Below are 230,686 nucleotides of genomic sequence, written 5' to 3'. Positions count from 1 at the left end.
TGGGAGCGGTGAATTTTCTTTCATTGTGGTCGAGAGAAAGGTGCTGTTGACAAAATTCCAACCATTAGCTAGAATACTCAGTGCTCTCAAAAAACCTAAGTTTGTAATCGGAACGGAGACGTTCGGATCGACGCGCGAAAGAAACGCTAGCATGAGGAATGACTTTCTCGGTAGACCGGTCCCTTGCTTGTGTGTTCGTCGGCGGCAGAAAATACCTGCCGTTTCTTTGCGCCTATTTGCGTTTCTAAACAGTTTCCTGTATAGTTCCCGAACAGACATTTGAAGAGAGAGAAGCATTTCTAATTTCCAGCATTGCCCATGGGGCGTATATGGGTTCGAACAAAGACAAAGAAATCATTCGTGTTGAAGGGGAGGTGATAGAGTCGCTTCCGAGTACCTCGTTTCGGGTACGACTCGAGAATGGACATGAGGTACTGGCGCATATTTCTGGGAGGATGCGAGTCAATTATATTCGCTTGCTTCCGGGAGACCGTGTGACTCTCGAAATGAGCCCGTATGATTTGAACCGTGGACGTATTGTCCATCGTCTCAAATAGAAAGACGATATCGAAAAATGTTCAATTGGTTATTTTCCGCATTGGTTCCCTCTTTACTCTATCGATATGAAAGTGAGAGCATCAGTCAAAAAAATATGTGCACACTGTAAGGTGGTAAAGCGAAGAGGGCATCTTTATGTTATTTGTGCCGTGAAGAAACATAAGCAACGACAGGGATAGTTTTTCACTTCCCGTTTTACTGATAAGAGAGAATTCTATGGTTCGCATAGCTGGTATCAACATTCCCGATCAAAAGCGCATTGAAATTGCGCTTACCTCTGTTTATGGTATCGGACTCATTACGAGTCGAAAGATCCTTCAGGAGTTGTCCCTCAATCCAGATACTCGATCAAAAGACCTTCCGATTGAAGATGCAAACCGTTTGCGAGACTTCATTGAGAAGAAATATCGCGTTGAAGGAGAACTTCGACATGCGGTCAAAATGAATGTAAAGCGACTCAAGGAGATTTCTTGTTACCGTGGTATCCGCCATCAGAAAGGTCTTCCCGTTCGTGGGCAGCGCACCAAGACAAATACGCGAACCATTCGCGGAAATGTCCGAAAAACTATGGGAAGTGGACGTCGTAAGGCGGCAGAAAAGACATAGAGTTAGGAGTGTGTTTGTGGTCTGAGAGTATCTGCCAATTCCACGGAATTTGATGAGTAAAAATAGATGAGGAATGTAGGAAACAAGTTTACCTCTACGAGACATATTTTATGACTGGAGAAAAGGACAAAGTAAAGCAGTCAACCGAAGATATTGAGGAGGTGGTCGCATCGAAAGAGGCACCTTCTGATTCTGACGGAGCGGCAGCAAAGAAGAAAAAGAAATGGAAGAATCAGATTGCCCGTGGTCGCGCGAATGTGCGGTGTAGTTACAACAATACGATTGTGACGCTCGCTGATATGAACGGAGCAACCCTTGCATGGTCAAGTTCTGGACATATGGGTTTCAAAGGCGCCAAGAAGTCAACGCCGTATGCTGCGACGCAGGTAGTGAGCGAAGTGGTTGAGAAGACTCGGAAATTCGGACTCCAGGAAGTTGAGGTGTTTGTTCGTGGTGTTGGAAGTGGTCGAGAGGCTGCGGTTCGTGCATTGGCAAACAATGGATTGACATTGCTGTCTATTCGTGACATTACTCCACTTCCTCATGGAGGGTGTCGTCCGCGGAAGCCGCGTCGAGTGTAGTTTTTTAGAAAGGGATTCTCTATTGAATTTTGTAGCACGGGTTTTATGGCGAGAAATTTGGACAAATGCAAGCTGTGTCGACGAGCAGGGGAGAAGCTCTTCCTGAAAGGAGAGCGGTGTTTTTCTCCGAAGTGCGCTATGGTGCGGAAGGCTTATGCGCCGGGTGTTCATGGAAAGACTGTGTCGAGAGGGCAGAGCGAATATGGCAAGCAGCTTGCCATGAAGCAGCGCATCAAGCGAATTTATGGCGTCTTGGAGAAACAATTCCGCAAACACTATGAAGATGTGAGTCGCAGAAAGGGTGTTGCTGGCGATCTCTTGCTTGCTCGTTTGGAAATGCGGCTCGACAGCGCTGTGTATCGTCTCGGATTTGCCTCATCGAGAGCACTTGCTCGTCAGCTTGTTTCTCACCGAGCCTTTCGGGTTAATGGGAAACTCCTGTCGATTCCATCGGCGGAAGTGCGTGTTGGTGACACTATTTCCATTGCTTCCACAAAGGCTGAAAAAGAATATTTCAAGAAAAAGAAAGGTGAGATGATTAACAAGAAAGATGTGCCGCAGTGGCTTGAGCTCGATGCGGCTACAATGTCTGGCAAAGTGATAGGCGTGCCGACGCGGACTGATATCGGTATCCATGTTGATCCGCAGGCAGTTGTTGAATATTATTCAAAATAGGTTAGTGTTTTGTTGATTTACTCTTAACCGCTTTCTAGCGTATCTCTCTTGATACTGACAGCTGAATGCTGACATTTTTCTGGAGAGGTGTGTCTCAGGAGGAACGGAAAACGGTATGCAGACTATATCTCTTCCGCAGGAGCCAAAGTATACGGCGATCGGCGAACATTTCGGGAAATTTGAAATTGACGGATGTTATCCAGGGTATGGCGCTACTTTGGGGAATGCGCTTCGCCGAGTGTTGTTGTCGTCCCTCGAAGGAGCAGCGATTACTTCTGTAAAGATTCTGAATGTTTCGCATGAGTTCTCGACGCTCCCGGGTGTTCTCGAGGATATGGTAAAAATTATCTTGAATCTCAAGAAGGTGCGCTTTCGCATGCATGGTGATGATGAATTGGTCAAGATAACTTTGAAGGCAAAGGGCGAGGGTGCGGTATGCGCCGAGAAAATTCATACGCCTTCCTCTTTGGAAATCGTGAATGGCGACCAGTTGATTGCTACGCTGACTGACAAGAAAGCCGAACTTGAACTCGAATTGACAGTGGAGCGCGGTCTTGGATATATTGCTGTTGAACACCAGGTTCGACGTGAGAAGGAAATTGGTGTTATTGCCATTGATGCTATTTATACGCCGATTGAGCGTGTAAACTATACGGTGGAAAACATGCGTGTTGGAAAACGGACTGACTTTGATCGCATTACTCTCGAAGTACTGACTGATGGGAGTATTACTCCAGAAGAAGCTTTTCAGCGAGCTGTTGCTATTTTGATGGGTCAATTCTCGGCATTGCGTAGTGAAGAAGTTATTCAGAAGGAGCAGGAGAAATTGGGAGATGCGGAGTTCGGCGCGTTCTCAGCGAGAACGAGAAAGGTGCTTGCGGCGTATGAGATACACACACTTTCAGATATTGCTGCACTTTCCGAAGCGGAAGTTCGCGATTTTTCTGGTATGGGTGAGAAGGGTTTTGAAGAAGTGGAGCATGCTTTGAAGGAAGCGGGACTTTCTTTTGCGGTATCGGCATAATTTTCCGAAAGGAACGAGACGACTATGAATCATCAGAACTCAGGACGAAAACTCGAACGAAATCGAAGCCAGAGGCGAGCACTTGTGAAAAGTCTTGCTGAGGGTTTGGTGCTCCATGGACGCATCCGGACGACGGAGGCGCGTGCCAAGGAGATGAAATCTCGTATTGATCGTCTGGTGAATATTGCCAAGGAGGGCGTTGATGTTCCTGATCGACGCGTGGCGACTATCCGACTTCTGAAGAAGCGCGTGTCTGAAGTGACGCTCGATCGTCTCTGTGATGTGGATTTTCTGAAAAAGTTTGGGACGCGAACGAGCGGATTTACTCGTGTGGTAAAACTTGCTCCTCGGAAAACTGACGGAGCAAAAGTGGCTATTCTTGAATTTGTTGACTAATTGTATGAAAGAACAGTCTCAACGGAAACATTTTCTTATCGATGCACAGGGACAGATTCTCGGTCGCCTGGCAACACGAGTTGCGAAAGCAGTCTCTGGAAAAGGGAAAGTAAATTTTGCTCCACACATTGATGGTGGAGACTTCGTGGTTGTGGTGAATACCGATGGCATGGTGGTGACCGGCAAAAAGCTTGAAGATAAGATTTATCATCGCTTTAGTGGCTATCCTGGCGGCATCACTTCTATCCGTCTCAAAGATCAGATGAAGAAGGATTCGCGTAAGGTGCTTGAGATGGCGGTGTATGGCATGCTTCCGAAGAACAAACTTCGTGATCGTATGATGACTCGACTGCTTTTCTATCCGAATGCAGAGCAGAAGCATGCTATTGATGAAACGCTTACCCTCTAACTTTTCTGCTTTTTTATGGCAACCAAGAAAGAAATTACGAAGAAAGCCGTTCATGAACCAAAGGAGACTGTTTCCGATGAAAAGAAAGTGGAGATGGAACCGGCGATTGAAGTGGCAGCAATGCAGAAATATTTTGCTGGTGTTGGTCGCCGGAAGACGGCAGTTGCTACGGTGCGAATTTTTGAAGACGCCGCTGAAGGTGAAAGCGAGGTCTCTGTGAATGGTAAGACGGCAAAGGAATACTTTCCGACGGTTCGCCTGCAGAATCTTCTTCTTGATTCAATTCGCGCTGTGGGAATGGAGAACAAATTCCGTATTTCCGTCCATGTCCGTGGAGGTGGTCCTTCGGGGCAGGCAAGCGCTTCCGGATTGGGACTTGCTCGTGCACTCGTTGTTGCTAGTGGAGAGTACCGCCCGCTTCTCAAGGCTGGGAGTTTCTTGACTCGAGATGCTCGAAAAGTGGAGCGCAAGAAACCTGGTCTCAACAAAGCTCGTCGCGCTCCGCAGTGGAGCAAGCGATAGTAGAGAAAAAATCTGACGTTTGTATTTCTTGGAAACCCGCTTGCAATGGGTTTCCTTTTGTTTTTCCGGCTTATTTGGTATACTCTCCGGATAGAGGATTGGCTTATCTGTGATGTAACGTAACGATATGTTTCGATATACAGAACTCAAGAAAACAGATGGAAAGGTGATGCTCGCAATAGCTGGGGAGATGAAGCGGCAGGAGGAGGGTTTGGAAATGATTGCATCGGAGAATTATGCTTCGCCTGCGGTTATCGAGACACTCGGAACCGTATTTACCAATAAATATTCCGAGGGGTATCCGGGGCGTCGTTATTATGGTGGGCAGGAGTTTACTGATGTGGTTGAGACGCTCGCGATTGATCGAGCAAAGAAGCTCTTTGGAGCAGAACATGTGAATGTTCAGCCGCTTTCGGGCGCTTCGGCGAATATGTCTGCCTACGCCGCCCTGCTTCAGCCGGGCGATACGGTGCTCGGTATGGATCTTTCTCATGGGGGGCACTTGACGCATGGACATCCGGTGACGTTTACTTCGAAGATTTTTCGCTTCGTTCGGTACAAGACGGAAGCGGACGGAAGCATTGACTATCGAAAACTTGAGGCACTTGCAAAAGTGGAAAAACCAAAGCTTCTCCTTGCAGGATTCTCTTCGTATACGCGACAGATTGACTACGCGAAATTTGTAGCCGTTGGGAAGAAGGTGGGCGCTATCACCATGATGGATATGGCGCATATCGCGGGGTTGGTTGCGGGAGGTGTCGTGCCGAATCCAGTTGAGTATTTTGATATTGTGACGACAACGACACACAAGACACTTCGAGGTCCTCGTGGAGGCATGATTCTCTCGCGAGAGCAGTTTGCAAAAGATATCGACAAGGCGGTATTTCCCGGTATTCAGGGTGGTCCCCATATGAATATCATCGCTGCGAAAGCGGTTGCGTTCCAGGAGGCATCAAAGGCAAGTTTCAAGAAATATGCGTCGCAGATGCTCAAAAATGCCACGAAGCTTTCGGTCGAGTTTCAACGTCGCGGATACCATGTGCTCTTTGGGGGGACGGAAAATCACATGATCTTGATAGATGTGTGGAGGACACTCGGTGTGAGTGGGCGAGAGGCTGAGACATTGCTCGATGCAATCGGTATTACGATTAACAAGAACGTGATACCAGATGAAACACGAAGTCCAATGGATCCGTCTGGCATACGAATTGGTGTGCCAGCGGTGACAACGCGCGGTATGAAAGAGCGAGATATTCAGAAAATCGTCGAATGGATGGATCAAGCGCTTCGGTCGAAGGGTGACGAGCGTTGTTTGAAGGTATTGCGAAAAGAAGTCCGCGTGTTATGTAAGCGGTTCCCGTTGTATCAATAGGCGTTATTTTGAATTTCTCAATTTATTTTTTGCAGGATGTCTTCTTGAATGAACTTTAGGTATACGAATATGGAGCACACAAAAATTAAGAAAGCGATTCTTCCGGTTGCGGGATTTGGGACGCGTTTTTTGCCAGCGACGAAGGCTCAGCCGAAAGAGATGTTGCCCGTTGTCGATAAACCGGTTGTTCAATATTTGGTCGAAGAGGCGGTTGCTTCTGGCATCGAAGAGATTATTTTTGTGACGGGTCGTGGAAAGCGCGCCATTGAAGATCACTTCGATGTCTCATATGAGCTTGAGGACACGCTTGTTGAGAAGAATAAACTTGATTTGCTTGAAGCGGTGCAGAAAATTTCGGGTTTGGCGAAATTTTCGTATGTGCGGCAGCCGATTCCTTTGGGAGATGGACATGCGCTTTTTCAGGCGGCGCATTTGGTTGATGATGATGAGAGTGTTTTGGTGATTTTTGGTGACTGCATTTATGATAGCGCTATACCGGCGTCTCGCCAGCTTATTGAGGCGTATGCCGAGTATAAGACGCCAATTATTGGACTTGCAGATATTCCTCGTGAAGAAGTATCGAAGTTTGGTGTGGTGGCAGGGGAGAGCCTCAATGTTCGAGATGTCCGTGTACGAGAAATTGTAGAGAAACCATCTGTCGAGGCGGCTCCGAGTACGATTGTTGCGCCGGGGAAATATATTTTGACGAATGATGTTTTTCGGACACTCTCTACGATGACTGAGGGTGATTCGGGTGAAATACGACTTGTCGACGCTTTCAATATCATGCTTCGCGAGGGGAAACCGATTCATGGGCGCATTCTCGAAGGAGAATGGTTTGATACGGGCGATAAGTTCAATTTTCTCAAGACGACATTGCATTTTGGTCTTCAGCATCCTGAAACAGGACCGAAACTTCGTGAGCATTTGAAGCAATTGACTCGCGAATTCTGATATTTGTAATGAAGAGAGAGTGTTTCAAAATTTTCTGAAAACTCTTGATGGAGCATGCCTATGTATTGGATATATCTCACACTCTTCGTGTTTATCGTGCTTGTTCCAAAGGTGATAAACGGCGATCGCCTGTTTCTCGCAGAGGATGACCAGGAGTCGCTTCTCATCTTCTTCGTTGGAGCAATAGGTCTTCTCATCTATTTGTGGAAGGAGAATCAGCTTCGCTTCCAATTGAGCGAGAAAGTGAAGCTCCAAAAGGAAACTTCTCGCGTTTCTCGTGATCTTGCCGATTCGTATTCCTATATCGCGGAGATTAATCGAAAGATGGAAATTGTAAAAAATATTGCACTTGGGCTTCCTGAAACTGCCGCCATTACTCCGGAACGCCTCAAAGAAGTCTATGAATCTATCATGGAAGCGCTCGGGCTTCTTGGAAAAACCGACGTGTTCTTTCTGTGCGTGGTCGATCTTCGCTCAGGAGTGATCAAAAAGAAATTCGATGTACGCGGAAAGCGATGTCCCGTACTAAATTATCAAGAGCTTGCCAAACGCACTGAAACAGTGATACGCGAGGGAGACTATTGTATTATTCGTTCGCCTCGGCGAGTGAAAGGAAGTCTTGCATTTGTCGTGCTTCGCAAGAAAACAGGCACCGTAGAAGACCCTGAGATTTTCAAGGCACTTGCTGCGCAGGCACTTTTCTTATTTTCTGCCGAGCAAGAACAAATCGCTACAAAGAAACAAGAGGAAGAGAAATCGTCAGAGACTGTAGGTGCGAAATCATGAAAATTGGCATTGATGCTCGGTTCTACGGATCGGCTGGTCGAGGTGGTCTCGGGCGGTATACGGCGGAACTTATTCGAGAGCTCGAGGTTCTCGATACAGAAAATGACTATGTGATTTTTTTGCGTCGTGAGAATTTTGATCACTACGTGCCGACGAATCGTCACTTCCGAAAAGTGCTGGCGGACTTTCGGTGGTATTCTTGTGCAGAACAATTCCTCTTTCCGCTCGCGCTTTTTCGGGAGCGACTTGATTTAGTACATTTCCCGCACTTCAATGTGCCACTTCTTTATAGGCGTCCGTTTGTTGTCACTGTGCATGATCTTATTCTTTTGCGATTTCCTACATTGCGTGCGACGACGCTCAGTCCTCTCCTCTACCGTTTGAAATTCCTCGCCTATCGTCTTGTAATTCGGAATGCCATTTTTCGTTCAGACTCCCTCATCACTATTTCAGAATATACAAAACGGGATATTCTCAGTTGCTATAATATTACCCCTGATAAGTTGACGGTCACCTATGAGGCAGCGAGTCCTGTTTGTCGAATATTACCGTATGAAAGAGCGGTACAATTTTTTGCATCAATTGGCATTCTTCCTCCGGAAGTATCTGTCAAAAGGAAATACAGTTCGTTTCATGATATACTGAAGCCGTATGCTCTCTACGTAGGGAATGCCTATCCGCACAAGAATCTCGAATTTTTGCTCTCGGCATTTGATCAGTTTCCTGATACGACCGCACGCTTAGTCTTGGTCGGCGGAGATGATTATTTTTACCGTCGTCTCAAGATGTATGCAAAACGGCGAAATATGGACCGGATAATCTTTGCAGGCGTTGTCTCAGATGAGCAGCTTGACCTCTTGTATCGGTATGCGCGCGTTTCAGTGTTTTCTTCTCTGTATGAGGGATTTGGGTTGCCGCCCCTTGAAGCGATGGCAAAAGGCTCTCCGGTTATTGCGGCGCGTGCAACAACGTTTCCTGAAGTATTGGGTGATGCGGCGATATTGTTTGATCCGCATGATTCGTCGGCATTCCAAACAGCACTGGTATCGATTTGGAATGATGAGGCGCTTCGAACGTCGCTTCGTGCTCGGGGATTTGCACAGGTGGCCCGTTTTTCATGGGAGAATATGGCAAAAGAAACGCTTTCTGTATATAAAACACATTTTAAAGGTCATTCGTGATATGAATGTGGAGTGCTTTGATCGATGTCCTTTTGCTGTTTTTTTCAATTTACACTCATGAGAAGGGATTCTTTTCGACGCATGTCGGATATTAGAGTAGTGAAGAAAACTGTTTCTGTGGGGCAGTCTTCTTGTGCGGTATCGCCCCGTCCTCTCGTTTCGCCAGTGCCGACAATTCATCGTGAGCGTACTCAACAGAGTCAGCATCCTGATGAGTCTGTTCAGGTGACATTGAATCGACAGACGGAGCCATTACAAGATGAATTTGTTTCTGATGAATTTGGCGAAAGTGATTCCTATCACGAAACTTCTTTGACGCAGGCATCAATATCGGATTCTTTTCCTGATGTTGATGCGCGCTTGTCTACTAAGTCGCCACGCCAGTTGTTTCGGGAGCGACTCTCTTTGTGGTGGTTTTCTTTTGCTTCGTCGCTTTCTTTTCTTTCGAAGATATTTAATGGTGTTTTCGGCAATCGTCGCATCATCCCCACTTCTTTTTTCGGCATTCTTCTTTTGGGGGGCGTGTGGCTTGGAATTGGGCTCTTTGAAAAGGGAATGAAAATGAAGGGGGAAGTGCTTGGCGTGAGCACTGAGGGCTACGGGGAGCTCTCGCAGGCGGTCGAGACAGCAAAGACAAAAAACTTTGCGGAATCGAATCAACTTTTTCAAGAAGCGTTCATTTCATTTTCGGCGGCGTCTGATTTGTTTGATAGCTGGAATGGAACAGTAATTGAGACAGCGCGATTTCTTCCGCTTGTTTCGAAATTGTCATCGGGAAAATATCTTGTGGACGCTGCGCGAGATATTTCAGCGGCAGGTGAGTCGATATCAAAAGTTGGAGGTTCGATTTTTTCGCTCGGGAATCCGTTGGCGGGTAATCAGAATATCTCATTCCTTTCCGTATTCCGAGAGACGCGCGGAACAATCGAACACGCAGAAACGCTTCTTTCAAGTGCTCTTGAGAATCTCGACAAGGTATCGATTTCCGACCTTCCGGAAGATAAGCGTGATCAGTTCTTGGGACTCAAGACAAAGCTGCCGGAAGTGCTCTCTGGCATGCGACTCTTTCTTGCTCATGGGGATGTCTTTGCGGATATCTTGGGAGGAAATGGACCGCGGAAATTCCTCTTTCTTTTTGAAAATAATCAGGAAATGCGCGCGACCGGCGGTTTTATCGGGAGCTATGCTTTTCTTGATATGAATGATGGACGAGTGCGAAAGTTTTTTGTTGATGGCATCTTTAATCCTGACGGTCAGCTTCATACAAATATCGTGCCGCCCGAACCGATACAGAAGATTAGCGCCGGGTGGAGTCTTCATGATAGTAACTGGTTTCCTGATTTTCCCGTTTCGGCAGAGAAAGCAATTTCATTTTACGAGAAAACTGGTGGTCCGACAGTCGATGGGGTTATCGCTTTTACGCCGGAAATTCTCAGGAAGTTTCTCGCGATAACGGGACCGATTCGAATGGAGGACTACGGCGTGACGGTCGATGAAGATAACTTCCTTGAGACTATTCAGTATCAGGTTGAGGTTGCTTATGATAGGGAAGTAAATAAGCCGAAACAGATTCTCTCTGATTTGGCACCAATACTCCTCGAGCGTATTTTTGGGGAAGGGGCTCCTCCTGGAGCGTTTGGGAAGGCGCTTTCGGCGGTTGAGTCCGGGCTTTCGGAGAAACAGATGCTCTTTTATTCTCGCAATAGTGATATGGAGCGACTCATTCGAAATGTCGGATGGTCAGGAGAAGTGCTTTCGGCGGATCGCGATTATCTCAGTGTCATACACTCGAATATAAACGGCTACAAGACGGACGGTGTTATCAATGAAACGATTACGCACCGTGCAGAAATAAAGGATGACGGGAGTGTTGTTGATACGGTTTCCGTGAAGCGAATGCATATGGGCGGGCATACCGGGCGAGAGTGGTGGGATCGGGTGAATGCTGACTATATGCGTGTCTATGTGCCACTTGGGTCGACCCTCCTCTCTGCCGAAGGGTATACTCGAGAAACGGTTGATCCGCCGCTTGACTATGATGCGTTACACTTCTCTCGCGATCAGGATGTCGAGCACGAACGACTGGGGATGCACATCGATCCCGCTTCGGGGACGCGCATTTCAGACGATGCAGAGAAAACGGTATTTGGGAATTGGGTATACGTGAGTCCTGGTGAGAGTGTTGAGGTTTCCTATACGTACCTGCTTCCATTTCACGTTGATCCAAGTCAAACCGAGAATTCACTTGATTCGTATTCGATTGTTTTTCAGAAGCAATCCGGTTCGAGGGGAAGTTTGCTCGATTCCGAAATAGCTTTTCCAGAACGCTTCCAAAATGTTTGGCAATCTGAGGGAAATCTGGTACCGTTTCAGCGGGGTGTTCATCTGCAGACAGATCTGAGTTATGATCGATTTGTTGGTCTTCTCTTCTCGAATCAAAAACGATAATCTTTGTATGTATGAGGGGGACTTTGTATCGGATGCGAATGCTTGTCGTTTCGCTGTTTCATGGGAGAGCAAATAGGACGGTAGGCGGTGCTGCTTTGGTTATCGCGGTTTTTGGTGTGGTGAGCCGATTGCTTGGCTTCGTTCGGGATCGGATTTTGGCCGGTACATTTGGTGCGGGCGATGTGCTCGATGCCTACTATGCCGCATTTCGTATCCCAGATTTTTTGTACGGTCTTCTCGTTGCAGGGGCACTCTCGGCGGCTTTTGTTCCAGTTTTTACCGAGCTTCGTGAGAAAAAAGATGAGAAGTCTGCCTGGGAGCTTGCCAGCGGCGTACTTCTTCTACTCCTTTTGCTTCTGGGTGTAGTATCGCTTTTCTCGGCAATTTTTGCGGCGCCGATTATACGTGCTATCGTTCCCGGTTTTTCGCCGGAGAAACAGTTGCTCTCGACAAGTCTTACGCGGGTCATGTTACTTGGACCACTCTTTCTCGGCATGAGTGCTGTTTTTGGGAGTGTGTTGGTGTCCTTTCGGAACTTCATTGTTTTTTCACTGGCGCCAGTTTTCTATAATGTCGGTATTATTCTCGGTGCAGTAGTGTTCTCTCGATTCTTCGGGCCGATTGGTTTGGCGATGGGTGTCGTGTTGGGGACACTACTCCATGCGCTTGTGCAGTATCCGAGTGTACGGAAGGCGGGTTTCGCTTTTTCTTTCCGGGCGGCAATTGCTACAAACCGTGAAGTTTGGCGTGTTGTGCGGCTCATGGTGCCACGCTCACTCGGTATTGCTGTGGGGCAGGTGAGCTTTCTTGTCGTCACGTTTTTCGCCTCTGTACTTGCTTCTGGGACACTGTCTGCTTTTACCCTTGCCAATAATATACAGAGCGTGCCGATTGGGCTTTTTGGTGTTGCATTTTCTCTTGCTGCTTTTCCAGCGCTGTCGGGATTTGCCGTTAAAGACGAACGTCGTCGATTTTCCGACATGCTCATGAAGACCTCTCGGAAGGTGCTGTTCTTTGTTATCCCCGTGAGTTTTATGATGATCGCGCTTCGCGCACAAATTGTGCGCGTTATCTTGGGGACGGGGCATTTTGACTGGGAAGATACGCGTATCACTTTTGAAATTCTTGGCGCGCTCTCCTTGAGTCTTTTTGCGCAGAGTCTCATACCGCTTTTTGCTCGAGCATTCTTTTCGTTGCAGGATACGAAGACGCCACTCTTGCTTGCTGCTTTCTCGGAGGCAATCCACATTGCCGTTCTCGCTTTCTTTGTCGGGAAATGGGGACCGATTTCGCTCGCAGTGTCATTCTCAGTGGCGAGCACCGTGAATGCTGCGCTCCTCTATTTATTCTTGCGAAAACGTGTCGAGGGGTGGAATGATCGTGAGTTTTTCATTTCTACGAGCAAGGTGACGCTCGCTTCTCTTGCCGCACTTCTCGCAGTGCAGTTTGGAAAGTTCTCTTTCGGACTCGGGAATGTCGAACTGGATACTTTCTTTGTCGTATTTTCGGAGTTGCTCCTTTCTGGCACACTGGGCGTTGCCACGTTTATCGCTGTTGCGTGGATGCTCAAGATAGAGGAGCTCGAAAGCGTGCGTCGATTTATCGTTTCTCGTTTTCTCAAGCAACCCCAGCTTCTCAAAGAAGCCGAAGAAGAATCCTCTCGCCCGATGGTCTGATATTGTGTTAATGTGAGCGCTTCTGCAGAAAATTGCCTTTTCTTCGGGTTTATACTACCGTGAAGGAGCTGTTGGGAGCTTCTTTTTTTGTTTTGAATGAGGGGAAAATATATGGATCAACGGTTTATCAGGAATTTTTGCATTATTGCGCATATCGACCATGGAAAGTCGACCTTGGCAGACCGGCTTTTGGAGGAGACGGGGACGGTTGAGAAGCGGAAGATGAAGGCACAACTTCTTGATCAGATGGATTTGGAACGCGAGCGTGGCATTACCATCAAACTCCAGCCAGTTCGGATGCGGTATGAGTACGAGCATCGAAACGTGGGGGGAGAAGATTTGATAGGGGAAGGCGCGCACGATTTTCCAGAAGTGGGGAGGTATACACTCAATCTGATTGATACACCTGGGCACGTGGACTTTCACTATGAAGTGTCGCGGTCTTTGGCAGCGGTCGAGGGGGCTATTCTCTTGGTCGATGCGACCAAGGGCGTGCAGGCGCAGACACTTGCCAATTTGTATCTCGCAATCGAGGAAGGATTGGCAATTATTCCGGTTGTCAATAAAGTCGATTTGCCTGCAGCAAATGTCGAGAAGACGAAGAAGGAAATTCTCCATGTTCTCGGTTGTCAGGAAGAAGACATTCTCCTTGCATCCGGGAAGACAGGCATTGGTGTCTCGGAGATTCTTCGGGCGGTTGTTGAACGAGTGCCGGCGCCTGAGGGTCGCGAGGAAGCACCACTTCGCGCGCTTATCTTTGATTCTGCTTACAATACGTACAAGGGTGTTGTCGCGTCTGTGCGCATTGTGGATGGCGCGGTTCGGCGGGACGATATGCTTCGCATGATGGCAACCTCGACGGAGAGCTTGGCAATCGAGGTGGGTGTTATGAAACCGGAGCTTACGCCAACGGAAGAATTGTCCGCTGGTGATATCGGCTATATTGCGACGGGGCAGAAGGATGTCGCCTCGTGCCGTGTCGGCGATACTATCACAACGGTTTCTCGAGGCGATCGGCAGTCGGGGAGTTCATCGTCTATTGAAGCACTTCCAGGGTATCAAGAAGTGAAGCCGATGGTGTATGCGAGTCTCTATCCGGTTGATGGTGACGACTATGCGGAGATGCGTGACGCGCTTGATAAATTGAAACTCAATGATGCGGCGTTTGTCTTCGAGCCGGAAAGCAACGCTGCTCTTGGGCGAGGATTTCGATGCGGATTTTTGGGGTTGCTCCATCTCGAAATCATCCAAGCGCGTCTCGAGCGTGAGTTTTCGCTCACGCCAACGATTACAACGCCCTCTGTTATCTATGAACTTGAACTTCGTGAAAGTGAAGGACGAGTGCCACTCTACTCGCCTATGGACATGCCGGATCCGGCTTCGATAGAAACTATCTATGAACCGTATGTCGATCTCAAGGTGGTTGCGCCAGCATCGTTTCTCGGCGCGCTTATGGATCTCTCGGCATCTATTCGTGCAGAGTATCGGAATACCGAATATCTTGATGAAGAACGCGTGCTTCTTTCTTTCGATGCGCCGCTTATGGATGTGATCGTAAGCTTTCATGATCGCTTGAAAAGCGTTTCGTCGGGATTTGCTTCTATGAACTATGAGCCGATAGGATATCGGAAGTCGGATGTAGTTCGTCTGGATATTATGGTTGCCAATGAGCCAGTCGAAGCGTTTTCTCGTATGGTACCAAAGTCGCGAGCCTTCTCGGAGGGAAAAGAAACAGTTGAGAAACTCAAGACCGTTATTCCGCGGCACAATTTCGCGGTGGCAATTCAGGCGATGGTGGGTGGTAAGGTGATTGCGCGCGAGACGATATCGGCATTTCGCAAGGATGTGATTGCGAAGCTCTATGGTGGCGATGTGACGCGCAAGCGGAAGCTCCTCGAAAAGCAAAAGAAGGGGAAGAAAAAAATGCGCGCTATCGGTGGCGTGACGATTCCGCCCAAAGCATTTCTTGATGTCTTGCGGAAAAATGATGGGTAGGAACCTATTGATTCGATTGTTTCTCGCTTGTTTTGCTTTGTGCTATACTGTCAGCATTAGGAGGGGGTAATTCGAGTAATGACACGTCTATGTTGCATGAAGAACGAGGGATGTTGAGTCCCGATTCACTTGATATGAAACGGGCAATCGACTCTCTTCGAGAAGAATTAGAGGCAATTGATTGGTACAATCAGCGAGCGGAGGGAGCGGTCGATGAAGAACTTCGTGGCATTCTCAGACACAATCGAGATGAGGAGAAGGAGCACGCAGCTATGCTTCTTGCGTGGATTGGTAAGCATGACTCAATCTTTGCTCATGAGCTGTCAGATTTCCTCGGTAGTGAAGGGAAGGGTGGTGATATTCTCCAGAAATCTCACTAGATTATAGTATTTGGTAGCGCATCTTCTAATTTCAAAAGCATAATTTTATGGCACACACATTTACCGATGCAAATTTCGAAGAAGAGGTATTGAAGAGTGAACAGCCGGTTTTGGTTGATTTTTGGGCACAGTGGTGCGGACCGTGTCAGGCGATGGGTCCTGTTATCGAAGAGCTTGCCGAAGAAGTGAAGGCAACAGCAAAAGTGGGCAAGCTTGATGTCGATGAGAATCCCAAGCAAGCATCTGAATATGGCATCCTGTCTATTCCGAGTCTCAAAATTTTCAAAGGAGGAAAAGTAGTGAAGGAGTTCATGGGTCTTCAACAGAAAGAAGTGCTCAAGGACGCGTTGTCGAAAGCGTAAACACGAGCGCCAATGTTTGGTGCGTTCCATAAATACACAAGGAGGGTATGAGAATACACAAACAAGTCGTCCCCTTTGAAAGTCGGACGCAGGTTGATTTTGTCGATATTACGGATCGTGTTCGCGATATTGTGCGCGAGTCTGGTATTCGACAAGGGCAGGTGACTATTTTTGCAGCGCATACGACGATGAGTATCGTCATCAATCATAATGAACCGCTTCTTTTGCAGGATTTCATGCGAATTCTCTACAAAGTGGCGCCGATTGATGATCATTACTCCCATGATCTTTTCGAACTCCGTAAAGAGCGTCCTTCGGATGGACGGAGCAATGGGCACTCTCATTGCAAAGCATTGCTCGTCGGATCGAGTGAGACTGTCCTGGTGGAGCGTGGCGATCTCATTCTCTCGCCACTTCAGAGTATCTTTGCACTCGAATTCGATGGTGCACGGAAACGCGATGTAATTGTGCAGGTGTTGGGAATTTGAGTGCAAGAGAAACTCTAATCGACTTTTATCGGAAACGCGACATGTTGCGGAAGTCTCTTTTTGGATTGTTTGGCGTGTGTCTGCTTGCTGGCGTAGGTGCCGGTATTTTTGTCTTTCGCGCGAAATCGGTGAAGAGTGAGTTTGTCGGGGAAAAGCTTTTTCATATAAATGAGCACGAGAATGTGTTTTCGGTCGCGAAGCGGCTTGAGGATGAACGGCTTGTGGTATGGCAAGGGTATTTCTTGTGGAGTGCGTGGACGGGCGGACTTCAGGGGAAGATTCATGCTGGGGACTTTGTGATTCCGGGGAAGCTCACTTCGCCGGATGTGGTCTCGATATTCCTCGCCAATGATGGAAAGCCAAAGGAAATGACGCTCACCTTTCCCGAAGGGTGGGATGCCAAGAAGATGGCAGCACGACTCTCGGGAAATGGGTTTGATGGCGACGGATTCTTGGCACTCGTCGCAAATCCGCTCCCTAAATGGAAAGAGAAATATCCTACTTTGGCGAGTTTGCCGGAAGGAGCTTCGCTTGAGGGTTTCTTGTTTCCTGATACCTATACCTTTCTTCTTTCGGCGACGCCGGAAAATATTCTTGCCAAGATGTTGCAAAATTTCGAGACGCGGTTTACGCAGGATATGAGAGATGAGACATTGCGACAAGGAAAGAGCATTTTGGATATTGTGACGATGGCGAGTATCATCGAGCGGGAAATTGGGACAGCAAATCAGTCTACATCGGATATCGCGCGTGAACGGGGAATGGTAAGCGATCTTTTTTGGCGGCGGCTTGCTGATGGGCATGCGCTCGAGAGTGATGCAACGGTGCAATACGCAAGAGGTGGCGAGGCAAAGGTGCAGCACTCACTCGATGATATTGCGGTCGTTTCGCCCTACAATACCTATGTGAATAAAGGGCTTCCGCCCGGACCGATATCGAATCCGGGACTTGTTTCGCTTCGAGCAGCTCTCTTCCCGATAGCAAATGACTTCTATTTTTTCCTCAATAACCCAAAGACCGGACAAACCTTCTTCTCCAAAACCTTCGAAGAACACGTGAAGAATAAAGCAGCAAATGGGCTGTAGAATTTTTTCTTTGGTTTTTTGTAACTCCCCTCTCATTTTTGCAGGGGGAGTTTTTTTGTGGGGACGGAAGTTGCTGTCAGTTTGGCATCTTGCGCAAGATATTGCGGTCGTGTAGAATGCGGGTGTCGCTCAGTTTTGCAGTATCATGCCGAAATCCTCCTGGTTGAATTTGTATTCAAGCCGAAAAGGGATAGCGGTTCTGGCAACACATTGCCGTTTGGCATGATGCTCTGCTGGGCGACGGCCGCTGTCCCTTTTCGGCTTTTTTGCGGGAAATTCGTATTTTTTATTGTATAAATCGTTTCACATTTTTCCTATGAATGGAGAAAACAGGAAGGGCATTTTTGATGATTTTACTGGGAAGTATTCATTGTCAAAAACATTGCGGTTTGAATTGAAGCCAATAGGGAAGACTCTTGAGAATATGCGGACGCAATTCGGGTATGATGAAAATCTACGCACGTTTCTTTCGGATCAAAATATCGAGGATGCCTATCAGGCACTCAAGCCAATATTCGATAAAATTCATGAGGACTTTATAACTGAAAGTCTTGAGTCTGAATCTGTCAAAAGTATAAAATTTTCTTCTTATCTGGATTTATACGAAAGGAAGAGCGATATAAAAGAGAAAGCTTTCGAGGTTGAGGAGAAAAAAATGCGAAGTGCCTTTGGTGATGCATATATAAAAGTCGCTGAATCCTGGAAAAATGTGGCAGGGAAAACAGAAAAAGGAAAGGAAATATTTAGTGGGAGTGGTTTCAAAATTCTTACTGAAGTTGGAATTTTGGAATATATCCGAAAGAATGCTGATCGTTTTTCCGATATTCTTTCACTGGATGAAATTCATAAGTATCTGAATATCTTCGAAGGATTTTTTACTTATTTTTCTGGGTTCAACCAAAATCGGGAAAATTATTATGTAACAAGGGACGAGAAGGCTACGGCAGTCGCCACGCGTATTGTACATGAGAATCTTCCAATATTTTGCGACAATGTTCTCATATTTCGAGGGAGACAGAGAGTGTATGAAGATATTTTTGAATCCTTAAGAAAGCTTGGAGACCCGCTTGTCATGAAGGGAAAGGACAAGAAAGAAACACCGTGTATTTCGATTGATCCGAATCTTTTTCGTATCGAGTACTTCACTGAGTGTCTGTCCCAAACAGAGATAGAATCGTATAACGAGGCAGTCGGAAATGCAAATTTCCTTATAAACCGTTACAATCAAGCTCATGGTGAAAAAAGCGAGAAGCTCAAATTTTTCAAAACGCTTTACAGGCAGATTGGATGTGGAAGGCGAGATGCTCTGTTCTTCGAATTGACAGACGAGAAGAAATCCGAGGCCGAAAAGAAACGAGCGAATCAATCGAAGAAGAAATTTTATTCTTTGGAAGAGTTGCTTCATGATGTATCGGAAGCTGGAGGGAGGTATTTTCGAGCATCTGACCGTGGGGATGTATCTGATATAGATGTCGCTTCTCTTGGCTCACTGCCAGACTTAATTGCGTATATTCGATCACGAGAGAACTTCACTGGTTTCTATTGGTCGAAAGCAGCAATGAATACGATATCAAATCGGTACTTTTCGGATTGGCACAGCTTGAAAGATAGACTTAAAACGGCAAAGGTATTTCAAGATTCAGTAAAAGGAAGTCAAGAAGATGTGAGGATTCCCGAAGCTATTGATCTTGAAGATTTCTTCACAGTTCTCGATTCTAAGCCGGAATCTCTTGAAGAAGAATGGCATTGGCGCGATTCGGGCGTATTCTTTAAGGAAAGTCTTACGGAAACAATTGAATGCGAACGGAAGGAAGATATCGACTACGAACAATGTGAACGACGAAAGAAAAGAAATGAGCGATACTCGTCGATTGTGCAAAATGCACAGAAGCCGTCGCGGGCGCTTTTGGAAATGATTCTGTCGGACATTGGAGAGCATGTAGAGTCGTTTGTGCGTGAATCGGGAAATATCGCGCATCTTTCGGAGTACACAAGTGAGACGAGTAAGGAAGCAATTAAGTCGTGGCTTGATGAGATGCTTTCGGCGACGCAAATGATTAAATACTTTGTCGTTCGTCCTAGCAAGATAAAAGGCGAAGCTCTCGATTCCGTTCTTGCCGAATATCTGAAAGTATTTTTGGATTCGGAAAAAGATGAGACGAATTGGTTTCGATATTATGACGCGACACGAAATTTCCTTACCAAGAAGCCTCAAGACGATGCAAAGAAAAACAAGTTGAAATTGAATTTTGGACAAAGCACGCTCGCTAGCGGGTGGGATATGAATAAAGAGTCCGATAATCTCTGTGTCATCTTTCGAGATAGGGATGAAAAATATTTTCTTGGTATTATCTCAAAGAGAAAAGAAAAAGGATATAATTCTCTCTTCAAAAAGCAAAAAGAGAATAAGTTGTATGTTGTTGAAAAGGGTGAAATTTTTTCAAAGATGGAGTACAAGCTTCTTCCTGGACCGAACAAGATGCTTCCGAAGTGTCTTTTGCCGAAATCTAATCGAAAAAAATACGGTGCTACAGATGAAATACTAAAAATATATGATCATGGCGATTTCAAGAAAGGCTCTGACGGATTCTCGAGAGAAAGCCTTGGAAAGATCATTGATTTCTATAAATCAGGACTTCAAAAATATGAGGAGTGGAATTGTTTTGACTTTTCATTTCGTCCGACTGAAGAATATGTTGATATTAGCCAATTTTATCTGGATGTTGAGAAGCAAGGGTATAAGAATTCTTTTGTTTCCGTAAATAAGACTGTTGTTGACTCTTGGGTTAGCGAGGGAAGGCTCTATCTCTTTGAGATTCACAATCAGGATTCAAATAGCGGAAAAAAAGAAGGGCACAAAAATAATCTGCACACGATGTATTGGGACGCGATGTTTCGTGATATCGAAAATCGTCCGAAATTGAATGGAGAGGCTGAGGTATTTTACAGATCAGCGCTTCCTGAGGAGAAACAGCAAAGAGCGGATGATAATAGTGGGAAGAGCATTATCAAGAACTTCCGATTTTCGAAAGAAAAATTTCTTTTTCATGTTCCGATTACGCTTAATTTTTGTATGAAGAATCGAGCTGTCAATAGGGAAATCTCTGAAAAACTTAGGGATGGAGCGCAATGTATTTTCCTCGGTATCGACCGCGGGGAAAAGCACTTGGCATATTGGTCGCTTGTAAGTGAAAAAGGAGAACTGTTGGATCAAGGAAGTTTTAATGTTGTTGGCGGAAAAGATTACAATGCATTGCTTGAAGCGCGAGCTGGTGAGCGGGATTTTGCACGAAAAAATTGGAAGACCATCGGGACAATCAAGGACTTGAAGGAGGGGTATATTTCTCAGGTTGTTCGGAAAATTGTTGATATTGCTGTCGAAAAGGGCGCACTTATTGTGTTGGAGGATTTGAATATTGGTTTCAAGCGCGGGCGCCAGAAAATAGAAAAGCAGGTTTATCAGAAGCTTGAACTTGCACTTGCGAAAAAATTAAACTTTCTTGTTGATAAGTCTGCAAAAATTGGTGAAATTGGCTCTGTCACAAAAGCCTTTCAATTGACGCCACCAGTCAATAATTTCGGCGATATCAACTCCAAGCAATTCGGCATCATGCTGTATACTCGTGCCAATTATACGTCGCAAACCGATCCGCTTACCGGATGGCGCAAGACAGTTTATTTGAAGCGCGGTTCGGAAGAAAGTATCAAGAGAGAAATTCTCGAAACTTTCTCGGATATCGTCTTCGATGGGAAAGATTATGCATTTACATATGTTGAGAAAATAAAAGTACGAATAGAAAAGGGGAAAAAGAAAGAGAATAATAGGGAGATACGAAATGGAAAAACGTGGACACTCTACTCGGGAAAGAATGGCGAAAGTCTCGATCGTTTTCGCGGGAAGCGTGGAACGGACAAGAATGAGTGGAAGGTAGAAAAGGAGGATGTCGTCGAAATGCTTGACTCACTTTTTGCAAACCTCGACAAAAAAGACAGGAATCGATCGCTTTTTACACAAATGAAGGGGGGCGGAGAACTTGTGAAAATTTCAGAATACCCGGCATATGAGTCGCTTCGCCATTGCATCGATCTCATCCAACAGATCAGGAATACTGGGGAAAAGGAAAATGAGCGCGATTCTGATTTTCTTCTTTCTCCAGTTCGCAATGAGCACACCGGAGAGCATTTCGATTCGCGGAAGTATTGGGATGCTGAGCAGAGGGATGAGAAGCTAGCTTTGCCGAGTTCTGGCGATAGCAATGGTGCGTACAACATTGCGCGTAAAGGAATCGTTATGGCGGAGCATATTCGTCTTGGATATAAAACGTATATTTCCGATGAGGAATGGTCTGCGTGGCTTTCTGGCGAGAGCAGTTGGCGGAAATGGATAGAGGAAAACGAAAAGGATTTGAAATGGAAAGAAAAGAAATAAATGTTTTCCGAAATTCCAATAACAGCGCTCAACGATTTTGCATTTTGTCCGCGGTCGCTGTATTTTCATGGCGTATATGAAGCGATTGGCGAAGGACACTACAAAGCGTCTCCGCAAAAGATGGGGACACTTCGGCATTCGGCTTCGGATGCGGGCGCGTATTCTTCGCGGAGTCGGTATCGGCAGGGGATGAGCGTCTCGTCCGAGAAATACGGGTTGGTCGGGAAGATTGATATATACGATGTGGAGACAAAGACGCTCATTGAGCGGAAGACGAAGATTCGATTTGTATATCCCGGGTACAAGTGGCAAGTCTTGGGGCAAATCCTCTGTCTCGAAGAAATAGGATACGAAGTTCGGGAGGCGGTGTTGCACTCGCTTTCGGATAACAAGAAATATCCCGTCGATATTTCTGCTGAGGACTGGGAGTCGTTTCTCGGTTTGATCGATCGAATTCGGACTTTCGATATATCAAAGACGCATCCGATAGCCGACGAGAAGAAATGTGCCGGGTGTATTTATCGGACGTTGTGTCGTGGTGATGCTCCTCGTGTTGTTTTGGAAGAAAATTCATAGTCGACTTCATACCCTATGCTGACTGCTCCGGATTTCGAGAAAAAACAGATCGCCTTTATCAGTACCGCAACACTCGGTGAGTGCGATCTTTCGTTTCGAAATGAAAATATTGTTATTGCGAATGAAGAGGGAACGAAAGAAAAAGTGCCACTTCAGTTGCTTGTGGCTATATTTCTTCACGGAGAGGCGACTTTGACGACAAAGCTCGTTGCGAATTGTTCGAAGAACGGCGTATCACTGTTCCTGCTTGACCGGTCGTTTCGAACATACGCCTCTGTCTGTCCGTATGCCGAAGGAAATTATTTGTTGCGACAAAAACAATACAATCTTTCTTTGAATGCATGCCTGGAAATTTCTCGCAAGATTGTTTCGAACAAAATTAGAAATCAGATTGCATTGATTCGCTCGATTGGCAAGGAGTCACTCTCGGGGAAGTCGCTACTTGATCGGAAGCGCGAATGGGAAGAAAAAATAGCGAGTGCAGAGGATTTGGCAACGCTTCGCGGTATAGAGGGGACGGTGGGGCGGATGTATTTTCGTGAGTATTTCGGGTCGCTTGGTTGGTATCGGCGAGTGCCACGTGGCAAAGTGGATGAGAATAATATATTGCTCGATATGGGATATACCTACCTCTTTCATTTCACTGATTCGCTCTTGCGTCTCTTTGGATTTGATACCTATAAGGGCGTGTATCATCAGTTGTTTTTCCAACGTAAGTCGCTTGCATGCGATATGATGGAGCCGTTTCGGTGCATCGTTGATCGTTCACTTCTCAAGATTCACACTTTGAACCGTTTTGATTCAAAGGACTTTTCCGTAAAAAATGGAAATTATCAGTTGAACTATCAAAGTGGCGCGCGATATACGAAGATATTTCTCGAAGAAATTTTGAAACACAAGAACGAAATATACGATTTCGTCCGAGGATATTATTACCGAGTATTGAATGACGATGAAGAAAGTTTTCAGTCGTTTATCATCCGTTGATATTTATGCTAATAGTTTCCTACGACTTTGAAGATAATCGAACGCGCACTCGTTTTTCCAAGTTTCTGGAGAAATACGGTAGGCGAATCCAATACAGCGTATTCCAGTTGCGCGAGAGCGATCGGGTCTTGCAAAATGTGCTGATTGAGATAGAATTGAAGTACAAGAAGACGTTTACCGGAGCGGATAGCATCGTGGTGTTCCAGGTGTGCGAAGGATGCGCCAAGAAGGTGAAGCGCTACGGGTATGCAAAACGTGAAGAAGAGACGGTTATCATGATCTCATGACTTTTCCCCGCAAGAAGAACCTTGACAATTCAATCACCTTTTAGGTGGAAATTGAAATGGGCCTTATATTTTTTATTGCGTCTGTATTCAGAAAAACGCAAAACCCCGACCTGAATATCTGGGTTTTGCATGGATAAGCCAAGAGTTCGTCCCTATTTTTTCGGGATTTGTATATTCTTGGCTTATCCAAGCCTTTATGGCTCGCAATAAGACCTACACAATTTCTACTTTTGTAGATTCGACTTATCAACCCAATATCTATACTCGCAATAAGACCTACACAATTTCTACTTTTGTAGATATGGGTGGTCAGGTTTACATGGACATCGCAATAAGACCTACACAATTTCTACTTTTGTAGATAGTGCGTCTTCGGTAGGCGTTATCATCGCAATAAGACCTACACAATTTCTACTTTTGTAGATATGACGACGGGCTGGATGAATCCATCGCAATAAGACCTACACAATTTCTACTTTTGTAGATACAACGATATGGCTTTAGCCACATCGGCGCAATAAGACCTACACAATTTCTACTTTTGTAGATTTGACTGCTCTTTATTTCTTCGACGCGCAATAAGACCTACACAATTTCTACTTTTGTAGATCCTCGCCGAAGCAGTAAGAAAGCAGACCGCAATAAGACCTACACAATTTCTACTTTTGTAGATAGCCTGCTTCTCTCGTTCGACACGCCGCAATAAGACCTACACAATTTCTACTTTTGTAGATTTTGATCCAGTACCCAATGACCGCACCGCAATAAGACCTACACAATTTCTACTTTTGTAGATATACGAGTTCGTTTTTCTCAAAGATCCGCAATAAGACCTACACAATTTCTACTTTTGTAGATTCCATCACTGTATCCATATTCCTCACCGCAATAAGACCTACACAATTTCTACTTTTGTAGATGGGACGATGCTGGTTAATTCCAGTTGCGCAATAAGACCTACACAATTTCTACTTTTGTAGATTTCATTATTGCTATCAAGGATTTTTACGCAATAAGACCTACACAATTTCTACTTTTGTAGATTCTAGCATACCACCATCCATCTCCTCGCAATAAGACCTACACAATTTCTACTTTTGTAGATAACAGTGAGAACTTCCCAGAAATCGAACGCAATAAGACCTACACAATTTCTACTTTTGTAGATTTCGGAAACAAGCCCGGGTGTTCCCTCGCAATAAGACCTACACAATTTCTACTTTTGTAGATCAAAATCGGCACTGAAAATGGTGACCGCAATAAGACCTACACAATTTCTACTTTTGTAGATTGAAGGCTTTGTTATGCTCGCGTATCGCAATAAGACCTACACAATTTCTACTTTTGTAGATTTAATAGAGAGAGTTATTCACGCGCCGCAATAAGACCTACACAATTTCTACTTTTGTAGATTCTTCTCAAGTTTCTTTGCTTGGTTCGCAATAAGACCTACACAATTTCTACTTTTGTAGATTAGTTTGGTTATTTTCTTTGGTGTATCGCAATAAGACCTACACAATTTCTACTTTTGTAGATAGTAAAGCAAAGAATATCATCTCTTCGCAATAAGACCTACACAATTTCTACTTTTGTAGATTCCGTTGCCACATTATCCACAGAACCCGCAATAAGACCTACACAATTTCTACTTTTGTAGATGTAAAAGTAGTAGTTCCCCGTTCGGAGCGCAATAAGACCTACACAATTTCTACTTTTGTAGATTTCAAAGTTTCTTTCGGAGTATTCGGCGCAATAAGACCTACACAATTTCTACTTTTGTAGATATCCGAATACTACCGTGTAGCCGTACACGCAATAAGACCTACACAATCTGACAACACGATTTCAGGATGTAGAGCAGAGCACAAAAGATATCGTAGAGATTATGTTTTCTTGGTTTGGTTTTCTTTTTGTCTGATTTGAGAACGAAATAAATGGTCTCAAACTGTTCTCGAGTGATATCACTCGGATAGATTTTTCTTGGCATAGTTTTGTTTTAGATAAAGCTCTGGCAAGAATCATATATCTTTGAGGGGGGGGATTGAGATAGATTCTTAGGATATTCAGGTTTTCAATCAGAAGCTTGTGGAGTATCTCCTCTGGTTCAATACCGAACGGGTACACTTCGCTTTTGGAAACAAATGTTCTCCGCTACAATTCATCGCAGGCCAAACGAGTGGCGATAATCCTTTTCTGACCGGGGAGTGCAAAGATGGGTGGACGCATACATAATATTGACGTTTCCCAGTGTTTGTAGTACTCTTTCTCAAAGAGGGAACTGGACACGCCTTCTATTTCTATGTCAGTTTTTATGTCAAAGAGGACAACTATCGTTAGCATCGCAGGAGCGGTAATCATTCCCATTCTTGGGTTAGCTTTTCTTTATACTAAAAAGTCTTCTTTTCGTTCGGAACTGGTATCTCAAGATCAATCTCAATCAGTATCTGCCCCAGAAGGAGTTCTAATGGTAGCGGATTCCGCGGATTGGGAAACATATAGGAGTAATCGATACGGCTTCGAAGTACAGTATCCTTCAAATGTCTACACTGTAAAAGACAAGGATTATATCCCAATGGTCTCTTTTGTTGCAAAGACAGATGATTTGAAGAGGGCGTACGGTGACATTCAGGTATATGTAGCTCCTACGGGTAGTTCTTCTGAAGGGGGTGCGCCACTCGACAGATCTTTTTTGAAGGACTGGTCACGCATCCACATCGGGAGTAATGATATATTCCTTAGCAAGGAGAAGCAATCATGTGGAGCTGGGGAAGGGTATTGCCCTATTCCTGGTGAGGCAATAATTTTCCTTGATAAAAAAGATTGGTATTATGACATTCGGAGGATTACTTTCGATGGATATCAGTTTTCAACTTCGAAAGAATCCGAAGCAGTTTTTCAGAGATTTCTAGATTCTTTGAAGATTTTTTGAGTAGTGTTTTCTTATTAGTTGTGTTTCTTGGTAAACGCTGTTCTTAGATTCCTCATCCTCTTTCAAATATCTTTGAGAGAGGTAGGGATTCGGAGAAATATTCCGGATAGTTGTTTAACATATCTGCACAACAGAAAAGGAATAGGTCGTGAATAGACACTCGTTTATTGCGATGTTCATTCTGGTCTTATGGATGTTTCCCGCCAGCTTCTCTTGGAGTGCTGGCAACGGCAATGTCATTGATTATCGTTCTAATGGATGGAATGCTCCGGTTGGATATCGTCATGCCGAAGATTGTTACCAATTTGGTCAATATCCCGGTCATGTTGGGGATGATTTCTGTCGTTCTTTTGATACTGCAGTCGTTGCTATAGCTGATGGCTGTGTCGAAAACTACGGGTCGGGATTGAGAGGATTCGGAGGTAGATCCGGTAAAGCGAAGCCGGATCCTAGCGCCTATGACATTCCTGGTGGGGCGATTCTTCTTCGCCACTACACCGTGGAAGGGAGAGTTTTCTTCGCGTTGTACGGGCATATTTCCTTTGATGATTCATATCTTAATGAGAGGAGATGCAAGAAAGACTCCTTGACGAAAGTTAAGGCGGGCGATCGAATCGCTTCCGTAGCCGTATTTACGGATAATGGGGAGCGAATGGATCATCTCCACTCCGGCATTCATCTGGATGCTAAGGATCCCGACAAAGAGTTTCGTGGCAATGGCTGTGTGGGTAAGGATGGAGGAACTCTTTCTGACAATTGTGGCTGGGTTGAACCGACTCAGTTCCTTGCATCTAATTATCCTGCCACACTCATCTCGAAAGGCGAGAAATCGATTGCTTCATTGGGACAATATCTCTTTCAAGGATCTGATTATTGTCCGAATGCCAACGCCTGGTATCGGACTGTGGATTCTTCTCGAGATGACTACTGGGTGACGGAAGTTGTTTCTCAGAACGAAGCCTGTCAGGGAGTCACCGATACGGTGGAGCGGATGCTCCGGTCTAGTGAAGAGAATAATGGAGTCGTTAAAACTGACCAGGTTGTGGACAGTAGGTGGAAACGGGCTAGTTCGGCTGTTATCTCGTGGCTTTCGTCGGTGGTGTCTGAAATTAAAGCAATGTTCACTTGGACATATCCAGCTCAGGCAGCAGATCAATATATTCAGCAGTCATTATCTGTTGAACGTTCTGGTGTCGCGTATGCCATCGCCGGAACGAATCGGGAAATATTGGTACTTACGGATGGTCCGGGCATGAATGGCGACAAGGCTATTGACCCGTACTCAGGGTATCAGCCAGATCCTTCGGAGACTCTTGAGACTGGACTTACTCCTTCGAGTGGTAGGAAACTTCCGGATATTGGCATATCCGGTGAGTGGTTCGAGCGAAGTAGTGGACGCAAACATGACGATGTCGACTGGGGGAGCACACTCTGTCCCACGGCATACGTCAAGAGCAAAGGTGATGGCGATGCGCCAAAGGATGTCAAGCTGAGTTTCTACCTGTCCAAAGGCTACAATGAAGACAGAAGTCCGAGACATTTCGGTTACGAAATGATCAGTAAAAAGGATATGCGGACTGGGAAGTCCAAGAACGTGAGTCATTGTGTTGGATTCAAGGATGGTGACTACCCGGCGTATCCGGGTCGGTATAGCTTCACGGCGGTTGCCAATTCGGACAAGTCGTTTGGGGAATCGAAGATGACGAATAACAAGAGCAATGCCTACTCGTTCGTTATCAAGGAAAATGCTCATTTGGGCATTCAGTTTTACTTCTTGAATGAAGTGGTTTCGGGACAGACTGTAGACGTGGCGGTGACGATTTCCAATACTGGGACGCCATTTGGGCAGGATTACGTCTATACGCAGTATCGGATCCAAGGACCGGAATACGGAGAAAATCCAGTTATCATCGGATTCGACCAGACGCGGCGCGATCATCTTCGGACGGGAGATATTGCCAACGAGCAGTTTTCCTTCGTTGTGCCGACAACACCTGGCGCCTATACCGTTACTGCGGAAGTTGACTATACGGAAATTGTCACACAGAGCGATCGCTCCACGACAGTTTTCTCATTTACTTTCACGATTCTGGAAGGGGAGGTATCCGGCGAGTCTGAATGACGATTGTTTGGATAAGGTTTTGAGCGGATTGATTGGTATACTTTGCCCGCCATGTCTTTGGACTGTTGGCGGGTTTTCTTTTCTTTTTTGGGGTTTCTGGATGTTTGAATGCTTGGAATTAGCACTCACTTTCGGTGATTGCTAATTTTTTTATTTTGGTTTATACTGGGGACATTGTATGTATATTTTCTGATTATGGCGAAAGACTACTATCAGATGCTTGGCGTCGCTCGGGGTGCGTCGGCGGATGAGATCAAGAAGGCGTATCGAAAGCTCGCGCACGCGCATCACCCAGACAAAAAGGGGGGCGACGAGGCGAAGTTCAAAGAGATAAATGAGGCGTACCAGGTGCTCTCGAACAAGGAGAAACGGGCGCAATATGACCAGTTCGGAGAAACATTTTCGCAAGGGGGCGGAGGTGGTGGAGGAGCTGGCTTTGGCGGTTTCGAGGGTTTCTCAAATGGCAATTTCCACTTTGAAGGGGGCTTTGAGGATATATTTTCGGATATTTTTGGCGGTGGTCGATCGGGGCGGGGGCGGTCTCGGCGACGCGGTTCGGATATTCAGGTTGATGTTGAAATTTCGTTTGAGGAAATGGCGAGCGGCGTACGGAAGACGATTTCGCTTCGACGAGAAGTATCGTGTTCATCATGCTCGGGGACAGGCGGGAAGCGAGGATCGAAAGAAAAAGACTGCTCGACATGTCATGGAACAGGACAGATACGACGAACAGTGCGGAGTATCCTGGGGACGTTTCAGCAGGCGGATGTCTGCGGTGACTGTCAGGGTCGAGGAAAAGTGTATGCGGAGAAATGTTCAGAATGTCGCGGGTCAGGACATGTGAAAAAGTCGGAGGAGATTCCCTTGGATATTCCCGCGGGCATTGAGGATGGGCAGATGCTCTCCCTCTCGGGAGAGGGTGAGGCGGGTGAAGCAGGGAGTCAGTCGGGCGATCTTCTGATTGCAATTCATGTGCGACCGCATCCGACTTTTTCGCGACGGGGAAATGATGTGCTTTCGAATATCTCGATTTCTTCCGTTCGTGCCGCACTTGGTGACACAGTGAGTGTCGCGACTATTGAGGGGGATATTTCTATGAAGATTCCTGCAGGCACACAGTCTGGTGAAGTATTCCGCGTGCGAAGCAAAGGGCTCCTCCCTGTAGGGAGCTCGTGGGGAAGAGGGGATCATTTGGTGACGGTGACCGTGCGTATTCCGAAGCATCTCTCTCGCGAAGAGCGGAAGTTATTTGAAGCACTTCGGGAAATCGAGAAATAGGATAAGAGAGTTGAGTGAGTTTCTAGAGCCTATCTCAAAAAGAATCTTTGCCTTACTTTTTGTAAATTATGAATCTGCATTTCCTGATATGAAAGCGCGAAAAATATTTTTGGGGATTCGTATTCCGGCGGATGTGGCGCGGCGACTTGCGGCTCGTATGGAATCGTGGAAAACGCTCCCCCTTCGTTTGACCAAGGAGCGGAATTTGCATGTGACTGTGCTCTTTATCGGTTTTCGTGGCGATGAGGATATTGCGACGGTTGTTTCGCGTGTCGCGGGGATATGCCCGACTTTCGAAGTGTTTGATATTATACTCGATCAAATAGGATTCTCACCAAAGGAGAGTGAGCCTGTGGGGACGGGAAATATGATATGGTTTATGGGTGAAGAAAGCGCTGAGTTGCTCGCACTTTCCAATCGCCTCGAAGAAGCACTCGATATTGCGACTGCACCTCGGAAGAGTTTTCGTCCGCATATTACCCTTGCTCGTGTCCGTCGAGAGAAATGGGAAGCGCTTCCTGAGAAGCCGGATATGGAGTCGTCATGGCGAGCACTCATTCCGGTTTCGAGTCTGGTGCTTTTCGAAAGCGTGTTCTCAAAAGCAGAAGGCCTGCACTACGAAGTGCTTGAAGAATTTCCACTCGGAGAATAGGGGATGCGATTTAGCGATAACGCGAATGAGTAGTATGTACGCCAGCATCTTTGGTATCCCTCTTGATGTTCTTTCGAAAAGAGAAGTTACCTTTCGCGCTCGCTTGTTTCTTAAGGGGAATTCTTTCCATCGTATTGCGACGGTTGGTCCGGAGTTCTTACTTCTTGCTCGGGAATCGGAATTGTTCAGGCGGAATTTGTTGGCGGCGGATATGTGTATTCCGGACGGTTTCGGAGTGACTCTTGTGGGATGGTTTGGAAGGAAATGGATTCATCGATATCCAGGATCCGATTTGATGGAGGATATTCTGCAAGAGGCAGAGCGGCGACACTTGAGCGTGTTTCTTGCCATTTGGAAAGACGGACTTTCTTCTTTCGAGGAAATTCGGAAAGCGCTTCGTAGGAAGTATCCGCAGTTGAATGTCGTTGGAAATGAGTTTGAAGTTTTGAAAAATGGAAAATGGAGAGCGAAAGGTGGTGATATTTTTCTCGATGCTTCATCTTCCCATATTGTGCTTTGCAACTTTGGGGCGCCAGAACAAGAATATTTCTTGGAGTCCTTGCGGGGACGCACGAAATCTGTGAGACTGGTAATGGGAGTGGGTGGCGCTTTTGATTTTTTGACCGGCAATGTCATTCGGGCGCCACGACTTTTTCGTATGATTGGTATTGAATGGCTCTGGCGACTTCTCCTCCAACCAAAGCGATGGCGGAGAATATGGCGAGCAGTTGTTGTGTTCCCCTTGGTGGTTTTGAAGGAGAGTTGTTTTGGAAAAAATGGAGGATGATATCGTATCTTGATATATAACAAGTTTTTTGTATGTCTCATCATATAGAATCAGGTGAAGTGCGTGTTCGGTTTGCGCCGTCGCCGACGGGGTATTTGCATGTCGGGAGTTTGCGGACAGCACTCTACAATTATCTTTTTGCCAGGAAGAATTCCGGGAGCTTTATTCTTCGCATAGAGGATACCGATCAGAAACGCTTCGTGGAAGATGCGACAGCGAGGCTTCTCGAGACACTTGGCATGTTCTTTGGTTGGGATGAGGGAATTCAGAAGATTCCCGCCAAGGGCGGAGAAGCGTGTGGGGAATGTGGACCGTATGTGCAGTCGGAGCGACTGGATATTTACAAACAGTATGTCGATGAATTGGTGAGGTCTGACAAGGCGTATGTGTGTTTTTGCACGTCAGAGCGACTGGTATCAGTTCGCAAAGAGCAAGAGGCACGCAAGGAACCGACGCGCTATGACGGGCATTGCCGTGATCTGTCGGGTGATGCTGTGACAGAGAATCTGGCATCTGGCATAGCGCATGTCGTCCGACTGCGTGTTGATGCAGGAGGGAATGAGGTGGTGTTTGACGATATGATACGCGGGCGGGTATCCTTTGACCACAAGACAATCGATGATCAGGTGCTTATGAAATCCGACGGATTCCCTACGTATCATTTGGCGAATGTAGTGGATGATCATCTGATGGGCATCACGCATGTGATTCGCGGCGAAGAATGGCTCCCGTCAACGCCGAAACATATTTTGCTCTATGAGGCATTTGGGTGGAGTGTTCCGCAGTTTGCGCATCTGCCCCTTCTCCTCAATCCGGATCGGTCAAAGCTCTCAAAACGGCAGGGAGATGTGGCAGTTGAGGACTATCTTGCTAAGGGATATCTTCCGGAAGCCTTGCTCAACTTCGTGGCGCTTTTGGGGTGGAATCCGGGTGATGGGAAAACTCAGGAAATTTTCTCACTTGGTGAACTTGTTGATGCATTTGATCTCTCACATGTTCACAAAGGGGGTGCCGTGTTTGATACCAAGAAGCTTGATTGGCTCAATGCGCAGTATATCAAGGATCTCCCTCTTGAAGATTTGTTTACACGAGCACTCCCATTTCTCGCAAAGAAACCATGGTTCGAAGCGGTTGATGCTTTACGGAAAGAGTCGGAATATGTAGAGCGGGTGTTGATTATCGAGCAGGATCGATTGCAAAAGTTTTCTGATGTTGGAGAGGCGGTACAATTCCTCTTTGTTGAGCCGACTGTTGATGTGTCACTTCTTCCTTGGAAGAAAAATACTCGCGAAGAAACGATTGCTGCGCTTGGGAAAATGCATATGGCGCTTGAGATGGTGCCGGAGAGCGAATGGACAAGAGAGCGATTGGAATCATCGCTCCTTGAAACGGCAGGGGAGAAGCGTGGGGATTTCCTCTGGCCACTTCGTGTGGCGCTTTCGGGTGAGAAACAGTCTCCGCCACCCTTCGAGATTGCGTGGGTCATAGGAAAAGAGGCGACCCTTCGGCGAATTGATAGTGCGCGGACACTTCTCGAGAAAGTGCTATAATGGTGAGGATGAAAGCAAAATCAGACAAAAAAATACAGAAACTTCTTTTTGGGCTTTCTTTTGCGATGGCGACAGTGTTTGTTGCTGTTGGGTATTTCGTTTTCATTCCGAATGTTTCTCGCGCTAGCACAACGATTAACCCGCCTAACCAAGCGCAAGAAGACGCACTCAAGAAAGCACAGAATGAGAAACAAGATATATTAGATGCGCTGAAAGATAAGATAAAGACATACCAAAAAATAGTTAGCCTAAAGGATAAAGAGCGTGACCAGCTGTCTACTCAGGCAGAGAATTTGGCGGTTCAGGCGGATGCTCTTCAAGAAGATATTACGGGCAATGAACGCCGATTGGCTGATTTGGGACAGCAAATCGAATCGCTCGAATCTCGAGTGGATGAAAAGGAAAAGATAATTACTGTTCAGAAGAGTCTCCTTGCGGATATTCTCCGCTCATACTACGACTCTCAGACGCAGGCAACGGGCGTACCGTCACTCTTTCTCTCATCTTCGGAGGATTTCGGTCGTCTCATACTTGGTCGCGACCACCTCTTCGAGGCAGGTGCAGGTGTCAGAGAAACGCTTTCCGGTATAACGAACCTTCGAAATGCGCTCATCAATGAGCATGAACTGGCAAGTGAAAAGAAGGTGGAAATCGCCAGTGTGAAATTCCAACTCGAACAGCAAAATGCCTATCTGGAAAATTCTCGACGCAACAAGGAAACGCTTGCTGCACAGGCAGCAGCCGATCAGGCGAAGTATAGCAATATCGTTTCCGACTTGGAGAAGCAACGCAAGGCGATAGAAGATGAAATTGAACAGTTGGATGCGGCACGTGCCGGGAAGATAGACTTAAGTTCCATACCAAATTTTAGCTCGGGAGTTTTAGGATATCCTGTTAAAAATCCGCGCATGAGTCAGAAATATGGGAAAACGACATTTACCAAATGGTATACTTTTCATAACGGCATGGATTTTGCCGATGCGGTCGGGACGCCGATTCTCGCTGCTGAAGATGGGAAAGTGGTTGGCATGGGTGACGAAGGGAAATATGCCTATGGGAAATGGATTGCTATTGAACACAAGAATGGTCTGACGACGCTCTATGGTCATATGAGCAAACAACTGGTGAAAAACGGAGAGAAGGTCAATCGCGGAGAAAAGATTGGGCTCATGGGTTCGACGGGATATTCAACAGGATCTCATGTGCATTTCGGCGTCTACACGAGCGAGTCGTTTGAGATAGTTAAATCAAGTAGTGTAAAGGGGCTCTTAATCCCAACCGGTGCCCATATCAATCCTGCGAAATACCTCTAGCGATTCTCTTGATGAATGCTTTTCTTATAAAACTCGGCAAGGTATGGTCATTGCTTCGGCGTGACGGAATAGTTCAGGGGAGTCGAAGGATTCTTGCTTCGATACCGATGTTTTTTCATCGGGTCGGTTCGGGAGAGGTCTTGTTTATCGCAAGTGGCGTCGGCGATAGCGCTCGCTATCGCTGCCATCATATCGCAGAGTCTTTGCGCTTGCGGGGTTTCCGCGTGGCGGTGACTCCACAGGATACTCCGTATCTCTCGCGATTTGCGGGCAAGTTTTCGGTTTTTGTATTTCACCGAACTTCGTGGACGCCGACGATTGCCGCATTTGTCGATAGATTGAAGACACTAAAAAAGACAGTGATATTCGATACGGATGATTTGGTATTTGATGAGGTGCTTTTCAAACAAACTGCTGCTTATGGGGCGATGAATGCACTTGAGAGAAGACAATATGCACACGGCGTCGGTGCCGAATTTCTTAACGACTCCTCTGTTGGCGCCCTGACAACGAGTACGGAGTTTCTTGCCAAGAGGCTTTGTGTTTTTGGGAAACCCGTATTTGTGCTACCAAACCGATTGAATAGAGAGGATGTGGAGAGAGCGGATGAAATTTTGGCATCGAATCCTAAGAAGCATCGGGAGCGAAGCGAGTCTTTGAATGAGGTCTCGATAGGATATTTCAGCGGATCAACGGGGCATGACCGGGATTTCATGGTTGTTGTGCCGGTGCTGAAGCGGCTTCTTGACGAGTTCTCACACCTGCGACTTTTTATCGGTGGACCATTAGTGCTTCCCAATACGCTTGATGCATATTTCGCCCGTATTGATCGCGTTTCTTTTGTACCGCGTGCCGAGAATTTCAAGAATATTGCGCGTGTCGATATCAATATTGCCCCCCTTGAAATCGGCGACCCGTTTTGCGAGGCGAAGAGCGAACTGAAATTTTTTGAAGCGGGTATTGTGAGTGTTCCGACGGTTGCTTCGGCAACGCAGACGTTTCGAAAAGCGATTTCCGATGGCGTAGATGGATTCGTTGCCAAAGATGAACAGGGATGGTATGAAAGGCTTGTCGAACTTATTTGCGATGAACGTTTGCGGAAACGTCTAGGGGAGAAAGCTCGAGAGACAGCTGTGCAAAAATATATCACTGATACGGTAATTGACACTGAGTATGATAATTTTCTAAGAGCGCGACTATGAATATTTTGGTGACTGGAGGGGCGGGGTTTATCGGTTCGGCGGTGACGAAGCGATTGGTTGAGCGTGGTGATCGCGTGGTGATTCTCGATAATTTCAATGACTACTATGACCCGCAGCTCAAGCGGGATCGTATCGCTGTATTTTTGAAGGGCGTTGACTTCAAATTGTACGAAGGTGACATCCGTGATACAGCGTTGGTTGAAAATATATTCTTGGAAGAAAAAATAGAGAAGGTGGTGCACTTGGCGGCAATGGCGGGAGTGCGGAATTCAATCAAGGATCCGTTTTTGTATGCGGATGTGAATATAAATGGAACTCTCGTTTTGCTCGAGGCGGCTCGGAAACATGATGTACAGAATTTTGTCTACGCCTCTTCATCATCGGTTTATGGTGGTAATGAGAAAATCCCGTTTTCCGAGAATGATTCTGTGGATAGTCCGATTTCACCATATGCTGCAAGTAAAAAGGCAGATGAGCTTTTTGCTCACACATGGAGTCATCTCTATGGACTTCCAACAACGGGACTGCGATTCTTTACGGTCTATGGTCCATGGGGACGCCCTGATATGGCACTCTTCAACTTTACGAAGAATATCTTTGAGGAGAAGCCTATAGAGGTATACAATTTTGGGAAGATGACAAGGAATTTCACCTATATTGATGACATTGTTTCGGGGACGATTACGGTTTTGGATGCTAATCTTCCTGTTGGGGTTATGAATATTGGTGGTGATGCGGAGGAAAAATTGACACGGTTTATCGAAGTTATTGAAAAGAATATTGGGAAGACCGCGGAGAAGAAAATGATGCCCATGCAACCAGGCGATGTGCCTTCGACCGTTGCCGATATTTCGAAACTGCGCATGCTTGGTTGGGCGCCAACCACTCGCATTGATGTTGGTATAAAGAACTTTGTTGATTGGTACCGGGAATATTATCAGGTGTAGGAGACTTCTCTTTTTGAGAGGAATTCGGGATGAAAAAAGAGGTGGTTGATGCCACCTCTTTTGTGTATTCGTATAAATTTCGAATGGATGTACTGGGAAAGAACTATTTTTCTTTGCTACTTTCTTTGGCTGAATCTTTGGTGATTGCCAGTATAAGGAAGACGAGGGTAAGTCCTATTGAGAATATGGTGATGATTGCAAGAGGGACGCCTTTCAGAAACCAGGGTTTGTACTGTGATATTCTCTGATTGAGCTCGACGAAATCAGCAAGGAGCGTTTTGTTTCGATAGACGGGGCGAAATGAGAGTGATTCATTGGGGCGTATCTCCCCGTTTATGGAAAGCGAGAGTGCTTCTTGAGGGAGAGTGTTGGTGGTGACAAAGATAGCAGCTTTCTTGGAGCCTTTTGCTGGTGCGAAGTGTGTTGTGAGGCAGAATGTTTTTCCTTTGGAATCAGAGATGGAAGGAAAAGAGAATCGAAAGGAATTTTCTGTATCAAATGATGTTGTGAAACCTTTCTGCTCAACAATTTTTTCTTGGCAAGATGCATCGAGAAGGGCAATTGACAGCATCCCACCGTTCTTGGTCTGTGATCCGCCGAAGAGAATGTTTATGCCTGAGAGCTCGTTACGAGTGGCGATAAATGTTTGTGTTGCTCCGGTTTCATCGAGCTTTACTTTCTCGCTCTTTTCGAGTGGGAACTGCGTATCAGGAAATCCCCATTGGTGTGCAAGGTTTACAATCACGATAGCCGTGAATCCAATGATGGAGATGAGGAATATTTTTTGTGAGAGGTTCTGAAACATAGTTGACTGGTTCTTCATTTTTAGCGTCTCTTAAGGAAAGCGGGTTGTCTTTCAAAAGAATAACCTTTTGATGTTTCTCTAGTGATTTCTTAGAGATAGAATCTCGGGAGAATGATATCGAGAGTGAGAAACATTGAGAAGAAACACATGAAGATAACTCCGCCGAGCAGAATATTTTTGAATCGTTCGCGTGTTCCGAGAAGCGTGCCGATTCCGAGGAAAACAAGAATGAGATGAGTTGCGAGATTGGGGAGGAAATAGCGCCCGGGCGTGCCGAGGTCGAGCGATCCGGTATGTGCGAATACATTCCAATCTGCTACGCGAATGCCAAACTGAAGCGCGATAATCATGGCAATAAGAAATATGACAGGCTTTTTCTCTGGGAGGAAGTTGGGTTTTTTCTTGCTGAAAAGGAAGAGAATGATACCGACGATGGCGATTTCCTCGAGTGGCCAAAGTATATCTGTGAAGTGGCGTGCTAGGAAATCGTCATTCCATCCGAGGGATCCCCAATAGGTGCGAGACGAGAGTCCGAATCGTCCAAAGGTGAGGCTTTTGTCGAGATATTGTCCGAGTGATGTTGCGGTGACGGAGAATGACGTGCCGATTGGGATGAGCGTTGTGTAGTGATATCGTCCGCTTGATAATGCAACGATGCCAATGATAAAAAGTGCTGCAAATACGCTTCTAAGGAAGGTAATCTTGAACTGATGCCGGGCGCGTATAAAGCGGTAGGAATGATAGAAAATGATTCCGAGGAAAGCCATGAGAAGCACGATTGCCGTGCCTTTGGTGAGGAGTCCGATAACAACAGCGAGGAACATGATGCTGAAATTTTTCCAGTTGAGTCCCTTCTGTATACTTATGACACCTCCCCAGGTGAAGAGAAAGAATGTTGGGATAAGGAGGGCATCATAATTGATATTGGTCAGGTACATCGAAAACTTTGGCTGGAAGGCGACGAGCGCTGCCAAGAGAGTGCTGATAAAATGGTCAAATTGAAGTGATCTTGCAATAAGGAAAGTGAGAAATACGGCGATTGTCCCAAGGAGGACGGAGAAAATTCGAATGGCATAGAATCGGGTGAGAATGTCTTGTTGTGAGAGCGTTGACTCGATAGCGCCGGCAATCGTGTGATAGAGACTTTTCGATCCGACGACGTCTGCTGGCGTGGTGAAATTATAGGGCTTCCAGGTTTGTCGGGTAATCTCTGATTCATTTGCTCCATCGAAGCTCTCCGGGACGAACCGTTGGGTATCGAAGAGTCCGTGGCGTAAATCATCTATTCCGGCAGTTTTCCCAGTATTGACGATTTCCTCAGAGAAATTGTAATCGGAGAAATCTTCTTTGTTTTGAATGTGAAGGCGGTGAGTTGTCTGCTCGGTGGGTATCTCGGGTTGATTGAGGTACTGAAGCGTATTGTAGTGTCGCGCTTCGTCTTGCCCGGTGAATATCGGGAAAAGCGTCGCCAAGAACACGCCCTTAAGGAAAAAGACGGTGAGGAGGAGGGTGATGAGAAATGCTGGATGACGAACGATTTTCATGATGAAGGAAGAGTACTTTTGGAAGTGTCTTTGAGGAAAGGTTTAATAAGAGTATACTACAGATGCTTTAAAATGGCACTTTTCTGATTTGACAGTATACTTTGGGGGATTATTCCTGTATGAAAGGTATTATTCTTGCTGGAGGAAATGGCACGCGACTCCTTCCGCTCACGGCGGTCATTTCGAAACAACTCCTCCCGATCTATGACCGACCGATGATTTTCTACCCGCTCAATACGCTCGTATCAGCGGGTATTCGAGATATCCTTATTATTGTCGCACCAGAATATTCGGGGAGCTTTCTCAATCTCCTGGGATCGATATTTCGCGGGCAAGGGGTGAATATCTCCTTTGTGGTACAGAAAGAGCCGAGAGGTATTGCGGAGGCGTATCTTTTGGCGGAAGACTTCCTTGATGAGGGTGCGTCAACACTCATTTTGGGTGATAATATTTTCGAAGATGATTTCAGTGAAGCGGTTCGAAGTTTTCAATCAGGTGGACGGATATTTGCAAAGGAAGTCGTTGATCCGGAGCGATTTGGGGTCGTTGAGTTTGACCAGGAGAGTGGGCGGGCTATTTCGATTGAAGAAAAACCAAAACATCCAAAAAGTCATTTTGCGATTCCCGGCATGTATATTTTCGACGGGCGCGCGTCAGATATTGCAAAAACACTTTCGCTCTCTAAGCGAGGCGAGCTTGAAATCGTCGATATGCATCGAGCGTATCTCGGGAGGGGCGAGCTTGATGTTAGATTGATTGACGGGGCGTATTTCGATGCCGGAACGCACGAGTCTCTTCTTGCAGCAGCGAACTATGTTCGGGAGAAGAATTTTAGCGATCGTTTCGACCCAATTGTCACGTCCGCACTCGATGATTTCAATCGAGAATTCAAGAGGAATGTTGCTCGAGAGCGATAGATACTTAATGGCGTTTATTTCTCCGATGACAAGTGTAAAATTACAGGAAAATCTTTTTCGTCTCGCGGAGATTGTCCATCTCCGGCTTTTTGGACACGCGATGAGCGATACAATGAAGGGATTTTTAGGAAATCTTTCCTGGTCGTTTTCCGGCGGGATTTTTGCCTCCATAGCGATGCTTTTTGTAAACGTACTTGGGGGACGGTATATGGGACCGGAACAATACGGGCTTTATGGTCTTGTACTTGCAGTTAGTCAGATAGTGATGTTGCCAGCGGTATTCGGGATGGATATCGCTGGCCTCCATTTCCTTTCAAGAAGTCAGAAAAGAGAAGATCAATCCGATAATCTCACTACGACACTAATTTTTGTTAGCTTTTCGAGTATTGTGACAGTCTTATCGACTTTTTTAGTATTTTTCTTTTTCAGACAGAATTTTCACTTTGACGCCATATTTCTGGTGGTCACGATTGTATATTCCATTGCTTTGATATTCAGATCAATAACTGATATTTTTTTTCGCGGACTCCATCTTTTTAAGGAGCAGTTTTTTTCAAGAATAGCGGAGGTTTTCCTTACGGTTTTTTCTTTTGTCGCTATTTTTTTCTTCTTGCAGGAAGCATCCTATCGTTCTTATGTTTTCGTTTTGTTTATCGGGTATATCGGTTTTATCATCTACGGGGTAGGGACATTCAGAACGTATTTCTCGAAGTTTCGTTTTAGTGTTTTGAAACATCAATTATCATATGCATGGGTCGTTGTACTGAGTTCCTCTCTAGGGGTAGCATTCAATGTTATGGATAAGATTATTATCGTGCAATATCTGAGTATCCAAGAGTTGGGGATTTACATGGCGTATTTTACTGCTTCAACCAATCTTATTGCACAGGCGACTCAAATGTTTGTGAATGTCTATTTCCCAGCTATATCAAGAATATCCGATAATTTGTTTATAAAGAAGCTTGACCGGGTATTCCTTCTCGGAGCAGCTCCGATTTTTCTGTTGCTGTGCCTTATCATCTATTTCATTATGTTTCTTTTTGGGAGTCAGTATGGGCAGAGTTTAGTCTATATCGTGAGTTTTGGACTTCTGGCTACACTTCAGATTGTGTTGACTGTGTATTCGTCGACAATTATGGCATTATCGAAGGACCTCTATAAAAAGTATGTCATTATATTTAATGGTATAAATCTTGTTCATCTGGTTGGGTATTTTGTATTGATTTTCTTTGAAAGAGTGAGCATTCTTGCTCTTGTGTATATGTTCATCGCGAATATTGGGATAGCAGTCTTCTTTCAAAGAAGGCTTATTGGCAAGGAAAAACTAGGAGTGTATAATGACGGGGTAGGTATTCTCTAACTGTTCTGGATATGTTGAAAGAAAATGTGAAAAAAATTCTTAGGGAAATTGAGTCTGTCTTGGAAAAACTCGACGAAAAAGAAGCTGGAAGACTTGTGAATGATATTCTTAATGCAAGAAAAATCGTCGTTTGTGGGGCTGGGCGTGTTGGTATGGCTACAAGAGGGTTTGGTATGCGCTTAGGACATCTTGGTTTGGAGGCATTTACCTTAGGAGATTCGATTGTCCCCTCCATAGGGAAGGGTGATTTATTTCTTGTGAGTTCCGGGTCAGGAGAGACACAGACGATTTATGATCTTGTTGAGATTGCTAAGAAAAATGGTGCGAAAATAGCTCTTGTTACGGGAAACACGGCGTCGAGGATGGGGAAAATTGCTGATACGATTGTTGAGGTTAAGGCGCCGTCGAAAACAAAACCAATTGAAGGATTCACCTCTATTCAACCGATGACGACGCTTAATGAACAATGTCTCGGCATATTCTATGACGCAATCATTCTTGAACTTATGGAAAGGATGAGCGAGACTCATGACACTATGTGGAATCGTCACTCCAATCTTGAATAATCAAATCTATGTTTAATCACCAGTGTCAACTGGCGGCGTCGATTATTTGTGGAAATCCACTTAATCTCGAGGTTGATTTGGCTGCACTTGAGAAAGGAGGAGTCGACTCCATCCACTTTGACGTAATGGACGGGGTGTTTGTCCCTCGATACGGTCTGTTTCCGGAATATCTGAAGGCGATTCGCTCAAAAACTAATTTGCCGATAGAAGTTCATATGATGGTGCAAGATCCGGAACCATATATAAAGGACTTTGCTGATGCTGGAGCGACAGCGTTGACGCCACATATCGAGCCACTCCAGCATGTACATCGGACTGTCAGGCATATTAAGGATGCTGGGGTTCAAGTAGGACTGGCACTTAACTATGGGACGTCGCTTTCGGTGCTGGATTATATCCTTGAGGATCTTGATATTGTGATGCTTATGGCAATCAATCCTGGGATAGTTGGACACAAATTGATTCCTGGGACGATGCGGAAAATTGCTGATTTGCGGAAGAGAATAGATGAAATAGAAAGAAACATCTTGATAGAGATAGATGGCGGCGTAACACCGGAGAGCGGTGTGCAAATGAAGCAATCCGGCGCGAATATACTTGTATGTGGAACCGGAACGATTTTTCAGCCACCAGCCAATCTTGAGGATAGAATTGTTAAATTCAGATCGACTCTGTTATAACTACCATCATGAAAGAGAAATCGGCATACAAAGTTCTCATTACAACTTCCGGTACCGGATCGCGGCTTGGGGATATCACGAAGTATACCAATAAATCATTGGTGAAAATTGGAAAAAAGCCTGTTATTTCATATATAATCGAGGCATACCCCAAGAATATTGAATTTGTCATCACGATTGGATACTTTGCGGATCATGTCCGGGATTTTCTTAGTCTGGTTTATCCAGACAGAAAATTCGAATTTGTGGAGGTTGGGAAATATGAAGGTCCTGGGACGAGTCTCGGTTACTCGATGCTCCAAGCGGAATCATTGCTCCAATGCCCATTTATCTATCATGCTTGCGATACGATTGTTATTGGAAAGATCCCTACACCAAGGAGGAATTGGATTGGCGGATTTCGTGGCGAGGGATCTTCGCACTATGCTTCCTTCGATGTATATGATGGGCAGGTGGTTCAGCAGATGTATGATAAGGGGACGATTGACCCGGACTTTCTCCATATCGGACTGATTGGTATTTCCGGTTATGCTGATTTCTGGAAGAGTCTTCGGAAAATGTACAAACGAAATCCGAATGATAGCGCACTTGGCGATGTCTATGCGATTCGGGACATGATTGAAAGTGGCGTATCGTTTCAGGCAGTCGAATTCAAAAAATGGTACGATATTGGAAATGTCGAAAGCCTTCATTGGGCTCGTACAGATATTAGTGACTCCTTTCATATACTCGACAAGGTAGATGAGTCTATCTTTATTTTTGAGAAGTTTGTTGTGAAATTCTTTGCGGAAAAACGGAATGTGACGGAGCGAGTTGAACGAGCGAAGGTACTTGGGAAACTTGTTCCAAGAATCGAAGGGCAGAAAGAAAATTTCTATCAGTATCGGTATGTGAATGGAGACCTGTATTCGGATGTTGCTGCTCCAGAAAATTTTAAAGAATTTCTCAATTGGTCAAAGAAGAATCTTTGGAAGAAGGAGGATGAAGTGTCTCGGAAGAGATTCAAGGAAATATGTCATGACTTTTATGTGACCAAGACGGAAGAGCGGATTAAGACGTTTATGACCTCTCGCAGCGTGAAGGATGGAAAAAGTGTTATTAATGGCGAGGATGTTCCTTCGGTGAGGGATATTTTGAAGAAGGTGAATTTTGACTGGCTTTGCAATGCAGAGCAGAGCCATTTTCATGGTGATTTCATCCTTGACAATATTATTAGGACAAAGACTGGATTTTCGCTTCTGGACTGGAGGCAGAACTTTGGAGGATTACTCCGCTCTGGGGATATGTATTACGATTTTGCTAAGCTTAATCACAATCTTACTGTGAATCACAGCATTGTGAATAAAAATCTCTTTACAATTGATATTGATAGGGAGGAGATTGCGTGTGATATTCTCCGTAAGGAGAATCTTGTGCAATGTCAGAAAATCTTGTTAGATTTTCTTGACCGAAACGAATATGATAGGAAGAAGGTAATGGTTCTCACTGCGATTATTTGGCTCAATATGTCGCCATTGCACCATCATCCGTTCGATCTCTTCCTCTTTTATTTTGGGAAATTGAATTTATGGCGTGCGCTTAACGAAGAATAGGGATTATGGAAAAGAAAATGATCAAAAACTTTATCCTTGATGTCGATGGTGTTTTCACCGATGGGAAATTTTACTATACCGTTGATGGGAAAGTGATGAAGAAGTTCGGACCGGAAGATAATGACGCCCTTACTCTTCTCAAAGGAAAGCTTTATATTCATGCGGTTTCCGGGGACAAAAACGGCTTCGCGATAACCAAGAGGCGGATTTCCAACGACATGAAGCTCCCGCTCGATCAGGTAAGTACGTTTGAGCGGATAGAATGGATTCGTGAACGATTCGATCCGGAGGAGACGATTTATATGGGGGATGGGATATTTGATCCGCTCGTCTTCAAGTATGTCGCTTATAGCATCGCGCCTGCAAATTCGTTCTTCAGGACGAAAGAGATGGCTGATTTCGTGACAAATTCCCAGGGAGGGGAGGGTGCGGTCGCAGAAGCTTGTCTTCATATCCTGGAGAAATTCTTCGATGAACCGTTCGATGTGCATTCGCTTGATCTGAAGGATGGTTCGGGTGCGTGGAAGAAAACCGAGTAATTATCTGAATTTTATGGAATACGTTATCAGAAACGAGAGCGTTGTTACCGGGAAGGAGAATCTTGAGCAGTTATATACCTTCAGAGATTTTCCGGTATTTTTCGGTTGCGTGGAACATGGTCATGAAAGAGATTTGAAGGCGGATATGAGTTGGGCTATCTGCCCGGAATCTGGGGTAATCCAGCTTGATAAACTCATACCGCTCGATATCCTCTATCAGGAACAGCATGTCGATGGAACTGGGCCGACATGGGAACAGTATTATCATGATTTCGCGGATTATATAAAGAAACAACCTTCAAAGGATATCCTTGAAATCGGAGGTGGCGCGGGAAAACTGGCTGATATCTTCACGGGCATCACCGAGGGGACATCGTGGACTCTTGTTGAGCCGAATCCGTTGCATCCAGGGAATGATCGGGTAAAAATAAAGCGCTCTTTTTTTGACGAAAGTTTCAAGTACGAGGGGGGAGTGGATACAGTGGTATTTTCACAAGTCATGGAGCATGCATACGATCCGAATCAATTCGTGGAATCTATAGCGAAATTTCTGAAACCCGGACAGAAACTTATCTGTGCCTATCCGAATCTCAAGCTGTGGCTTGAAAACAAATATACGAATGCCATCAACTTCGAACACACGATGTTCTTAACCGACTACTTCGTCGATTACCTTTTCCGTAAACATGGTTTTCGTATTGCGGACAAATATTTCTACAAGGATCACAGCGTATTCTATACAGTTGAGAAGCTCTCGACTCCGGAAACGGGCGTATCATTCGAGAACAAATACCAGGAATATAGAAAAATTTTCAACAACTACATAGAGTACTACACGGGGCTTGTAGCGGAGCTCAACAAAAAAATAGATGCTTTTGGAGGAGGGGAGGTATATGTGTTCGGGGCGCATATCTTCGCGCAATACTTGTTTGAATTCGGATTGAAGAAGGAAAAGATTGTCGCCCTGCTGGATAATTCTTCCTTGAAGCAGGGGAGGCGTCTCTACGGAACGCCGTTCATGGTTCAGAATCCGAAGGCTTTGAGAGGCAAGGGGAAGGTTGGTGTGGTCCTGAAAGTGGGTATATACAGGGATGAAATCCTCAAGCAACTGCAGGAAATCAATTCAGAGGTCGTTATTTTCGAGTAGAGGTATGCTTACTGCGGTCTGCAATGTCTTCATAAATTCGGATCTTAAGTTCGAATTATTCAAACAGACGTTTCCTCGTGTGTATGGTATTTCCGACAATTGGCTGGTCAATATACGAGGAAAGCACCGCGAGGCCGTACTGGAATACATCAGGGAGAATTTCGATGACTCCACAAAGAATTGTATTTTTTTCTCCAGTCTTTACGATGATAATTGGGCGAAGAGCACGGAGAAGATGCTCGAATATTCGAAGTATGGTTGCGTTTACATTTTTCTCGAGGATCACTTCCTTCTGAAGCCACTCGATCATTTCAAAGATGTCATTCAAGACATGATCGATTCCAAAATAGAGTATTTTTCGTATTCCTTCTTTAATATCGGTTTAAGCATGGGAAGTGCCGAAGGGCTTTATCCTGATTACTCAAAACATTTCTTTTCTTTCCGATTTGGTAAGAAGGATATTGAGAATCTTAAGAAGAGTAATCGCCATTTCTACCCCTATTCATTGGCGGGTATCTGTACGAGAAAGTATTTTCAAAAGCTGTTGACAATTGAAAAGAAGCTTCTCATACAAGTGCCCTTTCTTTTACGCGCACTTATGGAGAACACTCTTTTCTTTTATCCGCGCGACCGGGCATTTTGGTTCAGTGTAAATAGACTGATTTCGCCTTTTGGCGTCCGATTCGGTATCTATCCTTCCGCTACTCCGTTTAATTTAGAAAGATCATTGTTTGATTGTGACCCGGAATTGTTGCCCTTGAAAGTCGGAGGCCTAAAGGAAGAGCTTTTCGCGAATTGGGATGATGACAACAAGCTGAGCAACTCGTCATTGATAAAGCGCGGTCTGTACCCGGAGCGTCTTCGCGTTGAGGGTCGGGTCATGCCGAGACCGACAGATGGAAAGGAATATGAGCTAGCGAAAGGCCAAAGTGGCAACTATCAGTATTGCCCCGATGTAAGCAGGGTTCAGAACTTGCCAATGAAGTATATTCACATTAAAAGGGGATCTATGGAGATATCATCAATCAAGGAATCATTTGTCCTGGATGCGGGGCAGTCGGCATGGATTACTGCAAATATCCCGCATGCTCTGTCTGCTCGTGAAGACTGCGTTTTCTGGGTGTATATAGAGGATGGTTTGTGATAGGATATGAGAGCTTAATTGTCTGTGCAAGTAACCATTGATATTTCAGAGAGTATGAAAAAGACGGCACTTATCACCGGAATCTTAGGGCAAGATGGCCCTTACCTTGCCAAACTCCTGTTGGAGAAGGATTACAAGGTTTACGGGCTTATCCGGCGTTATGCTAATCCGAATTTCAGCAATACCGATTATCTCGATGTGACGGATGGAATAGAATTTGTATCCGGAGATATGACAGACGAATCATCGATGATCAATCTCATCAAGACCATCCATCCAGACGAAGTATACAATCTAGCCGCCCAGTCCTTTGTCGGGGCGTCGTGGGACCAATCAAAGGTTACGACTGAAATCAACGCGCTCGGTGTTCTGTATCTGCTCAACGCGATCAAGTATTTCTCCCCAACGACAAAATTCTATCAGGCATCGACGAGCGAAATGTTCGGCAACAGCCACAAGAACGGATTGCAGACCGAGGAGACACCATTTCACCCGAGGAGTCCGTACGCCATCGCCAAGCTCTACGCGTACTGGATGACTATCAATTTCAAGGAGAGTTATGGGATGTACTGTGCAAATGGGATACTTTTCAATCATGAATCACCGATTCGGGGGATGGAATTCGTTACGAGGAAAATAACTGACGGAGTAGTTCGTATAAAATTAGGGCTGGCGAAAGATATACGACTTGGGAATCTTGAGAGCAAACGTGATTGGGGATTCGCTGGTGACTATGTGGAGGCAATGTGGCTTATGCTGCAACAGGAACAGCCTGATAATTACATCGTTTCAACTGGAGAAACGCACTCAATCAGGGATTTCCTCAATCTTGCTTTTAAGCGGGTTGGTATTGATAATTGGAGTCGATATGTAAAGTTGGATCCGCGATTCAAGCGACCTGCCGAGCTTTTTGCTTTGCATGGAACGAACAATAAAGCGAAGAAGGTGCTTGGGTGGAAGCCAAAGGTAAAATTCGAGGAGCTAGTTAAGATGATGGTTGATGCAGATATGGAAAGGCTATCAAAAAAATGATTTTATATGAACTCTGTTGACGTGATAGTTGCAAGAATGGAACCCCTTCTCTCTGTAGTCATGGCTGTCTACAACAGCGAGAAATTTCTTCGAAAATCAATTGAAAGTGTTTTAGCTCAGACATATAGAAACTTCGAGTTTATCATTGTGGATGATGGGTCTGTTGATATGAGTGAGAACATTATTCAGGAATACGCTGGAAAGGATAATCGGATTGTCTACCTGAGGAATGAGAAAAATTTAGGACAATCCGAAACGAGAAATAAGGCGATTAGATTTTCGAAAGGAGAGTATATAGTAATAGTTGATTCGGATGATATATGTCTTCATGATAGATTTGAGAAGCAAGTCTATTTTTTTAGGGTTAATCCTAGCATTGATGTTCTTGGGACGTCCTACTGTTTATTTTTCGAAGATGTGGAAGATAAATGTGAAACAGTGGTGTCTGCCGATTCTAACGATTTGCGCAATGGAACTCCGCCGGTGCACAATCCTACTTGCATGATTAAACGGAAGACCTTCGTTGAGTACGGATATTACGATAGGACGTACGACGATGCTGAAGATTATGAATTATGGCTTCGTTGGTTCTCACTCGGGGTCTATTTCGAGAATATGCATGAAGTGTTGTATAAAAAGAGAGCTCATGTTGGATCTGTGAGTATATCAAATATCAAGCGTCAGGTTTATATAATGCTTAAGATTAATCTTAAGGCAATATTTTTGTATCATATACGGTTTACTGCGCGTGGATATAGACACATTCTTGAGCAATTTTTGTATCTGGTATATTTGTATCTTGGACTGAACAGGATCTATGTAAGGGGAAGAATTGTTAAATAAGCTAATAGATTACAATGAATAACAAAGACGTATTTGATAACTATCTCACGAATCAATATTCTCATTGTGAGGGAACGGATTTTACTGATGAAAAACAAGTTCTAGCATTATTACGGAAGAATAAAATTCCTATAGAGGATAACTTGGGAGAGGTGTTCGAGAAAGGGGTTCACAGTGGAGGTAAGATTCTTGATCTTGGATGTGGTTATGGAAATTTCTTGTTTTTTTTGCAATCGCGTGGCTATCAGGACGTGACCGGTGTTGATATATCGACGGAAGAACTTGCTGTATGTAGGAGGCTATTCAAGTCATATAAATTTCACCAAACTGACATAAATGAATATATCCATGCTACGAGCGAAAGATTCGATGTGATTTACTTATCGCACGTACTAGAACATATAAGAAAAGAAGACCTCTTTGATTTCCTTGAGGGGGTACGGAGAATCTTGACAAATGATGGTATGTTTATAGTTGTTGTGCCAAATTGCGCTGCTTATTTTAATGGTTCGGCAAATAGATATGGCGACATCACTCATGAACTTGGCTTTACTAGTATCAGCATGAGGCAAGTGCTCACCGTGGCAGGGTTTAGACATAGCGAAATACGAAATTTCTTCGGAGTTGGTAATGTATGGTTGAATCCGTTACGAAAAATAGCGTTGTTCGTATTCGAAATTTTTATTCAGATTTTGGGGCATGGGAAACAAGAGGTGCACACCCCAAGCCTTCTTGCGATAGCGAGAAAGTAGCCGGAAACGGAGTGAGTGAGATCAATTTTTGTAGTGAGTCTTATCTTTTTTTGTCACGTAATCGTATATGCCACTTGCAGTTTCCTCCCAGTTGAATTCCTTTACTCTTAAGAGGCCGTTCTTAATGATGGTGCTCCGGTACCTCTGGTTTGTAAGAATGTTCTTGCATTCTTGTGCAATCTCTCTTGGATTATTTGGATTCACGGCGCGTTGTTTTGTGCCGATGAGCTCCTGAAGAGGGTTCAGGTTGGAAGTTACCACAGGACATCCGCATGCCATGGCTTCCACAACCGGGAGTCCGAATCCTTCAAGAAATGACGGGAATAAAAGGAGCTTCGCACCGGAATATATAGAAGAAAGCTTATCCTCTTGCACGTAGTCAGTGAATACGACACTCTCTGTAAGTTGGAGATTCTCTATCCAATGCATCGTGTCTCTTCTGTTCTTCTCACTTGCCTTTCCAACCTTCAGTAACTTAATTTGAGGAAAGTCCTTTATCAGTATTTTGAAGGACTTCAAGATATTTTCCATATTCTTTCTTGGCTCTTCGGAACCTACACTGAGGATATATTCGAACGGATAGAATTTTTTTGAAACTGGCTTGAAAAGTTGATGATCGATTCCGCCATAGATTACGCGGCATCTTTTATTGTTTATACCAAGCGCATGTAATTGTGATAGTGAATAGTTGGAACTGCATATAATACCATCAAATAAATCCAATGTATTTTTAAAAGATAGAAACGGAAGGAATTTATAATAGAGAGGACTCTCTTCATAGTGAAAAAAAAGCGAAAACTTCTTGTTCTTGATGAAAAGAGACGAGAGAAAGTTGAGTGGAAGTGGATCGGTAAACAGAACTATATCCTTACGGCGGATGAGGAATATAATCTTGATCGTATTTAGGACCTCGAGAAGTATATTAAGAAAAGGGCTCTTAAACTTCCTATTATCGACAGTGATAACTTCAATGCCGAGATACTTTTCTTTTAATTTCTGGATAATGGCTTTGCTATATACATATATGGCATCCGACCTTTTTTCGATGATAACTTTTAGTGTAACCCCGTTCTTCATAGATGCCTGATAATTTCTTATTTTAGAGGGAATGCAAAAGTCGCTCGAATTTTGATATGACAATATTCATATTAAGTTGTTTAAATATTCGATTCTTAGCATTTTTACCTAAGACTTCTCTCTGCCGGGCATTGTTTATCAGTTTTTCCATCGTTTGAACGAGATTGCTAGTGTTCATTAGTGACACAAGGATACCACTTTCCCCATCCTTTATGAGTTGGCGGTTCTCCGGAATATCGGTGGTGATAATGGGAAGTCCTGCTGCCATTGCTTCCATGAGGGCGTTCGACATTCCTTCGAAGAGTGTCGGAAGAATGAAGCAGTTGGAAATTTTGAGAAGTTGCGGAACATCGGTGCGACGACCAAGGAAGAGTATGTTGTTTTTTGATCGATAGGTTTCAATCTGTTGCTCGAGATTTTTGCGTTCTTCACCATTGCCGACGAGGAGAAGTTTCAGGGAATGGTGTTGGATTGTCGCGGTCGATTCACTCCTTCGCAATGACACCGTTTCGAAAGCTTCTAGGAGGTATCGGTGACCCTTGTTTACGTGGAAGTTGGCGACGCAGATGATGGTGAAATCGTCGGGAGAGATGCCGAGAGATTTTTTAAGTTCCGGATCAGGGAGAATGGAGTCAAAATATTCGATATCGAGACCATTGGGAATGACGGTGATTTTTTTTGGTTGAACGCCGATGTGTTTGATATAAAAATCTTTGACGGCTTCGGAGTTGGCGAGATATTTTTTGACGAGCGGTTTGGTGATCCATTCGAGGATACGCGCAACGAGGTATTTCGGATGGTTGTAGGTAGTGCGAAGAAAGGGGATGATTGATGCAGGCACTTTTCTTTGTAAAAAGATGCGACCGATCATGTCGGCGTGAAACAAGTAGGTGATTATGATGTCAGGACTAAATTGTTTTGTTTTCTTAAGTAGTCTGCGATAACCGGATATGTGAAAAAATCCATACCAGTCTACTGTTTCAATCGAAATGTTTTTTCCTTTGAATTTCTCGCCGAGCTCGCCGAGCTCTCGAAGTGTAATGATGTGGTGTTCAAAATCTCTTGTGAGAAGCGGGAGTGTTCGTAAGAGCATGTTTTCACAGCCCCCATTTCCGAGTGATTGTATGATATGGAGAATCTTTTTCTTTTGCATATAAAGAAAACATCATTTTGTGCCAGTGCAAGTAATGCCAGCTTCTTGGTGTTCGTATACTTTCGTATCCTTCAGGCCTGCATTTCGAAACCATTCTTCAACTTCTTCACGATAGTAGTAATTACTCTTTGGTGTCGCGAGAACATCGAAGGCATCGTTCAGCTTCATATTGAAGGGAAAGTTTGTGTAGTATGAGAATGGGAGCTTTTTCGAAAGTCTTTCAAACCCGATTTTTTCGATGAGTTTTCCAAAGATGTTAATACTCTGCACGGCAAATCCGGGGATATAGCAGAGCTTGAAGAGAAATGGTTTTGGGAGTTTTTTAAGCAGGGAACGCAGTGGCTCATAGAAATAGAGTGCACGAGCATTTCCGCGGCGATTATACACCCAAATAAGCATACGTCCTCCTGACTTCAAAACTTGTGGCAGTCGAGAGAATCCTTCTTGTGGCTTGGGAAGATGGTGAAGTACGCCAATTGAATAGGCGATGTCAAAAATGTCTTGAAATGGCATATGGTAAATATCTGCTTGAATGATGCAAGCATTCGGAATATTCCTGGTCATTTTGTAGGCGACCTCAACTGTTTCACCTAGGTCACTTCCGAAAGCAACCTTTGCTCCTGAAAGAGCTGCCCATTTTGTAAAGCGCCCCGATCCACATCCGATGTCGAGTGTCTGCTTTCCTTTCAGATTTTTTTCTTCCACAAATGGGGAGAGAAAATGGAAGAAATTCTGTTTTTCGTAATCATTCTCTTTGTAAATATATTTCCATTCGTAGGAGAAACTTTCAGCGGTTTTCTTTTGGTGTTTCAAAAACCGATTGAGATCGGGGATAGCATCTATGGCACTCTGCCATTCTTTTTTCACATTCTTGGGAAGTTGTTCTTGATATTTCCTGAGAAATTCTTGGTGAATCTGCAAGAGATTTATTTTTAGTTTTCCAATAAGTAGCCTTGGAATGCCACCAATTATAGGATACCAATTCTTTCCATTTGAGAGAATGCCAGATACAATGTGTTCGCCAGATGTTTCAAATGTTTCCGTGAGTAAAGGCGAATCAAGTGCTTTCGGATCTCGGAGAAAAGTGGCGTGGAATGCTCTCATAAGGGGAATGATAAGTGCAACTTTAGTATAAGATCAATAAAAATATTCTTCAAACCAGAGTTCTAGTGTGAGGAGTGCCCAGATATGAGGGGAGAAATTAATAGTTGTCGTGGTGTGTGTATGGAGAATCTTTTCGATGGCTGATTTTTTGAAGAGGTTTCGTTTCACGAGATTCCCACTGAGGAGTTTAGCGGAAGCATAGTCGCGGAGTTCGCCGCGAAACCATGTGTCGATTGGAACACCAAAGCCCATTTTTGGACGAAACAGGATTTCGTCCGGAATGATACCACGAAGCGCCTCTTTCAGAATATACTTTTTATTATTCAAGCTTTTTAGCTTGAAGTGAAAGGGGATTTTTGCTGTGAGCTCGAGAAGCTGGTGGTCAAGGAATGGGGATCGTCCCTCAAGGGCGACTGTCATGGTGGCGACGTCTACTTTTGCAAGAAGATCTTCGGGGAGATATGTTGCGATATCGGCGTATATAGCTTGTTCCGTTTTATTTTTTGAGCCGGATCCGAGGAAGTGGGAAGCTATGATATTGTAGGTATCTTCGCTCCAGACTTGTTGTTTGAATTCGTCTGTGTAGAGAGCCGCCTTTTGTTCATTGGTGAAATAGGCGGTGTAAGAGAGATATCGGCGGCGGTAGTCTTCAGACAAGCTTTTGGAAAATCGATGGAGTCGGTCGAAAAATGTGTTTTGAATATTTCGAGCGAGGAATTTTGTGATTGACTTTCCGGCGATTCGGTTTAGAAAGTCAAAATGATTGAGGAAATTTGAAATTTGAAAGGCGGCATAGCGGGTATACCCGGCGAAATTTTCATCACCGCCATCGCCGTTCAATGCTACAGTTACGTGCTCGCGGGTAAGTTTTGACACATAATAGGTTGGGAGTGCACTTGAATCGGCGTAGGGCTCTTCGTACTGTCTGACGAGCATTGGGAGAACTTCGATTGCATTTGGCTCGACAATGAATTCTGTATGGTCAGTCTTGAACCTTTTTGCAATCATCCTAGCGTAGGGGAGTTCATTGTATTTTTCTTCCTTGAAGCCGATGGAGAAAGTCTTGATTGGTTGCAGTGAATGCCTTGCCATCATAGCGACAATGGCGCTCGAGTCGATGCCGCCAGAGAGGAATGCGCCGATTGGCACATCGGCAATCATGCGAAGATGCGTTGCTTCATCGAGTGTTTTAATGATGCGCCGTTTCCACTCGTTTTCCGAAAGGTCAAGCTTTTCCGAGTAGTTGAGTTTCCAGTAGCGTTCTATTGTGAGTTCTTTGGTCTTGAGATTCAAAAGAAGAAAGTGTGCCGGCTCGAGTTTTTTGATGCCCTTGAATCCGGTCATTGGTGCGGGAACGTACTGAAGGGTAAGATAGTGATGGATTGCTTCGTAATCAGGTTCCCGAGTATATTCTGACTGACTTAAGATAGCTTTGAGTTCAGAGGCGAAGAGAAAAGTATTTCCATCAAAGAAATATTTAAACGGCTTCTTCCCGATGCGATCACGCGTTGCAAAAAGTGTCTGTTCCTTTTCATCGTATATGACAAAAGCAAACATTCCACGAAGATGATCTACACATCTTTCCCGATATTTATCGTAGAGCGCAAGAATAACTTCAGTATCAGATTGTGATATAAATGTGTACCCATCTCGTTCAAGAGCTTTTCGTTTTTCTTGGAAGTTGTATATTTCTCCATTGAAGACAATTTCATAACGATTGAGATATCGCATGGGCTGGTGGCCAAGTAGGGAGAGATCGATAATTGAGAGACGGCGATGTCCAAGTCCGACATACTTATCCGGTGAGATATAAGCACCTCCGTCATCTGGACCGCGGTGTTTTATGGCATTGGTCATGCAGTCGATTTCTTTGTGAGAAATACGGTGACCTATTAGGGAGATTTTTCCAGCGATTCCGCACATAGGTAAGGTTGATTCGGGAATGAGAATAAAAATACTACTTTTTGAGAACCATTTGAAATATCTTTTGGTATTTTTTTACTGAAGTTTCCCAATCAAACACGCTCTGCGTGGAGAGAAATGCGTGATTACCAAAGCGTGTCCGGACATTTGGATGATCAATGAGGTACTCCAACTTTTCTTGAATGGCTTCAACGCTTCCTGGCGGTACAAGAAATCCATCGTCATTCCCGGTAATAATTTCTGATGTTCCGCCAACATTAGTGGCAACTATAGCCTTCTTACAGAGAGCTGCTTCAATTATGGAGGTTGGGAGCCCTTCAGTGAAACTTGGATTGACAATGATGTCGCACGATTTAATAATGGCAATCGCCTCGCTGTGGTCCTTATGACCAAGAAAGCGAATACATTGAGAAAGGAGATTCTTTTGCGCGAATGATTCAAGACGATGTCGTTCTGGACCATCTCCAATGATAAGACAACAGAAATTTCTCCCTTTAATGTTTGAGATAGCTTCTAGGAGAAGGTTGACGCCTTTTCCATCGATGAGTCTGCCAACAAATCCAATAGTACATGCATTGCTTTTTGGAAGAGGGCTATGATTGGCAGTCTCGCAAGATAGGATAGCACTAATTTCGACTCCGCGGTATATTATTGCAGCAGTTCGTCCAGAGAGTTTCCTTACAAATGCCGCAGAGGCTTTCGAATTTGCAATAACGGTGTTTGCATGGCGAAGTATAAATCGTCCAAATATGCGATCATAACAAGCTCCGAGAAGTGTTTTAAGTTGGCTATTGAAGTGTACATAGTCAGAACCGTGTTCTATATGAATGAGTGGAATTTTCTGTATCTTTGCGAAGAAGTATGCAAAAATCGATGTACTAAAAAATCTTGTACGGGAAATGACGATATTCGGCTGAGAAGTTATTGATTTCTTAAGAAGCTTCCACAGCGTTGGAGACCAGAGTTTTGGGACGGGGTAGTTGTGTATTATTTCGAAAGCAGGAAATCGATAAATAGAGATATTTTCGGACTGATGTTCTTCCTCCATGGTGTTGAGAGGTAATTTTGGAGTGAAGACGGAAATATGTATGTTGTGTTTTGCAATGTGCTGATTAAATTCATAGGCATGCGATTCGAGCCCACCAATATGTGGCGGATAAAATGGCGAAAATACAAGAATGTTCAAAGGATTTTCCATAGAAAGATGTGATGTTCTGTATCTGCGTAGACAGTTTCGAAGTGCGAGGAATCATGATTGAAAAATATCCAATCCTCCTTATTGATGAACTTCTTCATGTATGGACGACTAAGATATGGATTTCTCAAATCAGGCGTAGCATAGTAGACATATTGATTCTCTGAATACGGGGGTGATTTGGATTCTCGAAGAATTGATTGTGCATCTGATAGGGAATCAATTCCTTCCTGCAAAAGGGAGTCTACTTCTGAATGATTCTTTAGCGGGTCTCTCTGCTCGATCCCAGCAATTGCTTTTCTGAGCTGATTGAGTCTTGCTGTGTAAACGGGCGGCATATATTTCGTTAGACGATCGTGTGCTTCCAGTTCTTTCTTGAAGATAATCTTGTCGTAGAAGAAATTTGGATCGGCAATTGGTATAACTTCGGACCCACCGTAAAGGCGAAGGAGGGGTTTGTAATCAGAGATGGCGAATATCAAGCGGTGTTTCGGGAGGTGTTCATTGATCCAGAAAGCGGATGTGAGCTGCGGTTCTGTGACGGTGTATTTTTTTAATGTATTGATAAAGACTGCTGCACCGATATTGATGGAAAATCCTGCAACTAGCACACAGAGGAATACCTTCTTGTTTCCAAGAGCTGTCTTGAAAAGAGGAGGGATTAGTACGAGTGAAAATATTCCGGCAAATACCCAAGCGCGATCAGGAAGAAGGGCGACGTTAGAGAGTCGAGGAAGTACTTCTGCAATACAGAAGAATAAAAAAAAGGACAGCGTTAGGGGTGCAGAATATTTTGAAAAGAAGAGATTACGTTGGAATAGTTTCTTTCGTGAAAAGAGGAGTGCAATGAGGAGAGTGAATAATACGGGACCAACGTAGAAAGCGTAGTATTTGGCGACTCCAGTAAGGTCTCCCCAGCCCATTTCATTTCCATCAATATTTATGTATTGCTGCGGAAAAAGGAAGTTTGTGTGGAAGTTGGCAAGCGTGCTGAACTGAGTGTGTATCTCTGAGATAAGGAACTGAATAGGGGAGAAGGAATACTGTAGAAGCAATACGATGATGAGGATAGTGGCTACTCGATTATTCTTTGCGTATGCGAAAATTTCTCGGCGAAAATGGTACGTGATTGTAATTGCCCACGCTGCCATCGGTAGTACTACTACCTCGTGGTACCAATACCCAAGACTGATGACGCTTCCACCAATAAAGAGAAAGAAGGAGTCTTTTTGCATCCAGGAGTAGAGTGCAAAGATAACTAAAAAAAAGGTGGCTATACCTGCTATCTCTTGCGGAATCGGAAGAGTGAGGTAGACAATATTTATACTGCTTACGAATGGAAAGAGAAGAATGATAGTTCGGTGAAGTGGTTGAGAAAAAAGAGATGATAGTAGAATGAGTGGAAAGAGGAGGGAAAGAAGGAGAAATGGGAGCACGTACTTAAAGGATGCATAGAAGTCGATATGTGACCCGAGTGTAAAAATATAGACGAGTGCGGAGAACAATGGGCGATATCCAGAGAGATTCCCTTTGGAGAATAGGTTTTGAAATTCTGAATACCAATAGTAGGGATCAAGATCAGGAAGAGGGTAAAAGGCAGTGACAATGCTAATGACAACTAGCAAGTAGAATCCGAAGGGGAATAAGAAATCCCTAGAAAAAAGTAATGCTTTTATCGAGGCGGTGTTCAATGAGTTTAGTAAGAATCGCCTTCTTGAGTGTCTTACTATTGATGTGAAGTATGTCCCAAGAAATATGATAAAAATAATGATTGCATTGAGAAGGGGTAGCGTAGGGAAAACGTTGCCGAAAATATTGAATTCAATGAATAGGAGTAAGGGCACAAAAAAGAGATTGAAAGTTGCTGCAAGGGCAAATGTTTCTCGAAGGGAAAAATTTCTTCTGATAAGAATTGAAAGACAAGCGACAAGATTGAGCCCAGGAAGAACAATGATAGCACTTAGTTCGACAGCGGATCGAATAATTCGTTCTATGAGCATTCCTTCCATTATTACTGGAAGCATGGCTACTCCGGCAACAAGAATGAAGATAATGATATTTACTCTTAGTAACCATCGCATAAAATATTGTTGCTAGTCCTTCTCAAGGTTAATTTCGGTAAGGGCATCTTTTCGTGTCAGAATGGTTATTTGTCGTTCGAGGGTTTCTATTGCGGAGAGGAGTTTGAAGATCATAAGGAAGACAAGGACAAAGCCGACCATGATAACGGCATTTATATTGCCCTCGATGCCAATGAACTGTGCGAGGTCATTGCTGAGTTTTGGGAAGACAGCAATGGCAGACATACCGCCCCAAACGATGACGCGCACAGAGAATTTGAAGAGTGTTTGTCCTCCTTCACGACGAAAATATTGTTTGCCACCTTGCCAAACCATGAAGGCTGAAAGCGCAAAGATAGCAGCTTGATAGAAGTGGAGGGAGAATACTGTCATAGAGACTATTTTATCATATGAAAGAGCATACGGAAGACGGTCTTTATGCCGTTTGCAAGGCTTTGTTTGTGGAATTTCCCCATGGAGTATTCGGTGTAGCGAACTTCGATAGAGACCTCTTTGTAGGAAAGTTTGTGGCGTTTTATTTCTCGGATGACTTCGCTGTCGTATTCGTAGCGATCCGTCCGTGTGTCGATTCGGTCTATGGCGCGGCGTGAATAGGCTCGGAAGCCGGATTGGCTGTCGGATACCCAGAGACCGTAGAGATACCAGACAATTGCATTGCCGATAGTGTTGTGCACTTGCTTATACCAGGGCATGCCTTCGGGGTGTTTGAGTCGAGTACCGAGTACGACATCGGCTTTTCTCTTGCGGATGGGTTCGATGAGGGTGTGGATGTCTCCTGGATTGTGTTGGCCGTCGCCATCCATAGTGACGACGATATGTGCACCGAGCAACTTTGCTGCTTCAATACCGGTTTTCGTTGCGGCACCTTTTCCGCGATTGAGTCGGTGCTGGAGAGTGACGATGCCGGTACTTCGGGCGACATCGAAGGTATGGTCGGTACTTCCATCATCTACGACGAGGATATTTTCATATCCGGCTTGGCGGATTTCTTTGATAACAGACGCAATGACAGTCGCTTCATTGTACGCAGGAATGACAATCCAGACAGCGTCAGTATCGATTGGATTTCTGTTTTTCTCTTGTTGAAGCTGGGGGCTTATTTCAGACATAGCGTCTTATTCGAGGAAGAGGTCGAATCGGTGGTCTTGTCCGTCAGTTGGAAGTGCGTGGTGCGATTGGGAATGATCGAGGGGCACGCCGTCTTGCGTGATACTTCGCACAACATTGGCGTGATTCTCTCGGGCAGTGAATGTGAAAGTGTAGCAACCGGATGCTCGTGGAATCGTGATTGAACACTGCGTCCATGTTTTGGGTAGGCAGGGACGCATGGAAACAGTATTTCCATTGAAATGAATGCCGAGGAGCGCCTCGATAATTGTCCGATACATTAGTCCTGCAGAGGCAGTATACCATGTCCAACCGCCCTTACCGCGATGCTCAGCGGAATAGATATCCGCGGCGACGACATAGGGCTCCACTTCATAGAGGCGCGCAGCATTTTCTGAGTCTGATCGGTGAATCGGATTGGCGCATTCAAGGAGATTGTATACACGATCGGCGTTGCCGAGTTTGGCGAATGCTTCTGCTGCCCAAAATACCGCATGATTGTACTGCGAGCCGTTTTCGCGAATACCAGGCGGGTAGTCTTTGATATAGCCGGGATTTTTCTTGGAGAGATCGTTGAACGGGGGATCAAGGAGTCTGAGGATTTTTGATTCCGGATCGTAGAGGAAGTGCAAGAGATTTTCCATGGCTTCTTTTGATTTCTCGTGTTCTCCGGCATCAGAGATGACAGACCAACTCTGTGCGATAGCATCAATGCGACACTCGTGATTGCTCTCCGCACCCAGTGGAGTCCCATCATCGTAAAAGGCGCGAAGGAACCAGTGTCCACCCCAGCCGTGAGTGTTGAGATTTTTCTTGAGCGTGATTGCTCGTTTGTGGTAGATGGCGACTCGATCGCTGTCACCTCGTGCGGAGAGTATTGCAATGAACATCTCGAGTACAGAGAAGAGGAAGAAACCGAGCCAGACGCTTTCGCCTTCCCCTTCGTTTCCGATGCGGTTGAAGCCATCATTCCAGTCGCCACCTCGTATAAGAGGAAGTCCGTGCACGCCAAACACAGAGACATATTCGATAGATTTCAGACAGTGTTCGAGGAGTGATGCGGAGACGAGAGATGGTTTGTGTCGTTTGACGTCAAATTGTGTTTCTGCATCGTGGTCATCTGAGAGAAAGCAAGTTTCCTCATTGAGGAAATCTGTTTCTCCAGAGAGGCGGATGTATTCTGCGGTCACCCAGGCGAGCCAGAGTGGATGATCCGATGTAGCGTTCTTGACACCATAGCCCGAGTTTGGAGACCACCACGCGCGGACATTGCCGTCTTCGAATTGTTGAGCGGCTGATTTGAGGATGTGTTGCTTGGTTAATGCTGGATCGATATACCAGAGAGCGAGCGCATCTTGCAGTTGGTCGCGAAACCCAAAGGCGCCTCCGGGTTGGTAAAAACCCATTTTTGCCCAGAGGCGCGACACGAGTGCCTGATAGGGGAGCCAGGTATTAAAAAGTATATTGAGTGAGTCATCCGGTGTCGAAAGTGTTGGGAGTGTATCGTCGCGTTTCCAGTAATGGCGAACGCTCTCGAGTGAAAATGGTTGCTGGTGTTCTATTTCCTTCCTTGCTACTAGGAGGAGTTCTCGCACGTCTTGTTCAGTTGTTCCGGCACAGACGGCAATGGTAGTGCACTGCTTTTCATGGGGACCGAGTGAGAAGTGCACTTGCACGACGATGCAGGTATCAGCTGCGGATTTCGGGTTAATTTTCTCATCTATTTCGGAAATGTTTTTTGGTGCGGAGAGTGATCCGGAAATGCCAAAGAATTGCTCTTTGCTGCATGTAATGAGTTGAAGAGGCCTGTCGGCAGTGATAGCAGCAAAGAAGGGGATGGATTCTTTGTCTGGAAATGGGACAAATGTGGATGGATCAAGAAGGAAGGCATTTTCTTCCGAAAGAAAACGTGGCGAGTATTGGCGGGGTACGGTTTCGGAAAATGCTTCTGTCGGAGTATCCATGAAGAATATGAGGTCAAAATCAGTCGGCTTCGCTTCGCGATTTTCAAACTCAACAGCAAGATACTTGAGGGCGAGTGTGGGGTGTACCGAAGCGGTGAGTGTGTGTCGAAGCTTGCCACGCCCGCCTTCATATTTGGTGAACCCTCTCCCGTGTGTCACATGATATTCGGATGAAGCAGGAAGTGGAGCGGGTGTGAGTGACCATGTTTCGCGAGAGTCTGTCTGGCGAACGAAGAGAATTTCCGCCGGCGGATCACTTACTGGATTATTGTTCCAAGGAGTGAGTCGTCCGTGTTTACTGTCCTTGAACCACGTTGTGCCGAGGGCGTTTTCGGTGGTCATCATGCCGAAGTCGGGATTGGCAAGGAAATTTGCCCAGGGCTGTGGCGGGAGCTTTTCTGGGCAGATACGCATTCGGTAGTCGTGTGTTTCTGGATCAAATCCGCCAAATCCATTCCAAAAGAGGAGCGCATTCGTATCAAAGGGGGAAAGAGGTGCTGGAGGTGTAATGATTTTCGTGACTGGGGCTACGATATCGCTATTGCAGGGGATTTCTTTTCGAGAAACATTGTCTTGTTCGAACTCAGAGAGGAAAAATGCTTGAACTGAGTCGATATCTGGAAATCTATTTGCCAAGCTCGCTGGTTGTTCGGGAGAGAAATGAGCGGAGTTTGAAAAGAAAATCGAGGAGCTTTTTCCTGGTTCGAGGGTAATTGCGGCGCGGAGATTGGCAAGTGGGTCGAGGATATAGCCAGCAGTGTTTTTGAGTGGGCGATCGAGTGCAAGTGGGCGTCCGAAAGGTTGTCCGCGCCCGATGAAGGCTTCTCGATCTGTTTCGAAGCCGAGAAATTCGCCTGGTCTGTCGAGAAATATCCGGTGCATGAAGAAGGGAAAGTGCTGGGGGTCATCGAAGAATCGGCGGTGATAAAGGAGGGCAGTCCACTCTCGAGAAAATTCTGCACCGATAAACATATTGCTAAATGTTTGATGCAGAGAGTCGCGTAAACGGTCGAAGAGGAGAATGATATCGACTGAGCTGGTCACTTCGAGTCGACGAACAGTATCGCTACGATTGGTCAGGGTGAGTCGCCGAAGCTCGAAGTCGCCGGTTTCGGGCACGAGGATGTCAAGTGCTGTGTCTATTGAGTTGTCGCTTCGCTCGATATGTGCCGATCGTTTGCTGATATCCATCCGAAATGCCTCAGGGCGAGTGAAGACGGGCGCTGGCGTTGCTGACCAGCGCTGTTCCGAATCTGTGTCGCGAATAAAGAAGAAGAGCCCGTCATCCGAAGAAGGGCGGTAACTTGTCAGGAAACATCCCCGTGCCTTGAGGTACCCATTGCCGATTGCATTGAGGTGCGATTCAAAAGAATCATTTGAGAGCGTGTAGTCGCTTTCTGGGAAGCATGGTTTCATAGCGTGAGACGAGTGATGCATGAAAGAAGAGGAAGAAATGCATCTCCAGTATAGCGTACTCTTGCGGATACTTTAATGATTTTTTTCAAAATATCGTATTCTTCTAGAAAAAGTTTATAAATATTGACAAATTATACACGACAGTGTACTATGCGAGTGTCATTTGCGCGCATTCAACTACTAATGAATTAGTATTGAAATGAAACGCAAGGAAATCTTCTTTAACAATAATCAATGTGGTCTATATAGTGCCCATTTGCTTTTTTGCTACATTGAAACTTCACATCACAGAGGTGACATAATGACTCCTATTCGTGCAGAACAAAGTGCGGGAAATGCAAGGTATCATCGGGAACAAGTGCTGGTGACAGTGTACTTGCTTAAAGAAGGAAATAAGAGAGTTGGGGAATCTGTGAGTGATAATGAAATAAGGCGTTTGTCTCAGTACATTCACACATCAAGGCTTGCCATATCTGGAGTGGAGACAGATACCGTAGATTTTCGTATAGACTACTATAAGGACTACGTGGCAGGCAGTATATTCTACCAGATTGTCAAAGGACAATCGCCAAACGGAATTCTTCTCCTCATCCTTCCGAAAGATACGTCGAGGGAGACATCGTCGGCCATAGCATCTAGCTTGCGCGATATGGAAATTTCCTCAGCGTGGGCAGTGTGCGTTCCTCAATATATCGCGCAGATTGGTCTTTGCTCGGGATGCTCTCTGCAACGGAGATGCACTCAGGATGTCAATCATCCTGAATCGGTGACATGCCCTGCTCCTCATTACCACTCTTTGATGCCAGCGCGAGAGTTGAAATTTCATATTTCCAGAAGAGGCGAGATGCTGCGTGATAAGAATCATCTTCCTGTCGCCTTCTAATTAACTGGGCATGGAAGAGTGTGGAGAGTTCCCATTGTGCTCTTTTAGTAAAGCTTGGATAATCAGCGTGTATCCAAGCTTTTTGTTTGTCACTATTGACAAAATGTATGAAATGATGTAGTTTTATAGTGGCACCTTCCTTGATTTGACAGTACTCTCTGACGAGAAGTTGTGAGGAGGGGAGTTTTCTTAAAAATGCAAAACTTTGGGAGATTTAAACATGTCTTATGTCAATCGAGTTGTCGTTTTTGTGTCCGGGAGCAATGGATCCCTATGTGGCAATCCAGAAGTTCTTGATGACGGTACACTCTGTAAGGATTTGCTGAAGCGGCTTGAGGAGGTGGTTGCAGTCTATTGGGAATGTACTCGTCCTCAGTGCATACGGGATTTGAAGGGGTTTTCTGTTTTTCTGTCTGGAGGTGGGCGTCGTAATGGTCAAGGGGAATCCGTATTGGTCTGCGATCTTATGAAGCAATGGCTTCTGCATGAACAGGTGCCCGAGAGCTGTATCCACATTGATAATTCCTTCTTAACTTGTGACGCGGCAAGTGTTCGCGCGCTTTGGAGATATATGCAACGATACGAATGTGTCGAAAAGACGATGGTCTACATTGTCGCTCAGGCGCATCATGCGCTTTTGCTGGAGAATCTCCTGAATTTCATTTCACAAGGAAAGTGCCTGAATACGATTCGAGGATGTCGATATGGAAATCTCTGGTCAATGTCTCTTGGGGTGTTAAAATTGTTTTCGTGGTACGCGGAGGACATTCGTACGAAGTTGTTTCAGTCCCTTCGCTCCAGAAATTTCTTGAGGGGATGATTATGTTGTCGTCGTTAGGCAGTCCTAATCATAGGATTATGCGAGTGCTGGTTGCCCTTTGGAAGTGGGAGAGTCGCCCGGTTTCTTGGCGTATTGCCATTGCATTGACACGGTTTGCCAGAGCGAATATCGGGGAAGTGTGTGGCGATGCCACTCTGTCTACAGGAGTGGATTTATCTTCATCACTGAGTTTCTATCCTCTAGAGGCCAATGACTTGACAGGCATTTTTGAGCGGGAGGCTTTCCTAAGAAGGTTTGGTGCGGAGCCATGCTGCATTATTGTCCTTGTTCCTCGGCCAGTCTATAGTCACGAGAAGTTTGGAATGCTGGGAAATTCGAATCTCCCCTGGGCTGTCATGACGAATGAGCGACTTCTAAATGGGCGATGGAGGTTTTCCGTGGTTTCCGCCTCGTGGACTCGACGAGAAGGCGGGAATTATTGGTGCTGGGAACCGATTCGGATTCGATTGAACATGCATCGACATGCTTGATCGGATGGGCAGATTTCGATAACACAAATAAGTAGGAGCAACTTTCATCATTGTTGAAGTTGCTCCTGTTTTCTTTTTCGGTATTGACTCTCAGCGGCTTCAGGCATAGAGTTGGGCGGTATCGTCCGTACCGGTATCGGTACGATGAGTTCTTCTGTGCAAAGTGGAGGTGTTGCATGAACAATTTGTCATATAGGGATCTCTCGTATCTGTCTATTGATGCGAAGCCGATATTGCTATGCGATTTCGGAGGCGTAGTGTACTCCCCGGTACCGTGGGAGAATCTTTGGCTTCGCCCGTTCCTTGTGCGAGAAGGGTTGGTGGTACTGAAAGATGGTATTCCATATACTCGCGATGTTGTTTATTTTGACTTTGCCTCTGGGAGAGGTATTGAATCTCTGAAAAGGCATTTGCGAGAATGTGCCGGAGATTATTCCCTTGTTTTCTGTCTGTTCTTTCCCAACCCTCCACCAAATCCGTTCCCCGTGCTCCACCCGACTATTCCGATTAAGGCGTTTCATTTGTATTCGAAGCGGAATTATCAGCAGGTGTTTCCGGTTGCCGCGTATCGGCAGCCTAGTCATCCTGTTGCGTCACAAGGTATTTGTGTTCAAGATGTAATGAGAAGAGCGTTCTTTATGTAGCTGAGAGAACGAAGCTACACTCAACAAAATGTGAATTCAAATTTAGCCACCAGCACACTTTTCGCAGGTGGTTTTTTGTCGAGCGTTTTTTGTTTGGTGAGGTGTTTCTGCCAAATATTCTTGACAACATGCTTTGTGGGGAATAGCCTGTGAATGGGAATTTCCCCAAATATCAACCGAAAGGAGGTTGACTATGAATGCGGTAGTGGAAAGCAAGCCGACCAAAAGGACGGTATACATGTACTTTGAAGGTTGGCGTGGCGCGCATCTGGATTCCGCCGTTCGTCGTGCTCAGGTATTTCTCAGGAAAGAGCTTTGTCTTACCGATGATGACACACTTGCCGATATGTCGTATTTTGGCATGAGCGCTCTGCTCGCCTTCGCTGAAGGGCAAGCATCTCAGGATGCGGAGAGGCAGTATTCGGTTGTTTTCTTCTCGAAGGAGAAAATGCTTTTCCTTCCCGCTGAAAGAGACGCGCTTCGAAGAGCTTCATTTCGATGGGATGTTTTCGGATTTCTCTCTTCTTTCAGAGCATTCGTTCATTGCGAGTCCTCTACGGGGTTAGTGGCAGAGAGTGACCCCAAGCCGACTTCTTTGCCTTCGAATCATGCCAAGAGGACGGATAAACACTCGCATCTCGTCGATTGGGAAAGCCTAGCAAAGCCAGATGGGTGGGGTGCCGCGATATAACCCAAAAGGACAACCGCGTACCGTAGCACTTCTTTTTTCCGCCAGCGTGCGGATTCGTTTTCTGCCTTGCCATTTCATTTTGGTGGGGCAGATTTTTATTGTCAGAGAAAGAACAGTAGATGGTCTTGACAATATGATAGTAAAACAGTATTCTACGGTGGGAATTTCCCCAATGAGAAGCTGGAGGGAAGAAACCATGACACTCGAAGCTGAAACGAAGCGACCAGCGTCAGTGCGAAGCTGTAGGAGACGCCGTCGAGCTGCTCTCTACATCGAAGAAGGTATCTTGTTGCAGCCGAATATTTTGCCTCGAATCGCCAGATTCTTGGGAGTAGACTCGCCGGACGATGGCGGACTCCATCTCTGTACGAATAATACGGCGAGCATGGGCATGTTCCTGAGGTTTCTTCAGTCTCGAGAGTGCCTCTCGTCTTGTCAGGTGGCGGCGGTTTTTCTCCCTCGAGACAAGCTAGATATTGACATGGAAGTGCTCGGGAATCCAGCCATCATCACGATCCCCTGGAAAATGTTTGTGCTTGCCGGAGAAATCACCGGCAACTCAGACGAAGACTTCATGCTCATCGACTCCTCCGAGATGAGGCAGGGGAAAACGGGATTGACGCCAGATCACCCCGTGAGGCAAGAGGGGAGAAGGGTCATCTCATACACTTTCGCGACTTCTTCGTGAGTTGACGAATGACTACAAGTCTGTTCTTTGCAAATCACAACCGCCACGGAAAATTCCGTGGCAAAGGATACTATCAAATGTGTGCGCATGTTAATTCTTCCCTTCAGTACGTTTCGGCGGCATTGTCGCCTTCTCGTCGTGTCAGTCGGGATGAAAAATCGGTATTTGTTTTTATCGATGATCAGAGTCTGTCTTGCCATGACAGGGTGCTTGCGCGGTTCTTTCGTGATATGGGACTGGTAGCAAATCTGAACGGTGTTGCTGCGAGCACTCTTGACCGGTTTATCTCGTCTCCGTGTCGCCTGACGAATATCCTTGCAAACAGCGATATTATGTGGAGATATTCGCGAGCATTCCTCCTCTTTACCAGACCAGGGCTTCCGGAATTCCCATTGGATCTCGATGTTGTCATCCCTACCAAGGTGTTTCAGATACTTTCGGATGGTCAGTATGTGAAAATTTTCCCTCGAGAATCTTTGGAAGATACGTTTGCCGAGTAAAAAATGTTCTCTGTGTTCCACTAGCGCGTGGAATTTCGTTGCCCTTCTGCTTTTCATTGAGCAGAAGGGCTGTTTTTTTGAGTGTTTTGGATTTTACTCGTGGGGTGAATTTACAGTAAATTTTTTTGCTGTGGTGATTTGTATCTCCAACCGAGATAATTGTAGCTGGTTTGTTTTTGATGCAGAAGAGCGTGTGGATTTTGTCGCTTCTTGACATGACGATGGCTCGCGGTACAATAGAGTAAAATCGACTTCAGATGAGAGCGTTTTGCAGAATTGCTGCGGACTGAATATCGGAAGACTTCAAAGAAAAAGAAAAGAAACGGTATGATGTTGCTTGATGTGCGAGGGTTGTTGTTAACGGGTTATGGGACATGTCGATCTTGGATCGACGGTGTCGCTTCTGTTTGGTTGATGTATTCTCAACATAGAGACAAGAGCACTGTGTTTGCGCAGTGCTTTTCTTTTTGTGCGAGAAGGTGAGAGTGAGGAAGATATCTTCATTCTTCCTTCCCATGCAAATGTGGGAAAGAAGTCATTTCAAAGGGGGAGTGGTCGAGGGATGACTGAATACTAAATCGGAATAATGGAATGTGGTGATCTATGAAAAATATCATGAAGAGTCTGGTGATTATTCTGGCAGCAGTTTCGGTGTCGGGTGGCGCGACCTACTCTTTCTTTTCAGCAACTGATTCCATTGATGGAAACACGATTAGCACCGCTACTGTGGAAATCGATGCGAAAGGTGAGGCTGGTCAGGGCGTTATGGCAAAGCCGATTGCGACGAGCAATCTCGTGCCAGGGCAATACACCGAATGGGCTCGTGGTGCTGTGTGGAATAAGAGCACCGTGCCAGTTCGCTTGTATATGTACGCTGATAATTTGCAAGGATCGGCATGTCCGCTTACCAATCTCACCATGACGACCGGATATGCTGGCGGCAATGAGCGAGAGCGGACGGTGTATGAGGGGAAATTGACAGACATTGCTGGATCGGTGGAGCGCGTGGAATTGACGGGGAATCCTCCCTTCGCCACTGTGCCAGCCAACTGGACACAAGTCGTCCAACAGCGAGCACAGCTTGATGATGAGGCTGACAATGGTGCACAAAATCAGGAATGCACCTGGGATGAAATCTTCGTTGCGGAGTCGGTTGCTCCTACGGATAACTAGGTGTGTTTTTGGAAAATCAGAGAGAGGGGAAATGAAGTTTTAAAAAATAACAAAAATATTTATGATTGGTATACTTCGCAGTGCTTTCATATTAATAGCAGCAATCGCTATCATTGGAGGTGGAACGTATTCGTATTTTAGTACGACGGATTCGGCGCCTGGCACTTTAGCAACAGGAACACTGAGTATTGATTTGAGAAATCAGAATACGACTGACCCGTTTACATTTTCGGTGACGAATATCTTGCCAAATGGAACGGCTTTGGTAAATTTTGATGTGCAAAATAATTCCGCAACTGGTGTTCAGTTGAGAGGAGCTGCTTTTGGCGAATGGGATGGGAGTGTCTCTGCTCCAGATAATACTCTTATGAAGGTAGTAAAGATCGAACGCTACAATGGAGGGTGGCAGACGATTTATGACGGCGTAGGCTTTACGGGCTATTTTTATGATAGTGGTAATGCTTCTGATGCCAGTAATTATACTGTTCCCGCTGGTGGAAAGGCACAATTTCAGCTGACGGTGAAACTCGATTCTTCTACGGGGGATAAGTATCAGGGCAAGACCTACAATGCGAGCGTGAAGGTGCAGGCTCGGCAAGATGGTGCGACGGCTTGGCCAGCTGACTTGAATACAGGTTTCTAACTCGAGTATTTCTCGAATCACCACTCTCTTTTGCGAGGGGTGATCGAGAGAAATACTTGAACGCGCCTTATGAAATTTCTCGAGTCTCTCGCTTCTATTGTGCTCAATACGACGCTCTTTGCCTTGGTCGGTGTGGGGATATTGGTGGTTGGTTCGCTTCTGCCGATATTTGGGGCGCATCGGGTATTTGTTGTGCAGTCCGGCTCGATGGAACCGGCGATTCTTACAGGGAGTGTTATCTTGATTCATCCGAAGCCGGCCTACCGCATCGGTGATATTGTGACGTGGCAGCCAATTGGTGGAGGGACGCCGATTACGCATCGTATTGTCAAGGAGACTGTTGATTTGGGGGAGGCTCATTATCAGACCAAGGGTGATGCCAATGAATCTGAGGATTCAGTGATTGCAGAGTCTCAGGTGCTTGGAAAAGTTGTTTTTCATGTGCCGTATCTCGGCTACCCGGTTTCATTTGCGAAGCGTCCAGTTGGATTTGTGCTTCTCATTCTCCTGCCCTCGCTTCTTATTGTCTTCGATGAGATTCTCAATTTGCGACGAGAGTTCGCGGCGTATATCTATCGGAAGCGTGAAAAGAAATTGACTCCCGTATTGCAGTCTCCCTCGACATCTCCTCATGCAAAATCAACTTCAGAGCCAATTGTTCAAGTTGCTCCAGTATCTTCCAGCAAAGCTCGTCGCATTATCTAAATAAAAGAAAGCGTCGACTATGAAACGAACTATTGACAGCGTCATCGCACAGAAGCAACGCCCTCGGGTGTGGCGGTTTCGCAAGCGGGTACCCGATTTCAAATTGGTCTATGTCGCGCCGTCAGCGACGATTTTCTCTCCCTGGACGAAACGGCTTGGGTTTCTGGTTGCGGTATTTTTGAGTCCGGCTTTGGCATTTTCATTTTCTACCAATGCGGCTTTTAGCGATAATGATCAGCTCCGGTCTAATAACATCGGGACGGGCGAGTGGATGCCGGATATTCACATAGAGGAGAAGCGCAATTGCATTCGTCTCTCTTCGTCACTTACCTCGGCGAATATTTACTATAAATTTTCGGATGACGGTGATCCGCGCACAAATGGTTCTCTTTTTGATGGAAAGTGCATAAAAATTCCAGAGGGGAAGCAAGTCGATTTCGAGGCAAGAGCATTTCATCCGAATAATGATACGTGGCGAAGTGATGTCCTTCGAAAGACGTTTTCTCATATATCAGAAAAGAAAAAGTCTCGAGAGGAATCAGAAAAAGAGGGAGGAGATAAAGAGAAAGACAAGGAACATAATGAATCTCATGATAGTGGAGATTCTCTCGAGAAGGCGGGTGATCAAGGAGAATCTTCTCCGGGCGAAGTCTGTGATGACGAGTCTGCTTCAGAAGAAATATCTCTATCAGACGAGAAGACTCCTCTTTCGAGTCATGATACGGCGTCACATCTGGACGACGATACTCAAGAAGGGAAATCTCAAGAGCATTTTTCCAAAGAAGATTCCTCTGTGAAAGATAACGACGCTAATAGTGCGAAATCGCCCTCTGCGCAATCTCCCCCTTCTCATTCTGATGAACACACTGTTCTGGAGAGTCATTAAATCTTGGTTAAATATTCTCGCAAAAAAACGACCCGAATCCATGTTTGGAGGGTCGTTTGTTGTTGAGGATGGATAGTATCTTTTCCTATCGGTGAATATAGGGGAGCACGGTGACCAGTGTCCCGATAGGAAGGGTGTCTGAGAGAAAACGAGCGACCGAGGATGGGACGTGAATGCACCCGTGAGAATTGTTTCGTGAGACAGTTCCCGCATGAATACCGAAACGTTTTCCGGCGAATTTCATGAAATGAGGCATTGCTGCTCCGCAAGCCGGCTTCGGTTTGCATGCGCCATTTTTGCAGGGTTGATAGCAGGCGAGGGGATAGGTCTTCGAGCGGTACTTGGGGCCGTATTTTATGCCGATGCGATAGGTGCCGGCAGGTGTCTTGCAGGGGCGCTTGATATCTGGGCACCAGTCTGCGCCACCGGTTGCCCGATAGACTTTGCGAGCTCCCGTTGCGGAGAAATATGTGAGCGTGTGCCTATTTGGATCGAAGACGAGGCGAGCCTCTCTTGCGGAGGCAATAGCGGGAAATGTTTCAGAAAAAAGGACAAGAATGGCAACTGCTACCAGAATGACTCCTCGTATCCTCTTCACGGCTTCACCTTGTGTGTTTTGAGTAGTTGTTAATGTGCATTTCCTATTGAAACACATCTATTATATTTATGTCAATACAAACGTTCCTTGGTATATCTTGACAAATATTCAAAATTGTGCATATACTATAAGGGTCAGTTGAGTACCTTACGCTGCAGTTTCTCAAATCCGAGGAGATATAGCATGTCTGTCCGTCCAATATTCATTGTTGCTCTTTTTTCGGTACTGGTTATCGCATTGTTTCTGAGTGGTTGCGTTACTCCTTTGGACAAGGATGCTCGGGAGTACGAGGTCCTTGAGCGAGTTCTCGAGTCCTGCCAATCGTTTCAGTATGACCCCTATATACACGATGCGTGTGTCATTCAGCGCTGCAATCGAAATGGTTGCTGGAACTGACTCGCGAACATCTGGCTTAGTATCTCTATCCCCACGAACTTCGGTTCTTGGGGGATTTTTTTATGATGAGCTCTCTCTTGAATAAAACCAAAGAATCGGGGTAGGATGGGAGCATGAATCAACTCATTATTCTTGCTGGTGGGAAGGGGACGCGGATGCAGTCGGAGATGCCGAAGGTGCTACACCCAGTAAACGGTGTGTCGATTATTCAACGGCTCCTCGATGCGCTTCTGCCGATTTTCCCGAGACCCGTGGTGGTTGTTGGCTACCGAGGTGATGATGTCCGGCGCGCGCTTGGCGAGGGATATCGCTATGCGAGGCAGGTTGAGCCACTTGGAACAGGGGATGCCGTGCATGCTGCGATGGAGGCGATTTCGGATGAGGACTGTGAGAGCATCGTCGTTGTTCCTGGGGATCACCCGCTTATTAGCCGCGAGACTATTGAGCGTCTTATGGCGTTTCAGATGAGGGAAAAGGCATGCGTCGCTCTCGCAACAGTCATGGTGCCTGACTTCGATGGGGAGAATGCGACCTTTTTGCACTATGGTCGGATACGACGAGATGAGGCGGGTGATGTGGCAAGCATCGTTGAATGGAAAGATGCCTCTGAAGAAGAGCGTAGTTTGCGCGAGCTCAATACCAGCTACTATTCCTTCGACGCACACTGGCTCCGCTCGCATATCGGGGAGCTTTCCCGTAACAATGTCGCTCGGGAATACTATCTGACCGACCTTGTTCGCATTGCTTGTGAAGGTGGTGAGCGCGTCGTCGCCCTCGCCGTACAAGACCCTCGCGAAGCCCTCGGTATCAACGACCCTCTCCAACTCAAACGAGTCGAACGGCACTGCTCGTAGGAAGTGCGCCTATGCATGGAGATATTTGTTTTGGGTATATCCGAAAAATTGGAACGTGCAAACCTGAGTAGTGTCGACGAGGGGAGAGAAATAGCCGGCAATACATGAAAGTCAGGCTCTAGACAAAATTTTATTTCTATGATACAAAGTATGGGCAGGTTGCAGTACCTTTTCCACCAATCCCCTCACAAGAGGGAAGGAGTTTTTCATGAAGCTCTCAAAGTTCTCATTGTCTGTTCTCGCGATAGCCTCCATTCTCATCATTGCCGGCTGCGATGACCGAGACCGCGTACTCGGCGGTGCAGCTGTTGGGGCAATTGCCGGTGCAGTCATAATGGATAGCGCGAATGATAATCATCGGGATTACCACTATCGCCGTCCGCCTCCTCCTCACTACCAGCGGTATCACCACAATCGATACCGTGATGGATATGGGAGGTATCGCCGTAATGACCACTGCGGATACGATCGGTACGGCAATCCGTATCCGTGTCGCCGCCGCTACTAGTACTTCAATAAAACTAAATAAAACTCACTGAGAGCACATTCCATGTGTGCTCTCTTTTTTTGTACTCACAGACGAGCTCTTTTTTCTGTTTGGGTGGCGTGATATGATGAATACTATGCGTTTCGATATTCTGACTATTTTTCCGAAGATATTTGACTCCTATTTGGGCGAGTCTATTTTGAAGCGCGCGCAAACGGCGGGGCATATCTCGATTGTGGCGCACAATATTCGCGACTTTGCGACCGATAAGCATCACAAAACCGACGATACGCCCTATGGTGGCGGAGCGGGTATGGTGATGAAGGTGGAGCCAATTTGGAAAGCGGTTGAGTCTTTGAAAGTAGAGAATCCTACGGCTTCGCGTCGCATCATACTTCTCTCAGCGAAAGGGAAGACCTTTCGACAAGAAGATGCGCGGCGACTGTCGACCTACGACCAACTCGTTTTTATCTGCGGGCGCTATGAGGGTGTCGATGAGCGCGTTGCAGAGCATGTGGCGGATGAGGAGCTTTCAATCGGCGACTTTGTGCTTACAGGTGGCGAACTACCGGCGCTCGTCGTCATTGATGCGATAGCGCGACTCGTGCCGGGTGTTCTCGGCAATGAGACGAGTGCTGATACGGAGTCGCATCGCGAACCAGGCTATATCGAGCATCCGCAGTATACCAAGCCAGAGCGTTTCAATGAGTGGAGCGTGCCGGAAGCATTGCTTTCTGGCAATCATGCCGACATCGAGCGGTGGCGTGAGGAACATGCTATCCGTCCACTGAAAACATAAGAGCCTGTTAAGAAAGTCTGTTTTTCTGAAAGATAGTTCGAGAAGTACGATTTTTTGATACTTCTTTGACAGACTCTAAGACCGACTATTCTTTGCTTTCAAATATACAAATACTGTGCGATCGACCTCATCTTCTTCATCATTATCGTTTCACAATCGAAGCCTGCTCTTTTCGGTGCTCGCACTCGTTGTGATTGGGCTGGTGACTATCGCGAGTGCAGGCGTCTTCTATGGCGAGACACGCTTTGGTGATGACTATTTCTTTTTGAAGCGACAACTCATTGGCGTTAGCGTCGGGCTTTTGGCGCTTTTTGTCTTTCAGTATGTCGACTATCATCTGTGGCGCAAGCTCGCCTTTCCGCTTTTTGTTGTGACGATTCTTGCGCTCGTCGCCGTTCTTATTCCCGGTATCGGAGATCGTGTCTATGGCGCGAGTCGGTGGCTTTCTATCGGGCCATTTTCTTTTCAGCCGTCGGAGATGGCGAAATTTTCATTTGTGCTTTATCTCGCAGCGTGGTTTTCACGCAAAAATCGCAAGATGGTGGGAGACTTTATCGAGGATTTGGTACCGTTTCTCGTCGTTTTGGGGATACTCGGCTTTCTGATTATGAAACAACCGGACACGGGGACATTTGGACTCATTTTCCTCATTGCGGTTTCGGTTTACTTTGTTGCGGGGGCAAAAATATCTCATCTCCTCGGGCTTTTTCTTGCTGGCATGGCGATGCTTGCCATACTCATCAAGGTGGCACCCTATCGGCTTCAGCGTTTCTTGGTCTTTATGAATCCCGACTTCGATCCCAAGGGAGCGGGGTACCAGGTGAGTCAGGCACTTATCGCTATTGGAAGTGGCGGACTCTTCGGGCTTGGACTTGGCTATAGCCAACAAAAATTCAATTATCTTCCTGAGCCGGTGACGGACTCTATCTTTGCTATTTTCTCTGAAGAATGGGGGTTTTTTGTTTCAGTTCTTTTGATCGCGCTCTTTGTGTTTATCGCGTGGCAGGGGCTGCGCATTGCGCGTCACTCGCCAGATGATTTCGGGCGCTATGCAGCAGCGGGGATTGTGTCGTGGGTGACCTTCCAGGCATTTATCAATATTGCGGCGGCAACCGCACTTATTCCGCTTACGGGCATTCCGCTTCCTTTTGTGAGCTATGGTGGTACCTCGGTAGTATTCCTCATGGCAGCGATGGGTATCTTGATACGAATTGGGAAAGATTCTACACTAAAAGGACACTAGTCCCAATCTATGAACAAAAAATATCGCATCGTACTCGCGGGCGGAGGAACAGGGGGTCATATTTTCCCTCTTATTCCAGTCGCCAAAGAACTTCGTGCACAGCTCGGCGAGAATACAGAACTCCTCTATTTTGGTCCGGCAGGCGAGCTTGAGAAAAAGATTATCAGTGAGGCGGGCATTGCCTCGATTCGTATATTGAGCGGTAAGTGGCGACGCTATTTCGATCTTCGCAATGCGAGCGATGTATTCAGAAATATTGCCGGCTTTTTTCAGTCGCTCTACTATCTGTATGTGCATATGCCGGATGCCGTCTTCTCCAAGGGTGCCTATGCGGCTGTACCGGTTGTCTTTGCGGCATGGGTGTATCGGATTCCGATTCTCACACAGGATTCCGATGCGATGCCCGGCGTTGCCAATCGCATCATGGGGAAATTTGCCGATCGCATCGCGGTTGCGTATCCGTCGGCGACGAAGTTCTTCGAACCGGCACGAGTTGCAATTACGGGGAATCCGATACGAGAAGGGTTGCTCTTGGGAAATGTTGACCGGGCTCGCGAGCGCTTCGGTTGTCCGCAAGGGAAACAAACGATCCTCATCCTCGGAGGGAGCCTGGGATCACAGGCGATGAATCGAGCAATAGTGCGCATACTTCCGCGTCTCCTTGAGCGATTCTTTGTGATTCATCAAACAGGACAATCAAATCACGACGAAACGCGCGAGCGTCTTGAAGAGCATGCACTTGGAGATATGGCAGGGAAGTTGCACATGGCGCCTTTCTTTGATACTGGCGAACTCTCCGATGCATTCGCTCTTGCCGATCTGGTTGTCTCGCGAGCAGGCGCCAACACGATTTCGGAAATTGCGGCGGTCGGGAAGCCGGCAATACTCATTCCACTTCCGTCGGCTGCCAATGACGAACAGCGCATGAATGCTTATGAGATTGCACGAGTGGGTGGAGCACTCGTTCTTGAGGAAAATAATCTCGGAGAGAATCTCCTTGCTGGGAAAATAGAGGAGCTTATGGATGATGCCACACTTCGAGAAAAAATGGCGTCCTCGTTTCGAGTGTTTTATCACGCAGACGCTTCAGTGAGAATTGTCGAGTCTCTGGTGACACTTATCCGCGATAAGGAAACACAGCAAACTATTTTTGATCGGATACGAGCGATATTTCAACGGTGGATGACTCGCGCCTAGCTGATTCTTGCCTTCTCTACTATGACACCGAAATCTTTTGCTGATGCGAAACGAGTGCACATGATTGGCATAAAGGGTGCTGGTATGGCGGCGCTTGCAGAAATTCTCGTTGGGCGCGGTTTACTCGTCGGTGGCTCTGATACAAGCGAGCATTTCTTTACCGATGAAGTGCTTCGTCGGCGTGGTATTCGTTTTTCCGAGGGGTTTTCTCCGGACAATATCCCTCATGATGCCGATTTCATTATCTATTCGACGGCGTATACGCCAGAGGGCAATGCGGAACTTGCAGCTGCTGTGGCCCGCAGTAAGGCATCGGGTATGCACGTGATGAGTTATCCGGAAGCAGTTGGTGAACTTACACGAGAGCGTCTCTCGATACTCGTTTCTGGCACGCATGGGAAGACGACCACGAGCGCGCTGCTTGCCGAGACACTCAAGGCGGTGCACGCCGATCCGCTCTCGCTTGTCGGGAGCGCTATCGCGAGCTGGGGTGGCAATGCGCTTCTCGGGGGAGGAGAGTACTTCGTGCTCGAGGCAGATGAATATCAGAATAAGTTCCGACACTACGAGCCTTGGAGCGTGATTTTGACGAGTCTCGACTGGGATCATCCTGATTTTTTCCCAGATGTGGCGTCTTATGTTGAGACGTTCCGCGCCCTGCTTCGTCGTATTCCGTCGCATGGTTTTCTTGTGTTTTGGGGGGACAGCGCAGCTGTCCTCGATGTCGCGAAATCTTCGCGTGCGCAGAAACGTTCGTATGGCTTCCTTCCGGAAAATGATATTCGTATTGTTGACTACGAACCGCTTCGCGAAGGACCCTTTCACCAGCAATTCCGTCTCTTCGAAGGAGAGCGCGACCTTGGATGTTTTCGACTTCGTCTCGCAGGGAAACACAACGCACAAAATGCCGCTGCAGTTGTGACACTGCTTCTTGCGCTCAAATTCGATATCGAAGAAATTCGTCGAGGCATGGAGCATTTCTTTGGAACGGCGCGACGATTTGAGCACGTGGGGGAATATCAGGGTGCTTTGGTATATGATGACTACGCGCATCATCCCGAAGAAATTCGCGCGACACTTTCCGCATTTCGTGAGCTTTTTCCCGAGCGAAATATTGTCGCAGTTTTTCATCCGCATACCTTCTCGAGAACCAAAGCGTTGCTTGAAGATTTTGCACAGAGCTTTGACGCAGCAGATCGCGTGATCGTGCTCGATATTTATGGGAGCGCCCGTGAAGTGGCAGGTGGCGTGTCGTCGGCGGAACTCGTCGCCCTAATGAATCGATATCGCCACAATCAGGCAGTGAATATCCCAACCATCGAGGAAGCAATAGAGGCGCTTCGAGATTCTCTCGGAAAAGATGATCTCGTGGTCACCCTTGGTGCGGGGGATGTGTGGCGAGTCGGCAAGGGTATTCTTTCGTAAATATTCCCTTTGGGGGATGGCGCATGATTTAAAATGGCAACCTTCCCCCTTAATATATTCTGAGTTTTACAATTTTACTCCTATGATTACCGTACAAGAATACATCGATTTGCACCCACTTACGACCTTTCGTGTTGGGGGAAAGGCGCGATATTTCGTTGAAGCAAAGACCGAGGAAGAGGTGACTGAGTCGCTTCGCTGGGCGAAGGAGAAACAAACGCCCGTTTTTGTTTTGGGAGGTGGGAGCAATGTGCTCTTTTCGGATAGTGGATGGGAGGGGCTCGTGATAAAGATTGAGATCGGTGAATTGGCTGATGATGGCGCGGGACGACTTCGTATTGGTGCAGGTGTGACGCTGCATACGGTGGTGGAATCTGCCAAAGATCATGGCTATGGTGGTATCGAGCGACTCGCAGGCATACCCGGGACAATCGGCGGTGCCATTCGTGGCAATGCCGGTGCCTTTGGCGCAGAGACCGCCTCGGCTGTGGTATCCGTTCGAGCACTCGACCGCAACACATTGGACATACGGGAATATTCGAAAGATGCCTGCGAATTTTCTTATCGGATGAGTACCTTCAAGAAGCATCCGGAGCTCATTGTCTTGTCGGCAACATTTTCGTTTACTCCCGGACAGCGTCCGGATGATTTGGAGAAAATTATCCGCGAAACTATTGCAACGCGTGAGACAAAACATCCACAGCGTCTCTTGTGTGCCGGGTCATTCTTTATGAATCCTGTTGTTTCGAATGCAGCGCTTCGCAAAGAATTCGAACTCGATACAGGTATGCCTGTCAAGGATGACAAACTTCCTGCCGGATGGGTAATTGATCATGTGGGACTGCGTGGTAAGGAAGTGGGTGGCGCCAAAGTGAGTGATATCCATCCAAACTATATCATCAATACGGGCACGGCGACGGCTGAGAGTATCCTCATCCTTACGAGTCTCATCAAGCAGCGCGTTCGTACCGAGGCGAATGTCCGCCTCCAAGAAGAAGTGCAGATGGTCGGATTTTGAGAGTCTCGCCCTCGATTGTATGCTATACTGTATCCTCAAGGAGGAAAATAATCCCGTAATATCTGACCTATGAAGACGCGATTTCTGTTTCAGGGGGTGGAATTGGATGGGAAGACGATGCAATATGTAGCAAAGCGACTGCTTCGTATTGAGAAGCTTGTGCTTGCTTCGTCGAAACTGGAAGTAGAGGTAGACCGAAATAAGCAGGGGAAGTTTCGTGTCGAAGTCATGGTGGATGTGCCGAAACAGAAACTCTTTCGTGCAGAAGAAACGAGTGAGAGTGTTGAAGCGTCGACTGATACGGTGATTGATGATATTGCGCGGCAGATTATCGAGACGAAAGATCGAGCAGATTCACTTACCCGACGCGGCGCACGTAGTATCAAGAAAAAGCTCACATTGGATGAAAAAGCTCGATTTTGATATTTACCGCCTCCTCTTGAAAAAAAATGGGGAGATTGAGGGCGTTTTCGGTTTGAGGCTCTGATCTGGAAGACCCCTTCGCCTCGAATACGAGGTACCTTCCCTTGCAAAGTGGAGGGTGGGTAATGGAAGAGTGAAAAATATCATTTTCTATGAATCATACGTGGAATATACGATGTTCGCTCCCGAGCGGAGCGGGCGGGGTTTCGTCGACCAATGATCCGATTGAGATATTGCTCGCGCTTCGTGGCGTGACGACCGAAGAAGATCGGAAGAAATTCCTGACGCCGAATTATGATACGGATCTCGGCAACCCCTTCCTTTTTGACGATATGCAAAAAATCGTCGATCGGATTGGTATTGCTCGCGAGCGACATGAAAAGGTTGGCGTCTTTGGCGATTATGATGCTGACGGCATTACATCATCGGTTATTTTGCGACGCGTCTTGGAACGTCTCGGCATTTCGGTGATTCCTTATATTCCCGACAAACTGACGGAGGGGCATGGACTACACCGCAATGCGCTCGACGCCTTTGAGCGAGCCGGAGCGAAACTCGTGTTTACGGTCGACTGCGGCATGATGAATCATGCTGAGATAGGCGATGCGATTTCGCGCGGGATGGAGACAATCGTAATCGATCACCATCATGTGCCGGAAGAGCTCCCGGCAGCATATGCTATCGTCAATCCGAAACTGCCCGGGTCGAAGTATCCCTTCGACGAACTCTGTGGTGCCGGGACGACGTTTATGGTTGCTCGAGCGCTCTATCAAATCTTTCTTCCAGAGAAAATAGATGAACTGAAATGGCTGCTCGATATTGCCGCTATTGGAACTGTCGCGGACTGTATGCCGCTTATCGGAGAGAATCGCGTCATTGTGAAATATGGACTCATTGTGCTTTCGAAGACGCGACATGTGGGTTTGCAGGAGATGTTTGCTGTGGGGAAAATTCCTATTGATGAGGATCATCTGCCGACAGGGCAAACGATTGCGTTTCAGATTGCTCCGCGTATCAATGCGGCGAGTCGTATGGCACATGCCAAGACCGCGCACGAACTCCTCATGACCGAGAGGCGCGACGAGGGGAGGCTCCTGGCGCTTGACCTCGAAGAACAGAATCGATCTCGACAAAAAGTGAGTGAGGCATCGGCGAAGGAGGTTCGGACACTCGCCGAGACAATGTATCATGATCGCAAACTCATTTTTGCTGTAGGCGAGCAATTTCCGCTTGGTGTTGCCGGGCTGGTTGCTGGGAAAATCGCTCATGAGCTTGGGAAGCCGACGGCTGTTTTTCATCGAGGAGAGGCAGAAAGTACCGGGTCATTTCGAAGCATTCCGGCGCTCAGTATGATTGAAGCGATTGGGGAATGTTCCGAGCTTTTGGTTCGGTTTGGCGGGCACAGTCAGGCGGCGGGGGCGACGATTCTCAACGAAAACATCGATGCTTTTGCCGAGAAGCTTGAGTCGATTGTAAATCGGAAGCTTGCCGAAACAGATATGACTGTTCGGCTCGATATTGATCTCGAGCTTTCTTCTGCTTGCATTACACCAGATTTCGCGACTCGTCTCAAAAAACTCGGACCTTTTGGCATGGGAAATCCGGAGCCGACATTCCTCATCCGCGATGTCATCGTCGATGAGGTGCGCCTGGTAGGGAAAGAAGGGAAGCATCTCAAGTTTTCCTTTCGGACAGAGAAGGGCGTTTTTGGCGGGATCGGATTTGGCATGGGAGCGGCATGGGGAAACCTGCAGAAAGGCGAACGAGTAGATGTGGTTTTTCACCTCGAGGAGAATCGATGGAATGGCTCAACACGGCTTGAATGGCGCCTTCTTGACATTCATCAAGAAGGAGACTAGAACAAAGGTAGTAGTGAAGGGGTTTCGTTCCTTCACAATTTACGGAAACTACCAAAACGACCGACATGCTCAAATTACATGCCTCCGTATAGGTGGTTTTTTGTTATAAAAATCCCGTTGTGAAGAGCTCATAAAAAGCTCAAGGAGACGAAAGATGGATAGGCATTTTCAAGTGTTTGAAAAAAAAGTTCACGGGTTTCTAGAAAGAGCGGAAACTCAGTGGTTTCTTCAGGATATACAGCCCTATCTTGGAGCGGTCATTATGCTCCTCACCTTCTTTTTTCGGGAGAATATTTCTATTGGGCGTTTTATTCGCTCGATGAACCTCGGTGACAAATCTCTTGCGGAAAATGAGGCGTTATGGCTGATTTCAGAGGAAGGCGCCTTCGCCTTCATGAAGAAGCATGAGCATCTTATCTCCGCAATTCGCCGGCGATTCTCAGAAGAAGAATTATTGCAGGCAAGAATATTTGCCCAATGTATTCTTTTTCATGATGACACCAACTGTTTTCTTGTTGGTATTGCCCGTGGGCATCCACCGACAGATTTGGAACTCTCCGGTGATGAATCGCTTAAAGTTCGGTGGTCGTTCCGTTTGTTGCTCGCTATCTACGACGAACGTACCTATCGTAAAAATATCGCTAGGGAAATAGCAAAAATGCTGCCCACCTAAAGTAGACTGGAGGGTTGCACACATGTACTTTTGGAATCTCGACCGTCATTTTCTTGGCGGTCTTTTTATTTTCGTAAAGCCTGAGAGATGGTATACTTGAATATATGGAAACAATTATTATGTATACGGATGGGGGGTCGCGGGGGAATCCGGGACCGGCGGCACTGGGTGTGTTTCTTGAGACGCTTGATATTCGATATGGAGAGTTCTTGGGTACTGGCACAAACAATGAGGCAGAGTATGCAGCGATTCTCTCGGGGATGAAGCGAGCGATTGAGACGATTGGAACAGCACGTGCAAAAGAGACTCATCTGGAGTGTCGAATGGACAGTGAACTCGCAATGCGACAACTCACCGGGCGCTATCGCGTGAAGCATCCACATATGAAACACTGGTTTGCACTTATACAAGAAGAAATCCCGAAATTTGCGAAGGTGAGTTTTCATCATGTTCCGCGCGAAGAAAACAAAGAAGCGGATCGCATGGTCAATGAAGCGTTGGACAAAGCGGTAATGAAACGATGACAACGATTTCTCCTATGAAATTCAAAAGATGGTTCATTTTTCTCGGTGTGCTCGTTCTTGGCGGAGGTTTTTGGTATTGGAAGAAATCGTCGGTAACACCGAACTACGAAACCATACCAGTTATACGAGGAGACGTCACGGAAACCGTATCGGCGAGCGTGTCACTTGTTGCTTCCGAAGAAATCGATTTAAATTTTGAAATACCCGGGCGCATAAAATCAATCGCGGTCGAGGAGGGACAAAAAGTAGCGGCGGGCGAGACGCTGGCAACGCTCGAATCGGCAACGCTTGAGGGGGAAGTGGCTCGTGCGAGAGCGGCACTCGAACAAGCAAAAGCGGGTGCGAGTATGAATGACAATACGCTCCGTGAAGCGCGAGAAAGTGAGAAGAATCTGAAATCTTATTATGAGACCGTGAAAGAAGCGGAGGATCAGAAAGTAAGCGCGTCCGATGCTGCCTATGAGAATGCGAAGGACTACGAAGATGATGCGGAATCATACTACAATCAGGTCGTGTCTGATAGTGGCGCTTCGAGCTCGACTGCCAAGAGTGCAAAACTCACGCTGACGGCGGCAACAAATGCTCGGAAAGCAGCGGATGAGGCGCGCGATACGGCGCAAAAAAATCGAGAGAGTTCGATTCGCTATGCCAAGAATTCTTGGGATGCTGCGCAAGAAAAAACGCAGACACTCGAGTCTGCCGCGCAAACAACTATTGAAACGAGCGCCATTCAATCAGCGGAGGCAACATATGCCATTGCCATTGCCAGTGCAAAGAAGGCGGATATTACCGCGCCAGTCAATGGGCTGGTGACCAAGGTGAACTTTTCAAAGGGCGAAGTGGTAGGCTCGGCGGTTTCGGGTGCATTTGGAAAGCTCCTCTCCCACGACCTTTTGCTTGAGGCAAAGGTTCCGGAATCCGATATCACCAAAGTGAAATTGGGACAATCGGCGAATATTTCTTTTGATGCATTTGATTCGAAAAATGTGCTCCCGGCGGAAGTAATCGAAATTAAACCCGATGCAACGATTATTCAGGATGTCGTATATTATGTCGTAAAACTCCGCCTTACCTCGGTTGATGCGCGCCTCAAGCCGGGCATGAGTGGCGATTCGGATATTCACATAGATGAACGACGCGATGTGATCGAGATTCCCTCACGACTCTTGCGCGAAGAAAACGGGAAGCAATTTGCAAAAGTATTGACTTCAAATGGTACTGCTGAGGATCGCGAGGTGACAACTGGTCTTCGGGGCGATGATGGTCAGATCGAAATTCGTTCAGGGCTTTCCGAAGGAGAGAAAGTGGTATCAAGTACACCATGAATTCCGTGAGTTATGCCATCACTTATTGCCTGTCGGGATCTTGCCAAAACCTATGTATCAGAAGAAAAAGTACAAACTATCGCACTTCGAGGTGCGACGTTTTCGATAGAGCGAGGCGAATTTGTCGCACTCATGGGACCGTCCGGGTCGGGGAAGTCCACCCTCATGCATCTCTTGGGACTTCTTGATCGTCCGACAACAGGAGTATATTTTCTCTCTGGGGAAGACGCGAGTACGCTTCCATCTGACCGACTTGCCGAAATACGCAACAAAAGTCTCGGCTTTGTCTTTCAATCATTCAATCTTCTTCCGCGAACAAGTGTCTTTGAAAATGTCGAGCTCCCGCTTCTCTACGACATGTACGGAATTCATCAAAGAACTTTCCGTGGAGCATTCAAGGCAGGTGGGTTTAGAAGTATTCTCGATTCGCTTGGTGCTGCCTGGGCTGGTATGGGGAAAGTGGCACATCGCAACCGTGTCATGGAAGCACTTCGCTCAGTCGGCATGGAGCACCGCGCTGACTATTTTACCAATCAGCTCTCAGGTGGAGAAATGCAGCGAGTCGCTATTGCGCGCGCCCTTGTCAATAATCCGGATATTATCTTTGCCGATGAACCGACGGGCAATCTCGATTCCAAATCAGGACTTGCCGTCATGGCGATTTTGCAGAGACTGAACGATGAAGGGAAAACCATTGTCCTCGTCACACACGAGTCGACGACCGCTCGCCACGGCAAGCGCATGCTCTCTCTTGTCGATGGCACGCTCGTCGGCGACACGCCTATCACCAATCGCGTCTTCGCAACCCGCGAACACGAACTGGTGAAGTAGCTTAATTCTTCAATCGGTATCCTGTCTGGAACATGCGACGGAGGATGAGGACGGAGAGCATGAAAATGGCGCTGGTTATGATGACACTTATCCAGGGGTTGGTATCCGAAACGCCGAAGAATCCCCAGCGGAGGCCGTCTATCATGTAGAATACGGGGTTTGCTCGGGTGACACTTTGCCAAAGTGGTGGGAGCATGCTTGCTGAGTAGAATATGCCGCCCAAGAAGGTGAGTGGGGTGAGGAGGAGTGTTGGCACCATGCTGAGCTGTTCGAAGTCCTTTGCCCAAATACCAAGGACGAGCCCGAGCATGGCAAAGGTAAGGGCAGTAAGGAGTCCGAAAAGAAGCGCAAAGATGATATGTGCAACGGTGATGCCCGTAATAATCCACGAGATGATAAATATCGTGATGCCAATCGCGAGAGCGCGAGCGGCGGCAGAAAGAGCAAAACCCATGACGATTTCGAGGTAGGAGAGTGGGGACGTGAGGAGGTCGCTCATCGTACCGATGAAGCGTGGGAAATAGATACCGCTTGATGCTGCCATGAGGGAATTCATGAGGAGCGCCATCATGATGAGTCCGGGCACGATGAAGTGGTCGTAGGGTACACCGTGAATTGGCGGTATATTTCCGCCGATTGCGCTTCCAAAAACGAGGAAATAGAGGAGTGTTGTAATGACAGGCGAGAGGAACGCTTGTATGATAACGTCTTTCGAACGCCCGACTTCTTTCATGAAGATAGTTTTGAATCCGATCCAGTTCATAGTGTAGGGAGAGTTGATGAAATAAGCGCTATTTTTTTCCAATGAGGGTGACGAATATTTCTTCGAGGGATGTTTCGGTGGTAGTGATATCGGAGGCGAGAATGCTCTGCTCTTTGAGTGCTTGCAAAAATGGGAAAACGACATGGTCTTCGACGGAATATTGCAGGGAAAGCGATTGTTTGTCCTCGGAGAGCGTGAGTCGGTACTGAGAAAATGCCGTCGGAATCGAAGCCATCGGTTCTTTCAATTGGATAACAAGGGTTTTTTCGCCCATTTTTTTCATGAGAGTTTCTTTGTTTTCAACCAGGATGAGTTTGCCTTCGTTGATGATGCCGATTCGATCCGCGAGGAGTTCAGCTTCTTCGATATAGTGCGTGGTGAGAATAATCGTCGTGCCGGATTGTCGGAGTTTTTGCACTTGCCCCCACATGTCTTTGCGGAGATCGACATCGACACCAGCAGTCGGCTCGTCGAGGAAGAGAATCCTCGGTTCATTGGTTAGAGCTTTGGCTATAAGGACACGACGCTTCATGCCACCCGAGAGCGAACGCACTTCGGCGTGACGCTTGTCCCAGAGGGAAAGGTCGCGCATTATGCGCTCGAGAAGTGCTGGATTTGCCGGCTTACCATAAAATCCGCGCTGATTTTTGAGAATTTGCTCGACAGAGAGAAAGATATCAAGCGAGATTTCTTGTGGGACAAACCCGATAAGACTCCGCGTGTAGCGATAGTCCTTCTCGATATCTTTGCCATCAACGCGGACATCGCCGGATGTTTTCGTCACGAGTCCAGTGATGATGCCAATGAGCGTCGTCTTCCCGGCGCCATTGGGTCCCAAGAGTGCGAATATTTCGCCGGCGTGGATATCAAGCGATACATCACGAAGCGCATGGAGTCCAGACCCGTATGTTTTTGAGAGATTTTTGATGGAGATAAGTGCCATAATGGGCGTATAGATGAAACAAAATTACTCGGATGAATGGATTGTCAGTGTAGCACAAACGGTGTATTCTTGGAAAGAAAGCATATTAGCCGTCTTTTCTGTTATGGAATGCATCCTATGAAACAATCAGAACTTTTCACGAAGACTCGGAAAGAAAATCCTGCGGACGAAGTGAGTCGAAACGCGCAGCTTCTCATTCGCGCTGGATTTGTACACAAAGAAATGGCAGGGGTGTATACTTTTTTGCCACTCGGATTGCGAGTACTTCGAAAAGTTGAAGCTATCATTCGAGAAGAAATGATCAGTATAGGCGGACAGGAGATTTTTATGACAGCACTCCAAAATCCGGAATTGTGGCAAAAAACAAATCGCTGGTCTGATGAGACGGTGGATAATTGGTTCAAGACCTCACTCAAAAACGGCACGGAACTTGGACTTGGATTCACTCATGAAGAGGCGGTAACAGCACTCATGAAACAACATATTACCTCCTACCGTGACCTACCCGTGTACGTGTATCAGATACAGACAAAATTCCGAAACGAAGAGCGTGCAAAAAGCGGCATTATGCGCGGTCGGGAATTTCTCATGAAGGATCTCTACTCGTTCAACGCAACGGAGGAAGGTTTGGATAACTTTTATGAGCAGTGTGCCAAAGCGTATGCGAGAATATTTTCCCGAGTCGGCATTGGCAAACAAACATTCAAAACATTTGCGAGTGGTGGAGTATTTTCAAAATATAGCCATGAGTTTCAGGCGGTAAGCAATGCTGGTGAAGACACCATTTATCTTTCGCGGGAAAAAGATATCGCTGTAAACGAAGAGGTCTACACAGATGAAGTGCTCAATGATCTCAATCTCAAGAAAAACGAGCTTGAAAAATTGAAGTCTATCGAGGTCGGAAACATCTTCAAACTCGGAACGCGTTTTTCGGAGGCACTTGGGTTGACATACACAAATGAAGACGGATCGGCACAACCAATAATCATGGGAAGCTACGGCATTGGTCCGACGCGACTCATGGGAACGATAGTTGAAATACTTTCCGATGAGAAAGGAATAGTATGGCCGGAAAGCGTTGCGCCATTTCGAGTGCATCTTCTCTCACTCGACGCCGACAAGGAAGCGGGTGAGTGGTACGAAAAACTCCAGGGTGCAGGAATCGAGACGCTCTTTGATGACCGAGATGTACGGGCAGGGGAGAAGTTTGGCGACAGCGATCTTCTCGGCATACCGTATCGCCTCGTCATTTCCAAGCGATCACTCGAGAAAGGTGGCGCGGAGATGAAGCGACGAACCGAGAATGAATCGAACATTCTCTCTTTCGAAGAGGTGGCCTCTCTTATAGATTAGATCATATACAAAAACAATGAAACACGATCAATCAAAGCGATTCCTTATTTCTGTCGGTGGGTCGCTTGTGGTACCAAATGGTGGCATCGATACAGACTTCGTGAAGCGATTTCATGATTGCATTGTGTCGCGCATTCAGGATGGATATTCGTTTATCCTCGTCGTAGGCGGCGGAAAAACAGCTCGCAACTACATCGATGCCGCCTCGAAAGTCCACTCGATTGAGAATGATGACCAAGACTGGCTAGGCATTCATGCAACGCGTATGAATGCCCACTTTCTTCGTACGATTTTCCGCGAATGGGCGCATCCGCGAATCAATACCAATCCGCATGATCTCGAGGACTTCTACCAAGCGAAAGAGCCGATTATTGTTGCCGGCGGGTGGCGACCCGGCTTCTCAACCGACTATATTGCAACCGTGCTTGCAAAATATCTTGATTTCAAAACCATTATCAATCTTTCAAATACGGATGGCGTCTACGAAGCAGATCCTCGGAAGCGGGCTGATGCGAAGCGTTTTGATCGACTCGGGTGGTCGGAATTTCGCAAACTGGTCGGAAATACGTGGAGCCCTGGCATGAGTGCGCCATTTGATCCGGTTGCCTCGAAACTTGCCGAAGAAGAAGGTTTCTCTGTCGTCGTGATGAATGGATCGGATATCGATAACCTCGAGCGCTACTTTCTCGGAGAGGATTTCGTTGGCACAATGATAGCGTAGTCTCTATGTCCATTGCTATTCAAGCAGCTGATCTTGATGCCGAGCGTATTGATGGGACGCGCGTGTATCTCCTTCGTCTTCTCGAGCGTTTTGGGGCAATGTTCCCCGATGAATCGTGGCACCTCTTTCACTGGAGAGATTTTAATCCCTATCTCACGCCGCCTGCTTTCCCGAACTATCACATTCATACCGTGCCATTTCCTCTTTCGTGGACACAGACGCGTTTCGCCTGGGAACTTTTTCGACAGCATCCAGGGCGATTGTTTATGCCAGTGCAGGCGCTTCCCGTCTTTCTTCCGAAGGGTACTCAGTCTATCGTGACGATTCATGACCTCGCATTCAAATTGTTTCCGGAGCATTTCCCATCACAAGATGTATGGAAATTGAACTGGCTCACGGATTTCGCTGTCCGGCATGCGACGCGACTTATTGCTGTTTCGGACTCAACCAAGCGAGATATCCTGAAATGGTACCCTCATATTTCCGAAAGCAAAATCCGTGTGATTTATCATGGCTTTGATATTCCTCAGGAAGGATCCGTGAGTCAAGATGAAAAGATGGCTATTCTGGAAAAATTTCATCTCACCGATGGAGAATATATTTTGTATGTCGGTGCACTTCAACCGAGGAAAAACCTTATTCGCCTGATGGAGGCATTTGCGGTATTTGGAAGGTCTCATCCGTCGGCAAAGCTCGTGCTTGCTGGTGAAGCAGCGTGGATGAGTACCAAGATTTTCGAAGCGCGAGAGAAAAACATTTTCCGCGATCGTATTGTGATGACGGAGCGTGTGTCCTTTGAAGAGCGCTCTGTACTCTACAAATATGCGCGGATATTTGTCTATCCGTCACTCTACGAAGGGTTTGGACTCCCGATACTCGAAGCATTTGCTTCTGGTGTGCCGGTAGTCTGTGCCAATAATTCCAGTCTCCCTGAGGTGGCTGGCGATGCCGCGCAATTCTTCGATGCCAATCGAAGCGGTATTCTCGCAGATATTCTCTCCGAACTTTGGAATGACATTTCGCAACGTACCACCCTCATTACAGCGGGAAGGGAACAACTTAAGAAATTTTCTTGGAACAAATGCGCCCAAGAAACAGCTGAGTGGATTCTGGAATAGCACCTCAATTGTCGTACTCATTCCCTCCCAAATGCCATGTTGAAAAAGAGAGCAAGAAGGGGAGTGGTAATGAGGAGAAGAATGAAAATAATAGCAGGATGAAATCCAAAAAGAGCGTTTCCAAAAAGGAATGCCGCCCAGAGAATAAACCCCCAAAACAAAATGCGCATTTTTCCAGAAGCAGGCACTGATACCTCTTGTAATGATGTTGCTTGGAGGGTGCTCGAGAGGCGTCGCTCGATGAGAATCGCCCCGGCTATTCCGAGGACAAAAAAGAGCATGCCTTCTCGTAGCGATACAGTTCCCGGCAGGAGGCTCTCGAGTGAGAGAAGTATGGCGAGTGAAAAAAGCGAGAGTGCTATCGCTTCACGAGAAAGAAGCACTGCAATCATGCGAAGCTCTTCTTTTTCGAAAAATGCCTTCATTGAAGCTCGTGACAGTGAGAATTTTTTCATACCGTAACAAAAAGCAAAAGGAATATTCTACAATGTGTCTTTACATCCGCTCTTCTCTAATTCTCGTCTATGGGGAAGGAAGGTAGCGCGAGAGTATCCTGGACTTGAGTTTGGAAAGAGTAGTAAGAAAAGTTTGTTCTCGCAGAGAGCTTTTGAATACAATGTCCATGGAGTCTATGTCAGCCTTATTGGCAAAGGGAATAGAAAACTCATAGGTGTCGCCATGAAGATTTGCGAGGTTTTCTAGCGGTACCGAGCAGACTATTTTATCGGTAGAGAAAAACGACGGAGTGTTCGGTGTGCAGGAAGCGCGTTGTTCAAGATCGTCAGAAGAAACGAGTATCGGATGTTTTTCGCCGAGCCACATATGAAGCATTGACACACCTTGTATCTCTCGAAGTGTTTCGTCTTGAACAAGGAAGTATCTATTCTCGCGCGTATCAAGAAGGACGGTTCCATTTGGATGTGGGACGCGGAGATCAATAAATTTCCCCTTTTGTTCAAGGCTGATTTCTTCATCACTCACGGGGCGGACATCATCCCAAGAATATCCGAGAGAAAGAAAGATATCGGCACCGAGTACGGGTCGCGGTGAAGCATTGTCCATAATGAAGACGCCGTCTCCCCAAGCAAGAAGTGAGCCGCTTGGATAGGCAATCCATTCGTCGGAAACGGTGTGAGCATGAATAAATGCTGCGTCTCGTTCGAGCGCCCACTCTTTGGGAAATCGCTCAAAATAAGCGCCAGCGCTTACAAAAGGGAAGAGTGTCGAGTTCTTCCAGAGATAAAAGGTGTCTTCCGAATGGATAAAAGCACCGTCGGGAGGAGTTTCATGATTACTCGTCTCGGTAAGGATGGCGCCTTCGGGATTGGCGAGGAGTTCTTCATCGGAAACTGACAGAAATGAAGCTGTATCATAGCCCCATGAGCGCGCGCTTTCTTCGGAGGCAAACCGATGGCGTGTGCCATCTGGATCGATAAGGAAGACTTCGCTTCCATGTCGAAGGAGTGTCCCGCTGGGGAAAGTTGCCGGTAAACCTTTTGGATAAAAGAATGCCTGCTGAGATCGCCTGGTGACGATGTTCATATTTCGCAGCTTCGTGATATCAAGGGAATCTTTCATGGAAATACTCACTTGCGAATGGGAAAAATCGCCAAGCACGGAAGCGTCGACAATGAGTGTTTCACCCTCGTGGATGCGACCGTTTTCTCGAGTGGTTCCATCTTCGGTGCGAGGACGTACGAGTTCATTGCCTCCTACTTTCGAATCAGAAAAGGTGTAGGAAAGATCTTGGGAGGGAAAGAGTATTGAAAATGCAAACATCGACATACTTACAAGGAAAATCCCCCAGAGAGTAATGCGTAATGTGCAGTACACTCGATTCCACGGTTTTTTGAAATGATGAGAATGAGGCATAATTTTTTCTATGATACACAATCTCCTACTTCGGAACAACAAGAAACACCGTTCCTGATATGACCTCGTCATTTCGCAGAGGAATGCGAGCTGGATCGGTTTCGCGACTAAATGTAGAAGTACGAAGCGTGTACGGACGCATCTTTCGAAATTCGAAGTAAGAATTGAGTGCCGATTGATAGATGTGTTCATCTCCATCTTGAACAATGAGATAGACATGTTCATATTGAGCAATATCGAGGCGCGACAAATCATCTGGATTGAAGAAATACATCGCATTTTTTCCAAACAAGGTACTAAGAGGGTCAGCTATAATGGAGAAGGGATCCCCAGACGACATGCGGTCAACAAGGATGAGGTCGCGATCTGAAAAATACGTTGAAAGTGTCTCGACATCCGAGAGTAGGTACCTGTTCTCGGAGAAGAAAAGTCTTGGAGCCGTTGTCGGGAGCGCTGGGAGGATGAGGAGTGCGGAGAAAAATGATGAGAAAAGAGCTGGACGAAAGAGAATCTTTCCCGGGTAGCGCCCTTCGAAAGATATCTGCAATCGAGCCAGTGCACATATTGCGAGTACGATAGCCGTCGGCCAGAATGCAAACACAAATCGTCGAAGTATCCACGGATGATCCGGTGATATTTGCGGGCTGAAGAGATACATGAATGTGGGAAGTGCCAACCAAAACGGCACAAGTCGAATGAATTGCCGCCCCTTAAAAAGCATGATAAAACCCAGAAGTGCGAGTGAAAGAATCGAAATCATGCCGTATGTCCAGAATATTTCAAGTGTCCGAAATAGCGGCATCGTTGAAGGGAGGAGTGCAGAGGATGTATTGGAACTGGGAGTCACAAATGATTCCATGACAGCTTTCCCTATTGTTCGGTAGAAGGGAAGATTGGAAACAATATCGATACTGAGTATGGCACTAACGATGACAACTGCCGGAAGGAGTGTCGTGAAGAAATGCGAGAGCAGGTATCGACGCGCTTCCTGTTGGGAAAATACCACTACTACCGAAAGAGCGAAAAGAAAAAATCCTTCGATTCGTGTTAGATACAAAAATGTTGCCGAAAGTATGGCAAGCCACCATATCCGTCGCTTTGGGTCAGTAAGAAATGACACGAGATGAACGGAAAGTATCAAAAATAATGGAAGCGCTACATTTTCACTCAGTGTCCGCTCTTGTATCCAGATGAAGGGAAAAGAAAGTGCTGCAACTGCAACGCCGGAAGCAGCAAATGGAAATGCTACAAATCGTCTCAGGAAAATAAAGAGGGTGAGGAGTGAAACAAACAGCGTGAATGCATTGGCGAGAGAGAGTCCGACAATGCCAAAGAGTGAGACACTCGCTCCAAACCAAGCGATGTTTCCGAGTGGAAATTGTGTGACGAGTGATCCATTCGAAGCAAAAAAGAATCCTGGCACATTGAGTGCCTTGCCTTCTCCATAGAGGTGGAAAAGCTCTTGCTCGACAGCGGGTGTATGCGACTGAAGCGAATGATCATGTGCAAGCCGAATGGCAGCCTCCGCATACGATCCCTGGTCTCGTCCCGAGAACACAGAAGGGGAGGAGGGGAAAGAAATGAGAAGTACAAAGGCAAGTGTGGCAATGCCAACTATCCCAAGCTCTCGTGACGGACGCAATTTCCAAAGCGCTATCAGTGTCCCAACTATTACTATAAGCGATAGCACGAGGATGGCATTGTCGGTAAATATACCGCCTATCGCAAGAAAAAAAGCACTGAAAAGAAACACTATCCATGCACCCGAAACTCGATCAAATATTGCCTGATCCGATTCTAACAAGAGGGGAGTGGTACCCTGTTTTTGTTCATTCATATAGCCCCATTATATCCCAAGAATCCCTCCAAAGAAAGAAGAAAGGCGGAGGTTATTTCCACGCGACTTCCCTATCCAGAAATTTTTCAAGCATAGACAGATCATCTTTTCTATGATACATTGCCGACGCAGTACATTTACAATCCAAACAACCTCCAACTCCAATCAGGAGAATATGCTATGAAAGAGAAGAATGAGAAGAATGAGAAGAATGAGAATGCTAAGAAAAGCTGGAAGTACACGCTTATAGATGTGGTAGATCAAGAAAAGGTAACATTGGCTGTTTTGAGTCTACTGATAGTAGCTTTCGGTGCTTTTTCTGCTAATTATTTTTATCGCGGGAAAAGCGTCGATGAAAGTGTTTTTGCAGCTATTTTGATGGTTGTGGGCATCATTTTCTGCCTCTCATTCATTGTCCCTCATATTTTCTCGGAATTGAAGTATGATGATACTGACAGCGAGGCAGAAGAAGTGGAAGAAGATGAATGCAAAGACGAGAATCATCTTGGTGAACTTCTCGGCCCTGAATTTTTCCGAAAAATTCAGGAGAGGTTGGGCTCATTGGAGTCAAAAAGATAACAAATGAGAGTTCTAAAAGGTGCGTAGATAAAAAGAAAGAGGGACACCATGAAAGGAAAGCCGACCCATATAGATTGTGGATCGGCTTTTTTCATGTTGCAAAACAAGTGTCTCTGTCTTCAAAAACTGTCAACATGTCGCATAACTTACATTATGCGACATATCATTTTTGAGAACCAACACACATCTATGCTGTTTTTATTTCTTTCTTACCCCTCCTCCCTTACTCTTACGATAGAATCATTACCCCTTCCTAAACAGTCAAGCTTATTTATAACTCACTCTATAATTCTTAAGGACACTCAATTTTCATTGAGAGAGAAAAATAAAAAGCCGAATTCCATTTTGAATCGGCTTTTATGTTCCGCACAGCCTCATTTTATTTTACATGAGTGTAACACTTTATATCCCGATCTAGCAGGATTGAAGAGTCATATCGAAGGCTGCCCCCTCTTCTATAGCGCTTTTTACCATGCTTGGGGGAAATACTTCCCCTACCCACCTCGAATAGCAGGAATTTGGCATTTGCGAGAAACAGAAGAAATGGTTTCCGCAACGAATATACAAACCTTCGGGGAGAATTGCTCCACATTGGTAACAGCGACGGTTTGCTGTATTGTTCCATACTCTAAATCCGTATATTTGGTGTTGCATCTTTATGTACCCCTCTCATTTCTGGAGTTGTGAAAGTGCGAAAGCTATCATTTTTCCTCCTCTTATCCTTGTTTCTTGAAGCGGACGGCGAAGATGGGCTCGTATTTGTTGCCGTACTCATCGGTCGCTTCGACGGTCTTGCCATCCATGAGGGTTGTCATCGCCATGTCGGAAAGCATTTCTTGGTTGGCCTTGATTTCATCGACAAGCTCCTCATGGCGTTCATAACGCTTACCGAGAGAGTCTTTGGCTTTTTGCTCAAATGTCGTCTTTTTTTCACGCGCTTTTTCGAGCTCTTCGACCGCTTTTTCGTAATCGAGATTCTGTGCGAGCACATCGCGATACTCTTTCTTTATTTCTTTCTGCTCTTTCTTCATCTCGCTCAAGTGATCGAAAATGCTTTGGATATCAGACATAGTATTTTTTATCGCATTTGATTATTTTTTGCTAGCAGCATTTCCCGAGTATACACTATTTTACCATTTCCTTCGAGGAGCTCGTCGAGGGAGTTGTTGTGGCAGACTTTTCTTCCGGAGCTTTCTTCCAATACGAGGCATCTTTGGTAAGGAGGTCTCGCAGATTGCCGCTTACTGAGTAGGCATTCTTGATACCGTCTTTACGAATAAAAAACTCCTGTGGGACATCGCTTGCGATACCGATGTAGAAGACCGAAGACCCACCACTCGTGTCGCGGATTTCGAGTCGAATGCCATCATCTTTGGTGACACCGAATTTACTGAAATTATCCTCGTTTTTTGAGACCATTTCGCGAGGAGTAAGCGTCGCAAATGACTGAAAGAGCGAAGTTACCTTGCCTGTGTCGGCATCATCGGTACCTATTTTCCAGACATCCCCTTTCTTTTCCAATGCAACGGCATCTTTGTCTTTCTGCTTCATACTCACAGACATGACGGAGTTTTCCGTAAAAGATGAAAGGTTGACACTGATAGCGGCATCACTTATGCTCCCTCCCTTCTTGGGAGCGAAAGCGTCGCTCATCCAGGGGATGACAGCAAGAAGGAAGAGCCCAGCGAGAATAAGGGAAGTTATTTTGAGGAATGAGCTATTCATAGGCGTTTGTTAGAATTCTTCACCATAGCTAAATCGTCGTTTGCGATTTCTTCGGAAGAGACGGAACATACCATATCCAATCGTGAGCGACAGAGCAAATGCCATATTACCAAACTTCAAGATATTTGGTTCGGAAGCACTTGTGAATGCAAACTTCTCCACCGAGGCATTTTTGGCAGCGATTGATCCGAGAGAAGACTCTTGTCCCAAGAATGCGAGTGCCTCGACACCAAATGAAAGATTTGCCGGATTATTTCCGACAAATTGATCAGTTAGAAACCCGGAATTACCAACGATGATAATTCGTGATGTCGCCTTCTCCCCTTCTGAGGTAGCGTGTGTGAGAGCGACTGCGACTGTGCGCTGAGCAAGGTTTGTCTTTGGGAAGTCTTGGTCTGGCGCTATGGTAAGATTCGTCTCTTCTTGACCTGCAAAAGGCGTCGTGGAGAAGAGTGGTGTCGATGCATAGCCTTTTTGTTTGAGGATGGCATCGTCTGTTTCGATGCTACTTGTCCAGGGAAGTGAAAGTTCATTCACCGATGCAACAAGCGGGGATTCGCTCGCTATTTTCTGCGCGCGAATCCAGAGAGGATAGGGCAAGATATATTGCATTTGTTGTTTCCCGCCAAAACTCACGGATTCATTGGCGCGGAGATCGTAGAGCATATTGGACTGAACAGTGACACCTGTTTCAGTCTTGAGGAAATCGGCGAAGTTGCTGGTATTTTTTGAGGCGCTCATAGTGTCCGGAGAAGCTGTGACGCCGTCGATTAAGAAGAGCGCGCTTCCTCCTCGATTGAGAAAATCAGTAATTGTCTTCTTTTCATCGTCCGAGAAATCCTCAGTTGGTCCGGCGACGACGAGCACTTTCAGATCATCCGAGAGCGTGAAATGCTTCGGGGTCTTTTCTTCTGTAGGTTTTTTGACTGCACTGGCTTTGCTTGTACCGGTATCTGTCGATGAAGTGTCACTCTCTGCAGCGATTTCTCGCACATCAAATTGTTTTCCCCACTCATTGGCAATACGAGCGTAGTCTTGGAAAAGACTCTTTTCACCGTGACCGGAGAGTATACCGACAGCAGGCTTTTTGTCGGTAGTGAGTTTGGTGAGGAGACTTGAGAGCTGATATTCCAGTGTGTCCGTGCTTCGAACGAAAGGTATGGTTTCATGTTTCCCGCCAAATGAAATGACGATGCCGAGGTAACCCTCTTTTACCTGATAGGCTTCTTGCGATACGACATTGAAGCGGACCGATTGAACGCCAAGAGACTTCGCTTCGCTTGTAACTGCCTCGTCTGACAAGGGATCTTTGGTGGTGAGTTGAATTCTCCCGGCAGCGATGCGCTGATAATCCGAGAGCATGTCTTTTGTATCGCGCAGTACGGGCTGAAATTCTGCTGGAAGCTGTCCCGAGGCATAAAGCGAGATATTGACGATATCATTGGGAAGCGACGTCAGAAGAGTGCTGGTTGCTGGAGAGAGCGTATAGGTTTTATTGCGCGTCAAGTCGATGCGCCCAGGAATCCTCGAGCCGACTATATTTGAGAAGAGTGCAATACCAAACAATACCGCCAGTGCGAGACGATACTGTCTATAGGTTTTCCGGCGTTTTCCGAGTTTGGACTGAAGAATATTAAGAAAAGCAACGCTTAAAAATACAGCGGTAAAGGAGAAGAAATACCATATGTCTCTTGTATCGATAACGCCGCGCGCAAGCGAAGTGAAGTGATTAAATACGGAGAATTGTTCAAAAAATGACGCCATCGAAAGCGGGAGTCTTGATGTCACAATTTCCATGCCCGCGATAATGAGGAAAAAGCTTGCAATTGCCGACACGATAAATGCAGTTATCTGACTTCTCACAAGGCTCGACACTGCAATACCAAGACTTGCCAAAACAGCGGCAAGGAATATCCCGCCGAGATACTGCGTAAAGGTCTGCCTCCAATCGACCACTCCGAAGAAATGAAAGCTCCACGCAATCGGGAAGACAAATGCCGTTGCTATCGAAAAAAACGCGAGGATACCGAAGAATTTCCCCAAAATAAGTTCCGCTGGTTGTATCGGACGCGTGAGGAGAATTTCGAGTGTTCCCTCGCTCTTTTCTTCTGCAATTGACCCCATAGTGAGCGCTGGTATGACCAAGAGAAGGAGCCAAGGCAAGAAGTCAAAGAGACTTCGCACGGATACTTCCCCAATAAGGAATACTTGCCGGAAGAACAAAAATTCCCAGAGTAAGAGAAATGCCGCAATGACGACATAGGCTGTCGGATTATTGAAAGAGCTTTGCATCTCCTTTCGGATGAGAGTAAGGATGTTTTTCATAAGTCTATTCCTTGGTGAGTGCGTGGAAAATATCTTCGAGCTTTCGTTCTTCTTCGTGCATATCCCAGACAATCCAGTGGTACTTCCCGACAAGTCTAGAAATATCCGGACGGATTTCCATGCCTTTTTCGACTGACACGAGAGCAGCGAATCGATTCTTCTTTTGCTCCTTTATGGATACCGCGTCACTGCCAGCGAGTTTCTTGATTTCCGCCATAACCTCATCACCTTCAATATCAATTGAGAGCACTCGCTTCCCTTCTGCGCCAGCAGAAAGTTCTTGCACTGTTCCATCTGCGGCGAGTTTCCCTTTATTGAGTATGAGGAGCCGGCTGCATACAGCAGATGCTTCCTGCATCACGTGTGTACTCATGATTACAGTGTGCTTTTTTGCGAGATCTTTGATCAGTGTTCGAATATCGCCTCGCTGGTTTGGATCAAGACCCTCGGTCGGCTCATCAAGAATAATGATATCCGGCTGGTGGATGAGTGCCGCCGCGATACCGACTCGCTGGCGGAATCCCTTGGAAAGCTCTCGTATCGAACGGTAGAACATTTCCTCGATACCGACAGCATGCACAACGCGACCCATTGCTTCCGATTGATCAGATGGCGAAACCTGATGAAGGCGCGCGGCAAGATCGAGAAACTCCGACACGAGCATATTTGTGTAGAGCGGATTGTTCTCGGGAAGATAGCCTATCTTTTTCTGTACGGCTACCGGGTCATGCTCAATATTGATACCATCTATAGTGACGGACCCTCGATCGGGAGAGAGGAATCCGGTCATCATGCGAAGCGTTGTTGTTTTCCCGGCACCATTTGGTCCAAGAAAACCAATCACTTCGCCCGAGTCCACAGAAAATGAAAGATCGTCGACCGCCTTTACATTCCCGAAATATTTCGTAACATTTTTGAGTGTAATCATACCGGAAAATGAAAGAAGAATAGCAGACTAAAAGCCACAAGTGTCTTCCAATTGTAGAGAAAAACGTTTTTCCCTGTCAACGTTGACAGTATACTCTGAGCGTGTGCGAATTATCGAAGTGTAATCGCGACAATCTCTGGGCGATTGCCAAGTCGCATAGATGGTCCCCAGGTGCCGATGCCGCTTGTCGTATAGAGCGTGTAGTCGTCATGCGTGTACAGTCCGTAGTCATGCCCTTGGTGCACGATTTTTGTAATGAAATTGAAAGGGAAAATTTGACCCTTATGTGTATGTCCTGAGAGTTGGAGATGGACACCTGATTCTCGGAAACCTTTGACATGTGCCGGTGCGTGATAGAGAAGAATATTCGGTCGCCCCTTCCAATCATTCCCGAGTGATTCTGCAATGCGTACCACATCTTTGTGCTCACCTTGCTCCGGATAACCGATACCGAGTATTTTAAGGCCATCAATGTCAACGACCTCATCCTTGAGAATTCTCACGGATGTTCTCTCGAGTAAGGCGAAGGACTTTTCAAGTCCGAAATAGGTCTCGTGATTTCCATTGACAAAGAATGTTCCGTGATTCGCATGAATATCATTGAGCGTGTCAACGGCATGTTCGAGGTCACCATCCATGCCATCAAAAAGATCCCCCGTAATAACAACTGCTTCCGGGCGAATCGCGTTCACCTGTTCAACAATTCGACGCATGAAATTCAACTGGTAGACATACCCCAAATGAATATCTGATAGTTGGACAATACACTTCCCCTTCCATGTATCGGGAAGACCCGGAATGGTGACTTCAATAGACTTCACAATCGGATGTGCTGCATTCCAAACACCGTAGAGAGATAGAATGAGTGCCAGCGCAAAGAACACTCCCGCGAGAGTTGCTGCCGAAAAGTTTATTGAGTTGCCAAAAATCCAAAGCGCTCCCCAAGTGGCAAGGGACGCAAGTGCAATATTTGCTCCGATACCGAGGAGAATCCCCGTGAACACATAGAAATACTTCGTGAAGATGTTTTCTCTCATCCTTCCCAATATGGAAGCACAAATAAATCCCAGCGGTATGGCTGTCGTACCAATATAGAGCAAAAGTCGATTTGCAGCATCGGTAATTGAGAAAAATTCTCCAATAGAGAAATAGACAAAAAACTGCATGCCAAAAAGTACACCAAGAACAACGAAAAGTAGCGCACCCTTCAAAAAACGTGCCATAGAAGAGATAATTATTGGATAGTATAAGCGTTTGAAAGAATGCCGAGCGCCCATGGTGCAACAAAGACAAGAGCAACAATCGGAAGAATCACCGTGACGAGTGTAATAATGAGTGTCCAGAGAAAATATCGCCGAAGTTTCTCGACACTCGCGAACATGCTGTCTATTTTCCGTTCCATCTCTTCTAATTTTTTGAGAACATCCGGTTCCATAGAGAAAAGAAAAAAATTATATCTTTACAGTGTCTCAAAATAGACACTTTCTTACACATTCTTGAAAAACTTTGCAGAGAGTATCACTTTTTTTGAAAAAATTTCATCTGTATATCTTTCATGAGTTCGCTGATTTGCATCCATATGAATGCCCATATCCACACAAGGAGCGCTGTTGAGAGCGAGATACTCGCTGGCATGAGGAATCCCGTCACCGCGAGTGCTGTAGCGAGCACCTGTGTTGTAATGGTCGAGAGTATCACGGCTCGACTCGGGAGGAATCGATACCACCGTTCTTTGGTGTGTGCCACAAAGACCAAGGCATGTCCGGAAACCGTGAGTTTGAGGAAAAATATCGTCTGGATGACTGGGAGAGAAAGATGAAATATGTTCGTCATAAGAAAAAAGAGGAGGATACTATTCATCACACCAACAGAGCCAAAGAGGAGACTCAAGGCAAGACGCTCTTTGACATTCACTTCCGACGGTTTCGCAAGAATTCGCACGCGATCGAAAGCAAGCGAAATAATCGGGATATCATTTAAGAATGCGAGTAAAATGAGCTGAAGCGGAACGAGCGGATAGAATCCATACCACACACCGAGAATGAGGATGGTAATGACGAGACGGAAACTTTCGGAAATCCGATAGACCGAATAGTTGTAGAGCCGTACAAATATTTTTCGCGACTCGAGAATTGCGTCCTGAATAACAGAGAGTCCTTGCCCGAGAAGGACGATATCCGCCATGCTCTTGAGCGCACTCACGGCACCGGAAACCGCAATGCCCACATTGGCAACCTTGAGCGCTGGGAGATCATTGATACCATCGCCGGTTGATGCAACAACATACTTCGATTGAAACGCCTTCACAATCTCGTATTTATCCTTCGGAAGAATTTCGGCAAATGCAGCAATCGAATCGAATCGTCGATGCATCTCCTCGGCATCGCCAAAAAGTTTCCGCGCCTCTTCCGCCGGAAAAACATCGCCAACGAGGTCGAGCTCTTGAGCGATTCGTTCGGCAATGACGCGATTGTCTCCGGTCAACATTTTGACGGCGATGCCATTCTCTCGCATAAAGTGCATCGTCTCTTTCGAGCGTTCGTCGAGAGGATCTGCCAAAAAAAGTACCCCGGCGATTTCCATGTGAGACTCTTCGACACTTTCTTTTTTCGTGGCAACAGCAAGGACGCGGAATCCGTTCTGTGCCGCTTCACGAATATCGCTTTCGAAGCGTTTCGCCATTTCGGGAAGGGCGAATTCATCGAGTGCACGTATAACTTGCGGTGCGCCAAGACTGATGAGAATTTTTCCCGTCCCCCGCTGAATAAGCGCTGTCGAATGCTTTCGTTCCGAATCATAGGGTGTAAAATTCAGAAGCTCACTTCCTTCGGATGATCGACCAGTTTTCTGAAACCTTCTCGTGATTGCTAAGTCGATAGCATCTGGTGTATCCGCTGATGTTGCAAGATGCGCAAGCTCGATGACATCATCGGTGCTCATGCCACTTTGATAGGAAATGACATTGGCAACACTGATTTCATTCTTTGTGAGCGTCCCTGTTTTGTCTGTGAGGAGAAGGTTTACATTCGCAAGATCTTGAAGTGCCGAAAGTCGCCTCACGATGACGAGTTTCTTGGCGAGTCCGGAGGCGCCAATACTCAAGATAATCGCCATGACGGCAGGAAGCGCGATAGGAATACCAGCAATAATAAGGCTCAGATCGAGGAGAATCAGATCATTGAGTGTCTCGCCACGAAAGAGAAACACGAGCGTAAGTATCGCTACGGCAATCATACTGATTGCCATGAGGAATCGAGTGATACTTAAAATGTCTCTCTCTAAGATGCTTTTCTCTGTTGGTTGCTCAATAGAAAAAATCGTTTTGCCAAAAGCAGTATGCCGACCAGTCGCCGTTATTTCTGCTTCAAAATTCCCCGTTGCAATGAAGGATCCAGAGAGGATGGTACTCCCTGCATGCTTTTCTTTGGGAAGAGATTCACCAGTGAGGACAGCCTCATTCACAGAGAGATTCTTGGCATCGAGTACCGTTGCGTCTGCCGGGATAATACTTCCGAGTCCGAGCCGAATATGATCGCCAGGGACGAGATACTTCGCATTCACAAAGACCCACTTCCCTTCCCGAAGTGTCCAGACATCGAATGACAAACGATTTTGCAATTCTTGAATAGCGCGATCTGCCTTGAATTCCTGCCACTTCTGTATGGAGTAATTTACAAAGTACAAGGCAAGGATGAAATAGAAATCGAAATACCGCCCATTTAAGCGAGAGAGTACCGCCGCTCCAAGTAGCATGAGCGATATGGGTGAATAGAGTGGAACAAGAAACTTTCGTACAAACCCGGTTTGCTGTTGCGAGACATCATTAATACCGTAACGTTCGAGAGCTGCTTCGGCTTCACGTGTCGAGAGTCCCGGATAGGCATGATTGGACATAGAATGTGGTCTATATTTTTCTGGAAAACAGACTCTCCTGACAAACTCCTTAGATGCCAGACTCTCTTTGTAGTATTCTTCCCTGTTCATATTCGCTCGGATTATCTTCCAGGAGAAAGGCAGGAATAACAGCAAACAGAAGTACTATTGCCGGTAACACAAAAACACTCGAGAGTGAGAAAAACAAAAGCCAAAGTCCCAAGAAAAGCGCTGCGATGATATTGCCAACCGGGCGCGCCGTGCGAAAAAAAGCGATGAGATCACTGTCACTTCCCTCAATGCGTTTGTAGAAATACGAATCGCCAAGCACTTCGACACCCGCGATGCCAATACGCGTCACAAAAAGCATCACCGCCCATATTAAAACACTCGCGCTTTGAATCCATACGAGAGATGCTGTAGAGAGTGCTGCAAGAAGGAGCGAACCAATGAGGAGTTCTTTCTCTCCTAACCGCCGATCGGCAAGACTCCCGAGCGGATACTGTATAACGACGAATGGTATGAGCATCACCGTAAAAACGATACCGATATTCCCCCAGCTCATACCAAGCTCACGAAGGCGAAGTGATGTATAAACAATCATCGTGGCATAGAAAAAGTTGAGCGCAAACGAGACGGTATAAATTCTCAAAATATCAGCACGTCGAAGCACTTTTCGCAGAATTTCAATCGGCGATATACGATGTTCAACTGGTCGCTTCGATCCCACAAGGAGAAGCAGCGCCACCAAGAAGAGCGCGGAATAGAAAACGAGGCTCACAAAAAAAACGCCGGAAAATCCAAAGTGTCCGAGGATAACCGCGGATAGGAATGGGGCAAAGAGGAAACCCATGTTCATCGCCGAGAGATTCATGCCGCGTATTCTGCCGGAACGACGATCTTCAGAGACATTCTCAAGCACCATGTCAAAGGTAACCCAGGCAAGCGTCGTCACAATGAGATAGAGCATGATAAACACCGATCCCCAGAGTGATGTCGGGAGGAAAATAAGCGGCACCTGTATCACAACGACACCGAAGAAAAGCAATAGAAAAAGCAAGTGCCCGCCAATCAATCGGACAAGCGCATGCAAGAAGAAAAGAAGGGCGAGCATGACGCCAAAAGCAAGGAAATAGAACATGCTCACATTGGCATTGCCAATCGCCTCCGAAAAATATGCCGAAAGAATATAGACGAGAAATGAATCCGAGAAACCAAAAAGAAACGCGATGCCACCCAGTCGACGCGTCCGCACCCGATCATAGTGCTCTTTGTGTTGCATTCTGTTTGTTTCTTCCGCCTCTATCATGCCTCCATTATCCCAGAAAATCTCACGTTTGTCGAAAAAAAAGAAAAAACAGCAAGCGGGATTATTTGCCACATTTTCTTCCCTTATTTCACGCATCCGGGTTTGTAGCCTTTCGCTTCGGCGTCGGCGGCGGAAGCGAAGCATATGCGATTCTCTGCTTTGATACGCTTCGCCCACGTGCACTTCGGAAGGTGATACTTATCTGAATTCCGACTTCCCACAAAAGCACAGACGGACACCTGATTGCTCTCTTGCGATGAGGCCTCTTTTGAAGGAGAAGCGGCAATAGTCTTGTTTGTCGCATTCTCGCTCTCAGTAGAGAACGGCTCTTTTTGAGAAGTATTACTTTTATTTTCAGCTCCAGTTTCAGGTATTGCTACAACACAGGACTCAGCGGGTTTCTCGACGACTACCGGCGCAACTTGTCGGTCACGACCAACCAAGAGCCCTCCTTCAAAGGCAAGTGCGAGTGCCACAAGCATGCCGAGAGACAAGAGTCCTCGCCGCCCATATAGATAAAGCCACTCGCGAACCGTCTCCCCCCTGTGTCGCAGATATTTCTGAAAGGTTTGTATCACCATAATGTGCCATCGTATCCCCAGATACGAGAAAATGCAAGCAATATATCCTCTCTACCAATGCGATATTCCTGAAATGAAGGGTACCCCCCACTCCCCCTCGACCATTGACAGTATTCTGGAAAAGCGATACCATTCCTTTGTTATCTCCTATCTTTCTGTTTATGGCACATCGTAAAGCGGGCGGCTCCACAGAACTTGGGCGCGATTCTATCTCAAAACGCCTTGGTGTAAAGCGTTTTGGCGGTCAGGTCGTACATCCCGGCGAAATCATCATTCGCCAGCGTGGTACCAAATTTCACCCCGGCAAGAACGTGAAGCAGGGTGGCGATGATACCCTTTTCTCCCTTTCTGACGGCAGAGTTTCCTTTCAGCACAAGAAAATGCTTGCCTTTACTGGCAAACTCGCCAAGCGCATCTTCGTCCACGTTGACCCGATTGCGTAGGAAGAAGTACATTCTCCTCTTTTTTCAATCAAAAAATCACCGTTTTTCCTGGTGATTTTTTGATTGATTTGTTTCTTTCTACAACGCAGATTCTCAAACCCTCAATGTTGAGTAATACCCTCTGACAGATGAGAAGCTTCCCATTCCTCAGGTATTCCTTCTGTAAATGCAGAGAAATCTTTTTGCATTTCGAATCGGCGCGATTCTTTTTCAGCATCATTTATTGCCATCGATACCCCATGTTTTTCGTGAAGTTTAGAAATTTCTGAAAACTTTTCCAGATCCCTCGTAAAACGTTGAGAGATGCCCTGCTGTCTATACCATTCAGAAAAACCTCCCATAATGATCCCCATTCTCAATTGATTCTTCTCTAGTAATCCAAGGGAATCCCATTCTTTCTCATCGGGCAATGACATTCTCGCTATTTTCTCGATAAGGCACGTCTGAAATTCCTTGTCGAACCACTCTGATATTGCTTCTCGATTTTCTTCAGCTCCACCTCCTACTATCTGATAGCGAGCAGTCTCAACGTGTTCCATACTTTTGTATGATAGTTTATTCACGAAAACACGTGATATATTTTGTCTCTTATGCAATTATACAATCTCCGAAATCACATTACTTCCCTGATTTTAGTATACACGCTTTCACAAATTCGACGAAAAGCGGGTGCGGGCTAAGTGGTGCAGATTGGAACTCGGGGTGAAATTGTGTACCGAGAAAGAATGGGTGTTGCTCGTGTGGAAGCTCGGCGATTTCCATGAGCGTGCCGTCTGGCGACGTGCCGGAGAATACGATGCCCGCCTTCTCCAATTGCTCGATGTATTCGGGATTTACCTCATATCGATGACGATGACGTTCGGATATATCCTTTCTTCCATAGGCACTCCGAGCAAGCGTGTCCTTCTTGAGCGTTGCCGGATAGGCGCCCAGTCGCATAGTTGCGCCGTACTCTTTCTTCCGGAGGCGCTCCTTTTGCTCTGGCATGATATCAATGATTGGGTGCACGGCATGTTCATCGATTTCTACGGTATTGGCACCCTTGAGCCCGGCAACGTTGCGGGCATATTCGATCACAGCAAGCTGCATGCCATAGCAAAGTCCGAAATACGGGATTTTCTTCTCACGGCAATACTCAATAGCGGCGATTTTCCCTTCGATACCTCGCGATCCAAATCCTCCAGGAATCAGAATGCCGTCGTAGTTCGAGAGTTCTTTGAGAGAACTCGGGTCGCTTTCATATGTGCCACTGTCGAGCCACTCAATAATCGGCTTCCGACGAAGCGAATAGGCAGCGTGTTTGATTGCTTCGATGACGCTGATATATACATCGGAGAGTACGAAATCCCCGGTCTTGAAGTATTTCCCCACGATACCAATTTTCACGGTTTCTTGGAGTCCGTGAATGCGTGAGACAAGACTGTTCCACTGCTTCATATCCTTCGTCTTCGCTCGAAGAGAGAGTTTCTTGAGAAGAAGCGTGCTGAGATTATCTTTTTCAAAATTGACCGGAACGTCATAGATGCTTTCCACATCCGGCGCACTCACCACATCCTCTTTCTTCACATTGCAGAAGACGGCAATTTTTTCTTTGCGTTTCTCGTCGAGCGAATGATCGCTTCGCGCAATGATGATATCTGGCTGAATACCGGCGCCATTTAATGTTCGTGCCGCATATTGCGTCGGCTTTGTTTTCATCTCACCGATTTTGTTGGGAACTGGCAAATAGCTGACAAGCACAAAGAGCACATCCTCTGGTCGATTGATTTTCATCATTCGGGCCGCCTCGAGAAAAAGAATATTTTGGTATTCACCAATAGTTCCGCCGATTTCTATGATAGCAATATCCGCGTCGTCATTCTGAGCGGCACGTTTGATGCGAGCAATCACTTCAAGCGGAATATGCGGCACGACTTCGACACATGCTCCGTTGTACTTCAGATTTCGCTCGCGATTTATGACCGACTGATATACGCTTCCGGTCGTCATGTAGTTCTCTCGCGAGAGACTCTTCCCAAGAAACCGCTCGTAATTTCCCATATCCTGATCAGTTTCATATCCATCTTGGAGCACGAATACTTCGCCGTGTTCCGTCGGATTCATGGTGCCTGCGTCGACATTTATATACGGATCGATCTTGAGTGCCGTCACATTGAAACCACGCGATGAGAGTATTCTCCCAATTGATGACGACGCTATCCCCTTCCCCACGCCACTCATCACTCCCCCAACAACGAAAATAAAACGTGTGTGTTTTTTCTTTGGCTTTGTCATAGCATTTCACTCATTACCGAATTATTTAACTCACCTTAGAACCTGTTAAAAAAGTATCGATACGATTAAACTTTCCACACTATTTTTCAGAGAAACAGATTTTCTTAGTAGGATCTTATGCGAAGTGACATTAGTTTTTGTTTGTCTCTATTCTTCACCATCTCTCATAAAGACAGAGAGCCGCTTCTAGAAGCGGCTCCCCCGAAAAAGTCTAAAAGGTGCTTTTTTCTCTTTTCTTACTCGCCCTTTAAGAGTACCACAAATGGTACCGATATGCCATGACCAAAGTCGGCAGTGAGCTCATGTTCACCAAGTGTCTTGAGTGGCTTTGGCAGAATAATGTGTTTCTCTGAGATAATCACACCATCCTTCTCGAGCGCCTTGACGATATCCTTGGCAGTGACCGAGCCAAACATAACGCCGTCTTTCTCCTTGACGCCGATACGAACCTCTCGTTCGCGAAGTGCTTGCGACTCTTCCTTCACCTTGGAAAGCAAGTCATTCTCTTTCTTTGCCTCCTGCGCTTGACGCATCTCGGCACGCTTGAGAGCCTGTTCTGTCCCTGGCTCGGCAAGCTCGCGAGGAAAGAGAAAGTTGCGAGCATACCCTGCCGGAACAACTCTGACATCTCCCACCTTCGCAACCCCTTCCACCGTCTGCATAAACACTACCTTTGTCTGCATAAGAATTCTCTAAAAAATCATGGAACTTGTGGACAATGCTGGACTCGAACCAGCGACCTCTGCAATGTGAATGCAGCGCTCTAACCAGCTGAGCTAATTGTCCTCTCTCTCACTATCTAACACACAAAACGACACCGTTTTTACCGCTTCGACCAGCTTATCAAAGAACTGCCGAAATGGCAAGAAAAATCCAACCAAAATAGACCGTGCTTTGCATCTCACGAAAGCTCGCGTTATACTTGAGAGCAGAAAGACATTCTTCCCTCATTAATCAAGGCGTGGCAAAATATTGGCTACTTTACTCTATGAAAACGATTTCCCTCATCATTCCGGCGCACAATGAAGCAGAGAATATTCCTGCCCTCTGTGCGCAAGTAGTGCCGGTGCTTGAATCGCTCGGAAGTGGCTATTCCTACGAAATTCTTTTCGTAAACGATGGGAGCACTGATGAAACGCTTGATGCCATGAAGCAGGCATCGACTGATAATGATCACATACGCTATCTCGATTTCTCACGAAACTTCGGCAAAGAAATTGCGACAACAGCAGGACTCAATCATGCGACCGGCGATGCGTGCATCCTCATGGATGCCGATTTGCAGCATCCAATCGAACTCATCCCCGAATTCGTCAAGCAATGGGAAGCGGGCTTTGAAGTCGTCGTTGGTGTCCGAAACAAAAGCCGGAGCGACTCGTGGGTCAAGAAGCTCGGTTCCACGGTCTTCTACGCTGTGCTCAACAAAATTGTCGAGACAAAGATCGTGCCAAATTCAACCGATTTCCGATTGCTCGACCGAGTGGTTGTCGACGAATTCAACCGCCTCACCGAGGTCAATCGCATGACGCGCGGACTCATCGATTGGCTTGGTTTCAAACGCACCTATGTTTTCTTTGATGCAAATGAACGCCTCCATGGGACAGCGAGCTACAACTTCTGGAAGCTTGCACGGCTTGCTTTTAATAGTTTCGTTTCACTCAGCCTCCTCCCGCTTCGACTTGCCGGATATCTCGGTATTTGTATCACAGCTATTTCAGGCATTGCCGGATTCTATATTATGATTGGGAAATATTTTTTTCACGCGCATTTTGCCTCAACATTCTCCGATGCAGAGAATCTCGCCATTTTCATCGTCTTTCTCGTCGGCATTCTCCTTATGTCTATTGGGCTTCTCTCGCTCTATATCGAGAACATCCACCGAGAAGTCCTTGGTCGCCCGCTCTATATTGTTCGGAAAAACAAGTGACGATTCATTTTTTTCTACACTCCCGAACGTTCACTTTCAGAGAAAATGTTCCTCAATACATGCAACCACTTCTACAAATGATTTTTTCTTTTGGGAGATTCGTTTGACGTATTACAACCTGTTCGCTGTCAGCGATTTCTATCCCTGATTCCTTTCCCTTGCGTGACGAATTTAGAGTAAGATTCTCTATACGTACATTGCGAACATTCTCCATGAATGCGGTGCCACTTGCAGAAATTGAGAGGTGTGTCAGCGATATATCATGTGGGGGTTTCTCCGGAGAACCATTGATTAAGATTGGTTTCCTCGTCCAACCACAAGCAATATTTTCAATATGAATGTCACCGAAATCCGTGAGAGCGGTTCCGACGGAAACATTTTCTCCCGTCATTTGATCCAATTCGATAGCAGCAATCCTTGCATTATCAATGGTGATGTTTCGAATTCGAATTGCCTGAACTGAAGCGCCACGACCCAAGCTTGATTTCATGCGAATGCCAAAGTCTGCGTCCTTGACGTGAATCGTATCAACAAAGATGTCTCGTACTCCGCCAGACACTTCACTTCCGAGAGCGAGAGCAGCATGCGCCTCTTCAACGGTACAATTTTTTATGAGAATATTCTCCGAAGGTCTCCCGACACGCATGCCGTCATTGTCTCTACCAGATTTGATAGCTATCGCATCATCACCGGTGGAGAAGTGAGAATCTTCAATAGAGACATTTCGTGAGGAGTCAACCACGATGCCGTCTGTATTCCGTCCGTCGCGTGTCCGAATAGTGATATTGCGAATGGAAACCGTGTCGCTGTAGAGCGGGTGAATCGTCCACATGGGACCGTTCACAAAAGTAACGCCATCAATTAACACTGTATTGCATTCGAAAAATTCGACAAATGCCGGACGAAGACCCTTGTCCTTTCCAAAAATACGGTTCTCAAGTGGCACACCATCTTGTCCCATGCGGTAGAGTTCCGACATGGACGTTGTGACAATTGGTTCATCAATAGATGTCCACCAAGATTTCTCAGCCTGTCCGTCAATCGTCCCTTCGCCGGTTATGGCGACATTCTTTGCATTTCTCGCCGAAAGAGGCGATGAATAATTGTAGTATTCAACTCCTTCAAATCGCGAACGAACGAGTGGGAGATATTCATCAATATTACCGCTAAAAAGAATCTTTGCGCCCTTATCGAGGTGCAATTGTATATTGCTCTCCAAAGCAATTGCTCCTGTAAGCCATACTCCGGATGGCACAAGGACTTCGCCGCCACCGAGTTTCGCACAATCGGCTATTGCAGCAGCGAAGGCGTGAGTATTCATTATTTTTCCACCACCCACCGCTCCATAGTCAACTATATTGCATACCCTGTCCTGAAATACTGGCTCAGCGAGAGAGAGTGTCTGTGGAAATAAGTCCTCATCATGAGATCTCAACAATTCTCCTTGTGGAGAATTGTTATTGTCACCACCCTTCTCTTTTTGAGAATGGTATCGAAAAAACATCATGCTCGTCGCAAAAAACACGCAGAAAATGATAATGATAATCAAAAAGTTTTTCGTATTCTTCATACCAATTCCAATGGGTATTACAAATAGTCCGAAGCAGTCGAATTATTTCGAATTATTTTTACGAAATTCGCTGTCCGTCCGCCAATAAAGATGCTCTGTCCTTCGAAGTTGTCTGAGTCATAAAATGTCATCGCTCGCAGAAAATCCGCATCGGTCACCTGTCGAAGATTGGTAAAACCGAGCGATTTCTGACGCCTTCCAAATGACAGGACGAAGTAATCAAAGTGTTGCTCCTGCAAATTCTTCTGCTTGATACTGTAGGAACAGCGACCAACGAAGTGCTCGCACACCGCAACCTTATCAGTCCAAATAGAAAGTCTCTCTGCTTCAGGCAATGCATTAAGGTACTGCGATGCCTCATAACTTCCATTTCCCATATCCTTCATGTTGAGGATATACTGCCGCGGCAAGAACGAGGAAGCATAGGAAAAAAAATACGGACGAATCAAGAGAAGACTTCCAGAGGAGCAGGCAATAATCACAATAGCAATTACAGAAATATCGGCGCGGAACCGCGTGCGAGTCCATTTATACCACTGCACAACACCTATCGCGGCAATAATTGATGCAAGTGGGTAGAGGGATATCTGATACCGTACAGTCGCATCGACAAAATTTACTGCCGAAGCAAGGTAGTAGATACTGATAAATATAAGAAGGATGAGCGTCGTCAATTGATTCTGTTGGTTTTGAGATGAGGTATGTTTGATGGAGATAAGGAGCGTCACTGCTAAAATAAAAAAGGCAAGCACTACTGGAGTTATTCCAAATACAAGTCCATAAAGTCCGGTCAAGGCGCCTGCAAAAAGGTCAGAAATGTTCCACACCCCCGACGCCTTCGGTACAGCAAGGAGAGAAGGGAAATCTATCCATCGCATACCCATATAAACGTTTGCAAAGACAAAGAGCATGGCGACCAAAAAAAGACTAGCAACCATTGCTCCACATAAATTTCGATATCGAGAGAGTGCATGTACTACTCTTCTAGAGATGAATGCTTTCAGAGGAAAAACTTCGACTGAAACACCCAAGATACCTGCGAGGAGAAACGGCCATATTGATGCCATTGGGCGACTCAGAAATGTCGTCTGGAGAAGCATATTAAACGATACCCAGACAGCGGGATAGAATATTGTAATCGTAGCAATCGAAGCAAGAATCATCACAGAATATCCCAAAATCCCGATTCGCAAAGCCTTCCTGTGAGATACGCCATCGGTAGAAACCGCGGTCTGCTTTTGTAGCGGGAATATTCGAGCCAAAAATATTGAAAGGAAAAGGAACGGAAAGAGAATCGTGGCAACATACTTTGTAAGCAAAGCAAGCCCAAGGAAAAAGCCGCTCAAGAGAGCATAGCCATACACCTCCCTCTTGAGAAAGACGAGGAAGCTGATCAATGAACATGGAAGAAATAGCCACAGAAAAGAATCGGGATTCACAATGAGCGATATGCCAAGAAGGATTGGAGAGAGAAACGTGAAGGCTGTCGCAAAAAATGCAATCCACCTATCCTCAAAAAGCCGCCAGATCAGAAAAAAGAAAACCGGAATCATGCAAAGCGAAAATATATACACCGGAAATCGAAACGATGCATCAATACGATATACTTGGTCCAAAGCGACCGCATCTTTCTCTGCAGTACGAGCGGATTCATGTGATACAGGATCAGAGAAGAGAAGTCCCACACCCGAGACAAGCGCGATGGTGATACCTGGCTTGTCGTTAATATCAGTCTTTCTCCAGTCACCCTTCTCAACCGCTCGCCAAAATCTCGGCACTCGATCATAGGTCCAGAGATGTTCATCAACAGCAGAGAATCGCGCAATACGAGGCAATCCAAACGAAAGATTTATGATAACGATAACACCGAGAAGGAATACCAGAGTAATCCGGGGACTCCACTGAAATTTCGGAAATACCATAGAAAAGTTTCCAAAAAAACTCCATTCAATCAGCGTATAGTGTGAGAACCATAATCTGTCCGAATATTCGATGCCCTTCCAATCGGTACCCTTTGTAAGATGTCATCGATTGCAAGTCTGATTCGGGTATAGATTCACCTATATAGAAAAACTTCCCTTGAGGTTCCCGATGCTTATTGGAGAGATCAACAAGCGAAACCTTATCATGCTCTGCAAGATAGTTGAGTGGCTTGAAAAATCTCGACATGGAATCATGGCTCCCGAGAAGTCCGATATCTCGCTGTGGCAAAGTTGCTTCCATATAACTCATTATGTCACGCATCTCCGTATAAAATACCGTTTTGGAATCACTTGCTGATCCGTGCGCAAGTTTCCATGACCACACAGAAAGCGATCGGACATTTCCTGCAAGTAGAAGGAGAAAAAATGATGCCATAGCAATTGCGAAGATAACGCTTGTTTTCCCAAATCTGCCACTCAAGAATTTCATCCACAATCCGACAAGCACAAACGGAAGAAAGAACGAGGTGATATAGTATCGAGTAGAGACCTGAGTGATAATTGGAATACTTATCACAAAAGATACCACTGCATACACGGCGAGGATGAGGAGAAAGTCACGCCGTCGATCATCAATTTCTTGCCACAAATACCGACCAAACAAAACGTACCCACCGAAAATAAGGAGAACTCCAAAAACAAAGGTTGCTCGTATTTCAACATCATGTTGCCGTAATACCACTTCCCACGGTTCACATTTCCCGAGATTCCCCCACGATGAGAGCATATAGACACCCGACTGTACTTCACATGCGGTTGCCTCGTCTATATTCCTCGAAAAAGCACTTTCACTACTTCCAGAAGAAGTATTCGTGAGCGCCTTCAAGAAGCGATTCGAATTCGAATAGTTATGATTCACATCGCGATATATCTGCGCCCAGTTCATAGCAAGGAAACAGGCGAGCAAAAGGAATATCCCTCGCCAAGAAAACAGTCCGCGCTGTATCCACAAAAGAAATCCTACTCCAGCAACCACAGGAAGAATAAAGATAAAAAGCGTATGTAGCTGAATAGCAACCCCCATTGAAGTGCCGATGAGTGCTGGCCACAATAGTTTCCCTTTGTTTTTTGGATCGATCGCTGCAAGAAGTGAGAAAACAAAGAGAAGTGAGAAGAACGGCGCCGCATTGGGATTCCAAGCAAATCGAGAATACTTCACGATAAAGAAGGAGACGCTCATAAGCAGCGTCAAGAGAAGCGAAATCTCCGCAGTAAAGTATTTTTGCATCAAAAAGAAGAAGAGAACAATTGCAAGAATTGAGAATATGAGATCTGGGTATGCCAAATTGTACGGCTCAGAACCAAAAAGCAGTCCGGAGAGATACTGCCAGTGATAGGGCATGGGACCGAGATCGAATCTTGTGTTTCCAGACTCTGCACCGAGAAGCGGGAGTGGCTCCTGACCGGAAATCACCTCACCAATGAGCGTCGCGTCACGCGCCTGATCTGGAGAAAATTCCATCCACGATTGAAAGTGAAATGTCCGCAGAAATATCCCGAGAATAACGATACCGGCAAGGAGAATATACTGCAGTCGCTTTTCATTTCGAATTCTTTCAATAAAGAGTGTCACCGTGCGCATATGAAAAATATAAGAGTATACGTAAACAGATACTTAATACTAAGCAAATAGAATTCTCTTTTCAAAAAATCAGGAGCAATTCTACCACGTAGATTACAAAAGAAAGTTTTGCTCGAGAAACTCCATCTCTTCGTCTCGCTCCGGGTGAAACAAGATTTCAATAGTTTTGTCTTTCGGGTAGGTATCAAGCATATCGAACGACCCTATCCAATCAAAACTCACTAGAGCGTCCGATGAGGCAAGTCCTGATTGAGAGAAGGCGCGCCTCTCCACAAAACGAAGCACATTCAAAATAGTAGATACGGCCGTATTTCCCGAAAAGGATTCCCTCCCAAATCGAACGAAGGAAATATTATACTTCTTTGCAATCCGCAGAAACATTCCAAAATACAATGGAAAAAAATGTGTGTGTTCATGCGAGTTCAATCCATCGGGGTACTTGCCAAAGAGCGTGTGAAAATCCCGTACCTGCATATCCCAGCGCTGCTCCACGAGGGAAACACGATTCTCGCCAAACAAAAAACTCTTCATAAAAACGACAATTCTTCCCAAAGCACCAGCCTTGAGCGTCCGGTTGGGATCGATATCATCGCGCAATTCGGCATGGAGATCGATTTTGACACCTGAACGCGCGAGTCTGCTCAATGCTTCTTTCGTCGCTGTTCCCCTTGTCATGACTGCAACACGATCGAGCACACCCGCTTCGGCAAGCTTGAGAATCCGGTCATCCGCCTTCTGGCTAATGCCGAAATCATCGGCGGTAAATATCATGTTTATCTGCTTCATCATAGACGTATTGCATGGATCATTCCTCAAAAAACTCACAAGAATGAGATGTGTTCACAAAACACTGAGTTTCATGGCAACCTAAATATCGTGAATCGCCCGGTTATCTTCCAGTCTATCACAGCGGGATATTTCTTAAGAGTTTTTTCATTTTGCTTTGTATTATCAACCAGAAACACCGGAAAATTTTCAGAGTCCTTTTTCCCCTGCTGAATAATATCGATACCCTGCCTCTCTGTATAATAACGAATGGACTTCAGTGCCTTGAAGAGGTACTTTGAATCCCCGCCAAGAGACACGGTTTTCGAACTTCCAGCATTATGGGCAATAAAATCAGCCGCTTCTTCAACTTCGCGAAGCAAGACATTATCCATGCCAGCCATTGAATGTTCATCCAAATACGAAGCATATTCGACAAACGATTGTCTCACGGCGTACATATTGGAAAGGACGAGCGCGGAAGAAAGAAGCGCCGCTACAGAGAAAGCGTATCGAGGAAATTTCTCCGACAGAAATTCAAACCACAATCCAAGCATGACAAATGGAATAAATACTATCATAAGGAAGAATCGCATGGATATCTCATTGGCAAGCGGTATAAGAAGGAGAAATGAAAGCAAAAGAAACAAAAGATTAATAACAAGAAAGTATCGCCGAGAAGAATCTTCTTCACGCCGAAATGCGCGAATTGCAAGCAATATTCCACCAACAAAGAGAATAAGCCCCCCAAGAAAGAACGCGCCGTTCTTCTCAGTTCCGATGCTCTTCGTATCACACGTATCGGAACTATCATGCGATGTCAAAATATAGACACTGCTCTGCACAAAACACACCGTATCTTTTGTAATATTTCGGACAAGTCCATTTCCCTTCTCCTGTTTTTTGCCAACTCCGGAAAAAAATGCCGATACATTCTCTCCGCCGGTTTGAAACTCACTCGCTATCTGTCCAACATTCAACAATAGCGCCATCGCAGAAACTATCAAGAACAACTTTCCAATTCCCTTCCGGCGATAGAGAGCGAGATATCCGAAGGCAGTGACTGTTGCAATCGGAAGCATGATAAGGGTCAGCGTATGAAGCTGCATGCCAATGCCGAGCGCAATACCGAGAAGAACCGCCCATTTCTTCTCCGCCTTTCCAGCAAGAAGCACGAGGCGATGCAATGCATAGAAGAAAAGGAGTGTCCAAAACGGCAATGAATTCGGATTCCAGGCGAATCGTGAGTATTTCACCGCGTAGAAAGAAACTGCAAAAACGGTCGTGAGAAGGAGCGATGTCTTTCTCTCGAAGTAGAGCCGAAGAAAACAATAGAGAAGTGGAATAGAGAGGATAGAACTCAGAAGATCTGGATACGCCATCACATCCGGACGATCCCCAAATATCTTAGCGGAAACAATCTGAAACATGTAAAAAGCCGAACCAAGCCGAAAGTCCGTTCCACCAGCCTTCGGTCCAAGAAGCGGAAGCGATGTTTCTCCTTCAATAACACTGCTCACGATTCCAGCATCTCGTGACTGATCAGCATTGAAACGAAGCCAGTCATGAAAATGATAGGTCCGAACAAAAATTCCAATAACGAGAATTCCTGCAAGCACCCAGATCGTCCATGGTACTTTCCGAAATGTGAGAGCAAGATGGCTCATAGGTATTTTCGTCATTGTTCGAAAAGATTTCCGCGAATATTATTCTGAAGTCCGATATTGTACACTGCGCAACTGATAGATGCCTATCTGTCCGAAGTCACGATGATCGAGCACATCGTATCCTTTTGCAAAGGAAGGCTCTCTTTGGTCAAATGGTTTGTAGATGAGGAAATACGGGAGTTCGGATACTGGAGGGCGTTTCCGCTTGGCAAGGTGGATATCGAGACCCTCTTGCGCCGCGACATACTTGAGCGACTTGTAATAGGTTGAGAAATACGCTGTCCCGCCTGCGAGATTTGCCTCCGTCCATGGTTCGGATCGTTCCTTCATATACGCAACCATTCGCTCTGCCTCGCCCAGCACAACAAACCCAGAGTCTCCACGCGTTCCCGTTGCAAGCTGCAATGCTTCCCTCCCTATCGCTCGTATATTCAAGAGCGCAGATACAACGAGCGCGCCCACAATAATACCGCGAGAACAATTCGGAAGATACTTCCGGATTTGAACAAGGATTAATCCAAAGAGTATGAATGGGATATAGGTTGCGTAAATGAAGTAGCGAAGTGGCGCTCCACGAATGACGGAAAAAAGAATGGCAAATGATAGTCCCACATATATCAGCACAACAATCAAAAATTTTTTCCGTCTTGGATCGGATTCTTTGAATGCGAGATATGCCAGCAATGAATAGCCAATGAGAGAAAATAAAACACTGAGTACAATCCCGCCATACGAGAGAATCAGCGAAGAAATATCGAGAAACCTCTCAGGATGTTCGAGAAGCAAGAGAAAATTGCAATTTCCATGATGTCCCAATGCCGAAAGTATATGCGAATTTGCCTGCGCATGACAGAGAATATCTGTTTCAAGACTTTCTGTAAATTGCGCGCTACTACTTTCCGATCGATCAGTGAATGCTTTCAAAAAAAGCTTCGTATTTTTCCCATGAGTGTGCACCTCACTCAGTATCTGCGGAATATTGAGTGTCAGCACAATGACAATGATACTCAAAAGACGCAACACCACGCCGGAATTTTTCTTCAAGAAGAGAAGGAAGATGCCTACGAGTATCGCAGGAAATAGAAACAAAAGAATAGTATGCAATTGTATCCCGATGCCGATAGCGATGCCGAGCGCCAATATCCACTGCCACCTAGTCATTTCCTCCGCTTCCATGAATTCAGTCAGGGACAACAAAAAAAGCCCCACAAAAAACGGAATTGCATTGGGATTCCATGCAAATCGAGAGTATTCGACAACGTAAAAGGAAATCGCATAGAGCCCTGTAAGTGCAAGGGAGAGACGTATATCAAAGAGCTTGCGAAAAAGAAAGAAGGCGAGTGGAATTGCCAGTATCGAAAGCAGGACATCTGGATACGCCATGGTTTCAGGACGAACACCAAAGAGTTTTGCGGATGATATCTGGAAATAGTAGTACGCCGGACCGAGGTCGAATCGGGTATTCCCCGCCTCCATGCCAAGGAGTGGCAAAGGTTCTTTCCCCTCTATCACATCCCCCACCAGCATCACATCTCTTGCTTGATCCGACCCGAAGTGAAGCCATTCGTGAAAATGGTACGTACGGACGAATATCCCAACTGCGAGAATCACAAAGAGCGACAAAGAAATCCGAAAAAGAGGACTTCTCCACCAAGAAGAGGGATGATTCAGTCTGAAGTCTATCCACTGTTTCATGCACTTTCTTTATTTCTTAGAAGAAGTCGTTGGAAAAACATCCTTCCAATAACTGCGGTCACTCTCTCCTTCCCGATCCGCTTTATCACCACTTCCTCCTTTGTATTTGAAACTCTCAGAAATACTCCGAGAAGGAAATTCAACTTCCGAGACCAAAAGCTCGCCAAATTGCTTCGATTCAAGAACCGTGAATTCCGTCTCCGGACGCTTCAATTTATTGGCAATGCCTTTTTTCCCATTCTTCGCAGGCGTGATAGCAAAAAACTGCGCGTGCGGATCGCCATTCATTTTGAGTAATTCAATGCGAAGCGATGCGTCCCGCTGCGAGAGCAAAAGAAATTTTATCGGGCGTTGATGTTCTGGTTTGACATAGTAATAGAGGGTATTCTCCGGCTTCATCCGCACGTATATCCATTCAGCTACTCCACGCAATTGCCCGAGCGTCACGCCGTCTTTGGTTTTCAAGATGAGTGTTCGTTTCACGGCGACGGCTTTTGTTTGCGCTTTTGCTTGCTCTGCAAACCAGAGCCATGTTCCATGCGCATTGAGCGCGACAATGCCAAGCGTCATGAATGATGACACGAGAATCGCTCGCTTTCCGAAACGCTCCTCGATGAAGGTGAAAAGAACGCCCAGAAGCAGAAATGGCACAGCAAAGATGACGATATAAAAGCGCGGGCGAAGCTGAAAAGAAACCGGCTCTGTGAGAACAATGAAAACACCAAGCCACAAGAGAATGAGCACGAGGAAATCTCGACGAAGAGTGTTCTTTTCATTTCGCACGCCGCGAATCGCGAGCATCACACCCATAAAAAGAAGAATGCCCGTCAAACTCACCATCGGAATATTATCCCCTACGTCACCAGAATAACATTCCGATGTCATGAGAAGACAGGAATACTTCAGATTCTCCGTCACAGTTTTCTGTAGTTTTTCGATAAACGGTTTTTTCTCCGCCTTTGAGCCAAGCGCTTCGAAGAAATTCCTCGTGTTTTCACCGCCACGAAGACTATCGCTGATGATAACCGGCGTATAAAACACAGCGAATACTCCGAGGACAATAACGGAAAACACCGCGAACTGCCGAAGAGATTCTTTCTGAACAAACGTCCTCCATGAGGCTTTCTCCCAAATGCGCAAATGGAAAAGTATCAGAAGTCCAGAAATGCCGAGCAAACTGAAGAAACCGAAGAAGTGCAGTTGTGAACCGATAGCACTCCCCACTGCCCAGAGCGCGAGCCACCAGCGTTTCGGCGCGGGGCGACTCTCATTCAAAAATCGCAAAAGTCCGTAGAAACTCAGAAGAATAAAAAATTGCAGTGAATTTGGATTCCAAGCAAATCGGGAGTACTGAATGATAAGAAATGAAAACGCATACATCGCGGTAATCATCAAAGCGAGACGCTTTTCGAAATAGAGCCGAGCAAAGAGATAGAGCAGTGGAATGGCGGCAATCGAGAAAAATACATCCGGGTAGGCGAAGACTACTGGTTCCGATGAATGAAAGAGAATGCCCGATAGATATTGGAAATAGTAGTAAATCGGACCAAGCCGCAGAAATCCGTGCTGGAGTGCCACCGCGCCAACTCGGGGACCAAGAAGCGGCAAAGCGCTCGGTCCATTTTCGAGTACTTCCGTCATAAGGAGCGCATCTCTCGATTGATCCATCTTGAAGTAGAGCCAGGTATCCAAGGAATACGTCCGCACAAAAATCGCTCCAGCCAGAATAGTAAGCAAAGCAAAAATTCCCCAATGTTTCGTTAGAATATTCATAAAGGCTTTGCGTATAAGCTCATGCTCTTTTGGACAGAGAGTACTCGATTCAATACTATAATACCATGGGGTATTCTATCACCTCCAAGCGCTCTTCGTAAAGCGATAATGCTCTCTACAAGCCATGTCTTCTTTGCAAACCTCTTCATTTCCTGTATCATAAAATCGCTGTTGAAAGATACATTTTTTGTATTATTCCCATGAAAATATCCTACAAAAGATACATTGCACCATTTATTATCACCGCAGTACTTGCCATCAATCTCTCGCTCGGGCTCCTGCGTCTCGAATCCTACTCTGCCGTCGATGAACCTTACTGGACATACGGGCGAACGCCAAAATTCTGGAAGGCTATCGCTGAGGGAAAATGGCGTTCGACCAATATCAATGACAAGCCTGGCATCACTACCGCTATTCTCTCCGGCGCCGGACTCCTGAAGATCGACCCACTTCCTTACAAAAGTCTCCGCGATGATGTGAAGACAGATGAAGAGCTTCGCGCCATCAATGACATCAACTTTTTCTTTCGTCTTCCGATTTTCCTATTTTGCCTCATCTCTCTTCCACTTTTCTATATTTTTCTCAAAAAATTATTCGATGAAACAACCGCCCTTGTTGCCTTCGTCTTCATCGGACTCTCTCCGATACTCCTCGGCATCTCCCTCATCATCAATCCCGACTCACTCCTTTGGATATTTCTCCCGCTGTCCGTGTTGAGCTATTTCGTCTTTCAGAAGAATGCTGAGAAAAAGTACCTCTACACAAGCGGTATCTTCCTCGGGCTTTCACTCCTCACCAAATACGTCGCCAATATTCTCTATATATTTTTCTTTGTCCTCCCTTTCCTAGAATACATTCTCTCCAAGGACAAGCCAGACATGCGAGCCTATTTGAAGCGCTCCGCAATACACTACTTTTTACTCGTCGCTATCTCCTTGGCAACATTTTTCGCCCTCTTTCCAGCAACATGGAAGCACCCCGAAATGATTCTCGAAGGGACATTTCTCAGTAAGGCTTTCGCAAGTACGTGGCCGCTCTTTGCCGGACTCATCACCCTCATCGTCGCTGATGCTCTTCTCTTCAAGAACACCGTAACATCATTCATCCTCAATACGCTCTCGAAATATCGCATACTATTTATTCGCGTTGCATTCGGCATACTCATCATCGCCCTTCTTTTTGTGGCATTCAACACTCTGAGTGGCATGAGCATCTTTAGCACCGATGCTTCTCTTGCCTCTCCGAAAGGCTCCGGAGGAGATGATTCCCGACTTTTTATCTTTGCTGACAATATTGTTGCCGATCTCTACAGCCTTATGTTTGGCATCTCGCCACTTGCACTTGTGGCGCTCATGGCGACACTCGTCATGGGTATGATGAAAAAACATATCGATTCAAGAGAAACCAAAATCGCCTTCTTTCTCGTAATCTTCATACTCCTCTACTACACCGCCTCAACCGTCAATCATGTTATTGCCACCGTCAGATATCAGATAACTCTTTTCCCTTTCGCGTTTATTCTTTCGGCAATCGGCATTTCCTTCCTCCTCTCTTCAGAGCGACTCCGAAAATATCTCTCCCCCCTCGTAGCTATCCTTATCATTCTTGCCATATCCTACATCAGCCTTCTTTCTGTCAAACCATTCTATTTCGCTTACACCTCATCACTTCTCCCAAAACCCTATTTCGTCAATCTCAAGGACATGGGCGATGGAAGCTGGGAAGCAGCTGACTTCCTCAATCATCTTCCCAATCCACGCGATATCAGCATCTGGTCGGACAAGGGAGCGGTCTGCGCTGCCTTTATCGGAGAATGTCGCACGGGTCTCAGTCAGAAAGATTTGCGCAATCTTCACGTCGACTATGTCGTCGTTTCCTCGGGGCGTCGATCAAGAACACTCAAGCTCTCTCATCCCGGAAGCGACCCGCTCGATTTCAAGAAAGCCTACGAAACAGACGAAACCGCGAATACATTCACAATTGGAAATCGATTGGACAACTTTGTCAAAGTCATCCCTAGCGAACAACTCTTTCTCCGAGAAACTTCATCAGAATAAATTTTGAAACACTCTCCGCTATGCCTCGAGGGAATTTTCGCATGCCATTGATACTCATCCTTCTGGGGGGACTTGTTATCAGCGTACTCTTCGGAGTATGGACTCTTTACGGAGAGCAGCTTCGCGAATTGAGTTCCTCATCGACAGTCTTTACCAAAAAAATTTCCCCAGAGAATACTGATTCTGTGGAAGCGCCCGAAATTCCTCGTGAATTTCCAGATATATCCAAGCTCATCCCACCCCCGACATCTGTCGCAACGCTCAAAACCCTCTCCGGTGCATCATTTACTCTTGAGGAAGTTGGCTTTCCTGAGCATACCTGCTCGATTGTCGACTATGGCGCCATAAGCGATGGTGTCACTTCCAATACAGAAGCCTTTCGGAAAACAATAGACGATTGCGCCCGTACTGGCGGTGGAACTGTGATCGTGCCTCCCGGCACCTGGTTTACCGGTCCTATACATCTCGCAAGCAATATCAATCTTCATCTCGAGAAAGGCTCGACTATTCTCTTTAGCACCAACTTCGAAGAATACTTGCCAGCAGTCTTCTCCCGATTCGAAGGCATCGAATACTACAACTACTCAGCGCCCATCTACACCGCAAACGCCTTCAATGTGGCTATCACCGGCGAAGGCACGCTTGATGGTCAAGGAGCTGCCTGGTGGGCTGCGATGCGCAACTGGGACAAGCCCATCAAAAGACTCTACCAAATGGGAGATGACGGCACCCCCGTATCCGAGCGCGTCTTCGGAACAGTCAAGGATTCTCTGCGCCCAGCATTCATAGAGTTTATGAATTGTGATCGCGTGCTCGTAGAAGGGGTAAGCATACAAAACGGTCCCATGTGGACGATTCATCCCCTCTATAGCAAAAACATCATTGTTCGCGGCGTCCATATCGAAACCAGCGAGGGACAAAGCACTGACGGCGTCGCCCTCGACTCCTCCCAAAACGTCCTCATCGAAAACAGTGTCTTTAGCACGGGCGACGATGCCATCGTCCTCAAATCCGGCAGAAACCGAGATGGTCTCCGTGTCCGAATGCCCGCCGAGCACGTCCTCATACGCAATAATTCCATACTCGAGGCACATGCCGCCGTCGCGATTGGCAGTGAGATGTCCGGCGATGTACGCAATGTTTTCATCGAAAATCTCTCGGCAAACATGGTACAATACGGCTTTCGCATCAAATCATCAAAAGGTCGTGGTGGTATCGTTGAAAACATTTACGCAGATGGAATCAAGATAGACTATGCCTCCATCGCTGCTATCCAGCTCACTACTTCCTATGAGAACTCTTTCATCAAAGGTGTCGGTGCCATCCCCCTTTTCCGCAATATCCATGTAGAAAACATGACTGTCGGGAAAACCGACCGCTCAATAGAAATCAGCGGACTCATCGAACAGCCAATTACCGATATCACTTTCAAAAACATCAAAATATTCGCCAAATGGGGCTCCCAGATAGAGGAGGCAAATTCTCTCACATTTGATACCATTTCCGCCGTCCCGACAAAAGGCTCTGTCTTCGATATCGCCAACAGTTCAGCTATCACCTTCAAGAACACGAGATGCCCCCTCGCCCGCAAAGATTGCCTCGTCATTTCAGGCCCCTCTTCAAAAGACATCGACATTCACGAAAGCACCTTCACCCAAGATTCCGTCACCTTCTCCAAAGACGCAAACCCAGACGCACTTGTCACGGAGAAATAGCGCATCTTTTTACAGATTAGATTCTCCAAAAACTTTTGGCTTATCAGTGAGCATCAAATACTCCCCAATAATCGAGTTTAACTGTTTTCTATCCTAGTGAACTCATGAAAGTCACTCCGTATCATAGGATGTTTTGAGTTTTTGTTCTTTGTTAAATCTTTCTTGCGCTAGCTGAATTAAGCGGTCTATGAGTTCGGTATATGAAATTCCACTTGCCTCCCATAATTTTGGGTACATGCTGGCCGAGGTAAATCCAGGCATGGTGTTGATTTCATTAACCAAAATATCGCCATTCTTTTTGAGAAAGAAGTCAATGCGCCCCAATCCCTCACAAGACAGGGTTTTGAAAGTTTTTACCGCGAGCATTTGAACTCTTTTACGAGTCTCCTCCGGAAGCTTTGCTGGAATTTCAAGTATTGTACCGTGTTCATCTCTATACTTTGCTTCGTAAGAATAAAAGTCGTGATTGGAGATAACCTCCCCAGGAACAGAAGCAACCGGATCATCATTTCCGAGAATGGAACATTCGATTTCTCGTCCCTCGATATTCTCTTCAATAAGAATTTTCCTATCGTATTTAAATGCTTCTTTGATTGCTTTTTCAAAGTCTTTTTCCTCGACAACTTTACTCACTCCAACCGATGAACCCATATTTGCGGGTTTTATAAAAAACGGCAACCCAAGATTTTTAACAACCTCTTCATACCTCGGGATGTCCCTTTCCGTAAACGTCAAAAACTTTCCTATTGGTATTTCTGCGTCTCGAAGCAAGCGCTTCATTATATCTTTGTCCATTCCGACTGCCGAACCTAAAACACTTGCCCCCACAAAAGGAATGTTGGCAAGCTTCAGCAAGCCTTGCACCGTTCCATCCTCACCAAACGGGCCATGCAATATCGGAAATGCAACATCGATAGACTGATTCGATTCGTGAGTATCAAGGTTTTCTATTCTTCCTTCACTTTGTGGAACGAGCGCGATGCTCTGACCGGTTTCGTTGTTGAGTGTAATTAACTCTGGATTCCCACTCCTTAAAAGAAACTTTGAGCTTTCCACCAAAGGCCATTTTCCCTTTTTGTCTACACCAATAAGGACAGGTTCATATTTGTCTTTATCAATTGCATCAATGACATTCTTGGCTGATTGCAAAGAAACCTCATGCTCTGCCGACTTGCCCCCAAAAATAATCCCAACCTTTACCTTCTTTTTCATAAAACTACTTCAAATACGAATTTGGAACCTCATTATAGCAGAAATCCGCGGGTGGCAAGAATTTGGGATAGCGATAGAGCGGGCTCGAATCATGTGCACATGATTCTCTGTGCAATTTTCAATTAAGTATGTAATAAAGATTAGGGGAAATTCCTTTTACAAAAAGGGAACTTCTTGATACAGTGTGGTATTGTTCTTTAATATCCCAAGAAATCAAATGATTTCGAGGTTTTTATGCCAAAACCAATGGTTTCCAAGGAGGAGATATTTCGATATCAATCATTATCGCCATGAAGCATCCCAATATACGTCTCGTGTTCATTTGTCACACCCCTACCTCAAAAGGATCGACCCATGAATGAAAGGTCCATGCAGGAAACGGTAAGAACCGGGTACAACGAAGGGAATTATCCCAGCGTTTACCGAAACAGATTTTCGCTCACACTGTTTGAACTCCTCTTTTTCAAGAAACTCATTCAAGGACTTGAGCAAGGGGCGAAAGTGTTGGATCTCGGATCGGGATCGGGAGTTCCCTATGATCTCTACCTAACGCAACAAGGATTGAGAGTTACCGGTATAGACTTATCGGAAAAGCATGTCGCAATGGCGCGCAACAATGTCCCCTCGGCACAGTATATCCTGGGAGATTTCCTGGATTATCGCTTTCCGAATGGACAATTTGACGCGGTCATTTCTCTCTATGCACTCTTCCACACTCCGCGAGACCGGCATGCTCAAGTCATTGCCGAAATTGCGCGCACGCTCAAACCAACCGGGCGACTCCTCATTACTGTCGGCACAGAAGACGTTGCCTACAAAGAAAGAGACGGGTTCTGCGGATCAAGAATGGCATGGAGCTATTTTGATACGGAGACAAATCTCGGCATCATATCACAGTGTGGACTCACGATTCTCAAAGCTCTCAATGAAAAAGACTACGGGAGTGATGAGAAACACGTTTGGATCCTTGCGGAAAAAAGAATACGTTAACCCATTGGGGAGACCGGAAAAACACCCGATTCTCCCCTTTTCATTTTTCATTATACTTCCCGTTTTTCCCCAAATTTTTGCCACTTTCGAATAAGCCTTTCCGCGCCTTCGTGCAGTTTTGAGCGTATCATGTCGAGGGCATTTTCCGACGTCGCCCAATGCATAGCTTCGCATTTCTTCGGTTCCATAATCTTTGGCTCTTGATGTTTCGGAAGAATCGCGATAAAGCACACGTTGTAGATATTCTTTCGGTACCCAAACACTTCGGGAGCATAATCGAAGTGATGAATATCAATCGAAATAAGAGAGGCGAATTTCGCGTCCGTTACTCCAGTTTCCTCTTCGAGTTCTTTCAGAGCGACGGTATGGAGATTCGGATTGCCGTCGGCATGCCCTCCTGGTTGCGTCCAGCACTAAATCTTGAAATCCAGCGTCACCAGAAGAAGAACCGCCACCACAATATGCCTCGTGCTTTCCTCGCGTTTTCTTTCGAAGCAGTCTTCGCGCTCGGTCACATATTCCTTCAGTTCTTCGATAAACTCCGTATTCATCCGACGGTGCTGTGCCTTGGTATTGTTCCAAGAGCTTCAGGAATGGTCGGCGCGATACATAGAAATACACCTCAAACATTCGAGAGAGAAGATTTGGTGGACCTGGGGAGAATCGAACTCCCGACTCAGCAATGCGAATGCTGCGTAATACCACTTTACTACAGGCCCGAAATGTCCGTTACAAGCCACTGAAACTGGATTCCAGTGTATCGCGTCACCTCGAAAAAGACAAGGGTCGTCGCTCGCAAGCGACGACCCAAAGGCAGGCAAATATCACATTACTTCGAAAGCGTCGCAAGCTCGGCGTCGATAGCGGCTTTGAGGTCGCTTTGTGGGACAGCGCCATTCAAGAATGTGCCGTTTACAAAGGTTCCCGGTGTACCGCTAATACCAAATTTCTTCCCCTCATCGAGGCTCGCTGTCACGCTATCTTGATGCTTCTTGTCATCCAAACAGGTATTGAACTGGGCGGTATCAAGCTTCAGTGTACGCGCATAGTCTTTGAACTTCTGCACACCCGTAGTCTTCCCCCATTCGTCTTGCTTGGCAAACAAATTGTCGGCATAATCTGTAAATTTTCCTTGATCATTGGCGCATTCTCCGGCGAGAGCGGCATTTTCTGCCTGCGCGTGAATCGGAAGCGGATAGTTCTTGTAGACATAGAGCACTTTGTCACCATACTCTTTGAGTGTTTCTTGGAGCGTCTGGTGAAAGGCTTTGCAATAGGGGCACTGGAAGTCGGTAAATTCCACCACGCGAATAGGAGCATCCTTTGACCCCGATTGAATATCCGTGTCCTTCACCTCGGGTAATTCGAGATATTTCCCAACAGGGATACCGACTTGCGCCGTATCGAGCATATATCGACCCTCTTTGTCATTGAGCGGGGTGAAAAGCTGCTGTGCCTGTTCATATACCGGGACACTCGCCACTTCCTTGGAGAAGACGAAAGCGGGAATCGACGTAACATTGGCAGATTTCGCAATATCTTTCGCCTGGGAATCTTTTGAAATATCGAGTACTTCGACAGACACCGTAGGCAGGATGCGACGAAGCCAGACGAGAGCTTCATCGGTCTGACAGTCCTTGCAAGACTCTTCAGAGAGTACGGTCACATGAACGACTGGCTGATCATAAGCAACCCAGGTCTTCCCTCCTGCTGTGACGACATCCGTCGTCTTGAGCGCTCGCGAAGAAAATCCCGATTTCGTCACAAGCTGTGAGATATCAACATAGAGACTTCCTACAAAGAGCCCGCACACGATGAGGAGGAGCGCAGTGAGATTCTTCACCTTCTTGGTGAGTTCGCGATTTTCGTCCGATTCATTTAAGAGTTCCTCTTCGGGAGCATCATCAAAGTTCTCATTTTCAGAAGACCCTCCGAGAAACGATGTCCCGAAATCATCATCCTTTTCATCCGTATCTTTTTTATTCAGAAAATCCATAATATCCGACATTAAACATAAATAAATGGAAATATATCGTTTCCCTATTCCTGCGCTGTATCAGGAGAAGCTGGCGGCTCAGGTGTCGGCGGAAGTGGCGGCAATTTCCCTTCTGGCGCATCACCATTCGAGGCATCCGCACCAGAAGCGTCATCTGTCGCCGGTGCGGCGCTTTCCTTTTGCGACTTCGCCTCCTCTTCCTGACGAGTCGCGAGCCTCTGTTGAACCGCATTGAGATTCACAGCGGCTTTTTCTTGGGGAGTTATCGTATAGTCCCAATACCCTATCAAAATACTTCTCGAAGCAACTGCTTTCGCTGCTATTCCAAAGAATATTCCAAACACAAAAAGCAGGACGAACGTCAAGACGCTCCCCTCGGCAAGTCTCTTCTGGAAATTACTCCGCAATTCTCGCACCCGATCCATCAAACTTTTTGTCGGCACGTCATTCTCCTCAGACCATTCTTCATTCAATATCGGTTCTTCTGCCATACATGCGATGTGTACCCCTCCTTGTACGGTTACCCATCATTAAAAAAACTCTTTCGCTTAGTATATCATGTTCCAAAAGAAAGCAACACCTCGTCTCACGCGCAAAGGTTATCGAGCAGGTCATCGAGTTCGTCAATCGTGCGCGTACCGATGCCATCCTTCTTTGTAGAGGGTGCACGAATTTCGGAGCGAATGCGAGAGAGAGCATTTCCCTCACTCACGTGATGGAGAACATTGCCATCAACCGCGACATTGGGACCTTTTTTACAAAACCGAAAACAATCCTCGGTCTTCCGGATGTCCATATCAGACGAAGCCTCTTTCGAAAGTCGAGCGTATATCCGTTCCGACCCTCCCTCACAGCAATCGCGATGAACACACACTTTCACCACTGGTTTTCTTGGAGAAATCTGGGATGCCATACAAATCACACAAAATAAAACTTTTTCCTCTTCATGAGTTCAAAGCCACAAACCTGTTGAAACCTTACACTATATTTTGGATTTTTGGAATATTCTGCATACTTCAAAAGACGGGAACTATTCCCGCAAGGGAGAAATAGCTTTCTTTTCCCTTTTTCTGTTATACTTTACCTATACTCCCGCAGACTCCCTTACCCATTTTTCTTCTCACTATGATTCTCTCTTGGCTAGCAAAGTGGCGATATCGCGAAGAAATACCGACAGAATATTGGCTCAAACAAGCTGAAAATGCTGTTTCAGAACTCTCACTTCGACGAGGACAGCGCGTCTTGGGACATCATCTCTCTCGCAAAGTTCAGGAGATTCATCGACGATTCTCGTCGTTTTATACCCCGTATCAAAAGCGCGTCTCTTGGCTTGATCGGTCCGAACGAAACGCTGACCCCGTTCTCTCATCAGCTGCTCCAGACACACTTCTTCTTGCCACGCGCTGGCTTCTCAAAAAACACGCCGCCATCGCAGCAGAATTTCGCTCACTTGAGACATCCCTCGCGCGGACATCCTTTGGCGAGATAGCCCCCGCCAATCTTATCAAAGTCGCCCTTCTTCTCGATCGCTATGTCGAAGAAACTGCCTTTCGCTTCTCAGAAGAAACCCTTGCAAGCACAATCAATGACTGGCAGGAATCGGTAGCATTCTCTCTCTCGCTTTCGGAAACAGAAGCAGTCTCTCCGCTTCTGCGACTGCTTGCGCTTGACAAACTTTCGAATGTCGCACTCCGGCTTGCCGATGCCGAAGAGGCACGAACAATCGCGCGAAAACGCTTTCATAAGCTCGGGCCAAATTCTCTGCAATATAGTCAAATACTCACCAAGCTCCGAAAAAATCGTGGCGAAGCATATGCCGATGCATTTTCAGATGCGCTCGCAGAGTGTCGCACCAAAGAAGTGCTGCCCCTCTCCCGATTCCGTGACACCACGACAAAGAAAGATGGAGCACATCCTTCACAAAGAGTATCCCCCAAAACCACCGAAGCAGAAAGCATGCGAGAACTTGCAACAAGAGTCCGCATTCTTCTTCGATCCCTCTCTCTCCTCGGAGAATTCGAGTGGAACACTCTTTTGCGCAAAACCAACACTCTCCACAAACTCCTCATTCGCGATCCTGACGATGTCTATGCACACATGACGTCACTTTCTCAGGAAACATATCGAAAAAAAGCGGCTGCAATCGCAAAAATACTCCATCTTTCCGAAGAAACCCTCGCACGAGCAGCACTCGCTCTCGCAGAAGAATATGAAGATGGTCCTCGACGCCATGTCGGCTTCTACTTGGTTGATGAAGGTTTGCCGATTCTCCTCAAACGACTCACGGGGAACGCTCACATGTCCTGGTGGCACTGGTATCACGATCGCAGGAAGCTCCCCACCATACGCGCCGCCTATTTTGGATCCATTCTCTCTATCTCTTTCCTTACGGCAGGCATATTTATGGCGTTCTATCTTCATTATCAGTTCCTCATAATTATTGCTTTTCCCATTCTCTACAAAACATCCAAGCACTTGATAGATAGTTTATTCATTGGAATCGTCCCGCCAACATTTCTCCCGCGTCTCAACTTCCGCCGTCGAATCCCCGAGTCAGCTGCTGCTATATTCGTTATACCCGCGCTTCTCAAAGATCGACATACGCTCTCCGCCCTTCTCGGCAAACTCGAAACCGCCTATCTTAGCAATGCAAAAAGCGCTCTCTCTTACTACCTCCTCCTCGACTATGTCGACGCTGATCACGAGACGCTTCCAGGAGACGCGACACTTCTCAAAGAAACACTCTCTGCCTTCCGTACGCTCAACGACCGCTATGGCGAGACTGATCGATTTGCCTTTGTTATTCGATCCCGCATATGGTCCAAGCGCCAAGGACGTTGGATGGGATGGGAGCGTAAACGAGGAAAGCTCCTCGACTTTGCCCGGATACTCCGCGGGCGGACACCATCATCACCGTTTTTCTCTTCAGCAGAAACACTCCCTCAAGCAGACTTCATCATCACGCTCGATGAAGACGCATTCATCACGCGAGACTTCGTCAAAGATATGCTCGGTATCCATGCGCATCCCCTTCAGAAGCCGATTCTCGACGAAAGCGGTACGCTCACACACGGCTATGCATTCATACAGCCACACGTAAAACAATGGTTCAAAAACCGACACCGATTCCGTCTCCCCCGAATATTCTTCGATGAAAAACGCTTCAGCGCTTATTCCAGCACTTTCCCGGAAATATATCAGGACATATTCCTCGAAGGAAGCTATGCCGGCAAGGGTTCCTTTCACATAGATGCTTTCCTCTCGGCACTCGACGGGACACTCCCGATCGACCAGATTCTCAGTCATGACCTCCTCGAAGGGTCGCTTGCAAGGACAGCTTATGCCGCTGACATCGATGTCTTCGACGAATTCCCAAAGTCGCTCCGCGCCATGCTCGCACGAAATCATCGTTGGACACGCGGAGATTGGCAAATACTCGATTGGCTCACGCCAACCGTACGAGATGAGCAGGGAAATACGCATCCAAACACCCTCGCGAGTATTCATCGATTCAAAATTGCTGACAATATTTTTCAGAGCCTCTTTCGTCCGGCGGTATTCCTCATCACCATACTTTCGTGGGTCGTGGGAAACCCAAATCTCCTCCTCTTTGCCTGGGGCATATTCCTGCTTGATCTCTTCCTCCTTGATGTGTGTATCGATTGGATTCGCTGGACGTATCAGCTACTCACTGGATCATGGAAGCATCTTGGCTATCGATTGGAACGAACCGCAACGAGAAGTTTCCGACTGTGTCGACAGGCAATATTTGAATGTATCACACTTCCCTACACAGCCCTCGATACCACACATGCCATCGTGACGGCGCTCTATCGGAGGTTCTGGAGCAAGAGAAACATGCTCGAATGGGTACCATCGGCACACTTTGAAAATCCCGCAGGGCGCATACCGCTTCTTTTTCCCTTTATCACCCTCCTCATCGTTTCGCTCAATTTCTGGCTAAAGGGAACGATACATCCTCTTTTTGCACTCTTACTCATGCTCTGGACGGGGATTCCTTTGCTCGTCCTTGCTCTCAACAAACCCTACAAACAGGCACATGATTTTTCACACCAAGAAGAAGACCTCCTCCGCCAAGATGCCCTCGAAACCTGGAGCTTCTTTGCCAAAACCGTCGCACCCGAAACAAACTTTCTTCCGCCGGACTACCTTCGTATCGACCCCACACCAAAAATAGCCGAATACACCTCTATCACCAATATCGGATTTTTTCTCACTTCGGTAATCATTGCGCACCGCCTCGGATTTATCTCACTCAAAAAAGCGCGGACATACCTCGAAAACACCTGCGCCACTCTCGAGCGCATGGAACGATACCAAGGACATTTCTACAACTGGTATGATACGCGGACAGCACTCCCTGCTCCTCCGCCCTTCATCTCCAGTGTCGATAGCGGCAATCTCCTTGCATCACTCATTGTGACAAGGCAATGGCTTTCTCATGATACGAGCACATTCTCTGTGCCACGCAGTGCAAGGGGTCTGAATTCACTCGCGAAACTCATTCAGACACGCATCCCACAGACGCTCGACATGCAATCATTTGCCGATTTCTGGGAAGCCATTACCGATCGTATCGAAACATTGCCCATCGATGACGAATCAGCTTTCCTCGAGCAATGCCACGCCATCGAAACGTCCCTCATTGGTATCGCACTTCCAAAATCCCTGCCAAAAAAAGCGCGGAGTATACTCTCGATGTTCCAAGAGCAACTCGCCGACACCCTCGCCGAATGTGAATCTTCCCAACAACACGTCAATGCTTCAGACACTGCCACGTGCAATGACACTACCTGTTCCATTCTCGAGCGAAAGCTCGACATCATGATTTCTACCATGCGATTTGATTTCCTGCGTTCCACCAAGCGTTCACTCATTTCTATCGGCTTCCATGTGCCGACCAAGCGACTCGAAAATCGTTTCTATCAAACACTCGCATCCGAAGCGCGCATCGCCAATCTCCTCGCGCTCGCCGAAGGCACCCTCTCCTTCCGCGGTTGGAACAAGCTCAACCGAACCGTTCTCTCCCTCCCAAAGGGTCCCACACTTATCTCTTGGACAGGCACCCTCTTCGAATATCTCATGCCTGCGATTTTCCTCGAGGAACACAAAGACTCACTTGTCGGACGAAGCATACGGACGGCTATTCTCATGAACCGATATTCCGCAAAGAAAAAAAATATCCCGGTCTGGGGACTTTCGGAATCCGGATACGCCGAGCTCGATCGTGGAGGAAATTTCCGCTACAAACCGTTTGGACTCCCCACACTCTCCCTCTCTCCTTCTGCTGATGATCGGTCTGTCGTTTCCGCCTACAGCATCGTCATGTCGATACCATCTTTCCCTCGTATAGCACTCAAGAATCTTGCTGCCTACGCCACACACGGTGGTCGAGGTGCCTATGGCTATATCGAGGCAATCGATTTCCATCGCTCACGACATGGATCACCCATCAATATGTTTATGAGTCATCATCAAGGCATGATTATTGCGGCGATTGGCAATTGTCTCTCCGACCGCTTCCTCAGCCGACTTTTTGAGTCGCATCCACTCGTCCAAAATTCTCTCTTTGTCCTCGATGAAGGCATTCCCCCGATTGACAAAGAACCTTTCCCTCGCCCCGCAACACCCTATCTCCAAAGCGCACTCGCCCATCCACGGACGCCGTAGCATGAGAGAGTTTTCTATGATACTTTTCTCGCCCTCTCAACAAATCGACGCAAGATTTCCAACGGAGCTACAATGTGTTCCCGAAGACACGCTTCCTTGAGTGATTCCGCCTCTTCGGATGCGAAATACCCATGATGCCGATAGGCGTCAATACGAACACATATTCCCTGCGGATCAAGCTCGGGATGAAACTGCGTCGCATACACGTGTTGCTTGACGCGAATCATCTGCACCGGACACTGAGGAGAAGTAGCCAGAAGCACAGCACCCTCCGGCACCGACTCACACGCTTCTTTGTGCCCCGTAAAGGCTCGGAAAGGCGATTCAAGTCCGACCAAAAGCGCGTCCGATTTCCCTGCCGATGTTATGACAATATCCGTCGCCCCTGCCACCTCCGCGAAACCATTCTTGGACACCGCGCCACCGAGCATCTTCACAAGAGCACCAAGCCCGTAGCACGCGCCGAGAAACGGAATATCGCTTGAAATAATCTCTTCCACCATCGGGAAAAGATGTTCTTCAACCATTTTTCCGACAGCACCTTTTTTCTCTTCCGAATCGCTTATATTAAATGGTCCGCCACCTGCAAGAATGCCATAATATTCTTTCACATCAAGACTCGGCACTGCTCCTTGTTCCATTCGCACCCGTTCCACCTCTTCCGGTCGAATCCTTCCAAAACGAAGCATTGCCTCAAATTCCCCATCTGACGCATCATCCTCCGGACGAAACTGCAACACAAGAAATTTCGTATTCATACTCAGCATCAATCAAAAATATTTCTACCAAAAATATTTCTACATTTTTATTCCGAGATGCTGTAATTCAGTTCTAAGTTGCGCATTATCCTTGAAAAGAATCGGCGTATAACCTATCTCATCAGCTTTTTCCAAACTCTTCGGCGTATCATCGATAAATACCACCTCTTCCGGAAGAACATTGAGTCGCTGGAATAGAACATCAAACGCTTCCTTATGCGGTTTCTGAAAACCGATCTCTCCGGAAATAACTATTTCATGAACCAGTGTATCAATGCCAAGCACCTTTAACTCTTCGCGAAGTCGCGAGGTAGCATTGCTGAATATGGCTACCTGGTATCCCTGCCGCATGAGTTCGGGGAAAAACGCTATTAGTTCATGATTAATTGTCCTTGCATCGCGAGCTTCTTGGAGATGTGTTTTCACGCGCTCCTGTATCTCTTTTGAATCATCGAAATATTTGACGACACCGAGGACCATTTCTTCAAACGAAATATTATTAACATTGCTCAGGTGATTGTACTTGAAATATTCTTTTTGAAATGTCTCTTTTGAAATATTCAGAATATCAGCAACGCCTTTGATCGTATCTCCCCTTCCCCAGAATTGAATGACACCGCCAAAGTCAAACACCACTGCTTTAATTTTCCGGTCATTTTGTGAGGAGGATGGCATAAAAATATTTTAGGAGATTACAGCTAGCATCAACCGATACTATTTCCAGTGTCTTCGCGAGACGTGCATCAGTAGCAAAAAAATATCACATCCTCCAGCTGTCATAGGCCCAGTGAAGCACCGCCTGCCGCTGCCTCCTGCGGCAACTGGCATCGCCCGGGCGGCAGTTTTTTCGTATCTGTGCAATATGTCTCGCTATTGCCATCCATCGCTTGATCTGTCGGTCATCATCTTTGCTTCGGCGGCCGAGGAAGTATCGGCAATACCATTGAAACCAGCCTCGCGGATCCTGCGGATGAATCCATCCTCTTTCCTGCCATACGGAGAGCGGCTCGCTGGCATTGACGCCGAAGTAGTTTATATTCGGATCGGGTTTGAAGCTTCCCTCATGCTGGAATTTTGCATGCGCGAACCAGTCGCCTGGAAATTCCGCCGCGCAATCTCGCATATACACCCCGCCGAAGACACCAAGTTCCAGCATTTGCTTGGGTGTGAGATCGGGTTTGAATCGTGGATCAAAGCGCTTCCCTACCGGCTCAGACAGTTCATAGTTATACCCGTGTTGCATCCGATCGTGAACATGTATGATTCTGTGGTTCATATATTCAGCCTCCAAAATGAGAAATTGAGAGAAGCGGCAAATCCAACCCACAGAAGATACGGTACCAAGAGCCACGCAGCCAATCGGGAGACTTTTGCAAAGAGAATGATTGTAGCAAGAATAGCAAACCACAAGAACATAATTTCAACAAATGCGCCAAGGAGTGAGTGTACACTAAAGAAGATGATCGACCAGAGCGTATTCAAAAAAAGCTGTATACAAAACAGCACAAGTGCGATTTGCACCTCCCCCTTGCGCAATCCCTTTCGCCACACAAGGAACGCAGCGATACCCATGAGTGTATAGAGCGTTGTCCAAACCGGTCCGAATACCCAGTTCGGTGGAGAATACGCCGGTCTTGTAAGCGAGGCATACCAGCCGTTTATTTCCGATACCGTGAAAAAGGATCCGATAATGCCCGCCATGTGCAAGAGCACAAGAAACCCGAGGAATATAAGCCACTGTTTGAGATTCATATGGCCCTATTATACAATGTTCTCCTGATTTTGTGATGCTACCTCATCAACCTTTTTAGCGTACTTCAGAAAGAAACTGAATCCGAATAGCCAATACGCCAAACTCTTTCTCTTTTTCTGGAGAATAGATGTCGTGCATTTTCCCATATTCATCCTGACTGAGACTCCCGTATTCATTTGGCGGGAAGGCGCTGAATAACTCCCGAAAAGTAGGAAACACCGAGAGACTGATAACTTTCGTAAGAATCTTTTTCTCCTCATCGTCGATAAGTCGAAACTCTATCTCATCGCCGACTTTGAGAAGCCTTCTCTTCTCATCATGGAGCCGCATCTCAATAACCTTAGTTCCGTTTTTATCTTCTCGAACGGCTCCGGATTCAATTTCATTTGGTAGAACATAGAGTGGCTGGGGTTGTGAGATGAAATTGATGATTCTAGGTTCCTAAACAAGTCTTTAATTTATGAGTTAGTCGGTGCATGTGCGGATCAAAAGATCGGATATCACTATTTAAAATTTCATCAAATGTCCACCATTTGTATCCGTTGAATTCACCAGAATCATACCGGATAGGATCTTCGACATTTGCCGTTAGGATATACCATAGACTAACATCTACATGTCCTGCAGTTTTCCCAACGGTTGTGGTAATTGTTATAAAGAAAGGTTCTTCACTAAGAAACTTGGATTGGATATTGAGTTCTTCCAATGCTTCTCTTTCTACAGTAGTTTTGGGATGTTCTCCTTTTTCGATGTGTCCACCAGCAGGAAGCCAGAGCTCGGCTTTTATGTGATCTACAAGAAGGATTGACTTATTGCCAATGTCCACCACAACAAAATAAGAGACAAGATGTTTCGGTGGCTTGTCAGGTTTTTCAATTCGAAATATTTCTACACCGCTTTCAATCCATCTCAAAGCATCCTCTTGATGAGTTCTTTCAAACTCATCTACAGGCTGGATTCCTTGTATTAGCTGGAGGATTTTTTCTCGCATATGGTTCTACTAGAGCTCTGGGACGAAGTTGGGATGTATTTATCTCGGAGCGTTTCTAAGGAAGTATTCCCTTCCTTCCGATAAGGTCTTCGGGTAAAGTTCGCGACGCTTCTTCTTGAGTGTCTCATTGAAGAATTTGTTTTCCCACTGAAAAAGTTTTTCCATCAGGACCGTCCAGAGCCGCTCACCGGCACCTCCCATGTTCTCTAGCGTGGAGATGATTTGTTCTCTGCGCGAGTAGATATTGTTTCCGACTCCCATATGGAACAAGTGCATGACAGCGAGGTTATTTTCATCGAGAATGTCGCCCTGACAGAATTGTTCAATCTTTTTCCAGGAAATCGATCGTATCCCAATCCCCGATCCCAGTCCCAGATTGAGTCCGATTTTGTGAAGCGACTTCACTATCTCCTCATGGAGTTCATCAAGTCTTCTTTCTTTCATGAGTTCTTGATTAATTGACAGGTCGTGAGCCTGTGTCCGGATTTTGTCGGAGACCGTGTCTTCATCTACCAACAAATAGGCGTCGATATCCGATCGTTTTTGCGCGTACCCCTTGGTCTGGGAACCGAAAAAAGTACATCCAATCATTTCTGGAAATCGTTCATGCAAACTTTCTACAGCATCCCGCAAATCATGGAGCTTCTTTCGTATTTCCAGATCGGAAGAAAGAAGGAAACGACGGAAATCTATCTCTCCGGATTCGGACACTATCCCCCTCCTCTTATCACTGAACGCGTCATGACCCTCGAATCTATCGGGGCCAGCTGCTCTCGCTGATCGTACTTCCGGTCGCAGTTCCATAGAGGTTGATATGTTGATTAAGTCTGTCTGTCGTTGGATGGAACAAAGTTGGAAACTCTTCTATAGAAGATAAAAACATATAGGTTAGTTTATTTCTTCAGTCCTGAAAATTTTTTAAGTTTATTGCCAACAGAAGTTTGAGAAATCGTTCTATTTATTCCGTTAAAGGCATTTGTAGCGTCGTCAAGGGGTTTTTGCGGGCTATAAAATAAAGACCCAATACGAGAAAGATAAGTTTTTTGGAATTTCTGAGATTTTTCAAATATCTTTTCTAATCTTTGATTTTCATCGACGTTAGTAAGGGAATCTTTCTCAACACTTTCTAAAAATTCCCGAATATACTCTGCTGGTGTGCGAAGCATATTTATGCGTATTTGTTCCTCATTTTTTTGAAAAAGTGAGTTATTGTATATGACTGCTTCATCATATAATTTCGCATTATTGTAAAACTCTGTGATTAAATCCCATTCATCTCTGTCAAAATCTCTGACGAAGTAATATTTATATTTACTCCAATTTTCAGTAGGAAGTAAAAGTTTATTTGGTAACTTTCCCGATCTAACCTCTTCACTTATTTGCCCAAGAACTCTCTCAGCACTTTGAATTTCAAGAAGAATTATATTGGCAGCGTCTTTTTTTGAATCTTTCTTTTGTTTGTCATAAAGCCAAAAAGCTATCGTGCCAACGGCAAGTGTAATGATGCTTATAAAGAAACTTGAATTAAGAAAATCCCATGTAGAATTCCAATTCATAGTCAATAGGGAATGAGATTGTCTTGTTTTGCAAGCTGGGGAGGAGGGATTCGAACCCCCGCGTCACGGGACCAGAACCCGTTGCCTTACCGCTTGGCTACTCCCCACACGATATCCTTTGTTCCCTCTCGCAAAAAGAGGAAGGACTGCGATAGTCCTTCCCCAAGGATAGCCAAAACCGCCCGAAAAATCAAGCGACTGGAAGAAAATAGCCTATATCTTCATATAGCGACGCACCGCGAGGAAACCGCTCATGAGGCCAATAGTGATGCCAAGCACGAGGAGTCCCGAGAATATCCAGAGGATATTGTGGACGAAAGAACCCATGAGGCCGGCGCCTTCGATGAGACTTTTTGAGAACGGGTTTATTCGTTGGAATCCGATATAGAGATAGAGGAAAAGCATTGAGACCATCGCAGCAATACTCCCATAGAGAATGCCCTCAACGACGGATGGCGTGCGGACATAGAGGTTTGACGCGCCGACAAGTCGCATCACTTCGAAATCATCGCGGCGCGCATACATGGTAAGGCGGATAGTATTAAACGTCACCAAAAAGGCGATGAGGAGGAAAATAACACCGAGCACCGTCCCCTGCCGCACGACTTCGCGATTGATAGCGGTGAGCTGATTGATGATAGATTCGTTCTCGCGATAATTGACACGGAAAATATCTCCTTGAAATGAAGCAGACTCGATAGCATCATTAATCGTTTTGTATTGTTCGGGCGACTGCGCCTTAATTGAAAGTGATGCAAAGAGCGGATTTTCGCCGATTTCTTGGAGTGCTTGGTCTATCACGTCCTTGTTTCCGGACGCCTCACTCTGCGCACGAAACTTCTTCAATGCTTCTTCACTCGACGTATAGGCGACAGACTGCACCTCGCGATATTTCTCCAACTCAGACTTGATAGCGAGAATGCGATCTTCGCTCACGTCCGCATTGAATGAGACGGTAATGTCCATCTTCGCTTCCAAATTCTGAAGTATAGAGCGCGTTGCGAGTGCCTCGACACCGGCAAGTCCGATGATGAAGAGTGCAAGAGCGATAGTGAGAATCGCCGAGACAGACAGCCAGCCACTACGGACAAAGCTCCGTACTCCCTCGCGAATCGCTCGAACAAGTTTGATTCCTTTTGGCATACTCATAGGCACATGCAAAATGTCAGACAATATATTTCCCCTGCTTCTCATCACGCAAAACCGCACCATTTGCGAGTGTCACGACACGTTTCTGGAGACCATCGACAATCGGCTTGTTATGCGTCGCGAGAAGCACGATTGTTCCCATGTTATTTATTTCAAGCAAGAGCCGGATAATATCTTGGGCGGAAGCGGGATCGAGATTCCCCGTCGGCTCATCGGCAATGAGGACAGACGGGCGATGCACGAGCGCCCGTGCCAAAGAAACGCGCTGCTGCTCACCGCCGGAGAGTTGCTTGGGATACTTGTCCGCTTTCTGCGTGAGACGCACGATATCGAGTATCTGTGGCACCTCCTCGGCAATTTCCGCCGCACTTTTCCCATCAACCTCGAGTGCATAGGCGATGTTCTCGAAAACAGTGCGCTGAGAGAGAAGCTTGAAGTCTTGAAACACCGTGCCAAAATTGCGCCGGTAGTACGGCAAGAGCCGCCGCTTGATGGTGCCAATGGAGCGCTCGCCAAAGAATATCTCTCCCGCCGTCGGCTCTTCCTCGGCATAGATAAGCTTGAGGAGCGTCGACTTCCCTGCTCCGCTCGCGCCCACAAACGACACAAATTCCCCCGGCTCAATAAGCAAATTAATGTCCTGCAAAACAGAAACATCGCCGGGATAGATCTTCGTAACATTTTCAAAACGAATCATAAAGAGAAAAAATCAGGGATCAAGAAGAACAAATAAGGAGTCAGATTTCTTTATCGTAGATCATTACTTTCTTCTTCATTTCTTATTCCCTACTCTGTGTCTTAAGAAAGGCTTCCATAAATTCATCAAGTTTGCCATCGAGAACTTCGTGCACTTGCGGTGTTTCATATTTCGTCCGGTGATCCTTGACCAACGTGTAAGGATGCAAGACATAAGAGCGAATCTGACTTCCAAAGTCGGCACTTTTCTGTTCACCGCGAAGCGCGCGTTTTTCATCTTCTTCCTCCTGGAGTCTCAGCTGTTCGAGTTTGGCGCGAAGCATAGTGAGAGCATTCTCACGATTTTGCAATTGCGAACGCTCGGTCTGACACGACACCACGATACCCGTCGGAACATGTCGGATACGGACAGCGGTTTCGGTCTTGTTGACATTTTGCCCGCCCGCACCGGACGATCGATAGGTATCCACCTCGAGATCCTCCGGCTTTATCTCTGTTCCCTCTTTCGCCGAGAGAACCGGCAGAACTTCCACCGAGGCAAACGACGTCTGCCGCAAATTGTCTGCATTAAACGGAGAGAGTCTGACCAATCGATGGGTACCCATTTCACTGCGAAGATACCCAAATGCGTATTCTCCTTCTATCTTGACCGACACACTCTTGATACCCGCCTCGTTTCCTCTCGACTCTTCGAAAACACTCGCGACAAATCCTCGACGTTCTGCCCATCGCAGATACATGCGAAGGAGCATTTCCGCCCAGTCTTGTGCATCCACACCGCCCGCGCCACTCTTGATAGCAAGTATAGCATCGTGACTGTCATATGGACCACCAAGACGCGTCTTGAACTCGAGCGCCTCAATTTCCTCGGAAACCCGCGTATACTGCGACGCGACATCCTCTGCTTCCTGCCCCTCGAGTTCCATCGCAGAAAGCTCTCGGATATCGTCGAGCTCTTTCGAGAGTCGATCGAAAAGCGCGCGCTCCTCGCGAAGCCTCTCAAGTTCTTTCATCACGCGCCCCGCTTCCTGCGCATCCCCCCAGAAATTCTCCGCCTGCGACACTCTCTCCAGCTCAACAATTCTTTGTGACTTCCCCGCCACATCAAAGAGAGTCCCGCAGATGCAGGAGTTTCTGAGTCATCGTTTCCATCTCATTCCGAATATCATTCATACCACTAAGATACCACAGAACTTCTTTTCTGAAAATATCGCCTAAACCTTGATTTTTCTCCACGCTTCACTTACACTGAGCCTTGTAATCAAAAAAGGAGGCGCCACCTTAGCTCAGTTGGTAGAGCGGCACACTCGTAACGTGCAGGTCTGCGGTTCGATCCCGCAAGGTGGCTCACGACTGCAAAATTAAATCACTATACGATGCGGCAATAAGGTCGTCTTTTTGTATACCGAAGAGCTTCATGTATCGATCGCATTGTTCCGAAAGTTGCTCCTTACTGATTGATCCATCAATATCAATTGCTTCTACCTCGGCAAACGTACCCAGTCCTTCTACACGGTCGAGATGAAACTTTACATTCTCGATAAAGTATATCTCCCGCCGCTTATCTACGACAGCAAGAATACCGAGCGATTTCGAAAGGATTTCCTTCAACGTCGACCCTGGCGTTGAGTCATAGAGCAGTATCGATGATTCCTTGAGTCCTTTCGTCTCTATGCGATTATAGAAAATGAGATGATTCTCTATATTCCCCTCACGCAACTTCAATCGCCCATTCGGCACTTTGAAATACGTATCAATCTGATGATCAGTTCCCTTAAAGTCAGCGCCGCTGTCTTTCAAAATTCTCCGAATTGTTTCTTGGTTCGCGCACTTCGCTTTTATTTCGATGTTGATAATAGAGCTCATATGGTGCAAATCTCATCTTAGCCTCATCTTATTTTTTGTTTGCAAATTTCCTCACATTTGATGAGAAAAAAGGAGTGTTAGTGTACCCTCCCAAAAATATTTTTCATGAGGCTCAATAAAAATCATGCCGCCTTCTTCGCAATTGATTTCACTTCCCTCAACAGCAATCCTGCCGAAACCCTTCATCACATACGCCAACTCTTTACATTTCGAGTTCACTACCTTTCCCGCACTCGGGTATCTCCCCGTCAGTACGAGGAACGCGCTATTTATATCACACTCTCTCCCATCAGATATTCAGTTGCCGTGCAGCTCTCATTATTTCTGAAAGTCTTTACCTGATTTTTATGAATGATTTTCATAATATTTTCTTACTTCTTCAAACAAGTTTTTCAAGAAATAATTTCAAGTCCATTCTCGTTTTCTTAGTAAGGTCATATTCAAAAACTTTCTCAATCGAAATCCAATCGAAACTTTCTCCTTCGCCAAGATTCATCGCTGATTTCTTCAAAGAGCTCTCTACAAAAAATATGTATCGATGAGTTTGTAATTCCTCATTGAAATAATCACAGAGACAGCTAACGGCATCCTGAAAAAGATTCACATCCAGTTCTTCTTTTATCTCTCGCAAAAATGTTTGCAAAGGTGCTTCTCCAGTTTCATTTAATCCGCCAAAGAACGCCCACTTATTCGGGTTTACCAATGTTTTTGAATCTCTCTTGTGGAGTAATACTTCTTTTGTCACTGGATTATAGAAAAATCCGCCAGCATAGAATTTTTTACACTTCATAGTCATGCCAATTCACACAACTCAAATCTTGGAACCATTTTTCCATTCACTTCCACTTCTTCCAAAAACATAGCGAGCGGTCTCACCCAGAGCGATGAAATCTCACTTCCGTACAATGCCCGATATACAACCATATTCTCAAGTGTCTCACTATGTTTCGCTACACCAATCACTTCATACTCTTTGTTGTTTTTGTAATGACGATATTTCCCAAGTTTAAGCAATGTATCATTCATAGACTCTTGAAGAAAAATGGTGGGGAAAAAATAAACTTTCTCTTATTTGTTTGCAAATTTCCTCACATTTGATGAGAGAAAATTGGAATTCTTTTTCCGGAAGGCGGGGTTTTTCCAGTCATTTCCTGTGACTATCCCTCGACATTTCTTGGAATCACATGCGCATTTCATAGTATAGGCAGGGTTGGATATAACGAAGGCGTAATCAAGACACACTTCTTCTCCCCTCTTGATATCTCGTATTGCGACGAAGTTATCGTCCGCATCACATCCTACATTCGCCTCACAGTGATGATTCATGTGTCCCGGAATGGTGAGATAGTTCAGATCAATCGGGCTATAGAAACCATCCTTGTCCTCGGCACAAAAATCAATCATAAACGATCGCGTAGCCGCATCTATCTTTGCAAATTCTTCCCAGGGGACGAAAACTTCCTCGCTAATTTTCTCAACATCACATAATATCGTACCCCCTTTAATATCGCGGAGAGCAAAAACTCCAATGCCACCGTATTTCGGAGACGGCTGTATTCGAAGCAGTACTGGCTCAATATCCTCTGCACTCAATTGTTTTCGGCGATAATTCATAGAAAAAACACAGCTTCTCTTGCCTTCTCTTATTGTACCTCCCTCCCATGACGCTTCAGTTACCAAGAACAACATCGCGAATAATCCACGTCACTCCCAAACCATGAACGTCAGCAACTCTTTTGGCTTTTGCTCATATCACCTTGCCTCCCAATTGCGCAACCTTGAAGGATTTGCTCATACAACAAGTTCTATGTCCTCAAAAACTCACTCAATTTATCAAGTGTCTTTCTTCTCATGCTGATAGCATTTTTCTCTTCGCGACTCATTTCTGCAAAAGTCTTCTTATGACCATCTGCCAAAAATATCGAATCCCAGCCAAAAGCTGTCTCTCCTCTCGGTTTCACTATTCTTCCCTGTAGTATTCCTTCAAAAAAATAGATTTCCTCACGACTCCTCGCATATCCGATAACCGTCTTTGCTTCCGCCCTATCATTCCCCAACTTTCCGACAATTTCAGCCAAACCATTATTTCCGAGAGTCCTTGAAAACCACTTTATCAGAGGTCCGGGCAGCCCGCCTAAGCACTCGAGAGAAAGAGAGGTATCCTCAACAATGAACTCTCCAGTTGCATAGCGAAACGCTTCCGATAGCTTATTCCGTATTATTTCTCTCGTATCAATTTCTTGAATTTCCGGAAGATCAATATCCAATTGTTCCACATCAGGAAAAATCATTTTCACTTCTTCGAACTTATTTTTGTTCCCGGTAATAAAGTGGATCATACGTTACGATTATTTCCCATGGCATTTCTTATACTTCTTCCCGCTACCGCAGGGGCAGGGATCATTTCTTCCTACTTTGGGACCGACAGAGATTGGCTTCTGTATAGCGGGTTTTTCTTTTTCCGTGGAGGCAAATGACGAAGTCTCTTCGGCTCCGCGGTATTCGGCATTCTGTGGAATAATTTCCGTTTCAACGGACGGAGTGGGGACGGCAACCATTTTGAAAATGGTCGTGAGATACGTCGTGCGAATACTCTCCAACAAAATTACAAACATATTGAATGCCTCTCGCTTGTACTCGACCAATGGGTCTCGCTGTCCATAACCGCGCAACCCAATTCCTTGCCGAAGATAGTCGATTTCATCGAGGTGATTCATCCACAAAGCATCGAGTGTTCGCAGAAAGATTGTTTGCTGAATATGCAACCACGCATCCGTCCCGATTTCTTTTTCTTTTTTCCCGTATTCCACTTTCGCCTCACCGAGAAAGTCTCCAATAGTTGCAGAAATTTTCGCCGGCTGTTCTTTCGAAGAATCGCGAAGAATAGCATCAAGACGATTGCGCATTTTTTTCTCATCTATCGGGAAGATATTTCTTATATCATCCAAGATAGAATTTGTATCCCATCCGCCATCTTCGGAGACGGCATGCGCGGAGAGTATCTTTTCCAATTCTTCTCCCAAAAGTCGCAGAGTATCACTGCGCATATCACTCGTGCGAAGGACGGTTCGGCGACGGCGATACACGACTTCCCGCTGCTTATTCATCACGTCATCGTATTCGAGCACGTGCTTCCGGATATCAAAGTTGAATCCCTCGATTTTGTTCTGCGCGCTCTCGATAGTTCTCGAGATAAGCCCGTTTTGAATCGGCTCATCTTCGGGCAGGCGAAGTCGGGTCATCATATTTTTCAGTGTGTCGCCACCGAATCGTCGCATGAGTTCATCCTCAAGTGAGACATAGAACTGCGATGTTCCCGGGTCGCCCTGACGACCTGCGCGCCCGCGCAACTGATTGTCGATGCGTCGCGCCTCATGCCGCTCAGTACCGATGATGCAGAGTCCTCCTACTTCGCGGACACCCTCGCCAAGCTTGATATCCGTCCCACGACCCGCCATGTTGGTCGCAATCGTCACAGAGCCAAGTTGCCCCGCCCGCGCAACAATCGCTGCCTCATGCTCATGGTTCTTCGCATTCAAGACTTCATGTGGCACGCCCTCTCGTGAGAGTAGCGCACTCAGATATTCCGATTTCTCAATCGCAATCGTTCCCACGAGAGCAGGCTGTCCCTCCTCGCGAAGCGTCTTCAATTTTTTGGCAATAGCACGAAACTTTTCCTCTTCGGTTTTGTAGACAATATCCGGAAGATCTTTCCGCACCATCGTCTTATTCGTGGGAATCTCTATCGAATCAATCTCATACACCTTGCGAAATTCTTCCGCACTCGTCATCGCCGTACCAGTCATACCGGCGAGCTTTTCGTACAGGCGAAAATAATTTTGAAACGTAATCGTCGCCAAAGTCCGAGATTCCTTCTGCACCGCGACACGCTCCTTTGCCTCAATTGCCTGGTGCAATCCATCGCTATAGCGTCGCCCAACCATGAGACGCCCTGTGAAATCATCGACAATAATAACCTCGCCATCTTTCACGACATAGTCGCGATCGCGCTTGAAAATCACTTCTGCCTTAAGCGACTGCTCCAAATGATGCACATACTGCACGCGCCCGGACTCGTAAATATTCCCAATACCAAGCGACTGTTCCACCTTTGCAATGCCTGCCTCGGTGATAGAGATAGATTTCATCTTTTCATCCACAGTATAGTCTTCCTCGCTCTTGAGTCGCGGAACAATACTCGCAAATTGCTGATAAAGCTTGGTCGACTCGGCGTCTGGCGCCGAAATAATGAGAGGTGTCCGCGCCTCGTCTATAAGTATCGAGTCCACTTCGTCGACAATCGCGTAGAAAAGGTCGCGTTGTACCATGTGTTCGGCATTCTGCACCATGTTGTCGCGCAAATAGTCGAAGCCAAATTCGTTATTCGTCCCATAGGTGATATCCGAAGCATATGCCTCGCGTCGTGAAATCGGGATAAGATTTTCCGGTTCAACACTGACTTCATCCCGATCAATCACTGTCGGCGTATAGCGATAGGAAATACCCTGTTGGAGAATACACGCGGTCGACATTCCCAGTGCGTGGTACACCGATCCCATCCAGTTCGCATCGCGCTTGGCAAGATAATCATTGACCGTCACAACATGCACGCCCTTTCCGGCAAGCGCATTGAGATAAATCGCCAGAGTCGATGTGAGGGTCTTCCCCTCACCCGTCTTCATCTCGGCGATTTTCCCCTGATGCAATACGACACCGCCCATCAACTGAACATCATAGTGCCGCTCGCCGATAATACGATTCGCTACTTCGCGGACGACAGCAAATGCCTCAGGAAGCAATTGGTCAAGCGAAGCGCCCTTTGCAATACGCGCGCGAAATTCTTCCGTCTTCGCCCGCAGGGCATCGTCGGATAGCGCTTTTATCTTTGCCTCATGCCCATTCACTCGCGCAACTATCGGGCGTAGTTTCGCGATTACGCGATCATTCGATCCAAAAATTTTTGCAAAGAGTCCCATAGAATTTGTTGAAAGCGCGGTTTACGAGTCTGAACACGGCAATCCCTGAAAGAAGAAAAGCCCCTGTATTCTAGGGCGAATCAGAGGCAAAGTCAAAGCAAATCACACACAAATCCAACACGCTATGGCTCAATCAGCTCGCCGGTTGCAAGTATCCGTACATTTCGATCCAAGACAAATTGCTTCTGAATTTTCGATCCATCCTTCTTGATAACCGTCACTGAAACAGGGACGCGATGCAATCCCGGCTGCTTCTCAATATCAAGTTCATAGAACGCCGACGATACCGTATCGGGAAGCGTATAGGTAAACGCAACTGTTTTCTCTGTTCCAAGGGGGACTTGTACGATACCGCCAAAAGTTTTCCTGCCAAGTTCATCACCAAATGTCGTGTCGCCCAAGAATCCCTCCGACGAAACAAGCCAGCTCCCCTTCGGCACATAGAGACGAAGGAATGACTGGTAATTGTTGACGCGCCAATCTTTCTCAGTCGCCGTATGATTATAAGTAAGAGCAAAACGCGCCTGAGGCTTTTCGCCAGAAAAATCTACCGTATACTCGTATGAACGTTTCACGAAGTAGTCACTCTTCCACGCGCCCAAATTTGCATCGACAGCAAGGAAAGAATCATTCTTCCATGTCTGATTAATCGATCCGTCCCAACCGGCATCCTGAATTTTCTGCGTCACGCCCTCATCATCGAAGAAGAGCTGGATATCCTTGGCATGAAGATCGGCAAGTGCCACCTCAAACAAGCGGTACCGATCCGTAAGGCTCAGAGATTTCAGACGATCAAGTACCTGGAGTCCCAAGAGATTCATCATCGACTTCCGATCCCCCCGCTCGATACCCTGATCAATGAAGCCCTTCTCCACCTGATATTCGAGATCCCACACGGCGCTCTCTCCACCATACGTGCCCGGATATCCCGGTACTTCGACCGGACCAGTGACACCAAGAAACGACACCAAGACATCTGTCGTAATACCGACAATGCCGTCGAATGATTCACTGCCTTCGCCCATCTGGTAAAAGGTTTCCGCCTGCCGAGCATTGGTCGGGAAGTCCGGAGAATAATTCGAATCGCGCAGTTTCCATGAATCGATACGAAGCAATTCCTTCATCGGATAGGGTGGCGAAACCGTCGAGGGTATACGCCCGTCAAAGTTCCCCGTGTCATGCACGGCGAAATCGAGCAGTTCGCCATTTCGTATTTTTACAATACCAAATGATCCGATAAATCCCCCGCCCGGACGAAGCTCATAATTGTTTTGAAAGAGGACGAGATAGGTTCGCGTCACATCATCTTTCTTGAGTACGAAGTCGGCAATCGACAAAAGCGCGCGCATATCCTTACGTGTTTCTGTTGAAACGGGCAATATGCGCGTCGGTACATCAAAAAGTTTCCAGTGACCGTTTCGAATTTCGAGAAAACAAAACCAACTCGACAATAAGAGGAGTGATATTGACCAAAACAGTATCCAAAATTTCCACGAGTAGCGTTTCATATGACGATTATAAACAGATTCTTAGAGCTCGCCTCGTAAGAGTTGATTGAGTCGCGCCTTGAGTTCTTCGGGCGTCGGCTCGTGTTTCACTGCGCTTTCCAAAGCTGAAACAACTTCTGTCTTCGATTCTGACTCTCCTTCATCCACTCTTTCTTTCTTCTCCTCTTTTTTCGAACTATTCTCCTCATCCTGAAAGAGAAACTTATCCCAGGTAAAATCCTGTGCCGAAACCGTCGTGAGATTCCCCGGAACACCCGCTCTCGTTTCATTTCGATGAGAGGTTGTTCTGACTTGCTCCGATACTGTTTCCTGCCTTTTCTCTTCTGCAGAAATCTTCTCCGGCATTTTTTCAGACACCGTGTCATTTCGAACATCAGCAGGGGCAACTTCGGAAGCATTCTTCTGAGAAAAACCTCCCTCTCCTGTCTGCTTCATGCCGATTCTCATTCTCCCTACGGGAGCAAAACGAGGTTTCTCCCATATATCTTCCGGTTCATCACTCATTCTCGACTCATAGCTTTCTCTTTTCTCTTCTCCTGAAACAGACTCTGAAGAGGCTCTACTTGGTGAAGATTCTTTGTCTACATTGTTTTCTATAGGCTCTGCAACCGATAATGCTAACTCATCAATATCATTCACATGAGGCGATGGAGATATTTCTTCAGTTGGAGGTGCCGAGAGTGTCGAAGATGCCGATTCGCCTGAAATTATGGACACTTCAGATGGCAAATGACTCTCTTCTTGCGTAATATCCGGAAATGATCCTACCGGACGAATCCCCTCTTTCCCTTGCCCTCCCAAATGTGCAGGAAGATACTTTGCGCGAAAGAGAGAAATATCGGGAAGCGTTGCTCGTTTCAAAAAGTTCTCCGAATTCTGCAAGAGCAACGAAATGAGAAGCGCTGCAAGCGCCGAACATACAGCGCTAAGCAAGAAAAGTGCCCAGGCATTTGTCACCACCGAACGAACGATAACGTCTTCGAGAAGCCGCATCTCTGCCTCTGTATTCCGATTATACAACCGCCCCGAGAAACCATAGAGCGTCTCGATAGAAGCGCTCAGCAACGCACTCGCCTGTGATGGATCACTGCCGACAACCGACAGATGAATCACGCTGCTCCCAGAAACTGACGCCGCATCAATGACACGATTCCACGCGAGCTTCCGATCAGCAGGAGAGTCTCCTGTCCACGGATCACTCACATTGCTGTGATCCTCTCGGAGTCGATCATAGAAAGAGAGCGTCGAAGGAATGTGCGAGAGTGTCACAGCAACCTCATCGGCAGAGACCGTAGGTCCATGAGAAATCACGATTAATTCCGATTCCGCACGATACATGCGGAATGATTCATAGAAAACGAAAAATCCCACTGCGAAAAACACCACGAAGAGCAAAAAGAAATACCGCGGGAATGCCTGAAAAAAATTGGCGAGGAATTTCATCATAATTCGGTTCCGATTGAACGGATATGCTGAGCATGAAGTCGCTTCCGGAAATTTAATCGCTTGAGCTTCTTCGTCTGCGGCAGGATTGACTCATACACAGATAACGTTCGCTCAGCAATAGCATCCCAAGAATATTCATTTCGAATACGATTCTGCGCCGCAACCCCAAGTCGACTCCCCTCTTCCGGCGCATTCAGGAGGAAGGCCATCTTGTCACGGAGGTCTGCTACGTTCTTGTTCTGAAAAAGTAGCCCGACACCCGAGAGCACTTCGCAATGCACACGGATATCACTTGCCAGTGTCGGCAAGGCATGTGCCATCGATTCGAGGAGAACAATCGGCATGCCTTCGGATTCCGACGGCTGCACAAAGAGTCCTGCATGCGAGAACAATTCCTCGAGCTCTCGTCCGAAGCGTTCACCGAGAAAGATAACATTCTCTCGTCCTTTCGCCATGAGATGGAGATAGGATTCGTAGTCCTTCGTATTCGCATGCGAACCGACGATGACAAGCTTCGTATTATTCGGCAATTTGTTCGTATCCTCAAGCTCAAGAAACGCCTTTATGAGATAGTGCACGCCTTTGTGTCCGACGAGCCGCCCAACCGAAAGCACATAGCGACCCTCACGAAGTCCAAATTCACCAAGTGTTGTCGCTATCGCCTTTTCGGAAATATTTGCCCCATTGGGAATAAACTCCGCATGACGGCCATAGTTTTTCTTCGTATACTCGAGAAGCTCCTTCGAAACAACGATAGTCTTCTTCGGAGCGCGACAGGCAACCCACTCACCAAAACGAAGTGCCCTCCGTGAAATCCACCCCCACTTCTGATGAAAATAGTCACGACAGTGAAAGGTAGACACTACCTGCGCATGACGCAAAAGCATTGCGGGAATAAACGAGAGCATCGACGGTCCAACCGCCTGATAATGAATGATATCGTAACGATGGAAAAGCGCGTGCACTGTCGCAAAAAAGGTATGCGAAATAGCATCCAAGTGCTTCGTTGGAATACTCGGTACATGAATAATATGCACCCCTTTCCACGCACGAAGTTCCGGATCGGTATAGTGCGCCCGCGCATAGACAAAAACATCATGACCCTTCTCCGCCATGCGCACCGAAATTCGCTCAACATATTTCTCAACACTTCCGGATTTTGCTGGGATGCCTTTCTGCCCGATAAACGCAATGCGCATACAAGAAGTCGTTACGAAATTTCCCCTTCGTTTTCGTTTTTGTTTTTGTCTTGTAAGGAACGCAATTACCAGATGACAGATATTTAGAATCCTCTCACAATTGGCGACGTATTCCCCAAACCGTTTCCGAAGAAAGTATTATTTCCCTCAATCACCAATCCGTTCCATATCGACACGGAAGCACTTGCCGTCCGAGAAATTCTCGCGACACCATAGTGCCCATTCTCTGAAAGACGGGATTTCTTAATATCGATTGTGCCCGTTGTGCCATACGAACTCACTTCGATTCCTTCACGATCATTTTTGCGAAATGTATTCTTGCTCGCAACCGTCACATCGGCGCCATCAAGATTCATTACAAGACCAGATCCTTTATTCTCGCTAATTGAATTGTTGTCAATCCATGCACGAACACCAGATTCGAATACAACGCCATTCTTACCATTATCTTTTATGTCGGATTCCGTAATCGAAATTTTTCGCGTCTTCGAATATACTCCGGACCAACCGTTACCAATAATCTCAACCTTTGAAATACTCACAAGCTTTCTATCGGTTCGATCGCCTTTTTCCACAAAGATACCTTCATGTCTATTGTCACGAATTCTAGACCCTACAATATCCACCTTTGCATCTTTGTTGACATAAATCCCCATTCTCCCATTTTCAACAGTAAACCCCCATAGCTTTGATCCGCTTTTCATTTCCACAACAGCATCATCCTTGTCATCGGATTTTATAAAAGTTTTTTGCTGTCCTGAGCCAGAGAGCTTCACATCACTCGGGATAGTAACTCGCTCCTTATACGTTCCGGAGGCCACAATAACCTCATCACCACCCCTTGCTTTATCAAGCCCGCTTGAAATTGTCTTGTATGGATGCGAAGACGAGCCATCTTCCCTACCGGAAGCGTCTTTGTCTACATAAATCTTGTCACCACTTCGCGCAAAACCAAAAAACGGAAGCGCAATAGTCCCTACGATAAAAATCGATATTCCTGCTTCAATAAGCCATGATTTCACATTATTCTTCATAAAACGCAGACCCTGAAGGGCATAAAGAGTTAACGGTGAACAATAGCAAAATAAAGCAGGTTTGTCAATGGATGAAAAAATGCATACATACAAAACACGACTATTTACCTCGTCTGCCCACTTGACTATTATCCTGATTTTTGCTACACTAATACGTTCGCAACAATACAGCTCTCGAACTTACTGAAGTTACCATATGGACCGTATTTGCGCCCTTGGCGTCACAATTCAGAACACCTCCATCGATGAAGCAAAGCGCTTCGTAGAAAATAGTTTGCGTTCTACGGAATTCCATCGGATTGTCACGATAAATCCCGATTTCATCATGACGGCTCAGAGGGATAATGAATTCCTTGATGCCATTAATAATGCTGACCTCTCGACTATTGATGGGATTGGAATATACATTCCTCTTCTTCTTAGAGGGAAAATTCCCAAAGGACGAGTACCCGGATCTGACTTCATGGAGTACGTACTCGAAATCTCGGAGCATACAAATCTTTCCGTCTTTCTTTTGGTCAATAGTTGTGGGTTAAGCACCTTTCAAGAAACAAAGTCTGCTATCAAGAAAAAATTTCCGAGACTACGAGTGTTCGGATCCGATGTTTCAGTAAATTCGCCGATTTCCATAAAGACATCGTTGAGAAAGGCATCTAATCATTCCGTCGTTCTCTCCAATTTTGGTGGAAGACTTCAGGAAATTTCCCTGGCACAACTCCAAAGCATACCCGGAAGCACTGTTTGTCTTGCTATGGGAGTAGGAGGGGCATTTGACTTCCTTACCGGCAAGCAGAAACGAGCACCATTCATCATCCGAAAGTTCGGTCTTGAATGGCTGTGGCGACTCTTGCTTCAACCTCAACGCAGATTGAGGCGAACGTGGAACTACGTTTTCGTCTATTCCCTCCTCTGCATAAAAGAAGCACTGGTTCATCTCATACTTCAAATAGATCCATACGTCTACCATAGAAAAAACAGCCCCATCCAAAACACAGCTATTCACAAATAAAACCGCCATCAGGCGGTTTTATTTTTTCCTTTCGATGGATTTTCTAAAAAGATAGCCCAAAAACATTATGGAACCAACTGCCTGTACACAGCGAGAAGTTCTTCAAGAAACTTTTCTTCGCGCAGACCACTAATAGATGCTCGTGCAAGACCACCAATCTTAGCTGAATCGACTCGGCTCGCTAATTGCATCTTTTCAGCAAGCTCTTTTTCGTCGCCAGGATGAAATAGAAATCCATTCTTACTATCTTGGATTCGTTCCGAAATTCCACCGATACGAGAAGCAATAACAACTTTACCGGCGCCAAGTGCCTCCGTAAGCGCATATGGCATATTCTCATACCAAAGAGAGGTAATGATAATAGCTCGCGCATTCTTTCTTGCTTCTTCAAGCACTTCTCCAGAAAGATACCCGGAAAACTCCACGCGCGGTTCCACACCAAGATCTCGTGCAAGCCTTTGGAGAGACTCCATTTCTGGACCATCTCCAACGATGCGAACCTTTGCAATATCCCTTGATAGAGAAACAGCGCGAAGAATCGTATCAACGCCTTTCTCCGGAGAAAGGCGTCCAATAAAAACAAATGGAGCCTCGTCGGATAGGGGCAGGAACGAGAGATCATCAGGAAATGGAACTAAAGGATTAGGCAGGTACTGCACTTCTTTCGAAAATTGATATTCGCGGAATTTCTCTACAAGGAAGTGGCTAGGAGAAAAGAATGCCTGGATAGAATCATATGCACGAATACTTCGATGAAACAAACCCTCAATAGCACAAACCAAACTCTTCCAAATACTATCTTTAACGCATCGGTCTCTGACACACTTCCATAAGGAACCTCGTTTCGGATCCCATATGCGCCCACGAACGAATAAATAGTAATTCGGAGAGATCAGTTTGTAGTCATGTAATGTCATCACGACGGGGACATGTGCCTTTTTGAGTGGACGGAATATAGAAGGAGATATTTGATGGAAAATGTTATGAACATGTGCAATATCCGGCTTGAAATCAAGGATAATCCGTTCCATATTCTTTTCTGCCTGCCGATTCCACAATATCTTTCCAACCGTCCTGATTTTTTCAAGAAAATTCATCGACGAATCCTGATAATCTACTGTGTCAACGAAATATTTTTCCCAGGGTGTTGGATGATTCTTAGGGTGTTTCATGGAAAAGAACGCAACCTCATGCCCCGCGCGCATCAAAACATCCGCCATCTCAAGATAGGCTCTTTCCGCTCCTCCCGCCAGAAAATGGCGTTTATGAATCAAAAGTATTCTCATTGCTCCGCGATTTTGGACAAAACTATACAAATAGAAGAGATGCTGTGTATTGTAGCAATAAACTGGAAAATGATATATCCTTTCTGTATAAATTGAATTCTATACTCTGCTGTGATTTCCCTAAAGAAAATTCTCTTCTGTTTCAGTGTATTCTTCTTTTCCCTTTTCGCAACCGCTTTTCTCAACCAGAGTCCTATTTTTTCAATAGCACTAACACTTGCTTGCATTTCGTTTTCTGCGCTTCGGCAACCAATCGCTCTCTTGGGGATACTCCTTGTCACTCGCATGTCTCTCGATCACCTTTCTGAGAACACCTTCCTGACAGTTGGCAAGGATATATCCCTCAGTCTCTCGCAGATGCTTGGCGTATTCCTCCTTCTCGCAAGCATCGCTATTTTTATTCTCCACAACAAAAAGCTCGTGCGCTTTGTACTTTGGAAACCTTTTTCTTTGCTTATCGGCATGAACATTATTCTCACGCCATGGAGCATGAGCCCCCTCACGAGTGTCCAAGAAATCGCGAGATTGATTTCCATTTTTTCCATAAGCTTCCTTGCTTTCATATCTGTGACTTCTCTAAAAGACGTGAAGAAAGTTCTATATCTTCTCCTATTGTCCGGCATCATTCCAATGCTTGAAGCAACTCGTCAGGCATTTTTTGGGATTGGACTCTCAGACAATGTCGTTGGCATTCCCAGAATTTACGGGACATTCGCTCATCCGAATGCTCTTGCTATTTTTCTCTACTCTCTCTCAGTCATCGTTGTCCTTATATACTTTCTCAAAGAAAATCTTTCCTTAACAACCCAGAAAAACAGTGCAATAGACGCTCTCGAAATCTTCTGGCTCCCCGTAATCCTACTTTCCTCCATGGCACTTCTCATCCTCACATACACCCGAGTCGCATGGATCGCGTTGTTTCTTTTCTTGCTCGCACTCGCTCTCTGGCGCTATCGAGCGCTCATTCTTCCACTTATCATCATACCGATAATTCTTCTCGTAGCGCTTCCCTCGGTTCAGAATCGCGTACTCGAAAGTTTCCAGACAAGCGCCGACAGCTCCGTTTCCTGGCGAGAAGGCATATGGAGCGATGTTACCGCAAAACTCCGCATGGACGGCAAGCAGTATTTCGGCGTTGGACCGGACACATTCAGCATGTATGCCGAAAAAATACGAGGCATCCAATTCGGAAGTACCGATTCCCACAACGACTTCGTAAAATTCTTTGTTGAAGACGGATGGCTTGGACTCTCCATATTTATCATGTACCTCACTCTCCTTGCACAAGAAATACGCAAGCTTTTCACACTTCCAAAACCCTACAAAGATATCGCTATCGTTTTCTCTTTTTATGCTAGCACAATATTGATAGCATCACTTTCCGACAATATATACAAAAATACTCCCATTCAATGGGTATTTTTCATACTATTTGGCACTTTCTTGGGACTCAAGAATATTCTCATGGACAAAGAATCTCTTTCAAAGATCGCATAAAAAACAGCCCCGAAGATACTCATAAACGCATTGCGTTTACTTTCTCTTCGAGGCTTAGGACCAAACGTTGTTACTTGATCACGGTGTGAGGATGACCGCCGATGCTTTCCTTGTCGACGGCGCATCCGGACTGCGGCTGATAGCCCGCAACCACCTGGTCACCTATCTTGGCGGCATAGTGCATACGCCCCTGACCATTCGAAGTCTTCATGTTACTGGTTAGGGTGAAGTGACAGCTAATTGCGCCGTTGTTATAGACGCATTTCACTACCCGAGAGTCGGAATCGAGAACCGGCCAGCCCTGACTGGCATCAGCGAAACGCAGATACCATTTGGCAGCGGCGCACTTCGCCCCGTTGTCGGAGCAGCTTGCGGCTATGTCGCCCGCACGACCAGTTCCTGGATAGGAAACCCACCCTTGGGGCGGCTTTTGTCCATCCGACCACACGACACCTGTATCCGAAATTGCTACCGTGACCTGACTGCCATTTGTGACAATCTTGCAGCTCGGCTCCGCAAAAACGGATGTGACGAGACCGAAACAAAGACAGGTGGCGGTGGTGGCAACTACCAACATATTTTTCTTCATGGCTTCCTCCTTTTAGGAATGCCGTGGAAAAAGAAAAAAGAAAATAATTTTTAAACAACAATCCTTTGCAATCATTCCTCTGCAGAACCGTCAATCGATGATACGATTGAAAATTCTGTTAAGGGGGCTGAAGTTCTAACTAGTTATAGTTAGCACAGCCCGAGTTTTTTGTCAAGTTTAGACAAGGATTTTTGAATTGCCTTGAATGGATTCCCATTCTGGCGTTCTTTTTACTGTGATTTATCCGTTCCAGCTATTCTCCCAAGGAGTTGCTTGAGCAGAAATAGGCGCAGTGGAAACTGAAGCGTTTCCCTTTGTAGCAACACGCGTTGTTGCGCCAGACTTATTGTTAAATCCGGAAGACGGAGCAATTTCTTGTTGCGCCTTCTGAATCGGATTTGATACCGCCATCCGAGGGACATCCCCCTTGGGCACTTCTACTGCCTTCTTGAGGTTTATCTCCCGAGATGTTGTGATTGAAGGATTCGGCTGAGCATCCAAACCAAGAGCGATGCGAGAATCCGTTGCACCTACCGTGAGAGCGTTAACAGATTTCTTGGAGCTCTCAAATAGCCACTTGCCTCCTCCATTTATTTCAGCTTTTACAACCCCGTACACTCCGTCGGTTGCGCCAAGGACAGAACCAATGCCGGCATGCACTCGGAAAAACCTATCCCTCGTAGCTACACCGACAGTGCCTTCAACGCCCCAGGGATGCTGAATGCCACTAGTGTTCCATATCCCGAATTCTACCTCGGGAACGAAATTTACGCCCTCAAGCTCCCACCCGAGCCGTGCAGAAGCCCCGAGAACTCGGTGGCGACTGTCGGAATCAACAATCCTATCCCTCCAATACACCGGACCGGACTTATGCGTAAGCGGGAATGTCCCATAAAGAGAAAATTCCGCCAACACGCGATCACTTATTACTGCCTGCTCCTTCGGATCCCCGCTAATAAACGAAAACGAAATGTCTTCCGCCGAAACGGGCGTATTATCCGCAGAAGCAGCGCCTTTCTTTCGATCATCATCCTTTTCGCCGCTAAGCGGGAAATACTTCTTGACATTAATGTTGAGCAAGAAATCCAGCCCGCTAATGGGTGGCTTCCGAACATCCATGCCATCTCCACCGCGCGTCGTCGCATATGCGAGTGAAGTGTCCAATTCCACTTGGTCAACACCCCATACTCCACGGCCCTGCACACGATTGCCGAGCCCCACAAACCACGATGGTTCCGCCCATGATCCTCCATGATAGCGAGAGATACCTCCCGTCACGAGCGGTCCGTCCGACCAATGCTCGTCGATTTGAAACTGACAAGTTGCCTGTCCTTTACCGGAAACATTTCGCATGTCCCGGCCGCGAGCATACTGACCCATCAAGAGCCAGTCCAACTTGCATCCGCGTTGCGGTGGCGACTGAACAACTTCCGACTGCTTTGGAACGACTGGCTCCGGAACAATCACGGTGTTGATGCCAAGATTGCCACAGGCAACCACGACATCTACCTGCTTCTTCCCAATCGGCGGACATACCTTGATAGCGACATTTCCACCAGGAACACCAATTTCGGTCGTTCCCCACACATCGCCCTTGCCACTTATAAAGCGGTCCCAAATATATCCGTTGGGACGGGCAGCGTCCGTAGTATCGCCAGTCACGATTCTTTTAACAATCGCAGCTCTCTCCTTCTCTTCAAATCCATTCTGCGCGAGAGCCTTATCAAAGACTTCTCGACAACTCTCAGGATCTTTCTTGAATGTCGGGCAAAGCGGCTTTGCTCCCGGATGCTTAAATACCCGAGCGCCACTTTTCCCTTCAACTGTCGGCGTCAAAGAAGGTTCTTCTTCATGACGCGTCGTTCCACATTCCTTTGGAAGCGCGATGACTTCTCCCACTGGAAGTTTCCGAGCATCACCACTCCAGAGTTGTTTCCAGTTCTTCGCACCACCACAATATTTCGCGGCAAGATCAGATGGCGTGTCGCCTTGCTTGACGGTAATCGTCTCGCTATACGCAACGTCCGATAAACACCACGCAAGTACCATAAACAGTACTGCGATAACCTTTTTCACGTTCATTACCTGTCTCCAGTGAAGGCGATGCCTTCGTCGCTTTGGACTTTTCGAGATGTCTCCTCTTTTACGAGGAGGTTTGGCTCCGTCAACACGGAACAAATGGCAGCCCATGCTTTTGGGATTGCCGCCATTGGATTAGCATGCATCAAACCGATAATCTCGGTGCTTGATACGGAAGCGAGCCCACAATAAGCCATACGTTCCTTTGCTGTAGTGAGCGCAGGAACCGATAGAACTTCAAGGGCATCTTGCCCAAAGAGCAATGAAACACCCGAATCCTCTATCGGTTTCGATTGGTACGGAAACGTGTCTGCAACATGATTATACACCTCTCGAATCTCCTTTGAGTCGAGTTTATGCACAACCTCTTTTCTCACAATGAACGGCTTATTATTCTCACTCGTCCCTCCTTTAGCTGCAGGGAAAACAAGTATGCTGAAATTCCTTCCTCTCGGAAGAAACACATACCAATATCCATCCGCTATAAAAGCAGAGCATTTGGCACCATCCACAAAGACTCGCGATGTCTTTCGACATACTTCAGCATCTTTCCCTTCAAAGTTTTCGAATGTCCGACAGACAACATCCCGTTCCTGCCACTCGGGCGGAATAGGGATTTTATACCCATCAACATCAGAAACCTGCCCTGGAAATTGCATGGACACCGCTTCTATGGGACGTTCCGGCACATCTTCCTTTCCTGTAATACCAAGGAAGTCTTTCGCTGGTATCGCTGAGCAACCGCCCAGCAAGACCAATAGAATAATCAGTACCATTTTCATTTTCAATCTCCTCACGCTTTCGCGTAGTGATTTTGTTTTTCAAAAACCCTTGTTGTAAAGGAACTTTTATCCCTCCCGCAGAGAGGTTGGAAGTTCTCACTTCCAGCCTCTCTAGCACGAGAGACAAAGAAAAAATATGCAAACCAATCTATAGACTATTGCTTTTCATCGAATATCAAGCGAGTGTCTGAATAGATACGTTGTGAAATCGGTTTTGTCTGAATATTCGTGTCTTCGTTTTTCTCCTGCTTTTCTTCGTGCTGTAAGGTGGCTATGCTATTCAGTGGAGAGACCATTGGTGAAATCGGTATCTCTCGTGAAGGAGTACCTTGATACAAAGAAAGCATTTGCATTTTTCGTTCGGCCTTCATGAGCGAAAAAAGCAAAAACAAAGAAATTCCGAAGAAAAATCCTGCGCCCGCCGAAAGAAACATCCGTTGTATATCTGGATTCTTCTCGACGATGGGACCGGAGAGGGTGCGGATTTCGACACTTTTTTCATCACCACTTCGGAAGAGCGCATTTCGTTCGGTCAAAACTTGTCCTACTGCCTGCGCGATATGAAGTGCGTCACGATCATTATTGTCATACACTTCTATGTGAAGTGTGCCGACATCGGGATTATTAGTGACCTTCACCATTTTCTCCCACGTGTCGAGCCGATCCTTGGGATTTCCCGGCAAGAAGTTTCCATCGACACCGCCTGTCTCCACGACAGCACCAATAAACTTTTCACTCTGTACTGACTCGGACAAGACCTTTCCAAGATATTCGGACGACTTAAGCATCGAATAAAAATCCTGCGACTGCCCAGTGCCAGTTTGCACGACCAGGAAATCAGTCGTCACTTTGAAGTGTTTCGAGAAAAAAACAAGTGAGAAAAATGCAAGCGACCCCACAAGAAGCCCTGAAAGGAGAATACTCCCCCATTTTTTGTGAACAATCGAAAGTAATGATTCGTAGGTCATATGAGAAGCAAACAGAAGGAAAAACCAACTCAATAAGCTAACAGAACACCGTACAGGATAATGATGCTCTTGTCAAGAGTGAAAACATAAAAAAGGCTTTAAAAAGCCTTTTTTATGAGTAAACCACCCGATTTCCCCACTCTCAGAAATGACTCCACCCTGCTCTGATGTGATTCCTAGAAAAGTCCCCAAATTTTCCCAACGATATTGAACTTGGCAAAATCATGCACCGTGACAGCAATCATCAGCACGATAAGAAGCAAGAAGCCAAATTGATGGAACAGTCCTTCCGTCCGCTGACTCACCGGGGAACCTTTTATCTTTTCGATAATAACAAAGAGCACGCGTCCGCCATCGAGCGCGGGAAATGGAAGGATATTCAATACGCCAAGATTGATACTCAAAATCGCCGTGAAGTAGAGAAGGTAGACAAAGCCAAGACTTGTCACTTCTTTGGTGAGATAGGCAATACCAATTGGTCCCGAGACATCTGAGAGTCCGGCACTATTCCACGTAAAGAGGCTCCCGAGCAACATCCCGATACCCGACACCATCATCACGGTATTCTGCCAGGTGCTGACTGCGCCCTGCACAATCGCCTCAAAGAACGAGTAGCGAGCAAGAGTGATTTCTCCAAGCGCTATGCCGAGAGCACCTTGGTCTTCCGGATAGTCAATGCGTGGCACTCCATGAAGCGCGAGCATTTCCTTCCCTCGACGCACTTCGAGTGTCAATTCTTTCCCTTTGTTTTCTTGGATTATTTTTTGCACTCCTTCGACACGGAGGAGCTTCTCTCCATTCACAGAGATAATCGTATCGCCCATTTTGGCACCCATGTCCGAAGCGGGCGTCCCAGGGGCAACCTGTGCAATCTGTACCTCAATCTTTGAGGGATCTATTTTCTCATCCGGATCGATTGCTCGCGGGAAACCAATCATGAGGACGATAGAAATGAGAAACCATGCAAAAAGAAAGTTCATCACGACTCCTGCTGAGAGCGTCTTGATTCGCGGGATTGCACCCTTTGAAGCAAAGCTATCGTCATCCTGTGCGCCTTCGCCATTCTCCCCTTTGATACGGACAAATCCTCCAAACGGAATCCAGTTTATCGAGTACACCGTATACGGCGATGTCACTTCCCGATTGCCGGGAACAAATGTGTGGCGCTTTTTCTCCTCATTCCAAACAAAACCGGCGAGGCGAGGCGGGAAGCCAAAGCCAAATTCCTCAACCTTCATACCGCTCCGGCGCGCCATGAGGAAATGCCCCAATTCATGAACAAAGATAAGCGCTCCGAGAACGATGATAAATACCAGTATGATAGACATAAAAGGGAGTGAAAAGAATTCTTTGTGAAATCTTGGTACTTTCCAAGAGTGAGGAGATTCTGAGAAAAATTCGAATTATACCGTCATGATCTCTCCTTCTTTCTTCTTTCGCAATTCTTCTATACGCGCGTTGTATGCCTCTACCAATTCCTGCAGAGCATCTTTTCCATGGAACTTGTCATCCTCACCCATGCCGCCGGACTTCTCGACATCTTGGATTTCTTTCCAGGCGTCTTCACGTATGGTGCGAATAGCGATGCGCGCTTCCTCAGCAATCCGGTTGAGCGATTTCACGAGGTCTCGCCGACGCTCCTCGGTCAGTGCCGGGACAGAAAGCCGTATGATTTGTCCATCATTTGATGGGTTGAGTCCCAAATCTGCGTCACGAATCGCCGATTCTATCGAGACAAGCGCTCCCTTGTCCCACGGCTGAACCAAGAGGAGTCGCGCTTCTGGCGCCGATACACTCGCAATTTGCTTGAGTGGAGACCGAGTGCCGTAGTAGTCAACAAGTACATGCTCAACCAAAGCCGGAGTTGCTCGACCCGTCCTGATTTTTGCTGTTTCTTCAGAAAAATGACCAATAGCATCTTCAAACAAATCCTTTCGCTCATCAATAATCGATTGGTACATAGTAAGTTTCAAAATACGGAAAAGGGAGTTGCTAAAATGTGCGAAGTCCAAGATAGAGAGTATTCGAATCCGATGGACTATACCGAATCGTACCAACAGCGCGATTGGCATCGAGTTGATATACCGACCATGTCAATCCGCCATCAACCGACTTATACACCGCAAGCGCTGCTCCATAGAGAAGCTCATTCGAATTGTGCGGATTGATTGCTATCGACCGAACCGAAAATTTCTTTGAGCTTTCTATAACCGAGACTTCTTCCCAACTATCGCCAAAATCCCGACTTCGAAAAAGTCCGTTCTTCGTCCCTGCATAGAGCGTACCCGATCGAGATGGGTCTGACGCAAACGATGTCACTTCGGGAAGCGTCTTCGTCACCGATGATTTCGATTTCCCTGAAGGAATAGCTTCAAGAGTCACGCCACCATCCTGCGATCGAAATATCCCCTTCTTGGATGAGAGCACGTAGAACGTATCGCCAGCCGAATCAAAGGTAAGTGCGAGCGCTGGAGTATCGACGCTCTGGAGACTCCCCCATGTTTGCCCGCTGTCTGTCGTCCGAAAGACAACTCCCGTACTCGTACCGGCATAAAGCGTCTCCGGATGCTTCGGATTCTGAGCAAGCATCGTGATGACGGTGCCAGTATTCGGCTCAGTATAGATCTCATCCCACTTCACGCCATGATCTTCACTCTTATACATCTTCCCACGACCCTGCCAATCGCCCGTCGCATAAAGTCGTGCTGGATTACTCCAGTCCGCAACGAGTCCATAGGTTTTGGTTGGCGGAAAATTCATCTTCTTCCACACATCACCGCCATTCTCACTCGTAAATATCCCGTTCTCTCGCGTCCCGACAGTAATATGATTGGGATTGCTCGCTTCGAACACCACTGACAATATATCCGCTGGCGCTATCGTTGTCTTTGCATCAATCGTCACTTTTGGAACATATGTCTTCCCGCCATCCATCGATTTGAGTATCGCCGAACCACTTCCAGAAGAGGATGCTCCGGGAAATGAACATCCGGAGAGCGAAAGCACCGCGAACGCAATCGGCATTACAAGAAAAGATATCTTCTTCATAACTTTTTATTTTTGATAACTCACCTTACGAAAAATACTACAAATACTCTGTTTGAAACTACAAAACAAAAGCCTTGTCGTTCCGAGCGAAATCGAGGAATCTCAACCTTTCCGAAAGTGCTGCCTCTCCACAAATCTAAGACTCCTGTCTACCAATAGTCAGACTTCCATTTCACCCCTTCATTATTCCGGTCAGGATAACAAAGGAAATCCACAACATTCTCAATTTCACGTGGGTCGGGTGGGATTCGAACCCACGACATTCTCCTTAAAAGGGAGCTGCTCTACCAGGCTGAGCTACCGACCCAAACAACAAGAAGAGGACAAGAAATGCCCAAATCCAGTTCACTCCGTATAGTAGCAATCACCCCGAAATGCGTCAATTTTCCTGCCTCGGCACCATCACTTCCTTGCCGACGTATGGACGGAGCACCTCTGGCACGATGACACTGCCGTCCTCTTGCTGAAAGTTCTCGAGAATAGCAATCAGTATGCGCGGGGATGGGAGTGCCGTGTTGTTGAGCATATAGACAAATTTTTTCTCGCTGGTTTTCGCGTCCGTATACTTCACGTTCAATCGTCTCGACTGCCAATCGAGGAAGTTGGAAGCAGATCCTGTCTCACCGAAGCGCTCAAGTCCCGGCATCCATGCCTCGATGTCGAAAGCACGATATTTCCCCGCGCTCATATCGCCTGTGCAAATTTTGAGCAATCGATACGGGAGACCAAGCTCCTCATGCATCTCTCGCGAGATACCAATCATCTCATCTTGAATTACGTTCGCTTCTTCAATATCCGCCGGCGCAATCACAACCTGCTCCACCTTGAAAAATTCGTGCACGCGATAGAGACCCTTTGTATCCTTGCCATAACTTCCGATTTCACTCCGATAGCACGGGCTAAATCCGGCGAGCTTCAGCGGCAACGTTGCTCCATCAAGCGTTTCGTTGGAATAATACGACAAGAGTGACGGCTCGGCTGTTCCTACAAGAAATTTTTTGTCCCGCGAAAGTTCCCCACTTGCTTCCTTGTCGCCGGTCGCCACCTGATACACCTCGTCTATCGTTGCATCATATTCCACTCCCTTGAAATACCCACTCCCAAAAAGCGCAAAGCCCTTCACTAGTGTCGGCGGAATCATCGGCTGATATCCTTTTGAGACGAGCTTCTGCACGGCGTACATCATGAGTCCCATGACAAGCAGCGCACCTTCATTCTTGAGATAGTATCCGCGATACCCGCCTACCTTGGTACCGCGTTCGAAATCGAGAATATCGAGCGACTTCCCTAATTCGATATGATTCTTCGGAGTAAAAGCAAAGACACGTTTCTCGCCATGAACGAGCACTTCAACGTTGTCCGAATCGCTCGATCCAAGAGGCGTATCCAGCGACGGCACCATCGGCACCTGTGCCATAAGCCCATCGAAAGCTTTCTTCACTCTTCCAAACTCCGGCTCCAACACTTCTATCTTTTGTTTTATTTCTTTCCCCTTCGCGAGAATCTCCGCACGCTCCTCTGGCGTCGCTTTGGCAATCAAATCATTGATATCGTTCTTGAGAGAATACAATTCCTCTAGTTCCTGGAGCAACCGAACGCGTTCTTTGTCGACAACAAGAAGCTCATTCACATCAAGAGCGATATGTTTCGCCTCTGCTGCTTTCGCTACCTCATCTTTGTGATCACGAATATATTGTATATCGAGCATAATATTTCAAATGTTTATTTCCCTCGCATCGGCGGGAAAATGACCGTCTCTCTCACCGAGCGATTCATGAGGATGGCGAAGAAGCGTTCGCTCATGCCGAAGCCGCAGGCGGGAGGCATACCGTATTCCAAAGCTTCCAAGAAATCTTCGTCGAGTTGCTGAGCTTCTGCATCACCAGATTCGCGCAGTTTCATTTGTTCCTCGAATCGGGTTCGTTGATCGATCGGATCATTGAGCTCGGCGAAACCATTCCCAAGCTCACTTGCTGCCGCGATTGGCTGGAAGCGAAGAACCTTATTTGGGAATTTCGGATCGCGCTTTGCGAGGGGTGAGACATCAATCGGATGCCCGACCAAGAAACACGGTTGAATGAGTTTCTTGCGCACGGTTTTCTTGTATATCGTATCGATCATTCGCCCTTTGCCATACGATGCTTCGTACTTGATACCCAACTCATCGGCCTTCTTCTTCAATGTTTCGACGGAAATATTTTCCGAAAGATCGATACCGGTTTCTTGTTTGAAGGCACCAAAATAATCGACGATAGCAAACGGCTTCTTCCAATCGATTGTTTCTTCGTTCCACTTCGTTTCAAAACCTTCCGTCACGCGCTCGACAATATTTCGATAGAGCCTCTCCACCATATCCATGCCCATTTTCATATCAGCATAGGCGGCATAGAACTCCATGTGATCAAATTCCTGCAAGTGCTCGCGGTCGATACCCTCATTCCGGAACACGCGCCCAATTTCGAAAACGCGTTCATACCCGCCAACCAAAAGGCGCTTAAGTGGAAGTTCGAGCGAGATACGAAGGTAGAAATCTTGGTCAAGCGCATTGTGATGTGTCACAAACGGCTCCGCCTCGGCACCGCCTGGGATGTGTTCCAAGACCGGCGTCTGCACTTCGAGAAATTTTTCCTCAATAAGAAACGTGCGGATAGTTTGCCAAAAAAGAGACTTCTTCCGGAAAAGCTCGCGAGTTTCCGGATTCATCGCGAGGTCAAGATAGCGCCGTCGCAAGAGCTCCTCTTCGTCTTTGAGTCCGTAGAATTCCGATGGCAACGGTCGCAGAGACTTTGAGAGCATTCGCCATGCTGACACCGCAAGCGTCTTTTCATTTTGCTTCGTAATAAAAAGTGTCCCAGAGACCTCGAGAAAGTCTCCCACATCAACACCATCGAGGAAGGCAGCAAACAACTCATCTGAGAGCTCACCCTTTCGAATGAACACTTGCATCTTCCCACTCTCATCCTCGATATGTGCAAAGGCAATCTTCCCCATACTTCGAAACGACCGCACTCGCCCGACAAGCGAGACAAGAACCTTTTGCTCCGTAAGCGAGTCGAAATCAGCCAGAGCATCAGCATTCGTATGCGTCCGGTGTGTCGCATCCGGATACGCACTGCCAAATTCTGCCACCATCTTGTCCAATTTTTCCTTTCGCGCCGACAATATATCTTCACGCATAATTTCAAAACGATCACATTCAAACAGTGCTTCCACTCTACCGAATTTCACAACCCCTGGCAAGAAAAAGCCATTACGCTCGTATCTTTCCGCCAGTGCCAATTTGGTCGAGGCGGACAGAGAGAATTTTGGATATACCATCATCTCCCATAGTGACACCGTAGAGGATAGAAGCGCGGCGCATTGTCTCGCGGTTGTGCGTGATAGCGACAAACTGCGTCCTCTCCGACAGCTCGGACAAGAGATCGCTGAAGCGTTTTGAGTTTGCCTCATCGAGCGCTGCTTCTACTTCGTCGAGTACGGCAAATGGTGGCGGATTGTGTGAAATAATAGCAAAGAGAAGTGCGAGCGCCGTGAGCGATCGCTCCCCGCCCGAGAGCATGGCGAGATTCCCGATTTTCTTCCCGGGTGGCGATGCGACGATATCGATACCAATATCAATTTCATTCTTTTCTAGATTCAATGATACTTCTCCATCATCAGACAAATCAGCATTCTTTTCTTCTGAAGCATCTTCAAATATACCTGCGCTCCCGCGCCGCTCTACGGGAATTTTCAAGAGTTTCGCTTCGCCTCCGCCAAAAATAATTTTGAAATATCGATCAAACTCGCGATGCACTTCTTTCCAAGCTATCTCAAACGCAGTATGAATCTTGGTATCCATTTCTCGAACCACCTGACGAAGCGACTGCATCGCCTTTTTGAGATCTCCCGACTCTGTTGAGAGGAAAGCAAAACGCTTTTCGGTTTCCGTACATTCTTCGATTACCATCGGGTCGATACCGCCAATATGTTCGAGCTCCACTTTGAGCCGGATAATATCACGCTCAAATTTCTCCGCATCGAGAATTTCTCCATTCCATGTGAGTTCCTCGGGTTTCATTCGAAGCTCCTCAAGAATCTCCTTAGTCAAGTCTTCCTCGCGAACCTCAACACGGGCGCGTCGCACTTTGCGTTCATTCTCGGCATCTTTCAGGCGATTCATTTCCATCTGCATATCTCGCGCTTTTCGTTCGAGCTCAAAGAACTTCCGCCGACTTTCCTCAAGACGTCGTCGTTCTTCTTCGGCGACTCGCTCTTCCTCCGTGATTTTCTCTTGGAGTGACCGCTTTTTTTCAGAGAGACGTGTTTCCTCTGTACGAAGCGCATCGAGCCGTTCATCGCTTTTTGCGAGCTCTTCCTCAGGAATCTCGACCATGTGCTTGGTCACCACTGTCCCGGCACCGGCATGCCCATGCAATTCGGAGAGACGCGTTTGAATAACGCGCGCCAACTCGCGAAGTTCCTGAAGCTCATCAAGCGACTCGACATGCGAGAGCCGATCGATAAGCTTCTCTTGATGCGATCGAATTTCGGCAAGATGTTTCTGTACAAATTCCCGATCAACCGCGACACTCTCCACGACTTCACGAGGTTTGCGACGCTCTTCTTCCACTTCCCTCTTCCCGAGAAGTACCGAGAGATCTCGTTCTACCGTGTAGAGCGACTCCCGCAATGCTCGCACCTTCTGTTCACTACCATCCTTTGTTGGAGCTTCGATGCGTTTTGATTCTTCGACAAGGTCGTGATTGATGCGTTCCGATTGCTGCTCCAATTCATGGAGGCGCGCAGACTCTATCTCAAACTTTCCTTCAAATTCTTTTCGCTCTTTCTCAAATGTGTGCCACAAAAACGCAAATCGTTGTGTTTGTTTTGCTCGCAAATTCTCTGCCACTTCCGCACCGCGCGACGCTTTCTCCGCTTGTCGCTTCAGATTCTTGAGATGCGGCTCTATCTCGACGAGGAGCGCATCCACACGCACGAGATTCTCCCGCGTCGATTCCAATTTCCGGAGCGAGCGTTCTTTCTCAAGACGATACTGCTTCACGCCAGCCGCTTCCTCCAGCATCATGCGCCGTTCCAAAGGTGTCGCCGACAACACAGCGTCCGACATACCCTGTGTGATAACCGAGTAGCTATCCTTACCAATCGATGCCTGAGCAAGTAAATCCGTCACGTCGAGAAGTCGCACACGAGCGCCATTGATAAGGTATTCGCTCTCTCCATTTCGGAAGAGCCTTCGCGTGATGACGACTTCCGCATATTCAACCGGAATCTTTTTGTCACTATTGTCAAAGAAGAGCGAAACAGATGCGCTCCCAAGACGCGCCTTGGTTCCCGTCCCTGCAAAGATAACGTCTTCGCTTTTCTTGCCACGCAGATGTTTCGCCGATTGCTCGCCAATTGTCCAGCGTATCGCATCGGCAACATTCGACTTGCCCGACCCATTTGGTCCCACGATAGCCGTGAGCGGAAACCCTCCGCTTGCACCGGAAAACTCCAGCACGGTTTTCCGCGCAAACGACTTAAACCCCGAAATTTCAATCCGCTTGAGAAACATGTCTTTATGCAAGAGTATTTACCGATACTGCTTTCACTTTTGGCACAGTAATTTCTCTGAGTCACTATGAACATTCATGGAACCACAGAAGATGTCTTTTACATATAATTCCAAAGATTCTCCAAGGTTTCTTTAGAGCTTATCACATCCCGAACCACACTGAGAATCAATATTCTTGAAAAGAAAAAAGTCTCAAAAAAAGCAACTATTTATCCTCTCGTTCGCGGTCAATGATTTCTCGAACGACGGCTTTGTAGGAACGAGCGCCTTTCGAAAAAGCATCGAAATCGAGGATGGATTTGCCGTAGGACGGCGCCTCAGCGAGGCGAATGGAGCGCGGGATAACGCTCTTGAAAACGGGTCCGGGGAAATGATCAGTCACCTCCTGCACCACCTGACGCGCGAGGCGATTCCGGCGATCATAGAGAGTGAGGAGCGCGCCCATTATTTTGAGCTCGGGGCGAAGTCGCTCGCGCACAAGGTCGATCGTTGACAGGAGCTGGCTCAATCCCTCAAGCGCATAGTACTCGGTCTGCACAGGAACAATCACCTCATCACTCGCCGTGAGACCATTCACAGTAAGAAGCCCGAGAGACGGCGGACTGTCTATCAATATATAGTCATAGTACGGTCGCAGACGCGCGACCAGTTTCGAGAGAAGATATTCACGCCCCTCGATATTCATCATTTCAACTTCCGCCCCTGCCAAATCCTGCGATGACGGCAAAAGATGCTGATTGGGAGTCGGCGTCGCAAGGACAACATTTTCGAGTCGCTCACCGAGAAGAAGTGCATGATAGAGCGTTTTCTCAAGCGATCGCGAATCAACACCAATGCCAGATGAAGCATTTGCCTGTGGGTCGAGATCGATAAGAAGCACGCGCTTCCCAGAATCCGCGAGGTAGCGGGCGATATTGATGGTCGAGGTTGTCTTCCCTACCCCACCTTTTTGATTAACCAGTGTGACTACTTTTGCCATAAGAAAAGAGCATGCCCCTCAAGGGGACTTGGAATATTTTGACTTTTTCAGTATACTCCATTCGAGACCGAGCTTCAATGCTAGAGATTCAATCGTTTCCAGATGCCGATGTGGTGGAACTGGCAGACACGCACGACTCAAAATCGTGTGGGCGCAAGCCCATGCGGGTTCAACTCCCGCCATCGGCACAGAGAAAACAAGAGGCGTATTTACGCCGCTTGTTTTTGTTTTTGTCGTTGTGCGGCTTCGACGACGTTTGAAAGGAGGCAAGCGATTGTCACGGGACCGACACCACCCGGGACTGGCGAAAGGAAGCCTTCTCCTTCTTCTACGCTCTTGCGATCGACATCGCCCACAACACGCGCGCCCTCTTTGACTATGCCTCCATCGATGACAATCACGCCCGGCTTCAGCATAGTGTTCGTAATTGTTCGTTCCTTTCCACAAGCAGAGATGACAATATCTGCCGATTTCAGTTCAAAGAGCCCCTGCTCGGAGGTACATTCAACACAAGGGATATGTTTCGCCTGTACACCCTCCCGCGAGAGCACCTGACACATCATATCGCCAAATCGCCATGAATTTCCGATAACGACCGCTGTCTTCCCCTCAAGTGACTCACCGGATGCGTAAATAAGCTCCAGTATTGCATGGGGAAATACCGGGAATGATGACCGTTTCCCTGCCAAAAAACGTTGTTCATTCTCCGGGTGGAATCCGTCAACATCCTTGTCGAGATTCATTCTATTGATGATTGCGTCCGTATCGAGATGCGCCGGAAGTGGTACCTGTACGAGTATGCCATGAAGCAATTGATCAGCGTTAAATGTATCAATAGCCTGTTCGATCTCGGCTTGCGGAGCATTCTCAAGGAAAAGCTTTTTCTCAACGCGTATGCCGATACGTTCAGCTGCTCGTTCCTTGAGCGTCACATAGAGATGCGATGCGGCATCGTCGCCGACCAATATGACACCAAGCCCCGGTCGGAGATGGTGCTCTTGAATTTCCCTCTCCAAGCGCTTCATGATGTTGTCTGCTATCGGCTTTCCTTCGAGAAGCTTCATACGTGCAGAAAGATAAAAGAAACAATAATGAGCGCAATCGCCGCACGATACCAGAAAAATACGCGGTAACTTGCTCGTTCAACAAATCGTATGAGAGAGGCTATGGCAAAATATCCGGAGACTGCCGATGACAGCACGCCCACAATAAATGGAAGTGTAATGCCGGCAGCAAAAAGCGCTCGTGCATTTGCGAGGAGGGCTGCGCAAATAATCGGCGTCGAGAGTAGGAAGGAAAATCGAGCAGCCGAAGCGCGATCAATACCACGAGCAAGCGCCGCCGTAATGGTAATGCCCGAGCGCGAAACACCCGGCACAATGGCGAGCGCCTGAGCACACCCGATAGCAAGCGCGTCTCGCAAAGTAATCTTCTCCACAGAGCGCACCTTGCTTCCCCGTTTGTCGGCCAAGAGAAGCAATGCACCAAAGGTGAACAGCGTCGTCGCAATAAGAAGTGGATCGCGAAAGACAGTCTCTGCTTGCTTTTCAAGAAGTGCACCCGCTATTGCTCCGGGAACCGTTGCTGCGACCAAGAAGAGTAATAAGTTCGGCACGCTGCGATACTGCGGCATATCATCTCGAAGATGAAAGATGTTACACCAATCGCGCCAAAAGTATCCGAGAACCGCGATGAGCGTCCCTGCATGAAGCGCCACATCGAAAGAGAGCCCGGGATCTGAGAAGTCAAAAATCCACGGGAGAATAACCAGATGCCCCGAACTCGATATGGGCAGAAATTCCGAAAGCCCCTGCACGATTCCAAGAAGCAGTGCATGAGCGATACTTGTATCCATAAGAAGAAAAGAAAAGAGTCAACTGCCGCTCATGGAATACAAACAAACTCTGCCTCAAATGTTCTCGTCGAAGTGTTTTTCACCTTGAGACGCAGGGCAAATTGTCGACCGCCATTCTCTGAGCAAAGAAAATTTGGATTCAGACGCAAATCAGCTGCCAGCTTCTGCGCATCAAGTGCTCGGATATCAAACGCAATCATATACTCGCTATGAGACACGAGCGATTGAATACGTGCTACAGCTTCATTCGGCGTCACAACATCTCGGACGATAAACTCATCAACACCAAGTTCCTTGGCTCGCTGCTGATCTTCTTGTCGCCCTAAGTGTGAGGAGAAAGCAATGGGAATCGACGAAGTGACCACATTGCTTCGCAATGCCTCTGTGAGTGCAAAACCATCCATTCGTGGCATAATGATACCCGTGAAAACCACATCCGGACGATCAGATGTTGCCATCTCGAGTCCTTCAAGTCCATCCTTTGCCTCTCGGACTTCGAAACCAGCTGCCTGAAACACTTCAGCATACAAGCTCCGCGTATCTGTATCATCATCCACGAGCAACATCTTAAATGTTCGTTCCATAATCTATAAACCTACAAAATTAAAGGCACATCACTGAGCTATCGAGAGAAACTTCCAGAAAAGGCTTTGCTCGAAGAGAGTATACCAAGAAACAAAAATTGGAGCAAAAAAACCGCCGGAATACTCCGACGGTTTCATTAAGTTGTACGTAATTGAGGAGCTATTGGCAGTACCCACTACAGTGATACGATGCCTAAGCAACATCAAGAATTTCGTAGTCCATACTCCCGGCAGGGGTTTCCACAGAAATACGAGCGCCTTTTTCCTTATTGAGGAACGCTTTTCCGAGAGGAGATTCATGTGAAATTTTCCCGGCAGATGGATCAACTTCATTCGATCCCACAATCGTGAATGCCATTTCCTTGCCACGCAAGAGTGTCTTCACAACAGACCCAATCTGCACACCAGAAGTCTGACTATTGTGACGCGCTACAACAGCATCTTTGAGAGACGATTCGAGTTCAGCTATACGAGACTCATTCTCAGCTTGTTCCTGTTTCGCCTCGCTGTACTCCGCATTTTCAGAAAGATCGCCCTGCTCCTTCGCTTCTTTTATCGAAGCAGCAATTCGCTGGCGCATCGCCACCTTGCGTTCCTCCAATTCTTCCTGAAGCTTTTTCAGTCCATCTTTCGTCAATATTTTCGCCATAAACCACGGAATTATTCGCTTAATTTTGTTTTATGAGCGCCAAAGGAGACGCGCAATGCCACTCATGATAGCAGAGCGCCTGCCATTGTCAATATCAGCATTGTCGAGGTGAATTGTCACTTCTTCACCTCTTCCTTCCCGTTTCCTTCCGTGAAATACCAGGAGAGCACGTCCTTTGTCACAGGAACAGCAAAGTACCCCTCATTCTCTTGCCCCTCAACCAGCACGACAAGAGCAATGGTCGGATGTTCATAGGGGGCGAATGATTCAAACCAGCCATGAGTCTTCTTTTCGGCGCCAAACTGAGCCGTCCCTGTCTTCCCTGCAACAGCAACCGGGAGGCTCGCAAGTGATTGCGCTGTTCCAACGTTCTCCGTCACCGTCATACGCATACCTTCTTTCACAATCTTCAAAATCGATGAATCTACGACGTTCCGACGCAGCACTTCTGGTGCCACTGTCTGCAGGGTTCCATCACGAGAACGAATTTGCCCCACTACTCTCGGTTTCCAAATCGTTCCACCATTGGCAATAGCTGCCGTTGCATTTACCAATTGCATCGGCGTTGCCAAAACAAATCCCTGCCCAATTGCTGCGTGATACGTATCACCAATATACCATCGCTCGCCAATTTTCTCTTCTTTCCACTGAGGCGTCGGAATAAACCCCTGCTTTTCACCAGGAATGTCAATACCTGTCTCCGATCCAAATCCAAACAATTGTTCGTATTCGTCCATCTTCTCCATACCAAGTCCACGAATATTCCCATACCCGCCACCAATACTATAGAAATACACATCGCTCGACACTGCAATCGCATGACGAATATCAGTAAACCCGTGTGTCTTCCAATCGCCAAATGAAAACCCCGCAACCGTGATTCCTCCTCGACTCTCTATTTGCGTATCCGGTGTGACAACTCCCTCAGCGAGTGCAGCACTTGCCAAGAAAGGCTTAATCGTCGACCCAGGCGGATATTCACCTGCAAGTGTGCGATTAAAGAGTGGGAGGGCATCATCGCCAATCAACGCTGCGTAGCTCGGAGAATCGATGCCCCCTGCAAAAAGATTGTTGTCGAAAGATGGAAGACTGACGAGTGCCAAGACACTTCCGTCACGTGGATCAAGAGCAACCGCCGCCCCCTTCCGAAGTCCCGCCTTCTCGAGCGTCGCACTCAGGCTATCAAAGAGCCTCTTTTGCAAATCCGCATCAATATTGAGAATGAGATCATTCCCCGGTTCGGGATCAAAAACGCCAAGCTCTTTCTTGATAGCGCCTCGCGAATCCACTTCCACCCGATCGGCACCGCGCTTCCCGCGAAGTGCCAACTCATAACTTTTCTCAATACCCTGCTTTCCGATAGAATCGATTGGTAAATAGTCTGAATGCTCAGCGAGCTCTTCTTTGCGAATCTTTCCTTCGTATCCAAGGATATGCGAAAAAATCAAACCATCCTGATACTCGCGAACAGCCGAGCGCTCAAGCGACACGCCGGGAAATTCCGCGGAACGCGCCGAGAAAATAAGCGATTCATCTTGTGTCAGTGCAAGCTTCAAGATTACGGGCAACGAGAATGCGCCAGCAGCAGATTGAAGAGATGCTGCCCATTCATCTGAATCAAATGTAATAAAGCTCCGCAAATGTTCGATAAGTGCCTGACGCTCCTCTTCGGACTTCGGGAGATCTGCCGGCGTCGCAATAAGCTCCATACTCGGCACATTTCGCACCAATTGCTTCCCATACCGATCGAAGATGAGTCCGCGCGGTGCGGAGAGGAGCACATTGCGTACACTATTTCGCACGGCAACATCTTGATAGTAGGCACCTCTCACGACATTGAGAAAGAAAACCCGCGCACCAAGAAGAACAAGGATAGTAGCGAAAAAAATCCGAAACCACCGTGCCAATCCGCGATGAAGAGGAGCTTCCAGTCGCGCCGCATCTTTTTCTGTTATCGTGAGTACCGCGTCATCGATTTCCATCCCGCGATATCGCGAAGAAGATCCAAAAATATTCATAGGGTATGTCGGGGAACTCTATTATACCCTATTTTCCCTTCCCTGCTATTATCCCGATACTCCCCAGCCAGATCCACACAAAACCCAGCAATATGCCGGAATTAAAAACATTGAATACGGTAAAGCCAATCCAGGAGACAAGAAAAAACACAGCAATAGCACGATACACGCCCTGATTGGATTCACTCCCAGAACCAAAAAATGTTCGGAGTGCAAATATCGGAACGAGCATCCACAGTACAAGAAAAGCAAATGCGCTCAATATTCCCCCGCCAAGCCATGACTCAAGGAAGGCATTGCTTGCATTGAGTGTTGCACCTCGATTATCCATTCCGAGAATACTCCCAATATTTCCCCACCCGATACCAAAGAACCAGTGTGCCTTGAGTGTTTCGAATGTTTTTTGTCCAATGACACGACGCGCTTCAATACTTGGATCAGGACGAGAAACAGTCGACACAAACCTTCCTGCCGATTGTTCTGCATCAATTTCTTCCAACCGAATAAACCGGCATCCATACGAAGATAATTCCGAGACATTTTCAATGCGCTCTGGCAGTGTTGCTGGAGCTTCGCAAGATACGGTGATTTCTTGTTGTCCCGATGTGGTACTCCCTGCTCGATTGGTCAAATCAAACGTCGTCAATTGGAATCCCCACACCATGATAAGTGCCCCAGCAAAAGATACTGCAGCGACAACGCATCCCTGAGCAAAAAGCTTCCATCGCCAATTACGAAAAGACCATGAATGCCCCCCGACTAAGAGGAGCTTCAAGAAAAGAAGTGTCGAAAAGGCAAAGCCAACCCAAGCGCTACGTGCTACGGTAAGGAGAATCCCGAGCCAAGAAAGTGTGAGAAAACAAAATACAAAAAGCAGAAAGAGCGTTCGTGAATAGTGGCTCAGCGCATAAATAGACCGATTGAGAAATGACGACTCCGCAAACGGGGTATTTTCTATAGGCTCTTTAGCGTGATGTTGGTCAAGATAATAAAAGAGGAGACCAAGCGCGACACTCCCCGACAGCACCAGAAACATCCCAAGCCAATCCGGTTCAGCAAAAAACGCATTCGGACGCCCCGACATTACCTCAAATGAAATCCGTCCCGCAGTAAACTGAACACTCTGCCAGAGTGCAAAGAGCATTGTACACACTGATGAGAGCACGAGAAACGGCATCACGCGCCGCACATCACGCGCCTCTCCCAGAAATTGCCGCGATAAAAAATAGAGTGCAACAAAGGAAAGAGCAATCACTGCCTGCTTTGTGGTACTCAGAGCATCAGAGGCAAAACCTATCGCGAGGAATCCTCCCAATCCGAATACGATCGGCACAATATCGAACCATCGAAATCGCATGACGGGAAACGGAAGACGATGAACAATAAAACGCGCCAACATCGAGAGAAGGAGAACGCCACCAAGAAGCTGGTAGGGTCGAAGAGAAAATGCAAGCGCTTCCGGTGAAAGGTTAATCATCTCGAATGGGAGAAGCGAGAGAAAGACCAAAAACGCCCATCCTGGTCGATAGAGCGCGAAGAAAAAAGCAATCATCACAAAAAATGTGAAATCTGCCATATCAAGTGGAAAGATAGCGGAGTTTCCCAAGAAGAGGAAAAATAGTGAGAGCGAGAACGCGCCAAGAAAAAGCGCTCCCTCGGTAATGCGAATCATACGCGTCTCTTTGTCTAAAATTCTTTTTTGAAGTGAAATCTATCCCTCTTGTAGAAATCAAATCAACAATCTCAAAAATCACACTTCTCCGATAGCAGAACGCAGAAGCTTCTTGGAAAACTCATTCCACGAGAAGAGCATCGAGCGTTCCTTCCCACGCCTGGACAACATATCGCGGAGATCTCGACGAGCAAGCGCATTGCGAATGGTCGCCGCAATATCATCTACACTGTCCGGTCGACAGTAGAGCACAGCGTCTTTCCCTACCTCGGGAAGCGAAGAGACTTTCGACGTCACAACCGGCGTCCCAATACTCATCGCCTCGAGCACTGGGAGTCCAAATCCCTCATAATGCGATGGATAGAGAAAGAGTCGTGCCCCCGCATAGAGCGCCGGCAAATCCCTCTGCGGAACCGCGTCAAGAATGCGAACATACGGCGTGAGATCAAAATCCTTTACCATTTGCTCAATATCCGTGACAAGCGGCGCGAGTTGAGGCAAGAGCTTTCCGGAAATAACAAGCGGCGGTGTCGCCGGTGCCAAATGATCAGACTTCTCCCGATCAAGCAATGCGCGATAAGCGCGAAGGACTCCTTCGGCATTCTTGCGCACTTCGAGTCCGCCTCCGTTGTAGAGATAGCCGGGTGAAAGATGATACTTCTGCATCACTTCCGCACTTCGCTCCGATGTCACCACTCGCTTGAAGATCGGGTCGACATCGATGCGGTTGACCGAGATAGATGATGGCGAAATACCCAGATGTCGTATCAAATCTTTCTCTGTCCGCGACGACACTGCATAAATCTTATCCGCATGGCAGATACCGCGCTCAACTGATTTCCAGTGCAGTTTCTTACGCCAATTGTTGAGATACTTCGGAAAAAGTTTTGGAATAATATCATGTACGAGCATTATGTGCCGGATACTCTTCGGCATCACGCTCGCTGACTGATAGAGACTGATAAAAACATCACAGCCATCGCGCTTCGCCTGCTTCGGCACAAGACACCGCTCCCACCACAATTTCCGCACGACATCATCGCGCTTCCACAATGGCAGTAATACTTGCTTGCGAAAATGCTTCGGGATATTCAGCCCATTTGGGAGATCCTCTTCGAGATACAAAATAAATTCCACATGAGAACTCTCGGAGACTTTCCGCAAAAAATTCAACGTCACCTGCCCAATTCCCGTATCAGGTTTCCGTAGAAATGACGCATTGATACCGACACGCATAGAGATATTTTATGATGCCCCTATTGTAGCATGAAATCAGAAAGTCATTTTCGCTCCAAAACAAGAAACTCATACCGATATCCCTCTGATTCCCGCTCCTCTCGACTCACTACTTCCGAAAAGGCCGTCTCATACTCCGGGAAAAACGCATCGCCGGAAAAACTTCCTCGAATAAGTGTGAGGTAGAGTCGATCTGCATACGGAAGCGCTGTCCTATATACCATGCCTCCACCGATAACAAATATCTCATCACTCCCCGAAGTACTCCGCGCTTTTTCTATTGCCTCCTCTAGTGAATACACAAGAAGAATATCTTCTGGCGCATCTTCCCAAGGTGTATCCGAAAGCACAATATTCGTCCGCCCAGGAAGAGCCCGACCAATGGAGAGAAAGGTATTCCTCCCCATGATAATCGGATGCCCTGTTGTAATCGCCCGGAATCGCTTCAAATCTTCCGGAATATTCCATGGCAATTTCCCTCTGTCTCCAATCACCCGATTCCCCTCACCGATTGCAACGATGACGCTAATTTTTCCCTTATTCATAGACAGGTAGATAAGGCAAGTCGACTATTTTTTCTCAAATCCACCTATATTAGCAATCTCAGCACGAATAGCCGGATATGGGTCATATCCTTCAAGCGTAAAGTCTTCAAACACGAAATCATCAATCTCTTCTCTTTCCCCATTTAGATTCAATGTCGGGAATAATCGCGGATCTCGAGAAAGCTGTTCACGAACTTGGTTAAAGTGGTTGCTATAAATATGTGCATCCCCGATATTGTGCACAAAATCACCCGCTTTCAATCCCGTCACCTGTGCCACCATCCGAAGCAAGAGTGCATAACTCGCAATATTAAACGGGAGACCGAGAAATGTATCGGCACTTCTCTGATACAATCCTAGATTCAAAACTCCATCACCAGTAACAGCAAATTGAAACGTCGTGTGACAAAATGGAGGTACTTCATTAGCATTTCCAGGAGATGCCATTGCATAAATAAAATCCGGATTCCATGCTGACACAACATATGATTTTCGAAACGGTTTTTCCCTCAGTCCTTCAATGAGCCATCCCAATTGATCAATCTTGCGTCCATCACTTGCAGGCCATCGACGCCACATTTTTCCATACGCCATAATAAGATCCCCCCATTCCTTTACAAAGGGACTTTCTACAGATTCAGCTTTTATTTTCTCGACAAATTCATCCTGATCCATATCAGGCAAGTTGTGTTCACCACATAGCTTATGATATCGCTTCCATGCCCATTCGTCCCAAATATGGACATCTCGATCAACGAGATATTTAATATTTGTATCACCACGCAAGAACCAAAGAAGTTCATGCAGAATTCCTCGAAAGAACACCTTCTTTGTCGTTAGCAAAGGAAAGTATTCTCCAACATGGAAACGCATCGAGTATCCAAATATCGATCGAATAATCGGGGGAGTTTGTCCATTCTTCTTATATTGTTCAAGAATTTCCGGGGTAAAAAAGACCTCTTTATCCGTTCCGTTCTTCAAAATATCTTTCAATAAATCGAGATACTGATATTCCGGATGCTTCTTCCGCATTGCCATAGTGTTTCTGTTACTTTTTAGAAATCTTCTTTTTCAGTCCGGTCTTCTTCATTTTCTTTGGAAGAGCGAAATTTTTCTCCCAGTTATCACCATTGAAACGCCCAATTTTTTCATAATCCGTGGAAACTGGCGACGAGAGTTCGGAGAAGGTGAGTTGTGCGATTGGCATACCAGGACGAAGCACTATGGGGACAATGTTCAGATTAGACAACTCGAGCGTGATATTCAGAAAATGCCCGGGATTCACGATACCCGCCGTGTTATGAACCACGAGCCCGATGCGCGCGAGACTACTCTTTCCCGAAAGCTGAATGAGATATTTCTTCGACCCGACGAAATCGCGCACCATTCCCAAAACGGTCGTCCGCGGATGAAGTACAAAATATTCACTGTCCTTCACTTCCACCTCATGCGTATTCGCAAAAAGCCCCCTACTCGGATCGATAAACTCGGTTGTATGTTGATCTGTCACAACAAACCGATTTCCAAGAAGCACATCATAGCTTGCTGGCTGAATGCGATTCCGATCAAAATCCTTCAAGACAATGTTTCCCAATTCAACTGCTCCCACGATATCCCGATCAGAAAGATACATAGTCGTTTCAATCAATGACAAATATTTTTTCGGTTCCGTAATATTCCGACCAGTGTGCGTTATAGTGCGCAAACATTCGCTCTAAGCGATCCTGTGGCAATTCTTCAATGCCGAGTTTTTCCATAAATTCCAAAAGTTCTCGTTTTGCTCCTTCCGCCTCATGTGCTTCGCCTACTATCTTCTCAAACTCTGCCACATATCCGTACCCAGCATTTCGGTCGAGACAGACAGAAATATTTCCTGTTTTGTATTCCTCCCGGTCGCGCGACCACTTCGCCTGATACTCGAATCCCGATTTCAGAAGGATAACATCGAGTTCGTCGAGCGAGAGTTTTGAAACCTCTTCCTCAAATTCCATACGAGAAATCCCATTCGAGCTTGTCGTATCATCAATAGATGCTTTCACCACCAGAAGCACTTTTCCATCAGACTGTCGCGTCCGCACTGAATGATTTTTCCCTTCTCTAATCACATGACGCAAATGATCCAAGGATTTTTCAGAGAAGTGTGCGCCCATTTCAGAAAGAAACGTTTCCCAATTCCCAACAAGAAAGTAATGATTCAGTTGCGAGCTTGTTCGAATGAGATGCGCTGGCTCTGGCAGCTGTTGCAATTTTTCCTTCAAAGAATCCGCATTCTCTTCCTTTCCCAAAAGACTCTTAATCTCTATCTCAAAATGTGCCATAGGCCTTTGTACAATTTATAATTCTTTCTATATGATCCCTTCATTTTGAACGGAAAGTTCACTCATAATCCGGTCGACAGATGCGAAGAGTTCGTCGGTTGTTCCTTTATTATGGATAACATAATCGGCATGCTTCCCAATCTCGCCGATATATTTCTCCGTCTCAAGCGTTGATTCCAAACGGCAAAATGTCTCAAAACTCATCGTATCATCCGACTTCTCCTCTCGACGCTGCGAGCGTTCCCATCGCAAATGCTGATCCGCCGTCACATATACCACCGCATTCTTCGAGAATGACCGTACAAAATCGGCATCTTCCGGATAGCGAACACCGTTTATCGAAAAGATACTACTTCCAGCATCGCGCAAGCGACGCTCCACAGCGCGTATGAAGATATCCTTTCCGAAACGATCCTTGAAAGTGCTTCCTACCCACGACTGATCCTCACGACTCGGTTGATCGAAAAAGAGTCGCAAGAGCTCTTTGATCGGGTCGGAAAACCGAAGCGATACAACGCCATATCGACGCTCCAAATATGCAGCAACCGTATCTTTCCCAGAGCCACCCTCTCCTACCAGCCCAATAACCGTCACATCATCCATATCCGTATATATCAGCCTATAATCCTTCGAGGAACACCCTCAGTATACACCAAAAGTTCCTCAGGAGCACCCACAGAAAAGGCGGTTCATATCAGAACCGCCAGATATCAAGCTTCAAACAGCATTTTTACGCCAGAGAACTTACTCTTTGCTTCTTCCGAAGCGTTCGAAGGCGCGAAGCACTTCAATTGGGATAGCAAAGATAACGGTATTTGATTGGTCGGAGGAGAGATCATTGAGCGAGTGAAGCGTCCGCAGATGAAGCGATCCGTCATGCTTCGAAAGAATACCCGCTGCCTTGGAGATATTCTCTGCAGCAACGACCTCGCCCTCTGCTTTTATAATAACCGCGCGCCGTTCACGTTCAGCCTCCGCTTGTTTGCCGATAACGCGCTTCATTTCTTCCGGAAGCGTGACGTCTTTGAGTTCTACCGATTCCACTTTGACACCCCAGGCATCTGTCGCCTTGTCGACAATCATGCGAATTTTCTCTGCAATCGCATCACGATTTGAAAGAAGCTCATCCAAGTCCACCTCACCGACAACATTTCGCATCGTCGTCTGTGCCAACTGAGAAACCGCGTAGAAGAAATTCTCCACTTCTATAATTGCTTTCTCGGCATGGGAAATTTTGTAATAAATGACCGCGTTTACCGTGACGGAAATATTATCCTTCGTAATCGCCTCCTGATCCGGTACATCAACCGCTCGAATACGCATGTCTACTTTCTGATACGACTGGAAAACAGGCACAACCAATCGCCACCCGGGATTCATCATGCCGGAAAATTTGCCGATGGTAAATTTCACTCCGCGCTCATACTGATTGATCTGTCGAATCGAGACCAGCACGATAACACCAACGATAATCAAAAATGTGGTAATTGGATCCATAGTTATTATGACACGAATTATTCCCAACAAAGGTTCGCTAAAAAAGAAGAGTAGAAAAACGATTATCGTCGGAACTTTGTACCGCTCCAACTGGCGAAGCTTTTCTTTCAAAGGCACTTCATCTATTGGAGAGTGTGACTTCTTCATGATGCTCTACTTAAACATCCTCTTATTTCGCCTTTTCTCCAACCACTTCCAATGCCTTATCCATCTGCGGATCACGACCGGATTCAAAGTCATCGCTCGTGCGATCAACTTCGATATCCGGTTTGATACCCGCTTTGTTTATCTGTTCGCCATTGGGCGTGAGCCACCGCGCCACCGTCACTTTGAGCGAGGTACTTTTCGAGATTGATACCAATTCCTGCACCGATCCTTTGCCGAAAGATTTCTTGCCAATCAGCGTCACATTGTCGCGATTCTCACGAAGCGCCGCCGAGAGAATTTCCGCAGCGCTCGCTGATCCTTCATTGATAAGCACAACCGTCGGTATACCACTCAAAACGTCGCCGCCACGCGTCGAGAGCGTCTCGCGATTCTTCTTACTATCTTCTTCGAGTACAACCGGCTTTCCTTTTGGAATCATAAGGCTTCCGATATCCACCGCGGCGTCGAGAAGTCCTCCAGGATCATCACGGAGATCAATCACAATGCCACGCGTCGGTCGCGATCGAATATCTTTCACGGCGGCAGCGAACTCGTCCACTGTTTCCTCGCCAAACTGATTGATCTTCACTATCGCAATATCGCCTCCCTTCCAATCGAGTTTTACGCTTTTTACCGAAATAGTACCGCGATGAATCGTGATGTCTCGCGTCTCTTTCTCGCCATCACGGAAAATAGTAAGTTTCACATCGGTTCCCTTTGGTCCGCGCATTTTCTTGACCGCCTCATCTATATTCATCTCTGATGTGCTTTCATCATCTATTTTGACAATCATGTCGCCCGATCGAATACCCGCCTTCTGTGCCGGACTGTCATCAAGCGGTGCCACAACAGTCAAAATCTTATTTTTCATGCCAATCTCCGCGCCGATTCCTTCGAAACTCCCAGCGATATCTTCCTGGAAAGATTTGTTCTCCTCCGGATCGAAAAAGGTCGTATACGGATCATCAGTTGCTGCAAGCATCCCCTTTATCGCGCCATAGAGAAGTGCCGTCGTATCGAGATGCTCGCGATCAACAAATCGCTCATGCAAAATATCCCAGGTCTTCCAAAACACACTCATGTCAGGGTGGTCAGAGTTCTTGGCAGGAGAAAATATCGATGATGTCGGCAAAGAAAATGTCGAGGCTTCATTTGAACTTCCCTCCATTTGTCCTCGTTCGACACCAATCACATACGCAAGAGCAATCAAAAACGCCACAAAGAAGATAGAGGCAAATGATTGCTTCTTTCTCTGCAATTGTCTTCCGATATTCTTGTTCTCGACTACCGGTGTCGCTTCATCCATATTGTTTGCAGGAAACATGTGAAACTCACAGAAGAATACATTCTCTCAGATTCTCAATTTTCCCGAAAAAACAGCTATCTTAAAGGGGGTTAAGGAAGTGATTCAAATAAGGCATGTATCTTGTCGTAGTTGTCACCCTTCGGGAGCAAGATATATCCAGCGCCGCCGGTGTTCTCCGGAGCATAGAGAAGTCCATTCTCGGAATTGTCCACCACGGTATCTTCAGCAAACTTCATATCCTTATTCTCCATATATATATCAAACAAACGCTTGAGCTCCCATGCCTCCATAGTCGTCTGCACATTGTCACCAAGACTATTGAGAAGAGCATTAACCTTTCCGAAATCCGAAAGCGTGCCAAGACCCAATGCCTTCTGCTGGAAGGCTTCCATGACGGCATGCTGACGTTTCGCTCGCGCAAAGTCGTTCGACGTCACCCGAGCTCGGGAATAACACAGTGCTTGTTCACCATTTAAGATACTTGTCCCTGCTGGAAGATTGAAGACACCGCCGCACTCGACATCTTTATTGTAGCAAAGCGGATACGAAGCAACGAGACGACGTCTTCCACTTCCTGTTGTAGTATATTTGTTTTCATACTGCTGAGGACTCGTTGGAACGGTAAAGACAGTAGGATCGCAAACATGCGGCTCTCGAAACTGCATCGGCTCAGTAAATGGCTCAGAGAGCGTCACTGACACTCCGCCGACAGCATCAATCGCTTCTTCAAAGCCTTTAAAATTCACCGATACAGCATATTGTATTGGCTGACCTGTCACTTCGGAAAGAATCGTCTTCATATCCTCAAGCCCCTGACCATCGCCTTTTTGTTCACCGTAGGCGTTCACGGCGTTTATTTTCTGTTTATCAGATGTCCCAGGAACAGTCACATAAAGATCGCGCGGAATAGAAACGAGTGACGCTCGAGCAGTGTCGGTTTCACCGTTTTTTGGGTGAAAAGAAAGTATCATGATAGTGTCCGCAAGAAGCCCTCCACCTTCGACTCCCTTCCCACGCATCCCAAGAAGTGCAATATTAACGCGCCCAGCGTCCTCGCCGACAAGCTTTTTCTCAACGCCCGGAAGTGAATTAACGATATTTGAAAAAATGTTCCCATTTGGCGCGATGCGACTCACAATCGAATTCGCTTTCCACAAAACAACGCCTCCCACGACGAACAATACCGCGAGTGTCCACAGCGTCACTTTCACCCAACGCCGCATCCCCTTCTTCTTTCCAGCAGACTTGGAAGAAGGCGTTGTTGATCGAGACGACGAAAACCCTGACGATGTCCCAAAAGAACTCGAGCTCATAGAGTATGAAGATACAAAAAAAAGTAAAAACGAAAAGCGTATCTCAGAAGCGCTACAAAAAAACAATTTTTCCTGAAAAATAAACTTTCTTAACAAACTCTAAGAAACCGTCCTTTCATGAAAACATATTTTCTCATAGATGACAAGTAGTGCCTTGGCACTCTTTTCCCATGAGAAGTGCTGAGCGCGAACAAGTCCTTTCTCTTGCAACGTTTCGCGAAGAACAAGAGAGCGACAAATCTCAGACAAAGCCACAGACAAACGTTCAGGGCTATCAAGAACGACGAAAAGTGCTGCATCGCCCCCTGCTTCCCGAAGAGCGGGAATATCCGAAGCAACAACCGGCACTCCCTGACTCATCGCCTCGAGAATTGGAATGCCAAATCCTTCGTAGTACGAGGGAAACACAAAGAGAGTTGCAAGACGCATGAGGAGGGGGAGATCCTCTTGATCAACAAATCCTGGAAACACAATGTTGCCTCCCATCCCCAGACGCGCAATCGTTTCATTGATGCGTACATCGAAATGGTGTCCCCTTCGATTCCCTACCAGGACAAGCTTTATATCTCTCATATTGGCGTTTTGCTCTCGAAAACGAGAAAAAGCTTCGATGAGTGCTGGAATATTCTTCCTCGGTTGAAGCGTCCCTACATAAAGAAAGAATGATTCCGGAAGATGATATCTCCTCTGGAGTGTTCCAACACGTTCCAAACTCAAATTCTTTTCTTCCCGGAAAAATTCCGGCGCAACTGCATTGTATACCACGGCTATTTTCTCCTCTGATACCACATAGTATTTCACAATTTCTTGTTTCGTAAACTCCGAAGGGACAAGAATGGCGTCCGCACGTTGAAGACTTCGTGGAATAAGAAGATTCAGAAACCATCGATCAATCCAATCGATATACTGCGGATACGCTCGAAAGGAAACATCGTGTATGTGCGTCACCACCTTCGTCCGCATCGGCACAAAGAACGGCACAATATACTGCGTGTGATAAATGTCAACTGCATGTGTCCGAAGATATCTCGGTATCCACCACCCATTCCAATCGAACTTATTCCGTGCCGGGAGACTCACGAAACACACCCGATTCCGGTCAGTCACGCCCAAACGGACTTCCAACTCACGAAGCTCACTATCCGTCCGCTCATCAAGAAAAAGGAGGTATTCATTCTCCGTATCCGCCTTCAGCAATTCTCGTACCAAATTGAAGAATACCACTTCGTCTCCAGTTCGATTCTTGCCGACATTTCGAATGTCGATGCCTATTTTCATACTCCCATTCTAGCGCATAGGATACCACAAACAAAGCGCGGAGAAATACATGCAAACAACCCGACTCGATATATTACCGTCGACCAACCTTGGTTCGTTCGAAGAGATCAAGGTATCGCTCAAAAGAAAACGTAATCGGAAGTATCAATGCGCATACGCCCATAGCTACAATGAGTGATATGGGCAGTGTCGACCAATGCACCCCGGAGAAAAATGCCGAAAAAGAAAGAGCATCTTCGGACATAAGTGAGAACAAAAATATTTCAATCAAACGAAACGCTCCTTCAAATATCCAAATCAACCCCCCGAGAAACAATATTCTCCCGGCATGGTATTCAAATATAACCTCCTTTGCCGTAAAACTCAGAAGCGCCGCAAGCAACACAAACTCAACCGAAGCATGACCAAGTCTTCCCAAAGTTATCGCATCGAGAAAAAATCCAGCAAGAATCACCCACACCCACGAAAATGAAAATCCGCGGAAGAGCGTGATTGAAACCACCATAGCAAGAAGAATCGGCGGCGGAACAATCGGCGATATGAATACCGTATTTGAAAATGACACCTGAATCAGGGCGCCAAAAAACAAAAAAGCTGCACGAAAAAGTATTGGCTTCATGATTTCGCATTCACAACAACAGACACAAACCGTACTCGATCGAGATGAATCGGCGAGGCAAGTGTCGCCCGCTGAAACAGCCGATCAGCAGATAGTTCAATCGACGACACCGATCCAACTAAGAGCCCTCGCGGTATATCTCCACCAAGTCCAGAAGTAATCACTTCATCCCCGGAAGCAATCGTATCCGACTGCAGCACCATATCGAGAACCAGCCCGAGCCCGTATTCTCCACGCACGACCCCTCGAGCCTCGTGCGTCCCCGCAACCGCATTAATCGCGCTTGCCGAATCGGAAATAAGAAGCACTCGCGCCGAAAAGGGCGTCGCTTCAACCACTCTCCCAATCAAAACCCCAGAACCCACAACAACCGCCATACCATTCCCAACCCCAGAAGACGTCCCCTTATTAATAAGTACGGCGCCACCAGATGATGCACTATCTCGACCAATCACTTCTGCCGATAAAAGATCGAACCGGTCACGCGGCGCAAGTTGCATCTCCTTCCGAAGCAAGTCATTTTCTCGTGACTGATCGGCGAGATTGGCGTTTCCCGCTTTGAGATTCGCATTTTCTTCCAAAAGACGTTCGTTTTCTTGCTTGAGTGTTCCAATCGATGAGAAGAAAGAACCAACCTGCCCAATATGATAGCTAGCAAATGCCGTCACATTCTGTAGCGGAAATGCAATCGCCCCGAAAACCGTCCTCACTGAGAACGCGATAAACGGAGAATTCCACAGGTATATAAGAAGACATCCTGCGATAATAATCGCCAGTTTTCCAAACTTGTTTTTCCACAAAGCGCGAAACATCTCGAAAGATACAAAGATTCAATGCACGCAAATTACCGAAGTGGCGTACCGCGGTGATCCTCCACAAGCACTTCCCGCAGACGCTCCATGTCTTCAAGAACCACTCCTGTACCACGCACAACCGCTGTGAGCGGATCTTCCATCATGCGTACCGGTATACCCGTCTGATTTGCAAGCAAACGATCAAGTCCGCGAATGAGCCCTCCGCCACCTGCAAGAATAATTCCCCGCTGAAAAATATCCGAGAGCAACTCCGGTGGCGTTTCTTCGATGATTGTCTTGATATTGTTAACGATGATTCGAATCGAATGTGAGAGTGCTTCACGAATATGCTCATCGGTCGCAATAATCTCCTTTGGTAGCCCACTCACCAAATCACGCCCCCGTATAGAATACGTCATGGGTTCTCGAAGCGTATAGGCGCTCCCAATGGCAATTTTTACTTCTTCAGCCGTCTTCTCTCCGATAAGAAGATTGTAGGAATCGCGCGCATACCGAACAATATCCTCATTCATTTCGTCGCCCGCAATACGCAGACTCCGCGACACCACAACCCCGCCCAAAGAAATAACGGCAATTTCCGTTGTCCCACCGCCGATATCGACGACCATATTGCCAGATGCCTCAATAACCGGGAGTCGCGCCCCAATCGCCGCCGCCATCGGCTCATCTATAAGGAATGCCTCGCGCGCACCAGCATTCATTGTCGCTTCGATCACCGCGCGCCGCTCCACTTCTGTGACGCCGGACGGTACGCCGACCAATACTCGCGGTCGTCGAAGAAACGCAAAGCCACTATCATGTACTTTGTTGATAAAAAACCGAAGCATCTGCTGCGTAATTTCGAAATCGCTCACTACGCCGTCGACCAAGGGACGCGTCGCCACAATATGCCCCGGCGTCTTCCCAACCATGCGCTTGGCATCGCGCCCGATGGCGAGAATTTGCCCCGTTCGTTGATTAACAGCGACAACCGACGGCTCATTGATGACAATGCCCTTCCCTCGCACATAAACGAGTGTATTCGCCGTGCCAAGGTCAATGCCAATATCCTGCGAAAATCTCCCAAAAATCATATCGGAAACTTGCTTCCGATGACGTCGGTATCGATCCCTCAAAGAATTCGACGAGTTTGATTCCATACGTGCACAAAAAAATCCAAGACAAAAGCGTCCTCCATTCACCGTATCAAAAAACCAGAGGAGAAACAAGGCAATCCGCAATACAGATCGCCTTGATTTCGGAAAATACATTCAAGATATTTCTTTCTACGGCGTGAGTCGCTTCACATCTCTCGGGAAGAGGACGGCTTGCTTGATCGTAGGGAGTCCGAGGAGCTGTTGGATGGTGCGCTCGGAACCCCAGCCCCAACCGCCGTGTGGCGGAGCACCATAACGGAAGGTGTCGAGATAGCTCGAGAAATCGTCCGGATTCATACCACGCCTCTTGATAGACTCAACCAACTTTTTGTAGTCATGAATACGCTGTCCACCCGTCGCGAGTTCGAGTCCGCGGAAGAGCAGATCGAAACTCTCGGTAAACTGTGGATCGGCGCCCGTCATCGTATAGAACGGGCGTATGGCAGTTGGATAATGTGTCAGAAACACAAAGTCCGATCTTGTCTCCTTTTTCACGTGTTCGCAAATCAACCGCTCACCTTCGGGATCGATATCAATTTCACCGCCTTCCATTTTCTTACCATATTCCTTCTCGAGAATTTGTAGAGCTTCCGTCAGTTTCATTCGCGGAATAGACACCCTTTCCGGCACGACCGCCTCCCATCGTTCGAGCTCTTCTTGTCCCTCCTTACCTATTTTTTCAAATATCTCAAAAACAATGCTTTCGAGTTCATTCATGACATCGCCAACATTCTCAATGAATGCCATCTCTCCGTCGAGACTGACATATTCATTCACATGACGCGTCGTAAAGTGTGGCTCCGCACGGAAAACCGGACCGATTTCGAACACCCGTTCGAAGACACTTGCGCCGGCTTGTTTGTAAAACTGCGGACTTTGCGCCAGAAACGCATCCCGTTCAAAGTATTTAATCTTGAAAAAGTTCGCACCGCCTTCAGTCGCCGCACTCACAATTCTCGGCGTCTTCACTTCGAGAAATCCGCGCGACCGAAGCGCTTCGGCATAGCTAAGCAGGAGCAAACTATACAGTCGGAAAATCCCTTGCGTCTTCCGGTTTCGAAGCGAGAACGTACGATTATTGAGCAGTGTGTCGAGATGAAGACTCTCAAGTCCTCCTTCGGCAATTTCAAACGGCAACGGACTCTCGGGCGTGGAAAGAATGAGCAGTTCTTCAACTTCTATCTCAATACTCCCCGATGTACTCGATCGCTCCGCACCGCCCGGTCGGAGTTTTGCAACACCCATTACTTCGATAACGCATTCATTTCGACACTCCTTTGACGCCGCATAGGCCGCCTCATGATCCGGAATGACGACGAGCTGCACCACCCCGCTTCGATCTCGCATATCAAAGAAGAGGATTTTCCCATGATCGCGACGCATATTGACCCACCCCTTGAGCCGGACTTTCTCACCAATATGACGCGGTGTTTCCGCAATGAGTGTTCGTTCCATATCGATTCCTTACTGATTAGTCTCTTCGTTTCCTTCAGTATTTGACGCATCTGACTTTGGCATGTCAGGCGTTTCTACGCTTTGACGACTCGCATTGTACTTCTGCGCCTCAAACTGTCGGAGGAATCGCGATACTTCCGCAATGAGTTCCGATGGGGAGAAATCCGTCTTTGAGATAAATCCACTCGCACCAAGCGCCACTGCTTTGTCCCGATCATCCTTCTCGCTGAGATTACTAAACATCACAATCTTTGTATCAAGATTGTAGCCATTCTTCGGATCACGCAGTTTCTCCAAAATCTCCATGCCACTCATTTCCGGCAACACAATATCCAGCAAGACGAGATCAAAGGATTCCCTCAACAAAATATCCAGAACCGCCTTCCCAGACATGGCAATGCGAACTTCGAACCCAGCAGCAGAAAACTTCCGCTGATAGATTTCCGATATCATGGGATCGTCTTCGACCAGTAATATTTTTGACATAAACGTATCTTTTGAGAGAATTGGCTGTTCATTCTACAGTGCAACATCTTCATCAACACATTCCTTCAACTCTATGTCTCGAATGGGAAATATGCAAGGGGTATCAACTCAAACAAGTCCACCCAAGCAATTTCAACCAGCATCACTGGCATTTCCATTTGAACGCATATTTCATCCATGACCGGATATGTTCACGCGCCAAACGACTCGTGAAAGGCGCGATAAACCACCGAGAACGAGCACTTCCCCTCGCATGATCATGCACGACCATCGCATCGGGACAATAGACCACTCGCAGTCCCTCCCGCCAGGCACGCCGACAGAGATCAATGTCTTCGAAATACATAAAGAACCGCTCATCAAATCCTCCGACACGACGGTAAAAATCAGCGCGAATCATAAGGCATGACCCAAGCATCCAATCCACATCACGCATATGCTGATGATCGAAGTCCGTCATGAGGTAGCGTCCGAGATGATTCGGCGTGAGTCGTCCGAGGAGCGTCCGCCGAAGAATCGGCGTCCACACCTTTGGAAAACGCAGGCAAGAATATTGCAGCGTCCCATCCGGATTGAGGAGTTTCGGTCCCACGATACCGATGTCTTCACGCTCCCGCATAGCATCAAAGAGTCGACGAATCGCATCGGGACGAACTACCGTATCAGGATTAAGGATGAGGAGAAATGACCCCTTCGCCTGCTGTACGCCGAGATTGTTCCCGTTCCCCATACCACCATTTGTCTCACTTCGGAGAAAGAATGCTTCCGGGAACTCCCGACGGAATTCATCGCCAAAATCGTCTTCTTCACTGTTGTCAACAATGATTATTTCATGGGAAATACCCGAAAATTCGGCTTTTCTCAGCGAAAAAAGACAATTCCGAGTTTTCTCTCGGCTTCGATAATTTACCAAAATAATACTCACATCCATAACGTCGACATGCCGGAAAAAAGACGAGAAAACCGATAGTTTCCGTACTCCTATTGTACAATACCCCCGAGAGAAAGTATACTGTCTGAAGGATTTCATGCCCCACAAAGGAGGGAAAATCACAGCATCTCCTCTACGAATTTCTTGTGATATTCCGTCTCTGTAGCTCAGTGGATAGAGCGTCTGGTTCCGGTCCAGAAGGCCGCAGGTTCGATTCCTGCCAGGGACACATCAAAATGTGCCACGTACAAGAAAATCACCAAGCTATCTTGGTGATTTTTCTTTCCCAAAAAATTCGCATTCGTCTATCCCCTCTTCACTGGAAGGTCGACAGAGAAGGTGGAGCCTTTGCCGCTTCCTTCGGAGGTGACACCGATACGACCGCCCTGCGCTTCGATCATAGACTTGCCAACATAGAGCCCGAGGCCCGTGCCACTCACATGCATCTTGCCACTTTCTTTCCCACGAGAAAATTTCTGAAACAAAGCGGACATCATATCAGCATCGATACCCACTCCCGTATCCGTCACCGAGATACGAATGAAATCTGCCGCCTCTTCCGCATGTACTCGGACGCTTCCGGCGGTAGTATATTTCAGTGCATTGTCGATAAGGTTTGAGACAACTTCAAAGGCCTTCTGCCTATCAATCCACGCAAGTGGAAGCGCTTCTTTTGGCAGTTCGAACGTGAGGTCAAGCCCCTTCTTCTTGGCAACCAGTGCAAATGTGTCGTGCAATTCGTTCAAAAATTCCGGAACATTCACCTCCGCATATTCATATTTGAGCCGCCCCGACTCCATACGAGAAATATTGAGCAAATCCTCCACGAGATGCACGATTCGCTCATTTGCCGTATAGATCTTGTCGAGCACATCTGATATCGACGAGGGCACCGCCCCATACGACCCCTCGAGCAAAAGCGAGACAAATCCCTTAATGGCCGTCAAAGGCGTCCGCAACTGATGCGATGCAATCGAGATAAATTCCGTCTTCGACTGATCGAGTCGCTTCAATTCCACATTCGCCGCTGCAAGTTTGTCTGTCACGATCTGCAGCTCCTCCTTCCGCCGAATCTCATTCTTCACCGACCGAATGAGCATACTTCCAAAAAGAATCGAAAACAAAAACGTGAGCGATGTCAACACGAAGTTTACCTGCGACACTACAAAGAAGAGTTGTGACCCAATAAGAATTGCCAGTCCAACAACAAGAGCCTGTACAGCAAGCACTTTGACATTGAATGCATGATACCGAACCATAAGATATCCGAGAAGCCCCATAAAAACCGGCATACCGAACAGACCATAATGAATCAATCCAAAATCACTCATCAAGCCATTGTCCACAAGAAAACTCGCTAGAAACCCACTCACAAAGAATGAGAGCAGGAAAAACTCGATGCCAAATCCGAAGAGCACTATTTGTCTCTTCATATCACGAGCAAGGCTTCCATGCCGGACTCTGGAGAGTATCAGAAACAGTATCCAGAAAAATGCAATAAAACCAACGAGATAGTAGTAGTTTGTAAAATAGAATCCCTCATTTGGAATACCGCAATCACCGAGACTAAATGTCGCAAGATTGTACGCAGTGGGAGTGAGCAGCACTATCGGGAAAAACAAGAAACTGAGTATCGACTTCACTTTCCACGAAACATCGCCCTTGTCAAGAAAAGCGTAGACGAAATAAACACTCAAAAGCGAAATAAGCGCATAGAGTATTCCGAAAAACGACCAGACAAAGAAAATCACATCACTGTCATTACTCACCCATGTGACCAAATCGCAAAGCACCCAAAACAGAAAAGCAATGGAGATAAAGAGAAGGAGCCGTGCCGCAAGTACTCCGCGATTGTTCAAATACACAAAAGCGCCAATAAAAAGTGCAATGATTGCCGTCGGAATATGCGAGTAATACAGAAGCGGTGGCGCCTCAGAAGAAAAGAAGAAAAAATACGGATCAGAGAAGCCAGGACAAATCATAAGAAAGAATGAGAAACAAAAAATTTAATGTATTTTTATTATATCACAATCAACAAAATCTATTCGATATTCCACACAACATAGTCATATGGCTCGTCACCGCCAAAGTGCCATTTTGGGATATGTCGAACTGAGGCATTCGCATACATTTTTTGAATAAGTCCGCTCAAATCGCTCCCAACTGCCTTCCGAGCATGAGCAGAGATCCGCTCGTAGCCACTCTTTCGATTCTTCACCTCTTGGCGAAATGCTTCAAGAAGTTGTGCACCCCCTCTTCGCCCGGCACACTTCGGATCAATACCGATTGTCTCGAGATAGAAACAAGCAGAATCATCCTGAAGATCCCGATCATACTCTCGGAGCTCGCCACACACTTCAGAAAGCGGGCGACCGAGTAAATATCCTACAGATACATCTCCTTCTCGGAGAAAAATATGCAGAGATTCCTCTTGCTTCAATATTTCCCCGTAATATTCCTTTGCGTCCGGATATTGCCATGCGTCCGGATAGCATTGCTTCTCTAGACGCAAAATATCCTCCAGAGTTCGTTCGTCAGCGCTTCGAACTACTACAAGATCAAACGGTTGCTTTTTGATCTCACAAACAGACCCTCTCCTCGAAGGAGATTTTTCTTCTGGCATAAATTCCGACATAGAAAGAAAGCTGATAAGAATTCCGATAGCCTTAGATGTATTGTATGAGATACACGCCGAAAATCATAATCACCATTGCCACTACCTTCACTCGCAAACCCTGAAACTGCGCAAGGCACATCGGGCGCAACAGTTTGAGCTGATTCCAGGGTAGTGCCTTTCCCGCAAGGAATATCCCCAAAGCAATGATGACGATAAATAAAGGCTGGAGACTCTCCACTGCCGATACCAAAGAAACCGGGCCGAGACTCGTTGCAAGATTTGAGAAGAACTCTCCGGAGAGCTGAAGAAACTCAATACCAAGAAAGAAGAAAAAAAACGATCGAAACGTGTGATGAAGCTGCCGTCGAGTGCGTCTCGGAAGGAAGAAGATATAACCAAGCACTCCGCCACCAACGATACCGAAGTTATAGAAAAGATATCCGCCCCAATACGTGGTGTGTTCATAAACGCCCTTCAGGCACACCATCGAGAGTCCCATAAGGAAGACGGCGATAAGCATTTGCTTGGAAACCGAAGGGAGAAGACCCGTGTCGACTCCCTCCGAAAAAGAGAGTGTGAGGGCGCCGACAAACAGCAGGAGAATGCCGAAATATTCCAATGCGCTCAATCGCTCCCCAAGAAGCACAAAAGCAAGTATCGGAACCATTGCCACCAACAGATTCCACAACATCGATATCACGGACATGTCACCAAAAGAGAACACTCCTTTGAAATAGAAAAAGAGCGAAGCGATATGAAAGAGCCCACCAAGAACAGCGAGGCCTGCAATCAGCCCCGATTCCGGGTATTCAAAACCGACAAATGGAATACTCACCCACAACATCGCCTGCATCACACCAGAGACAATGGTAGGCTCAAGAGGATGAGAGAAGATGCCGTCTTCGCGAAGGTACATATCGATAATCTGCACAACCGCCCCAATAATGGCGCCAGCGGTTGCAAACAGAAACCACGATTGCTCTGACATATCAGTTTTTCAGAGAAAGATACCCCCACTTTTCCAAGAGCGCTCGCTCCTGTTTCAGGAATTTCTCGCCGATATCAGTTCGATAGAATTTCTTTGGAATGACGATTTTCCTGGCATGCATAGAAAGCAAGGCAATTTGTTCATTTCTTCCGTTTTTCAATCCAAGCTTGTTGCAAAGTTTCATCAGAGAGCTCGCTTGGAGCACCCATGAGCAAGTCCTTTGCCTCGCCTGTTTTTGGGAAAGCAATTACTTCACGAATACTCCCCTCTCCAAGAATGGTGGAGAAGAGACGATCTATACCAAGCCCCGTCCCAGCATGTGGCGGAACACCCAAGGAAAATGCCCGAAGCATATGCCCAAATTTGTTCTGAATTTCTTCTTCTTCGAGTCCAAGCAACTCGAATACATTCTTCTGCAGATTAGCATCATATATGCGGGCACTCCCGGAGCTGATTTCATACCCATTAAGAACAAGATCAAATGCCGTGGATCGAACAGAGAGCGGATGAGTTTTCATGCGAGGGATATCTTCGTCAAGTGGCATAGTAAATGGGTGATGCGCTGATGAAATCCCGCTTTTTGAAGAGCTATCTTCCTCAAAAAGCGGAAATTCCGTCACCCAGCAAAATGCCAAAGTATCATCATTCTCGCCTTTTCTCATATCCGGCTTATCACAACCATAATTCTTAATCGATTCTGCGTAGGTCATTCGCGGAAATGGTGTAGCAAGAATCTTCTTACCAGGAAACACTTTCGAAACAAGTGCTTTCACGGAATCCTCAACCGTCTGCATAACATCTCCCTCGTCAGCAAAAGACATTTCAATGTCGAATTGAGTAAATTCCGGCTGGCGATCCTGCCGTTGATCTTCATCACGAAAACACCGTGCCACTTGAAAATATTTCCCCATACCGGAAACCATGAGAAGCTGCTTGAATTGTTGCGGAGATTGCGGGAGAACATAAAACTGCCCACGATGAATCCTTGAAGGAACAATGAACTCCCGAGCACCTTCCGGCGTTCCTTTGGTGAGCATAGGCGTCTCCACTTCACAGAAGCCGTTTTCACTGTAATAGTTCCGAAGAAAAAGCATAGCTTCATGGCGGGACCGGATATTCCTCTGCATTCGATCTGATCGAAGATCGAGATACCGATATTTCATACGGAGAGATTCATCTATTTTGCTCGTGTCATCGTCGACAGGGAATGGAAGAGCTGTTGACAATGCGAAGACTCGAAGGGTCTCCACAACAAGTTCTCTGTCGCCAAGAGGTTGATTTGCATTGATGCAGTTTTGTTGCCGTTCAACAATGATTCCAGAAACCTGTATAACTGACTCGAGAGAAACCTCTTTTATCTGCTCAAATACTTTTCCAGTAAAAACAACTTGAATTTTCCCTGAGAAGTCACGAAGATCACAAAAAGCAACCTTCCCATGCAACCGAAGACTGTGCACCCACCCAGAAAGTGTAATATTTTTTCCAACACATTCTCGACTCTCAGCAATAGAACAGTCGTTTCTTCTATAAGTTTTCATAACGGTTTCTATTTAAGGAATAATATGCGTCTGGCTTCTTGGGAACAATACGACATCTTCGACAGTACTACACTCGAGCAATTTTGCAATAACCCGATCAATTCCAAGACAAAAACCGCCATGCGAAGTTGGCACCATAAAATAATCAAGGTAGAAGCGAAAGTTTTCAGGGTTTATACCTGATGTCTTCATCCTCTCAATAATGCGAGAGACATCCGTCTCGCGTACGGCGCCAGAACAAATCTCCCAACCCCTATAAATGATATCAAAAGACTCTGTGTAGTGTTCGTCTACCTCTTTCGTATAAAACTTTTTCGTCAGGTTCGGATAATGAACAATTGCAAAAATATCCCAGCCACGACTCTCTTTTAAGAGATTTGCAATTTCATACTCTCTACTATAACCAAGGTCATCCCCATACGAATAATCAGTATCAATATGAGCAGTTACTATCTCAAATACCTCGTCATAACTTATGGACTGAATTTCTTTTGCAATAATATCCTCTTGCACAATAAGTTGCTTTTCCAACAACCTCTTCGACGAAAAATGAAGTATTTCTCCGGCAGCAGAAAGCAAAATTTCAATTCCTTCGTTTTTTTTCAATTGCATTTCAACATCAAGTCCCCATGCTTCTGATAAGTGCCTTGCGGTAGGACTCGCTTCTTCACGCCAAAATGGTCCGTACTCAAAAATTCTCTTCATCCCAGATAAGACAAGCATTTGTTTATACATTTGGTTAGACTGTCGCAGAAAAAGCTTCCTTTCGTACCACTGAACAGAAAATAATTCCTCACTCGCATTGTTCCTTGGCGGATCAGTTGATATCGGCACAATATATGGAGTATGAACTTCAGTGTAACCCTTCTTTTCCTGTAGATAGTCTCGAAAACCTTTTTCGAAAATACTTCTCAAAAAAGCAATATGTGCCAAGTTTTTATTAAGCCTCTTTTTGCTCAGTTCCAAATTTAAGCCAACTTCCACATTTATTAATTCTTTTTCTATAGCACGATACACCTCATTAACATTTTCTCTAATAATCTCATTTGCCTTCTCAATTTGAGCTACCCAATCTCGATATCGCTGGGCAGTCAGCTTTTTTATGGTCGCTATCGAATAGATATACGCGCTTTTATTCAGAGATGCGAGCAGAATTGTGTTTTGTGGATTTCCAACATCAATAATTTTTGGTATATGAGACAATGCATTTATTTTCTCTGCTTCTTCGTAAGAAAGAACACTCGAGAGACAGAAAAAAACAGCATCATATCCCTCTATTTTGTCAAGGTATTCACTAAACTCAATTCTAGTTCTTGCTACTCCAGCTTCAATTAACCTATTTGCTCGGAATGCTGTTCTATTTGTAACATCAACACATTCAAAACCTTTTTCATGCAGAACATTCACAATGAGATTTCCCATAGCCCCACACCCGACAATCAGAATACGTTGAGATTGGTCGCCGTTTACATTCTGAAGCAATTCTACCGCTTGTCGACCAACTGAAACATTTCCGATTCCTATAGATGTCTTCTCTTTTACTAAAAGCGCTACTTTTTTAGCCGACCGGAAAAGAACCTCCATAACCGGACCGGAGGCTTTAAATTTTTTACTATTTGTCAAAGCGAGTCGAACTTGCCCAAGCACCTGACCATCCCCAACAGTCACGCTCTTCAATCCAGAAGACACCTGCAAGAGATGTTCGACACACTTGTTCTCGCGGTAAATGGTAATGTCAGATTCACCAAAACCATCCGGATCAATGCTAACAGATTTCCATGTCTCTACAATTTTTCCCAAATCAAAAGTTCCCCAAATAAAAATCTCCGTGCAATTACATTTTTGCAAAATTACCACCTCTTCTACACAAGAAAGTTTCTTAAATCTGTCGTATCCCTGAGAAACATCATTGATATTACAGGCATTAACAATACCTTGAGCATTATTGTTCAAATTTATTGAAATACAATAAAGATCTTTTTTTTGCAAGGTTTTTCCCATACAGCAAAGTAAGAAATACGATAAGCAGCTAACAAAGAGAAGGTACTAGGAAAATGAGTGAAAAACAAGAATACTGCCCTCTTTACCGAAAAAATCGAGAACTATCAAAATGTCCTCATCATTGAATCGTTAGTGTTTCCTCTTTAGATATCCCCACTTTTCCAAGAGCGCTCGCTCTTGTTTCAGGAATTTCTCACCAATATCAGTTCGATAGAATTTCTTTGGAATGACGATTTTCTCAGCCAATGAGTACGCTTGTTTTTGAGCGGCCTCAACCGTCTTTCCAACACCACTCACATCAAGAACAAATCCCCGCTTCCCAGAGATATAAAGATTGCCTTGCTTGTTCGTTGAAAGTTCTTCGATGTGAATTCGACTCAACTCATCTTTTGTCAATTGCTCTTTGAAAAACACACCGGAACCTCGAACAGAATACCGCTGTGAAATAGCAGTATAAGGAAAAGGAGGCGTCGCCAAGAGGACAATAACACCAAATCCCCGCTTATATTTCAGATTATACGACTTCCCATCAGCAACTGCCTTGAGAAATTCGCCCCACGGAGAAACATGCAGACTCGCCTGCAACTGCGTTGACGGAGAACCAAACCGTGCCGTTGCTTCCAATGGATATATGCCATCTTTATCAACAATGCAGTTAATATCAAAGTCTCCATGAAAACCTATCTCCTGCAAATAGTTCTTTAGTTTCGCAAGCGTCCTCTGAAAAAGCACGTTATCCTCATTGTCATCGTACCACATGAGCGTTCCCATTTCGTCAGTCTTTGGACCCAAACCACCAGCGCACAAACTCTTGTATTCAACATTCATTTCAATCGGACCCACCCAGTCATGCCCATTAAAATATCGCGCCACACCAATTTCGACACCGTATTTTCTTCGCTGCAATTGAATAGAAGAGGCATCTTTCTTATTATATTTTCTATACGACTTCAGAATTTCAATTACATCGCTTCCATCCGCCATGTGTCCAACGTAGTTGAAAATTTTGGATACATGCCCATTTTGTTTCACTACCCACTCACCTCTATTCTTCTTAACAAATGCAATTGCCTCATCAAGTGAGTAAAAACTTTTCGATGGTATAGTAGCAATGCCACATTCTGAAAGGATTTTTTCACCAAATGCCCGATTGTCTTCCAACTTATCACCAAGCGCACATCCCCCAACGACAGAGTACCCTCGTGCTCGCAATTTATCCTGTTCTCGACCGTATCCGGTACTGTCAAAAACAATGAGTCCATTTTTCCCAACCCATTTCAGTTCCTTTTTCCAATCACTCACCTTTGTCACCATTCCTTCAAGATTCTGTTGCTGATCCTTGTCGCGGATGAAAAGCTTCACATCATGCCCTTCTTGCTTGAGGCGATAACACAAGTCTCCTCCGGATAGATCTCGAGATACAAACAATACACGCATATAAATATAATCCCCCTTACGGCTTCATTCATTAAAAGTGAACCTTAATTTATATCACGAAACATTATCTATGTCAATAATAAAAGTCAAAAAAAATGGACAGAAATGTCCATTTGAAAAGCCTCTACAATCGGGAAAATCCCGATAAAACACCGCTCCTAACTATAAGTTCCAGCTGAATCATATCAGAAACATCTCAGAAAATCTGTCAATAACTCTCGAAATCACCAATCTTTCCAGCCTCACCACACCAAATCCCCGAAACAAATACGGGGCATAGATATCTTCTCGAATCTTTCTGGAAATTGTAGCATATTCCAAAAAATATCACTACCAGTGCTCACCAAAAAGTTTTTAGAGAAAAATTAGACTATATCTGAAACCGAATCGGCGAATATAACGAAGCATGTTTCTCATAAAAAAACGCCCATTCTCGATCACCAAAGCAAAAGTGCCACCATTCTCCGTAGAATGGTGCAAAATCGGCAGACACCATCGCATCGCGAAGAAGAAGTCGATTAGAAAGCGCCTCAAAAGAGATCCCTTTTGCAAAGGTTTTGATAGCATCCGCGCGACTAAAATCAGATATATCCGTCCCCATATCGAGATTGCCCGATGCTGTCGCTATCGTGACATCCACAGCTCCTCCAGTTGGGTGCCCTGCTACTTCCGGGACGGCAATGAAGTTGTGCGTCAAGGAAATAATTTCGCTTTCATCAAGTTCTTGATGTTCTTTTGCGACAACCTGCCGCATTTCGGAAAAGTATTTTTCTTGAACAACTGGGTGGCGGTATCCGTAAACGATCCGCAAGCAGTATTCGGGATTCTTGGTTTTAAGGAAAACATTTGCTTTTGCAAGTCGATGCGCCAATCCTTCGCGGACGAATACCTTTTCTCCAGTGAAACCTTCCATATCGCGCTGGACATGTTCACAGATTATGGAGTAATCAAAAGTATTTGCCTCAACCAAAGTCTCCCCATTTTCGCTGGTGGGGATTTTTTGAAGATCTTGAAACGTGGCAGTTCGAAAGTCAGCGGAGTTCATGAAGGTTGTTTTACCTTCCAAATTTCTTGGCTCCGATAGGCGTAAAGATAGAGTCCAATAACAAGAGGTAGCCCAAATGCTATGGAAAGCGGTTCAGTAATGTAACACCATGCGCCAAAACAAGAGTCATCCTGATTTACCATGTTTATGATCCTACCAATAAATTCCAAAGCGCTAATAACACTAAGTATCCATACAAACATTTTCCACATCCATAACCAACCAATCGGTTTTCCCCATGCGAAGGCGATAAGACCAATAGGAGGTACGAGTGCCGGAAGAACCAAAAGCAAACCAATAAAAGAATTCACTCGCAACTGTCCGCCAAAAAAAAGAACGCCTGCAATAATTGCAACAACAATTATGCTCGCTATAAGAATACTGTAGATTTTCCAAAATAGATTTTTCATAATCACAACACAAGGAACTGTTACTCCGAAAGCCTCGAAGCTGGGCAGAGGTCACCAGAATAAAACACTGATGATTTCCTTTCCAATTTCGAAAGTTTACTCTACTACGCCTTTTTCTACCTTGTCAATAGTACTTTGTCAAAATTTTCAGAAAAAACATGAAATTTTTTCTACCATTTCTACATGACTCACCATCTTCACGATCCAAACTCATAACCCAGTACCTCGACGTCGCTTGAGAGTTGAATAATTCCATCTCGCATAGTTACGGTCATGCGAAGACCGGTTGGCTGAATCACATCCTTTGATCCATCCGTTGACAAAGTCGCCACCACCGCAGCGATACTTCCTGAGCCACAGGATGTTTCGTAGAAAAACGTATCCGCATCCCGAACCCATACAACTGGGTGAATCGCAATTGCATCACCCATTTCTTCAATCCATACCACGCCGACAGCTTCTCTTCCCGAAAGACCGAAAGCTTCACAGATTTTTCCATGAGCACTTTCGTAATCCTTCGGAAATGGAGCAGGGACAATTACGTGAACAATCCCACCGAGATCCACAATCTTCGCCCGTATGCCGTCGTACTCCGTGACTTTGATTTCCCGAATCATACCGGAGAAAGACGCTGTCACATAATATTTCATATCGTCCCGTATTTTCCCAAGAGGGACGACGAGACATTCCACTGGAGACTTGAGACCAGAAACCGTCATGGTAACACGGCGATCTTCTCGCGGTATCCCCGTTGCCAAAATAGCCGCGGCACGAAGTGCATTCACGCACAGCTCGCCACCAGCCATCTCAAAATGCGGGGTCGTATTATCTGGTTTCACCAGAAACCCTGATTGCTCTGGTTCTATGGAGAGAGCGCATATTCATTAAATGGCGGCCGCGATTGGCGTATTCTTTCCGAGAAAGTGCTTGCGGCACGATCTCAATACTTGTTATGTTGCCGCCTGCGGCGGATATAAAATACTTCGCGCCTACCACAGTTGGTGGCTTTCTTGATGATTTTTTCATAGTGATACTTTATCGTAGTAAAGCGATACGAACAAAAAAAACTAGCGATTCTCTTTTAGCCTCTCCAAAACGAGCCTATATCCGCCCTCGCCCTTTTTGAGCCACTTATGAATTCTGGCAATAGTGGTAGAGCTCATTCCCGTTTCTTTTGAGATGGTGGTATAGATCGTTCCCTCCGCCAACATTCGCGCCACTTTCCATCTTTGACCAAACTCCTCAATTTCTTTTTCAGTGAGCAGGTCCCTAAAAAACTTTTTCGCTTCATCTACATGTTTCAACTTGAGAATAGCCCCGAAGAGGGCTTCCGTATCGTGGTTCATCCATGTATCTTCTTTGTTCCTAGTTTTGCGCATATGCCTCATATAGAGAGTTGACACTTTATCATAATGGAGTATAGTAGGGGATAGAATATATGTCAAGTCCGCCTAAAGACTTTTATATGGGATAGAAGTCTTGACAATAGTATATTCTTGGTGTACATTGTGAAATCGAGTGCATAATGGTTATTTTAGCGATAAATTCAGCATTTTCGGGTATTGGTTCCGCACCTTTTAAGCCAACAGCTTGCCTGTAGCATCTCATTTTTTAAAGGAAACTATGAATTTGCATTGTTACAATTTTGGATGCACTATCGAGGCTCAATCCCTAGGCGAAGCGTGGCTTGGTTTGGTAGAAGCGTGTATCAAAAATGGTGATTTAGAGTACGATGAAAATCTCGCCCGTTTTGCGTTGCATGGAGTACGAGTCATTATCAACAACTACACTCATCCCGACAACGATCCAATCATCCAGAAGTACGCCAATCAAGAATCGATTGCTTCCATGCGAAAGCTCGCCTTTGAGGCTGACACGATGGCGGATTTTGACATCACGCCTTCTTTCCGCACCGGGGCAAAGAGTTACAAAAAACGGCTTGAAGAGGGAAAAATGATTGATTTCGTCGTGCATCGGTTGACGCGTATTCCGGAAAGCAAGAAAGCTGTTATGGTTTTTCCTACCTATGAAGATTACGAGAACGTGAAAAATTCACCCTTCAACGATTACCTTCCTTGTATCGTTTCTCTGCAATTCAGGCTCCACAAGGTGAAGGAGAATGAGTATACTATGAATACGCATTTTTTCATGCGCTCACAAGATGCGTATCAAAAAAATATAAGCGACTTGGTGGTGTTTGCGGACATCACTCATGTGGTAGCAAAGAAACTCGAGCAATCGCTTGGAGTCAATATCAAAACGGGCGTGATGGACGGGTATATCACGGATGCTCATGTCTATAAGAACACATACAATGAGGCTTTTGGTGTTTTGAGCACCTACCTCAATCAATCCGTAGCCGCTTAATGTATGAAGCTGTACTGTATTTCGGAAAATCAGAAAAAGTTGAATCAATATCGGGAACTGCAGAAAACCGTGCCCGCTCATCTTTTTGAAATTGTTCCAAAATCGGCGGAGACGAAAGAAATACAGTCGGTAAACGGAGAGGAAGTGATACTTGAAAAAATGGCGGAGATACGGAAAACGACCATGATGCCCTTCATCGTGGACGATGTCTCTCTCACGGTGGGGTCGGATACGTATCCCGGAGCGCTGATCAAGCATCTTCTCAAAAACAGCACGCTCGCAACACTGCCTCAATTTTTGCCGACCAACACTTCCGTGACCGTAACATGCTTTATCGGATATTTTGACGGCTTTGACTGCCATGTGTTTCGCGGGGAAGTGCGCGGTACGACGCGCTATGAGCATCTTGACTCGAATACTCCGCTCACGCTTGATGTGTTGGTGCAAATCAATCGTGCTTCACTCGGTGCGCTTGGCGTGGAAGAAAATCATCGAGGAAAGGCTTTTGCAAAACTCGTGAAACATATTGAAGAGGTAGAGAAAAATCGAGAAAAACACAATGCTCATGTCGCCAGTCGTTGGGACGGACGAGCTGAAAACTGGCAATCAATACGCGAGGATGAAACTTCATATGTGAATCACGAAAATGGGTATGATCGTTTCGATACCGAGGTACGGCGCATATTGCCGCTTGTGTCGGGATCAGCTTTGGATATTGGTTGCGGGGATGGCGCAGTAACGAGATTGATTGCTGAAAATAGCACCATCTCCGATATTCTCGGCATGGATATTAGTCCTGAAATGGTTCGCGTTGCGACAGAAAAAACAACTGATGCGCGTGTTCGTTTTGAGAGTGGTATTTTTTCGGGCGAAAAGGAGAGATATGGACTGATCACTTCGCGCGGAGTCGTGCTGTCACACATGCACAGGAGCGATATATTGCCGACACTTTCAGTGATGGCGGAATCTCTCACTCCGGACGGCTATCTCGTTTTTGACTATATCAGCAACATTTCCAATAACGATGATGCAGGGAGAATGCAGAAAAATCAACTGGAGAGAGAGTGGCTTAGAGACATTCTCGCGGAACTCGGTTTGGTCACTGTGTCATACAGCGGATCCGATACTCACCGAGTGAGTGTTCTGGTTTTTCACAAACCAACAGCCCGATCTTTATATTTTGCCACGAGTAGTGCCACGAAGGTGTTGGAATTGCAAAGCAAATGCACAGAGCATACGCTTCATTTGGCGAATGTCGATATTACCGAAATAAAACACGATGATATTATTGAGATTGCAAAAGATAAAGCGAGAAAGAGTTATAGCATTCTCAAACACCCTGTTATCGTTACCGATGGAGGGATATTTATCAATGCTCTGAATGGTTTTCCGGGAGCGAACTCCAAACAAGCAGCTACATGTCTTGGTCCTGAAAAAATACTCGCTCTTTTGGATGGCGAGGATGACAGAACGGCTCTGCGTCGAAACTGTATGGTGTTTTATGATGGTAAAGAGTATAAGGTTTGTATCGCCGAGGTACCGCTTTGTATTAGCAAAATTTTGACCGAAAGCGAATATCACGCGTATCCTTTAGACACTATTCTTGTGCCGGTGCACGCCCAAAATTCTCAAAAACTGACCTACAAACAAATGCCGGTACATGAACGAGTGCTGTTTACGGAATTGCCGTTTTTTGAAAAATTTATTGCCACCTTGTAGGTCGGATTCTTTCTTGAGGGTAACCGATACCGCTACAATCATGTAGCAGTATCATTGCCCTGAAGGAGGTTTTTCGTGAACAAGAAGGTTGCCGTTTGTGTTTTTGGTGTAAATGGAGTTGGTAAATCCGCTCTCTTGGAAGCGTTATTGGAAATGCACCCGAGCATGATCGTGGTGCGAGGGAGTACAGTTTTGAAAGAAACATTGAGCGTAGCTTCGTACGAAGCACTCGAATCAACACCCGCCACTGTAAAAAAGCGAGCGATTATCGAGGGCATAGCCGCCGTCATCGAAAGCACTACCAGTCTTGTTACAATTGTGGACACACATTTGGTAGTGCCGATTCGTATGTCTGGAGAACTAGCGATTGAGGATATGTGGGATGATGCGATGCTCCAGCTCTTTCGCGGGTTTGTGTACGTTAACGCCCATCCGTCAGTGATTGCCGAGCGACGACGAATGAATGGCGAGCGACTCTTGCGCATTATGAATGCTGTCCCGCAACTCTGCGCTGAGGATCTTCAGCTCAATGCTGTACGGTGGGACGAACTGTCTGCCAAAATGGCAAACAAGATGGTGGTGATGAACGATCAGTCAGTTCTGGTGGGTGCACGGAAAATCCTTCGCTTTATCCAGAATCTGCTGTGAATGATGGAAAACCCGAAGCTGCTTGTTGGCGAATGCTACACAAGCAGTTTTATTTTTACCGGATTTCTCATATCTTGGTGCATTTGATCGGGATAAAGAGACTCTCAAGGATTTGAAAAACCATAGAGATAGAAAAGAAAAAAGACGCTTCCAAAATTGAAAATCGTCCGAAGAAGCCAACTGCTCAACATAGATAAAACAAAATCTTCCTTACGTCTTGTTTCCAAGAACGCAAGAAACTTCTTGAACAAGCTCCGCTCGGGAAACCGATGTCTGCACACCAGTGCCAAGATTCTTCACGACGACGGTGTCGCTCTCAAATTCCTCACTCCCAGCAATAATCGCGACTCGAAACCCCTTCTTTGAGGCATACCCAAGCTGTGCGCCCATTTTCTTGAACTCAAGGTACGTTTCCGCCCCAATACCCGTCAATCGAAGTTCCGCCGCCATCTCCATGTAGTCCTTCATTCTCTGTCCATCCATACTCGTCACGAGAACCGGAGCAGGAGAACAAGGCTGTGCAGTGAGCACCTTTTCCTGAAGAAGCCGTGAGAGCAGTCGAGAGAGTCCGATGGAAATACCGACACCTGGCAACTTTCGGCTGGTGAAGTAGCTTGCCAAATTCTCATACCGTCCGCCAGAGCATACGCTTCCCACATTCGGATGATCGAGAAGAATCGTCTCATAGACCGTTCCCGTGTAGTAGTCCAAACCGCGGACAATCGAGAGATCAGCACAGAAAGATTCTTCCGGAACACCAAGCGCCAGCACCCCTTCGAGGACAGTGTTGAGTTCCTGAACACCCTCAAGATAGAGAGACTCAGAACATCCAAGACTTTCAAGCTCTCGCAAAGCCGAACTCGCAGTGAACTTTCGCCCGACAAGCGTGAGCACCTTTCGTGCCAGCTCTTCCGAGATACCCAGCTCCTTCAGACTCGCGATACAACGATCGATGCCCAATTTTTCGAGATCGTCCAGAATGTGCATGACAGCAGTGAAGTCTTCCTCTACCACACCGATCCATGAAAGCAATCCTTGGACTATCTTCCGATTGTTGATCCTGATCATGAACGGACCGACGCCCATCTCGGAAAATATCTGGTATATCACTGCCGGCATTTCCGCGTCAGTGAGGAGGTTCAGTGTCTCATCACCGATGACATCGATATCGCACTGGTAAAATTCCCGGAACCTTCCGGATTGAGGACGTTCGCCTCGCCAGACCTTTTGAATCTGGTAGCGGCGGAATGGGAAAACAAGCTCTCGCTGGTACTGGGCGACATAGCGCGCGAGAGGAACTGTGAGATCGAAGTGAAGCGCCAAATCTTTGGTGTCATCACCCGTTCCGGCGTCTCGCAAGCGACCGAGAGTGTAGATTTCCTTTTCATTCCCGCCCTTTGCTGTCAATACTTCACGCAACTCAACAGCTGGAGTCTCTATCGGAACAAAACCGAAAGACTCATAGTGCTTTCGGATGATATTCAAGAGACGGTTTTCCAGAATCTTCACCTCGGGAAGCCACTCGGGAAATCCACTAATCGATCTCGGAGCGACTACATTCACATCAGGAGTCTTTTTCTTCATAGATGGAATCTCGCAGAGTAAAGCCTCTTACATATAAGAGGACTGAAACAGAAACAGTCCTTTTTTTCAAAGTACTGAAAGAACATGCGCATATTGCCAAAAAGTAGATATGCTCTTTGGCTATTTATTGGCATCACACAGAATGGTTCCTGTCAATCACTCTCGAAATCACCATATTCGTCTAATTCATCTCATTCATTTGTATTGAGTCACTCTTTCCGCTCGAATCCTCCATAGGAGCTTCATTCATAGTATCTCCGGATTCCTCATCTTCTACAGCGGATTCATCTGGAGTCATCGATTCTTCCGGGACAACTCCCGGACCAACACAGGTCTCGCCTTCGGGCACTGTTTCATCGGAACAAAAAGTCTCGGTGCAATCTACTTCTCCTGACCGACAAGACAAATCAGCACAAAGCGGTGAGTCAAGCGATCCGGAAGCACATGCTTCCGGAAAAGCAAACGCCTTCCGCTCAACGGTTTTGTAGTACGATGTCTCTATCAGCGTGTCGCCCTCGGCACAGATTTGATCTTCTGTGTCACATATATCTCGCGCAAAACACGCTTCCGTCTCCGGAGAGCACGCCGTCTCTATATCAACCAGATAGTTCTTCGCAATAAACACTCGGTAGAATGTCGCAAACACCGAAAGAAAGACCGCCAGAAAGAATACCCAAAAAAACCATCGCGACTGAAATTTCTCTTGTTTTTCTGTTTCCATGGTATTTGTATCACGTATCCCTTTCACAAAACTTTCCTAAAGTATAGCAAAAATTGAAACAAAACGGAAGATGAGACACTACCAGCCTTTCTTCTTGAGCGCGTTTTTGGCGGCTTCACGCTGAGCTTCCTGCTTTGAATTTCCCGTTCCTTCGGCGACCAGGTCGTCGCCCACATAGGCACCGGCAGTGAAGCACTTGTCATGATCGGGACCAGACTCGGAAAGCACGCGATAGGAAGGCGTCATGCCGAGACGCGTCTGCGCCTGTTCCTGAAAATCGCTCTTTGGATCGGCATAGAGCTTCTGTTCAAAAACTTCCGGCAAATGACTTACAATGACACGAAGAATGAAATCCTTCGAGGCGTCATACCCCTGGTCGAGATACAGTGCGCCGATAATAGCCTCCATAGCATTGGCAATCAAATACTGACGCGATCGTCCCGTATCCTTCGACTCGCCCCGGCTCATTATAAGGAAAGGCTCTATACCAATCTCGGCGCCCACGCGTGCGAGCATTTCACCGTTTACCAAGGCGGCTCGCCAGCTGGTGAGCTCTCCTTCGGGATTGGGATAGTGATGAAAGAGATACTCCGTCACGATGAGCTCCAAAACAGCGTCACCCAGAAATTCCAGCCGTTCATTGTGATCGAATGGATAATTCCGATGCTCATTGATATACGAACGGTGCGTAAAAGCGGTCTGAAGGTACTCTGTATTGCGAAATTCCACACCCAATACACGAGAGACTTCTTTACTCTCAAATTCTTTCATACGAAAACCACTTCCCAAGAAAAGCGCGACATTCTTGAAAACTCTGGGAGAATGCCCAGCTTATGCCGGGAAGAACATTACGATTTAATCATCCGAATCAATTGGCTCCGTCTTCATATCTCCCGGGCGTTCTTCGAGCTCCTTCAGTTTCAGTGCGGCGCGACGCTTCTCGCTCGAGTCGTCTTTCATTGGCTCACCCATCTCACGATAAATCGTCCCCAAGACGCCATTGATAAACCGCGGAGAACTGTCACTGCCAAAGGTCTTGGAAAGCTCGATGGCTTCATTAATCGCCACCTTTGGGGGCACTTCATCGTAGTTGCCATAGAGCAACTCAAAAATACCGAGCCGCAATACATTGCGATCGATAACCGTCACCTGGTCAAGTGGCCACTCGGGCGCACACTTCTCAATAAGCTGATCGATAACCTTGCGATGCGCGAGTGTCCCCTCGACGAGGACGCGCGTAAACGAGGCGTCCTCGAGTCCCGGAGCGAATTCTTCGAGATTTCGACGTGCAATGTCAGCCATCTCCGCATCGCCGCTCTTTCGGAAATCCCACTCAAAAAGCGCTTGCATTGCCACCGATCGTTGAAGGTGCCGATTCGCCATATTTCAAAAAACAACCAAAGTATAGAGCTGACCCAAGAAAGGCTATTTCTTCTCTTTCTTTGCTGGTGTTTCCACCTGCTTCATGGTATTCACATACTCCCGATCCTTGTAGAAACCGCATTTTGGACACACGCGATGTGCCAAAATACTCGATCCACATTTCAGGCACAGAACACCGTTCTTGACTGACTTCACATAGCGGACACGTCCGCGCGCCTGTCGCGCCTTGGAATGCCTCTGTTTCGGTACTGACATAGGATATTCTCAATGGAAAACACTTGTCCCCAAGTCTATCAGCTTTCTTTATTTCTGGCAAATTCCCGAGACAACTCAGCGACGGGAGCAAAAGAATGCCTGTGAATCGGGCAGGGACCAAGCCGTCGAATCGCCTCGACGTGCGCCGCTGTCCCATAGCCCTTGTGTCGTGCAAATCCATACTCGAGATACTCACTATCGTACTTATGCATCATTCGGTCGCGAGTCACCTTGGCAACAATAGACGCTGCCGCAATAGAAACCGACCGAGCATCCCCTTTTACCATCGCCTCCTGAGGAAAAGTGAGTTCTGGAATCTCTCGATTGCCATCAACAAGCATGTGCATTGTTTTTGTTTCTTGTTTTTCTTTTGTTGCACGCTTTCCAGCGAGCACTGCAATCGCCTCTCGCATGGCGAGAAATGTCGCCTGAAGAATATTCACCCGATCAATAGTCCGAGCATCAACAATGCCGACACCGATTTCGAAATGATCAATTATCCACTGATACACTTCCTCGCGCTGATCCTCCGAGAGTGTTTTTGAATCACGGATGAGTCGAGTATATCGGTCTTCTCCTACAGGAAACACAAGCGGAGTCAATCGATACCATGCCGCCGCCGCGACAACTGGCCCAGCCAAGGGTCCCCTCCCCGCCTCATCCACCCCGACTGCGATTCGATCCTGTACTGCCACCGATTGTTCATATTCGAATGTCGGAAACATGAGAGATATCTTTTTCTTCATATTATCTAGCATAGCGCATTGCCACTCAAACCGAAAACCGCTCCCCAAACCAGGAAGCGGTTTCGCTCTCATATTCTTCGCCTTTTCTACGGCGCTACTTCTTTCCAATGCTGGTCACAAACCTTGGTGCCAGAGCATCCGTTTGGAACACATCCCGACCCAGTGCCCGTGTAGCTACTTCCTACACAAGCATTTGGATTATCACAGGTACATGTTGGCGGCGCAGCAAATGATGCTGACACATTTTTTGGGGAGTTCATAACCACCGTACAGGTACCCGTTCCGGTACAATCTCCACTCCAGCCAGTAAATGTTGACCCAAGAGTAGCAGTTGCTGTGAGAACAACCGAGGTGCCGGTCGAATATGATTCAGTCGCATCGCCCGGATAACTTATTCCAGCAGGCACACTCGTTATCGTTCCTGTCCCCGATCCAGACTTCGATACGGTAAGCAATTGACCACTCGCAGCGGCACACTTCGAGCTGTCCCATGTCCCCGATGCGCAGGTACCACTTACCGAAGTCGTTGCCAATACCGTTGCCCCATCTCGAGCCTGCACAGTATTTGCTCCGTAGGTGATAGCAAAAGGAGAATTATTTCCGGAAGAAGCCGTTGTATACTGAATGCTTCTCGTCGCATTAAATACATTTGGCGAAGTAGCTCCAGAAATAGTCCAGGTAAATGTCCCATCACATGTGCTTGCTCCTAACGGAATGGAGCATCCGCTTCCAGAAATCGTTGCCGAAGGGCTCGCTACCACTCCATTCACCGTCACCGCGCTAAAACTTGGCAAACCGATGTACAACGCTTGAATATTCGCCAGTGATGTCGAAGCAGGACTTCCTGCCGTCACCACACCCTTCGTTCCGGATATGTTCCCTACTGTTGCAACGGACGGAACTGAAGATGACCACGCTGCACTCGGAGTGACCATTGAATACCCTGTTGTCGAACACGATGGGATACTCGCAAGATTTGCCCAGTATCGCGCTTCGAGCTGTTGTGTTTGTGTCGGATTCAGAGTAACCGCAGCAGGACAAACCTTGAGGCGAGGAGTTGGACAAACCATCGTCCCATACCCACACGAACCTCCACATCCATCACTGCCGAGGTAATGCGTCGTGCAATATGACGCCGGATTTAGAGAACAACTTGGCGTACATGACACTGTCTTACTTGCACTGCAGGCTGTTCCGGTACAACTCCAGCTCCAGGGGCCCGAACCGGAAACAGCACTCGAGACACCGGCACTACAGCGTTCCGCTACAGTCGATGGAGCTGTTGCGCGTGTTGTTCCGTTAGCAGTTCCACAAATACCAGGGGAAAGATTCGCACTGCAAGAAGCTGTGCCACAATTCCATGTCCATCCATTCCAATAGGAACCAGAGTAACGGAAGGCGAAATTCGTCTGCGTTGTGTTGACACAACGGTCAGCCGAAGGAGGTCCTGAGGTTGGATATGTTTTCCCATTTGCCGTGCCACAGGTGATAGCAGGGGCAGCATCTCGACTTGCGGAGCATGTCACTGTTGGAGATGAGCTATTGAAACATGACCACGTGACTGTCTTCCCTGGCGCAGGAAATGGAACCGCTCCATTTCCTACAGTGGGAGATGAACCTGATACACAAAGATTACTGGGAGAATATGCTGTATCTGTATACGCATAGTTTTTTGCCGCTGAACTACACGCTGCATTCGTACCACCTCCGCCAGAACCTGGACACTCAGGAAAGATGCACATTGGGAGGGTTCTCCCAAGCACTGTTCCATCGGGACAAAGCTTCGCATCCTTACAACAAGAAGTATAACCAAGAATTCCACCACCAGCTCCACAAGGAGCATCACTCGCATAAACAGCCGATGCTGATGAAAAAAAGAGTGAGAACGCCCATGCTATTCCCAAGAAAACTCCTATCGGAATGATGAGAAATTTCATAGTACGAATAAATTTGAAATTAATACGCATAGTTCTAATCCAATTCTATCACTGTAAACTATTCTTTCCCCACCTTCTCCCCAATAACATACGCGTCTTCCGTTGGGTTCGCCTGTGACGTCACTGTCACGGTATCCCCTACTTTGAAGGATTCGGAGAATCCTTCTTTCGTATCTCGTTCGGAAAGAAAGAAGCGATAGAGTTTGTCGGGGGCCGGATAGAGCAGAGAATCAATGATTGGACTCACTTTGAGATCAAGCTCCATGCCTTTCACATCTTTTTGCTCGGGTACAGCACGAACACCTAGTACCTCTCCGGTGACAGAGATATGATTTTGTTCATCTCGCTTCCATCCCATGAGGACTTCTTCGGTCATGACTTCAGAGGGAGGAACATCTTTCACATCGTCTTTGGACATATTCGGAGAGTTTGAAAGAGAACTATCCTTATCCATTTCTCGATTAAACCCGCGGAGAGCAAAAGCAACCGCGAGTATCATGGCGATAGCAAGTGCAACAAGAGACCAAAACAAAACTTTGTTTGATCCTGAGGAAGACTGAAATGGCATGACGTTTTTGTTTTACTGATTATGCATTTGTTTCGAAAGGAAACAAATGAAAGAAGATACTGTGAGAAGTATAGCATGGAAACTTCTTGTGGGGGAAATTCTGTCAAGACTTCCCTCTCTTCTTCGGGTACGGTAAGATTCCTATACATCAAAAGTTTCGATTTCTCTTTCGTTTCCAGGAACCCGCTAAAAAACAACCTCTCCTGCTTTCCTCATAGACTCTAATAGATTCACAATGCCTTTCGCTCACCTCCACGTCCATTCGCACTACAGCCTCCTCACGGCGCCCGCCAAGATCGATGCACTCCTTGATCGCGCCCAGGAACTCGGCATGACCGCGCTTGCCATCACCGACTACACAGCGCTCTACGGCGCCGTCGAGCTCTCGATCAAAGCAAAGGAGCGACATATGAAACCAATTATCGGTGCGGAGATTTATGTGACGGCAAATATGCACAGCCGTGTCTCCATCGAAGATCGACGCCGTTCCAATCTCGTACTCCTTGCCGAGACGCAGACCGGCTATCAAAACCTGATGGAAATCATCTCCGAGTCACATATCGAGGGCTTCTACTACAAAGCACGCGTCGACAAGGATCTCTTGCGGAAATATCATGAAGGGCTCATCGCCCTCTCTGGATCAGTGACCGGCGAAGTACCCTCTCTCATCATTGCAGGAAGCGAAGAACGCGCACGCGAAGCCGCCCTCGGCTACGAAGATATTTTTGGCAAAGGCAATTTCTTCCTCGAACTTCAACCTCACAGTGACTACGAAAACCAAATCATTGCCAATGCTGGTCTCGTTCAAATATCTCGAGAAACGGGTATCCCGCTCGTCGCCGCGAGTGACGTACACTATGTTCGCCCCGAAGATAGCGATTTGCAAGATATTCTCCTCTGCATTCGCGATAACAAAAAAGTAACCGACGAGAACCGCTTCTCACTTCGCCACCTCGACCTCTCACTCCGCTCACCCGAAGACATGGCAACATTCTTCAAAGATATTCCTGAGGCGATTGAAAATGCTGGGAAAATTGCCGACCGCTGCAATGTCACTATCAAACTTGGAGAAACACAACTCCCCCACTTCGATGTGCCAGACAACAAATCGCCCGAAGTCTATCTGCGCGAACTCTGCGAAATGGGACTCACCAAGCATTTTGGCACCGACATTACCGATGAGCATCGCACGCGTATGGAGTACGAGCTCGGCGTTATCGAGAAAACCGGATTCGCTTCCTACTTCTTAATTGTTCAAGACTTTGTCAATTGGGCAAAGCGCGAGGGCATCGTCGTGGGACCCGGCAGAGGAAGCGCTGCCGGAAGTTTCGTTGCCTATCTGACCGGCATTACCAACATGGACCCGATCAAATATCATTTGCTCTTTGAGAGATTCCTCAATCCAGAGCGCATTTCCATGCCCGATGTCGACATGGACTTCGCCGACAATCGCCGCGACAACGTTCTCAACTACGTGCGGAAGAAATATGGAAACGACCATGTCGCACAAATCATCACTTTTGGAACCATGGCAGCACGCGCCGCGATTCGCGATACGGGTCGAGCTCTCGGACTTTCCTATAGTCTCTGCGACACAGTTGCCAAACTCATTCCACAGTTTCATTCAATGGAGAAAGCGCTTCAAGAGGCTCCCGACTTCAAAGCGCTCTACGAGAGCAACTCTGACGCAAAGCGACTCATCGACGCCGCCAAAAAACTCGAAGGACTCGCAAGACACGCGTCCATGCATGCCTGTGGCGTCGTCATCACCAAGAATCCCGTCACCAAATATACTCCCATCCAGAATATCTCCGGATCAAAAGAAGGCATTGTCACACAATATTCCTCTTCTACTAAGTCGAGCTACATCGAAAAAATTGGTCTCCTCAAAGTAGACTTCCTCGGCCTCAAAAACCTCACCATCATCCAGGACACTATCCGTATTTTGAAAGCGCTCGGCAAACTCGATGCTCTTGCCGAGAAGCTTGGGCTCGATCCGGAGCACGCTTCAACCGCCGACATCATGGACAAACTCCCGCTCGACGACGAAGCGACGTTCTCCCTTCTTCAGAAAGCGCATACGACCGGCGTATTCCAGCTCGAATCAAACGGCATGAAGCGCTATCTCAAACAGTTGAAGCCAACCATCCTCGAAGACATCATCGCCATGGTCGCCCTCTACCGACCCGGTCCTATGGACTGGATTCCCGACTTTATCGCCGGCAAGCACGGCACAAAAACCGTCCAATACCTCCACCCAAAACTCGAACCCATACTTGGCACAAGCTACGGCGTCGCTGTCTACCAGGAACAGGTCATGCGCATCGCACAAGACCTCGCCGGATTCACGCTCGGCGAAGCAGATGTGCTCCGAAAAGCGATGGGGAAAAAGATTCTCGAGCTCATTCAAGAGCAGAAAATAAAATTCATCGATGGATGTATCAAACAAGGTATCGCAAAAACCATCGCTGAAAAAGTCTTTGCGTTTATCGAACCCTTCGCCGGCTACGGCTTCAACCGCTCCCACGCGGCTTGCTATGGACTGATCGGCTACCAAACCGCCTATCTCAAAGCGCATTATCCAGCGGAATTTATGGCAGCGCTCCTCACGAGCGACCAAAGCAATTCCGATCGCGTCTCGATCGAAGTCGCCGAGACACGCGACATGGGTATAGAAGTATTACCACCATCAGTCAATGAAAGCTTCGAGGAATTCGCCGTTATTCGTGGCGACGATGGCATCGAACGCATCCGCTTCGGACTCAATGCCGTGAAAAACGTCGGCGCAACCGTCACCGAAGAAATCGTCCGCGAACGAAAAGCGCACGGAAAGTTCAAAGACCTCACTGACTTTATCGAGCGCGTTCGCACCAAAGACCTCAACAAGAAGTCCATCGAAGCGCTCGCCAAGGTGGGTGGACTCGACGCTTTCGGCGAACGCAAGAGCCTCCTCGAAAGCATCGACGCCATACTAATCTACTCAAAGAACAGCGAACGAACCAAAACAACGCACTCGATGAGCCTCTTTCGTGACATGCCCATCGAGAAAGGCGCTATCCGACTCGCCCCCGTCGCCGTCGCCACCAAGCACGAGAAACTCCAGTGGGAAAAAGAGCTCCTCGGACTTTATGTGAGCGACCATCCGGCAAGTGACTACCAAGAATATCTCGCAGAAGTCGCAACCCCCGTTCACGAAGTTGAGAAACGTCCCGAAGGCGAAGTCACTCAAGTGGGCGGTGTCATCTCCGCACTCCGCAAGGCATATACGAAAGACCAAAAAACCATGTTCTTCGCCACCATCGAAGACACAACTGGACGTATCGAAGCGGTCGTCTTCCCACGCATCGCCGAGCAAACCGAAAGCCTCTGGGTCGCCGAGCAAATGGTCATGGTGACTGGCAAGATTTCTCTCAAAGATGGCTCGCCCAAAATCATGGTCGAGCGCGCCGAACGCCTCTCACTAAGAGACATAGAAACCTGGCAACGCGCCCTCCTCACGCGAAAAAAGTACGGACAGCAAGCAGAAATAGTAACCGAGAAAAAAGAGTCATCAGATACCGAGACAGCAGGAAAAGAAAACGCGCCATCACCAGGAAAAATCACGGTCCGTCTCGATGACACCGCAACCGAGAAAACACTCGAACGCCTCGTCGAAACACTCAAGACTCTCCCATCCGGAAATTCAAAAATCTCCGTCCACCTCCGAGGACGAACGATAGAAACCGCCTTCACCATCGAACCAACACCGGAAGCGCTTGAAACTCTCAAGAACAGCATTCCGAATATCGGCGTAGAATAGATAAAATATGTCTAACTCTTCAAAAATCATCGTCATTCTCGGACCTACCTCATCGGGCAAGTCTTCACTTGCGATTGAGATAGCGAAGAAATGGAATGGCGAAATCATCTCTGCCGATAGTCGGCAGGTGTATCGCGGGATGGATATCGGGACAGGCAAGGTGACACAAGAAGAACAAGCGCAAGTGCGACACTGGCTTCTTGATATCGCCGATCCAAATGACGACTACAATGTCTCGCACTTCATCCGCGATGCGCACATGGCATTCAAAGACATCGTTGGTCGAAACAAACTCCCGATACTCTGTGGTGGCACGGGATTTTGGATTCAAGCACTCATCGAAAACCACAAGCTTCCCAACATTTCACCCGACCCTGCACTCCGCGAAGCGCTCGCCATGAAAACAAGAGAAGAGCTCTTCGAAATGCTCGAGCAGCTCAATCCGGAACGTGCAGAAACAATAGATCGAAACAATCCGCGACGACTCGTTCGCGCCATAGAAATCGCACAAAACCAAGATAAGGAATCAAGTATAAGAAATACCGTACCAAAAATTCCGCCTTCGCCATTCCCTATTCCACATTCTCTCCTTATTGCCCTCTGCCCACCGAAAGACATTCTTGATGCGCGCATACAGACCCGCCTCGAAGCGCGGTTCAACCAAGGGATGATTGCCGAGGTCGAGCAACTCCACAGTAGAGGCGTCTCATGGGAGCGTCTCGATGCCTTCGGACTCGAGTACCGCTGGATCTCGCGATTCCTCCGCAAGATACTCTCTCTCAACGAGATGAAAGAGCGACTGTTCTTCGACAGCATTCACTACGCCAAACGCCAAATAACCTGGATTCGCAGATGGCAACGCCAAGGCGCCTCACTCCACAGTGTCGAAACACCAGAAGAGGCATTTCAAGAAACAAACGAGTTTATGAAAAAAACGACATTTGACAATACAAGATGAACCCTCTAGCGTACAGACAGTTCCTTCGTACTTCCCAATAATACACTCAAGAAGGTGCATCATGACCAAATGCATAATAGTGGTAATATTTCCTCTCTTCGTAACACTCTCGATGTTTATCGCTCATCCAGTACATGCAGATCCACTGTTCCGCAATCAGCCGTTAGAAAATTCCCTCCCCAGTCTTCTGGGAAACGTACCGGAAAGTTCATCAATGCCCTACAAAGAAATAGATTTCGGAGGACTGAGAATAACCGCATACACAAATAGTCGTCCTTCACTTTCCATTCCTGTCGGGGAAGCAACACTGTCCGTAAAAGCATCGCGATCGAGTGTCGGCGCTTTCGTCAAGATTCCCTTCGAATAATGACTTTGACCTCGAAAGGAACAAAAAAATCAGCTCGGCATACCGCGGTATGTCCGAGCTTTGTTTTTTATGTGCTCCAAAAATTTCCCCAAACGTTCACGTACTCATTCAGCGGCGATATTCCCCATTCTCCGAAAGCATCATGTCTTGCAAGAGCGCGAAGGGAACCTTCACGCAACCCACAAATTCGCGTATGACCGGAAGGAGACGAGATGCCTTCCTCCGCGAACAAGTCGGGAACAGATCCATTTTACCTGTCATAAGCTGAATCAATGGCCACAAGAGGAAGTCTCTCCCATCAATTCCCATGCCGGGATATGTCTTGCGTATTTCCCACATATACCTCCGAAATGGCTCGAGGGATACGCCGACAATTTGTCCCTCATTACTCCGAAGAACCGAGAAGTGATATCCAAGAGAATCAAGGACATACCTACAATCCCTCGTTTGATATGTCAGACAGTCTATCTCGGGATGCCACCATACGCCCGGCTGAAACTCGAACAATGGCGCACCTTCGGATATTTCAGCAAACAATGTTTCCCAATCCAAAGGGAACGCGCGCACTTCACACAAAGAACTCATACAGGACACCTCCGAAATCTATACATTCAACTTCTTCATTGAGGGAAGAGGGAAATCTTCATCACGCACTTCCCACAGCGTTCCCGGATTTTTGGGAGTCGCTCTCCCCTTTGCAGAGCCTGGAGAGCGAGAAAGAAATCTCCAGCCATCACGAATCCCATACATTCAAGAATGGGCACTCCGCAATTCATACACGTTCGTTCATATTCGTTCATAACTGTGGTCACAAGGCATGATTCATCATTATTTGACCATAGACAATCATATCCAAGAGATTTCGAACCTTCCTTCCTTCAATCGACGCCGACGCCATACGGAGAAATACTCTTCTCGCTTCATCATCACTAGGACGATGAACCGTAGGTGCCGGAAAACTTGCTGAAACATTACATATTCCAGCACTACAGCAGGGCGCTCCGCAATCAAGGGCAATCTCTCGCAAATCGGGGTAAAGACACGGATTTCCGATATTTCTCTCCGCCGGACACAGACCATACGCCTCACACATCACGCACCTCCTGAAGCAGAGACAAAGGAATGAGCATTCCTAAAACAAACCGACAAATCACCTACGACACCTTCAAAAACCCTCAATCCAAACGGTAAATTGTTAAGATACAAAAAAAATCGCCCCATTGGGGCGATTTTCACGCTTTCAAAAAAACTCCTCCGCAGATTTTTCGTTTCGGATTCATCAGAGACTATTGTACACTCTCGAAAAATTCTGTCAAACTTCATTGTTTCAGCTTTTTTAGAAGCATCTCTCGCGCCATTTCGGGATTTGCTTTTCCTTTTGAGAGCTTCATCACCTGCCCCACGAGAAACTGGAGTGCATTTTCTTTCCCGTTTGAGTAATCAGCAACAGACTTCGCATTTGCCGCAATCACTTCAAGCACTATTTTCTCGATTGCGTCTTCATCATTCGTCTGCGCAAGTCCCAAGCGCTCGATAATATGCAACGGATCATTGTCGCCACCCTTCATCATTTCAGCGAGTACAGTTTGTGCAGCACTCGAATTGACTGCACCGTCCGCAACGAGCGCAATAAATTCGGCATAATTTTCCGCTGTCACCAAAACGCTTCGCATATCACTGCCATTCTCCGTAAGAAACTTTTTTATTTCTGTGAGAAAATAATTCGCTGCTAGCTTCAGAAGCCTCTTCGGTTCGCTTTTCGCCTCTCCAGATGCCTTCTTCTCGAGGAGCTCACTCGCAACACGCTCAAAATAGTCCGCAATATCTCGCTCCGACACCAAAGCAACCGCATCTGCCTTTGGTAGTCCATATTCCTCAACAAAGCGAGATTCTTTCGCATCCGGAAGCTCAGGAAGACTCCGACGAAGATGTTCGACATATGCCTCATCAAAAACAAGCGCCGGAATATCTGGTTCGGGAAAATAGCGATAGTCGTGCGCTGACTCCTTGGCACGCTGCGATACCGTCACACCGCGCACATCGTCCCATCCGCGCGTTTCTTGGACAATTTTCTTTCCGTCTTGCAAAGCTTCCGTCTGTCGAACAATCTCGTAGTCTGCTGCACGCTCGACTGACCGAAATGAATTCAGATTTTTAATCTCAACTTTCGTACCACTCAGACGATCCTTCCCTTTCTCGTAAAGGGAAATATTCACTTCACACCTCATCTGCCCCTTCTCCATATCAGCATCGGAGATACCGATATATCGAAGGATCTGCCGAAGTCGTTGACAAAATGCGCGTGCATCCTTCCCATTCTCGAAATCCGGCTCAGTGACAAGCTCCATCAAGGGCACGCCGGCGCGATTGAAATCCACAAGCGTCATACCGCCCGCAGCATGCGAAAGCTTCCCCGTGTCTTCTTCGAGGTGAATGCGCGTGATGCGAAAGGTCTTCCCATTAATCACAAGTGCACCTGCTTCACAAAACGGCTTGTCATACTGTGATATCTGATATCCTTTGGGAAGATCGGGGTAAAAATAGTTCTTGCGATCGAATTTTGATTCGAGACGAAGCGTGCAACCCAAGGCAAGTCCCGCCTTCTGCACATATTCAATTGCCGTCCGATTTGGCACCGGCAATGTCCCAGGCTGTGCCGTACAAACAGGGCACACATGCACATTCGACTCTTTCTCAAGTCCCTGACCATTCGCACAACCGCAAAACATCTTCGACTTCGTCTTGAGCTCGACATGCACCTCCATGCCAATAACAGGAATGTATTTCATAGTGAGAAATGAAAAAAGAGCCCTTTAGCTCTTATCTTAGCACAAAATTTTTCCTTGGCAAAAAGTCATGATGGAAAGAACGGGGTGTTCTTTCCATCATGTAAACTGGGTTGACCGGCTTGATTAGCCATTATCGAAAAAATCCGGCACAAGGAGGTTGTATAAACCTTCTAGGCATGTCTCTACCCTGACAGGAGGCGCATCTTTTTTCTTATCCCCACCATAATCGGAGGGATTGGAAAACAAAATCTCCTCCAACATCGAGAGAAACGAGTCCCCTGTATTCCCAGGGAAATACCGCTGCTGCCCAAAGATGACCATAAAGATTTCCGATTGCGATTGGCACATATCTTGCATCTTGGGGTATGCTTTAAAGGCAGGATCAGGGTACTGACTCAGTAGCGCCTCGTGTCCATTATGAATCAGCCTTCGCGAATATCCATCTCCCTCCTGCTTCACTATTACATACGCCATATCGAGCATGTGCCCGTCAGCATTAGAACTGTTTGGCGTTGGCCAGGTTGAAGCAGTGAAAGAGAACCCTTCCTGCTTCTTTGCGGCAGTTGTATATTTCAGGACAATCCGTTGATACACAGGCTTGATTCTAACAATCTTGTCACCGTTAAAACAATGCAGGATTGCTACCAAGTACCCGTCAGAAAGTGCCTGATCAACAGAGCCTTGATCGTTGGGAAGAATATTTGAAATATCCTCCCTCGATGGATGCCCGCCGTAAGTACACCGTAGCTCTTCGGCTTCATATGCAGATGCCTGCCCCTCAACCTGATAGGTAATCGGTGGAATCCCACCTGAAGCGACACTCCGCTTTTCAGTGAATATTTCCCCCGGTTCCGTCAATTCAGGGTACATACCAGCAAAAGCTTCGGGATCCATCGGCATACCACCGTAATAATTGCCGGAAGCAGCAACCGAGCACATCGAGCACATGGACAAAAGAACCGAAATGATGATTCGCATTTTAATCTCTCCAAAGCCCCTTTGGGCTATTCTTGAACGCCCCCATGACGTTCTGCGTATCAAAGAAACAAAAGAATGTTTTTTCCTATTTTCCTAACTATCTTATTTTTGGAAAACAAAAACCTTCCCACGCAGAACGCCACTGTCGGCGCACACACGAATTGGGAAGGTGCAAATATTATTCCGAGAACACCTTTTATTTTTCTATCTCGTACGCTATCTCATATAATAAAATTTGTCAATAATAAATGTCAGTATATATAGACAAAAATGGATTCCTGCCGCATTTAATCAATCTGAATTCAACCCATATTCCCTATCCATAGACAAGCGTCTCTTCAGAATTTTTAAGACAAACCGCTCACAACCTCATCTACGTGTCTATGCAACTCTCCAAGAGTACCGTTATTTTCAATTACCGCATCGGCTTCGCTCTTCAAGTTTCGCACTTCTCGATCGGCAGCATGCTCACGATCACGTACAAACTCCTCAAATGTTTTCTCTTTATCATCAGCTTTGATTCCGCGCGCTTTCACTCGTTCATACCGAACATGCATATCTGTCTCCACAAAAAGGAATCTAAAATTTTTGAGTTTCCGGAGTTCTTCAAGCTCCCCAAATTTCCGTATGCCATCAATAACAACTACTGACGTCGACATCCGAGAAACATCAAGAGAAAGCACGGTTGCAAGGATATTTTCCCCAAATGAATTTCGAAGGGCTTCCCCAAGTGACGCGTAATTTGCCCGCTCCAAAGGAAGCGAAAGTCGATTGAGAATATCTTTCAGGATAAGTGAAAATCCGAGACTCTCTGCACCGTACTGTTCAACGAGATATTCCTTCACTGTGTCCTTCCCTGCACCCGGTTCACCTGATATCCCAAAAACAACCTGTTCCATAAGCAGAGAAAAAAAGAGAAATCCATACAAAAACATTTTGCAATATTCTCTCCCAACTATAGCCCAATATCCCAAAAAGAGGCAACTCTCTACCTACGGGTGGCGAATCACGTCCCGAAACACGCCAAGCGTCTTCCGAGCTGCGTCTTTCCACTGAAACTTCGATGCGCACATCTCACCTTGCTGAGAAAGCATGTCTCGAAGCGTCTTATCTCGAAGAACTTCTCGAAGTGCGCGAGAAAGATCGTCGGGGCGCAAGGGGTCAATCATCATCGCGCCCTCACCAATCGTCTCAGGAAAAGACGAGGTATTCGACGTGATAACTGGCACGCCGCACGCTGCCGCCTCGAGTGGCGGAAAGCCAAATCCTTCATAGAGAGATGGGTAGACAAACAGACTCGAAAGATTGTAGAGCGCTGGCTTGTCCTCATCACGGACAAACCCTGTGAAATGAATCCGCGCGCGCGATGGCAAGCGATCGATTTCCTCGAGCATTCCTTCGCATTTCCAACCATGTGTACCGGCGATAACCATATCATAGTCAAACGCCTCTTTGCTTTCGACTAGCGAATCAAAAGCACGCGCAAGTGAGAGAATATTTTCCGAGGCTCAATCGTACCAACAAAAAGAATGAATCGATACGGTAACTCATACCGACGCTTCACATCGGAAAGCATCGAGTCATTCCTGTTCATTTGGCAGAATCGTTCTGATATGCCACTTCGTATAACCGTCACAGACTTCGGCGCAATGCCAATTGCTTCGACAAGGTCATCTCGCGTCGACTGCGAAACCGCGATTACCTTCTCCGCCCGAAGTGCCAAATGACGAAAATTCACGAACATATGCCACAATCGCCGCTTCCAAGAAAACGTCTCCGGATATCTCTCAAATGACACATCATGGGCTGTCAACACAACCTTTACTTTTCGGGAAAACGCCGCAAAATTCAAATTTGGCATGAAAAAAACATCGACGCCACCAATGAGTCTATCGAGATATGGAAAACGAAAATACCAGAGGCAAAAATTGAGAAGCTTATTCGGAATTCTTAATGATACAAGTCGGACATTGGAAAAACGACTATTCCAATCAAGAGGACACACAGGAAGTTCCCAGGCACTCCAAAACAAAACATACTCATTCTCGCAATCCACTGCGAAGAGATGCTCCAAAAGTTCCAACGTGTATTCTTCAACGCCCGTCCGTTTCCCTCCGATAAGACAGCGAATATCAATCCCGATTTTCATGAAATCATCAGTTCATTTCTTCCTTTTTGTTGGCAAAGCACCATCCCAATACCATCGAAACAACACGGCAAAAAATCCAAAGAATACCCCCAAGGAAAACGCGAGAGCAAACATCCTTCCTCTACTCACACGTGCATCACTTATCGCAGGTGTCTCGCCGACAAGCGCAAACCACCCATCCTCCGATCGATTTTGATTGAGCGACTCCGTCTCTCGATTGAGCACGGTGAATATCGCGGTTGCAATTCGCTTGGCTGCCGCTTCGTCGCGCATCGTATATCGGATACGAATCACTTGCGATGAAAGTCTGCCAGCATCAAAAGAAATTCCCTCGGACACACGGGATTCACGAGCGATATCTCCCACGATACGTGGTGACTCAAGCCATCTGACCACCGTATCCGCAAATCGTTCATCTGCCTGCAAACGATAGAAATCATCATACGAATAATCGCTCGTCACGCGAATGCCAGAGCGAGCAACATTCATCGTAATTTCTGTCACAAAACGCACCGGCTGGAGCAATTGGAAGGCAAGACCCGCAACTACAAAGAATACAACTATCCCAAGAAAGAGCGCACGATACCGGCGAAATATAAGGATATATTCACGAAGTTCCATAACAGTCAATATCAGATGTCAGAAGTATCAAGAATCCACTCTCGCAATTCTCTCAGAAGAATCGAGACTTCGCAAGGAGATATCCCATACAAATCTTTCAACGCTCCTCAAGCAGCTATTTCTGCCGTATCAATCGGGAACCGTAGAGAACTTTCCCGGCAAACAGAAGAACACCGAAGACAATTCCTACACCAAAAATACCCCCAAGTGCTGTCGCGAGAGGAGTGCTATGAATTCCCGGCACGGTATATTCGGCAAGTGGTGCAGAGAGAAGTGTCACGCCCTTTCCAAGAAAACCTTGTGACGCAGCAACTCTTTCCAGTCCATCTGGAGCCGAAGAGGCAAAGAGTGAGAGCGCACCACCAATCACTCCTGAAATAACAACGAGAGTTTTCCAGCTATTCTTTGGAGTTTTCGTTTTCATATTCTTGAGAAGATACGTCCTCCATCAGAACATCCAATGCAAACCCTCGACGAAGCAATACTGAGAGAATGCCCACTGTAACGATACCTTCCATAAATCCAATAGCAGTGTGCACGAGTGTCATAGCAGGAAGCACTGCGTTGAGCGGCTTTGTCCCAGAGATTGCTATCTCAATCGACGCCGCAATCGAAGCAACAATCACTGACACCCATGCTGCCACGAACACATTGCGCAAAAAGTATAGCTTCAAATTCCTGCCTTTTGCGAGAAAGCGAAAAAAGGCATGTCCACCGAGCGCGCCTATGATGCCCATATTGAAAATATTCGCACCAAGAGCAAGCACTCCACCATCTCCAAAGACAAAAGCCTGTATCGAGAGTACGGCAGTCATAACCAGCAACGCTTCAAAAGGACCTGCTACCAATGCAACAAGCACCCCTCCTAGCATATGACCAGACGTTCCGTCGCCGATAGGGAAGTTTATCATTTGTGCCGAGAAGACAAGTGCTCCAAGAGATGCCATTCGCCACATTTTCTCCTGGCCTCCTTCCGACAATTGCCGCCGAAACCCAAGAGCAGATTCTCCACCAAAATCAGGAAATGTTGCAAGTCGCGCTCGAAGCACAGGGACTTTCTCGAGAAATGCCGATCGAACCTTCCGTACTGCAAAAGCGACTGCTGCAACCGCCGCTCCCATGAGACTCCCTGCCGCTCCGTTATTCAGAAATCCATCTGGAATATGCATACGCGATATTCTCAATTCAAAAAATCGTACTGCCGATTGTAATTGTAGCATGCCCGGGTAACATTCCGGAAGAATACGAGGAATGAGTTTGACTCTCCGGCGAATATGCCTTACAACAGATACAGCAGCATCAAGCACTTACTGCTATTTGTCCCGATAGCTCAACGGATAGAGCACTGGTCTTCGGAACCAGGGATGGGGGTTCGATTCCCTCTCGGGACACATCAAAAAAATCCCGCATCTTGCGGGATTTTTCTCTTGCTTATTTGCTTATTTTGCGCTTTGTCGCTGAAGATGATCGAGGATACTTTTGGCGGCGACAGCGCCTTCGGACGCAGCTGTCACAATTTGACAGAAGCGATTGGAATTCGTTGTAATATCGCCCGCTGCCCAGACACCAGGAACGCCAACACTCTGATCTGCCAGTGTCTCCGCATATCCATGTTCATCGAGCTTCGCACCAATATCAGCAAGGAGCTTCGTATTCGGTGAGAGTCCAATCTCAACAAAGAGTCCATCAGCTGCAAGTGTTTCACTCCCTTCAAAAGGAACGTCCAGCAGAAGCGTTTCCATCTTTCCATTCCCTTGGATTTCTTTCACATTCGTTCCAAAAATCACTTTCACGTTTTTCTTGGAGAGAAGAAGATCTTGCCAAAACTTTTCCGCAATCATATATTTCTCTCGCACAATCACAAATACATCTGAACACAGATCAGCGAGATACACGCCAGCTTCCGTCGCACTGTCTCCTCCGCCGACAACGACCACGCGCTTCCCCTTGAAGAAGAATCCGTCGCATGTCGGACAAAACGACACGCCCTTCCCGGCAAATTCTTGCTCCCCTGGCACGCCCAAGTGGCGATGCTTCGTCCCTGTCGCAATGAGTACTGTCTTTGCCTGAAATGACTTTCCGGAAGCAGAGATTTCAAAAATCTCCCCTTGTTTCACTATACTTTCCACCGTGAGCGGCAGTATCTCGACGCCATAGCTTCTCGCATGCTTCTCCGCATTATTAGCGAAGGTTTGTCCACCTATTGCCTCTGTTCCGAGCCAGTTCCCCACATCAAATGTCTGCGTGAGAAGCCCTCCGGCAACCTCACCGAGAATGACGTGCTTGATACCGTAGCGTGATGCATAGATAGACGCTGAGAGCCCCGCCGGACCCGCTCCAATAATAATGAGATCGTGCATAAAAAAGTTCTTAATGTTCGAAAAAGGCTATGCTTCTCGCACTGTTTTTCGGGAAAAATAGCCTTTATCAATAGGTTCTTACTTCCATTTTCTCTTCGAACCGCCACGTATCGCACTCGCAACTGCTGGAACAACATGCTTATCAAAAGGCGACGGAATAATCATGTCCGGCTTTGGCGTAGTCACAAGTTTTGCAAGCTTTGTTGCCGCCACAACGAGCATTTCACTCGTAATGTCCTGTACGCCGTGATCAAGTGCACCACGAAATATTCCCGGAAATCCCAAGACATTGTTGAGCTGATTGGGAAAATCCGATCGACCCGTCGCAACAACGAGCGCACCAGCTTTCTTTGCCTCGTCTGGCATGATTTCCGGCACGGGATTCGCAAGAGCAAAGACAATACTCCGCTCCGCCATCGAAGCAACATGCGCTCGCCTCACGGTGCCTCCCTTGGAAACGCCAATAAACACATCTGCGTCGACGAGGGCTTCGTCGAGACCTCCCGAGATATCTCGCGGATTTGTCTTTACAAGGAGCTCTTGTTTAGGAGGACTCAAATCATCACGCGTCTTAGAGAGAATGCCCTCGCTGTCGATCATAATAATATCACGAGCACCTCCCAAAAGGAGGAGCTCCGCAATGGCGTTCCCTGCGGCACCGGCACCGGCGATTACCACACGCGCGGTCGCAATATTTTTCTTCACCACCTTAAGCGCGTTGATTAATCCTGCAAGAACTACCATGGCCGTCCCATGCTGATCATCATGAAAAATTGGAATGTCGAGCAATTTCCTCAGTCGTGATTCGACTTCAAAGCAGCGCGGCGCGGCGATATCTTCGAGATTGATACCGCCGAAGGTAGGCGCGATACGCACAACCGTATCGACAATCTCATCGACATTTTGCGTTGAGAGTACGATTGGGAACGCGTCCACATCCGCAAATATTTTGAAAAGCATCGCCTTCCCTTCCATCACAGGGAGCGCCCCGATTGGTCCTAAGTTTCCCAGCCCGAGAACCGCCGACCCGTCAGATACCACAGCAACCGTATTACGACGAATCGTATAATCCCGCGCCCTTCCCGGAAATTTTGCCACATACGATGATACCGCACCCACTCCAGGAGAATAGTACACGCTCAAATCAGCCGGCTTTGTCACCTTCACCTTGGAAACCACCTCAATCTTCCCCTGAAGTTTCTTATGCGCAAGCAGCGCGCGTTTTGCAATGTCGTTTTTCATAGTGTTTGGCGCAGTCAAGAAATTCCCCACGTCCGTACAGTGTATCACCGGAGAAGCATGAAATCAATCCGACAAGGCTTTCTCTTCGCCGAGTTTTCGAACCCATTGTTGGAATTCATCACCCTTTTGCTCGAAGTTTTTCCAGAGAGAATAGCTTGGCGAAGCAGTTGAAAGAAGACACGTCGAACCAGCTGGTGTCTTCTCATAGGCAAAACGAACTGCTTCTTCCATACTTCTCGTCTCAAGGACAGTGACGCCGTCAGTTGAAGAAAGTATTCGCTTTCCACTCTCCGGAAAGAGAACTATATTTTTCACGCCACATTCGCGAATCGTTTGTTCAAGTCCACAAAAATCATAGCCTCGATCTTCACCACCGAGGAAAATCGTTGAAACATTTGGTATCGCTTCGAGCGCTGCTTGCGTCGATTCCGGCGTTGTCGAAATTGCATCATCATAGAACGTGACGCCCCGAAATTTGCCGACACGTTCAAGTCGATGCGGAAGCGGAACAAATGTCCGTATACCTTCTCGAATTGCTTCTTCGTGAATATTGAGAAGATGCGCAACTGCAACCGCCGCACGAATATTCTCTACATTGTGCGTCCCCAAGAGCGAAGATTCGTATACCTCATTCTCTAGAATATCAAAACGAATCGCCTTTGCACTGCCCTGACTCACCCACGCAGAAAGCTTTTCATCGTGCCCGTTGTACACTGCGAAGTCGCGTTCATTTTGAAACCGAAGGATGTTTCGCTTTGCCTCATGATAGGATTCCACATTTCCGTGATAATCCATGTGATCAGAGAAGAGATTGAGTACAACCGCGATATGCGGTGAATACTGAATATCCTCAAGCTGGTAACTCGACAGCTCTGCCACGATGACTGTCTCTGGATCAAGCGGAGCAAGAAGCGCAGAGAGAAGCGGCTGTCCGATATTCCCAAGGAGCCGCGACTTCCTCCCTGCTACACGAAGAATAGAGTCAATCAGAGACGCCGTCGTACTCTTACCCTTTGTCCCAGTCACACCAATCGTAAGATTTCGCACGCGAGAAAAAAATATATTGGTCGCTGTCGTAGAGGGAATCATCACCAATCGCCTCGATATGCCGGGAGTCCTGACAGCGATATCATAGCCCTTCTGCTGGTCGAGATACGAAGCATCGAGACTTTTGTCCGCAATTCCGATATCAAGATGTGGTTTATACTGCTTCAGATAACGCTCGGTCTCCTTCCCTTCTCGACCATATCCGAGAATCAGCACATTCTTCGCGCCCGAAAAGAGGAAATCCGCCGGAACCGCCCGCGCCGAGTGCAGTTTCATTACATCGCGA

At 46.6% G+C, this 230,686-nt stretch carries 214 protein-coding genes, 8 tRNA genes, 1 pseudogene and 1 CRISPR repeat array (2 of these 224 running past the window's edge); of the genes and pseudogenes, 90 read left to right on the top strand and 133 right to left on the bottom strand.

Annotated elements, in window-relative coordinates; genetic code table 11:
* The 34 genes from IPJ67_02450 to IPJ67_02285 form a co-directional block, all read left to right on the top strand.
* On the top strand, positions 1–12 hold the 3' end of the coding sequence (locus tag IPJ67_02450) for a class I SAM-dependent methyltransferase (protein ID QQR77982.1). 927 nt of this gene lie to the left of the window's left edge; the window shows 12 of its 939 coding nt (coding positions 928–939); its start codon lies beyond the left edge, outside the window; it ends in the stop codon at positions 10–12.
* A 317-nt stretch (positions 13–329) separates the two neighbouring features.
* A complete protein-coding gene (gene infA, locus IPJ67_02445; protein ID QQR77981.1) occupies positions 330–557 on the top strand; it encodes a translation initiation factor IF-1 in 228 nt (75 codons plus the stop codon).
* A gap of 66 nt (positions 558–623) precedes the next feature.
* Positions 624–737, top strand: coding sequence for a 50S ribosomal protein L36 (gene rpmJ / locus IPJ67_02440; protein QQR77980.1), 114 nt, complete (start codon positions 624–626; stop codon positions 735–737).
* A 37-nt stretch (positions 738–774) separates the two neighbouring features.
* Positions 775–1,164 (top strand): 30S ribosomal protein S13, encoded by a 390-nt coding sequence (gene rpsM / locus IPJ67_02435; protein QQR77979.1) that lies wholly within the window; start codon positions 775–777, stop codon positions 1,162–1,164.
* A gap of 110 nt (positions 1,165–1,274) precedes the next feature.
* Positions 1,275–1,745 (top strand): 30S ribosomal protein S11, encoded by a 471-nt coding sequence (gene rpsK, locus IPJ67_02430; protein QQR77978.1) that lies wholly within the window; start codon positions 1,275–1,277, stop codon positions 1,743–1,745.
* A gap of 45 nt (positions 1,746–1,790) precedes the next feature.
* Positions 1,791–2,420: a 30S ribosomal protein S4 gene (gene rpsD / locus IPJ67_02425; GenBank protein ID QQR77977.1), complete on the top strand. Its 630-nt coding sequence runs from the start codon at positions 1,791–1,793 to the stop codon at positions 2,418–2,420.
* Between the two features lie 115 nt (positions 2,421–2,535).
* Positions 2,536–3,444, top strand: a complete 909-nt coding sequence (locus IPJ67_02420; protein ID QQR77976.1) for a DNA-directed RNA polymerase subunit alpha — start codon at positions 2,536–2,538, stop codon at positions 3,442–3,444.
* Between the two features lie 24 nt (positions 3,445–3,468).
* A complete protein-coding gene (rplQ, locus tag IPJ67_02415) occupies positions 3,469–3,840 on the top strand; it encodes a 50S ribosomal protein L17 (protein QQR77975.1) in 372 nt (123 codons plus the stop codon).
* A 4-nt stretch (positions 3,841–3,844) separates the two neighbouring features.
* On the top strand, positions 3,845–4,249 hold the full coding sequence (gene rplM, locus IPJ67_02410) for a 50S ribosomal protein L13 (GenBank protein ID QQR77974.1): 405 nt from the start codon (positions 3,845–3,847) through the stop codon (positions 4,247–4,249).
* A 120-nt stretch (positions 4,250–4,369) separates the two neighbouring features.
* Positions 4,370–4,771 carry a 30S ribosomal protein S9 gene (rpsI, locus tag IPJ67_02405; protein ID QQR78031.1) on the top strand — a complete coding sequence of 134 codons (402 nt, stop codon included), beginning with the start codon at positions 4,370–4,372 and terminating at the stop codon, positions 4,769–4,771.
* 127 nt (positions 4,772–4,898) lie between these two features.
* On the top strand, positions 4,899–6,143 hold the full coding sequence (locus IPJ67_02400; GenBank protein ID QQR77973.1) for a serine hydroxymethyltransferase: 1,245 nt from the start codon (positions 4,899–4,901) through the stop codon (positions 6,141–6,143).
* Positions 6,144–6,212: 69 nt separating this feature from the next.
* Entirely contained in the window at positions 6,213–7,097 is an 885-nt protein-coding gene (locus IPJ67_02395) for a UTP--glucose-1-phosphate uridylyltransferase (protein ID QQR77972.1), read from the top strand.
* 60 nt (positions 7,098–7,157) lie between these two features.
* Positions 7,158–7,883 carry a hypothetical protein gene (locus IPJ67_02390; protein QQR77971.1) on the top strand — a complete coding sequence of 242 codons (726 nt, stop codon included), beginning with the start codon at positions 7,158–7,160 and terminating at the stop codon, positions 7,881–7,883.
* Positions 7,880–9,064: a glycosyltransferase family 4 protein gene (locus IPJ67_02385; protein ID QQR77970.1), complete on the top strand. Its 1,185-nt coding sequence runs from the start codon at positions 7,880–7,882 to the stop codon at positions 9,062–9,064. Before IPJ67_02390 ends, IPJ67_02385 begins: the two co-directional genes overlap by 4 nt.
* A gap of 81 nt (positions 9,065–9,145) precedes the next feature.
* Complete coding sequence (locus tag IPJ67_02380) at positions 9,146–11,512, top strand: DUF4012 domain-containing protein (protein QQR77969.1); 2,367 nt, start codon at positions 9,146–9,148, stop codon at positions 11,510–11,512.
* A gap of 11 nt (positions 11,513–11,523) precedes the next feature.
* Positions 11,524–13,188, top strand: a complete 1,665-nt coding sequence (gene murJ, locus IPJ67_02375; GenBank protein QQR77968.1) for a murein biosynthesis integral membrane protein MurJ — start codon at positions 11,524–11,526, stop codon at positions 13,186–13,188.
* A gap of 111 nt (positions 13,189–13,299) precedes the next feature.
* The gene (lepA, locus tag IPJ67_02370; GenBank protein ID QQR77967.1) at positions 13,300–15,183 is read left to right on the top strand and encodes an elongation factor 4; all 1,884 of its coding nucleotides are present in this window, start codon (positions 13,300–13,302) and stop codon (positions 15,181–15,183) included.
* Positions 15,184–15,272: 89 nt separating this feature from the next.
* Positions 15,273–15,563, top strand: a complete 291-nt coding sequence (locus tag IPJ67_02365) for a ferritin (GenBank protein QQR77966.1) — start codon at positions 15,273–15,275, stop codon at positions 15,561–15,563.
* A gap of 47 nt (positions 15,564–15,610) precedes the next feature.
* Entirely contained in the window at positions 15,611–15,925 is a 315-nt protein-coding gene (gene trxA, locus IPJ67_02360; GenBank protein QQR77965.1) for a thioredoxin, read from the top strand.
* A 47-nt stretch (positions 15,926–15,972) separates the two neighbouring features.
* A complete protein-coding gene (locus IPJ67_02355) occupies positions 15,973–16,413 on the top strand; it encodes a YjbQ family protein (GenBank protein ID QQR77964.1) in 441 nt (146 codons plus the stop codon).
* A gap of 41 nt (positions 16,414–16,454) precedes the next feature.
* Complete coding sequence (mltG, locus tag IPJ67_02350; protein ID QQR77963.1) at positions 16,455–17,498, top strand: endolytic transglycosylase MltG; 1,044 nt, start codon at positions 16,455–16,457, stop codon at positions 17,496–17,498.
* A gap of 316 nt (positions 17,499–17,814) precedes the next feature.
* Positions 17,815–21,927, top strand: a complete 4,113-nt coding sequence (cas12a, locus tag IPJ67_02345; protein QQR77962.1) for a type V CRISPR-associated protein Cas12a/Cpf1 — start codon at positions 17,815–17,817, stop codon at positions 21,925–21,927.
* Positions 21,928–22,503: a type V CRISPR-associated protein Cas4 gene (gene cas4, locus IPJ67_02340; protein QQR77961.1), complete on the top strand. Its 576-nt coding sequence runs from the start codon at positions 21,928–21,930 to the stop codon at positions 22,501–22,503. It abuts the gene before it with no gap.
* A gap of 15 nt (positions 22,504–22,518) precedes the next feature.
* On the top strand, positions 22,519–23,490 hold the full coding sequence (cas1, locus tag IPJ67_02335) for a type V CRISPR-associated endonuclease Cas1 (GenBank protein QQR77960.1): 972 nt from the start codon (positions 22,519–22,521) through the stop codon (positions 23,488–23,490).
* A gap of 5 nt (positions 23,491–23,495) precedes the next feature.
* A complete protein-coding gene (gene cas2, locus IPJ67_02330) occupies positions 23,496–23,777 on the top strand; it encodes a CRISPR-associated endonuclease Cas2 (GenBank protein QQR77959.1) in 282 nt (93 codons plus the stop codon).
* Between the two features lie 202 nt (positions 23,778–23,979).
* Positions 23,980–25,624: direct repeats of the CRISPR family, unit length 36 nt; unit sequence CGCAATAAGACCTACACAATTTCTACTTTTGTAGAT.
* Between the two features lie 617 nt (positions 25,625–26,241).
* Positions 26,242–26,706 carry a hypothetical protein gene (locus tag IPJ67_02325; GenBank protein QQR77958.1) on the top strand — a complete coding sequence of 155 codons (465 nt, stop codon included), beginning with the start codon at positions 26,242–26,244 and terminating at the stop codon, positions 26,704–26,706.
* A 148-nt stretch (positions 26,707–26,854) separates the two neighbouring features.
* Entirely contained in the window at positions 26,855–28,828 is a 1,974-nt protein-coding gene (locus tag IPJ67_02320) for a hypothetical protein (protein QQR77957.1), read from the top strand.
* A gap of 195 nt (positions 28,829–29,023) precedes the next feature.
* Entirely contained in the window at positions 29,024–30,106 is a 1,083-nt protein-coding gene (gene dnaJ, locus IPJ67_02315) for a molecular chaperone DnaJ (GenBank protein QQR77956.1), read from the top strand.
* Between the two features lie 88 nt (positions 30,107–30,194).
* Positions 30,195–30,758, top strand: a complete 564-nt coding sequence (gene thpR / locus IPJ67_02310) for an RNA 2',3'-cyclic phosphodiesterase (protein ID QQR77955.1) — start codon at positions 30,195–30,197, stop codon at positions 30,756–30,758.
* A 34-nt stretch (positions 30,759–30,792) separates the two neighbouring features.
* The gene (locus IPJ67_02305) at positions 30,793–31,545 is read left to right on the top strand and encodes a WecB/TagA/CpsF family glycosyltransferase (GenBank protein QQR77954.1); all 753 of its coding nucleotides are present in this window, start codon (positions 30,793–30,795) and stop codon (positions 31,543–31,545) included.
* 32 nt (positions 31,546–31,577) lie between these two features.
* Positions 31,578–33,095, top strand: coding sequence for a glutamate--tRNA ligase (locus IPJ67_02300; protein ID QQR77953.1), 1,518 nt, complete (start codon positions 31,578–31,580; stop codon positions 33,093–33,095).
* A gap of 8 nt (positions 33,096–33,103) precedes the next feature.
* Entirely contained in the window at positions 33,104–34,408 is a 1,305-nt protein-coding gene (locus IPJ67_02295) for a peptidoglycan DD-metalloendopeptidase family protein (GenBank protein QQR77952.1), read from the top strand.
* Positions 34,409–34,419: 11 nt separating this feature from the next.
* Positions 34,420–35,610 (top strand): glycosyltransferase, encoded by a 1,191-nt coding sequence (locus IPJ67_02290; GenBank protein ID QQR77951.1) that lies wholly within the window; start codon positions 34,420–34,422, stop codon positions 35,608–35,610.
* Positions 35,607–36,557, top strand: coding sequence for a GDP-mannose 4,6-dehydratase (locus IPJ67_02285; GenBank protein ID QQR77950.1), 951 nt, complete (start codon positions 35,607–35,609; stop codon positions 36,555–36,557). The genes IPJ67_02290 and IPJ67_02285 overlap by 4 nt, the downstream gene beginning before the upstream one ends.
* 103 nt (positions 36,558–36,660) lie before the next feature.
* On the opposite strand, the gene IPJ67_02280 is transcribed toward IPJ67_02285, so the two are convergent.
* Positions 36,661–37,380 carry a hypothetical protein gene (locus tag IPJ67_02280; GenBank protein QQR77949.1) on the bottom strand — a complete coding sequence of 240 codons (720 nt, stop codon included), beginning with the start codon at positions 37,378–37,380 and terminating at the stop codon, positions 36,661–36,663.
* A gap of 71 nt (positions 37,381–37,451) precedes the next feature.
* The gene (locus IPJ67_02275; protein ID QQR77948.1) at positions 37,452–38,906 is read right to left on the bottom strand and encodes a glycosyltransferase family 39 protein; all 1,455 of its coding nucleotides are present in this window, start codon (positions 38,904–38,906) and stop codon (positions 37,452–37,454) included.
* A gap of 119 nt (positions 38,907–39,025) precedes the next feature.
* Between IPJ67_02275 and IPJ67_02270 the strand changes: the two genes are divergently transcribed.
* The 7 genes from IPJ67_02270 to IPJ67_02240 are packed head-to-tail and all read left to right on the top strand — an operon-like array spanning position 39,026 to position 45,707.
* Positions 39,026–39,823 (top strand): NTP transferase domain-containing protein, encoded by a 798-nt coding sequence (locus IPJ67_02270; GenBank protein ID QQR77947.1) that lies wholly within the window; start codon positions 39,026–39,028, stop codon positions 39,821–39,823.
* A gap of 7 nt (positions 39,824–39,830) precedes the next feature.
* On the top strand, positions 39,831–41,183 hold the full coding sequence (locus IPJ67_02265) for an oligosaccharide flippase family protein (GenBank protein QQR77946.1): 1,353 nt from the start codon (positions 39,831–39,833) through the stop codon (positions 41,181–41,183).
* Between the two features lie 11 nt (positions 41,184–41,194).
* Positions 41,195–41,749 carry an SIS domain-containing protein gene (locus IPJ67_02260; GenBank protein QQR77945.1) on the top strand — a complete coding sequence of 185 codons (555 nt, stop codon included), beginning with the start codon at positions 41,195–41,197 and terminating at the stop codon, positions 41,747–41,749.
* Between the two features lie 8 nt (positions 41,750–41,757).
* Positions 41,758–42,429 (top strand): ribulose-phosphate 3-epimerase, encoded by a 672-nt coding sequence (locus IPJ67_02255; GenBank protein ID QQR77944.1) that lies wholly within the window; start codon positions 41,758–41,760, stop codon positions 42,427–42,429.
* 8 nt (positions 42,430–42,437) lie between these two features.
* Complete coding sequence (locus IPJ67_02250; GenBank protein QQR77943.1) at positions 42,438–44,021, top strand: hypothetical protein; 1,584 nt, start codon at positions 42,438–42,440, stop codon at positions 44,019–44,021.
* Between the two features lie 5 nt (positions 44,022–44,026).
* Complete coding sequence (locus IPJ67_02245; protein QQR77942.1) at positions 44,027–44,560, top strand: HAD hydrolase family protein; 534 nt, start codon at positions 44,027–44,029, stop codon at positions 44,558–44,560.
* Between the two features lie 13 nt (positions 44,561–44,573).
* A complete protein-coding gene (locus IPJ67_02240) occupies positions 44,574–45,707 on the top strand; it encodes a methyltransferase domain-containing protein (protein ID QQR77941.1) in 1,134 nt (377 codons plus the stop codon).
* Positions 45,708–45,762: 55 nt separating this feature from the next.
* Here the strand turns inward: IPJ67_02240 and IPJ67_02235 are convergent, their stop codons facing one another.
* On the bottom strand, positions 45,763–46,017 hold the full coding sequence (locus IPJ67_02235; protein ID QQR77940.1) for a hypothetical protein: 255 nt from the start codon (positions 46,015–46,017) through the stop codon (positions 45,763–45,765).
* A gap of 888 nt (positions 46,018–46,905) precedes the next feature.
* Between IPJ67_02235 and IPJ67_02230 the strand changes: the two genes are divergently transcribed.
* Genes IPJ67_02230 through IPJ67_02220 form a run of 3 tightly spaced genes read left to right on the top strand, consistent with a single transcriptional unit; the run spans position 46,906 to position 49,478 of the window.
* Positions 46,906–47,883 (top strand): GDP-mannose 4,6-dehydratase, encoded by a 978-nt coding sequence (locus IPJ67_02230; GenBank protein QQR77939.1) that lies wholly within the window; start codon positions 46,906–46,908, stop codon positions 47,881–47,883.
* A gap of 6 nt (positions 47,884–47,889) precedes the next feature.
* Positions 47,890–48,726 (top strand): glycosyltransferase, encoded by an 837-nt coding sequence (locus IPJ67_02225; protein QQR77938.1) that lies wholly within the window; start codon positions 47,890–47,892, stop codon positions 48,724–48,726.
* Positions 48,727–48,740: 14 nt separating this feature from the next.
* The gene (locus IPJ67_02220; protein QQR77937.1) at positions 48,741–49,478 is read left to right on the top strand and encodes a class I SAM-dependent methyltransferase; all 738 of its coding nucleotides are present in this window, start codon (positions 48,741–48,743) and stop codon (positions 49,476–49,478) included.
* Between the two features lie 21 nt (positions 49,479–49,499).
* Here the strand turns inward: IPJ67_02220 and IPJ67_02215 are convergent, their stop codons facing one another.
* From IPJ67_02215 to IPJ67_02175, 9 genes are all read right to left on the bottom strand, one after another.
* The gene (locus tag IPJ67_02215) at positions 49,500–50,555 is read right to left on the bottom strand and encodes a glycosyltransferase family 4 protein (protein QQR77936.1); all 1,056 of its coding nucleotides are present in this window, start codon (positions 50,553–50,555) and stop codon (positions 49,500–49,502) included.
* Between the two features lie 22 nt (positions 50,556–50,577).
* Positions 50,578–51,708 carry a glycosyltransferase gene (locus IPJ67_02210; protein QQR77935.1) on the bottom strand — a complete coding sequence of 377 codons (1,131 nt, stop codon included), beginning with the start codon at positions 51,706–51,708 and terminating at the stop codon, positions 50,578–50,580.
* Between the two features lie 12 nt (positions 51,709–51,720).
* Positions 51,721–52,812, bottom strand: a complete 1,092-nt coding sequence (locus IPJ67_02205; protein QQR77934.1) for a class I SAM-dependent methyltransferase — start codon at positions 52,810–52,812, stop codon at positions 51,721–51,723.
* Positions 52,813–52,845: 33 nt separating this feature from the next.
* Positions 52,846–54,735 carry an asparagine synthase (glutamine-hydrolyzing) gene (asnB, locus tag IPJ67_02200; protein ID QQR77933.1) on the bottom strand — a complete coding sequence of 630 codons (1,890 nt, stop codon included), beginning with the start codon at positions 54,733–54,735 and terminating at the stop codon, positions 52,846–52,848.
* 34 nt (positions 54,736–54,769) lie between these two features.
* The gene (locus IPJ67_02195; GenBank protein QQR77932.1) at positions 54,770–55,933 is read right to left on the bottom strand and encodes a glycosyltransferase family 4 protein; all 1,164 of its coding nucleotides are present in this window, start codon (positions 55,931–55,933) and stop codon (positions 54,770–54,772) included.
* Positions 55,918–57,555, bottom strand: coding sequence for a hypothetical protein (locus tag IPJ67_02190; GenBank protein QQR77931.1), 1,638 nt, complete (start codon positions 57,553–57,555; stop codon positions 55,918–55,920). Before IPJ67_02190 ends, IPJ67_02195 begins: the two co-directional genes overlap by 16 nt.
* Positions 57,556–58,023: 468 nt before the next feature.
* Positions 58,024–58,383, bottom strand: coding sequence for a DUF2304 domain-containing protein (locus IPJ67_02185; protein ID QQR77930.1), 360 nt, complete (start codon positions 58,381–58,383; stop codon positions 58,024–58,026).
* Between the two features lie 5 nt (positions 58,384–58,388).
* Positions 58,389–59,120, bottom strand: coding sequence for a glycosyltransferase family 2 protein (locus IPJ67_02180; GenBank protein QQR77929.1), 732 nt, complete (start codon positions 59,118–59,120; stop codon positions 58,389–58,391).
* Positions 59,121–59,126: 6 nt separating this feature from the next.
* On the bottom strand, positions 59,127–62,498 hold the full coding sequence (locus IPJ67_02175) for a hypothetical protein (GenBank protein ID QQR77928.1): 3,372 nt from the start codon (positions 62,496–62,498) through the stop codon (positions 59,127–59,129).
* A 301-nt stretch (positions 62,499–62,799) separates the two neighbouring features.
* Here IPJ67_02175 and IPJ67_02170 point away from each other — a divergent pair, with 301 nt between their 5' ends.
* The 11 genes from IPJ67_02170 (at position 62,800) to IPJ67_02120 (ending at position 70,622) form a co-directional block, all read left to right on the top strand.
* Positions 62,800–63,381 carry a hypothetical protein gene (locus IPJ67_02170; GenBank protein QQR77927.1) on the top strand — a complete coding sequence of 194 codons (582 nt, stop codon included), beginning with the start codon at positions 62,800–62,802 and terminating at the stop codon, positions 63,379–63,381.
* Between the two features lie 220 nt (positions 63,382–63,601).
* Positions 63,602–64,201, top strand: coding sequence for a hypothetical protein (locus IPJ67_02165; protein QQR77926.1), 600 nt, complete (start codon positions 63,602–63,604; stop codon positions 64,199–64,201).
* A gap of 38 nt (positions 64,202–64,239) precedes the next feature.
* Positions 64,240–64,692: a hypothetical protein gene (locus tag IPJ67_02160; protein QQR77925.1), complete on the top strand. Its 453-nt coding sequence runs from the start codon at positions 64,240–64,242 to the stop codon at positions 64,690–64,692.
* 176 nt (positions 64,693–64,868) lie between these two features.
* Entirely contained in the window at positions 64,869–65,336 is a 468-nt protein-coding gene (locus tag IPJ67_02155) for a hypothetical protein (protein ID QQR77924.1), read from the top strand.
* A gap of 193 nt (positions 65,337–65,529) precedes the next feature.
* Positions 65,530–66,027, top strand: coding sequence for a hypothetical protein (locus IPJ67_02150; GenBank protein QQR77923.1), 498 nt, complete (start codon positions 65,530–65,532; stop codon positions 66,025–66,027).
* A gap of 196 nt (positions 66,028–66,223) precedes the next feature.
* Positions 66,224–66,715 carry a hypothetical protein gene (locus IPJ67_02145; protein ID QQR77922.1) on the top strand — a complete coding sequence of 164 codons (492 nt, stop codon included), beginning with the start codon at positions 66,224–66,226 and terminating at the stop codon, positions 66,713–66,715.
* Positions 66,716–66,723: 8 nt separating this feature from the next.
* On the top strand, positions 66,724–67,215 hold the full coding sequence (locus IPJ67_02140; GenBank protein ID QQR77921.1) for a hypothetical protein: 492 nt from the start codon (positions 66,724–66,726) through the stop codon (positions 67,213–67,215).
* A gap of 603 nt (positions 67,216–67,818) precedes the next feature.
* Positions 67,819–68,388 (top strand): hypothetical protein, encoded by a 570-nt coding sequence (locus IPJ67_02135; GenBank protein QQR77920.1) that lies wholly within the window; start codon positions 67,819–67,821, stop codon positions 68,386–68,388.
* 61 nt (positions 68,389–68,449) lie between these two features.
* Positions 68,450–69,031 carry a hypothetical protein gene (locus IPJ67_02130; GenBank protein ID QQR77919.1) on the top strand — a complete coding sequence of 194 codons (582 nt, stop codon included), beginning with the start codon at positions 68,450–68,452 and terminating at the stop codon, positions 69,029–69,031.
* 69 nt (positions 69,032–69,100) lie between these two features.
* A complete protein-coding gene (locus IPJ67_02125; protein QQR77918.1) occupies positions 69,101–69,736 on the top strand; it encodes a signal peptidase I in 636 nt (211 codons plus the stop codon).
* A gap of 19 nt (positions 69,737–69,755) precedes the next feature.
* Positions 69,756–70,622 carry a hypothetical protein gene (locus IPJ67_02120; GenBank protein ID QQR77917.1) on the top strand — a complete coding sequence of 289 codons (867 nt, stop codon included), beginning with the start codon at positions 69,756–69,758 and terminating at the stop codon, positions 70,620–70,622.
* A gap of 85 nt (positions 70,623–70,707) precedes the next feature.
* Here IPJ67_02120 and IPJ67_02115 read toward each other — a convergent pair whose 3' ends face one another.
* A complete protein-coding gene (locus IPJ67_02115) occupies positions 70,708–71,220 on the bottom strand; it encodes a L,D-transpeptidase (GenBank protein QQR77916.1) in 513 nt (170 codons plus the stop codon).
* A 509-nt stretch (positions 71,221–71,729) separates the two neighbouring features.
* Here IPJ67_02115 and IPJ67_02110 point away from each other — a divergent pair.
* From IPJ67_02110 to IPJ67_02050, 13 genes are all read left to right on the top strand, one after another.
* Positions 71,730–72,470 carry an NTP transferase domain-containing protein gene (locus IPJ67_02110; GenBank protein QQR77915.1) on the top strand — a complete coding sequence of 247 codons (741 nt, stop codon included), beginning with the start codon at positions 71,730–71,732 and terminating at the stop codon, positions 72,468–72,470.
* 208 nt (positions 72,471–72,678) lie between these two features.
* Entirely contained in the window at positions 72,679–72,978 is a 300-nt protein-coding gene (locus IPJ67_02105; protein QQR77914.1) for a hypothetical protein, read from the top strand.
* Between the two features lie 103 nt (positions 72,979–73,081).
* Complete coding sequence (trmD, locus tag IPJ67_02100; GenBank protein QQR77913.1) at positions 73,082–73,756, top strand: tRNA (guanosine(37)-N1)-methyltransferase TrmD; 675 nt, start codon at positions 73,082–73,084, stop codon at positions 73,754–73,756.
* Between the two features lie 115 nt (positions 73,757–73,871).
* Positions 73,872–74,999, top strand: a complete 1,128-nt coding sequence (gene ftsW / locus IPJ67_02095; GenBank protein ID QQR77912.1) for a putative lipid II flippase FtsW — start codon at positions 73,872–73,874, stop codon at positions 74,997–74,999.
* A 9-nt stretch (positions 75,000–75,008) separates the two neighbouring features.
* On the top strand, positions 75,009–76,196 hold the full coding sequence (gene murG / locus IPJ67_02090) for an undecaprenyldiphospho-muramoylpentapeptide beta-N-acetylglucosaminyltransferase (protein QQR77911.1): 1,188 nt from the start codon (positions 75,009–75,011) through the stop codon (positions 76,194–76,196).
* A 21-nt stretch (positions 76,197–76,217) separates the two neighbouring features.
* Positions 76,218–77,621, top strand: coding sequence for a UDP-N-acetylmuramate--L-alanine ligase (murC, locus tag IPJ67_02085; GenBank protein ID QQR77910.1), 1,404 nt, complete (start codon positions 76,218–76,220; stop codon positions 77,619–77,621).
* A gap of 82 nt (positions 77,622–77,703) precedes the next feature.
* Complete coding sequence (gene murB, locus IPJ67_02080; GenBank protein QQR77909.1) at positions 77,704–78,639, top strand: UDP-N-acetylmuramate dehydrogenase; 936 nt, start codon at positions 77,704–77,706, stop codon at positions 78,637–78,639.
* Between the two features lie 69 nt (positions 78,640–78,708).
* The gene (locus IPJ67_02075; protein ID QQR77908.1) at positions 78,709–79,062 is read left to right on the top strand and encodes an HPF/RaiA family ribosome-associated protein; all 354 of its coding nucleotides are present in this window, start codon (positions 78,709–78,711) and stop codon (positions 79,060–79,062) included.
* A gap of 152 nt (positions 79,063–79,214) precedes the next feature.
* Positions 79,215–80,921, top strand: coding sequence for a single-stranded-DNA-specific exonuclease RecJ (gene recJ, locus IPJ67_02070; protein QQR77907.1), 1,707 nt, complete (start codon positions 79,215–79,217; stop codon positions 80,919–80,921).
* 154 nt (positions 80,922–81,075) lie between these two features.
* Positions 81,076–81,594, top strand: coding sequence for a hypothetical protein (locus IPJ67_02065; protein ID QQR77906.1), 519 nt, complete (start codon positions 81,076–81,078; stop codon positions 81,592–81,594).
* Positions 81,595–81,698: 104 nt separating this feature from the next.
* Positions 81,699–82,118 carry a ribonuclease HI family protein gene (locus IPJ67_02060; protein ID QQR77905.1) on the top strand — a complete coding sequence of 140 codons (420 nt, stop codon included), beginning with the start codon at positions 81,699–81,701 and terminating at the stop codon, positions 82,116–82,118.
* Between the two features lie 14 nt (positions 82,119–82,132).
* Positions 82,133–83,443 carry an efflux RND transporter periplasmic adaptor subunit gene (locus tag IPJ67_02055; protein QQR77904.1) on the top strand — a complete coding sequence of 437 codons (1,311 nt, stop codon included), beginning with the start codon at positions 82,133–82,135 and terminating at the stop codon, positions 83,441–83,443.
* A 12-nt stretch (positions 83,444–83,455) separates the two neighbouring features.
* Positions 83,456–84,274 carry an ABC transporter ATP-binding protein gene (locus IPJ67_02050; GenBank protein ID QQR77903.1) on the top strand — a complete coding sequence of 273 codons (819 nt, stop codon included), beginning with the start codon at positions 83,456–83,458 and terminating at the stop codon, positions 84,272–84,274.
* A gap of 1 nt (position 84,275) precedes the next feature.
* On the opposite strand, the gene IPJ67_02045 is transcribed toward IPJ67_02050, so the two are convergent.
* Both IPJ67_02045 and IPJ67_02040 read right to left on the bottom strand, forming a co-directional pair.
* The gene (locus IPJ67_02045) at positions 84,276–85,037 is read right to left on the bottom strand and encodes an ABC transporter permease (protein ID QQR77902.1); all 762 of its coding nucleotides are present in this window, start codon (positions 85,035–85,037) and stop codon (positions 84,276–84,278) included.
* A gap of 28 nt (positions 85,038–85,065) precedes the next feature.
* Entirely contained in the window at positions 85,066–85,983 is a 918-nt protein-coding gene (locus tag IPJ67_02040) for an ABC transporter ATP-binding protein (protein ID QQR78030.1), read from the bottom strand.
* 114 nt (positions 85,984–86,097) lie between these two features.
* Here IPJ67_02040 and IPJ67_02035 point away from each other — a divergent pair, with 114 nt between their 5' ends.
* The 3 genes from IPJ67_02035 to IPJ67_02025 are packed head-to-tail and all read left to right on the top strand — an operon-like array spanning position 86,098 to position 89,172.
* Positions 86,098–87,333 carry a prolyl-tRNA synthetase gene (locus IPJ67_02035; GenBank protein QQR77901.1) on the top strand — a complete coding sequence of 412 codons (1,236 nt, stop codon included), beginning with the start codon at positions 86,098–86,100 and terminating at the stop codon, positions 87,331–87,333.
* Positions 87,334–87,349: 16 nt separating this feature from the next.
* Positions 87,350–88,054 carry a UMP kinase gene (locus IPJ67_02030; protein ID QQR77900.1) on the top strand — a complete coding sequence of 235 codons (705 nt, stop codon included), beginning with the start codon at positions 87,350–87,352 and terminating at the stop codon, positions 88,052–88,054.
* A 5-nt stretch (positions 88,055–88,059) separates the two neighbouring features.
* Positions 88,060–89,172: a glycosyltransferase family 4 protein gene (locus tag IPJ67_02025; GenBank protein ID QQR77899.1), complete on the top strand. Its 1,113-nt coding sequence runs from the start codon at positions 88,060–88,062 to the stop codon at positions 89,170–89,172.
* A gap of 17 nt (positions 89,173–89,189) precedes the next feature.
* On the opposite strand, the gene IPJ67_02020 is transcribed toward IPJ67_02025, so the two are convergent.
* The 3 genes from IPJ67_02020 to IPJ67_02010 all read right to left on the bottom strand — a co-directional run bounded on the left by IPJ67_02020 (position 89,190) and on the right by IPJ67_02010 (position 92,881).
* The gene (locus IPJ67_02020) at positions 89,190–89,627 is read right to left on the bottom strand and encodes a hypothetical protein (GenBank protein QQR77898.1); all 438 of its coding nucleotides are present in this window, start codon (positions 89,625–89,627) and stop codon (positions 89,190–89,192) included.
* 67 nt (positions 89,628–89,694) lie between these two features.
* Positions 89,695–90,957: a hypothetical protein gene (locus tag IPJ67_02015; GenBank protein QQR77897.1), complete on the bottom strand. Its 1,263-nt coding sequence runs from the start codon at positions 90,955–90,957 to the stop codon at positions 89,695–89,697.
* 112 nt (positions 90,958–91,069) lie between these two features.
* Entirely contained in the window at positions 91,070–92,881 is a 1,812-nt protein-coding gene (locus IPJ67_02010; protein QQR77896.1) for a hypothetical protein, read from the bottom strand.
* A 180-nt stretch (positions 92,882–93,061) separates the two neighbouring features.
* Between IPJ67_02010 and IPJ67_02005 the strand changes: the two genes are divergently transcribed.
* On the top strand, positions 93,062–93,460 hold the full coding sequence (locus IPJ67_02005) for a hypothetical protein (GenBank protein QQR77895.1): 399 nt from the start codon (positions 93,062–93,064) through the stop codon (positions 93,458–93,460).
* A 716-nt stretch (positions 93,461–94,176) separates the two neighbouring features.
* Here IPJ67_02005 and IPJ67_02000 read toward each other — a convergent pair.
* From IPJ67_02000 to IPJ67_01960, 9 genes are all read right to left on the bottom strand, one after another.
* Positions 94,177–94,530: a hypothetical protein gene (locus IPJ67_02000; protein QQR77894.1), complete on the bottom strand. Its 354-nt coding sequence runs from the start codon at positions 94,528–94,530 to the stop codon at positions 94,177–94,179.
* Between the two features lie 55 nt (positions 94,531–94,585).
* The gene (locus IPJ67_01995; protein ID QQR77893.1) at positions 94,586–95,185 is read right to left on the bottom strand and encodes a DUF4340 domain-containing protein; all 600 of its coding nucleotides are present in this window, start codon (positions 95,183–95,185) and stop codon (positions 94,586–94,588) included.
* A 9-nt stretch (positions 95,186–95,194) separates the two neighbouring features.
* Positions 95,195–97,510: a Gldg family protein gene (locus IPJ67_01990; protein ID QQR77892.1), complete on the bottom strand. Its 2,316-nt coding sequence runs from the start codon at positions 97,508–97,510 to the stop codon at positions 95,195–95,197.
* Positions 97,511–97,514: 4 nt separating this feature from the next.
* Positions 97,515–98,438 carry an ABC transporter ATP-binding protein gene (locus tag IPJ67_01985; GenBank protein ID QQR77891.1) on the bottom strand — a complete coding sequence of 308 codons (924 nt, stop codon included), beginning with the start codon at positions 98,436–98,438 and terminating at the stop codon, positions 97,515–97,517.
* 110 nt (positions 98,439–98,548) lie between these two features.
* The gene (locus tag IPJ67_01980) at positions 98,549–99,661 is read right to left on the bottom strand and encodes a metallophosphoesterase (GenBank protein ID QQR77890.1); all 1,113 of its coding nucleotides are present in this window, start codon (positions 99,659–99,661) and stop codon (positions 98,549–98,551) included.
* 11 nt (positions 99,662–99,672) lie between these two features.
* Positions 99,673–99,873, bottom strand: a complete 201-nt coding sequence (locus IPJ67_01975) for a hypothetical protein (protein QQR77889.1) — start codon at positions 99,871–99,873, stop codon at positions 99,673–99,675.
* Positions 99,874–99,956: 83 nt separating this feature from the next.
* The gene (locus tag IPJ67_01970; GenBank protein ID QQR77888.1) at positions 99,957–102,332 is read right to left on the bottom strand and encodes a plasma-membrane proton-efflux P-type ATPase; all 2,376 of its coding nucleotides are present in this window, start codon (positions 102,330–102,332) and stop codon (positions 99,957–99,959) included.
* A gap of 49 nt (positions 102,333–102,381) precedes the next feature.
* Entirely contained in the window at positions 102,382–103,716 is a 1,335-nt protein-coding gene (locus tag IPJ67_01965; GenBank protein QQR77887.1) for an MFS transporter, read from the bottom strand.
* The gene (locus IPJ67_01960; protein ID QQR77886.1) at positions 103,704–104,201 is read right to left on the bottom strand and encodes a hypothetical protein; all 498 of its coding nucleotides are present in this window, start codon (positions 104,199–104,201) and stop codon (positions 103,704–103,706) included. The genes IPJ67_01965 and IPJ67_01960 overlap by 13 nt, the downstream gene beginning before the upstream one ends.
* Positions 104,202–104,362: 161 nt before the next feature.
* On the opposite strand from IPJ67_01960, the gene rpmA reads away from it, so the two are divergent.
* Positions 104,363–104,644 (top strand): 50S ribosomal protein L27, encoded by a 282-nt coding sequence (gene rpmA / locus IPJ67_01955; protein QQR77885.1) that lies wholly within the window; start codon positions 104,363–104,365, stop codon positions 104,642–104,644.
* A gap of 101 nt (positions 104,645–104,745) precedes the next feature.
* On the opposite strand, the gene IPJ67_01950 is transcribed toward rpmA, so the two are convergent.
* The 4 genes from IPJ67_01950 to IPJ67_01935 form a co-directional block, all read right to left on the bottom strand.
* Positions 104,746–105,183, bottom strand: a complete 438-nt coding sequence (locus IPJ67_01950) for a hypothetical protein (GenBank protein QQR77884.1) — start codon at positions 105,181–105,183, stop codon at positions 104,746–104,748.
* Positions 105,184–105,262: 79 nt separating this feature from the next.
* On the bottom strand, positions 105,263–106,918 hold the full coding sequence (locus tag IPJ67_01945; GenBank protein ID QQR77883.1) for a CTP synthase: 1,656 nt from the start codon (positions 106,916–106,918) through the stop codon (positions 105,263–105,265).
* 236 nt (positions 106,919–107,154) lie between these two features.
* On the bottom strand, positions 107,155–107,601 hold the full coding sequence (rplI, locus tag IPJ67_01940; protein QQR77882.1) for a 50S ribosomal protein L9: 447 nt from the start codon (positions 107,599–107,601) through the stop codon (positions 107,155–107,157).
* A gap of 29 nt (positions 107,602–107,630) precedes the next feature.
* Positions 107,631–107,704 (bottom strand) — tRNA-Val (locus tag IPJ67_01935).
* 202 nt (positions 107,705–107,906) lie between these two features.
* Here IPJ67_01935 and IPJ67_01930 point away from each other — a divergent pair.
* Positions 107,907–108,845 carry a glycosyltransferase family 2 protein gene (locus tag IPJ67_01930; GenBank protein ID QQR77881.1) on the top strand — a complete coding sequence of 313 codons (939 nt, stop codon included), beginning with the start codon at positions 107,907–107,909 and terminating at the stop codon, positions 108,843–108,845.
* A gap of 52 nt (positions 108,846–108,897) precedes the next feature.
* Here the strand turns inward: IPJ67_01930 and IPJ67_01925 are convergent, their stop codons facing one another.
* The 7 genes from IPJ67_01925 to IPJ67_01895 form a co-directional block, all read right to left on the bottom strand.
* Positions 108,898–110,415 carry a glycoside hydrolase family 28 protein gene (locus IPJ67_01925; GenBank protein QQR77880.1) on the bottom strand — a complete coding sequence of 506 codons (1,518 nt, stop codon included), beginning with the start codon at positions 110,413–110,415 and terminating at the stop codon, positions 108,898–108,900.
* A 17-nt stretch (positions 110,416–110,432) separates the two neighbouring features.
* A complete protein-coding gene (locus IPJ67_01920; protein ID QQR77879.1) occupies positions 110,433–112,337 on the bottom strand; it encodes a glycosyltransferase family 39 protein in 1,905 nt (634 codons plus the stop codon).
* A gap of 25 nt (positions 112,338–112,362) precedes the next feature.
* Complete coding sequence (locus tag IPJ67_01915; GenBank protein QQR77878.1) at positions 112,363–113,979, bottom strand: glycosyltransferase family 39 protein; 1,617 nt, start codon at positions 113,977–113,979, stop codon at positions 112,363–112,365.
* A 93-nt stretch (positions 113,980–114,072) separates the two neighbouring features.
* Positions 114,073–114,768 (bottom strand): ChbG/HpnK family deacetylase, encoded by a 696-nt coding sequence (locus IPJ67_01910; GenBank protein ID QQR77877.1) that lies wholly within the window; start codon positions 114,766–114,768, stop codon positions 114,073–114,075.
* A 68-nt stretch (positions 114,769–114,836) separates the two neighbouring features.
* A complete protein-coding gene (locus IPJ67_01905) occupies positions 114,837–116,411 on the bottom strand; it encodes a glycosyltransferase family 39 protein (protein QQR77876.1) in 1,575 nt (524 codons plus the stop codon).
* Between the two features lie 39 nt (positions 116,412–116,450).
* Positions 116,451–118,106: a glycosyltransferase family 39 protein gene (locus tag IPJ67_01900; protein QQR77875.1), complete on the bottom strand. Its 1,656-nt coding sequence runs from the start codon at positions 118,104–118,106 to the stop codon at positions 116,451–116,453.
* Positions 118,107–118,115: 9 nt separating this feature from the next.
* Positions 118,116–119,879, bottom strand: a complete 1,764-nt coding sequence (locus IPJ67_01895) for a phospholipid carrier-dependent glycosyltransferase (GenBank protein ID QQR77874.1) — start codon at positions 119,877–119,879, stop codon at positions 118,116–118,118.
* Between the two features lie 200 nt (positions 119,880–120,079).
* On the opposite strand from IPJ67_01895, the gene IPJ67_01890 reads away from it, so the two are divergent.
* On the top strand, positions 120,080–121,936 hold the full coding sequence (locus tag IPJ67_01890) for a glycosyltransferase family 39 protein (GenBank protein ID QQR77873.1): 1,857 nt from the start codon (positions 120,080–120,082) through the stop codon (positions 121,934–121,936).
* A 20-nt stretch (positions 121,937–121,956) separates the two neighbouring features.
* Entirely contained in the window at positions 121,957–123,651 is a 1,695-nt protein-coding gene (locus tag IPJ67_01885) for a glycoside hydrolase family 28 protein (GenBank protein QQR77872.1), read from the top strand.
* A gap of 111 nt (positions 123,652–123,762) precedes the next feature.
* Here the strand turns inward: IPJ67_01885 and ddlA are convergent, their stop codons facing one another.
* The gene (gene ddlA, locus IPJ67_01880) at positions 123,763–124,863 is read right to left on the bottom strand and encodes a D-alanine--D-alanine ligase (protein QQR77871.1); all 1,101 of its coding nucleotides are present in this window, start codon (positions 124,861–124,863) and stop codon (positions 123,763–123,765) included.
* Between the two features lie 369 nt (positions 124,864–125,232).
* Here ddlA and IPJ67_01875 point away from each other — a divergent pair, with 369 nt between their 5' ends.
* Entirely contained in the window at positions 125,233–125,853 is a 621-nt protein-coding gene (locus tag IPJ67_01875; protein QQR77870.1) for a class I SAM-dependent methyltransferase, read from the top strand.
* A gap of 50 nt (positions 125,854–125,903) precedes the next feature.
* Here IPJ67_01875 and IPJ67_01870 read toward each other — a convergent pair.
* From IPJ67_01870 to IPJ67_01845, 6 genes and pseudogenes are all read right to left on the bottom strand, one after another.
* Positions 125,904–126,263, bottom strand: a pseudogene (locus IPJ67_01870) (NUDIX domain-containing protein).
* A 3-nt stretch (positions 126,264–126,266) separates the two neighbouring features.
* Positions 126,267–126,404 carry a hypothetical protein gene (locus IPJ67_01865; GenBank protein QQR77869.1) on the bottom strand — a complete coding sequence of 46 codons (138 nt, stop codon included), beginning with the start codon at positions 126,402–126,404 and terminating at the stop codon, positions 126,267–126,269.
* A gap of 94 nt (positions 126,405–126,498) precedes the next feature.
* Positions 126,499–126,572, bottom strand: a tRNA-Ala gene (locus IPJ67_01860).
* A 110-nt stretch (positions 126,573–126,682) separates the two neighbouring features.
* A complete protein-coding gene (locus IPJ67_01855) occupies positions 126,683–127,861 on the bottom strand; it encodes a DsbA family protein (protein QQR77868.1) in 1,179 nt (392 codons plus the stop codon).
* 32 nt (positions 127,862–127,893) lie between these two features.
* Positions 127,894–128,340 (bottom strand): hypothetical protein, encoded by a 447-nt coding sequence (locus IPJ67_01850; GenBank protein ID QQR77867.1) that lies wholly within the window; start codon positions 128,338–128,340, stop codon positions 127,894–127,896.
* Between the two features lie 95 nt (positions 128,341–128,435).
* Positions 128,436–128,762, bottom strand: a complete 327-nt coding sequence (locus tag IPJ67_01845; GenBank protein QQR77866.1) for a (2Fe-2S) ferredoxin domain-containing protein — start codon at positions 128,760–128,762, stop codon at positions 128,436–128,438.
* A gap of 212 nt (positions 128,763–128,974) precedes the next feature.
* On the opposite strand from IPJ67_01845, the gene IPJ67_01840 reads away from it, so the two are divergent.
* Complete coding sequence (locus IPJ67_01840; GenBank protein ID QQR77865.1) at positions 128,975–133,540, top strand: hypothetical protein; 4,566 nt, start codon at positions 128,975–128,977, stop codon at positions 133,538–133,540.
* Between the two features lie 14 nt (positions 133,541–133,554).
* Here the strand turns inward: IPJ67_01840 and IPJ67_01835 are convergent, their stop codons facing one another.
* The 12 genes from IPJ67_01835 to prfB all read right to left on the bottom strand — a co-directional run bounded on the left by IPJ67_01835 (position 133,555) and on the right by prfB (position 141,567).
* Positions 133,555–134,298, bottom strand: a complete 744-nt coding sequence (locus IPJ67_01835) for a glutamine amidotransferase (GenBank protein ID QQR77864.1) — start codon at positions 134,296–134,298, stop codon at positions 133,555–133,557.
* A gap of 39 nt (positions 134,299–134,337) precedes the next feature.
* Positions 134,338–134,973 carry an HAD-IA family hydrolase gene (locus IPJ67_01830; GenBank protein QQR77863.1) on the bottom strand — a complete coding sequence of 212 codons (636 nt, stop codon included), beginning with the start codon at positions 134,971–134,973 and terminating at the stop codon, positions 134,338–134,340.
* An 85-nt stretch (positions 134,974–135,058) separates the two neighbouring features.
* Positions 135,059–135,574: a hypothetical protein gene (locus IPJ67_01825; protein QQR77862.1), complete on the bottom strand. Its 516-nt coding sequence runs from the start codon at positions 135,572–135,574 to the stop codon at positions 135,059–135,061.
* Positions 135,571–136,050, bottom strand: coding sequence for a tryptophan-rich sensory protein (locus IPJ67_01820; GenBank protein ID QQR77861.1), 480 nt, complete (start codon positions 136,048–136,050; stop codon positions 135,571–135,573). The genes IPJ67_01825 and IPJ67_01820 overlap by 4 nt, the downstream gene beginning before the upstream one ends.
* A gap of 55 nt (positions 136,051–136,105) precedes the next feature.
* Positions 136,106–136,381, bottom strand: a complete 276-nt coding sequence (locus tag IPJ67_01815; GenBank protein QQR77860.1) for an isomerase — start codon at positions 136,379–136,381, stop codon at positions 136,106–136,108.
* 103 nt (positions 136,382–136,484) lie between these two features.
* On the bottom strand, positions 136,485–137,042 hold the full coding sequence (locus IPJ67_01810) for an NUDIX domain-containing protein (protein QQR77859.1): 558 nt from the start codon (positions 137,040–137,042) through the stop codon (positions 136,485–136,487).
* A 39-nt stretch (positions 137,043–137,081) separates the two neighbouring features.
* On the bottom strand, positions 137,082–137,846 hold the full coding sequence (locus IPJ67_01805) for a hypothetical protein (protein ID QQR77858.1): 765 nt from the start codon (positions 137,844–137,846) through the stop codon (positions 137,082–137,084).
* A gap of 89 nt (positions 137,847–137,935) precedes the next feature.
* A complete protein-coding gene (locus tag IPJ67_01800; GenBank protein QQR77857.1) occupies positions 137,936–138,598 on the bottom strand; it encodes a hypothetical protein in 663 nt (220 codons plus the stop codon).
* Positions 138,599–138,633: 35 nt separating this feature from the next.
* Positions 138,634–138,705, bottom strand: a tRNA-Gln gene (locus IPJ67_01795).
* A gap of 106 nt (positions 138,706–138,811) precedes the next feature.
* Positions 138,812–139,741 carry an ABC transporter permease gene (locus IPJ67_01790; GenBank protein QQR77856.1) on the bottom strand — a complete coding sequence of 310 codons (930 nt, stop codon included), beginning with the start codon at positions 139,739–139,741 and terminating at the stop codon, positions 138,812–138,814.
* Between the two features lie 22 nt (positions 139,742–139,763).
* Positions 139,764–140,444, bottom strand: coding sequence for a cell division ATP-binding protein FtsE (gene ftsE / locus IPJ67_01785; GenBank protein QQR77855.1), 681 nt, complete (start codon positions 140,442–140,444; stop codon positions 139,764–139,766).
* An 82-nt stretch (positions 140,445–140,526) separates the two neighbouring features.
* Positions 140,527–141,567 carry a peptide chain release factor 2 gene (prfB, locus tag IPJ67_01780; GenBank protein QQR78029.1) on the bottom strand — a complete coding sequence of 347 codons (1,041 nt, stop codon included), beginning with the start codon at positions 141,565–141,567 and terminating at the stop codon, positions 140,527–140,529.
* Between the two features lie 151 nt (positions 141,568–141,718).
* Between prfB and IPJ67_01775 the strand changes: the two genes are divergently transcribed.
* A tRNA-Thr gene (locus tag IPJ67_01775) sits at positions 141,719–141,791 on the top strand.
* On the opposite strand, the gene IPJ67_01770 is transcribed toward IPJ67_01775, so the two are convergent.
* The 10 genes from IPJ67_01770 to IPJ67_01725 form a co-directional block, all read right to left on the bottom strand.
* Positions 141,791–142,309 carry a class IV adenylate cyclase gene (locus IPJ67_01770; GenBank protein ID QQR77854.1) on the bottom strand — a complete coding sequence of 173 codons (519 nt, stop codon included), beginning with the start codon at positions 142,307–142,309 and terminating at the stop codon, positions 141,791–141,793. The genes IPJ67_01775 and IPJ67_01770 overlap by 1 nt on opposite strands.
* Before the next feature lie 379 nt (positions 142,310–142,688).
* Positions 142,689–143,054 (bottom strand): NUDIX domain-containing protein, encoded by a 366-nt coding sequence (locus IPJ67_01765; GenBank protein ID QQR77853.1) that lies wholly within the window; start codon positions 143,052–143,054, stop codon positions 142,689–142,691.
* A gap of 47 nt (positions 143,055–143,101) precedes the next feature.
* Complete coding sequence (locus tag IPJ67_01760) at positions 143,102–143,335, bottom strand: DUF1653 domain-containing protein (GenBank protein ID QQR77852.1); 234 nt, start codon at positions 143,333–143,335, stop codon at positions 143,102–143,104.
* Positions 143,336–143,377: 42 nt separating this feature from the next.
* Complete coding sequence (locus tag IPJ67_01755; GenBank protein ID QQR77851.1) at positions 143,378–143,923, bottom strand: SET domain-containing protein; 546 nt, start codon at positions 143,921–143,923, stop codon at positions 143,378–143,380.
* Positions 143,924–144,114: 191 nt separating this feature from the next.
* Positions 144,115–144,648 (bottom strand): RdgB/HAM1 family non-canonical purine NTP pyrophosphatase, encoded by a 534-nt coding sequence (rdgB, locus tag IPJ67_01750; protein QQR77850.1) that lies wholly within the window; start codon positions 144,646–144,648, stop codon positions 144,115–144,117.
* Between the two features lie 9 nt (positions 144,649–144,657).
* The gene (gene secA, locus IPJ67_01745; GenBank protein QQR77849.1) at positions 144,658–147,285 is read right to left on the bottom strand and encodes a preprotein translocase subunit SecA; all 2,628 of its coding nucleotides are present in this window, start codon (positions 147,283–147,285) and stop codon (positions 144,658–144,660) included.
* A 122-nt stretch (positions 147,286–147,407) separates the two neighbouring features.
* On the bottom strand, positions 147,408–148,793 hold the full coding sequence (locus IPJ67_01740) for a DUF4012 domain-containing protein (GenBank protein QQR77848.1): 1,386 nt from the start codon (positions 148,791–148,793) through the stop codon (positions 147,408–147,410).
* Between the two features lie 21 nt (positions 148,794–148,814).
* Positions 148,815–150,239 (bottom strand): hypothetical protein, encoded by a 1,425-nt coding sequence (locus IPJ67_01735; GenBank protein QQR77847.1) that lies wholly within the window; start codon positions 150,237–150,239, stop codon positions 148,815–148,817.
* Positions 150,236–151,438 (bottom strand): glycosyltransferase family 4 protein, encoded by a 1,203-nt coding sequence (locus IPJ67_01730; GenBank protein ID QQR77846.1) that lies wholly within the window; start codon positions 151,436–151,438, stop codon positions 150,236–150,238. Before IPJ67_01730 ends, IPJ67_01735 begins: the two co-directional genes overlap by 4 nt.
* A gap of 83 nt (positions 151,439–151,521) precedes the next feature.
* Positions 151,522–152,460 (bottom strand): right-handed parallel beta-helix repeat-containing protein, encoded by a 939-nt coding sequence (locus IPJ67_01725; protein QQR77845.1) that lies wholly within the window; start codon positions 152,458–152,460, stop codon positions 151,522–151,524.
* A 208-nt stretch (positions 152,461–152,668) separates the two neighbouring features.
* Here IPJ67_01725 and IPJ67_01720 point away from each other — a divergent pair, with 208 nt between their 5' ends.
* Positions 152,669–153,481, top strand: coding sequence for a WecB/TagA/CpsF family glycosyltransferase (locus IPJ67_01720; protein ID QQR77844.1), 813 nt, complete (start codon positions 152,669–152,671; stop codon positions 153,479–153,481).
* Between the two features lie 65 nt (positions 153,482–153,546).
* Here the strand turns inward: IPJ67_01720 and IPJ67_01715 are convergent, their stop codons facing one another.
* Positions 153,547–154,767 carry a glycosyltransferase gene (locus IPJ67_01715; GenBank protein QQR77843.1) on the bottom strand — a complete coding sequence of 407 codons (1,221 nt, stop codon included), beginning with the start codon at positions 154,765–154,767 and terminating at the stop codon, positions 153,547–153,549.
* Between the two features lie 285 nt (positions 154,768–155,052).
* Between IPJ67_01715 and IPJ67_01710 the strand changes: the two genes are divergently transcribed.
* The gene (locus IPJ67_01710; protein ID QQR77842.1) at positions 155,053–156,264 is read left to right on the top strand and encodes an O-antigen ligase family protein; all 1,212 of its coding nucleotides are present in this window, start codon (positions 155,053–155,055) and stop codon (positions 156,262–156,264) included.
* Positions 156,265–156,334: 70 nt separating this feature from the next.
* Here the strand turns inward: IPJ67_01710 and IPJ67_01705 are convergent, their stop codons facing one another.
* The 12 genes from IPJ67_01705 to IPJ67_01650 all read right to left on the bottom strand — a co-directional run bounded on the left by IPJ67_01705 (position 156,335) and on the right by IPJ67_01650 (position 170,266).
* On the bottom strand, positions 156,335–156,853 hold the full coding sequence (locus IPJ67_01705; GenBank protein QQR77841.1) for a hypothetical protein: 519 nt from the start codon (positions 156,851–156,853) through the stop codon (positions 156,335–156,337).
* A 240-nt stretch (positions 156,854–157,093) separates the two neighbouring features.
* On the bottom strand, positions 157,094–158,935 hold the full coding sequence (locus tag IPJ67_01700) for a hypothetical protein (protein QQR77840.1): 1,842 nt from the start codon (positions 158,933–158,935) through the stop codon (positions 157,094–157,096).
* Positions 158,935–159,714, bottom strand: coding sequence for a hypothetical protein (locus IPJ67_01695; GenBank protein ID QQR77839.1), 780 nt, complete (start codon positions 159,712–159,714; stop codon positions 158,935–158,937). Before IPJ67_01695 ends, IPJ67_01700 begins: the two co-directional genes overlap by 1 nt.
* A gap of 155 nt (positions 159,715–159,869) precedes the next feature.
* Positions 159,870–160,682 (bottom strand): hypothetical protein, encoded by an 813-nt coding sequence (locus tag IPJ67_01690; GenBank protein QQR77838.1) that lies wholly within the window; start codon positions 160,680–160,682, stop codon positions 159,870–159,872.
* Positions 160,683–160,858: 176 nt separating this feature from the next.
* A complete protein-coding gene (rseP, locus tag IPJ67_01685; protein ID QQR77837.1) occupies positions 160,859–162,010 on the bottom strand; it encodes an RIP metalloprotease RseP in 1,152 nt (383 codons plus the stop codon).
* 75 nt (positions 162,011–162,085) lie between these two features.
* On the bottom strand, positions 162,086–162,643 hold the full coding sequence (frr, locus tag IPJ67_01680) for a ribosome recycling factor (GenBank protein ID QQR77836.1): 558 nt from the start codon (positions 162,641–162,643) through the stop codon (positions 162,086–162,088).
* Positions 162,644–162,674: 31 nt separating this feature from the next.
* Positions 162,675–163,730 carry a hypothetical protein gene (locus IPJ67_01675; GenBank protein QQR77835.1) on the bottom strand — a complete coding sequence of 352 codons (1,056 nt, stop codon included), beginning with the start codon at positions 163,728–163,730 and terminating at the stop codon, positions 162,675–162,677.
* Between the two features lie 233 nt (positions 163,731–163,963).
* Positions 163,964–164,037, bottom strand: a tRNA-Lys gene (locus IPJ67_01670).
* A gap of 72 nt (positions 164,038–164,109) precedes the next feature.
* A complete protein-coding gene (gene serS / locus IPJ67_01665) occupies positions 164,110–165,438 on the bottom strand; it encodes a serine--tRNA ligase (GenBank protein QQR77834.1) in 1,329 nt (442 codons plus the stop codon).
* A gap of 14 nt (positions 165,439–165,452) precedes the next feature.
* Positions 165,453–166,958, bottom strand: coding sequence for a lysine--tRNA ligase (gene lysS, locus IPJ67_01660; GenBank protein ID QQR77833.1), 1,506 nt, complete (start codon positions 166,956–166,958; stop codon positions 165,453–165,455).
* 22 nt (positions 166,959–166,980) lie between these two features.
* A complete protein-coding gene (locus IPJ67_01655; protein ID QQR77832.1) occupies positions 166,981–169,287 on the bottom strand; it encodes an AAA family ATPase in 2,307 nt (768 codons plus the stop codon).
* A 205-nt stretch (positions 169,288–169,492) separates the two neighbouring features.
* Positions 169,493–170,266: a ParA family protein gene (locus IPJ67_01650; GenBank protein QQR77831.1), complete on the bottom strand. Its 774-nt coding sequence runs from the start codon at positions 170,264–170,266 to the stop codon at positions 169,493–169,495.
* A 104-nt stretch (positions 170,267–170,370) separates the two neighbouring features.
* Between IPJ67_01650 and IPJ67_01645 the strand changes: the two genes are divergently transcribed.
* Positions 170,371–170,454: transfer RNA gene (locus tag IPJ67_01645), tRNA-Leu, on the top strand.
* A gap of 21 nt (positions 170,455–170,475) precedes the next feature.
* Here the strand turns inward: IPJ67_01645 and IPJ67_01640 are convergent.
* From IPJ67_01640 to IPJ67_01535, 22 genes are all read right to left on the bottom strand, one after another.
* A complete protein-coding gene (locus IPJ67_01640; GenBank protein QQR77830.1) occupies positions 170,476–171,330 on the bottom strand; it encodes a bifunctional 5,10-methylenetetrahydrofolate dehydrogenase/5,10-methenyltetrahydrofolate cyclohydrolase in 855 nt (284 codons plus the stop codon).
* Positions 171,327–172,121, bottom strand: coding sequence for an undecaprenyl-diphosphate phosphatase (locus tag IPJ67_01635; protein ID QQR77829.1), 795 nt, complete (start codon positions 172,119–172,121; stop codon positions 171,327–171,329). Before IPJ67_01635 ends, IPJ67_01640 begins: the two co-directional genes overlap by 4 nt.
* A gap of 29 nt (positions 172,122–172,150) precedes the next feature.
* Complete coding sequence (locus IPJ67_01630; protein QQR77828.1) at positions 172,151–172,705, bottom strand: response regulator; 555 nt, start codon at positions 172,703–172,705, stop codon at positions 172,151–172,153.
* Positions 172,706–172,898: 193 nt separating this feature from the next.
* On the bottom strand, positions 172,899–173,354 hold the full coding sequence (gene greA / locus IPJ67_01625) for a transcription elongation factor GreA (GenBank protein QQR77827.1): 456 nt from the start codon (positions 173,352–173,354) through the stop codon (positions 172,899–172,901).
* A 116-nt stretch (positions 173,355–173,470) separates the two neighbouring features.
* Positions 173,471–175,372 carry a penicillin-binding protein 2 gene (gene mrdA / locus IPJ67_01620; protein ID QQR77826.1) on the bottom strand — a complete coding sequence of 634 codons (1,902 nt, stop codon included), beginning with the start codon at positions 175,370–175,372 and terminating at the stop codon, positions 173,471–173,473.
* A 28-nt stretch (positions 175,373–175,400) separates the two neighbouring features.
* Positions 175,401–177,044: an O-antigen ligase family protein gene (locus IPJ67_01615; GenBank protein ID QQR77825.1), complete on the bottom strand. Its 1,644-nt coding sequence runs from the start codon at positions 177,042–177,044 to the stop codon at positions 175,401–175,403.
* Positions 177,045–177,122: 78 nt separating this feature from the next.
* Positions 177,123–178,280 (bottom strand): glycosyltransferase family 4 protein, encoded by a 1,158-nt coding sequence (locus IPJ67_01610; protein ID QQR77824.1) that lies wholly within the window; start codon positions 178,278–178,280, stop codon positions 177,123–177,125.
* 44 nt (positions 178,281–178,324) lie between these two features.
* Positions 178,325–178,825, bottom strand: coding sequence for a dihydrofolate reductase (locus IPJ67_01605; GenBank protein QQR77823.1), 501 nt, complete (start codon positions 178,823–178,825; stop codon positions 178,325–178,327).
* 24 nt (positions 178,826–178,849) lie between these two features.
* Positions 178,850–179,857, bottom strand: a complete 1,008-nt coding sequence (gene thyA, locus IPJ67_01600) for a thymidylate synthase (protein ID QQR78028.1) — start codon at positions 179,855–179,857, stop codon at positions 178,850–178,852.
* A 16-nt stretch (positions 179,858–179,873) separates the two neighbouring features.
* Positions 179,874–180,479, bottom strand: coding sequence for a dCTP deaminase (dcd, locus tag IPJ67_01595; GenBank protein QQR77822.1), 606 nt, complete (start codon positions 180,477–180,479; stop codon positions 179,874–179,876).
* On the bottom strand, positions 180,466–181,143 hold the full coding sequence (locus IPJ67_01590) for a CYTH domain-containing protein (GenBank protein ID QQR77821.1): 678 nt from the start codon (positions 181,141–181,143) through the stop codon (positions 180,466–180,468). The genes dcd and IPJ67_01590 overlap by 14 nt, the downstream gene beginning before the upstream one ends.
* 27 nt (positions 181,144–181,170) lie before the next feature.
* Entirely contained in the window at positions 181,171–181,746 is a 576-nt protein-coding gene (locus tag IPJ67_01585) for a hypothetical protein (protein QQR77820.1), read from the bottom strand.
* A 141-nt stretch (positions 181,747–181,887) separates the two neighbouring features.
* The gene (locus tag IPJ67_01580) at positions 181,888–182,640 is read right to left on the bottom strand and encodes an SPFH domain-containing protein (GenBank protein ID QQR77819.1); all 753 of its coding nucleotides are present in this window, start codon (positions 182,638–182,640) and stop codon (positions 181,888–181,890) included.
* A 169-nt stretch (positions 182,641–182,809) separates the two neighbouring features.
* The gene (locus IPJ67_01575) at positions 182,810–184,111 is read right to left on the bottom strand and encodes a S41 family peptidase (GenBank protein ID QQR77818.1); all 1,302 of its coding nucleotides are present in this window, start codon (positions 184,109–184,111) and stop codon (positions 182,810–182,812) included.
* Between the two features lie 71 nt (positions 184,112–184,182).
* Complete coding sequence (locus IPJ67_01570) at positions 184,183–185,406, bottom strand: LCP family protein (GenBank protein QQR77817.1); 1,224 nt, start codon at positions 185,404–185,406, stop codon at positions 184,183–184,185.
* A gap of 99 nt (positions 185,407–185,505) precedes the next feature.
* Entirely contained in the window at positions 185,506–186,684 is a 1,179-nt protein-coding gene (locus IPJ67_01565) for a glycosyltransferase family 4 protein (protein QQR77816.1), read from the bottom strand.
* 73 nt (positions 186,685–186,757) lie between these two features.
* Entirely contained in the window at positions 186,758–187,303 is a 546-nt protein-coding gene (locus IPJ67_01560) for a hypothetical protein (protein QQR77815.1), read from the bottom strand.
* On the bottom strand, positions 187,300–188,115 hold the full coding sequence (gene mreC, locus IPJ67_01555; GenBank protein ID QQR77814.1) for a rod shape-determining protein MreC: 816 nt from the start codon (positions 188,113–188,115) through the stop codon (positions 187,300–187,302). The genes IPJ67_01560 and mreC overlap by 4 nt, the downstream gene beginning before the upstream one ends.
* Before the next feature lie 32 nt (positions 188,116–188,147).
* A complete protein-coding gene (locus IPJ67_01550; protein QQR78027.1) occupies positions 188,148–189,191 on the bottom strand; it encodes a rod shape-determining protein in 1,044 nt (347 codons plus the stop codon).
* Positions 189,192–189,383: 192 nt separating this feature from the next.
* A complete protein-coding gene (gene aspS / locus IPJ67_01545) occupies positions 189,384–190,709 on the bottom strand; it encodes an aspartate--tRNA(Asn) ligase (protein ID QQR77813.1) in 1,326 nt (441 codons plus the stop codon).
* A gap of 9 nt (positions 190,710–190,718) precedes the next feature.
* Positions 190,719–191,195, bottom strand: coding sequence for a response regulator transcription factor (locus IPJ67_01540; protein QQR77812.1), 477 nt, complete (start codon positions 191,193–191,195; stop codon positions 190,719–190,721).
* Positions 191,196–191,337: 142 nt separating this feature from the next.
* A complete protein-coding gene (locus IPJ67_01535) occupies positions 191,338–192,126 on the bottom strand; it encodes a glycosyltransferase family 2 protein (protein QQR77811.1) in 789 nt (262 codons plus the stop codon).
* Between the two features lie 156 nt (positions 192,127–192,282).
* Between IPJ67_01535 and IPJ67_01530 the strand changes: the two genes are divergently transcribed.
* Positions 192,283–192,355, top strand: a tRNA-Arg gene (locus IPJ67_01530).
* A 76-nt stretch (positions 192,356–192,431) separates the two neighbouring features.
* Here the strand turns inward: IPJ67_01530 and IPJ67_01525 are convergent.
* The 10 genes from IPJ67_01525 to IPJ67_01480 form a co-directional block, all read right to left on the bottom strand.
* Positions 192,432–194,108 carry a hypothetical protein gene (locus IPJ67_01525; GenBank protein ID QQR77810.1) on the bottom strand — a complete coding sequence of 559 codons (1,677 nt, stop codon included), beginning with the start codon at positions 194,106–194,108 and terminating at the stop codon, positions 192,432–192,434.
* Positions 194,109–194,167: 59 nt separating this feature from the next.
* Positions 194,168–194,761: a GNAT family N-acetyltransferase gene (locus IPJ67_01520; protein QQR77809.1), complete on the bottom strand. Its 594-nt coding sequence runs from the start codon at positions 194,759–194,761 to the stop codon at positions 194,168–194,170.
* Positions 194,762–194,792: 31 nt separating this feature from the next.
* A complete protein-coding gene (locus IPJ67_01515; GenBank protein ID QQR77808.1) occupies positions 194,793–195,731 on the bottom strand; it encodes a hypothetical protein in 939 nt (312 codons plus the stop codon).
* 140 nt (positions 195,732–195,871) lie between these two features.
* Complete coding sequence (locus tag IPJ67_01510) at positions 195,872–197,269, bottom strand: aspartate--tRNA ligase (GenBank protein QQR77807.1); 1,398 nt, start codon at positions 197,267–197,269, stop codon at positions 195,872–195,874.
* Positions 197,270–197,281: 12 nt separating this feature from the next.
* The gene (locus tag IPJ67_01505; protein QQR77806.1) at positions 197,282–199,270 is read right to left on the bottom strand and encodes a hypothetical protein; all 1,989 of its coding nucleotides are present in this window, start codon (positions 199,268–199,270) and stop codon (positions 197,282–197,284) included.
* 129 nt (positions 199,271–199,399) lie between these two features.
* Positions 199,400–200,707, bottom strand: coding sequence for a hypothetical protein (locus tag IPJ67_01500; GenBank protein ID QQR77805.1), 1,308 nt, complete (start codon positions 200,705–200,707; stop codon positions 199,400–199,402).
* 370 nt (positions 200,708–201,077) lie between these two features.
* Entirely contained in the window at positions 201,078–201,620 is a 543-nt protein-coding gene (locus IPJ67_01495; GenBank protein QQR77804.1) for a hypothetical protein, read from the bottom strand.
* Positions 201,621–201,748: 128 nt separating this feature from the next.
* The gene (locus IPJ67_01490) at positions 201,749–202,162 is read right to left on the bottom strand and encodes a hypothetical protein (protein ID QQR77803.1); all 414 of its coding nucleotides are present in this window, start codon (positions 202,160–202,162) and stop codon (positions 201,749–201,751) included.
* A gap of 197 nt (positions 202,163–202,359) precedes the next feature.
* A complete protein-coding gene (locus IPJ67_01485) occupies positions 202,360–203,001 on the bottom strand; it encodes a hypothetical protein (protein ID QQR77802.1) in 642 nt (213 codons plus the stop codon).
* A 228-nt stretch (positions 203,002–203,229) separates the two neighbouring features.
* Positions 203,230–203,508, bottom strand: a complete 279-nt coding sequence (locus tag IPJ67_01480) for a helix-turn-helix domain-containing protein (protein ID QQR77801.1) — start codon at positions 203,506–203,508, stop codon at positions 203,230–203,232.
* 277 nt (positions 203,509–203,785) lie between these two features.
* On the opposite strand from IPJ67_01480, the gene IPJ67_01475 reads away from it, so the two are divergent.
* From IPJ67_01475 to IPJ67_01465, 3 genes are all read left to right on the top strand, one after another.
* Complete coding sequence (locus IPJ67_01475; protein ID QQR77800.1) at positions 203,786–204,529, top strand: hypothetical protein; 744 nt, start codon at positions 203,786–203,788, stop codon at positions 204,527–204,529.
* A gap of 3 nt (positions 204,530–204,532) precedes the next feature.
* Positions 204,533–206,248, top strand: coding sequence for a methyltransferase domain-containing protein (locus IPJ67_01470; GenBank protein QQR77799.1), 1,716 nt, complete (start codon positions 204,533–204,535; stop codon positions 206,246–206,248).
* A 75-nt stretch (positions 206,249–206,323) separates the two neighbouring features.
* A complete protein-coding gene (locus IPJ67_01465) occupies positions 206,324–206,896 on the top strand; it encodes an AAA family ATPase (protein ID QQR77798.1) in 573 nt (190 codons plus the stop codon).
* Positions 206,897–207,106: 210 nt separating this feature from the next.
* On the opposite strand, the gene hisS is transcribed toward IPJ67_01465, so the two are convergent.
* The 8 genes from hisS to IPJ67_01425 form a co-directional block, all read right to left on the bottom strand.
* Positions 207,107–208,459 (bottom strand): histidine--tRNA ligase, encoded by a 1,353-nt coding sequence (hisS, locus tag IPJ67_01460; protein ID QQR78026.1) that lies wholly within the window; start codon positions 208,457–208,459, stop codon positions 207,107–207,109.
* Between the two features lie 202 nt (positions 208,460–208,661).
* Positions 208,662–209,228 carry a hypothetical protein gene (locus tag IPJ67_01455; GenBank protein QQR77797.1) on the bottom strand — a complete coding sequence of 189 codons (567 nt, stop codon included), beginning with the start codon at positions 209,226–209,228 and terminating at the stop codon, positions 208,662–208,664.
* A gap of 51 nt (positions 209,229–209,279) precedes the next feature.
* Positions 209,280–209,972 (bottom strand): ribonuclease III, encoded by a 693-nt coding sequence (gene rnc, locus IPJ67_01450; GenBank protein QQR77796.1) that lies wholly within the window; start codon positions 209,970–209,972, stop codon positions 209,280–209,282.
* An 84-nt stretch (positions 209,973–210,056) separates the two neighbouring features.
* Positions 210,057–210,584, bottom strand: a complete 528-nt coding sequence (gene nusB, locus IPJ67_01445) for a transcription antitermination factor NusB (protein QQR77795.1) — start codon at positions 210,582–210,584, stop codon at positions 210,057–210,059.
* A gap of 42 nt (positions 210,585–210,626) precedes the next feature.
* Positions 210,627–210,839 (bottom strand): 50S ribosomal protein L32, encoded by a 213-nt coding sequence (rpmF, locus tag IPJ67_01440; GenBank protein QQR77794.1) that lies wholly within the window; start codon positions 210,837–210,839, stop codon positions 210,627–210,629.
* Between the two features lie 38 nt (positions 210,840–210,877).
* Entirely contained in the window at positions 210,878–211,597 is a 720-nt protein-coding gene (locus tag IPJ67_01435; GenBank protein QQR77793.1) for a ribonuclease HII, read from the bottom strand.
* Between the two features lie 74 nt (positions 211,598–211,671).
* Positions 211,672–213,522 carry a hypothetical protein gene (locus tag IPJ67_01430; GenBank protein QQR77792.1) on the bottom strand — a complete coding sequence of 617 codons (1,851 nt, stop codon included), beginning with the start codon at positions 213,520–213,522 and terminating at the stop codon, positions 211,672–211,674.
* 58 nt (positions 213,523–213,580) lie between these two features.
* Positions 213,581–214,090, bottom strand: coding sequence for a hypothetical protein (locus IPJ67_01425; protein QQR77791.1), 510 nt, complete (start codon positions 214,088–214,090; stop codon positions 213,581–213,583).
* Positions 214,091–214,325: 235 nt separating this feature from the next.
* Here IPJ67_01425 and IPJ67_01420 point away from each other — a divergent pair, with 235 nt between their 5' ends.
* The 3 genes from IPJ67_01420 (at position 214,326) to IPJ67_01410 (ending at position 219,214) form a co-directional block, all read left to right on the top strand.
* On the top strand, positions 214,326–217,889 hold the full coding sequence (locus IPJ67_01420) for a DNA polymerase III subunit alpha (GenBank protein ID QQR77790.1): 3,564 nt from the start codon (positions 214,326–214,328) through the stop codon (positions 217,887–217,889).
* Positions 217,890–217,896: 7 nt separating this feature from the next.
* Positions 217,897–218,847: a tRNA (adenosine(37)-N6)-dimethylallyltransferase MiaA gene (gene miaA / locus IPJ67_01415; GenBank protein QQR77789.1), complete on the top strand. Its 951-nt coding sequence runs from the start codon at positions 217,897–217,899 to the stop codon at positions 218,845–218,847.
* Positions 218,848–218,908: 61 nt separating this feature from the next.
* Entirely contained in the window at positions 218,909–219,214 is a 306-nt protein-coding gene (locus IPJ67_01410) for a hypothetical protein (GenBank protein QQR77788.1), read from the top strand.
* A gap of 108 nt (positions 219,215–219,322) precedes the next feature.
* On the opposite strand, the gene IPJ67_01405 is transcribed toward IPJ67_01410, so the two are convergent.
* The 10 genes from IPJ67_01405 to IPJ67_01360 all read right to left on the bottom strand — a co-directional run bounded on the left by IPJ67_01405 (position 219,323) and on the right by IPJ67_01360 (position 226,920).
* Positions 219,323–219,799 (bottom strand): hypothetical protein, encoded by a 477-nt coding sequence (locus IPJ67_01405; GenBank protein QQR77787.1) that lies wholly within the window; start codon positions 219,797–219,799, stop codon positions 219,323–219,325.
* 223 nt (positions 219,800–220,022) lie between these two features.
* Positions 220,023–220,307: a hypothetical protein gene (locus IPJ67_01400; GenBank protein QQR77786.1), complete on the bottom strand. Its 285-nt coding sequence runs from the start codon at positions 220,305–220,307 to the stop codon at positions 220,023–220,025.
* A 226-nt stretch (positions 220,308–220,533) separates the two neighbouring features.
* Positions 220,534–222,003, bottom strand: coding sequence for an Asp-tRNA(Asn)/Glu-tRNA(Gln) amidotransferase subunit GatB (gene gatB, locus IPJ67_01395; protein ID QQR77785.1), 1,470 nt, complete (start codon positions 222,001–222,003; stop codon positions 220,534–220,536).
* 123 nt (positions 222,004–222,126) lie between these two features.
* The gene (locus tag IPJ67_01390; GenBank protein QQR77784.1) at positions 222,127–222,981 is read right to left on the bottom strand and encodes a hypothetical protein; all 855 of its coding nucleotides are present in this window, start codon (positions 222,979–222,981) and stop codon (positions 222,127–222,129) included.
* A 347-nt stretch (positions 222,982–223,328) separates the two neighbouring features.
* Positions 223,329–223,880, bottom strand: coding sequence for an AAA family ATPase (locus IPJ67_01385; GenBank protein ID QQR77783.1), 552 nt, complete (start codon positions 223,878–223,880; stop codon positions 223,329–223,331).
* 93 nt (positions 223,881–223,973) lie between these two features.
* Entirely contained in the window at positions 223,974–224,477 is a 504-nt protein-coding gene (locus IPJ67_01380) for a glycosyltransferase family 4 protein (GenBank protein QQR78025.1), read from the bottom strand.
* On the bottom strand, positions 224,444–225,130 hold the full coding sequence (locus IPJ67_01375) for a glycosyltransferase (GenBank protein QQR77782.1): 687 nt from the start codon (positions 225,128–225,130) through the stop codon (positions 224,444–224,446). The genes IPJ67_01380 and IPJ67_01375 overlap by 34 nt, the downstream gene beginning before the upstream one ends.
* A gap of 12 nt (positions 225,131–225,142) precedes the next feature.
* Positions 225,143–225,751 (bottom strand): hypothetical protein, encoded by a 609-nt coding sequence (locus tag IPJ67_01370; GenBank protein ID QQR77781.1) that lies wholly within the window; start codon positions 225,749–225,751, stop codon positions 225,143–225,145.
* 115 nt (positions 225,752–225,866) lie between these two features.
* The gene (locus IPJ67_01365) at positions 225,867–226,175 is read right to left on the bottom strand and encodes a PDGLE domain-containing protein (protein ID QQR77780.1); all 309 of its coding nucleotides are present in this window, start codon (positions 226,173–226,175) and stop codon (positions 225,867–225,869) included.
* On the bottom strand, positions 226,150–226,920 hold the full coding sequence (locus IPJ67_01360; GenBank protein ID QQR77779.1) for an energy-coupling factor ABC transporter permease: 771 nt from the start codon (positions 226,918–226,920) through the stop codon (positions 226,150–226,152). The genes IPJ67_01365 and IPJ67_01360 overlap by 26 nt, the downstream gene beginning before the upstream one ends.
* A 150-nt stretch (positions 226,921–227,070) precedes the next feature.
* Here IPJ67_01360 and IPJ67_01355 point away from each other — a divergent pair.
* Positions 227,071–227,142, top strand: a tRNA-Arg gene (locus tag IPJ67_01355).
* Positions 227,143–227,190: 48 nt separating this feature from the next.
* Here the strand turns inward: IPJ67_01355 and IPJ67_01350 are convergent.
* From IPJ67_01350 to murD, 3 genes are all read right to left on the bottom strand, one after another.
* Positions 227,191–228,111: an NAD(P)/FAD-dependent oxidoreductase gene (locus IPJ67_01350; GenBank protein QQR77778.1), complete on the bottom strand. Its 921-nt coding sequence runs from the start codon at positions 228,109–228,111 to the stop codon at positions 227,191–227,193.
* A 78-nt stretch (positions 228,112–228,189) separates the two neighbouring features.
* Positions 228,190–229,353 carry an NADP-dependent malic enzyme gene (locus IPJ67_01345; GenBank protein QQR77777.1) on the bottom strand — a complete coding sequence of 388 codons (1,164 nt, stop codon included), beginning with the start codon at positions 229,351–229,353 and terminating at the stop codon, positions 228,190–228,192.
* A 63-nt stretch (positions 229,354–229,416) separates the two neighbouring features.
* On the bottom strand, positions 229,417–230,686 hold the 3' portion of the coding sequence (gene murD, locus IPJ67_01340) for a UDP-N-acetylmuramoyl-L-alanine--D-glutamate ligase (protein QQR77776.1). The gene runs 1,262 nt beyond the window's last position; 1,270 of the gene's 2,532 nt are visible here — the last part of the coding sequence; the start codon falls outside the window, past its right edge — the gene reads right to left on this strand; its stop codon occupies positions 229,417–229,419.

The organism is Candidatus Moraniibacteriota bacterium, from assembly GCA_016699385.1.
GTDB lineage: Bacteria > Patescibacteriota > Minisyncoccia > Moranbacterales > UBA1568.
The sequence above is the reverse complement of the archived record's forward strand: the minus strand, read 5'-3'. Positions and strand labels throughout refer to the sequence as shown.

What these genes read in the sequence shown, in the direction of transcription:
- IPJ67_02105 (QQR77914.1), top strand. Translation starts at nt 72,679, where the DNA reads ATGAAGCTCTCAAAGTTCTCATTGTCTGTTCTCGCGATAGCCTCCATT.
- IPJ67_02035 (QQR77901.1), top strand. Translation starts at nt 86,098, where the DNA reads ATGAAACAATCAGAACTTTTCACGAAGACTCGGAAAGAAAATCCTGCG.
- IPJ67_01425 (QQR77791.1), bottom strand. Translation starts at nt 214,090, where the DNA reads ATGCCATTTCAGTCTTCCTCAGGATCAAACAAAGTTTTGTTTTGGTCT.
- IPJ67_01535 (QQR77811.1), bottom strand. Translation starts at nt 192,126, where the DNA reads ATGGATGTGAGTATTATTTTGGTAAATTATCGAAGCCGAGAGAAAACT.
- nusB (QQR77795.1), bottom strand. Translation starts at nt 210,584, where the DNA reads ATGGCGAATCGGCACCTTCAACGATCGGTGGCAATGCAAGCGCTTTTT.
- IPJ67_01580 (QQR77819.1), bottom strand. Translation starts at nt 182,640, where the DNA reads ATGGATCCAATTACCACATTTTTGATTATCGTTGGTGTTATCGTGCTG.
- infA (QQR77981.1), top strand. Translation starts at nt 330, where the DNA reads ATGGGTTCGAACAAAGACAAAGAAATCATTCGTGTTGAAGGGGAGGTG.
- IPJ67_02245 (QQR77942.1), top strand. Translation starts at nt 44,027, where the DNA reads ATGGAAAAGAAAATGATCAAAAACTTTATCCTTGATGTCGATGGTGTT.
- IPJ67_01760 (QQR77852.1), bottom strand. Translation starts at nt 143,335, where the DNA reads ATGAATGATACATTGCTTAAACTTGGGAAATATCGTCATTACAAAAAC.
- IPJ67_01610 (QQR77824.1), bottom strand. Translation starts at nt 178,280, where the DNA reads ATGCGTGTCGGTATCAATGCGTCATTTCTACGGAAACCTGATACGGGA.
- rpsD (QQR77977.1), top strand. Translation starts at nt 1,791, where the DNA reads ATGGCGAGAAATTTGGACAAATGCAAGCTGTGTCGACGAGCAGGGGAG.
- IPJ67_01585 (QQR77820.1), bottom strand. Translation starts at nt 181,746, where the DNA reads ATGGATGATGTGACGGTTATTGGGCTGGTAGGAGAGGGTGGCTCTGGG.
- IPJ67_01740 (QQR77848.1), bottom strand. Translation starts at nt 148,793, where the DNA reads ATGAAACGCTACTCGTGGAAATTTTGGATACTGTTTTGGTCAATATCA.
- IPJ67_01930 (QQR77881.1), top strand. Translation starts at nt 107,907, where the DNA reads ATGAAAACGATTTCCCTCATCATTCCGGCGCACAATGAAGCAGAGAAT.
- trxA (QQR77965.1), top strand. Translation starts at nt 15,611, where the DNA reads ATGGCACACACATTTACCGATGCAAATTTCGAAGAAGAGGTATTGAAG.
- thyA (QQR78028.1), bottom strand. Translation starts at nt 179,857, where the DNA reads ATGCGGAAGAAGCATCCGGAATATCAGTATCTCGATTTATTGAAAGAT.
- IPJ67_02185 (QQR77930.1), bottom strand. Translation starts at nt 58,383, where the DNA reads ATGACAGTATTCTCCCTCCACTTCTATCAAGCTGCTATCTTTGCGCTT.
- IPJ67_01690 (QQR77838.1), bottom strand. Translation starts at nt 160,682, where the DNA reads ATGACCTACGAATCATTACTTTCGATTGTTCACAAAAAATGGGGGAGT.
- IPJ67_02275 (QQR77948.1), bottom strand. Translation starts at nt 38,906, where the DNA reads ATGAAAATCGTTCGTCATCCAGCATTTCTCATCACCCTCCTCCTCACC.
- IPJ67_02255 (QQR77944.1), top strand. Translation starts at nt 41,758, where the DNA reads ATGTTTAATCACCAGTGTCAACTGGCGGCGTCGATTATTTGTGGAAAT.
- IPJ67_01840 (QQR77865.1), top strand. Translation starts at nt 128,975, where the DNA reads ATGATTCTCTCTTGGCTAGCAAAGTGGCGATATCGCGAAGAAATACCG.
- IPJ67_01480 (QQR77801.1), bottom strand. Translation starts at nt 203,508, where the DNA reads ATGAACCACGATACGGAAGCCCTCTTCGGGGCTATTCTCAAGTTGAAA.
- mrdA (QQR77826.1), bottom strand. Translation starts at nt 175,372, where the DNA reads ATGAATATTTTTGGATCTTCTTCGCGATATCGCGGGATGGAAATCGAT.
- IPJ67_01815 (QQR77860.1), bottom strand. Translation starts at nt 136,381, where the DNA reads ATGCGGCTCCATGATGAGAAGAGAAGGCTTCTCAAAGTCGGCGATGAG.
- rpsI (QQR78031.1), top strand. Translation starts at nt 4,370, where the DNA reads ATGCAGAAATATTTTGCTGGTGTTGGTCGCCGGAAGACGGCAGTTGCT.
- IPJ67_01975 (QQR77889.1), bottom strand. Translation starts at nt 99,873, where the DNA reads ATGGAACCGGATGTTCTCAAAAAATTAGAAGAGATGGAACGGAAAATA.
- IPJ67_02005 (QQR77895.1), top strand. Translation starts at nt 93,062, where the DNA reads ATGAAAGAGAAGAATGAGAAGAATGAGAAGAATGAGAATGCTAAGAAA.
- IPJ67_01490 (QQR77803.1), bottom strand. Translation starts at nt 202,162, where the DNA reads ATGAAAAATCTATTTTGGAAAATCTACAGTATTCTTATAGCGAGCATA.
- IPJ67_01570 (QQR77817.1), bottom strand. Translation starts at nt 185,406, where the DNA reads ATGAGCTCGAGTTCTTTTGGGACATCGTCAGGGTTTTCGTCGTCTCGA.
- IPJ67_01970 (QQR77888.1), bottom strand. Translation starts at nt 102,332, where the DNA reads ATGTCCAATCATGCCTATCCGGGACTCTCGACACGTGAAGCCGAAGCA.
- IPJ67_01655 (QQR77832.1), bottom strand. Translation starts at nt 169,287, where the DNA reads ATGTTTCTCAAGCGGATTGAAATTTCGGGGTTTAAGTCGTTTGCGCGG.
- IPJ67_01985 (QQR77891.1), bottom strand. Translation starts at nt 98,438, where the DNA reads ATGATTACACTCAAAAATGTTACGAAATATTTCGGGAATGTAAAGGCG.
- rpmA (QQR77885.1), top strand. Translation starts at nt 104,363, where the DNA reads ATGGCACATCGTAAAGCGGGCGGCTCCACAGAACTTGGGCGCGATTCT.
- thpR (QQR77955.1), top strand. Translation starts at nt 30,195, where the DNA reads ATGAAAGCGCGAAAAATATTTTTGGGGATTCGTATTCCGGCGGATGTG.
- mltG (QQR77963.1), top strand. Translation starts at nt 16,455, where the DNA reads ATGTTGCGGAAGTCTCTTTTTGGATTGTTTGGCGTGTGTCTGCTTGCT.
- IPJ67_01615 (QQR77825.1), bottom strand. Translation starts at nt 177,044, where the DNA reads ATGATTCGCATTACCGAGGGAGCGCTTTTTCTTGGCGCGTTCTCGCTC.
- IPJ67_01825 (QQR77862.1), bottom strand. Translation starts at nt 135,574, where the DNA reads ATGAACCACAGAATCATACATGTTCACGATCGGATGCAACACGGGTAT.
- IPJ67_02045 (QQR77902.1), bottom strand. Translation starts at nt 85,037, where the DNA reads ATGAACTGGATCGGATTCAAAACTATCTTCATGAAAGAAGTCGGGCGT.
- IPJ67_02145 (QQR77922.1), top strand. Translation starts at nt 66,224, where the DNA reads ATGACACTCGAAGCTGAAACGAAGCGACCAGCGTCAGTGCGAAGCTGT.
- IPJ67_02395 (QQR77972.1), top strand. Translation starts at nt 6,213, where the DNA reads ATGGAGCACACAAAAATTAAGAAAGCGATTCTTCCGGTTGCGGGATTT.
- IPJ67_01520 (QQR77809.1), bottom strand. Translation starts at nt 194,761, where the DNA reads ATGTCGGAATTTATGCCAGAAGAAAAATCTCCTTCGAGGAGAGGGTCT.
- IPJ67_02215 (QQR77936.1), bottom strand. Translation starts at nt 50,555, where the DNA reads ATGAAGAACGGGGTTACACTAAAAGTTATCATCGAAAAAAGGTCGGAT.
- IPJ67_02175 (QQR77928.1), bottom strand. Translation starts at nt 62,498, where the DNA reads ATGAAACCATGCTTCCCAGAAAGCGACTACACGCTCTCAAATGATTCT.
- IPJ67_01475 (QQR77800.1), top strand. Translation starts at nt 203,786, where the DNA reads ATGAATTTGCATTGTTACAATTTTGGATGCACTATCGAGGCTCAATCC.
- IPJ67_01875 (QQR77870.1), top strand. Translation starts at nt 125,233, where the DNA reads ATGCAGGAAACGGTAAGAACCGGGTACAACGAAGGGAATTATCCCAGC.
- IPJ67_01375 (QQR77782.1), bottom strand. Translation starts at nt 225,130, where the DNA reads ATGAAAATCGGGATTGATATTCGCTGTCTTATCGGAGGGAAACGGACG.
- IPJ67_02165 (QQR77926.1), top strand. Translation starts at nt 63,602, where the DNA reads ATGTCTTATGTCAATCGAGTTGTCGTTTTTGTGTCCGGGAGCAATGGA.
- aspS (QQR77813.1), bottom strand. Translation starts at nt 190,709, where the DNA reads ATGGAACGAACACTCATTGCGGAAACACCGCGTCATATTGGTGAGAAA.
- recJ (QQR77907.1), top strand. Translation starts at nt 79,215, where the DNA reads ATGAATCATACGTGGAATATACGATGTTCGCTCCCGAGCGGAGCGGGC.
- IPJ67_01650 (QQR77831.1), bottom strand. Translation starts at nt 170,266, where the DNA reads ATGGCAAAAGTAGTCACACTGGTTAATCAAAAAGGTGGGGTAGGGAAG.
- IPJ67_01720 (QQR77844.1), top strand. Translation starts at nt 152,669, where the DNA reads ATGGACCGTATTTGCGCCCTTGGCGTCACAATTCAGAACACCTCCATC.
- IPJ67_02010 (QQR77896.1), bottom strand. Translation starts at nt 92,881, where the DNA reads ATGAATGAACAAAAACAGGGTACCACTCCCCTCTTGTTAGAATCGGAT.
- IPJ67_02205 (QQR77934.1), bottom strand. Translation starts at nt 52,812, where the DNA reads ATGAGAGCATTCCACGCCACTTTTCTCCGAGATCCGAAAGCACTTGAT.
- cas2 (QQR77959.1), top strand. Translation starts at nt 23,496, where the DNA reads ATGCTAATAGTTTCCTACGACTTTGAAGATAATCGAACGCGCACTCGT.
- IPJ67_01590 (QQR77821.1), bottom strand. Translation starts at nt 181,143, where the DNA reads ATGGCACATTTTGAGATAGAGATTAAGAGTCTTTTGGGAAAGGAAGAG.
- IPJ67_01575 (QQR77818.1), bottom strand. Translation starts at nt 184,111, where the DNA reads ATGTTTCCTGCAAACAATATGGATGAAGCGACACCGGTAGTCGAGAAC.
- IPJ67_02110 (QQR77915.1), top strand. Translation starts at nt 71,730, where the DNA reads ATGAATCAACTCATTATTCTTGCTGGTGGGAAGGGGACGCGGATGCAG.
- IPJ67_01800 (QQR77857.1), bottom strand. Translation starts at nt 138,598, where the DNA reads ATGAATTGGAATTCTACATGGGATTTTCTTAATTCAAGTTTCTTTATA.
- IPJ67_01885 (QQR77872.1), top strand. Translation starts at nt 121,957, where the DNA reads ATGCCTCGAGGGAATTTTCGCATGCCATTGATACTCATCCTTCTGGGG.
- IPJ67_02140 (QQR77921.1), top strand. Translation starts at nt 66,724, where the DNA reads ATGACTACAAGTCTGTTCTTTGCAAATCACAACCGCCACGGAAAATTC.
- dnaJ (QQR77956.1), top strand. Translation starts at nt 29,024, where the DNA reads ATGGCGAAAGACTACTATCAGATGCTTGGCGTCGCTCGGGGTGCGTCG.
- trmD (QQR77913.1), top strand. Translation starts at nt 73,082, where the DNA reads ATGATGAATACTATGCGTTTCGATATTCTGACTATTTTTCCGAAGATA.
- IPJ67_01910 (QQR77877.1), bottom strand. Translation starts at nt 114,768, where the DNA reads ATGATGAAGCAGATAAACATGATATTTACCGCCGATGATTTCGGCATT.
- frr (QQR77836.1), bottom strand. Translation starts at nt 162,643, where the DNA reads ATGTACCAATCGATTATTGATGAGCGAAAGGATTTGTTTGAAGATGCT.
- IPJ67_01640 (QQR77830.1), bottom strand. Translation starts at nt 171,330, where the DNA reads ATGAAGCTTCTCGAAGGAAAGCCGATAGCAGACAACATCATGAAGCGC.
- IPJ67_02230 (QQR77939.1), top strand. Translation starts at nt 46,906, where the DNA reads ATGAAAAAGACGGCACTTATCACCGGAATCTTAGGGCAAGATGGCCCT.
- IPJ67_01410 (QQR77788.1), top strand. Translation starts at nt 218,909, where the DNA reads ATGACCAAATGCATAATAGTGGTAATATTTCCTCTCTTCGTAACACTC.
- IPJ67_01920 (QQR77879.1), bottom strand. Translation starts at nt 112,337, where the DNA reads ATGGTATTTCCGAAATTTCAGTGGAGTCCCCGGATTACTCTGGTATTC.
- IPJ67_02170 (QQR77927.1), top strand. Translation starts at nt 62,800, where the DNA reads ATGACTCCTATTCGTGCAGAACAAAGTGCGGGAAATGCAAGGTATCAT.
- IPJ67_01360 (QQR77779.1), bottom strand. Translation starts at nt 226,920, where the DNA reads ATGCATATTCCAGATGGATTTCTGAATAACGGAGCGGCAGGGAGTCTC.
- IPJ67_02120 (QQR77917.1), top strand. Translation starts at nt 69,756, where the DNA reads ATGAAACGAACTATTGACAGCGTCATCGCACAGAAGCAACGCCCTCGG.
- IPJ67_02260 (QQR77945.1), top strand. Translation starts at nt 41,195, where the DNA reads ATGTTGAAAGAAAATGTGAAAAAAATTCTTAGGGAAATTGAGTCTGTC.
- IPJ67_01770 (QQR77854.1), bottom strand. Translation starts at nt 142,309, where the DNA reads ATGAGCTCTATTATCAACATCGAAATAAAAGCGAAGTGCGCGAACCAA.
- IPJ67_01605 (QQR77823.1), bottom strand. Translation starts at nt 178,825, where the DNA reads ATGAATAAGGGAAAAATTAGCGTCATCGTTGCAATCGGTGAGGGGAAT.
- mreC (QQR77814.1), bottom strand. Translation starts at nt 188,115, where the DNA reads ATGTTTCGCGCTTTGTGGAAAAACAAGTTTGGAAAACTGGCGATTATT.
- IPJ67_02125 (QQR77918.1), top strand. Translation starts at nt 69,101, where the DNA reads ATGAAATTTCTCGAGTCTCTCGCTTCTATTGTGCTCAATACGACGCTC.
- IPJ67_01850 (QQR77867.1), bottom strand. Translation starts at nt 128,340, where the DNA reads ATGGCAGAAGAACCGATATTGAATGAAGAATGGTCTGAGGAGAATGAC.
- IPJ67_01915 (QQR77878.1), bottom strand. Translation starts at nt 113,979, where the DNA reads ATGCGCACGGTGACACTCTTTATTGAAAGAATTCGAAATGAAAAGCGA.
- IPJ67_02235 (QQR77940.1), bottom strand. Translation starts at nt 46,017, where the DNA reads ATGATCGAGTGGCTTCAGAAGGAAGTGATCCTCGAGAAAAATGTAAAC.
- murJ (QQR77968.1), top strand. Translation starts at nt 11,524, where the DNA reads ATGAGGGGGACTTTGTATCGGATGCGAATGCTTGTCGTTTCGCTGTTT.
- miaA (QQR77789.1), top strand. Translation starts at nt 217,897, where the DNA reads ATGTCTAACTCTTCAAAAATCATCGTCATTCTCGGACCTACCTCATCG.
- IPJ67_01965 (QQR77887.1), bottom strand. Translation starts at nt 103,716, where the DNA reads ATGCGTGAAATAAGGGAAGAAAATGTGGCAAATAATCCCGCTTGCTGT.
- IPJ67_01980 (QQR77890.1), bottom strand. Translation starts at nt 99,661, where the DNA reads ATGGCACGTTTTTTGAAGGGTGCGCTACTTTTCGTTGTTCTTGGTGTA.
- IPJ67_02355 (QQR77964.1), top strand. Translation starts at nt 15,973, where the DNA reads ATGAGAATACACAAACAAGTCGTCCCCTTTGAAAGTCGGACGCAGGTT.
- IPJ67_02220 (QQR77937.1), top strand. Translation starts at nt 48,741, where the DNA reads ATGAATAACAAAGACGTATTTGATAACTATCTCACGAATCAATATTCT.
- IPJ67_02050 (QQR77903.1), top strand. Translation starts at nt 83,456, where the DNA reads ATGCCATCACTTATTGCCTGTCGGGATCTTGCCAAAACCTATGTATCA.
- IPJ67_01865 (QQR77869.1), bottom strand. Translation starts at nt 126,404, where the DNA reads ATGAATACGGAGTTTATCGAAGAACTGAAGGAATATGTGACCGAGCGC.
- IPJ67_01495 (QQR77804.1), bottom strand. Translation starts at nt 201,620, where the DNA reads ATGGAAGGTTTCACTGGAGAAAAGGTATTCGTCCGCGAAGGATTGGCG.
- IPJ67_02225 (QQR77938.1), top strand. Translation starts at nt 47,890, where the DNA reads ATGAACTCTGTTGACGTGATAGTTGCAAGAATGGAACCCCTTCTCTCT.
- IPJ67_01365 (QQR77780.1), bottom strand. Translation starts at nt 226,175, where the DNA reads ATGAAAACGAAAACTCCAAAGAATAGCTGGAAAACTCTCGTTGTTATT.
- IPJ67_01435 (QQR77793.1), bottom strand. Translation starts at nt 211,597, where the DNA reads ATGCTAGATAATATGAAGAAAAAGATATCTCTCATGTTTCCGACATTC.
- IPJ67_01995 (QQR77893.1), bottom strand. Translation starts at nt 95,185, where the DNA reads ATGAATAGCTCATTCCTCAAAATAACTTCCCTTATTCTCGCTGGGCTC.
- IPJ67_01405 (QQR77787.1), bottom strand. Translation starts at nt 219,799, where the DNA reads ATGAGTTCTTTGTGTGAAGTGCGCGCGTTCCCTTTGGATTGGGAAACA.
- IPJ67_02325 (QQR77958.1), top strand. Translation starts at nt 26,242, where the DNA reads ATGGTAGCGGATTCCGCGGATTGGGAAACATATAGGAGTAATCGATAC.
- gatB (QQR77785.1), bottom strand. Translation starts at nt 222,003, where the DNA reads ATGAAATACATTCCTGTTATTGGCATGGAGGTGCATGTCGAGCTCAAG.
- murC (QQR77910.1), top strand. Translation starts at nt 76,218, where the DNA reads ATGACACCGAAATCTTTTGCTGATGCGAAACGAGTGCACATGATTGGC.
- IPJ67_01350 (QQR77778.1), bottom strand. Translation starts at nt 228,111, where the DNA reads ATGCACGATCTCATTATTATTGGAGCGGGTCCGGCGGGGCTCTCAGCG.
- IPJ67_01370 (QQR77781.1), bottom strand. Translation starts at nt 225,751, where the DNA reads ATGGAACTTCGTGAATATATCCTTATATTTCGCCGGTATCGTGCGCTC.
- IPJ67_02030 (QQR77900.1), top strand. Translation starts at nt 87,350, where the DNA reads ATGAAACACGATCAATCAAAGCGATTCCTTATTTCTGTCGGTGGGTCG.
- IPJ67_01505 (QQR77806.1), bottom strand. Translation starts at nt 199,270, where the DNA reads ATGGGAAAAACCTTGCAAAAAAAAGATCTTTATTGTATTTCAATAAAT.
- IPJ67_01805 (QQR77858.1), bottom strand. Translation starts at nt 137,846, where the DNA reads ATGGAACTGCGACCGGAAGTACGATCAGCGAGAGCAGCTGGCCCCGAT.
- IPJ67_01810 (QQR77859.1), bottom strand. Translation starts at nt 137,042, where the DNA reads ATGCGAGAAAAAATCCTCCAGCTAATACAAGGAATCCAGCCTGTAGAT.
- IPJ67_02135 (QQR77920.1), top strand. Translation starts at nt 67,819, where the DNA reads ATGAAAAATATCATGAAGAGTCTGGTGATTATTCTGGCAGCAGTTTCG.
- murG (QQR77911.1), top strand. Translation starts at nt 75,009, where the DNA reads ATGAACAAAAAATATCGCATCGTACTCGCGGGCGGAGGAACAGGGGGT.
- IPJ67_02155 (QQR77924.1), top strand. Translation starts at nt 64,869, where the DNA reads ATGAACAATTTGTCATATAGGGATCTCTCGTATCTGTCTATTGATGCG.
- IPJ67_01525 (QQR77810.1), bottom strand. Translation starts at nt 194,108, where the DNA reads ATGATTTGTCCTGGCTTCTCTGATCCGTATTTTTTCTTCTTTTCTTCT.
- IPJ67_02210 (QQR77935.1), bottom strand. Translation starts at nt 51,708, where the DNA reads ATGCAAAAGAAAAAGATTCTCCATATCATACAATCACTCGGAAATGGG.
- IPJ67_01510 (QQR77807.1), bottom strand. Translation starts at nt 197,269, where the DNA reads ATGAAAACTTATAGAAGAAACGACTGTTCTATTGCTGAGAGTCGAGAA.
- rplM (QQR77974.1), top strand. Translation starts at nt 3,845, where the DNA reads ATGAAAGAACAGTCTCAACGGAAACATTTTCTTATCGATGCACAGGGA.
- IPJ67_01890 (QQR77873.1), top strand. Translation starts at nt 120,080, where the DNA reads ATGAAAATATCCTACAAAAGATACATTGCACCATTTATTATCACCGCA.
- IPJ67_01895 (QQR77874.1), bottom strand. Translation starts at nt 119,879, where the DNA reads ATGAATATTCTAACGAAACATTGGGGAATTTTTGCTTTGCTTACTATT.
- IPJ67_02055 (QQR77904.1), top strand. Translation starts at nt 82,133, where the DNA reads ATGAAATTCAAAAGATGGTTCATTTTTCTCGGTGTGCTCGTTCTTGGC.
- asnB (QQR77933.1), bottom strand. Translation starts at nt 54,735, where the DNA reads ATGTGCGGAATCGCTGGAAAAATCTCCCTAATAGGTCACCGTATTTCT.
- IPJ67_02065 (QQR77906.1), top strand. Translation starts at nt 81,076, where the DNA reads ATGGATAGGCATTTTCAAGTGTTTGAAAAAAAAGTTCACGGGTTTCTA.
- IPJ67_01630 (QQR77828.1), bottom strand. Translation starts at nt 172,705, where the DNA reads ATGGAACGAACATTTAAGATGTTGCTCGTGGATGATGATACAGATACG.
- IPJ67_01540 (QQR77812.1), bottom strand. Translation starts at nt 191,195, where the DNA reads ATGTCAAAAATATTACTGGTCGAAGACGATCCCATGATATCGGAAATC.
- IPJ67_01705 (QQR77841.1), bottom strand. Translation starts at nt 156,853, where the DNA reads ATGAAGAAAAATATGTTGGTAGTTGCCACCACCGCCACCTGTCTTTGT.
- IPJ67_02265 (QQR77946.1), top strand. Translation starts at nt 39,831, where the DNA reads ATGGCGTTTATTTCTCCGATGACAAGTGTAAAATTACAGGAAAATCTT.
- IPJ67_01990 (QQR77892.1), bottom strand. Translation starts at nt 97,510, where the DNA reads ATGAAAAACATCCTTACTCTCATCCGAAAGGAGATGCAAAGCTCTTTC.
- cas4 (QQR77961.1), top strand. Translation starts at nt 21,928, where the DNA reads ATGTTTTCCGAAATTCCAATAACAGCGCTCAACGATTTTGCATTTTGT.
- IPJ67_02025 (QQR77899.1), top strand. Translation starts at nt 88,060, where the DNA reads ATGTCCATTGCTATTCAAGCAGCTGATCTTGATGCCGAGCGTATTGAT.
- IPJ67_02000 (QQR77894.1), bottom strand. Translation starts at nt 94,530, where the DNA reads ATGTCTGATATCCAAAGCATTTTCGATCACTTGAGCGAGATGAAGAAA.
- IPJ67_02390 (QQR77971.1), top strand. Translation starts at nt 7,158, where the DNA reads ATGTATTGGATATATCTCACACTCTTCGTGTTTATCGTGCTTGTTCCA.
- IPJ67_02130 (QQR77919.1), top strand. Translation starts at nt 68,450, where the DNA reads ATGATTGGTATACTTCGCAGTGCTTTCATATTAATAGCAGCAATCGCT.
- rnc (QQR77796.1), bottom strand. Translation starts at nt 209,972, where the DNA reads ATGAAAGAATTTGAGAGTAAAGAAGTCTCTCGTGTATTGGGTGTGGAA.
- IPJ67_01565 (QQR77816.1), bottom strand. Translation starts at nt 186,684, where the DNA reads ATGAAAATAGGCATCGACATTCGAAATGTCGGCAAGAATCGAACTGGA.
- murB (QQR77909.1), top strand. Translation starts at nt 77,704, where the DNA reads ATGATTACCGTACAAGAATACATCGATTTGCACCCACTTACGACCTTT.
- IPJ67_02250 (QQR77943.1), top strand. Translation starts at nt 42,438, where the DNA reads ATGAAAGAGAAATCGGCATACAAAGTTCTCATTACAACTTCCGGTACC.
- IPJ67_01500 (QQR77805.1), bottom strand. Translation starts at nt 200,707, where the DNA reads ATGCGTGTATTGTTTGTATCTCGAGATCTATCCGGAGGAGACTTGTGT.
- IPJ67_02060 (QQR77905.1), top strand. Translation starts at nt 81,699, where the DNA reads ATGGAAACAATTATTATGTATACGGATGGGGGGTCGCGGGGGAATCCG.
- IPJ67_01635 (QQR77829.1), bottom strand. Translation starts at nt 172,121, where the DNA reads ATGGATACAAGTATCGCTCATGCACTGCTTCTTGGAATCGTGCAGGGG.
- cas1 (QQR77960.1), top strand. Translation starts at nt 22,519, where the DNA reads ATGCTGACTGCTCCGGATTTCGAGAAAAAACAGATCGCCTTTATCAGT.
- lepA (QQR77967.1), top strand. Translation starts at nt 13,300, where the DNA reads ATGGATCAACGGTTTATCAGGAATTTTTGCATTATTGCGCATATCGAC.
- IPJ67_02195 (QQR77932.1), bottom strand. Translation starts at nt 55,933, where the DNA reads ATGGAAAATCCTTTGAACATTCTTGTATTTTCGCCATTTTATCCGCCA.
- rplI (QQR77882.1), bottom strand. Translation starts at nt 107,601, where the DNA reads ATGCAGACAAAGGTAGTGTTTATGCAGACGGTGGAAGGGGTTGCGAAG.
- ftsE (QQR77855.1), bottom strand. Translation starts at nt 140,444, where the DNA reads ATGATTCGTTTTGAAAATGTTACGAAGATCTATCCCGGCGATGTTTCT.
- IPJ67_02290 (QQR77951.1), top strand. Translation starts at nt 34,420, where the DNA reads ATGAATGCTTTTCTTATAAAACTCGGCAAGGTATGGTCATTGCTTCGG.
- IPJ67_01470 (QQR77799.1), top strand. Translation starts at nt 204,533, where the DNA reads ATGAAGCTGTACTGTATTTCGGAAAATCAGAAAAAGTTGAATCAATAT.
- IPJ67_02305 (QQR77954.1), top strand. Translation starts at nt 30,793, where the DNA reads ATGTACGCCAGCATCTTTGGTATCCCTCTTGATGTTCTTTCGAAAAGA.
- IPJ67_01835 (QQR77864.1), bottom strand. Translation starts at nt 134,298, where the DNA reads ATGAATACGAAATTTCTTGTGTTGCAGTTTCGTCCGGAGGATGATGCG.
- IPJ67_02385 (QQR77970.1), top strand. Translation starts at nt 7,880, where the DNA reads ATGAAAATTGGCATTGATGCTCGGTTCTACGGATCGGCTGGTCGAGGT.
- IPJ67_01735 (QQR77847.1), bottom strand. Translation starts at nt 150,239, where the DNA reads ATGATGAAATTCCTCGCCAATTTTTTTCAGGCATTCCCGCGGTATTTC.
- IPJ67_01700 (QQR77840.1), bottom strand. Translation starts at nt 158,935, where the DNA reads ATGAACGTGAAAAAGGTTATCGCAGTACTGTTTATGGTACTTGCGTGG.
- IPJ67_01400 (QQR77786.1), bottom strand. Translation starts at nt 220,307, where the DNA reads ATGTGTGAGGCGTATGGTCTGTGTCCGGCGGAGAGAAATATCGGAAAT.
- cas12a (QQR77962.1), top strand. Translation starts at nt 17,815, where the DNA reads ATGAATGGAGAAAACAGGAAGGGCATTTTTGATGATTTTACTGGGAAG.
- rplQ (QQR77975.1), top strand. Translation starts at nt 3,469, where the DNA reads ATGAATCATCAGAACTCAGGACGAAAACTCGAACGAAATCGAAGCCAG.
- IPJ67_02180 (QQR77929.1), bottom strand. Translation starts at nt 59,120, where the DNA reads ATGTCTGAAATAAGCCCCCAGCTTCAACAAGAGAAAAACAGAAATCCA.
- IPJ67_02240 (QQR77941.1), top strand. Translation starts at nt 44,574, where the DNA reads ATGGAATACGTTATCAGAAACGAGAGCGTTGTTACCGGGAAGGAGAAT.
- rseP (QQR77837.1), bottom strand. Translation starts at nt 162,010, where the DNA reads ATGTCTATCATACTGGTATTTATCATCGTTCTCGGAGCGCTTATCTTT.
- IPJ67_01845 (QQR77866.1), bottom strand. Translation starts at nt 128,762, where the DNA reads ATGGCATCCCAGATTTCTCCAAGAAAACCAGTGGTGAAAGTGTGTGTT.
- IPJ67_01820 (QQR77861.1), bottom strand. Translation starts at nt 136,050, where the DNA reads ATGAATCTCAAACAGTGGCTTATATTCCTCGGGTTTCTTGTGCTCTTG.
- IPJ67_02420 (QQR77976.1), top strand. Translation starts at nt 2,536, where the DNA reads ATGCAGACTATATCTCTTCCGCAGGAGCCAAAGTATACGGCGATCGGC.
- serS (QQR77834.1), bottom strand. Translation starts at nt 165,438, where the DNA reads ATGCTCGATATACAATATATTCGTGATCACAAAGATGAGGTAGCGAAA.
- IPJ67_01925 (QQR77880.1), bottom strand. Translation starts at nt 110,415, where the DNA reads ATGAAGAATACGAAAAACTTTTTGATTATCATTATCATTTTCTGCGTG.
- IPJ67_02380 (QQR77969.1), top strand. Translation starts at nt 9,146, where the DNA reads ATGTCGGATATTAGAGTAGTGAAGAAAACTGTTTCTGTGGGGCAGTCT.
- IPJ67_02075 (QQR77908.1), top strand. Translation starts at nt 78,709, where the DNA reads ATGAAGACGCGATTTCTGTTTCAGGGGGTGGAATTGGATGGGAAGACG.
- IPJ67_01560 (QQR77815.1), bottom strand. Translation starts at nt 187,303, where the DNA reads ATGAAGCCAATACTTTTTCGTGCAGCTTTTTTGTTTTTTGGCGCCCTG.
- rpsM (QQR77979.1), top strand. Translation starts at nt 775, where the DNA reads ATGGTTCGCATAGCTGGTATCAACATTCCCGATCAAAAGCGCATTGAA.
- IPJ67_01950 (QQR77884.1), bottom strand. Translation starts at nt 105,183, where the DNA reads ATGGAACACGTTGAGACTGCTCGCTATCAGATAGTAGGAGGTGGAGCT.
- IPJ67_02400 (QQR77973.1), top strand. Translation starts at nt 4,899, where the DNA reads ATGTTTCGATATACAGAACTCAAGAAAACAGATGGAAAGGTGATGCTC.
- rdgB (QQR77850.1), bottom strand. Translation starts at nt 144,648, where the DNA reads ATGATCCACTTTATTACCGGGAACAAAAATAAGTTCGAAGAAGTGAAA.
- IPJ67_01515 (QQR77808.1), bottom strand. Translation starts at nt 195,731, where the DNA reads ATGTCAGAGCAATCGTGGTTTCTGTTTGCAACCGCTGGCGCCATTATT.
- IPJ67_02365 (QQR77966.1), top strand. Translation starts at nt 15,273, where the DNA reads ATGTTGCATGAAGAACGAGGGATGTTGAGTCCCGATTCACTTGATATG.
- rpmJ (QQR77980.1), top strand. Translation starts at nt 624, where the DNA reads ATGAAAGTGAGAGCATCAGTCAAAAAAATATGTGCACACTGTAAGGTG.
- IPJ67_01710 (QQR77842.1), top strand. Translation starts at nt 155,053, where the DNA reads ATGTCTCTCGATCACCTTTCTGAGAACACCTTCCTGACAGTTGGCAAG.
- IPJ67_02015 (QQR77897.1), bottom strand. Translation starts at nt 90,957, where the DNA reads ATGTCGATGTTTGCATTTTCAATACTCTTTCCCTCCCAAGATCTTTCC.
- IPJ67_01420 (QQR77790.1), top strand. Translation starts at nt 214,326, where the DNA reads ATGCCTTTCGCTCACCTCCACGTCCATTCGCACTACAGCCTCCTCACG.
- IPJ67_01390 (QQR77784.1), bottom strand. Translation starts at nt 222,981, where the DNA reads ATGCGAATCATCATTTCGGTTCTTTTGTCCATGTGCTCGATGTGCTCG.
- rpmF (QQR77794.1), bottom strand. Translation starts at nt 210,839, where the DNA reads ATGTCAGTACCGAAACAGAGGCATTCCAAGGCGCGACAGGCGCGCGGA.
- IPJ67_02295 (QQR77952.1), top strand. Translation starts at nt 33,104, where the DNA reads ATGAAAGCAAAATCAGACAAAAAAATACAGAAACTTCTTTTTGGGCTT.
- IPJ67_02285 (QQR77950.1), top strand. Translation starts at nt 35,607, where the DNA reads ATGAATATTTTGGTGACTGGAGGGGCGGGGTTTATCGGTTCGGCGGTG.
- IPJ67_01790 (QQR77856.1), bottom strand. Translation starts at nt 139,741, where the DNA reads ATGCCAAAAGGAATCAAACTTGTTCGAGCGATTCGCGAGGGAGTACGG.
- IPJ67_01905 (QQR77876.1), bottom strand. Translation starts at nt 116,411, where the DNA reads ATGAGCCATCTTGCTCTCACATTTCGGAAAGTACCATGGACGATCTGG.
- IPJ67_01385 (QQR77783.1), bottom strand. Translation starts at nt 223,880, where the DNA reads ATGGAACAGGTTGTTTTTGGGATATCAGGTGAACCGGGTGCAGGGAAG.
- rpsK (QQR77978.1), top strand. Translation starts at nt 1,275, where the DNA reads ATGACTGGAGAAAAGGACAAAGTAAAGCAGTCAACCGAAGATATTGAG.
- IPJ67_01830 (QQR77863.1), bottom strand. Translation starts at nt 134,973, where the DNA reads ATGCCATCCTCCTCACAAAATGACCGGAAAATTAAAGCAGTGGTGTTT.
- IPJ67_01675 (QQR77835.1), bottom strand. Translation starts at nt 163,730, where the DNA reads ATGAAGAAGATATCTTTTCTTGTAATGCCGATTGCGTTCGCGGTGCTT.
- IPJ67_01730 (QQR77846.1), bottom strand. Translation starts at nt 151,438, where the DNA reads ATGCGCATTGCGTTTATCGGGCAGAAAGGCATCCCAGCAAAATCCGGA.
- IPJ67_02270 (QQR77947.1), top strand. Translation starts at nt 39,026, where the DNA reads ATGAAAGGTATTATTCTTGCTGGAGGAAATGGCACGCGACTCCTTCCG.
- ddlA (QQR77871.1), bottom strand. Translation starts at nt 124,863, where the DNA reads ATGAAAAAGAAGGTAAAGGTTGGGATTATTTTTGGGGGCAAGTCGGCA.
- IPJ67_01715 (QQR77843.1), bottom strand. Translation starts at nt 154,767, where the DNA reads ATGAGAATACTTTTGATTCATAAACGCCATTTTCTGGCGGGAGGAGCG.
- IPJ67_01855 (QQR77868.1), bottom strand. Translation starts at nt 127,861, where the DNA reads ATGTCGGATATTATGGATTTTCTGAATAAAAAAGATACGGATGAAAAG.
- IPJ67_01345 (QQR77777.1), bottom strand. Translation starts at nt 229,353, where the DNA reads ATGAAAAACGACATTGCAAAACGCGCGCTGCTTGCGCATAAGAAACTT.
- secA (QQR77849.1), bottom strand. Translation starts at nt 147,285, where the DNA reads ATGGGACTCTTTGCAAAAATTTTTGGATCGAATGATCGCGTAATCGCG.
- IPJ67_01430 (QQR77792.1), bottom strand. Translation starts at nt 213,522, where the DNA reads ATGAAATTTCTCATCATTCCGATAGGAGTTTTCTTGGGAATAGCATGG.
- IPJ67_01695 (QQR77839.1), bottom strand. Translation starts at nt 159,714, where the DNA reads ATGAAAATGGTACTGATTATTCTATTGGTCTTGCTGGGCGGTTGCTCA.
- IPJ67_01960 (QQR77886.1), bottom strand. Translation starts at nt 104,201, where the DNA reads ATGGTGATACAAACCTTTCAGAAATATCTGCGACACAGGGGGGAGACG.
- IPJ67_02150 (QQR77923.1), top strand. Translation starts at nt 65,530, where the DNA reads ATGAATGCGGTAGTGGAAAGCAAGCCGACCAAAAGGACGGTATACATG.
- IPJ67_01550 (QQR78027.1), bottom strand. Translation starts at nt 189,191, where the DNA reads ATGATTTTTGGGAGATTTTCGCAGGATATTGGCATTGACCTTGGCACG.
- IPJ67_02300 (QQR77953.1), top strand. Translation starts at nt 31,578, where the DNA reads ATGTCTCATCATATAGAATCAGGTGAAGTGCGTGTTCGGTTTGCGCCG.
- IPJ67_01755 (QQR77851.1), bottom strand. Translation starts at nt 143,923, where the DNA reads ATGAATTATCGCCGAAAACAATTGAGTGCAGAGGATATTGAGCCAGTA.
- greA (QQR77827.1), bottom strand. Translation starts at nt 173,354, where the DNA reads ATGGCGAAAATATTGACGAAAGATGGACTGAAAAAGCTTCAGGAAGAA.
- IPJ67_01945 (QQR77883.1), bottom strand. Translation starts at nt 106,918, where the DNA reads ATGACAAAGCCAAAGAAAAAACACACACGTTTTATTTTCGTTGTTGGG.
- IPJ67_01900 (QQR77875.1), bottom strand. Translation starts at nt 118,106, where the DNA reads ATGAAACAGTGGATAGACTTCAGACTGAATCATCCCTCTTCTTGGTGG.
- IPJ67_02020 (QQR77898.1), bottom strand. Translation starts at nt 89,627, where the DNA reads ATGAAAAAATTCTCACTGTCACGAGCTTCAATGAAGGCATTTTTCGAA.
- IPJ67_02160 (QQR77925.1), top strand. Translation starts at nt 64,240, where the DNA reads ATGCGAGTGCTGGTTGCCCTTTGGAAGTGGGAGAGTCGCCCGGTTTCT.
- IPJ67_02280 (QQR77949.1), bottom strand. Translation starts at nt 37,380, where the DNA reads ATGAAGAACCAGTCAACTATGTTTCAGAACCTCTCACAAAAAATATTC.